The 230,686-nt window shown below is 65.3% G+C and carries 131 protein-coding genes, 21 pseudogenes and 1 other annotated feature (2 of these 153 cut by a window edge); of the genes and pseudogenes, 72 read left to right on the top strand and 80 right to left on the bottom strand.

Annotated elements, in window-relative coordinates; translation table 11 throughout:
• Nucleotides 1–533: the 5' portion of an SMI1/KNR4 family protein gene (locus OH799_RS07560; RefSeq protein WP_406277066.1), read on the bottom strand. 283 nt of this gene lie to the left of the window's left edge; 533 of the gene's 816 nt are visible here — the first part of the coding sequence; it begins with the start codon at nt 531–533; the stop codon falls past the left edge of the window.
• A 388-nt stretch (nt 534–921) separates the two neighbouring features.
• Here OH799_RS07560 and OH799_RS07555 point away from each other — a divergent pair, with 388 nt between their 5' ends.
• Together OH799_RS07555 and OH799_RS07550 are read left to right on the top strand one after the other, a co-directional pair.
• Nucleotides 922–2,061: an SMI1/KNR4 family protein gene (locus OH799_RS07555; protein ID WP_406277064.1), complete on the top strand. Its 1,140-nt coding sequence runs from the start codon at nt 922–924 to the stop codon at nt 2,059–2,061.
• An 18-nt stretch (nt 2,062–2,079) separates the two neighbouring features.
• Nucleotides 2,080–2,445, top strand: a complete 366-nt coding sequence (locus tag OH799_RS07550; protein WP_406277062.1) for a helix-turn-helix domain-containing protein — start codon at nt 2,080–2,082, stop codon at nt 2,443–2,445.
• Nucleotides 2,446–2,682: 237 nt separating this feature from the next.
• Here OH799_RS07550 and OH799_RS07545 read toward each other — a convergent pair whose 3' ends face one another.
• From OH799_RS07545 to OH799_RS07535, 3 genes are all read right to left on the bottom strand, one after another.
• Nucleotides 2,683–3,021, bottom strand: coding sequence for a hypothetical protein (locus tag OH799_RS07545; RefSeq protein ID WP_406277060.1), 339 nt, complete (start codon nt 3,019–3,021; stop codon nt 2,683–2,685).
• Between the two features lie 118 nt (nt 3,022–3,139).
• On the bottom strand, nt 3,140–4,432 hold the full coding sequence (locus OH799_RS07540) for an IS4 family transposase (RefSeq protein ID WP_406273045.1): 1,293 nt from the start codon (nt 4,430–4,432) through the stop codon (nt 3,140–3,142).
• Between the two features lie 343 nt (nt 4,433–4,775).
• A complete protein-coding gene (locus OH799_RS07535; protein WP_406277058.1) occupies nt 4,776–5,153 on the bottom strand; it encodes a hypothetical protein in 378 nt (125 codons plus the stop codon).
• Nucleotides 5,154–5,429: 276 nt separating this feature from the next.
• On the opposite strand from OH799_RS07535, the gene OH799_RS07530 reads away from it, so the two are divergent.
• Nucleotides 5,430–6,341 (top strand): hypothetical protein, encoded by a 912-nt coding sequence (locus tag OH799_RS07530; protein WP_406277056.1) that lies wholly within the window; start codon nt 5,430–5,432, stop codon nt 6,339–6,341.
• Nucleotides 6,342–6,475: 134 nt separating this feature from the next.
• Here OH799_RS07530 and OH799_RS07525 read toward each other — a convergent pair whose 3' ends face one another.
• From OH799_RS07525 to OH799_RS07510, 4 genes are all read right to left on the bottom strand, one after another.
• The gene (locus tag OH799_RS07525; RefSeq protein ID WP_406277052.1) at nt 6,476–6,739 is read right to left on the bottom strand and encodes a hypothetical protein; all 264 of its coding nucleotides are present in this window, start codon (nt 6,737–6,739) and stop codon (nt 6,476–6,478) included.
• 347 nt (nt 6,740–7,086) lie between these two features.
• The gene (locus OH799_RS07520; protein WP_406277050.1) at nt 7,087–7,647 is read right to left on the bottom strand and encodes a recombinase family protein; all 561 of its coding nucleotides are present in this window, start codon (nt 7,645–7,647) and stop codon (nt 7,087–7,089) included.
• Between the two features lie 355 nt (nt 7,648–8,002).
• Nucleotides 8,003–8,488: an SRPBCC domain-containing protein gene (locus OH799_RS07515; RefSeq protein WP_406273025.1), complete on the bottom strand. Its 486-nt coding sequence runs from the start codon at nt 8,486–8,488 to the stop codon at nt 8,003–8,005.
• A 2-nt stretch (nt 8,489–8,490) separates the two neighbouring features.
• On the bottom strand, nt 8,491–8,847 hold the full coding sequence (locus OH799_RS07510; protein ID WP_406277048.1) for an ArsR/SmtB family transcription factor: 357 nt from the start codon (nt 8,845–8,847) through the stop codon (nt 8,491–8,493).
• A 341-nt stretch (nt 8,848–9,188) separates the two neighbouring features.
• Here OH799_RS07510 and OH799_RS07505 point away from each other — a divergent pair.
• Together OH799_RS07505 and OH799_RS07500 are read left to right on the top strand one after the other, a co-directional pair.
• A pseudogene (locus tag OH799_RS07505) lies at nt 9,189–9,620 on the top strand (AAA family ATPase); the annotation flags it as partial.
• 238 nt (nt 9,621–9,858) lie between these two features.
• Nucleotides 9,859–10,044, top strand: a complete 186-nt coding sequence (locus tag OH799_RS07500) for a hypothetical protein (protein WP_406277046.1) — start codon at nt 9,859–9,861, stop codon at nt 10,042–10,044.
• 579 nt (nt 10,045–10,623) lie between these two features.
• Here OH799_RS07500 and OH799_RS07495 read toward each other — a convergent pair.
• A complete protein-coding gene (locus tag OH799_RS07495; RefSeq protein ID WP_406277044.1) occupies nt 10,624–10,812 on the bottom strand; it encodes a hypothetical protein in 189 nt (62 codons plus the stop codon).
• Nucleotides 10,813–11,142: 330 nt separating this feature from the next.
• On the opposite strand from OH799_RS07495, the gene OH799_RS07490 reads away from it, so the two are divergent.
• Nucleotides 11,143–11,949: an alpha/beta fold hydrolase gene (locus OH799_RS07490; RefSeq protein WP_406277042.1), complete on the top strand. Its 807-nt coding sequence runs from the start codon at nt 11,143–11,145 to the stop codon at nt 11,947–11,949.
• 215 nt (nt 11,950–12,164) lie between these two features.
• On the opposite strand, the gene OH799_RS07485 is transcribed toward OH799_RS07490, so the two are convergent.
• Together OH799_RS07485 and OH799_RS07480 are read right to left on the bottom strand one after the other, a co-directional pair.
• Entirely contained in the window at nt 12,165–12,671 is a 507-nt protein-coding gene (locus OH799_RS07485; protein WP_406277040.1) for an alpha/beta fold hydrolase, read from the bottom strand.
• Between the two features lie 163 nt (nt 12,672–12,834).
• Nucleotides 12,835–13,113: a hypothetical protein gene (locus tag OH799_RS07480; protein ID WP_406277038.1), complete on the bottom strand. Its 279-nt coding sequence runs from the start codon at nt 13,111–13,113 to the stop codon at nt 12,835–12,837.
• A 31-nt stretch (nt 13,114–13,144) separates the two neighbouring features.
• Here OH799_RS07480 and OH799_RS07475 point away from each other — a divergent pair, with 31 nt between their 5' ends.
• The 4 genes and pseudogenes from OH799_RS07475 to OH799_RS07460 form a co-directional block, all read left to right on the top strand.
• A complete protein-coding gene (locus OH799_RS07475) occupies nt 13,145–13,282 on the top strand; it encodes a hypothetical protein (RefSeq protein WP_406277036.1) in 138 nt (45 codons plus the stop codon).
• Between the two features lie 24 nt (nt 13,283–13,306).
• Nucleotides 13,307–13,654, top strand: coding sequence for a hypothetical protein (locus OH799_RS07470; RefSeq protein WP_406277034.1), 348 nt, complete (start codon nt 13,307–13,309; stop codon nt 13,652–13,654).
• A gap of 132 nt (nt 13,655–13,786) precedes the next feature.
• Nucleotides 13,787–14,590: pseudogene (locus OH799_RS07465) on the top strand (recombinase family protein); the annotation flags it as partial.
• A 681-nt stretch (nt 14,591–15,271) separates the two neighbouring features.
• Nucleotides 15,272–15,838 (top strand): annotated as a pseudogene (locus tag OH799_RS07460) (IS3 family transposase); the annotation flags it as partial.
• Nucleotides 15,839–15,861: 23 nt separating this feature from the next.
• Here OH799_RS07460 and OH799_RS07455 read toward each other — a convergent pair.
• The 4 genes and pseudogenes from OH799_RS07455 to OH799_RS07440 all read right to left on the bottom strand — a co-directional run bounded on the left by OH799_RS07455 (nt 15,862) and on the right by OH799_RS07440 (nt 18,882).
• Nucleotides 15,862–16,572 carry a hypothetical protein gene (locus OH799_RS07455; RefSeq protein ID WP_406277032.1) on the bottom strand — a complete coding sequence of 237 codons (711 nt, stop codon included), beginning with the start codon at nt 16,570–16,572 and terminating at the stop codon, nt 15,862–15,864.
• A gap of 762 nt (nt 16,573–17,334) precedes the next feature.
• Nucleotides 17,335–17,526: a nitroreductase/quinone reductase family protein gene (locus OH799_RS07450; protein ID WP_406277029.1), complete on the bottom strand. Its 192-nt coding sequence runs from the start codon at nt 17,524–17,526 to the stop codon at nt 17,335–17,337.
• 79 nt (nt 17,527–17,605) lie between these two features.
• A pseudogene (locus OH799_RS07445) lies at nt 17,606–17,710 on the bottom strand (nitroreductase/quinone reductase family protein); the annotation flags it as partial.
• 326 nt (nt 17,711–18,036) lie between these two features.
• Nucleotides 18,037–18,882 carry a universal stress protein gene (locus OH799_RS07440; RefSeq protein WP_406277027.1) on the bottom strand — a complete coding sequence of 282 codons (846 nt, stop codon included), beginning with the start codon at nt 18,880–18,882 and terminating at the stop codon, nt 18,037–18,039.
• 679 nt (nt 18,883–19,561) lie between these two features.
• Here OH799_RS07440 and OH799_RS07435 point away from each other — a divergent pair.
• Nucleotides 19,562–19,714 carry a hypothetical protein gene (locus OH799_RS07435; protein WP_406277025.1) on the top strand — a complete coding sequence of 51 codons (153 nt, stop codon included), beginning with the start codon at nt 19,562–19,564 and terminating at the stop codon, nt 19,712–19,714.
• Between the two features lie 273 nt (nt 19,715–19,987).
• Here the strand turns inward: OH799_RS07435 and OH799_RS07430 are convergent, their stop codons facing one another.
• Complete coding sequence (locus OH799_RS07430; protein WP_406277023.1) at nt 19,988–20,914, bottom strand: universal stress protein; 927 nt, start codon at nt 20,912–20,914, stop codon at nt 19,988–19,990.
• A 262-nt stretch (nt 20,915–21,176) separates the two neighbouring features.
• Nucleotides 21,177–25,166 (bottom strand): trehalose-phosphatase, encoded by a 3,990-nt coding sequence (gene otsB / locus OH799_RS07425; RefSeq protein WP_406277021.1) that lies wholly within the window; start codon nt 25,164–25,166, stop codon nt 21,177–21,179.
• Nucleotides 25,167–25,301: 135 nt separating this feature from the next.
• Here otsB and OH799_RS07420 point away from each other — a divergent pair, with 135 nt between their 5' ends.
• Nucleotides 25,302–26,303: an Acg family FMN-binding oxidoreductase gene (locus OH799_RS07420; protein ID WP_406277019.1), complete on the top strand. Its 1,002-nt coding sequence runs from the start codon at nt 25,302–25,304 to the stop codon at nt 26,301–26,303.
• Between the two features lie 141 nt (nt 26,304–26,444).
• Here OH799_RS07420 and OH799_RS07415 read toward each other — a convergent pair whose 3' ends face one another.
• Entirely contained in the window at nt 26,445–28,064 is a 1,620-nt protein-coding gene (locus OH799_RS07415; RefSeq protein WP_406277017.1) for an ABC transporter permease, read from the bottom strand.
• Nucleotides 28,061–28,972, bottom strand: a complete 912-nt coding sequence (locus tag OH799_RS07410) for an ATP-binding cassette domain-containing protein (protein ID WP_406277015.1) — start codon at nt 28,970–28,972, stop codon at nt 28,061–28,063. The genes OH799_RS07415 and OH799_RS07410 overlap by 4 nt, the downstream gene beginning before the upstream one ends.
• Before the next feature lie 1,029 nt (nt 28,973–30,001).
• Between OH799_RS07410 and OH799_RS07405 the strand changes: the two genes are divergently transcribed.
• Both OH799_RS07405 and OH799_RS07400 read left to right on the top strand, forming a co-directional pair.
• A complete protein-coding gene (locus OH799_RS07405) occupies nt 30,002–30,946 on the top strand; it encodes an alpha/beta fold hydrolase (protein WP_406281885.1) in 945 nt (314 codons plus the stop codon).
• Between the two features lie 247 nt (nt 30,947–31,193).
• Nucleotides 31,194–31,553: an MmcQ/YjbR family DNA-binding protein gene (locus tag OH799_RS07400; RefSeq protein ID WP_406277013.1), complete on the top strand. Its 360-nt coding sequence runs from the start codon at nt 31,194–31,196 to the stop codon at nt 31,551–31,553.
• Nucleotides 31,554–33,087: 1,534 nt separating this feature from the next.
• On the opposite strand, the gene OH799_RS07395 is transcribed toward OH799_RS07400, so the two are convergent.
• Both OH799_RS07395 and OH799_RS07390 read right to left on the bottom strand, forming a co-directional pair.
• Entirely contained in the window at nt 33,088–35,349 is a 2,262-nt protein-coding gene (locus tag OH799_RS07395; RefSeq protein WP_406277010.1) for a heavy metal translocating P-type ATPase, read from the bottom strand.
• 154 nt (nt 35,350–35,503) lie between these two features.
• On the bottom strand, nt 35,504–35,839 hold the full coding sequence (locus OH799_RS07390; protein WP_406277008.1) for a hypothetical protein: 336 nt from the start codon (nt 35,837–35,839) through the stop codon (nt 35,504–35,506).
• A gap of 301 nt (nt 35,840–36,140) precedes the next feature.
• On the opposite strand from OH799_RS07390, the gene OH799_RS07385 reads away from it, so the two are divergent.
• Complete coding sequence (locus OH799_RS07385; protein WP_406277006.1) at nt 36,141–36,668, top strand: flavodoxin family protein; 528 nt, start codon at nt 36,141–36,143, stop codon at nt 36,666–36,668.
• Nucleotides 36,669–36,687: 19 nt separating this feature from the next.
• Nucleotides 36,688–37,557: a DUF302 domain-containing protein gene (locus OH799_RS07380; RefSeq protein WP_406277004.1), complete on the top strand. Its 870-nt coding sequence runs from the start codon at nt 36,688–36,690 to the stop codon at nt 37,555–37,557.
• A 70-nt stretch (nt 37,558–37,627) separates the two neighbouring features.
• Here the strand turns inward: OH799_RS07380 and OH799_RS07375 are convergent, their stop codons facing one another.
• On the bottom strand, nt 37,628–38,617 hold the full coding sequence (locus OH799_RS07375; protein WP_406277002.1) for an Acg family FMN-binding oxidoreductase: 990 nt from the start codon (nt 38,615–38,617) through the stop codon (nt 37,628–37,630).
• A gap of 221 nt (nt 38,618–38,838) precedes the next feature.
• Between OH799_RS07375 and OH799_RS07370 the strand changes: the two genes are divergently transcribed.
• From OH799_RS07370 to OH799_RS07345, 6 genes and pseudogenes are all read left to right on the top strand, one after another.
• Complete coding sequence (locus tag OH799_RS07370; RefSeq protein ID WP_406277000.1) at nt 38,839–39,597, top strand: SDR family oxidoreductase; 759 nt, start codon at nt 38,839–38,841, stop codon at nt 39,595–39,597.
• Nucleotides 39,598–40,119: 522 nt separating this feature from the next.
• Nucleotides 40,120–40,653: pseudogene (locus OH799_RS07365) on the top strand (hypothetical protein); the annotation flags it as partial.
• Between the two features lie 128 nt (nt 40,654–40,781).
• Nucleotides 40,782–41,174 carry an AAA family ATPase gene (locus OH799_RS07360; protein WP_406281882.1) on the top strand — a complete coding sequence of 131 codons (393 nt, stop codon included), beginning with the start codon at nt 40,782–40,784 and terminating at the stop codon, nt 41,172–41,174.
• A 3-nt stretch (nt 41,175–41,177) separates the two neighbouring features.
• Nucleotides 41,178–41,368: pseudogene (locus OH799_RS07355) on the top strand (helix-turn-helix transcriptional regulator); the annotation flags it as partial.
• Between the two features lie 71 nt (nt 41,369–41,439).
• A complete protein-coding gene (locus OH799_RS07350) occupies nt 41,440–43,194 on the top strand; it encodes a GAF domain-containing protein (RefSeq protein WP_406276997.1) in 1,755 nt (584 codons plus the stop codon).
• Between the two features lie 120 nt (nt 43,195–43,314).
• Nucleotides 43,315–44,232: a universal stress protein gene (locus OH799_RS07345; protein WP_406276995.1), complete on the top strand. Its 918-nt coding sequence runs from the start codon at nt 43,315–43,317 to the stop codon at nt 44,230–44,232.
• A gap of 334 nt (nt 44,233–44,566) precedes the next feature.
• On the opposite strand, the gene OH799_RS07340 is transcribed toward OH799_RS07345, so the two are convergent.
• A complete protein-coding gene (locus OH799_RS07340) occupies nt 44,567–45,292 on the bottom strand; it encodes a PEP/pyruvate-binding domain-containing protein (RefSeq protein ID WP_406276993.1) in 726 nt (241 codons plus the stop codon).
• Between the two features lie 229 nt (nt 45,293–45,521).
• On the opposite strand from OH799_RS07340, the gene OH799_RS07335 reads away from it, so the two are divergent.
• Together OH799_RS07335 and OH799_RS07330 are read left to right on the top strand one after the other, a co-directional pair.
• The gene (locus OH799_RS07335; RefSeq protein WP_406276991.1) at nt 45,522–45,656 is read left to right on the top strand and encodes a hypothetical protein; all 135 of its coding nucleotides are present in this window, start codon (nt 45,522–45,524) and stop codon (nt 45,654–45,656) included.
• 7 nt (nt 45,657–45,663) lie between these two features.
• Entirely contained in the window at nt 45,664–48,483 is a 2,820-nt protein-coding gene (locus OH799_RS07330; RefSeq protein WP_406276989.1) for a cation-translocating P-type ATPase, read from the top strand.
• Between the two features lie 303 nt (nt 48,484–48,786).
• Here OH799_RS07330 and OH799_RS07325 read toward each other — a convergent pair whose 3' ends face one another.
• Nucleotides 48,787–49,254, bottom strand: a complete 468-nt coding sequence (locus OH799_RS07325) for a hypothetical protein (RefSeq protein ID WP_406276987.1) — start codon at nt 49,252–49,254, stop codon at nt 48,787–48,789.
• 102 nt (nt 49,255–49,356) lie between these two features.
• Nucleotides 49,357–50,703 (bottom strand): wax ester/triacylglycerol synthase family O-acyltransferase, encoded by a 1,347-nt coding sequence (locus OH799_RS07320; protein WP_406276985.1) that lies wholly within the window; start codon nt 50,701–50,703, stop codon nt 49,357–49,359.
• A gap of 231 nt (nt 50,704–50,934) precedes the next feature.
• On the opposite strand from OH799_RS07320, the gene OH799_RS07315 reads away from it, so the two are divergent.
• The 4 genes from OH799_RS07315 to OH799_RS07300 all read left to right on the top strand — a co-directional run bounded on the left by OH799_RS07315 (nt 50,935) and on the right by OH799_RS07300 (nt 54,178).
• Nucleotides 50,935–51,933: an Acg family FMN-binding oxidoreductase gene (locus OH799_RS07315; RefSeq protein ID WP_406276983.1), complete on the top strand. Its 999-nt coding sequence runs from the start codon at nt 50,935–50,937 to the stop codon at nt 51,931–51,933.
• Between the two features lie 273 nt (nt 51,934–52,206).
• Nucleotides 52,207–52,662: a CBS domain-containing protein gene (locus tag OH799_RS07310; RefSeq protein WP_406276981.1), complete on the top strand. Its 456-nt coding sequence runs from the start codon at nt 52,207–52,209 to the stop codon at nt 52,660–52,662.
• A gap of 487 nt (nt 52,663–53,149) precedes the next feature.
• Complete coding sequence (locus tag OH799_RS07305) at nt 53,150–53,704, top strand: flavodoxin domain-containing protein (RefSeq protein ID WP_406276979.1); 555 nt, start codon at nt 53,150–53,152, stop codon at nt 53,702–53,704.
• A gap of 42 nt (nt 53,705–53,746) precedes the next feature.
• Entirely contained in the window at nt 53,747–54,178 is a 432-nt protein-coding gene (locus tag OH799_RS07300; protein WP_406276977.1) for a DUF2267 domain-containing protein, read from the top strand.
• A gap of 229 nt (nt 54,179–54,407) precedes the next feature.
• On the opposite strand, the gene OH799_RS07295 is transcribed toward OH799_RS07300, so the two are convergent.
• Nucleotides 54,408–55,310 (bottom strand): universal stress protein, encoded by a 903-nt coding sequence (locus tag OH799_RS07295; RefSeq protein ID WP_406276975.1) that lies wholly within the window; start codon nt 55,308–55,310, stop codon nt 54,408–54,410.
• A gap of 463 nt (nt 55,311–55,773) precedes the next feature.
• On the opposite strand from OH799_RS07295, the gene OH799_RS07290 reads away from it, so the two are divergent.
• On the top strand, nt 55,774–56,733 hold the full coding sequence (locus tag OH799_RS07290) for a universal stress protein (protein ID WP_406276973.1): 960 nt from the start codon (nt 55,774–55,776) through the stop codon (nt 56,731–56,733).
• Between the two features lie 556 nt (nt 56,734–57,289).
• Here OH799_RS07290 and OH799_RS07285 read toward each other — a convergent pair.
• From OH799_RS07285 to OH799_RS07265, 5 genes are all read right to left on the bottom strand, one after another.
• Nucleotides 57,290–58,207, bottom strand: a complete 918-nt coding sequence (locus OH799_RS07285; RefSeq protein ID WP_406276971.1) for a pentapeptide repeat-containing protein — start codon at nt 58,205–58,207, stop codon at nt 57,290–57,292.
• 205 nt (nt 58,208–58,412) lie between these two features.
• On the bottom strand, nt 58,413–58,913 hold the full coding sequence (locus tag OH799_RS07280) for a hypothetical protein (RefSeq protein ID WP_406276969.1): 501 nt from the start codon (nt 58,911–58,913) through the stop codon (nt 58,413–58,415).
• 102 nt (nt 58,914–59,015) lie between these two features.
• Complete coding sequence (locus OH799_RS07275) at nt 59,016–59,702, bottom strand: hypothetical protein (protein ID WP_406276967.1); 687 nt, start codon at nt 59,700–59,702, stop codon at nt 59,016–59,018.
• A 306-nt stretch (nt 59,703–60,008) separates the two neighbouring features.
• A complete protein-coding gene (locus OH799_RS07270; RefSeq protein ID WP_406276965.1) occupies nt 60,009–60,197 on the bottom strand; it encodes a hypothetical protein in 189 nt (62 codons plus the stop codon).
• A gap of 55 nt (nt 60,198–60,252) precedes the next feature.
• Entirely contained in the window at nt 60,253–60,474 is a 222-nt protein-coding gene (locus OH799_RS07265) for a hypothetical protein (RefSeq protein ID WP_406276963.1), read from the bottom strand.
• 668 nt (nt 60,475–61,142) lie between these two features.
• On the opposite strand from OH799_RS07265, the gene OH799_RS07260 reads away from it, so the two are divergent.
• The 10 genes from OH799_RS07260 (at nt 61,143) to OH799_RS07215 (ending at nt 69,004) form a co-directional block, all read left to right on the top strand.
• A complete protein-coding gene (locus OH799_RS07260) occupies nt 61,143–61,457 on the top strand; it encodes a hypothetical protein (RefSeq protein ID WP_406276961.1) in 315 nt (104 codons plus the stop codon).
• 685 nt (nt 61,458–62,142) lie between these two features.
• Entirely contained in the window at nt 62,143–63,423 is a 1,281-nt protein-coding gene (locus tag OH799_RS07255) for a family 2 encapsulin nanocompartment cargo protein terpene cyclase (RefSeq protein ID WP_406276959.1), read from the top strand.
• A 178-nt stretch (nt 63,424–63,601) separates the two neighbouring features.
• Nucleotides 63,602–64,396 carry an IS5 family transposase gene (locus tag OH799_RS07250; protein WP_406276957.1) on the top strand — a complete coding sequence of 265 codons (795 nt, stop codon included), beginning with the start codon at nt 63,602–63,604 and terminating at the stop codon, nt 64,394–64,396.
• A 33-nt stretch (nt 64,397–64,429) separates the two neighbouring features.
• Nucleotides 64,430–64,801, top strand: a complete 372-nt coding sequence (locus tag OH799_RS07245; RefSeq protein WP_406276955.1) for a hypothetical protein — start codon at nt 64,430–64,432, stop codon at nt 64,799–64,801.
• Nucleotides 64,802–65,080: 279 nt separating this feature from the next.
• Nucleotides 65,081–65,815 (top strand): dienelactone hydrolase family protein, encoded by a 735-nt coding sequence (locus tag OH799_RS07240; protein ID WP_406276953.1) that lies wholly within the window; start codon nt 65,081–65,083, stop codon nt 65,813–65,815.
• Nucleotides 65,816–66,079: 264 nt separating this feature from the next.
• Complete coding sequence (locus tag OH799_RS07235; protein WP_406276951.1) at nt 66,080–66,379, top strand: transposase; 300 nt, start codon at nt 66,080–66,082, stop codon at nt 66,377–66,379.
• Between the two features lie 2 nt (nt 66,380–66,381).
• Nucleotides 66,382–66,624: a hypothetical protein gene (locus OH799_RS07230; RefSeq protein ID WP_406276949.1), complete on the top strand. Its 243-nt coding sequence runs from the start codon at nt 66,382–66,384 to the stop codon at nt 66,622–66,624.
• A 195-nt stretch (nt 66,625–66,819) separates the two neighbouring features.
• Nucleotides 66,820–67,125, top strand: a complete 306-nt coding sequence (locus OH799_RS07225) for a PhoPQ-activated protein PqaA family protein (RefSeq protein ID WP_406276947.1) — start codon at nt 66,820–66,822, stop codon at nt 67,123–67,125.
• A gap of 19 nt (nt 67,126–67,144) precedes the next feature.
• The gene (locus tag OH799_RS07220; RefSeq protein ID WP_406276945.1) at nt 67,145–67,969 is read left to right on the top strand and encodes an alpha/beta fold hydrolase; all 825 of its coding nucleotides are present in this window, start codon (nt 67,145–67,147) and stop codon (nt 67,967–67,969) included.
• A 45-nt stretch (nt 67,970–68,014) separates the two neighbouring features.
• On the top strand, nt 68,015–69,004 hold the full coding sequence (locus OH799_RS07215; RefSeq protein ID WP_406276943.1) for an LLM class flavin-dependent oxidoreductase: 990 nt from the start codon (nt 68,015–68,017) through the stop codon (nt 69,002–69,004).
• A gap of 186 nt (nt 69,005–69,190) precedes the next feature.
• Here the strand turns inward: OH799_RS07215 and OH799_RS07210 are convergent, their stop codons facing one another.
• Nucleotides 69,191–69,985, bottom strand: coding sequence for an SDR family NAD(P)-dependent oxidoreductase (locus tag OH799_RS07210; RefSeq protein WP_406276941.1), 795 nt, complete (start codon nt 69,983–69,985; stop codon nt 69,191–69,193).
• A gap of 72 nt (nt 69,986–70,057) precedes the next feature.
• On the opposite strand from OH799_RS07210, the gene OH799_RS07205 reads away from it, so the two are divergent.
• The gene (locus tag OH799_RS07205) at nt 70,058–70,645 is read left to right on the top strand and encodes a TetR/AcrR family transcriptional regulator (RefSeq protein ID WP_406276939.1); all 588 of its coding nucleotides are present in this window, start codon (nt 70,058–70,060) and stop codon (nt 70,643–70,645) included.
• Nucleotides 70,646–70,720: 75 nt separating this feature from the next.
• On the opposite strand, the gene OH799_RS07200 is transcribed toward OH799_RS07205, so the two are convergent.
• Together OH799_RS07200 and OH799_RS07195 are read right to left on the bottom strand one after the other, a co-directional pair.
• Entirely contained in the window at nt 70,721–70,900 is a 180-nt protein-coding gene (locus OH799_RS07200) for a hypothetical protein (RefSeq protein WP_406276938.1), read from the bottom strand.
• Nucleotides 70,901–70,910: 10 nt separating this feature from the next.
• Entirely contained in the window at nt 70,911–71,360 is a 450-nt protein-coding gene (locus OH799_RS07195; RefSeq protein ID WP_406276936.1) for a hypothetical protein, read from the bottom strand.
• A gap of 81 nt (nt 71,361–71,441) precedes the next feature.
• Between OH799_RS07195 and OH799_RS07190 the strand changes: the two genes are divergently transcribed.
• Nucleotides 71,442–71,972 (top strand): MBL fold metallo-hydrolase, encoded by a 531-nt coding sequence (locus OH799_RS07190; protein ID WP_406276934.1) that lies wholly within the window; start codon nt 71,442–71,444, stop codon nt 71,970–71,972.
• Between the two features lie 117 nt (nt 71,973–72,089).
• On the opposite strand, the pseudogene OH799_RS07185 reads toward OH799_RS07190, so the two are convergent.
• A pseudogene (locus OH799_RS07185) lies at nt 72,090–73,509 on the bottom strand (GMC oxidoreductase); the annotation flags it as partial.
• A gap of 306 nt (nt 73,510–73,815) precedes the next feature.
• Between OH799_RS07185 and OH799_RS07180 the strand changes: the two are divergent.
• On the top strand, nt 73,816–74,247 hold the full coding sequence (locus OH799_RS07180) for a hypothetical protein (RefSeq protein ID WP_406276932.1): 432 nt from the start codon (nt 73,816–73,818) through the stop codon (nt 74,245–74,247).
• 804 nt (nt 74,248–75,051) lie between these two features.
• Here OH799_RS07180 and OH799_RS07175 read toward each other — a convergent pair.
• The gene (locus OH799_RS07175; RefSeq protein ID WP_406276930.1) at nt 75,052–75,333 is read right to left on the bottom strand and encodes a hypothetical protein; all 282 of its coding nucleotides are present in this window, start codon (nt 75,331–75,333) and stop codon (nt 75,052–75,054) included.
• Between the two features lie 261 nt (nt 75,334–75,594).
• Between OH799_RS07175 and OH799_RS07170 the strand changes: the two genes are divergently transcribed.
• From OH799_RS07170 to OH799_RS07155, 4 genes and pseudogenes are all read left to right on the top strand, one after another.
• Entirely contained in the window at nt 75,595–75,837 is a 243-nt protein-coding gene (locus OH799_RS07170; RefSeq protein ID WP_406276928.1) for a hypothetical protein, read from the top strand.
• A 138-nt stretch (nt 75,838–75,975) separates the two neighbouring features.
• Nucleotides 75,976–77,217 carry a PucR family transcriptional regulator gene (locus OH799_RS07165; RefSeq protein WP_406276926.1) on the top strand — a complete coding sequence of 414 codons (1,242 nt, stop codon included), beginning with the start codon at nt 75,976–75,978 and terminating at the stop codon, nt 77,215–77,217.
• 135 nt (nt 77,218–77,352) lie between these two features.
• On the top strand, nt 77,353–79,362 hold the full coding sequence (locus OH799_RS07160) for a fatty acid desaturase (RefSeq protein WP_406276924.1): 2,010 nt from the start codon (nt 77,353–77,355) through the stop codon (nt 79,360–79,362).
• Nucleotides 79,363–79,654: 292 nt separating this feature from the next.
• Nucleotides 79,655–80,906: pseudogene (locus OH799_RS07155) on the top strand (aldehyde dehydrogenase family protein); the annotation flags it as partial.
• A 357-nt stretch (nt 80,907–81,263) separates the two neighbouring features.
• Here the strand turns inward: OH799_RS07155 and OH799_RS07150 are convergent.
• From OH799_RS07150 to OH799_RS07120, 7 genes are all read right to left on the bottom strand, one after another.
• Nucleotides 81,264–84,062, bottom strand: coding sequence for a hypothetical protein (locus tag OH799_RS07150; protein WP_406276922.1), 2,799 nt, complete (start codon nt 84,060–84,062; stop codon nt 81,264–81,266).
• Between the two features lie 328 nt (nt 84,063–84,390).
• Nucleotides 84,391–84,744, bottom strand: coding sequence for a putative quinol monooxygenase (locus tag OH799_RS07145; protein ID WP_406276920.1), 354 nt, complete (start codon nt 84,742–84,744; stop codon nt 84,391–84,393).
• Complete coding sequence (locus OH799_RS07140; RefSeq protein ID WP_406276918.1) at nt 84,741–85,898, bottom strand: ferritin-like protein; 1,158 nt, start codon at nt 85,896–85,898, stop codon at nt 84,741–84,743. The genes OH799_RS07145 and OH799_RS07140 overlap by 4 nt, the downstream gene beginning before the upstream one ends.
• Nucleotides 85,895–87,949: a GMC family oxidoreductase gene (locus OH799_RS07135; RefSeq protein ID WP_406276916.1), complete on the bottom strand. Its 2,055-nt coding sequence runs from the start codon at nt 87,947–87,949 to the stop codon at nt 85,895–85,897. The genes OH799_RS07140 and OH799_RS07135 overlap by 4 nt, the downstream gene beginning before the upstream one ends.
• Before the next feature lie 15 nt (nt 87,950–87,964).
• Nucleotides 87,965–88,417, bottom strand: coding sequence for a hypothetical protein (locus OH799_RS07130; protein ID WP_406276914.1), 453 nt, complete (start codon nt 88,415–88,417; stop codon nt 87,965–87,967).
• Nucleotides 88,418–88,449: 32 nt separating this feature from the next.
• Nucleotides 88,450–89,940: an FAD-dependent oxidoreductase gene (locus OH799_RS07125; RefSeq protein ID WP_406276912.1), complete on the bottom strand. Its 1,491-nt coding sequence runs from the start codon at nt 89,938–89,940 to the stop codon at nt 88,450–88,452.
• A gap of 2 nt (nt 89,941–89,942) precedes the next feature.
• Nucleotides 89,943–91,589, bottom strand: coding sequence for a Dyp-type peroxidase (locus OH799_RS07120; RefSeq protein WP_406276910.1), 1,647 nt, complete (start codon nt 91,587–91,589; stop codon nt 89,943–89,945).
• A gap of 856 nt (nt 91,590–92,445) precedes the next feature.
• Here OH799_RS07120 and OH799_RS07115 point away from each other — a divergent pair.
• From OH799_RS07115 to OH799_RS07085, 7 genes and pseudogenes are all read left to right on the top strand, one after another.
• Nucleotides 92,446–92,739: a transposase gene (locus OH799_RS07115; RefSeq protein ID WP_406276908.1), complete on the top strand. Its 294-nt coding sequence runs from the start codon at nt 92,446–92,448 to the stop codon at nt 92,737–92,739.
• Nucleotides 92,697–92,828: a sequence feature (AL1L pseudoknot), on the top strand. (Overlaps the previous gene by 43 nt.)
• A pseudogene (locus OH799_RS07110) lies at nt 92,814–93,281 on the top strand (IS3 family transposase); the annotation flags it as partial. Its footprint overlaps the feature before it by 15 nt.
• 25 nt (nt 93,282–93,306) lie before the next feature.
• Nucleotides 93,307–93,936, top strand: coding sequence for an IS3 family transposase (locus OH799_RS07105; protein WP_406276906.1), 630 nt, complete (start codon nt 93,307–93,309; stop codon nt 93,934–93,936).
• 199 nt (nt 93,937–94,135) lie between these two features.
• Nucleotides 94,136–94,432 (top strand): annotated as a pseudogene (locus OH799_RS07100) (transposase domain-containing protein); the annotation flags it as partial.
• Nucleotides 94,433–94,517: 85 nt separating this feature from the next.
• On the top strand, nt 94,518–95,726 hold the full coding sequence (locus tag OH799_RS07095; protein ID WP_406276904.1) for a transposase: 1,209 nt from the start codon (nt 94,518–94,520) through the stop codon (nt 95,724–95,726).
• A 62-nt stretch (nt 95,727–95,788) separates the two neighbouring features.
• On the top strand, nt 95,789–96,070 hold the full coding sequence (locus tag OH799_RS07090; protein WP_406276902.1) for a hypothetical protein: 282 nt from the start codon (nt 95,789–95,791) through the stop codon (nt 96,068–96,070).
• Between the two features lie 492 nt (nt 96,071–96,562).
• Nucleotides 96,563–96,832 (top strand): annotated as a pseudogene (locus tag OH799_RS07085) (terpene synthase family protein); the annotation flags it as partial.
• A gap of 100 nt (nt 96,833–96,932) precedes the next feature.
• Here the strand turns inward: OH799_RS07085 and OH799_RS07080 are convergent.
• The 6 genes and pseudogenes from OH799_RS07080 to OH799_RS07055 form a co-directional block, all read right to left on the bottom strand.
• Entirely contained in the window at nt 96,933–103,532 is a 6,600-nt protein-coding gene (locus OH799_RS07080; RefSeq protein ID WP_406276900.1) for a LuxR C-terminal-related transcriptional regulator, read from the bottom strand.
• Between the two features lie 61 nt (nt 103,533–103,593).
• Nucleotides 103,594–105,924: a hypothetical protein gene (locus tag OH799_RS07075; protein ID WP_406276898.1), complete on the bottom strand. Its 2,331-nt coding sequence runs from the start codon at nt 105,922–105,924 to the stop codon at nt 103,594–103,596.
• Entirely contained in the window at nt 105,921–155,471 is a 49,551-nt protein-coding gene (locus OH799_RS07070) for a LuxR C-terminal-related transcriptional regulator (protein ID WP_406276896.1), read from the bottom strand. The genes OH799_RS07075 and OH799_RS07070 overlap by 4 nt, the downstream gene beginning before the upstream one ends.
• A gap of 27 nt (nt 155,472–155,498) precedes the next feature.
• Nucleotides 155,499–156,008: a YbaB/EbfC family nucleoid-associated protein gene (locus OH799_RS07065; RefSeq protein WP_406276894.1), complete on the bottom strand. Its 510-nt coding sequence runs from the start codon at nt 156,006–156,008 to the stop codon at nt 155,499–155,501.
• Nucleotides 156,009–156,818: 810 nt separating this feature from the next.
• Nucleotides 156,819–157,337, bottom strand: coding sequence for a LysR family substrate-binding domain-containing protein (locus OH799_RS07060; RefSeq protein ID WP_406276892.1), 519 nt, complete (start codon nt 157,335–157,337; stop codon nt 156,819–156,821).
• 47 nt (nt 157,338–157,384) lie between these two features.
• Nucleotides 157,385–157,834 (bottom strand): annotated as a pseudogene (locus OH799_RS07055) (IS30 family transposase); the annotation flags it as partial.
• A gap of 194 nt (nt 157,835–158,028) precedes the next feature.
• Here OH799_RS07055 and OH799_RS07050 point away from each other — a divergent pair.
• The 4 genes and pseudogenes from OH799_RS07050 (at nt 158,029) to OH799_RS07035 (ending at nt 160,825) form a co-directional block, all read left to right on the top strand.
• Nucleotides 158,029–159,182, top strand: a pseudogene (locus OH799_RS07050) (IS3 family transposase).
• A gap of 376 nt (nt 159,183–159,558) precedes the next feature.
• Complete coding sequence (locus OH799_RS07045; protein ID WP_406276890.1) at nt 159,559–159,810, top strand: hypothetical protein; 252 nt, start codon at nt 159,559–159,561, stop codon at nt 159,808–159,810.
• A 56-nt stretch (nt 159,811–159,866) separates the two neighbouring features.
• A complete protein-coding gene (locus tag OH799_RS07040; RefSeq protein WP_406276888.1) occupies nt 159,867–160,079 on the top strand; it encodes a hypothetical protein in 213 nt (70 codons plus the stop codon).
• Nucleotides 160,080–160,549: 470 nt separating this feature from the next.
• Entirely contained in the window at nt 160,550–160,825 is a 276-nt protein-coding gene (locus OH799_RS07035; protein ID WP_406276886.1) for a hypothetical protein, read from the top strand.
• Between the two features lie 1,321 nt (nt 160,826–162,146).
• Here the strand turns inward: OH799_RS07035 and OH799_RS07030 are convergent.
• The 5 genes and pseudogenes from OH799_RS07030 to OH799_RS07010 form a co-directional block, all read right to left on the bottom strand.
• Entirely contained in the window at nt 162,147–162,284 is a 138-nt protein-coding gene (locus OH799_RS07030) for a hypothetical protein (protein WP_406276884.1), read from the bottom strand.
• Nucleotides 162,281–162,814, bottom strand: a complete 534-nt coding sequence (locus OH799_RS07025; RefSeq protein ID WP_406282972.1) for a hypothetical protein — start codon at nt 162,812–162,814, stop codon at nt 162,281–162,283. Before OH799_RS07025 ends, OH799_RS07030 begins: the two co-directional genes overlap by 4 nt.
• A gap of 242 nt (nt 162,815–163,056) precedes the next feature.
• Nucleotides 163,057–163,653, bottom strand: a pseudogene (locus tag OH799_RS07020) (polyprenyl synthetase family protein); the annotation flags it as partial.
• Nucleotides 163,654–163,950: 297 nt separating this feature from the next.
• On the bottom strand, nt 163,951–164,316 hold the full coding sequence (locus tag OH799_RS07015) for a GNAT family N-acetyltransferase (protein WP_406281879.1): 366 nt from the start codon (nt 164,314–164,316) through the stop codon (nt 163,951–163,953).
• Nucleotides 164,317–164,340: 24 nt separating this feature from the next.
• Nucleotides 164,341–164,616, bottom strand: a complete 276-nt coding sequence (locus OH799_RS07010; RefSeq protein WP_406276883.1) for a hypothetical protein — start codon at nt 164,614–164,616, stop codon at nt 164,341–164,343.
• 121 nt (nt 164,617–164,737) lie between these two features.
• Here OH799_RS07010 and OH799_RS07005 point away from each other — a divergent pair, with 121 nt between their 5' ends.
• The 4 genes from OH799_RS07005 to OH799_RS06990 all read left to right on the top strand — a co-directional run bounded on the left by OH799_RS07005 (nt 164,738) and on the right by OH799_RS06990 (nt 166,868).
• Nucleotides 164,738–165,340 carry a cysteine hydrolase family protein gene (locus OH799_RS07005; protein ID WP_406276881.1) on the top strand — a complete coding sequence of 201 codons (603 nt, stop codon included), beginning with the start codon at nt 164,738–164,740 and terminating at the stop codon, nt 165,338–165,340.
• 111 nt (nt 165,341–165,451) lie between these two features.
• Nucleotides 165,452–165,928, top strand: coding sequence for an AAA family ATPase (locus OH799_RS07000; protein ID WP_406276879.1), 477 nt, complete (start codon nt 165,452–165,454; stop codon nt 165,926–165,928).
• Nucleotides 165,929–165,972: 44 nt separating this feature from the next.
• A complete protein-coding gene (locus OH799_RS06995) occupies nt 165,973–166,101 on the top strand; it encodes a hypothetical protein (RefSeq protein WP_406276877.1) in 129 nt (42 codons plus the stop codon).
• Between the two features lie 188 nt (nt 166,102–166,289).
• On the top strand, nt 166,290–166,868 hold the full coding sequence (locus tag OH799_RS06990) for an NUDIX hydrolase (RefSeq protein WP_406276875.1): 579 nt from the start codon (nt 166,290–166,292) through the stop codon (nt 166,866–166,868).
• Between the two features lie 515 nt (nt 166,869–167,383).
• Here the strand turns inward: OH799_RS06990 and OH799_RS06985 are convergent.
• From OH799_RS06985 to OH799_RS06975, 3 genes are read right to left on the bottom strand one after another with little or no spacing between them, the layout of a single operon-like run.
• Nucleotides 167,384–167,818, bottom strand: a complete 435-nt coding sequence (locus OH799_RS06985; RefSeq protein WP_406276873.1) for a hypothetical protein — start codon at nt 167,816–167,818, stop codon at nt 167,384–167,386.
• Nucleotides 167,815–168,051, bottom strand: a complete 237-nt coding sequence (locus OH799_RS06980) for a hypothetical protein (protein ID WP_406276871.1) — start codon at nt 168,049–168,051, stop codon at nt 167,815–167,817. The genes OH799_RS06985 and OH799_RS06980 overlap by 4 nt, the downstream gene beginning before the upstream one ends.
• Before the next feature lie 38 nt (nt 168,052–168,089).
• Nucleotides 168,090–168,419 (bottom strand): hypothetical protein, encoded by a 330-nt coding sequence (locus OH799_RS06975; RefSeq protein WP_406276869.1) that lies wholly within the window; start codon nt 168,417–168,419, stop codon nt 168,090–168,092.
• Between the two features lie 176 nt (nt 168,420–168,595).
• Between OH799_RS06975 and OH799_RS06970 the strand changes: the two genes are divergently transcribed.
• Nucleotides 168,596–168,793 (top strand): hypothetical protein, encoded by a 198-nt coding sequence (locus tag OH799_RS06970; protein WP_406276867.1) that lies wholly within the window; start codon nt 168,596–168,598, stop codon nt 168,791–168,793.
• A 57-nt stretch (nt 168,794–168,850) separates the two neighbouring features.
• On the opposite strand, the gene OH799_RS06965 is transcribed toward OH799_RS06970, so the two are convergent.
• Nucleotides 168,851–169,465: a class I SAM-dependent methyltransferase gene (locus OH799_RS06965; protein ID WP_406276865.1), complete on the bottom strand. Its 615-nt coding sequence runs from the start codon at nt 169,463–169,465 to the stop codon at nt 168,851–168,853.
• Nucleotides 169,466–169,987: 522 nt separating this feature from the next.
• Nucleotides 169,988–170,326, bottom strand: coding sequence for a recombinase family protein (locus OH799_RS06960; protein WP_406276863.1), 339 nt, complete (start codon nt 170,324–170,326; stop codon nt 169,988–169,990).
• 12 nt (nt 170,327–170,338) lie between these two features.
• Here OH799_RS06960 and OH799_RS06955 point away from each other — a divergent pair.
• Nucleotides 170,339–170,605, top strand: a pseudogene (locus OH799_RS06955) (DeoR/GlpR transcriptional regulator); the annotation flags it as partial.
• A 261-nt stretch (nt 170,606–170,866) separates the two neighbouring features.
• Here the strand turns inward: OH799_RS06955 and OH799_RS06950 are convergent.
• Nucleotides 170,867–171,067, bottom strand: a pseudogene (locus tag OH799_RS06950) (molybdopterin-dependent oxidoreductase); the annotation flags it as partial.
• A 157-nt stretch (nt 171,068–171,224) separates the two neighbouring features.
• Between OH799_RS06950 and OH799_RS06945 the strand changes: the two are divergent.
• Nucleotides 171,225–172,160 (top strand): tyrosine-type recombinase/integrase, encoded by a 936-nt coding sequence (locus OH799_RS06945; RefSeq protein WP_406276861.1) that lies wholly within the window; start codon nt 171,225–171,227, stop codon nt 172,158–172,160.
• A gap of 73 nt (nt 172,161–172,233) precedes the next feature.
• Here the strand turns inward: OH799_RS06945 and OH799_RS06940 are convergent.
• The 3 genes and pseudogenes from OH799_RS06940 to OH799_RS06930 form a co-directional block, all read right to left on the bottom strand.
• Nucleotides 172,234–172,371: pseudogene (locus OH799_RS06940) on the bottom strand (cation-transporting ATPase); the annotation flags it as partial.
• A 3-nt stretch (nt 172,372–172,374) separates the two neighbouring features.
• On the bottom strand, nt 172,375–173,361 hold the full coding sequence (locus OH799_RS06935) for an NADP-dependent oxidoreductase (RefSeq protein WP_406276859.1): 987 nt from the start codon (nt 173,359–173,361) through the stop codon (nt 172,375–172,377).
• Between the two features lie 32 nt (nt 173,362–173,393).
• Entirely contained in the window at nt 173,394–173,789 is a 396-nt protein-coding gene (locus OH799_RS06930; RefSeq protein WP_406276857.1) for a PPOX class F420-dependent oxidoreductase, read from the bottom strand.
• Between the two features lie 83 nt (nt 173,790–173,872).
• Between OH799_RS06930 and OH799_RS06925 the strand changes: the two genes are divergently transcribed.
• On the top strand, nt 173,873–174,268 hold the full coding sequence (locus OH799_RS06925; protein ID WP_406276855.1) for a winged helix-turn-helix transcriptional regulator: 396 nt from the start codon (nt 173,873–173,875) through the stop codon (nt 174,266–174,268).
• A 103-nt stretch (nt 174,269–174,371) separates the two neighbouring features.
• Here OH799_RS06925 and OH799_RS06920 read toward each other — a convergent pair whose 3' ends face one another.
• From OH799_RS06920 to OH799_RS06890, 7 genes and pseudogenes are all read right to left on the bottom strand, one after another.
• Complete coding sequence (locus OH799_RS06920) at nt 174,372–174,524, bottom strand: hypothetical protein (protein WP_406276853.1); 153 nt, start codon at nt 174,522–174,524, stop codon at nt 174,372–174,374.
• Nucleotides 174,525–174,608: 84 nt separating this feature from the next.
• A pseudogene (locus tag OH799_RS06915) lies at nt 174,609–177,582 on the bottom strand (Tn3 family transposase).
• A 302-nt stretch (nt 177,583–177,884) separates the two neighbouring features.
• Nucleotides 177,885–178,049 carry a hypothetical protein gene (locus OH799_RS06910; RefSeq protein ID WP_406276851.1) on the bottom strand — a complete coding sequence of 55 codons (165 nt, stop codon included), beginning with the start codon at nt 178,047–178,049 and terminating at the stop codon, nt 177,885–177,887.
• An 80-nt stretch (nt 178,050–178,129) separates the two neighbouring features.
• On the bottom strand, nt 178,130–178,252 hold the full coding sequence (locus OH799_RS06905) for a transposase (RefSeq protein WP_406276849.1): 123 nt from the start codon (nt 178,250–178,252) through the stop codon (nt 178,130–178,132).
• 735 nt (nt 178,253–178,987) lie between these two features.
• Complete coding sequence (locus OH799_RS06900; protein ID WP_406276847.1) at nt 178,988–179,584, bottom strand: cupin domain-containing protein; 597 nt, start codon at nt 179,582–179,584, stop codon at nt 178,988–178,990.
• Nucleotides 179,574–180,689, bottom strand: a complete 1,116-nt coding sequence (locus OH799_RS06895; RefSeq protein WP_406276845.1) for a 4Fe-4S binding protein — start codon at nt 180,687–180,689, stop codon at nt 179,574–179,576. Before OH799_RS06895 ends, OH799_RS06900 begins: the two co-directional genes overlap by 11 nt.
• Nucleotides 180,686–181,660, bottom strand: coding sequence for a 4Fe-4S binding protein (locus tag OH799_RS06890; protein WP_406276843.1), 975 nt, complete (start codon nt 181,658–181,660; stop codon nt 180,686–180,688). Before OH799_RS06890 ends, OH799_RS06895 begins: the two co-directional genes overlap by 4 nt.
• Nucleotides 181,661–181,976: 316 nt before the next feature.
• Here OH799_RS06890 and OH799_RS06885 point away from each other — a divergent pair, with 316 nt between their 5' ends.
• Nucleotides 181,977–182,375 carry a hypothetical protein gene (locus tag OH799_RS06885; protein WP_406276841.1) on the top strand — a complete coding sequence of 133 codons (399 nt, stop codon included), beginning with the start codon at nt 181,977–181,979 and terminating at the stop codon, nt 182,373–182,375.
• Here OH799_RS06885 and OH799_RS06880 read toward each other — a convergent pair.
• Nucleotides 182,334–184,310, bottom strand: coding sequence for a neutral/alkaline ceramidase (locus OH799_RS06880; RefSeq protein WP_406276839.1), 1,977 nt, complete (start codon nt 184,308–184,310; stop codon nt 182,334–182,336). The genes OH799_RS06885 and OH799_RS06880 overlap by 42 nt on opposite strands.
• Before the next feature lie 265 nt (nt 184,311–184,575).
• Here OH799_RS06880 and OH799_RS06875 point away from each other — a divergent pair, with 265 nt between their 5' ends.
• Nucleotides 184,576–184,851, top strand: coding sequence for an aldo/keto reductase (locus tag OH799_RS06875; RefSeq protein ID WP_406276837.1), 276 nt, complete (start codon nt 184,576–184,578; stop codon nt 184,849–184,851).
• Nucleotides 184,852–185,056: 205 nt separating this feature from the next.
• Here OH799_RS06875 and OH799_RS06870 read toward each other — a convergent pair whose 3' ends face one another.
• Nucleotides 185,057–185,686 (bottom strand): hypothetical protein, encoded by a 630-nt coding sequence (locus tag OH799_RS06870; protein WP_406276835.1) that lies wholly within the window; start codon nt 185,684–185,686, stop codon nt 185,057–185,059.
• Nucleotides 185,679–185,955 (bottom strand): annotated as a pseudogene (locus OH799_RS06865) (hypothetical protein); the annotation flags it as partial. The pseudogene OH799_RS06865 and the gene OH799_RS06870, both read right to left, overlap by 8 nt.
• Before the next feature lie 639 nt (nt 185,956–186,594).
• Here OH799_RS06865 and OH799_RS06860 point away from each other — a divergent pair.
• From OH799_RS06860 to OH799_RS06850, 3 genes are all read left to right on the top strand, one after another.
• A complete protein-coding gene (locus OH799_RS06860; protein ID WP_406276833.1) occupies nt 186,595–187,146 on the top strand; it encodes a CAP family protein in 552 nt (183 codons plus the stop codon).
• Between the two features lie 160 nt (nt 187,147–187,306).
• Nucleotides 187,307–188,182, top strand: coding sequence for a helix-turn-helix domain-containing protein (locus OH799_RS06855; protein WP_406276831.1), 876 nt, complete (start codon nt 187,307–187,309; stop codon nt 188,180–188,182).
• Nucleotides 188,183–188,189: 7 nt separating this feature from the next.
• Nucleotides 188,190–189,305, top strand: a complete 1,116-nt coding sequence (locus OH799_RS06850) for a serine hydrolase domain-containing protein (protein ID WP_406276829.1) — start codon at nt 188,190–188,192, stop codon at nt 189,303–189,305.
• Between the two features lie 37 nt (nt 189,306–189,342).
• On the opposite strand, the gene OH799_RS06845 is transcribed toward OH799_RS06850, so the two are convergent.
• Nucleotides 189,343–189,750 carry an LLM class flavin-dependent oxidoreductase gene (locus OH799_RS06845; protein ID WP_406276827.1) on the bottom strand — a complete coding sequence of 136 codons (408 nt, stop codon included), beginning with the start codon at nt 189,748–189,750 and terminating at the stop codon, nt 189,343–189,345.
• Nucleotides 189,751–189,837: 87 nt separating this feature from the next.
• On the opposite strand from OH799_RS06845, the gene OH799_RS06840 reads away from it, so the two are divergent.
• On the top strand, nt 189,838–191,028 hold the full coding sequence (locus tag OH799_RS06840) for a cytochrome P450 (RefSeq protein WP_406276825.1): 1,191 nt from the start codon (nt 189,838–189,840) through the stop codon (nt 191,026–191,028).
• An 80-nt stretch (nt 191,029–191,108) separates the two neighbouring features.
• Here the strand turns inward: OH799_RS06840 and OH799_RS06835 are convergent.
• From OH799_RS06835 to OH799_RS06825, 3 genes and pseudogenes are all read right to left on the bottom strand, one after another.
• Nucleotides 191,109–191,666 (bottom strand): annotated as a pseudogene (locus OH799_RS06835) (IS21 family transposase); the annotation flags it as partial.
• 254 nt (nt 191,667–191,920) lie between these two features.
• A complete protein-coding gene (locus OH799_RS06830; RefSeq protein ID WP_406276823.1) occupies nt 191,921–192,166 on the bottom strand; it encodes a hypothetical protein in 246 nt (81 codons plus the stop codon).
• Between the two features lie 635 nt (nt 192,167–192,801).
• Nucleotides 192,802–193,704, bottom strand: a complete 903-nt coding sequence (locus OH799_RS06825; RefSeq protein ID WP_406276821.1) for an NADP-dependent oxidoreductase — start codon at nt 193,702–193,704, stop codon at nt 192,802–192,804.
• A gap of 11 nt (nt 193,705–193,715) precedes the next feature.
• Here OH799_RS06825 and OH799_RS06820 point away from each other — a divergent pair, with 11 nt between their 5' ends.
• Nucleotides 193,716–195,110, top strand: coding sequence for a LuxR C-terminal-related transcriptional regulator (locus OH799_RS06820; protein ID WP_406276819.1), 1,395 nt, complete (start codon nt 193,716–193,718; stop codon nt 195,108–195,110).
• A gap of 213 nt (nt 195,111–195,323) precedes the next feature.
• On the opposite strand, the gene OH799_RS06815 is transcribed toward OH799_RS06820, so the two are convergent.
• The 3 genes and pseudogenes from OH799_RS06815 to OH799_RS06805 all read right to left on the bottom strand — a co-directional run.
• Nucleotides 195,324–196,100, bottom strand: coding sequence for a class I SAM-dependent methyltransferase (locus OH799_RS06815; RefSeq protein WP_406276817.1), 777 nt, complete (start codon nt 196,098–196,100; stop codon nt 195,324–195,326).
• A 24-nt stretch (nt 196,101–196,124) separates the two neighbouring features.
• Nucleotides 196,125–218,060: a type I polyketide synthase gene (locus tag OH799_RS06810; protein WP_406276815.1), complete on the bottom strand. Its 21,936-nt coding sequence runs from the start codon at nt 218,058–218,060 to the stop codon at nt 196,125–196,127.
• Nucleotides 218,061–218,074: 14 nt separating this feature from the next.
• Nucleotides 218,075–230,686: pseudogene (locus OH799_RS06805) on the bottom strand (SDR family NAD(P)-dependent oxidoreductase) (its annotated part continues 7,962 nt past the right edge of the window); the annotation flags it as partial.

Below are 230,686 nucleotides of genomic sequence, written 5' to 3'. Positions count from 1 at the left end.
TCGTTGCGGGTGTGATACTCGGTGTGCCAGATGAGCTTTTCTGGGTGGAATACCCCGAAGAACCCGTTGAACCTGCCGTCGCAGCCGAACGCCTCGACGAGCCGCTTGTAGTCGCTCGGCAGGGGGGTGCCGAGCCGCGACTCGACCACTGCCCAATCGGGCGCGGGGACGGGCGCCGATGGCCCACCCGTGATCGCGACCAGCCGCTGCACCCACGACATCTCCGCGGGCGGATCGACCGGTTCCGGGATGGTCCGCTCCGCGACGGCGACGACCAGACGGCTGTCCGCGTCCTCCCCGACCGCGACCGCGCGCATGCCCTGCGCCCAGGCGTGGTCCCAGTCGTGCTCTTCCGGGAGGGCCATCGGCGGCTCGCCGTTCCAGTACACACCCGGGTACCGACTGGCGAACATGCCCGATGGATCTATGCCGTCGTCGGAGACCAGCACGCATGTGTGCCCGTCCGGATGCCCGGGCTGTTCGCACGTCAGGGCACTGACCTCCGCCCCCATGAGGCGGGATACGGTCGCCATCAGTTCCTCGCGGTCCACAGGAAGCCATCTAACCACCACCCCCACCGATATCACTGGTCCACGAGATCCTTCACGCCTGGACCACGCGACGTCCGAAACGCTGAATTGGGCCAACTTCAATGGCAGAAAACCAGATTCGCTCTGCCACTCGAAATGGCCCACCAAAGGTCAGCGCCCTTCTGCTGGGCCAACTGCACTGGCGCAGGACATCAGTTTCAGCTCAACAACTTCTCAGACGTGGTGGGCATTAACGGCACCCCGAGATCGAGTTCCCTACGCTGTTGCCAACTGTGCGCCACCTCGCCCGGGCCGCCGCCACGGCTTAGAACTGAACTGACCAGGTATCTGCGTCCTGCCCCGCGTCGGGCCTTGGGAAGGAAGGCGTCTCGTGCACCCTGCAGTAGCGCATCTGAGTGCGGTCATGCCGCCCTCGCCGCTGGGTCCGGTGATCGCCCCGCCCTGGACGCGAATCGAGGAGGCGATGGGGGTCGGGCTGCCGCGCGACTATCGGGACTTCATCGATCTATACGGCGACGGGGCGATCAACGACGAACTCGGCGTCAACTACCCCGCCTGGCAGCAGGATGACACCTCGACTCTGAGCACCTTGGTGGATGTGGCCGAAGAGGACAACGGCTACGGTGTTTACGAATCCTTGGAGGTGCCCTTCCCCGGGTATCCGGCGCCGGGCGGGCTGCTGCAGTGGGGCGGCAATTACAACGGCGACAGGCTCTGTTGGCTAACCGAGGGCAAGGACCCGGACGACTGGCCGGTGGTGGTGGTCTTCCGCCACATTTCGGATCCGTCGTGGCGGCGGTTCGACGGTGGTATGGCCGCATTCCTGCTCGCCGTGGTCACCGGCACGTTCGACCTCGCGACCACGTTGATCGGCGATGCACCGGGTGAGGCGCGCTGGACTCTGGCGCGGGATTGGATCCACGACTACGGGTTCACGCCGTCGGCGCGCTACGTCCATGCCGGCGAAATGTTGCGGCCGGGTGGGCAGGGCCTGACACTTGCCGGGGGTGTGCCGGTGTCGCTGCGGTATGCCGAGGGTCTCGGCGGGGATCAGGAACTGTACGGGCGCACCGGTGAGGTTCGGCCCCTGATCGAACCCCACGACCCCGACTGCCCCGCCGAGACAATCACCCTGGCCGGCGGCGGACTGGCCGGCGGCGGACTGGCGCCGGGGATGATGGCCTACCGGATCCGGGCCGAGGCCACCATCGACCTCGACAATGCGCCGGGCACCCTCGCACTGGAACTACTCCGCGACCGCACACCGATCCCGGCAGCCACCTCCGTACTGGACAACTACGGCCAGACCTTGACAATCATCACCAAAGCCGAAATCACGGTAGCCGCCAGCGCGGACCTGGCAGCGGTGCAACTGCGCGTCGTGAGCGACCGGGACACCGACATCACTGTGTGGGACCTGTCCCTGCATGTCAAGGGCACCCTGGCCACCGCCCCCCAGACGTGCCCCATCGTTCGTGCAGACAACGGCTGCTACTGCATGCTGAGCTGACGACCGGCCACCCGCACATTGGGGGATTCGGGCAGTGTTCGTGGCCAGCGCGTCCAGTCGGGGCGGATCGGTCGTCGTCCCAGACCTGCGCCAGGATCATCAGGTTTTCAAACTCGCCCGGCCGGACTCCACCCATGGGTTCGACGACGTGGGTGCACACACGAGTTCGGACATCAGTGCACGCGACTTCGAACATCGACACGCGGGCAGCGGCTCGGTCGGCCACCGGCCATAAGCGACGAGCAGGTCTGCCAGGCCCGCGCTCTGCTGACCCGGCCGGACGAGTCGGTGTCCTCGATCGCGCGGCTGCTGGGGGTCTCGCGGACCACGCTGTACAAATACGTGCCCGAGCTCACCGACGGAGCCCAGGCACGTATTCGATGAATGACTCGTAGAGCTGCCGTGCCCGCGCTCGGTAGCGTTCGCTGCCGAGCCGTGCGGCGAGAAGGACTGATCCATGAACTCGGGCTCGGCCCGCCGGAGTGTGCACGGGTCAGTGTTCGAAGTTCGGCGCATCACTCCGCCGGCACTGAGTTCGGGCGCGGCTTTCGCTTTCAGGGCTTCCAGTTCCGCGTCCGCGCGGAAGCGCGCCTGCAGCAGCCAGGCCGCCCGATTATCCGCTCACCACCTGTGAGTATCGGTGTCCAGCCTGGACACCTTCAGGCTCGCGTAGGTCGTCGTCCCATCCCCCTTATGCCTGTGTTTCACGGATACCTCTCCGTCATCCGACAGATCGATCCACCGATTGTCGTCCTCTCGAGAGAAGTATTGGTTCTGGTATATGCCGTACTCGGCGAACACGCAGCCGCCTCGCGGGGTGTCGTACAGGCCGTTGCATACCTGTATGCCAGCTTCAGGAAAGGTGATCGATCCGTCGTTCCGGCTTGTCCGCTGGACCCGAGCCCTTGACGCCTCCAGGGGCGCCGGGTCGGTGAGCAAGGTATAGGTCAGCAGGGTCATGGTCACGACTCCTTCGACTGGAAGGTCGGCGCAGGCCGATAACCCACGCGCAACCGAGAACCCACATGCGCACTACCCCTAGCCCCAAGGCCGCGCAGTTTGGGTTTCTGCCTGGTTGTCAACCGGGCAGGATATGGACGCTGATCTGGGTTTTGTAGATGTTGCGGTCGACCTCGCCCTTGGCGCGGTGTTTGGAGATGGCGCGTTTGACGATGCGGGGGCTGGAGCGTTGGCGTCGCGGTGGCAGCGGGCTGGACAGGACCGCGCGGCCGATGGTGCCGATCAGGTTGATCGTGGTGGTGGCGAGGACTCCGGCGGCCTGGATGAGCTGATCGCGAGCGGTGTGCACGGCGATGGTGAAACTGCCGCGGTCGGGGCTGAAACCCGGTGTGGCCAGCGCAGTATCGGCGATGGCGGTGCGCAGCGCCTGGTAGGTGATCAACAACGCGTAGACCTCTTGGGCGACCCCGGTCGGGGTGCGGGCGCGCAGCACCCGCCCACCGAGGATGGTCGATTTCAGTTCGAAATAGCTGGTTTCGATCTCCCATCGTTGATGGTAGAGATCCACCAATTCCTCTGCCGGGTAGCGCTTGTCGTCGGTCAAGGTGGTGATCAGCCGGTACCGCTCGACCCGGCGTGGCCCGCCGGCGCAGCTGACGGCGATCTCGGCGTCGATTACGCGCACAGTCGCCGTACCGGTACGGGTCAGCCACGATCTGTCACCCAACCGCGCGATCGCGGGAACGCGCCGGTTGAGTTTGGCGCGGATCAGCAGATCCGCTCCGGTGTCGGTGATCTGCTCGATCAACGCCGTAACCGCGAAGTTCCGGTCGGCCAGCAACAACATGCCCGGGCGCAGGCACCCCAAAAGTTGTGGCGCATAGGCTGTTTCCGCGATCCGCAACGGACCGAACACGACATCGACGACGGTGCGGGTGCCACACGCCACCACCGCCAGCAACCGCAGCATCGGGTACCCGGCCTGGGCGTGACCGCCACCGTGACGCCCGAACTCGGCCACGTTGCCCGGGCTGTCGGGCACAAACACGCTGGTGCCATCGATCGCGCACACCAGCAGACCCCGCCACCGCACCGCTCCAGCGGCGGAGCCGGCGAGCAGGTCGAACAACGCGGCCAACGGTTTGACCCCGACACGGCGCAACGCCTGTGACAAGGCCGAGGAACCCGGACACACGAACGATCCACCGGGCAACCCGGCACACAACCGCGCCCATACCTGCCGATACCCGATATCGGAGAACAACGCTCCGGCCAGCAGCAGATACACCACCACCCGCGACGGCAGCAGCCGCACTCGCGACCGCACGGCACCGGCTGTTTCCAGCGCCGCGTCGACCAGATCGAACGACACGATCCGGGTCAGTTCCCCAAGGTGCCCCGGCGCGAACACACCCTCCGCGACCCGCGAGGAACGATCAATGACACACTGAACTGACAGCGGAACTCCTCGGACGAGCGGATTGTCTTGGCGGACAACACCTCTCTACCAGCAGTTCCGCTGTCCCCGCTCACCACCCCACCCCGCTTGACACACCAACTCACACGTTAACTGCGCGGCCTTGCCCCTAGCCCTCCAGCCCGGAGGTCCGGAAGAACTTCACTTCCAAGGCTCACGCGTCAGCCACACATGAAATATAAGCCTGACCCTTCACTTCTTGTGATTGAAACCGTTTCGGCCGACCGTCCGGCCAGCAGCGTCAAGTAACGATTCAGTCCAGCGAATGGGCGCCGGCTCAAGGATTCGAGACAGCAGGGTCGGCTACGCCTTGGGCCAGGTCCCGGGCGTCGCGTAAGTCGGTCTTGATATTGAGGTCGGTCATTTCTACCGGGATCCCGGTACAGCCGGTTCGACTGGAGTGTTGCCAGATCACCACGGTTATCAGGCAACAGGGCTTCGGCTCCATCCGTGAAACCTCCCCCGTGATGTTGTCGATGCCGGGACTGTCGGACAGCTTCGTGACAGAATCACTCCAGGTCGTGCACAGGGGGTCGCGCATGCAGAAGAGTTCTCGGCCAATCGGATTCGTCGTTGCAGTCCTCGTGGTGCTTGCACTGGCTGCCTGTTCACCGAGCAGCCCGCAGCAGACGGGTGTCACCGATCCCGCGTCCACCTCACCCGACCCACCTACGTCGACCTCGTCGGACTCGGCGCCAGGAGCCTCGCCTGAGCAGGCGGCGACCGGTACCCAACCGCGGCCGGGTCTGCCCACCACTCAGGTATTACCTCCTACAGCTACGGCTGCGGCGACAACTTCTCTGTCCAAGACGGTTGGGCCTGAGCGGACCTCGCCCTCGCGGACAACTACTACGGTCCCGGAGACGACGCGACCGCCGTCTAGCGTGACAACACCAACCACTCCCCCGACCCGAACACCGACGGTGACCCGGTGAGTGGCTCCTCCTCGTCACCCGAACCGCAGGCGCCCTTCGCTTTGGCTCTGTCATTAGCGGGAGCGGTCACCTCGCAAGCTTTTCTGTTCACCGCTGTCCTGTACTACTTCGGGTGGGCGTACGCCCACGCATGGTTCGCCTATTTCGGTGTCGATGTCGGCATGCTCGGGTTGTCGGTAGCCGACTACACCCTGCGTAGCCTCACTGGCGCCTTCTGGCCGGTGGTGATCGCTCTGCTCGGCCTGCTGGTTCTCGCTTCGGCTCGCCGGCTCCCTCTCGTGATCGCCGTGCGGACGAGGCGCCCCCGACAGAATCTGCGCCGCTGGTATGTGGTCGTACTGATTGTCGGCACAGCGCTGAGCGCGACACCGGGCATCACATGGATGGTCGACCGCACCGTCGGTCCACCGCTGAGCACCTATCTGCCGGGTTTTCTCGTGGTGGGAGCCATGCTGCTCGGCCACGCCATCACCCTGCGATCGAGCTGTCCAGCGTTGATCGGTTCAGGGCGAACCGCCCGCCGAAACACACCGCGCCCCGCACCTACGGGCGTTTTGGTCGTATTGCTTGCGCTCGGATTCGCCGGAACTATCTGGGGCATAGGGGCATACGCCGACCGACAGGCCACCACCGATGCACGCAACCTGGCTCAATCCAGGTTTCCAGGGCGTCCCTCGATCCTCGTCCTGAGCGTCGACAGGCTAGGAATCGAGGGAACTGGTACACAGGTCAATGAGTTCACCGTGCCTGGCGAGAAGTATCGCTACGTCTACAGCGGACTACGAATGCTGGCGCGGACCCCGGACACATATTTCCTTGTCCCACAACAGTGGGAGCTGAATCGAGATCGAGTCTTCGTCGTCCCCAGAACCGACAGCCTCCGAATAGACATCGATCGACATGCTTGACGCCAGGATTCACGACCAAGGAGATGCGCCTGTGCCGAGATCCGCGACCAAGTGATGTCCGGAATCGCGACCAGAACCACCCGAGAAACAGCAGCGAGCCAGGGAGATGCGCGCTGCTGTTGAGTCGGCGACTCTCACTCGATCACCAGCTGGTCGGCGAGGTCGACCGGAGTGTCTGGGGGCAGCGTGACGCTTTCGAGCAGCCACCGCAGCGTAGGCACGTCCTGCGGGTCGACGGGCACCGCGGCGTTGACCAACGCGCTGACGAGGTCGGCGGAGGCGAGCGAGAGCTCACCCACCACGACCTTCTCGCGCAGCGAATCCACCTTCCCCGGAGGGAGCGCGGGCGCGTACTTCCGCACCTGCTCCACCAGCGTGGAACGATAACCGTTTTGCACTCTGTTCCTCGTCCTCTCAGAAGATTTGCATGTCCTCCGCGACCGCACGAACGACTCAGCCACCGATAAGGGTCACTTGCCCCGCACCGGATCGGGCGGATTTACTGCAACCCCCGAGTCCACGGCAGCCGCCGTGACCTATTCGTGACATTGGGGTGGGCAGCCTGGCCGTAGGCGGGTAGCGTCCTGACCTGCGACAGCCCCCGGCGGCAGAGGCGCCGCCGGGGGCTGTTGTCCAGTCCAGCTTGCTACTCCCCTCCTGTGTCTCCGCTCCGCCTCTTCTGCCGCCGCAAGTGACCAGGCATGCGCAAAAGCGACTATCTCGCCGCCTATCCCTGTGCCCCACTTCAGTCTGTAACGGTTGTGGCACGCAGGTAGCTGTACACGGTTTCGCGGCTGACGCCGAACTCTTTCGCCAGGGCCGCTTTGGACTCCCCGCTGACCGCGCGGGCGCGCAGCTGGTCGGCCCGCTCGGCGGTGAGCGCGGGCTTGCGGCCGGTGTAGGCGCCGCGAGCCTTCGCCGCCACGATGCCCTCACGCTGACGCTCGAGGATCAAGGCGCGCTCGAACTCGGCGAAGGCGCCCATCACCGAAAGCAGCAGGTTCGCCATCGGCGAATCCTCACCGGTGAAGGTCAGCGACTCCTTCACGAACTCCACCCGCACGCCCTTGCCGGTCAGGGTGCGTACCAGCCGCCGCAGGTCATCGAGGTTGCGGGCCAGGCGATCCATCGAGTGCACGATCACGGTGTCGCCGTCGCGGACGTAGCCGATCAGCTCGTCCAATTTCGGGCGTGCGGTGTCCTTGCCGGAGGCCTTGTCGGTGAAGGTGCGTTCGACGTCGATCCCATCGAGTTGGCGGACGGTGTTCTGATCGACGGTGCTGACCCTGATGTAGCCGACGCGCATGATTGCCCCCTTCCGAACCCGATATGTCAGGTTGGAGTCTAGGAATCAGGCGGACAAGTGTCAAGAAACGAAGAATGAGACTCTATTCTGACGCTTTTCGGGCCGGTCAGGCATGTGGCTGTGACTCGCGGCGGAAAGTGGCGGTGTTTTCGCGGTGCCGGGTGGCGGTGATCGTGACGCGTAGCGGTCCCGTTGCTGTGCTGAACGGCGCTGCTCGCGAGGCCCTGTGCTGCCACCCGCCCCCCGCCACCTCCACGGGGTTGCGACAAGCTGCCTCCTCGGGCCGCCGTCGAGCAGCGTCAAAGCGCACTTCCCGAGTCATTCTGGACGTCATGCACGCCTGGCTGAATGCGGATCAAGGGGCGATGAGGGCATCAATCTGGTTGAGCGCGGCGCTGGCGCCCTCGACGACACCCATCTCCAGCACCTTCTGCAGTCCTTCCGCGGTTTCGTACGTGCCTACGTACCTGGCGCGGGTGCGGCCATCTTGCTCGGTGAACGTGTAGATGTTCTGCGAGACCGGTAAATCCGGGTTCGGGTTGAAATCCAGGTCGGCGAACCCGTCCTCGAACGAGAAGCTGCGCGGCTCGTCGACGGCCGTGACTTTCCAGTACCCGGCGAACTTCTCGCCCTCCGGGCTGGTCATAAAGTAGGTCACCCGGCCGCCCGGGGTGAGGTTGTGGTCGACGACGGTCGCCGGGTAGGTCGGCGGGCCCCAGACCTTTTCCAACTGGCGCGGATCGGCGTAAATCTGCCAGATCCGCTCCACCGGCGCGGCGAATTCGGCGGTGATGGTCAGGGTGCGGGAGTCCGGGTCGTGCTGGACGTTGATGACGGGCATTGTTACTCCTTCTGACTGCGGTGCGGTGTGGTGTCGGATGCGATCAGCTCGTCGATGCGCGCGATGCGGCCACGCCAGGCCTGCTCCAGCTCGGTGAGCATGGACGCCACTGACCGCACCGCCGTCACGTCGCCGCTGGCCAGCTGCTCGCGGCCGTCGCGCCGCTTGGTGAGCAGGCCGGCCTTCTGTAGGACGGCGACGTGCTTCTGCACTGCCGCGAAGCTCATGTCGTACTTCGCGGCGAGAGCGGAGACCGAGTGCTCCCCGGCCAGCACCCTGCGCATGATGTCGCGCCGGGTCCGGTCGGCGAGCGCGTGGAACAGCGCATCAGCCCTGTCCTCCTCGTCTCGCTCGGTCACGAGAAGAATATACAACCAATTAGTTGTATGTTGTCAAGGGTCGTGTCGCACCTATGGGGCAATGCAGCCGCAATGCTCCGATCGACCTTGTGGTCCGGGGTGGCCGCGAGACCCGCGGGATCGGTATTGGCGCTGCACAACACCACGCACACCCGCTCGGCCCCGGCCGGTACGCCGAGTGCGGCCGAGAATCGCCGCCAGCGCAGCGGCCGCGTCATGTTCAACGGCGGCTCGGCGGTAGCTCCACAACGCCCGCCGAGCCGCCACAATGTCGTTGTCCGACACCAACACAGACCAAGTAGGGGTCCTCACGCAGTCGGGTGGCGCGGAAAGAGTGTGATCATGGTGCTGATGGAGTGCTGATCGAACTGCTCGTCATCGACGAATCCGAACGCCTGACCGCCACCGCTATCGAACACCTGCGCGACCAGTACGACCGCGGAGACCACGGCCTACTGTTCATCGGCATGCCCGGCATCGAGAAAACGTTCTCCCGCTACCCGCAGCTCTACGGCCGCGTCGGCTTCGCCCACAACTACCGGCCCCTGACCGGCGAGGAACTCACCTTCGTCCTGACCCGCCACTGGCACAAACTCGGCCTCGACCTGGACACCGACGACTTCACCGACGCCCGCATCACCGGCGGCAACTTCCGGCTCCTGCAACGACTGTTCGCCCAGATCCACCGCATCATGAAAATCAACGAACTCCACACCATCACCGCCGACGTCGTCGAAACCGCCCGCAGCACCCTCGTCATCGGCGCCACCTAATGGGAGGCGATCGGCGAGCCTACGACTGGGCGTGAACAGTCGGGGCCAGGCTGATCAACCGAGCCGCCGGTCGGTGAGCACTTCTGCCACCTGGAGTGTTGTCCGATTCCTAGGGTTAGATCGTGCCCCGGCCGGTCGGTGAGGCTGCCTGTAGCGCTGATGGGGTGTCGTGCCGGGTTGAGCACTGATCCATTAGGTCGCCGCCGCAGTCGATCTCGCCTAGGACGGATGGCGCTTCATGCCCGAAAACGGCACCGCCCGTGTCCGGCTCGCCTGTATCGAAGCCCGCGCCCGCGCCCGCATACGCGACGCCCAAGGCGCCGATGAACCGCTCGAGCTGGGCTGCCGGGAAGTTGGAAACCCGATCGAGCGGGCCAGACCGTCGTTTTTGATCTTCTCCAGGGTGAGACAGGCTCTTGTCTAGCGCGGCCAGGGTGGTGTCGTAGCCAAGGACGGTGTGTCAAACCTTCGCCGTGATGTGTAGTTGTTCGCGCGGCAGTCTGGACGCGGCGATACCTGCGCCTGCGCCAGTTTCGTTGCGGTAGTAGGCGGCAGTGTCGATCGCCGATAGCCTGCCTCAAGTGCCGTTGTCGCGGCCGGTGTGGCTTCGTCGTCGGGTACTCGGAATACCCCGCAACGAGCTGCGGGATGGTGGTTCCATCGTTGACGACGATCTCTGGAATCGAGGGCGCCGACATTGCGAGTCTCCTTGCCTGAATTATCGGCCGGGGATCGGGAAGCGGTAGCTCATTCGGACGGTATCGGCGGACCGTAGTACGGGCCGGTTGGCGCGATCAGTAGGCGCCGACAGGCTGCATCAATCGCAGTCGCTCAGGCCTGGGTCGCACGCGACTTCCCGGTAGACCCCACCGCTGGCGTGCCGCTACAACCAACCAGCTCGCGGAAGACACGACCAATCGTGTGCTGCTGACCATTCGACAGGAGCCTCCAGAGCACCCCGTTCGTCGCTGTCGTACTCGCCAATGAGGTCGACGACTTCGACCTACGAACTACGAGCCAGCTGGTGGATGTGTCGCACCCGTCCGGCGTCGGCGACCTCGCCGACCAGTATCCAGTCCATCGCCACCTGTCCGAGCTTGCGGTGTTCTGCGCTGAAGCGACAGCGTGCGGCGACGCCGGCCCGGCTCTCCTCCGCCGCGCCGTTGAGGACGTAGTGCACAGCGCTGACCACTGAGGTTATCGCTGCTGGACTGCCGCGACTACGCAGACGTCTCGCGGAGTTCTGGGCGTGCTACGGGATCTGGATCCGATTACTGTCTGGCTGCTGGTTGCTGTCAGCGGTGTGGGCACGGCAGTTCCGGCCGATGCGAGAATCGCGAGCCGTACGTATTATCCACCACGCCCGTGACACAGTCAGGCGTGATCGCTGCGTTCGAAAGGGGGCGGCGGCGGTGTCGCTGTGCTCAGCTTCAATGGGCCCGGGCCAGATTGGCCGGATCGCGATATCGGATGGCTGGTCAGTTCGTTGTGGGCAGCTGTGGTATCGGCATACGCTGCGTCCATGCCGAAGATCAGCTACCGCGGAAGTGACGGCTGCAGCTTGCACGCCACTGTTGTCGGGGACGGCGACGGGCTTCCGCTGATCCTGATGCATGCCGGCGGACCCGATCATGAAAGCCTTCTCCCGCTGGCCGCTCGGCTCGCCGACAGCCGCCCGGTGGTTCTCCCGGACCTGCGCGGCTACGGCCGGTCCGTCTGCGCTGATCCGGCACGCCACACCTGGGCCCAGTACACCGACGATGTCATGTGCCTACTGGATCAACTCGGTCTGCCGGGCGTAGCGCTCGGCGGTGCCGGTCTCGGCTCGACCATCACGCTGCGCGTGGCCGCGGCGCATCCGAGCCGCGTGCGTGCCGCGGTCTTGATCGGGGTCGAGGACATCGAGGACGACACGGCGAAAGAAGCCGAGATCCGCTTCTTGGATGCCTTCGCCGCTCGCGTCGCGGCCGAAGGCATCGAGGCGGGCTGGGCGCCGATCTTGGCCGGGTTCCCGCCTGTCGTCGGTGCGATGGTGCGTGACGCCATACCCCGATCGGATCCGGCCAGCATTGTCGCCGCTGCGGCGATAGGCCGGGACCGATCCTTCCGCAACGTTGCCGAACTGGCCGCGATCACCGCGCCGACGCTGGTGTTTTCTGGATCGGATGCGCGTCACCCCACCGCACTTGCCGGCGAGGTCGCCCGGATACTGCCCCATGGCCGCTTGGCGTCGGAGACAATATCGAGTGACTTGCACACCGCCGAAGACCTCGCGCGCGTGACCGCCCCCGCCCTTCGAGAATTCCTCGACGAGATCACCCAGGCCTAGCCGGGGACACCTCTATGTATGGTCGGGACGAAGAAACGGGTGGAGCAGTGCGTAGGTTTCCCCAGACAGGTCATCGTGCAGTGAATGACCGCCGCCGACCAAGACGTGAGCCTGCACCCGTGGCAGCTGGGAGGTGAACCGCTCGACGAGTTCGACCGGGAAGTACCGGTCCTCGGTCCCATAACAGCAGGACAGGCGTGTCGACCAGCGGCAGATTACGTTCGGTATCGCTCCATCGCACTGATCGCTCGACTCGCAGCATGTCTGCGAGCCGGGCTGCTCGTCCGTCGGGTGTTCGCATCATCTGCACGTAGTCTCCGATCCGATCGGCGGGCACGCTGGCGTGGTCGGCGAAGGACTTTCGGAGCATATGTCGCACCGACGCTGTGGATGTGAGGCGAACGATGATCTCGCCGACGAGAGGCAGTCTCAGGAGCCGGAATTCCCACACGTCCGCCACATCCACACCGGCCGGCGCGATCAGCGTCATTCGACTCCACTCGATCATGGTGGGTCCGGGCGAATCGGAGGGCAAAGCCCCCGCCCCACGAATGGCCGACGACGGCAGCGCGTTCCACGCCGACGGCATCGAGGAAGTGACCTATCGACGCGACAACCGCATCTGTGCCGAACGGGCCTGACCTCTCGACGATTTCGGTCCGGCCTTGACCGGGCGGGTCTGCCACGAAGACGGTGTGCCCGTGCGCGAATTCCTTGATCATCGCGGCGAAGGTCAGTTCCAGCCGCCGCTGCCGGGAATCAGCAGCACCGGCGGTCCGTCGCCTGCCTGCGCGTAATGGATGCGAGCAACTGGTGTGTCCACGAACGCTTCCCGCACTATGGGCTGTGAGGACCCGAAGCCGGCCGATGGTGTGTGGTTCATGGTCAGCTCTTCGGGTGGGTAGCTTCGCGGCCGGTGGCGACGGTAACGAGGGCACCGGCAACGACCACTGCGACACCGGCGATGAGTGCGGTGGACATGCCGTGTTCGAAGCTGTCGAGCACGCTCGTCAGCAGGTGTGGTGGAGCGCCGGGCGCTGACCCGGCGACCACGCCTGCGGCCACCGATTCCTCGATGGTGTGGGTCAGCTGCGGGGGTAGGTTCTGTGCGACCTCGTCGCTGACGCGGCCGCGGTAGCTGTCGCTGAATATGCTGCCGAGCAAGGCGATTCCGAGGACACCGCCGAGCTCGCGGGTGACGTCGTTGAGTGCGGACGCGACGCCGTGCTGCTGTGGTGGCTACGCCTCCAACGCAATGGGCAACTTCTGCTTCGATGTCACGCTGAACTACCGGCGGCTGGAACGTCCTCGGCGCATCGCGGGGGCGATGTGACATGTCTGGTGTTATCTTTGTGTCATGCGTGTTGGTGATAGTCGTTGTGGCGCTGTGGAATTCGCGCTTCGGGTCAACACGGCGGCGGAGTTGCTGGAGGCGGGTGCTGCGGTCGCTGAGGCTGCGCGGGTGTTGGCGGCCGAATTCGACTGCTCGTCACGGCAAGCTCGCCGGTATGTGGAGCGAGCCGCGTCGGGCGGTCGGGTGGTCGTTCCGGAGGAGATGGTGGTGTTCACCGTCAAAGTTCCTGCGGCGCTGGCTGTTCGGGTGCGTGAGCGGGCCAAGGAGTCGGGCGGCACGATCTCCGCCCTGGTCACCGCGGCGTTGATCGGTTTCTTGGCGCGGGGTCACACACAGCCCCGGCGCAGGTGAACGACAGGGTGGTCGAGACGGAATTCGTTTTCGACCGCCACGCGGCCACGGATTTGTCGGTGGCTTACGACATTCTTGTGCCACAACGCCGGGCCCGCGTCACGCGGACCCGGGAGGAAGGACTACCGCCTGATGACGAGCGCGGTGATATACGCCCGGGTGTCTTCGGCCCGGCAGAAGAAGGACGAGACGATTCGCTCGCAGACCGCGGCGCTGTGCGCCCACGCCGAGCACCGGCGCGGCAAGACTTACCGCGCCAAAACCGGGTCGGTCAACGTGCTCTCGGGTGCCCCGTTCGGCTACCGATACCCGCGCAAGAGCGAGGCCACCGGCGCGGCCTACGAAATCCTCGCCCACGAAGCAGTTTTGGTCGCGGAGATGTTTCGGCGCTATGCCGACGACGGCGCCTCCATCGCCGAGCTGACCCGCTGGCTCACCGAACAGAGCGTGCCCACCCGCACCGGCAAGAGCCGCTGGGACCGCTCGGTGATCTGGGGGATGCTGCGCAACCCCGCCTACGCCGGTCGCGCGGTGTTCGGCAAAACCATGGTCGTGTACGAATCGCCGGGGCTCAATCGGGTCGCCCGACTACAGGGACGTTCCACCCCGAAGGCGTCGAAAACCGTCGACCGGCCCCGCGAGGAGTGGACCGAGATCCCCGTGCCCGCGATCGTGACCGAAGAGACCTTCGACCGGGTCACCCAACGCCTGACCGACAACAAACGATTCGCTTCGCGCAACAGCAAGATCCCCTCGCTGCTGCAAGGCATGGCAGCATGCTCAAGCTGCGGATACGGCTACTACCGCACCTCGACCCGCACCACGAACAAGAAGATCTACTACTACCGGTGCCTGGGCTCTGACGACTACCGCTACGAGGGTGGGCGGGTCTGCGCCAACAAACCGGTCCGCGCCGACTACCTCGACACCGTCGTCTGGGACCACATCACCGCGATGCTCGCCGACCCGCACCTGATCCGCACCGAGATCGACAATCGCCTCGTCGCCGAACGCAGCAGCGACCCGGTCCTCAAGCAACGCAAGCAGCTCGACACCGCGCTGGCCAAGGCCCGTGCGGGGATCGCCCGCATGATCGAAGCATTCGGTGAGCAACTGATCACCATCGACGAGTTACGCTCCCGCATGCCGGACCTGCGAGCACGAGAAGTCACCCTACACAACCAGATTCAAGCACTCTACAGTCAACTCGCCGACCGTGAAGGCTACCTCGCGCTCGCCGCCGACCTCGAGGGATTCCTCGGTCAACTCCACAGCAAAGCAGAACTCTCCACCGTCGTCGAACGCCAACGCGTGCTGCGGCTGCTCGTCAAAGACGTCCTCGTCGGACCCGACAAGATCACCATCCGCCACCGCATCCCCAACCGGGAACGCACCGGCAACGACACCCCAAACGCCGAGAACGCCGACTCGGAGGGCGAACATTGCCCACTGCGTTGGAGGCGTAATCAGCCCGTTGCTGTTGAACGTCGCCCTGCACGGGATGGAATACGCGGCCGGGGTCCGCTACCGCCGAAGCGTCGGCAGCGACGCGGAGGCGGCCGCAGGATGCCCGGTGCTGGTGAGGTATGCCGACGATTTCGTGGCGATGTGCTACAGCTGGTGCAACGACGATTCGCGCCCGCGGCACCGAATCGGTTGTGGGTGGCCGACATAACCTATGCCCGGACGTGGTCGGGGTGGGTGTATGTCGCGTTCGTCGTCGATGCCTATGCCCGACGAATCCTGGGCTGGCGCACCGGCACGTCGATGTCCGCCGCATTGGTGCGCGACGCGATCGAGCACGCCATATGGACGCGCGAACGCGACGGCTGGGATGTGAAAGACGTTGTACACCATACGGATAGGGGGTCGCAATACACCTCCATCGCGCTCAGTGAACGACTCGCCGACGCCGGGATCCACCCCTCGGTCGGCGCGGTCGGATCCTCCTATGACAACGCGCTCGCCGAGACGATCAACGGTCTCTACAAGACCGAACTGATCAAACCACGGGGGCCCTGGCGTACGGTCGATCACGTCGAGTTGGCCACCGCCGAATGGGTGGATTGGTTCAATCACCGGCGGCGCTGTCAACACTGCGGTGACATGCCGCCTGCCGAGATGGAGACCGCCTACTACTGTCAACAACCAGCCCAGCAAACCGCTGAGCTGTCACACCCGTAAGTCTCCGGACTCGCCGGGGGGATTCACTCCTGTGGTCTGCCAACGTGGCTCTCCTCGTCGTACGGCTGGTTCATGGTGTTCTGGAACTTGATCGCAGAGGCAATGCCCACCGGGATACCGAGCACCGCGGCGCCGATGATGGCGCCCAGCCCACCGAGCAGACCGGCACCGGCAAGACAGCCTGCGATGATGGTGAGGCCTGCGGCATCGAGGACGGGCGCCCCGACGACCCCACCGGCCACAGCGCCGATACCGCAGCCGACAGCCACGCCGATCGCACCACCAGCCAGAGTTCCGGTCGCGGTGGCCAACTGGAACTCGTTGACAGCGGCCTGTATCGCCGCGTCGAACCGCTCGGTGTGCGGATCGCCGCTGATCTCGTCGAGATGCATATCCGGCGTCGCGGCTTGCGCAGCCGCCTTCACCTCCGCCGGAGCTTCGACGGCCTCGAGGGCTTTCGGCTGGACCGCGAAAGACGCGACGCCGGCCACTGTGGTGCCGGTCGCGTCGTTCACCTGAAACTGCCCGCCCTGGGTGATGAGGGTGGCCATCCCGGTCTCGATGACCACGGACTCGTCCAGGGTGTTGCTGGTGTATTGCACACCCGGGACGATCTCGGTGCTCAATGTGCGCCCGTCCGGCATCGCGGGCAGGGCCAACGCCCTAGTGGCCCCGATACCGACGACGCTCACCGCTGTGGCGGCAACAACGGTAGCGCAAGTGATCTTATTCATGTGAGCCTCATCTTCAGACCGGCTAGATTGACCGTTCGCATCGTGATCGACCACAGCGCCCAGTCGGGACGTCGACCGCTACGCACGGCGGCCAGCGCCACTACTGTCCACGCTGCGCCCATCGACGCATCTTGAGTTTGGCATACCAAACTTTTTTGTTCAATATTGCAAACAAACACTCCCCACTCCAAGCAGGCCCTGCCATCACGGAACAACGCGGCCTATATCATCGCCGCGGTCGACGTCCGTCGAGCTTCCGTGGAGGCGCCAAGGCGTTCACCGCGGTCACGATGAACCGGTCGGGACCCACCTGCACGCCACAGCCACAACCGAATCCGGCAAGGTCAGGCTGTTCGCGATTTGAAGGCTCTCATGGGACAGCTACGGGCATAGAAGTCGTCGACTCAGCCATTTCAATGCCGCGATCGAGTTCGCCCCGCCGGCAGCAGCAGAGAGGTTTGCAGCAGACCTTTGTCAACCTCCTCGTCTCGGCCGAGATTCAGACCCCGAGTCGGCGTTCTCCCAGGATTCCCGACCTCCGCCATACCTGCGCGGTCAATGCCCTGATCGGCGGAGGGACTGCGTACCATCGCAAAGGACGGTGTTCGGGCTGTTCCGCCGCTGGCAGCGTGCGGGAGTGTGGGCGCTGATCCGGAAGATGCAGCAAACCGCTTTGTGGCAGCCAGATTCGACAGACTGCCGTCCGCTACCAGGCCACCGCCCACATCGCAGCAGCAACCAATGGCTACGCTGAGCTGACGTTCAAATATTCATGCTGTCCCACTCCACCACGACCAGGGGGATGTCGCGTTCGGTCTGCTGTTGATGCGCCGCCATATGCGGGTACTGCTCACCCAGCAGGTCGAGCAACCGCTTGCGTTCTATGCCCGACGCGGTGTGTGCGGTGCCGGTGAACCGGTCGATGCCCTCGGACGTGGGCTGCTCGATCAGCACCTGGGAATCGCAACCAGATTCCGGTACCACGCCGGGTGGTTGGGGCGGCCATGTTGGCTGCCCACAGTACGATCCGGTCCTCGCCATCGGTGAGGTAGTCGAGCGGCGCGACGTGTTGCTGCCCGCTGCGAGCACCGGTGGTGGTCAGAAGGACGAGATCGGCACCCTTGAGCATCCCGTCCATAGTGATCTCCCGACGGCTGTCGCGGCAGTGACGGGACCCCAACAGCTGCGCCAGCTTCCGGATCGTCGGCTTGGGATCCGACTCCCGATACAACGCACCGCACGAGCCCTCAGCTCGTTCGGGTACTGCCTCGGTGCCGCCACAGATGACTCCTTCCGAGTCGTATCGGACCACATATCGGAGCCCTCCGGGAGAGCCGGGGGAAGCTCAACCTTGGACATCACGCTTCCCGTGCCAGAACCTCAGAATGTCATTGATCGCGCATCGCGCACCACCGAGGCAGGCGCGTGCACGGCGTGTCTGGGTTGTTGCGGTGAGCGAGGCGATCATTCCCGACATGCAGCGATGAGGACCGGGATGCGGCTGGTTTGCAGCACTGCTTGACTGACGGAGCCGAGCGCGGCGCCAGCAACTCCGCCACGCCCTCGACTGCCGAGCACGACCAGCTGCGCGCGCCGGGACGCCACCAGTAGCCGCTGCGCCGGGCGGCCTTCGATGACGACCCGATCTATGCAAACATCCGGATACTTGTCGGTGAACCCCGCCAGGCTTTCGGCGAGCAACACCTCGGCTCGCTCCGGCCCTGTGCTGGATGCAACATTTCGATCAGACCACGTCGTCACCGCCACAAGCCCTACTTTCCGACTCGCCGCCTCATCGAAAGCAATACCGACCGCGCGAGTGCTACAGCGCGACCCGTCTACTCCCACCAGGACCGGGGCATATGATGTATGCGGCACTGTTTCCGCGACAGCCGGAATGACGGCCACCGGGCAATCGGCGTGCTTCATCAGCCCGACGCCGACTGAGCCGAACAGCACACGCTCCAACGCGTCCAATCCCCGAGCGCCGATGACGAGCAACTGGGCCGTCGCTGACCGAGCGGCCAAAGCCGCAACCGGTGATGGCAAATCGAGGAAGGTCTCAACGTGGAAGTCGTCCAACTCACCCACGATGCTTCGTCCGTGGCCGAGCGCGGACTCGCCAATCTTCCGGTATGTGCTGATATCGAACAACAAAGAGCCGATCAAAGGCACGGCATGGACTGGGACGGCGATGGCGTGCACAAGATGCAGCGGCGCCTCACGGCGGGCCGCTGTCGCAGCGGCCCAGCGAATGGCAGCAAGCGACGCTGGGGAGCCGTCGACACCGACGACAATAGGACGACGCATGGTCATAAATTGTCGCCTCTCGGATCAGGAAGGCTGTAAGCAGAGTAAGGAGCCCATCAGTTGGCCGCCCATTGTATTGATGGCTATTAATGTGGATTATATCGAAATCATAGCTTCTGATCGTTCCGGTGTAGTAATATTTGGCTCCGCTGATCGTCCGTGAACCGCCGTCGCCCGCCTGCAGCGCAAATTCGACAGCACCTCCATATCGCTGGCCGCGCCCATGGTCATGATCTTGTCGCGGCTCCTGGCCGGGTATCCCTACACTCCGGCAGGCAGCAAGCCTCTCTCCCGCGGATCGGCTTGCTCGGCTTCGGCGCGCTACGTGCAAGGCTGAAGCAGGTCTGAACTGACTGTCATATATCCGCCGATGGTTCGATGTCGGGGTGGTAATCGAGCTGCGGTGTCCAGTTAGACACCCCTGGTTCGTAGGTCGTCCAGCGGCGCGGGTGGTTTGTCGGTGTGTCCAGGCGGTGTATTCGGTTGGTTTTTGGGCCGCATCCCGCGAAATACTCAGCGGTTAATGATTATCGCTGGTCGTGTTGGGATGGCAGCGCGGGAACCAGCGGTGCTGGGCGTCGGTGCATCCGACACTTATGCACGGTGACATTCCGCAGGCATATCACGTGCACTCTAATATTTCGTCGCACGACCGTGAATTCGTGAGGAACGATACCTGATGAATACCATGAAGAAATTCGCTGTTACCTCCGTGATTGCGATCGCCGCGCTGACCGCCGCCGGTGGCACCGCCGCCGATACGGATCCGCCTGCGACCATCAACACCGATCTGCGGCCCGACGCGAACTGGCCCGGCGCCCCGGTGAGGTAAGTACTGATGTGCTGCGGTCGTGGCAGAGGGCAGAATACCAGGATATGCGCCGCCGGTTTGTCATGAGCATGTCCGTCCTAATGGGGCTGGTGGATCTATCTCCTGGAGAATCGGCTGCTCGCCGAATCACTGTGGCCTGAACATATCGGGCCCCAGTTGATCGGTCACCGGAGAACTTTGGCCGGTGCGACGCTGACCTCCATCCACCGCAACCTGGTGAGCATGCGGGTTATGAGGTCATCGGCTTGCCCTTGCGTTGTCGAATTGTGCTCGTCATTGTGCGGGGTGGACGACCATGACAGGGCATGAGGCGTGCTGGACCAGCGAGTTGGCGGTGGAGCCGAGTAGCATGCCCACGAAACCGCCGCGGCCTCGGCTGCCGACTACCACCAGTTGCGCTGACTTCGACCAGGCCTGCAGACGAGCCGCCGGGGCCGCGAGATATATCTTCCGGATGACTCGGACATCCGGGTACTTCTCCTGCCACCCCGCCAGCCGTTCGGCGAGGATCGCCTGTTCGGTCTGCTCGAGTTCGGCGTCGAGAAGTCGCCGATCAATTTGGCCGGCGAATTGCCCGAAATCCCAGTCGCTCCATACGTGTACGGCGACGAGATCGGTACAGCGTTCGGCCGCTTCTGCGAACGCCGTCGCGATCGCCATCTCGGATATCGGGCTGCCGTCGATGCCGACTACGACCGGCCCTGAACTGTGAATCGTGTAGTCGGCCTCAGGATCCGTGCGTACCACGACCAACGTCCCACGTGCGTGGGCGGTGAGCGCAAGCAGCGTAGAGCCTAAGTGGGCGAACGTCCCGACGCTTCCGGTCGCGCCGACCACCGTCGCGTATGCCTCGGCACTGTGGTCGATGAGCAGTTGTTTGGCGCTGTCGGTTGTCAGCAGGGTGGAGACGCGCAGGCCGGGTTCGGTCTCGCGAGCCAGTCGTTCGGCCCGGGCTACTACGGCTTTGCCGTGCGCGTGGACGGAATCGACCACCGACGGCACCACGACCTCATAACCGCCTAGCGCTCCGCCCATCCCGACGAGGTCCATCCCGTGCACGATCTGCAGCTCGCGTCCCCGCTTGGCCGCGAGGTCCGCCGCCCACCGCAGGGCCGTCATCGAGCCCTCCGAACCGTCCACACCGGCAACGACCCTCGCCGAGGGCAGTCGGTGCGGATCGTCGTAGCGCTGCTCTGTCATGGTGACCTCCGAAATCTCTTCACGCCTGCGATAGCCCGGCGGGCATCACACCAACGGTATGAACGTCCGGGTGCGGAGGATGCGGCCGATCGTCACCTGATCGGAGGCCGAAAGACTCTCAGATTTCGGAACATCGCCAATCAAGGTGGAAGCTAACGGTTTTTCGTCGCACGCTGGATGATCTCGGTGCGCTTCGTTGTACCGAGAAGGACATCTCACGCAACATAACTGGAATTCTGGTCGGTAGTGGACCGCGCCGGGGTCATTGTTCTGGTCCGGGTGTCGGGTTCGTTGGCAGGCGAACTGTTTCCCCGGCCACGAGTTGTGCGATCTGGCCTCGACAGTCGATCTCGATCGGCGGTGACGTGCCGGGATCCGAGCTGATTTCGACGCCATCGCCGCTGACGCGGACGGTGAGCCGGTGGCCGCGGTAGACCATCGGAAATGACAGGGCGCCGAGCGTTCTCGGCCAGTGCGGGCAGAAGATCAGGCGGTCGCGGCGGATCTCCAACCCGGTGAAGCAGCGTTGTAGCAGGTCGATGCTGCCAGCCATCGCGCCGAGATGGAGCCCCTCCGCTGTAGTGCCGCCCTGGATATCGGCGACGTCGGATTCGAGTACAAGGTCGAAGAATTCCACGGCACGGTCGCGGTTTGCGCGGGCCAGCACCCATGAATGCACCAGTGCGCTGAGTGTCGAGCCGTGGGAGGTGCGCGACAGGTAGTAGTCGATAGTGCGTGGAATCATCTCACCCGGCAGTTCATATCCGAGATGGCCCAGCAGCTCTCGGAGCTCGTCGGCCGAGAGCAGATAGAACAGCATCAGCACATCGGCTTGTTTGGCCGCCCGGTAGCGGTTGACGTTGTCGCCCTCGGCCTCCAATATCCGGTCCAATCGCTGGATGTTGCCGTAGCGCTGCCGGTAGTGGTTCCAATCCAGTTCGGCCAGTTGGTCGTAGCCTTCGAACTGGCTGATGACTCGGTCGTGGAACGGTACATACATGCGACGTGCGACATCTTGCCAGCGGTCTGGCTCCGACGGTGGAACCGACAGCGTCTCCAGCAATTCGGACCGGGTGCGTGGGGTCAGGAGGGCGAGGGCGTCGAGTGCCCGTAGGATCACCCAGGCAGCCATGATGTTGGTGTAGGCGTTGTTGTCGATGCCTCCGTCGGTTGCCTGCGGGTAGCCGGAATGGAATTCGTCCGGGCCGATGACACCACGGATGATGTAGCGGTCACGCTCACTGTCGTAGTCGGCCATGCTCGACCAGAATCGTGCGATATCTACCAGTAGTTCGGCACCGAATTCGGTGAGGAATTCCAGGTCGCCGGTCGCCTGATAGTACTGCCACACGTTGTAGGCGATCGCGATGCCGATGTGATGGGCACGTCCGCTGGGATCCGGATTCCAGTGCCCCGACAGCGGATTGAGGTGCAGGCGCTGGCTTTCCTCACGGCCGTCGCTGCCGGATTGCCACGGGAACATCGCCCCGGCGAGTCCGGCAGCGACGGCTGCTTGGCGGGCCTCGGGTAGGCGGCGGTAGCGGTAGCGCAGCAACGATCGGGTCAACTCGGGAAACCGAGGATTCAGCACCGGGAAAACGAACAGTTCATCCCAGAACACGTGGCCGCGATACGCCTCACCGTGGAGTCCGCGTGCGGGCACACCTACGTCGAGGTCCGCGGTGTTCGGCGACAGGGTCTGTGTCAAGTGCAGCAGATGTAAGCGCACGATGCGCGCCGGGTGCTCCCGACCGTCGAGGTCGATTCGCGACCGTGCCCACAGATGCTTCCAGGCCGCGGCGTGTCCCTCGAAAAGCTCCGTGTAATCACCGGTGGCGACGAGCCAGCGGGTGGCTTCTTCCTCTGGTCCCGCTGTCGCATGGTCACGTCCGGCGAAAACGGTGACGATCTTCTCCAGGGTCGTCGAGTCTCCGGCGGCGATGTCGACGGTGAAGTCGTGCCCGATCACTCCGTCTCGATCGATCAATTCGCTCGGTGCGTTGACAGGTCCCGCTGCGCATCTCACAGTGCTGCGAGTCGCCACGGCCACCGGTATTTCCGAATTGCTTGTCCGCACCGCGAGCAGTACCGAATCGTCGGACACTCGCACGGCCCGCTCCGTCGACAAGTGGGCATCCGAAAGGCCCCGATAACGCTCCACCAGACCGTTGCGCACGCAACCGTCGATCACCGAGCGGATCGTCAGAGTCCCCGACCAGTTCTCGGCGGTGATCGTCGTCGCGAGCGCGCCCAGGTGTGGCCGGTGCATGGCGGCGAAGCGGCGCTGGGTCACCGTGGTGATTCGCCCCGAGGAGTCACGAAAGCGGAACTGCCGTACGAGCTCGGCGCGGCGCAGATCCATTTGCTGCCGGTAACTCAGCAAGTCGGCGGTATCGATATCGAACCAATCGCCGCCATCGATCCGGAAAGTCACGGGGAGCCAGTTCGGCAGATTCACCATACTTTCGTTGTCCACGACGTGCCCGGCGATTTCGTCGTAGAGCCTGTTGTACACCCCGGCGATATAGGTGCCGGGATAGTGCACTGCCCCGGCCACGCAATCCGGCGCCGCTCCGCGAGTGGCGAAGTAGCCGTTGCCGACAGTGCACAGTGCCTCGCGAAGCTTCTCCTGCGGTGGGTCGTAGCCGTCGAAGGTGAGCGTCCACGACTCCGGTCCGGCTGCAGCGGTTTCGGTGTGCAGGAGCTGTGCCAGCCGGTCGAGGAAGTCGCGAACCTGACGCGGTCCGGCGACCGCGAACTGCGCGGCGGTGTGCCTGTCCCCGGTCTCGGCATGGCGCACGACGACGGGGAGCCCGTCGGATTCGACGGCGTCGAAAGCGTCCTCGTCGGTCAGATCGTCGCCGAGGTAGATCGGCAGCGCCGGGACGGTGAGGTGCTCGAGGATCCAGCGCAACGCGGTGCCCTTGTCCCAGTCCACATCCGGACGCAATTCGGTGACCCGCCGACCCTGGGTCACGCGCAACCCTGCGGTGCGCCCGGCCTCGTGCACCGCGGCGACCACTTCGCCGACGTTCTCCGCGGCGACATTGCGGTGATGGACGGCTACCGCGAATCGCTTGTGCTCAACGAGAACTCCAGGGATATCCTGTAGCTGATGCCGGAGTTCGTCGGCGGCTCGGGCGAGCGCCCCTTCGGCGCCCGGCGCTGCATCGTGCACGTGACGAGTGCCGTCCGGAGCCATCAGCTCGAAACCGTGGCTGCCCGCATACCAGATTCCCGGCACGCCCACGCGGTCACGCAGATCGATCAGATCACGGCCGCTGATGACCGCAACCGGACAGTCGGCGGCGAGTTCCGCCAGCACGCTCGCCGCGCCATCGACGGGTCTTGCGGCGGTCGGGTCAGCGACGATCTCGGCCAGGGTACCGTCGAAATCCAGCAGCACCGCCACTTTCTCGGTGCTCAGGCGATCCACGATCCGCGGCCAGCACTCGATGACATCCGGAACCTCCGATATTCGCCGGAAGCCCCCGCACAACTTCACCCGGCCGAGGTCCTCGACTACGACGTCGGCCCCCTGTGCCAGCAGTCGGGCCGCGTTCGCGTGCCGGTCCACCCCGATGACCAGCGCGAAGCCGCCGCTTCGGCCGGCCGTCACGCCCGCCTCGGCGTCCTCGACGACCACTGTGCGGTCGGGTTCGGCGTCCAGCCGACGCGCGGCCTCCAGCAGCATCGCTGGATCAGGTTTTCCCAGCAGGCCCAGCTCCTCGGCAGCGATACCATCCACCCGAGCCGCGAACAGGTCGGCGATCCCGGCGGTCGTGAGCAGCTGCGCGCAGTGGCGGCTGGCGGAGAACACGCCGGTGCGGATTCCTGCGGCGCGCAGTTGCCGGATCAGCGTGACGGTCGATTCGAACACCGGCACACCGCCGAGCGCGATACGGTCCCAGAACAGGCGATCCTTCCGATTGCCCAGTCCGCACACGGTCTCGGCCGTCTCCGGATCGGAGGAATCGCCCCACGGCAGTGCGATACCTCGTGCGGCGAGAAAATCCGCCACACCCCGATAGCGCGGTTTGCCGTCCACAAAACGCAGGTAGTCGGTTTCGGTGAACGGTGACCGGTCTTGTCCGGCGCCGGCCGGACGTCGTGTGAGGAAGTCGTCGAACAATTCCATCCAGGCCGCGGCATGAATCGCCGCGGTGTCGGTCACTACCCCGTCCATATCGAAGATCACCGCGTCGTAGTGGCGCGTATCGATCCGCGGCGCCACCGGTGCACCGTTTCCCACACTTCCAGCGTGAACGGGTCCTTTCGTCCCGTCCAGGGGCAAAGGTCCGCAACAGGCGCCCGAGGGGACCACGAGCGCGAAGATGGGGACCAACGACTCCTCCGGCGCCGGAGTTCGGCACCTACCGTCAGTGATATGAACCAGCTACCGACCGGTGAAACCATCGAGAAGGCCGTCCTGCTCGCGGGCCGGGCGCCGTCGCTGCACAACAGTCAGCCTTGGCACTGGACATTCGACGGCCGAGCGCTACGCCTATTCGCCGTGCCCGAGCGCAGGCTTCCGGCGGCGGATACCTCCGGTAGACAGATGCTGATCAGCTGCGGTATCGCCTTGAATCATCTGCACGCAGCGATGGCCGCAGCAGGCTGGCGGATCCTCGTCGCCCGCTTCCCCGACCCCAACCGCCGCGATCACCTGGCGAACATCACCTTCCAACCGGCCAAGATCGTGACCGATGGCGACCGTGCTCGCGCCGACGCCGTACTGCAGCGGCACACCGACCGGCTGCCATTCGCCGCACCCACCGGCTGGCCTGACTTCGAAACCGTGCTGCGGACCACCTTCGATCCCGCCGACGCCACCCTCGACGTCTTGCGGGACGACAGCCGACCCGCGCTGGCCCGCGCCTCGGAAATGACGGCGTCTCTGCGCCGCTACGACTCCGAATACCACGCCGAATTACAGTGGTGGACCGGCCACACCGTCGCCGATACCGGTGTCCCCAGGCAAGCCCTGATCTCACCGGAGGAACGGCAGCGAGTGACTGTCGGCCGCCAGTTCCCCACGACCACCGGAGCGCCCCGGCGGGGCGAAATCACCGACGACCACTCGGTGATTCTCGTCCTGTCCACCGACGGTGACACCCCGGACCACCTGGTGCGCTGCGGCGAGGTGCTGTCCACGGTGCTGCTCGAATGCACACTCGCGGGCTTCGCGACATGTCCCCTGACCCATCTGACCGAAGTCCCACGCAGCCGCGCCGTCGTCCGCGAACTTACCGGACACTCCCGCCTGCTGCCACAGGTCCTGATCCGAGTCGGCACCGCACCCGAATCCACACAGAACGGTCCAGCGACTCCCCGTCGCCCACTCGCCGAAATACTCGACATGACCGAATCCGCCGAACAGGTGACTTGACTCTGCGGCAGCCCGGCCTTTCGGCCCACGTTTTGTAGCAATGCTCTATCGGGACCGGCCGCTCCCTCGCCGTTGTTCTCTACATCGTTGTCTCGGTTCGGCCCTTGGCATGGGGTGTCGCCCTTCTGCGCGCCGACGCCGTCAGTATCCAGCGTCGCGGCGGCGGAATCCGGCGAATCCCACCCCTAGTCCGGCTGCCGCCAGTGCGGTGAGGACGAGTACCGGTGCGGCGGAGCCGGTCTCGAGCGGCACCCGCGGAATGTGCGTGAACGGAGAGGCGTCGTCGAACCAATCAGGCAGATCGAAGGGTGTCGCGAAAAGGACAACAACCGCGCAATAGGCGAACACCGCCCATGCCATCGGTACAGCGGCCCTGGGTAACCAGCCGAACCCGAGCGCTGCGACGGTGACGGCCAGCCAGACAGCGGGTGAATAGACGAGCGCCACCCCGGTCATGCGCAGTGACTGGCCCGCATCGGCGATCGTCACGCCATAGGCCAGCCCATTACCGAAACCTCCGACAGCCAGCACGAATGTGGATCCGATCACCGCGATGGTGAGGTGGCTGGCCAGCCAGGCATGCCGGCTGACGGGTGCGGCCAGGACCGATTCGGCTCGGCCCGCGGTCTCCTCGCTGCGGGCCTGCAGGGCGCTGGTGATGCCGTGGGCGGAGGCGAGCAGCGCGGCGATCGACACCGTGAGAGCCAGATATGAGTCCACTGCATCGGCCACGCCGCCAGGCAGGTAGGCGGCGATCTCAGGGTTGTCGGCTAAATAGTCCTCGATGCTGTCGGCGAACGAGCCGAACGCCGCGCCGAGCGCGAACACGCCGACAGCCCAGCTCATCAGCGAGCCGCGCTGCAGCCGCCAAGCCAATCCCGCGGGTGAGCTCAGCGCCCACGACGCGCTGGCCCGTCCCTTTCCATAAGGCAGCAAGCCAGCGCCGAAGTCCCGCCGATCAAGCAGCACGAAGGCGACGGCGGTGAGCGCGACGGTCGCAGTGGCGAACAGCAGTACCGGCCACCAGCGGTCGACGACGAACGGGTAGGTTCGCTGTCCCCAGCCGATCGGTGATGCCCAGGAAGCGGTCCCGGTACCGACATCGCCGATGGCGCGCGCAACGTAGGCCGCGGCGAGACCCAAGGTGACCGAACCGTAGACGCTGCGCGGATTCTCGAACACCTGCGCGGCCACCGCCGTGACCGCGGCGAAGGTCACACCGACCCCACCCACGGCGACCCCGAGCAGCAGTGACCCGCCGGTCGGCAGGCGAGTCCCCACGCCAGTCGCGAAAATCACCAGCACTACGGCTATGTCGGCCAACCCGGCCAGAGCCAGCGCCGCGATCGCCGGCGCGCGGCGACCGACCCGCGCCGACCGGATCAGCTCCGCCCGCCCGGTCTCCTCATCTGAGCGGGTGTGCCGACCCACCAGGAACATATTCATCAAGGCGACCACGACGGCGAGGTAGGCGAAGATCTCGAAGACGATCTCGCCGCCGATCGTGTCCAACAGCCTGGTCGGCCCGCCCATGGCAATGGTGGTCGCGCTGGCGCTCATCATCTGGCGGACCTGGGCCAGTTTCTCCGGGGTGTTGTAGAACCGCTGGCTGCCGAAGGACTGGAATGCCAACAATGCGGCGGCGCCCAGCACCCAGCGCGGCAGGGCGAATCGCTCGCGCCGCAGCGTGAACCACAGTAGTGTGGCCGTCCCGGAGACGATCCCACTCAGCGGAGCTCGCAGACTCGACCCAACAGTCACGATATCTCCTCCGCGTGGGCAGGTTCGGCACCGTAGTGGCGCAGGAAGATGTCCTCCAGGGTGGGTGGTGTGCTGGTGAGACTGCGCATGCCGAGGTCGCAAAGTATCCGCAGGACCGTGTCCAGATGGGTGGTATCGACATCGAATCGGGCCCGCGTACCGTCCTGAACGAGGTTATGCACGCCAACTACGGCGTCCAGATCCGTGGGTGGGCGAACGGTTTCCACCGTGATCGCGGCACGGGTCAGATGCCGCAGTTCGGACATGGTGCCGCTTTCCACAGTGTGCCCGCCACGGATGATGCTCACCCGGTCACACAACGCTTCCACCTCGGCGAGGATATGGCTGGACAGCAGCACCGTCCGGCCGTCGTTCTGCGATTCCTGGATACAGCGCTGGAATTCGACTTCCTTCAGCGGGTCGAGGCCGACAGTGGGCTCGTCGAGCAGCAGCAGTTCCGCGTTCGAGGCCAGTGCGGCGACGAGTGCGACCTTCTGCCGGTTGCCCTTCGAATAGGCACGCGCCTTCTGCCGTGGGTCGAGCTCGAACCGTTCCAGCAGTTCGTCGCGGCGACGCCGGTCGACACCGCCGCGCAGCCGCTCCATCAGGTCGATCACCTCACCACCGGTGATCCCGGGCCAGAGAATGACCTCCCCCGGCACGTACGCCAACCGTGCATGCAACGCGACCGCGTCGAACCACGGGTCGCCGCCGAGCATGCGTACCATGCCGGAATCGGCGCGCAGCAGCCCCAGCAGGATCCGGATCGTCGTCGTCTTGCCCGAACCGTTGGGGCCGAGAAAGCCGTGGATCTCACCGGTCCGCACGGTGAGATCCAGTTCATCCAGGGCACGCACCGTACCGAACGTTTTTGTCAAACCGTTGATCGAAATGGCGGGATCGGTCACGAGGGCACCATCCTTGCTGCCGGCCCTGGGCTGGTTCGTGTCAGGGACTGACTGGGCACTGGTGCAGGCACGTCATGAGGATGTGCATCATCCGAATCAGTTCGGGCCCCATGACTCATCTCCTCGAATCTGAAATCCGATGCGCCGAGCACCGTCGTATCACCCCACGATGCGCCCATGCCGTAGTGCGCGCAGGGGCCGAAAGTCACCTCGGTAGGTGTCAGTCGAACCGCGAACCGTCTCGGTTCGGGACGATGCTGGTAGAAGACTGGACGCGGAGTCCAGCGGCAAATCGACGCTACCGCCGCAAAAGCCGTCAACCTCCCCAGGCGCACCCGTCGAGGATGTGCCGACATCTTCCGCCAGGCATGGTCGGCGGCCGTGAAAGGCATCGCCGTGTTTTGCTCCGGCAGCGGACGTGCTGCGGAGCGCCAGGTCTGCCGCGGCACGACGCCGTCGAACCCAGCGGCATCGGCATCGTCGAAACACCGGATTGCGGCGGCTGAGCTGTCTCATCGGTCACCCAAAGCTCGGTTTCACTAGGCGCGGCCGTCGCATCCGCGGCTGCGCTGCTCGGCCGCGGCGCCGGGCACCATCTGGACCTCTTGTGCTCCAGCCCACGGTCCACCTCACCCACGGTCTCTTTTCAGCGGTCAGGAATGCTGAGGGTTGGAGCCGCCGCAAATAAGCGTGGTCGGGCTGTCCGGGTCGTTACCCGCAGCAGAGGTGAACCGCCCGACCGCAGCGGAATCCATGCGTGCGCCTTCCACACTCTCGGCTCGGATGACAGCGGCCAATGAAAATTCCCCGCGGACGGCCAGATGCGAGTCCCCGTAGGCGGCCAGTTCGCATAGTCGGGCACATTGTCGGCAAATATTTTGAACGCGCGGTAATGCCGATTCCGGGTGATTGGGTGAGCGTGAACACGATCTCGGCTACGCCGATGATTTTCGGGTGAATCTGTCGTCGATACCGTTGGGTATACCGACAGACAGGAGTCCAGGCATGACGAGACCGTTTCGATTGGGCATGACCTCAGTACGGGCGAACGGTGTGGATCTGGGCATCGAGAGCTTCGGCCGCGAGGACGATCCGCTTGTCCTGCTGGTCGGCGGCACGACGATGCTGTCCTGGCCCGACGCGCTGTGCGAGCGGCTCGCGTCGGGCGGGCGGCGCGTGGTCCGCTACGACCTGCGTGACTCCGGCGCGTCGACGACCCTCGACCCGGAGAATCCGGCGTACGACTTGCGGGATCTCGTCGCCGACGCGGCCGCGCTGGTCGGGGTGCTCGGTGCTGGGACCGCCCATCTCGGTGGGGTCGGCGTCGGCGGGATGATCGCTCAGGTCGCCGCGCTGGACTACCCGGACGTGTTCTCCGCACTGACCCTCGTCGGCACCCGGCCGGTGGCGCCGGGCCCGGTCGACGAGGACCTACCGGACCACGACCCCGCGGTCATGGTCGCGCTGTTCTCCCACCCGCTGCCGGACTGGACCAACCGGGATGCCGTCGCGGCGTTCGCCGCCGAGGGTGCCGAGCCGATGGGCGACGCTCCGGAGGAGGCGCGGGCGACGGCGGCCCGAATCTGGGACCGGACGCCGTCGAGCGATCCCGCGGTGCACCAGGCGAACCAGCTCGGGATGGTGTTCTCCCGGATCGACTGCGCCCCGAGATGGCGGGAGCGGCTCGGTGAGCTCGACGTGCCCACGCTGGTGGTGCACGGTCGCGCCGACCCGTTCTTCCCGGTCGGCAACGGCGAGGTCCTCGCCGCCGAAATCCCTGGGGCGCGACTGCTCGTCCTCGACGACATGGGTACCGCCCTCCGGCACGCCGCGGCCGACCAGGTCGCCGCCGCCATGCTCGCCTGTAACCGCCCGGCTGGTAGGCATCCTGAGCCGGCGGAACGCACCATAATGCCGCTGATCGCGCTGACCGAACCGGCCAGCGCGGCACCGCGGAAGATCAACGAGCAGTAGTGCGCATCCGATGCTGGCCGATCGCACCATCATGCCGAGTACAGGGCGTCCGCAGGAGCGTGTACATGACCTCGACTGCACCGATGAATTTCGGGTGGCTCCCTCGTAGAAGCTTCTGGATAGACCGAAAAGACAGGAGTCCAGACATGACTGACCTGCCGACGTGGCGAAATCGTGTGCGCCGCAGCGGCGATGGCGGGCACCAGTACCTGAGGGCGCATTCACGCGGAACCGAAGGAGTCCGACCATGGCGGTGATCGAAGACGTCAGCCCACTGGGGGCCGAGTTGGAACGCTCGTACCAGGTCTATGTACGTGGCAGGCTGAAGTTCCGCGTCAAGCAAATCGTCTACGTGGCGTTCTCCCTCGATGAGACCGTGATGGGCTTCGCGTTCCCCAGGGAGGAGCGAGCGGCGCTCATCGCGAGCGAGCCGCACAAGTTTCAGATGCCATCGGCATCGGACATGCGCTTCAACTGGATCGAGTCCGACCTCGCGGCCCTGGACCCGACCGAGGCCGGTGAACTCGTCGTCGATGCATGGCGCATGGTCGTCCCCAAGAAACTTTCCCGCGCTTACGATCTCACTTATCCCCACGGGTCGGTCTGAGGCCCGGACTCCACAAATCCGGTCGTCGACGTCGCCGCACATGAACGCCACGCGGGTGCACCGAACGCGCGCTCATGCCGCATTTCGCCAGCTTCCGTCGCCCGATCGTTAGCTACTTGCTAGCCCCGGCGGCCAGATAGCTCCCCGCTAAGTGGCCGTGAGTGGGGAATTCCAACTGGCCGCTGACACTCGGACTCATAGCAGATGACTCTAGATAGCTTCGGCTGGTCTCAGCGGGCGACGCGCCGGTTTCGGCAGCTGCGTTCCGGCGTAGAAGCCCGAGACGGCACAGATCAGTCGAGCACCAGCGGGTTCGACGAGGTGGTCGCCGACCGGTAGCGAGTTCGGCTGCACCACATACACGTCATTGCCGCACACGCGGTCGACGATCCGCCACACCATCCCCTAGCTGGGTTGGAAAGGCTACGAGCCGGGCGGAGGACGAAGGGCCTCGGCATAAGGGTCTTCGTAATCGGTTGCTGTCGACCGGCACCGAGCACAATTACCGATATGGACGATGGACACCGCCCAGCACGCTGGCTTCCGAGCCAATGAGATCAAGGGAAAGCTACTCGGCATTCGATGCGATGTCCGCTGGTCGTCTCGGGATTCTGCACATGTCGCGTTCGGTGTCGAGGTCCTGGATCCTACGCGCACCGATGTCTGGTCGCCGCCGCCGGCGATCGACGGTTCTGGCGACAAGATCCGCACGACAGTCAAGGCGGAGCCGAACGGGCCATGATCGAAATCTTGCGCAGCCAAGCCTCTTCGAAGGCGAACTCTACGGCGGCACACTGTTCGCGGTGGTAAACAGGAAGCGGCTTCATTCTTCTGTCCGGTCGGCTCGGCGCAGGCGTCACCGCGGTCCGCTTGTACTCCGGACAGTCGTGAGACCGCGTCGATGGGCCGGGGCCAGCCCACACCAATCGAGCGATCCACTGCCTCTTACGACGCTGGATCACTCCCGCTCTGACACAAGCCAACGGCAGGCGGGTCGGGTCGGGTCAAGGCAACGACGCACACCGATCACATCAGTGTCGGAAGTCCCTCGAACACATGACCGCAGGTACTGAACGTCACCGCTGCGTGACTCCGTCCGCGCCGGAGCCTCACCTCGGCGTGTTGTCGGCAGTCGTTCAGGGAGGCTATGCCTGCGGTCCGACATGTCTGCGCAGCGTGGCCAGTCGGCTGGCGAACTCCTTTTCATCGATCTCGCCCCGCGCGAAACGCTCCTGGAGGAGCCATTCGGGGGTCGGCGGCGTGGGGTGAGGCGGGGTGCGGTCGGCGCGCAGCGTGAGCCGGACCAGCAGGACGACGACCGCGATCAGCCGCCCGTCACCTGCGGTGGCGGAATCACGCCGATCACTGAATACACGCCCAGCTCAACGAGATTGGTGACCGTGATGCTGCCTACTGTCTTCGAGGAGCGCCGCCGACCGTACCCGGCGGGGTCCCCGCCGCGCTGGAATCACTCGAACCGACCAGCCGGCACTAAAAAATCCCTGCGCGAGAGATGTGCACAGCTGTGGCCCGATCACCGTGCATCCACAGCGCTGTCGATCGGTGCGTGCGCCAAGGTGAACAACGCCTCGTCTTCCTGCGCGAAGTGCAGGGTGAGAATCGCGTCGAGGCCGTACAGCGTCGCACGCAGATCGTCGATCTGATCCTCGCGGATACCGTCGGGTGAATCGTTGAGGTGGCGGCGGATCCGATCGGCCAGCCGCTCTATTTCGGTGTGTTCGCGGCTCATCGTCACCATCGCTTCCGGGTCCCGCAGGTAGTCGGTCAGCGCGGGATACAGTTGCGACTCCTCGGCATGCTCATGCGGCAGCACGCGCTCGATAAGCAACTCCAGCGCCTGCTGAACCGCAGCATCGGCACTCGGGCCAGGACCGGATGCCAACAAGTCGGCGGCACGCCGGACCGAAGCGCGCGCGGCGTGCAGCCTTTCGTGCTCGCGGGCGAACCGCGCCACCAGCGGATCAATCGCGCCGGTACGGCGACCGGGTCCGGTCCGCAGGGCGCGCATTGCGTTCACGATCACCGCGACGTCGATACCTTCCTGCACCAAGGCACCCACTGCGGGCTCGAGCAGACCGAACGCGGCGGCGATCATCGCCAGCAGTGACAGCGTCATGCCTGCGACCGCACTCTGCACGGCCAGCCGACGTGCGCGCTGGGCGATGTCGACAGCGTCGGCCAGCCGATCGATGCGATCGTCCACGATCACCGCGTCGGCCGCTTGAACCGCGGCGGTCGACCCGCGCGAACCCAGTGCGATGCCGACGTCCGCGGCAGCCAGTGCGGGCGCGTCGTTCACCCCGTCCCCGACCATCGCGGTCACGCCATGGCGGCGTTCGGCGCGAATGGCGGCGATCTTGCCGGCGGGGTCTGCGTCGGCGAGCACCTCGGTCAGACCCAGCATCCGTGCCACCTCGGTGGCATTGTCCACCCGGTCTCCGGTGAGCAGCAGCAGCCGCGACAGCCCCGCTGCTCGCAACCGGCGCATGGTGCGGGCGGCGTCGGCCCGCAGGCGATCACGCACCAGCAGCGCAGCGACGGGCACTGCGTCGATCGAAACCCAGATCACGCCCGCGAGGTCGAGCCTGGCTCGCCGCAGCACCGCCTCCGCCCACGGCGCAGGCTCGGTGTGCGCGGGCAGCCGCCCGACACGCACCCGATGCCCGTCGACCATACCGGTCGCGCCCTGACCGGGCTCCTCCGAAACCTGTTCCGCGGTAGCGGGTGCCAGCCCATGCAGCTCGGCGGCCCGAGTTACCGCGCGAGCGAGCACGTGTGGCGAGAACTGCTCGACCGCGGCCGCCCGGCGCAGCGCCTGATCCTCGTCGATGTCCGGCGCGGTCAGGATGTCGATCACCTCCGGACGCCCGACAGTGACGGTGCCGGTCTTGTCCATCGCCAGACACCGTGCACGACCAAGGATTTCCAGCGCGGCGCCGTTCTTGACCACCACGCCGGCCCTGGCCATGCGCGACATTCCCGCCGTGATGGCTACCGGCACCGCCAGCAGCAGCGGGCACGGAGTAGCGGTGACGACGACAGCGACCGCCCGCACCGGATCCCGAGCCAGCACCCAGGCCGCGCCCGCGACGACCAACGCGAGAGGCAGGAACCACACCGCTACCCGATCGGCCAGCCGCGCCACCGGAGCCGTCGCGGCGGCTGCCTGCTCCGCCAGTGCGACGATGCCGGCATAGGTGCTGTTCTCGACCGTGGCGCCAGCTTTGATGTCCGCCGTCGCACCGGCGTTGACCACTCCGCTGCGAACCAGGGCGCCCGCGCGGCGAGCCATCGGTATGGATTCCCCGGTCAACGCCGATTCGTCGAATACGCCCGCTGTCGCCAGTGTTCCGTCGACTGGTACGGTCTCGCCCGGTAGCACGACCACGGTGTCGCCGCGCCCGATCTCGGTGGCCGCGACGGTCTCGATCCGGTCACCTCGCCGCCGGTGTGCCTGGACCGGGGCCCGTTGCAGCAGCGCGGACAGGTCGCGTCCAGCCCGCCTGCCCGCGTATGCGTCCAAAACTCGGCCGGTGGCCACCATCAGGGCGATCAGCGCACCAGCGAAGTACTCACCGACCGCGGCCGCGCCGACCAGCGCGATCAAAGCCAGGAGATCGGCGCCATAGCGGCCACGCCGAAGATCGCGTACGACCCAGATCGCGGCCGGGACGAGTGCGACGACGGTCGCGGCCAGCCACGGCACTTCGGCGGCGTTCGCGTTGAACGGACGCACCACCAGCCCGGCTACGCCCAGTAAACCGATCACCGACACCAGCGCGATCTCACGAAATCCCTTTGTCCCCCGGGTTTTCGGAGCATCCGCAGTGTTCGTGCCGCTCCGGCCTCTTCGATGTGCCCAGATCATCGGCAGCCCCCTGTTCGAACTTCGACGCCGCGGTCTGGGCAGGTGTGCTGCATCGGTCCGGTCAGGCTACTCGACGTAGGTTCTGACTCTTCTCCAACGTTTCGGCCTCGTCCGCCTGCTTGCGGGCCAGCCCCTCGAAGAATCCGAGGACAGGCTGCCAGAAGTAGCCGGTGCCGGCGATGATGAGGCCGGTGAACACGAGGCCGAGCGCGTGATTGCGGATCGGCAGATCCAAGGCCGCAAATAGATCGAAGTCGGCTATCCACGCCGCCGCGATCCCGAGGACGACCAAGGTGATCGCGAGGAATTCGCGCGCCTTCTCGAGATAGCGAACCGCGAACCGGGTAACGACCAACGCCGCGAGTCCGAGGAGAACGATCATTCCGAATGCGTTCACGACTTGCTCCCTTCTTGTCTGTGCAAGCCCGTCTTTATGGTTCACCGTCGAGAAATTCCCTGGCAGTGCATCGTGTCACCTGTTGTCATGACCTTTGGCCCCATGACATCCCGGCATGGCCGTTTCGCGGCAGGCGGCGTCATGGTGGCTGTACTCGCTAATCCCACTGCACGCCGGATATACGGACCAAGGTCCCTCTGCCCACGTCGGTTCGGCACTGTTGGAGGCGCGCGACTGACCGTAGCGTCGTTGCTCACACAGCTTCCCCAAGACAGCGGCAGGCAGTATCAAGGAGACCGCAATGCGAGCACGGGTCGTCTATGAATCGATGTTCGGCAACACCGCCGCCGTCGCCGAGGCCATCGCGCAAGGAATGCGTAAGCACGCGACAGTCGAGCTGCTGAACGTGTGTGCCGCGGCGGAAATACCCGAGCCGTCGGTGGATCTGCTCGTGGTCGGCGGACCGACCCACGCCTTCGGGCTGAGCAGGAAACGAACCCGGCAGGACGCCGCCGAGCGAACCGACGCGCCGATCGCGGTCGACATCGGTATTCGGGAGTGGCTCGACGCCGCGCTGCCGGTCCCCGAGGGCAGCAGGGCCGTTGCTTTCGGTACCAAAGTCGGGAGCCCGCCCTGGCTGCCCGGGTCGGCGGCGCGCGCCGCCGGCAGACGCCTACGGCATTTGGGTTATCAGCTCGCTGACGATCCGGCTGACTTCCTGGTCGATGGTATTACTGGACCGGTCGCCACGGGTGAACTGGACCGCGCCCGTGCCTGGGCTGAACGCCTCGCGCACACCGAACTCGACCGCGTCGCGCATCGGGTCTGATCGGCGAAGGAGCAGGGTCATGTCGTACCCAGTGACGGTTGTCGAATCGGTGCCGCACACGGTCCTGGAACTGCGCCGCACCGTGCGTGCCGACCATGCCGGCGACGACATCGGCAGCGGGATGCAGGCGCTCTACCGCTTGGCCACCACTTTAGGGATGGCGCAGTTCGGGCCTCCGTCGACGACCTACCGCGGTGGATTCGGCCCGGGCACGTCGACCGACGTCGACTTCAGGCTGCCGGTCGGCACAGGACCGCTCGGCACCGAAGAGGCGACGGTGCGACGCATCGAGCCCGGCCTGTACGCGCAGACCGTCCATCACGGCGACTACCACGGAATCGGAGCCGCCTACCGCGCGATCGACGACTGGCTGCGCTACTCGACGTTCCGTCCGGTGGGACCACCAACCGAGGTGTACCTGGTCACCCTCGACGAGGCGGTGGTGCCCCACGATCTGCTGACCGAAATCCGCGTCCCGGTCGCGCCTGCCGATCTGACCGCGCGAGTCACCGTGCCCGTCGACGACGCCGTGCAAATCCTGCACGATGTACTGGCCGAACAGGGTTTCGGCGTACTGACCGAAATCGATGTGCGCTCCACATTGCGCGCGAAGCTCACAGTGTCGATGGAGGACTACGTGATCCTCGGCGCCTGCAACCCGTCACTGGCCCATCGCGCGCTGGAGATCGACCGGCGGATCGGCCTGCTGCTCCCGTGCAACATCGTGGTGCGCGCCGTCGGCGACACTACCGTCATCGAGGCGGCGGACCCGGAAATACTGGTACGGCAGTCCGGAACGACCGGGCTCCAACCGATCGCGTTGGAAGCCCGCGCAGCTCTCGTCGCCGCTATGGAGACTGTCGCGAAGCACCCGCCCGCAGTTGAATGATGCTTGCCCAATCCAGTACGGCAACCGCACAGATATCGGAAGATACAGAACTCACCAAGGCCGATCTCGGTCAGTGCCGATCGGCCGTCTCGAATGAATCCACCACGTCCTCGACCGCACGGCGGGGGGTGGCCTGTAGCGGCGGAGCGCTGGTCGGCGCCCAACCTATCCGGATGACCACTTGGGGGTAGGCGTTGTCGTCGAGCACGCCCAGGCGGACCTTGCGGCGCACCTCCGGGATTTCCAGGGGCTCGGTCAGCGGGCAGGTCGCCAAGCCGACATTGATGGCGGTCAGCAGGACCGCGCTCATCGCCTCTCCCGCACGCAACCGGGACAAACGGTCATCGGCCGAGGTACCGAGCACGAGCAGTTCCGCGTAGTCGGGCTCCTGCGCGGTATCGATGAGCTGCGGCGCCGCGAACTCCCGTGCGGGCAGTTCGTCCTCCGCGCGCGGACTCGGGGTGTTCCTGGCCGGAACACCCTCCTCGGTGCTGTGTTTTCCACTCCAGGTGGCCAGCTCGAACCGGTAGTCCGGATCCGCCGCATGCCTGCTCGCAGCCTCACGTATGGCCTCGATCAAGTGGTCGCGGGACAGATCGGAAGCCTGCCGCAAGATCGCGCCGAGTGCTGTCGCGCGCTCGGTAACCAGCCCGAGGTACCCGGGCGGGATCGGCCATGAGCTGTAGTGTCTGCGGTCCGTCCGCCGGTGCGAAATAACGGTGCTCAGCGCAACGTCCAGCGGAGTCGGCCGATGCCGCACCAGCTCCATCGCTGCCAGGTGATTCGGTTCTGCCGGATTCGGCAGCCGATGCACTAGCGCCGACCAGCCCAGCGCCGCGAAGGCGACACTCAGGTGGTGCAGTGCGGCACCACAGCTCAGCACCAGATCGCGTGTATCGGGATCCGTGGATGGTAGCGCCCGAGCCGGATCCAGGTAGAGGTGCACGGATCGGTGCGCGATCCGCCACCGCCATGGCTGAACGTTGTGTACCGACGGCGCCCGCACCGCGAGCGCCAGCGCTGTCTTGACGGTGTTGTCATCGGGCAGTCCGTGGTCCATGTCGTCCTCCATTCGTTTCGATCAACGCTGCCACCGGCACGCCACACCGGTAAGGGCAAGACGGCCTCTCCTGGCAGGACTTCGGGCGCCTGTGACCGGCTGCGACTTGTGGGCGAGATCGAAGCCAAGTACCTGCCGATCAAGGACCTTCGGCCATCACGCCAGGCCGGGCCGATGCGGAAGTCTGAGAGCATCAGCCACAGCGAAAGGACCTGGTCACCATGTCCGGTCTCACTGGATTCGATCTCCATGGGCGCAGCGCCGTCGTCACGGGTGCGGCACGCGGCATCGGAGCCGCTATAGCGTGCACACTCGCGAAGTCCGGAGTCGGCGTTGTCGTGGCCGACATTCTCGATCAAGAGGGTGAGACCATTGCGGGCGCGCTGGGCTCGTCGGCGATATTCCGGCGCCTTGACGTCACTGATGAAGTCCAATGGAGGCGGGTGCTCGACGACGCCGAGGCTACGTTCGGGCCGTTGGCCGTGGTGATCAACAACGCGGGCATCGTCGATTTCGGCGGCGTCGAGAACGAGTCGCCCGCGATGTTCCGGCACGTTATCGACGTCAACCTGTTCGGAGCCTGGCTCGGTATGCGTCTGGCCGCGCCGCGACTGCGCGTGGCTGGCGGCGGCGTCATCGTCAACATCTCTTCGACTGCGGGTCTGACGGGATATTCGGGGGTTGCGGGCTACGTAGCCAGCAAGTGGGGTTTGCGGGGCCTGACGAAGGCCGCCGCGATCGAACTCGGCGGGGCGGGCGTGCGTGTCTGTTCGGTGCACCCCGGCCCGATCCATACGCCGATGACCGCCGACCTCGATGCGAGCGTGGCCGCGGGCCAGCCGCTTCCGCGCTTCGGTGAGCCGGAGGAGGTCGCCGCGATGGTCGGATTCATCGTCACCGAGGCAACGTTCTCGACCGGGTCGGAGTTCGTCCTCGACGGCGGCGCCACAGCGGGTATGACGTTGAATGTGCCATCCTGACGGCCTGCTCGACGTGATGACGACCGCCATCGACGCGCGCGCTCAGTTGCGCGAAACACACACCGGGATCGTCGTGCTGTGCGGCGAGCGCGCCTACAAGGCGAAGAAGCCGATCACCACCGACTTCCTCGACTTCGGCACACCAGCGCTGCGCGAGCAAGCCTGTGCGCGCGAACTCGAACTCAATCGCCGCATGGCGCCGGACGTCTATCTCGGCGTCGGCCACCTGAGCGACCCGCTGGGCGGGCCCGCCGAGCCGGTGCTCGTCATGCGGCGGATGCCCAAGGACCGCAAATTGTCCAATGTGCTTGCCGACACCGTGGGGCGGCGTAGCTCGGAGCTGTCTGCGCTGGTACGGGTGCTTGCCCAGTTCCACCGCTCGGCTCGTCGCGGCCCCGAGATCGATCGGTCCGGCACCCGGCCGCGCTGCGAAGCCGATGGCAGACACTCCTGCACCCGCTCCGAGAGCAGCCCGCGGAGGTGGTCGACCCCGCCCTGCTTGCACGGATCGAGGCGCGGGCCATGCGCTACCTCGACGGCCGGGAGCCGTTGCTGGCGCGACGGATCGCCGAGGGCCGCATCGTCGATGGGCATGGCGATCTGCTCGCCGAGGATATCTTCGACCTCCCCGACGGCTTCCGCATCCTGGACTGTCTGGACTTCGACGATCGGCTTCGCTATGTCGACTGTGTCGACGACATCGCGTTCCTCGCCATGGACCTGGAGTTCCTCGGACATCGCCACCTGAGTGAGAGTCTGCTGGCCGACTATCTCCGGGCTACCGGGGACTCAGCACCGACGTCGCTGGTCGACCACTACACGGCCTACCGCGCCCTGGTGCGCGCGAAGGTTAGCGTCATCCGTTTCGGGCAGGGCGAGGATGCCGCCCGCGGGCACAGCCGTCGCCACCTCGAGATCGCCGACCGTCGTTCGCAGCGCGCGGCGGTCCGTCTCACTCTGATCGGCGGCCTCCCAGGGACCGGTAAATCGACTGTTGCCGAACATCTTTCGGCTACGACGGGGTCGACGCTGCTGGCCAGCGACCAGGTGCGCAAGGAACTGGCCGCAGCCGAGGAGGTGAGGGGGCAGGTCGGTACCTACGGTGTCGGCCTGTACTCCCCCGCCGAGAAGACCCACGTCTATTCCGAGTTGCTCACCCGGGCCAGGCCACTGCTGGTGACCGGGTGTCGGTGGTCCTCGACGCGAGCTGGATCGACGCAGCGGAACGTCACCGTGCCACAGCATTGGCCGACGAGGTGTCCGCCGATCTTGTGCAAGTGCAGTGCTACTGCCCGCGCGAGCTGGCAAACCGCCGGATTCGACAACGACGAGACTGCTCCTCGGATGCAACAGCCGAGATCGCGGAGGCAATGTCTGCCTCGGCTGCGCCCTGGCCCGACGCGATTCCGCTGGACACCGACCGACCACTCGAAGACACGGTGGCCGATGCCTTCCGTGCCTGGCAGATCGGCGAAGAAGTGGCACAACAGCCGCTGACAAGCGACCCGACCTCGCCAGGAACCTCGGTTACCGGTTCAAAGTTGAACTCCGGCGTGCCCAACCGAATTGCTCCGTAGTGGCCGCTGGCCGGCCGCACCGACCAGGAGAGACCGCTGCTCGCCTTGCTCGGCGAAGGGCTGACCAACTGGCAAATCGCCGCCCGAATTACCTGACCGAGAAGACGGTCAGGAACTACGTGTAGCGACTGCTGACCAAGCTCGGGGTCGAACGACGTGCTCGAGCGGCGGTGCTGGCCTCGAAGCTCAACCAATCGGTAAAGACCGAGATACCACGGGTCGATTCCATCGGCTCGGCGACTTCCACGGCATCGATCGTGGAAGAATGTCAGGTATGGAACGACAGCCGTCCGGGACACACCCGAATGGCCGGACACCGGTCACCGAAACGCTGTCTCAACTGCGACTCCACGAGCTGCTGATCGAAGTTCAAGAGCGGATCGCGCTGATCGTCGACGTCCGCGACCGAATGGACCGGCTCATCGAGGCCATGCTGGTGATCACCGCCGGCCTCGACCTCGACAACACACTGCGCGCCATCGTGCACGCCGCCATCGAACTCGTCGATGCCGAGTACGGCGCACTCGGGGTCAGAGCGACCGACAAGACAAGCAATCAACTCGCCGAGTTCGTCTACGAGGGCATCGATGACCGCACTCGTGTGTTGATCGGAGACCTGCCGCGCGGCCACGGAGTGCTCGGCCTGCTCATCCAGCAACCCGAACCCATCCGACTGGCTAACCTTTCAGACCACCCATCCTCGGTCGGCTTCCCTCCACATCATCCACCTATGCACACCTTCCTCGGGGTGCCCGTACAAGTCCGCGGCGAAGTCTTCGGCAACCTCTACCTCACTGAGAAATCGGGAGGCCAAGAGTTCACCGAAGACGACGAGATCGTCGTACAAGCCCTCGCCGCAGCTGCTGGGATCGCCATCGAGAATGCCCGGCTCTACGAGCAGTCCTGCCTACGGCAGAAATGGCTCGAAGCGACCCGTGACGTCGCCACCGAACTACTGGCCGGTGGCGATCCGAGCGAAGTCCTCGATCTTGTCGCCGAGCGAGCACTCACACTCACCGAATCCGCATGCACATGCCTTGCCCTGCCCGAAGACCCCGACATCCCGCACGACGATGTGACCGAACTGATCGTGGTCGCCGCCGCAGGCAAGGGCTGCGGAGAGCTCACCGGACAGCGGATACCACTCGAACAATCCCAAACCGGTGAAGCCTTCCGAAATGGACGCATGATCGCAGTCGACAAGTTGTCCTCCTTCCGACTCTCCGGCTCGACTACCCAGCTCGGTCCAGCGCTGATTCTTCCGCTGCGGGCCGGGCAATCCGTCCTCGGTGTGCTCACCACCGTCCGACCCGCCAACACTCCAGCCCTCGACACCTCCGCGCAGTCCATGATGGCCGCATTCGCCGACCAAGCCGCACTAGCACTGCAACTGGCCCACACCCAACGCCGGATGCGGGAACTCGACGTCCTATCCGACCGCGACCGCATCGCGCGAGCCATGCACGACCACGTCATCCAGCGACTGTTCGCGGTCGGACTGTCCCTCCAGGGAACGGTGCAGCGGGCACGAGCGCCGGAAATCAAGTCCCGGCTGATGGAAACCGTTGACGACGTCCAATCGATCGTGCAGGACATTCGCCATTCCATCTTCGACCTGCAGAGTAACACGGCTTTGGATTCCTCGAATTACCGCAAACACCTACACGAGATCATCATCGACATGACCGCCGAGAGCGGACTGCGTACCATCGTGCGATTGGCCGGACCCGTCGCCGTCCTGGCACCCCCACTCTCCGACGATGTGGAGGCCGTCCTCCGAGAAGCGGTCAGCAACGTCGTCCGGCATGCCTCGGCAACCACCGTGTCGGTCGAATTGCAGGTAGGCGACGATGTCACCATAGAAGTGACCGACAACGGAATCGGTTTACCTGACGACATCACCCGACGCAGCGGCCTCGCAAACCTCGCCAAACGCGCCGAACAAGCAGGCGGCAGTCTCAGCATCAACAGACTTCCAACTGGCGGCACCGCCCTCCGCTGGACAGCGCCGCTGCCCTGACCTGCCACACCGACACCGACAGCGGCCGTTGTGCTCTGTGGTTGGTGACCAAGGACCGGTGTGCGGTACCAGGCTGAATTCCTAATCTACGGGTACGCGTTTCACCGATAGGCGAGAAGAATGACCACACAGCGCAGCAGCGATCCACACCAGCTGGCATCGGCAGCCGTGGTGGTCGGCGTCGACGGTTCCGAGGCGTCCGACCTGGCCGTCCGCTGGGCTGCCGAGACAGCTGCACAGCGCAGGCGGCGACTGCACATCGTGCACGGCCTCGACCTTGCCGTGGCGCGTGCCGTCCTGGGCGTCTACGACCTGATGGTGCCCGCCGTCATCGACACGATCCGCCGCCAGGGCGCCGATCATGTGGCGACGGCCCACAGGCTGGCATATGACATCGACCAGGGCCTCACCGTGGAAACCGAGGTCTGCGAGGACCACCCGGCGAAACTGCTGATCGAGCGATCCGCGGTGGCGAATCTGGTCGTGATCGGCGCCAGCGGTGAAGGCGGCACGATCAGCCATCTCGGCGGCACGCTGCTTGCCGTGGTAAGCCACGGCCACGGCCCGGTCGTTGTGGTGCGCGACACCGGGACGGAGTACCAGACGTGCTGTGTCGGCCGGGTGGTAGTCGGTGTCGACGGCAGTGAGATCAGCGAAGCGGCCGTCGGCGCCGCCTTCACCGAAGCCAGCGACCGCCGTGCCCAACTCGTCGCCGTCTACGCGTGGAGCGACCTCCCCTACGGCCGATTCGCCGGGCTCCCCAACACCATCCCGGATCGCGGTGTCGCCGCAGAGGCGCAGTCGACCCTCGCCGAGCAGCTCGCCGGCTGGCAGGAGAAGTACCCGGACGTCGACGTCGTGCGAAAGATCTATCTGTCCGGCCCACGCCACCACCTCATCGAGTGGTCCAGATCGGCCCAGCTCCTTGTCATCGGCAGCCGTGGCCGAGGCGGATTCCGCGGCCAGCTGCTCGGCTCAACCAGCAATGCGCTCATCCAGCGCGCCCACTGCCCGGTCATGGTGGTCCATTCACCCTGACACCTCCGGCTCGACGACCTGCCAGGACGCGTGGCGGATGGAGCGATGCCTTCAGTCGGTAATGACGCCGGTTCCGCGCCGAAGCACGAACGACACGCCGATACAGGTACAGCGGTGGGTGGTGGTGTCGGGCAGGCAGATTCGCCGTGGTGCCCATCGGCCGTCGGAGAGCGAACTCAAAGGGGCAGGCCGCGTTCAACAAGTAGAAAACCTTCCTGACACCCGGTTGTACAAGGCCAGGTACGACACAAACGCCACTTGCGATGCCACCTCCGAATATGGACTACAGGCTGTGAGTCAGGGCTATGATGTGAATTCACCCGCGCGGTCGAGTTCAGGTACCGATAGGCCCCATTTCGTGCACCGCGGCAGGTTCGGCCGTTGGGAATAGCACTGCGAGTAGCCCTACCATCTGGCGAACTGCTGGAAACGCTCCGCTTCGGAGTCCATCTCGTTTCCTTATCGCCGGCTCACCGGTGAAACTCCGCTCGGCCCGGTAAGTTTCGGCCCTCGGGCTGAACAGTGAGGTCCAACAGCGCTGCACCGCATCAAGCAACGCGGCGGGACCGGAGATATTCGTGAACGTCGCATTCATACCCGCGAACGACGCCGATGCGCTGTCCTCGCCGGTCGCCGACGACCGGACCGCGACCACTGCCTCGGCGGTGTCGGTACCGAGTCGCTGATAGGCCAGCGTGATCCGGTCCGCGAGATCGGGCGGCATGCCTGCCTTGGCCACCAGCGCACGCAGCTGCTCGCAGTGCCGCGCGAGTGCTTCGTCGTCACCGATCGCAGCCAGTGCCCGGCGATGCTCGGCGGCGAGCTCGGGAGCGACTCCACCGCGGCGCATCGCATCCAGATAGCCGTCGCGGAGAATGACGAAACCGGAAGGCACGGGCAGCCCGGCCGCTGTGAGTTCACCGAGATTGGCGCCCTTGCCACCCGCCTCGACTTCGTCCGACAGCCGGATCGCGGAAAGGTCGCGGACAACCTCTCCGGCCCGCTCCACATCCTGCGCTGCAGTGTTGATGGGTTGCTCGGCCGGCTCCGCTGTGTCCATGGGTCGACTATGGTTCGCCCGGCCACCGCGGATCCAGAGGCCAACGCCTATGGATGACGGGTACACCGTCTGTCACCGCAGGGACCAATGGCCCTGCACAGCGGCCTGGCTTTCGAACTGACGAAAGTCACCGATCGTTTCTCATTCGGCTCTGTCCGCTGCAGTTGTCCGGGCTCTAACGTCGATTCTAGAAGTCATCGCGAACGAGAACCCGCGGCGAGAGGACGACATGCACGCACTGGTTGCCCATGAATCCATATTCGGCCGCACCGGCGCGGTCGGCGGGCATACTGCGGAGAAGCATCACACCGTCGGCTGGATCCGCATGGACGCTGCCGAGCTATCCGATCCCTACCAGGTGTGATGTAGCCGTGACAGAAACCCGATCCGCGGATGACACGACGTTCGAGGCGGCAGTTGTCGATCCGACCGAGCATCTGGATCTGCTGCTGCGCGATCTCCGCAGCGCCAGATCCGGGCTGTCCACCCGAGAAGCGCAGCGTCGCCTGCTCCACCTGGGCCCGAACGCGCTGCGTCGCCGTGGCGGAGTTCGCTGGCCGAAGGAACTGGCGCAGCAGTTCACGCATCCTCTCGCGTTGTTGCTCTGGGCGGCCGCCGGGTTGGCCTGGTCGGTGGGCATCGCGCCCATCGCGATCGCGATTCTGGTCGTGATCGTGATCAACGCAATTTTCGCCTTCGTACAAGAGCGCCACGCCGAACATGCTGTCGAAGTGCTGGCGGGCTTCATTCCCCGGCGCGCGAATGTCATTCGGGACGGACAGCCGCACCCGCTCGATGCCAGCGACCTGGTGCCCGGAGACGTCCTGGTCATCGCGGAAGGCGATCGGATCTCCGCGGATGCCCGGCTGCTGGACGGTGGCATCGAGGTCGACATGTCGACCCTCAACGGGGAGTCGATGCCCGCCTTCCGGTCCGCCGACCTCATCGATACGCAAGTGCCGTTGCTTCGGGCCCGCGATGTCGTGTTCAGCGGCACCACCTGCACGGAGGGCACCGCCCGGGCAGTGGTGTTCGCCACCGGAATGCGGACCGAACTCGGCCGGATCGCCTCACTGTCGGAGCGCGTGGAGCGCGACGAGAGCCCACTGGAGGCACAGGTCCGTCGTGTCGCCTGGCTGATCGCACTGATCTCGGTCGTACTCGGCGCCGCATTCATCCCGTTGGCTACGCTCGGCGCCGGGCTGTCATTTCTCAACGCGGTGATCTTCGCGGTCGGCCTACTCGTCGGCAACGTGCCGGAAGGACTGCTACCGGTCATCACCTTGGCCCTGGCCATCGGGGTGCGCAAGATGGCCGATCAGGGCGCGGTAATCAAGCGCCTGAGCGCCGTGGAGACGCTCGGTTCCACCGATGTGATCTGCACCGACAAGACGGGCACACTGACCGAGAATCACATGCGCGTCACCGCCATCGACACTACAGCCGGTCGAATGGACCTCACCGGTGCCGGTCGGGTCCATAGCCTGAGCGAGCCGGCCTCGGCTCGACTGACTGTCGCCATGACAGCGTGCAATAACGCCCAGATCTATCGCGACGGCGCGGCCACCGGCGACCCGACCGAAGTCGCTGTCCTGGCGGCGGCGATCGCCCTCGGCGCAACCCTGGACACCGCGGATCGACAGCGGTCGCGGCGCAAGCAATTTTCCTTCGATCCGGTACGTAAACGCATGTCGACCGTCGATGAGAGCGGCGGGCTGCTGTGGGTGCATACCAAGGGTGCGCCGGAATCCGTGTTGCCGCTGTGCGTGGCCGAAATGGGCGCCGACGGTACCGACCGCCCGCTGACACCGACACGACGAAGCGAAGTATCCGAACTGGTGGATGCGCAGGCGGCCAATGGTTTACGTGTGCTGGCCACAGCGGACCGTCGCCTCGCGCCGAACCAGGCAATGCCGGAATCCGGCGCGGCCGCCGAACAGGGCCTGACCCTGCTCGGTTTGGTGGCGATGGTAGATCCACCGCGGACCGAGGTGCCCGACGCCGTCGCGCAATGTCATGCCGCGGGCATCCAGATCATCGTCATCACCGGCGACCACGGCCTGACCGCCGCAGCCATCGCACGCCAGGTCGGAATCGTCCGCGGCGAGCCCATTATCGTCACCGGAGACGAACTCGACCGGATGAGCGAGCCAGAACTGGATGAATTGCTGTGCAGGACAGGCGAATTGATTTTCGCGCGCTCGTCACCCGAGGCGAAGCTGCGGATCGCCGACGCACTGCGCGGGGCGGGGCATGTGGTCGCGATGACCGGGGACGGCGCAAACGACGCCCCTGCGCTGCGCCGTGCGGATATCGGGATCGCGATGGGCCGATCGGGCACCGATGTCGCACAGGAAGCCGCCACGATGGTGCTCACCGATGACAACTTCGCGAGCATCGCCGCCGCCGTCAATGCTGGACGGCGTGTCTACGACAACATTCGTAAGTTCATTTTCTATATCTTCGCGCACGCCACTCCCGAGGTCGCGCCGCTGCTGGTGTTCGCACTCTCCGGCGGCGTCGTGCCGCTTCCGCTGACCGTCATGCAGTTGCTCGCGATCGATGTCGGTACCGAGACACTGCCCGCACTCGCGCTCGGCCGCGAACCGGCCGAGCCAGGTCTGATGCGACGGCCGCCCCGCAAACGGAACGAATCGGTGATCCAACCTGCGATGCTGTTGCGGGCCTGGCTGTTTCTCGGAGTCATTTGCGCGGCACTCGCCATGACCGGCTTCTTCGCCGTGCTCTTGGCCGCCGGGTGGCACCCCGGCGATCCCATCGGGCCGGGCACGCCGTTGCATCACGCCTACTTGCAGGCGACCACCATGACATTCGTCGGTATCGTCGCCGGCCAGGTCGGCACCGCATTCGCCGCCCGCACCGAACGCGTCGCACTGCGCACGGTAGGTGTGTTCTCGAATCCGTTGCTGCTGTGGGGCATCGCGTTCGAGATCGTCTTGACAGCGGTGATCGTCTATTTTCCGCCGATCCAGGATCTGCTCGGCACCGCGGCCCTCGAACCATGGATGCTGGCCGTCGTGGCACCATTCCCCCTCATCGTCTGGGGCGCAGACGAACTGCGGCGACTGCTCGTGCGGCGGCTTCCAGCCACCGAGGCAGCAGTGCCTCAGCCTGTGCCCATTCGACATCCGGCAGCCGTCGCCGACGGCACTGTCGACCACACAGATTGAGGATTCAAACGGCCAGTATCACCTGACCATCACCGAAACAGATCCCTGACCGTCCTCGAACGGCAGCACCATGTAATACGCGCGGACGACCTGGGCACCAGCATCTCAGAAGGAAACGCGCGAGGAATGAACAACAGTAGGACCCGATATCGCGGGAAAGCGAGCTGGTCACACAACCGACGCCGCAAGTGAAGGCGAACACCTCGGCGAAGCCGACAGGATCGTCGCGGGGGTGCCCGATACACAACACTGCATCGTTGTCGATTGACAGCGGTCCAACCGCACCTCTCAGGGCCGACGCGGCTACGACAAGCGTTCGGCCACCTCGACATGATGCGTCGGCACACCAGCATCACGGACCAGTTGGTCGAGCACCACACCTGTCGGGCTGCCCGGCGGAAACAGGGCCGGCGAAGCACCGCCGAGCAGGATGATGGTGCGGGCGATGTTGATCCCACAGCCGGGCTCGAATCGCGGCGACTCGCAGCGCATCTTGTCGATCGGCACCACGTGGTCGGTGCGCGCCGCCATGTCGATTGCCGGGTTCATCGTGAGTGTGATCGAAGTCGACAGCCACCTCCTCGGGTAGGTACCCGGTCTCGTGTCGCCGAGGTCGTCGATCTCGTGGGCGACGACCACAAACCAATAGCCCTGCATTGATGCGGCGAGCCCGGCGCCGAGCGGGCCATCCTCGATTGCCAGGTGAAACAGTGAGTATGGGTTGCCACACAGAGCACGTACGCCTCGACCGCCAGCAGTGATGTAAGCCAAGTGCGACGACGTGGCCGACCCGGTTGCCGCGACATCAGCGGCATCCTGAACAGTCCAGCGTCGAGAAACCCACTGCCAGTCACTTGACAGGCGGCCGGTGGTTCATGACCGCCACCCCACCGCACGGGCGCGGTCCAGAAGCCGGTCGATGGCCTGCTCGATCTCCTCGGCAAGCATGGCGATATCGGGTGTGGTGTCGAAATCTCCGGTGATTCCGAATGTCAGCTGGTCGCTGTAGCTCAGTATGGCGATGCCGGTGCGCAGCCGCATCGCGATCGGAACGTAGGCCAGGATTTCCAGCACTTCCCGGCCGTACAGATACAACTGGCGGCGAGGCCCGGGGACGTTGGTCGCCAAGGCGGAGATGCCGTGCTGCGGAAATCGGGAAACAAGCCGGAAAGTCCAGGCGATCGGGGCGAAGGGCAGCCGATCGGCCAGCGCGAGTATCGTGCTTGCCGCCGACGCCTCGCCGCCGGTCTTGTGTTTCGACATCCGCTCATGAACCACGTTCAGCTGCCCGACGGGGTCGTCGATATCGATCGGGAGCAGCGGCAACATGAGCGAAATCCGGTTGTCCAAGAGGTATTTCGCGTGCGAGGCGCGGACCGATACGGGTGCCAGGATCCGCACCTTGTCCGCAGTGGGTTCTTCGCCGCGCCGCAACAGGATCGACCGGAAGGCTGATGTCACGGCGGCCAAGGCCACATCGTTGACGGTCGCGCCGAATACCGCGCCGATCTCCCGGACCGTGGACAGCGATGTTCGTGCCACGGCGTACCGACGTTGCCGTCCGATGGGGCCGTTCAAGGACGACACGGGGGCGGGCCGCACAGTGGACAGTGCCAGCGGAACAACGGCGCGCACAGTGTGGGCCACCATCCGTGGCATGTCCACCGGAAGCCGCAGCGTATTCACCACCAGGGCACGCCAGTCGAACCTACTGTCAGCCGAGGCCGCATATTGCGCCTCGGTCTTCTCAGAGACTGGATCGCACAGGCGTTCGAACAAGGAAATTCCCGAGACCCCATCAACCATGCTGTGGTGGGCCTTCACGATCATCGCCCAGCAATCGCCCGCAACGTGCTCGACGACCACGCATTGCCACAGTGGGTGGTCGCGGTCGAGTCGTTCCTCCATCACCTCCGCGATCAGCTCACACAATGCCGTCTGGTCGCCGGGTTCGGGCAATGCCATCCACCGGAGATGATGCGCCAGATCGAAGTTCGGGTCATCCACCCAGACGGGTGCGCTGAGGTCCCACGGGGTGGTGCGTACTTTCTGCCGGAGCCTGGCATCCACCGCCAGCCGTTTCGCCAACCCCGTCGCGAACTCCGCGCGCGGGGGCGGTGGCCCGGCCACGATCGCCACCGCTCCGATCCCGACACTCACATGCCGATCGGTGTCCTCCAACTCCATGAAGCCTGAGTCCAATGGGTTCAGTTCGGTCATCGCGGATCTTCCATATCGACGTCGTGGACGCCGGTGCCTGGTCGGCCACGGCCGCTGCCTCCCCATTCTCGATCGGCCATGGGCGCGGCGACAGGTGCGAAGGCACCCGGTCCGCAGGACGTTGGGCCTGTCGTTTCCCGTACGCGGTCGTGGGAACAGGGCCGGAGGTCCCGTCAGAATGTGCGCAATGACTGTTTCGGAGCTGCCACCACGCCTACGACAATGACTGATATGACCGCCAGAGACACCTCCGTCGTCACCGAGGTGCCGGACCATCCGACGATGCTGGCAGCGATGCGACTCGCCTGCCGCGCGCCGTCGGTGCACAACACCCAGCCGTGGCGCTGGGTGTTCGACGGCGCCCGACTGCACCTCTACAGCGATACCGACCGGCAATTGTCGATGGATCCACACGGGCGCCAGCTCATGATCAGCTGTGGTGCCGTGTTGCATCATGTGCGAACCGCCTTCGCCGCCTATAACTGGCATACCGACACCGTGCGCGTGCCTGATCTCGGGCAACCGCGGCACTTGGCGGCCATCGAGTTCCGCCCGTGGCCCGACCCGCCTGCGGGGGTGCGCGCTCGCGCGGGCGCGATCGATCATCGCTATACCGACCGGCTTCCGATGCTCGAACCCGACGGCTGGGACGATCTTGCGCCTGCATTGCGAACACTGGTTTCGCCGCACGACATCGAACTCGACGTCCTCGACGACAGCGTCAGGTCCCGGCTGGTGACCGCCTCGGAGCAGTCCACGGCCCTGCGCCGCTACGACATGCTGTATCAGTCCGAATTGCATTGGTGGGCAGGACATACCGAAATGCCGGAGGGAATTCCTCCGTCGGCGCTGGTCTCCGACGCCGAATTCGCCCGCGTCGGCGTCGGACGTACGTTCCCGTCGGTGCCGCACTCGATGCGGCGCGACCATATCCAGGACCGCGCCCGTATCGTGCTGTTGAGTTCGAACGGTGATTCCCCTCAGCAGTGGCTGCATACGGGAGAGGCGTTGTCGGCTGTCCTGCTCGAATGCACCGTCGCGGGCTTGTCCGCCTGTGCGCTCACCCACATCACCGAGGTGCCCTCGGGCCGCAAGCTGCTGGCGAACTTGGTCCCGCGTGTCGGACTCCCGCAGGTGCTTGTGCGCATCGGTACGACGCCGGACGCCCACGAACCTACCCCGACCCCACGCAGGCCGCTGGTCGATGTGTTCACCGAACACCGGGAGTAGGCCGCTGCCCTGCCGACAATGCGGTGCGCGCGATCATTCGCGCGGCGCGGCGTTTGCGGGTGCCAAGGTGAACGAGCCACCCCTTTCAGGGCGAAGTGCAGCTGATATTGGAAACAGGGTCGAATGTGATCGTCGGGACGACGTCCGCCGCCGGACCCCGCCCTACACGGGGAATCTCGCGAGTACTGTGACTTTGTCCCTTGTCGTCGCCGCGAACGATCATCCAATGATGGTCGAGTGGCAACCTGCCTTCTCGACAGAGGGAGACTCACCATGACCACTGCGGAGATCATCATGCGCCCAGATGTCGAACGCATCGGCGTGCGTGACACCATGGACTTCGCCGCCCAGCGCATGCGCCAGCTCGGTGTCGGCGCACTTCCCATCTGCGACGGCGAGGGACATCCAGTCGGCATCGTGACCGACCGCGATATCGCCGTCAAGGTTGTCGGCGTCGGGCTGAATCCCAAAACGACTACTGCGGGTGAACTCACCCAGGGTGCCGAGCAACTGCATACCGTCGATGTCAAAGCCGACATCGGCGACATTCTGGCACTCATGACAGCGTTCCAGGTCCGGCGACTCCCCGTAACCGCTCAGGGGCTGCTCGTCGGCATCATCACCGAGGCCGACCTTGCGCGTCACCTGCCCGAGCAGCAAGTCGGTGCGTTCGTGGAAGCCGTTTGCGCCTCCCATCTTCCGACGGCCACCGGCGGCTCCGCGTCCTGATCGACCAAGTCCAACTCGTCGGAGTCCGGCACAAAACCGAACTACGGCACAGCCACACCAGTGGATGGCGCGCAGGCACCGGGCGACCAGTAGCTCGGCCCTAGATCGGGCACAGCCTGCCATGCGGCGGCGATGAGAAAGTCGACGCAGGAACGATCGTGGCCAGTCTCGGGTAGTCGACCTCGCCGATGCGCACTGGTTGCCTGGGTGACCGGTTCGCCGCAGGTCAAAAAGTACGTTCTGCGCCGCCAACGCCACTGCCTGTAACTGCTACCGCCGATACCCCTGTACTCGGCGGTATCGCCCCGTGGCGATTGGTTGGCTGACCGCGGCCGGCGCCATTCCGATATTGCTGGGCGCCGACACCGGGCACAAGGTGTGGTGTGCACGTCAAGGTCGGCGCGCCGACCCGATCAGGCCATTGGTCCCTACTCCACGGGCACGACGGCTCTGACCAGCACAGGCGGTTCTGCGCGAGGCTGAGGGCATGGAATCGAAAACGCCTCGCATCGTTGTCCTCTACGCGACCGCACAGGGATCCACGCGCGACGTCGCGGAGTTCATCGCCGCCTGCCTCGCCGAACGGAGCGCGGACGTTGAACTGAGCGACGTCGAGCATGCGCCCGATCTGTCTCGCTTCGGCGCGGTCGTGCTGGGCAGCGCGGTGCACGATATGGCCTTCCTGCCCGCTGCCGCGGCCTACATCCGGGCGCACCGTGACGAGCTGGCCCGGCGAGACGTCTGGATTTTCAGTGTCGGGCTCGGCCCGTCCCTACACGGGCCGATCGGGCGACGTATCGGACGGATCGTGCCGAAAAAGATCGCCACTCTATGCGAGTTGGTCCACCCATGGGAGTACCGGGCGTTCGCCGGACATTACGAGAGAGCCGGCATCTCGCTTAAAGCGCGGGGGCTGTATCGACTGATCGGCGGCGGGCGTTACGGCGACATGCGCGACTGGGCCGCGATCCGCACCTGGTCGGCGAGTATCGCGCAAGGGCTCGGCCTGCGGCAGGCACAGTCGACCACGGTCAATTCCTAGCGGGGCGAAATCGTGTCCCATCATGACGATCCACTCGCGCCCATGGTGCACACCGCACGCGTATGGCTGCGCACCATCGGCGACCAGCTGGGCACCGACGACCAGGCCTTCGTATATAGGGCGGTCCGTGCTTGGTTGCACACGGTCCGCGACCAGGTCGAGGTCGCCACCGCGGCCCACTTGGCCGCACAGCTTCCCGAATTGCTGCGCGGGGCATTCTACGAAGGCTGGGTGCCCGCGCGCGTGCCCGCCCAGCACAACCTCCCCTCGTTCGTCAGCCGGTTCGCCGACGAGACGGGCGTATCGCTGGACGAGGCGGTCGCGCTGATCGGCGCCGTGACCAAAGCGCTCTCCCGCCTGTTCTCTCCAGGGCAGCTGGACGGTGTTTTCGCGGTATTGCCTGCGCGGCTGTGTGAATTGCTGTCCGGCGTCGAACTGGACGGCACACTCGGAGGCGCTGCAGCGGATCGCTGAACCAGACCGAGCATGGACCCGACATCGCGATGCAGGGCCCGTCGACCGGCGACGGCCCATCAACTCGACCGCCGACGCCTACAACACGTCATCGATCGGGCCGATTGGATCTCCTACCGCAAAAGACCAACCCTCGGCGCTCGATTCGGATAATCCAGCACGGTGGAGAAGGTCCGCACGAAATGACGGCTGTCGACATCCATCATCACCCGGTGTGCTTGCGCACTGCTCACTGTGAGCGGACGACGATCATCGGGACCTCCACCGAATGCAGCAAGGCATTGCTGGTGGAGCCGAGCAGCATGCTCGCGAAGCCGCCACGTCCGTGGCTGCCGACGATGACGAGCTGAGAGTTCGCCGATTCATCGAGGAGTGAGCGAACCGGTCGGTCGGCCGCCACGATTCGGCGGATCGGAACATCCGGGTAGCGTTCACTCCAGCCCGCGAGGTTCTCGGAGAGGACTGCTTCGGCGGACTGCTGCGCGGCATCCCAGCCCACGACCGGCAGATCAAGACCACTGGTGTCGCTCCAGACGTGCAGAGCGACCAACCCGACCTTGCGACGGGAGGCTTCCTCGAACGCGACCTCGACAGCGGGGACGCTGTTGGGAGTTCCATCAACACCCACAAGGACCGGTTGTGTGGCCGACACCGCATCGATCGCCGAGATGCCATGGATTACCGCGACCTGACAGTGCGCATGATGGGTGGTCGCCGTGCTGACCGAGCCGAGCAGCCCACGCTGGAACGCACCCATGCCACGGCTGCCGGCCACCAGCATCTGCACCTGTCTCGATCGTTCGATCAGTGTCGGAATGACCAGCTCGAACGTCACTTCGGTGGTTACCTCCAGGTCTTCGCCCTGCGCCGCCGTGCGCGCCACACGAGTGGCTTCGGTGAGAATCCGTTCCCCGTCCCTGCACATCCACTCGACGTCCGCCTCCCCCAGCAGCATCCCTGGCCCGAAACCGGTCTGCACCGCCATCGAGGTGAGAATGTGCAGTGAGCGACCGTGCAGCGCCGCCTCTACCGCGGCCCAAGCGGCCGCCTGGTAGGAGCTGGCCGAGCCATCAACGGCAACGAGTATCAGGGAATCGAGTTGCGCTGAATGCGAAGCACTTTCACCTACCACCGCCTCCTCCTTCGACACGAGGCGTACGACTCCGGAATCGGGCCTGTCTCGGTTTCGGACATCGCCGGACAACCTGCTCCCGATCAGCGTGGGATGCCCATCGAGCATCTCGCCTCGGGCATTGTTCGGGCAGAGCAAAAGGTCATCCGCTGATGGGGCCGAGCGGCCTCACGACGCGATCCTGCCGACAGCACACGCCCACGGTCGGCAGCGTCGCACACAGATGCACCTCGCCGATCTACTCGGTCAGCCCAGACGAATCGAGCTCGTCGCACAGACCCCGCACTCGACTAGCACCATCGCCGATACGGTGTCGCTTCGCCGCCACCTCGAGATCGCCGACCATCGTTCGAAGCGCGCCGCGGCCTGCCACCGGCAAGCCGTGATGACATACGGACTTTCGGCCCACAGGGTCGGGACCAACGCCAGCAGTCACCTCGATATGCGGATTCCTACTGTATAGGTGGCAGTCGATTCCTCGATTCCGAAGGGACAACAACACGTGGATGTGCAGCGCGAGAACCCGCATCTACAGACGTCGGCCCAGGTGGTCGTCGGGGTCGACGGCTCCGAGGGCGGCGATCTCGCCGTCCGCTGGGCCGCCGAGGTAGCCGCGCAGCGCAGCCGTGCACTGCGTATCGTGCACGGACTCGACATCGCCGCATTCCAATCAGTACTCGGCAGCAGCTATGACGTCATGGACGCCTCAGCCATCCAAGTCGCCCACTCCCGTGGCACGGAAATCACCGACGACGCACGCAGGCTGGCCCAAAAGGTCAGCCCGGACCTCGACATAGCCACCGAAGTCTCCGACGCCTCACCCGCCCGCGTGCTGATCCATCACTCGAAGACCGCCCATTTCGTCGTGCTCGGCGCCACCGGCACTGTGGGGACCTTCGCCCACCTCGGTTCCACGCTGCTGGCGGTCACCAGTCACGGGCACGGCTCGATCGTGGTGGTCCGCGATACCGGCACCGCGCAGCACATCCGCCACGACGGACCGGTTGTGGTCGGCATCGACGGCAGCCCGGTCAGCGAGGTCGCCATAGCCGCAGCATTCGCCGAGGCAGCCGATCGCGGGACCGAACTGGTCGCGCTGCATTCGTGGAGCGATAGAGACTTCGGCGAATTCGCCGGCAAACCCGCCCCAGGGGTCGACGCAACGGAGTTGGAGACTGCCGAGTACGCCATCCTCGCGGAACGCCTGGCCGGTTGGCAGGAGAAGTATCCCGACGTCCACCTCGCCCGCAAGGTGTATCTAGCCGGGCCGACCGGGCTGCTGATGCAGTGGTCGCACTCCGCCCAGCTGATCGTCGTCGGCAGCCGCGGCCGCGGCGGTTTCACCGGCCTGCTACTCGGCTCCACCAGCAGTTTCCTGGTCCAGCACGCCCACAGCCCGGTTCTGGTCGCACACCCGGCATAGGCGTCCGGAACGCGCCACGGTCCGCTCGCTTCGCGAACCGTTGAATGCGGCAAGCATGAGCAACTCCACCAGCGATGCCAGCGCGGTCGCCCGAATCCATCGGATCGCGCCGCTCAGCCAACGCCGCAAAAAGAACCACTGGGCGACACCCAGCGACAGCAGGACAGAGGCGATTCCCCGCCGTGACCGGCATGAGCAGCAGCGGCGACCAGTCACCTATCTTCCATCCGGCCAGCACCGGGAGCACGCCGACAGGCCAGACCGACAGCGCACCGACCGCAGTAGCCACAATCAAACCGCAGGGTTTCCCGCCACTCCTCGATCGGAACACCGTAGCGCCGCCGCGCGGGCGCCTCGTGCGGCGTTGCGCAGCTGCGCCCGGGCCACCACGGGAGCCACGAAACCCGGGTGATCGCCACACGAACGTGGATCCGATTCTCGACTCTATCGGCGACCGACAACGTTGTTTCACTTAAAATTAGAGGGATCCGCGCCAAGCTCCACCGGCGAGCGTTCATCGCTCGGTGAGCCGATTTAACTCGGGATTCCGTGGGATTTACTTCCTGTCGATGCTGGGGCGACTTTTGGGCGGGGTGTATCCGCCCGGCCAGCGTGTCAAGTGGTCGTAATAGATGTCGGTGAGGTTCGCGTTGAGAGACCCTGTTCCGGTGATCGTGTCGGTCAGATGTGCGTCGGTGAGGTCCGCGCCGACAAGGTTTGCCCCGGTGAGGTCCGCCCCGAGGAAGTGGGCACCGGTGAGGTTCGCGCGGGCAAGGGTTGCGTCGGTGAAGTCCGCCTGACCGAAGTAGGCGAAGGCGAGGCTCGCATCGTTGAGGTTGGCGCCGGTGAGTTTCGCCCCGTAGAAATCCGCGCCACCCATGAGGCCGCCGTATTCGTGTACTACCCCATTCAGCTCCGCCCCGGTGAGGTTCGCGCCGGTGAGGTTCGCGTTCTCGAACTGGGCGCCGGTGAGTTTCGCGTCGGAGAGCCACGCGCCGGTGAGGTTCGCCTCAGTGAAGTCCGCGCCGGTGAGGTCCACACCGTCGAGTTGCACGCCGGATAAACAGGTCTGACGAAGATCGAACGTCCGGCGACGATCGGATTCGTCCTCTGTTCTGTCGTCGCGGCTGACATCACGGCGGTCGACCACGGTCAGCACGGCTTGCACATCGATCGGCACCGGCGTGGAGCGAGTCGGTTTCTCGCAGACGGATGCGATGGTGTGGGTGCGCAGGAACGCCGCCAGCACAGCGAACACCGTCGAATGATCGGTGGGTGAGTCTTTCGCGAGCCGTTCCAGCAGGTAGATACCCGCGAGGCGAATGTCGATCTTGTCGGAGGTCAGCTGGTCGACCGCCTTCTGGAAACGGTCGGTGACCGCCACCTGCTGAGACAGGTTGTACTGGTTGTCGGTGGCCCGCAACGATTGACTGGTGAACCACAGCGCGGCGATGGCGGCGACTGTGGTGGTCATCGCGGCAAGCTTCGTCCAGCCCGACCACTCGACAAACCGGTGCAGCATCCGCCCGACCCGCGGCGGCGAAGGCGATGTAGGTGGCCTCAGTGACCGGCCACTGCCCGCGACCGGACCGCGTCGTCGTGGCGCCCGCGTGCCCCCCGTGCTCATTGTATCTCCCTCGAAAGCGGCAGTCCTGCAACGATAGCCGGATCCTTTCCGGTCACGGGCGTAGATCAACACGGTCCTGCTGACCCGAAAAGCCCGAAATATGGCCACCTGCCGGGCCTACGACCGCGCCTGAGTTCGACAATCTCTTGCTCGCCCCGGGATCAAAGCACTCGATGCCGCGCGCCTCAGCGGCGACGGGCATGCCATCCAGGCGAAACAGGACGAACTCCGCGACCTTGTCGACGGACAGATCGCGCCGACCTGGAGCTTGATGTGGAGGGCTATCGCCTTGTTGCGGGCGGTACCCGAGGCGCCGCGCGCGACTGCACGGTTCAACAGCGACTGCGCCGCATTCACCCATTCCGACTATCAGGACAAGCCTGACGCTGTACCGCAACCCATGCGAGACAAGGCAGTCGGCGCGGCGCGACGACTCAGCCGCCTCGAGCGCGCTGTTGCCGACTTGGAAACCGACATGGCATTCGATGACCCGTTCGTCCTCGCCGACCGCCGCAGCAGCGGCGAAGCGTTCGCCGGCACCGTCGTAGCTCAAGATTTTCGCGGTCGATCCCGCGCCGCCCGATTCACGGCCGCCTGGGAAGGCCGGCTTCGATCTCGCGAACGGCGTTGTCATGGTGCACCATTGCGGGATCCATCACCCAGATCTCGCCCTTGTACTGGCGAAATCCGAGTGATTCCCACGTTCTTCGCACGCGGCGGAGTTCCTCGTCGAAGCGGGGATGTTGGTCAATGTCGCTGGGACGTTCGCATTCTCGTACAGGTCGATCGTGAAGGGGATCGTCGCCACGACAGCGGTATCGACCGTGGTGAACATCCGCAGTATCCGGCTGATCAGCAGCCGGCCTACGCCGCCGAGGCGCCGCCACGCGGGCGCCATTCCCACACGGTCGATCAGGATGGCTCGGCTGCCTGCACCTTCGATCATGTCAAGGAGGTCCGGATGCAGCTCGTTGCCGCTGAGTATGCGTGCGAGCGAGCCGTAGTCGGCCGATATGCCGTCCAGCTCCCTCGGAATCGAGCTGGACGCCAGGTACGGGTCGACCACCACGCCGTGCATGGCCAGGACTTTCCAGTGCGCGAAGTCTTCGTCCTGATCTCGCAGTGACAGTGCGTATCCCTTGGTGACCGCGGCCTCCCACCGAGGAGGTTGGTCGAGTTCCGGGTAGTCCTCGTCGTCATAGTCCTCGGCGCTCACGTGGTACCAGGCCGAGCCCGACCACGAGAGGATCCCTGGATCCGGTTCGGCGTCAGCGACAATCGATCCGCTCAGATGGATGTCGACGGTGAAAAACTGCCATTCGATGGTGGTGCTCAGATCCATAGCTGCATCCTGCTCGCGGGCGTGGCCCGGCGGACTCATTTCGAGGAGATCGAGGCGTCAGATCGCGAGGTTTGATCTGGCGATGTCGCTCGCCCAGATTCGACCACGTGGTGGAGGACAGTCGGAACCCGTACTGGTATTGCAGATTTCGGCTGCGCCGCCGCGAGTCTCAGCGCGTCTTCAAGACCGCCGACCGGGACGGACCGCTGAACCTGGCCGCTAGCGCAGCCCCAAGAATCCACGCCTGCAGATCCAACGGGCCCCGACAATGTGTGAGGGCGGCACTGTGTGTGGCTCCACTATTGCCTAGTCCATCCAGTCGTCAACCAGTGTTGCTATTTCGAGGGTGTCGAGCAGTGTGAACCCCATCTGCTGGGAGGGGATGTGCATCTCTTCTGCGAATCCGAACTCGACGTTCGCGTGCACCTTGTGCAAACGAGAAATGGGCCCACGCAGAGGACGTTTGGCGGTGGCCAGGACCGCACCGTCGGTCATCTCGCAGATCATCGGGGTAACCGCGACTAGCTCGGCGACGGTGTCCACGGTGAAGTCAGCGCCGCAGGACCAGCAGAACGAAGTCAGCGTGGTCGGCTGTCTCGGCGTCGATCGCTCCGCGCCCGGGTATCTCGTCGATGCGCGTGAGGCCCGCATCGTAGGCATCGAGCGCCACTCGGTGCGCCACCGAGAGTTCGCTATCGGGGATTTGTCTGTTGGCGTGTTCGGCTCGAGCCAGGTGTTCGGCGATCGCCGTGTCGATGGTGTCTCCGTTCACAGACAGTAGCCCGCTGCCGTAACTAGGTCGTGGTCACCAGGACATAGCCGTCTATGTCGCCGCGGTCGGTTCCGATCGTCCGTAAGAAGGCGAAACCTCGTCCGTAGCGGGCATCTCGAGCCCCTGGTGGGTGTAGTGGATGAGAGTGCCGAGATCCTGTGCCAGATCGCGCGCTTTTCGCAGCGCTTCGTCGTAGGTCTGCGGAGGGCTCGGGTCTGGACGATTTATGACCGCCAGCCTATCGAGCCAGATATTTCCGGCTGAATTAAAATTCGGCACTACAGGATGTCCTGACCTGCAGGGCATCTCGGCGCCATCGTGCGGACTCTGTTCTGGTGTCCAAGAAACGACTAATCGCGATTCCGAGTATTCCCGCTGCCGCCGCCAAGATCGCTGGCGTCACCGTGCCCCCGATGTCCGTATCTTGGACCGGGTGTGGGCCTACCTATGAACAGCCTTGTCGCACACGAGAAGTGCGCACCATTCGGCATGGGTGGTGCTCACTCGTCCCAAGGTATAGCCAGTGCGCGAGGACGGCCACGTACGAATCCATTGGTCCGCACGATCAACGGCCAGACCGTCGAAATTCGCGGTGCCATGATCAACGGTGTCTTCAAGATCGGCGCCGCGTACATTCCGTGACGTAGCGCGAGAACCGAGGAGAGGCGATGAGTAGTACACCGATTGAGCCGCCGGCCCTGACCGAGTTCGAAACCGGAGTCGTCACTAAACTGCTGTCCTCCGGCAAGGCCGGTGCTGGCGACTACCTGGCGCAGATTCCGTTTACGCAGGTCAACGCCACTTGGGGTGTCGGTTCGCCCAGCGTCGATGTGGTGGTGCCTTCTGGCGTGGAGACCGCATCCGGTTCGACGGACGGAATCTTCGCCAATGGAGCCGTCACCGACCGCAACGGAGCACCGATCGGCGAGGTCATTCTATGGGTCGAGCACGGCAGGCTCAGTGGAATCGAGTACGCCTGGTAAACGGACGTGCGTCCACAGACGCTGCGCGAGCCCGCACAGATCGAGGTCTTGTAGTCCATCTAGATGTGACGCACCTCGAGGCAGGATTCGCTGACGGAGTGTTGGTGCCCCGTCGTCGGGCCACCACGTTGCCACTCGTGGGACCACCGACAGCTGGCCCGAGTGAAACGGGTTATCGCATTGCCGGTTGGGGGACGCCGCCTCACCAAACGGCCGAAAGGCGGCCACTTAACACTGGTGCCAGGGCTGGATCCCGGCCAGGATCTGGTCCAGGTGCCCGGGGGGACGCTCTCCCAGTTCACGTCTGCCCTCCACTCGACGATCCGAACCCGTCCGGCACACTGATCTCACAGCACCGTTCCCGAGATATCAGCTCATTCCATCATTCTCTTGCACTGTCGAACACCGCTATATGCCAAGTGACGCTGCGCTTCTCGCATCCCGGTCAGTCGTTCAGGGTCGCCGTGACGGAAGCTCGACCGCACAATGCTGCCTGCTTCATGGGCAGGTCCCGTGAGGGCGGTCGAATGCTTTCACCTCGGTACGAAGGCCCGATGTCGGAGATCAGCGTGTCGAATCCACCGGAATCACGCAATCGCCTGCGGCACTGGGCGAGACGGACGATAGTCGTTTTGACTGCATCGTGCTGTCTCCATCTATGGACCCCTGCGACGGGAGAAGTGCTGTGACAAGTCTCGATAACGACCAGACCAGCCACCGCGACACGGTTACCGACAAGCCGGAACCGCCCGGCGAACGACTTACGCACCTTCTGTCTGGGCCTCACGGCCTGGGCACCGAACTTGCCGCACGCTTCTCGACGAGGACCCGGGCCGAGCCCGAACCGGCGGCACCGCCCGCGCCCGGCGCGATGCCAGCGACCACACTGCCCGGCGCCGGCTTACGGCACCTTCGCGGCACTGGAACTCCGCTGGGCGAGAGCGCGTTTCGAATACCGTTCCGGCACGCGACGGCCGAGATCGAGCCCTACCGAGTGCTTGCCTGGGGTGACGGTTCCGCGCCGCCACTGTACTGCCCGCCCGCCACGCGGATCGACGACAATCTCGCCACCCGGATCGACGATCGCCTCACCACGTGGGCGGAGTCGATCGGGTTCACCGACGAGGAGCTCGAGAAGCTGCGCCGGACCGGCTACGGACGGCTGGTCATGCTGACCCACACCGATTCCGACGATCCCGACCGACTGCTGGTCCCAGCCCAGATGAACACCGCCTGGTGGATGGCCGACGACTACTACGCCGACGATTCGGCGCTCGGCGCGGACCCGACCCGGCTGCCGCAACGACTCACCTTGGCGATGGCGGCCTTGGATCCGTTGCCCGACGCGGGCGAGTTCACCACTCCGCTGGAGGAGGTGCTGCGGGAAGACAAGGTGCTGCGTGCTTTCGGCTCCGCGATCGCGAATCTGCGCGCCCACGCAACCCCGGGGCAGGTGCAGCGTGGCTGCTACGCGACGTTCACGATGTTCGTGTCCTGGACCGCCTACGCCGCGTGGCGACACACCGGCGAATCACCTTCCGCGTGGGAATATCTCGCCGCCCGCCAGCACGACACCTTCTACACCTCGATGACCCTGATCGACCCCGTCGCCGGGTACGAGCTGCCCGCGAACCTCTTCTACGACGATAGGGTCCGGCAGGCCGTGTTCCGCGCGGGTACCGCCGCCGTCCTGGTCAACGACCTGTTCTCGATCAAGAAGGATGCTGCCGACGAAGTACCCGTCAGCAATATGGTGCTGCAGATCGCCGCCGATCGTGGGTGCTCGCTGGCCAAAGCGACCGAGGTCACCGTCGACCTGCACAACCGGATGGTGCACCAGTTCGAAGCCGACCATCGCGCCCTGCGCGCCATCCCCTCCCCCGAGCTCCAGCTGTTCATGCGCGGCGTTCGCGATTGGATGGGCGGCTCGTTCGAATGGCACAACACGAACCCGCGCTACCGCTAGGTGGGTCGTGCCCTGGCGGTAGCCTCCTGATATCGCCTAGGCGGCACATATCGACCAACCCACCGACTCCGCCATCGCCTGTCGAGACCGTGTTCTGCCAGGAGTTCGTGTGCCAGTATTGCCGAGTTGCCTGTGTTCGTCATGCCCAGCCCACAGCGATTCGCGGGTCCCGTGTCGGGTGTATCCGTCTTCGTGCACCGATGAGCAGTGGGCGCTGCTCGAACCGCTGTTGCCTGCGCGGGGCAACACCGGCGGCAAGGGCGGTCGTGGTGAGAAGCATCCCCGCCGCCTGCTGCTGGACGCGATTTTCTACCTGGTGCGTGGCGGCATCGCCTGGCGGGCATTGCCACGCGAGTTCCCATCCCCGACCACGGTGTACGACATCTTCTGCCGGTGGACCAAAGCCGATGTATGGCAACGCATCACCGATGTGCTGCGCCACCGGATCCGGGTCGGCGCTGGCCGCAACCCCACCCCGACCGCAGCGATCATCGACTCCCAATCGGTGCGTGGCGCGGACACTGTGCCCACTCGCTCCCGCGGGTGGGACAACGGCAAAAAGGTCGGTGGGCGCAAACGCCACATCGCCACCGACACCCTCGGTCTGCTGCTCGCCGTGGTCGTGACCGCCGCAAGTACCCAGGACCGCGACGGCGCGCAACCATTGCTGGCGGCCGTGCGCGCCAAGTTCTCCACGATCACCCTGACCTGGGCGGATGCCGGCCACTCCGGCCGGTTGGTGCGCTGGGCTCGGCAGGTGTTGAACTTGACCGTAGCGATCGTGAAACGCTGCGATCCCGGCTTCGTCGTGCTGCCACGCCGCTGGGTCGCCGAACACACATTCGCCTGGATCAGCAAGCACCGCCGCTGCGTCCGCGACTACGAAACCCGACCCGAGCACCACGAAGCCATGGTCTACATCGCCACGATCATGACCATGTCACGGCGATTGGCCCGCTCGACAAACCGATAGCCGGGATCCAGGGATCCGTATTAGCATCGCGCGGTGACGAAAGAACGCCGCCGAGTGCTTACGGTGGGTGAGCTGCAGTACCTGTGGAAGACCTACCACCAACATGTAGACGGCTGCGAGGAAGTCCTGCGATTGCGGCAAATCGGGTCGGTGGCAGGACTGACAATGGTCTTCCGTCCCGACGGGGACCGCCATGTCTCAGACGGCGGGTTCTCCGCTGCCGGTGATATCTGGATCGGTGACCGTTTTCTGAATCTGAACATGCCCGGCGTGGTCAGGGCGTTTGTCGACGCGGCTGTCGAGGCGGGCTGGATGGCCCAGACACGCACGGTCGGCCGCCGCAACGGCTGGGACCTATTCGATGATGCCTACACCAGGAATGCCAACTGCTTATCGACGCTTTGAGCACCGAGACCAGACCTGCCCAAGTTCTCGGACGCTCACTGAGACGCAGGCTGCGGACCGGGACGATGTGCGCCGGCGGTGTCCGGTGAGCTATGCTGTGCGGCGATGACTACCGGGACGGCATTGCGCCACACACAGATTGGTTACCCGGCGCTGTTCTGAGCGCTGTGTGGGCCGATACGGGCCCGCTGTTCTATCCGGAATCTTGCGTTGCCGCGCGGGCTCCGCCTCTGTCGTGTTGATCACAGGCTCCACACATCAACCACGACAGGAGAATCCATGCCCATCAAGATGCTGCAGATCCCCACCACCGACGGCCCGGCCGACGCCTTCGCGGCCTATCCTGACCATGGCGAGCAGCACCCCGGGGTGCTGATGTACGCCGACGCCCTCGGCGTCCGGCCCGTGCTGCGGGAGATGGCCCGCGAACTGGCCGGGAACGGGTACTACGTGCTCGTTCCCAACTTCTTCTACCGGCACGGCCCGGCACCAGTGGTCGAGTTTCCCGAGTTCATCGCAGCAGAGATCCGCCCCGCGGTCGTCGCCCAGCTCATGCCCATGATCGAGGCGCACACCGCCGAACGTATCCTGCGCGATGCCGACGCCTACCTCGAGTTCCTCACCACCCAGCCCGAGGTCGCCGCCGGACCGGTCGCGGTGACCGGCTACTGCATCGGCGGCCTGCTGGCGACGCGCACCGCGGCGGCGCACCCCGACCGAGTTGCCGCCCTCGCCGGATTCCACGCCCCCGTGGGTCTCGACGGGCCCGACAGCTTCGCCAAGCTCACCGCCCAGGTCCACTTCGGCCACGCCGAAACCGATTTGACGCCTGAGGCCCTCGGCGAGCTCAATCAGGCCCTGGATGCCGCGGGTATCGACTACACCTCCGAGATCTACCCCGGCACCGTCCACGGCTTCACCATGTCCGACACCGACGCCTTCAACCCCTCCGGGATGCAGCGCCACTGGGACCGCCTACTCCCGCTTCTCGAGGGCACCTTGGCCAACAGCTGAGGCTTCGGCGCCGAGGCGCGGCGATGGTGATAGCGACTCGTAGTGAATGGTGTAGTCGGGCCAGGGCATGACCATGGGCTTTTGCCACCGTCAATGCGGCCAGCCGTGTAGGGGTGTTCAACGACGGTCGGTTATGCGCGCGGCGCATAACCATAATGCGTCTTGTAATTGCGCAACCAGTCCAATCACAATCAGCTCCCTGAGCTTCCCCCGTTTTCCGGAGGGCTCCGATTTGTGGTCCGATAGGACCGGAAGGAGTCATCTGTGGCGGCACCGAGGAAGTACCCCGACGAGTTGAGGGCTCGTGCGGTCAGGCTGTACCGGGAGTCGGATCCCAAGCCGACGATCCGGAAGCTGGTGCAGCAGTTGGGGGTGCATCACGAGGAGTTGCGGATTCGTCAGGCCGAGGCGGATGCCGGTGAGCGGGCTGATCGGCCGCCGACTGACATGGCCGCCGAGAATCGGCAGCTGCGGAAGAAGGTGGCCGAGCTCGAGCGTGTCAACGCGGTGTTGCGTTCTGCGAGAGCGTATTTCGCCTCGGAGCTCGACCAGACCCGGAGGTGATCGTGCGGTTCGTCAAGGAGCATCCGCAGCAGCCGGTCGAGCTCGTACTACGGGTGCTGGGCATCGCGTCCTCGACCTATTACGGGTGGGTCGAGCGGGCGAGGAATCCGTCGTCGTGGCGATTGCAGGATGAACAGTTGCTGGCTGAGATCGTCGATATCCAAATCACGGCGTCGACGGCCCAGTCCATCACCGAGGCGACATTGCGACGCCGCGGCGGCTGCCCCCGCTTGGCCTTGCCATAGCGCACCTGCAACGTCCCGTAGCCGCCGAAGTGCGGGGCGGCCGGATTACGACCCCAGTCCAAGACATCGAGCGGTGCCGATTCGGTCCTCCGAAGGCCCCACCCGTAAATCACTTTGAAAAGCGTCGCATCCCGATAGGCCGCCAACGCTCCCTTCCGCATACGCCGTCGTCGACCAAACGCTGCAGGTACCTACATGACGTCGATCAACTCGGCCCCGTGGCCCAGCATGGCCGGCACGCCGTACCTCGCGAAGTTGGCGCACTACGATCCGATGGCCCTCGTACCGAGACTGTCGATCCCGACGCTCATCATCGACGCCGCCAACGAGGAGTTCTTCGTTCCCGGCGACAACGGCGGCAAGGCCGCCGACATCCTCGCCGAATGCGGTATCGAGGTGGAGCGCCACGTCATACCCGGAATCGACCACTACGGCATCTATTTCGACGGCTACGCACCCGGCAGCACCCTGGCACTCAACTGGTGGGAGCGGTTCCTGTGACACGACCTGTAGGAATTCATTGATCGAGACAACGATCGGCCCTCTCCACGTGGCCGATACCGGCCCGTCCGACGGACCCGTCGCGCTGGCGTGGCCCAGCCTCTGGATGTCCGGTGACACAACGTGGGGCGCAGTGCTGCCCAGCATCAACGACTCAGGGTGGCGGACACTGCTGATCGATCCGCCAGGCACCGGAAACAGTCCGTCGTCACCGACGACCTTCTCGATGGAACAGTGTGCAGACGCGGCTTTCGAGGTACTCGATGCGGCCGGTGTCTGCGAGGCTGCCGTGCTCGGATTGTCATGGGGCGGTTTCGTGGGACTGCGCATGTCCCTTCGCGCACCTGAACGCGTGTCGGGTCTGGTTCTGAGCAACACCAGTGCCCGACGAGGCACGTTCGTGAATCGCAGCCGGGACCGGCTGGTGTCGTTCATCCTCAGAAACAAGCTGCCCCTCAAGCCCGGATCGCTGGTCGAGGCAGGCATGCTCGCACCGCAGTATCGCGAGAAGAATCCGGTGTTCTCCGGCCATCTCCGCGAGAGCGTCGACCGGCTCGATCCTGTGGGCATCGCGATGGCCAACAAGTCGGTCATGGTCGACCGAACCGACATCAGCGGTGATCTCGGCCGAATCAAAACTCCGACTCTGGTCATCTCGGGGTCCGTCGACAAGGGCCTGCCACCGGAGCACTCGCGGGACCTCTCCGCGGGCATGCCGAACGCGCGGCTCGAGATGCTCGAGGGCGTAGGGCACCTATCCGCACGCGAACAGCCTGAGGTCGTCATCGGCCTCATCAAGAATTTCCTTTCCGAATTACCGAACACCGAGTCACGGAGCAGTTAGCACGATGAGCATGCAAACAGCACCTGCGCAGGCGAAGTCGACAACATGGCCGTTTCGGTTTCCTTCGCGACCACCCTCGACACACCCGAACACGTCCGCATCGCCGAGGATCTGGGATTCCACCGCGCATGGTTGTACGACACCCCGCAGCAGAGCCCAGATGTCTGGATGATGCTCGCGGCGGCCGCCGGTCGGACGACACGCATCGGTCTCGGGCCCGGCGTACTTGTACCGACACTGAGGCACCCGATGGTCAACGCGACCGCGACCGCAGCACTAGAGTCGATGGCACCCGGACGAGTGGCCGTCGCCTTCGGAACGGGCTACACCGGTTGTAAGGCGATGGGCCAGCCCCCCGTGTCCTGGTCCTACCTCAGCGCCTACGTCACAACCTACCGCGCCCTGCTCAGAGGAGAATCGGTCGAGTGGGAGGGCGGCTGGCTGAAGATGCTGCATCCACCCGAGAACCTCCCGAGGACAGCACTGGCGTCGATTCCCGTATACATCGCGGCCATCGGCCCGAAGGGAACGAGGATCGCCCAGACGCTAGGCGACGGACTGTTCGCGGTGCAGGACGCGCCGCCGGCCGCGACGAACTTCCCGCACGTCATCTTCGGAACGACGGGCACCGTCGTCGACGACGGGGAATCGATGACGAGCGACAGGGTTCGCGCCGCCGCCGGTCCGGGAGTGGTGCAGGCATATCACGCCACGTACGAGTTGATCGGCGAGGCCGCAGTGCACGGGGTCCCCGGCGGACCCGAATGGTTGGCCGAGATCAACCAAGCGCCCGAACACCTCCGACATCTAACCATTCACAACGGCCATCTCATGACGATGAATGCAGCTGACGACATCGGGTGGAACGCCGGAGGCAGCGCTCTGCTGACCCACACCACGATGACCGGTACCGCGACCGAGGTTCGGCGACGGGCCGACGAGTTGGCCGATCGCGGAGTGAACGAACTCTCCTTTCAACCGATGGGCGACATCCGCCGCGAACTGGAAGCATTCGCGGAAGCCTTGAAGCTGTAGCCGACACAGCCGCCGAGAGCTGCGCTCATCAAGGCAGCAGATCTTGATCACACGTCCGCTTACAAACTGATGATCGGATCGATCATTCCGAGACGATCGCGTAGGTCAGCACCCTGTCTGCGGCATGTGTGTTTCAGTCGCCGTTGCAGCGTCCGACGGCGGAACGAACGTCGAGAACCGGCACTACTACTTCGCGATTGCGCGACGCCCCAAGGCGCCCATCAGTCGCACGACCTGCCGTCTCGGCAAGAATTTGGTTGCGACCGCAAGGGGTCGGCCGTTCGTGATCACCGACGGCGGAGCAGAGCGGCGGTCGAGGGTGTTCAAAGCGATCTTCACCACGTCCTGCGGAGTGGCTCGCTTGGTGCCGTAATCGGCTGCAGCACCGGCAGTCTCGAAGAACTCGGTTTCCATCGCACCGGGGCAGATGGCCAGAACCCCCAGTTCGGAGTCTCGCGTCTCCTCCCAAAGAGATTCAGTGAAGCTGAGTACGAATGCCTTTGTTGCCCCGTACACGCTCAGGTACGGCGTCGGTTGATACCCGAGAAGGCTCGCGACGTTGATCAAGACGCCATTGCCCTTCGACAGTGGCTCGATGTAAGCACGGCTCAGGTCGACAAGAGCGTTGATGTTCAAGGTGATCATCGACTGGAGTTGGTCCGGGTCCTCGTCCCAGAAATTGTTGTGCGTGCCGAAGCCCGCGTTGTTCACCAGGCTCGTAGCGTGGATGCCGCGCCCTTCCAAGTCGGCGCGCAGGGCGCGACCCGCGTCCGGAGTCCCGAGGTCACGTGCGATGACGGTGACGGCTACGCCGTGCTGTCGCGCGAGCTGCTCCGCGAGCGCCTCGAGCCGGTCGGCGCGACGTGCGACGAGAACGAGGTTCGACCCTCGGGCCGCGAGTTGCGTGGCGAATTCGGCGCCCAGCCCGGAGCTCGCCCCGGTGACAATGGTGGTCTGCTTCGTGTAATCGACTTTGCTCATCTAACCACTCTATGCATTTCTATGCACTGTGTGCAAGTTGTAGCCAGTAGTGAATTCAAGTACTGTAGGTGCATGAACCGACCCGTGATCCCGATCCGCGAGCAGACCCGCACAGTCGTGCGGTCTCTGATCGCCCAGACTGCCATCGCACTCTTCGCGGAGAACGGGTACGACGGCACCACGATCGACGAGGTCGCCGCCGCAGCGGGAGTCTCACGGAGAACGCTGTTCAACTACTTCAAGAGCAAGGAAGATCTCGCTCTGAGCGGCCTGGCCGAACAGGGCGACGTGATCGCGGCCCGGTTCGCCCAACTTCCCGCGGACGAGGATGTCTGGACCTCGCTGCGCACGTCGTTCCACGTGCTCGAAGAGATCGAGGCGGCGCCCGAGCGCCGATTTCAGTTCGCGCAGTTCATCTTCGGCAACGACTCGCTGCGCGCCGGACACATGGACAAACAAGCACGATGGCAGGACCTGCTGACGCCGCTCATCGAGGAACGGCTACCGCAGGATGCGCGCCGCGAACTCCAGGCTCATGCGATCGCAGCAGCGGCGATCGCGTGCCTGCACGTCGCGATGGTTCAGTGGATCGGGCGCGACGGCCGCGACAACGTCTTCGATCTCTACGATGCTGCTGTCGCCGCGGTCCGGTCCGCCTAGCCGCCGGCAACTTCCGGCCGCGGCCAGGCGTCGGGGTCACAGGCCTGCAAGCCTGCGACCCCGACGGTGGCCCGATCAGATGACGTTGACCCGGTCGAGAAACCGCGCCGCGAGACCGGCATGACCGGTGATGGTCAGATCGTGATCGCGCCACCGCGACCGCTGCGTACCCCAATCCGGGAACGTCAGCGACGATGCGGTCACCGTCGCCGCGACCGGACCGGTCCAGTACGCCGATAGTCCCGCCTCGTCCACCCACCAGTCGCTACCGCCGGGGGCCGGTCAGCGTCAAAGCCACTCGACCATCGAGACCCGGCACCGAATTCCGAGCGACCTGATTGCTCAGGACTGCGGTCATCCACGTGAGCACGGCCCGCATGCGGTCGTCATCGGTCTCCGGCGCCGGACGCCCCAATGCGGGTGCCATGTCGAACCGCAGATGCGTGTGATGATCGAACACCAGAGCGCCGCCGACTACCAGCCCTAGCGGGAACCGCCCCAACTCCGCTAGCGGTGCTCGTACGTAACGCATCGGCGAATGCGAGATCACCGACAACTCAGTCACCGCGTGCGAGGTAGACCCCGAGTACTCCTTCATCACCTTTTTTCGGCTCCAGCCACGACGGGCATCCACCGGCCCCTCATTGACCTGCTCGAGGCTCTTCGCAAGCATCGTCGGCAACCCCGAGGCGCTGTACATGTGCTTCGAAGTCACTCCGATATGACCGACCACGTCCGCGATCCGCCAGCCCGCAGCCGTACTCGGCGCCTCGCCACAGCGGGGAGGATCTCCCCCATGCACATGCAGGCGGAGGCGCGGGCCGTGTGGGACAACGACTTCCCCGGTCTGATCCCCGAGACGCAGCTGGTCTACCAACCCATCCCCGGTGGCGTGTTCCAGCTCGAGGGCCACGCCCTGATCGCCATCGAGGTCGGCCACACCGACACCGACGACACGAGTGTCCTGCACGTCCCGGACATCGGACTGCTCGTCGGAGGCGACGTTGTCTACAACGGTGTTCATCAGATGCTTCTCGAGACACCCGGTGGCGGTTTCGGCTCGTGGCTTGCCGCGCTCGACGTCGTCGAGGCGCTGAATCCACGCGTCGTCGTGGCGGGGCACAAGAACCGTGACCTTCCGGACAACCCCGAGAGCATCGGCGAGACAAGGCAATACCTGATCGACGCTCGGGATCTGATCACCGCGACACCCCCTCCCACGCCGCAACAATTCTTCGACACCATGACCTCGAAGTATCCGACTCGACTCAACATCGGTCCGGTCTGGTACGACGCTCACGGTCTGCTCGCGGTTGCGAAGTCGTGACGCAGACCGCACGTCCGTGCGCGTGATCCCCCTGGCCCACGCGTTCGGGTATGCGGACGACGGCTCCCATCATCGAGATCTTGCCCGAGACTTACCTCTGACGAGATCATCGAAACATCAACTCACCGTGTCGATATCGAGCCGAGGCCGTTTCAGCACGGTGAGCGGCAATGCTGCGGGCGCGTATGCGGGAACCGCGGGCGACTGCGGGCCCACCACGGTGAGGCGCTGATACGGTTCGGACTGGCTAGGACGCGGATCCGCGTCCCCTTTGTTCGGCCAGAGCGCGAATGCTCGCTCCGCTTGAGCGGTGATAGTGAGCGACGGGTTCACACCGAGATTCGCACTGACGGCCGACCCGTCGACAACAGACATCCCCGGATAGTTGAAGACTCGGTGGTACGGGTCGACGACACCGTTCTCCGCCGATGTGCCGATCGGGACGCCGCCGAGGAAGTGTGCGGTCATCGGCATTCCGAACACCTCACCCCACGATCCGCCCGCGACGCCGCCGATACGTTGTGCGGTGCGCAGGTTCGCCTCGTACCCACCGGCGATGAAACTCGGAGTGGGCTCCCCGTGACCTTGTTTCGACGTGAGACGGCGGCCGCCGAACGGACCCTTCTTCGTGAATGTCGTGATCGAGTTGTCGAGACTCTGCATCGCGAGAAGAAGCAACGTCCGCTCGCTCCATCTGCGCGGGTTCACTAGTTTCAACCAGGTGAGCGGGTGCCGGCCGATGGTGCGTGCCGCTTGCAGCCACCGCGGGGTGGACAACGAACCGTTGGTGGCAACGGTCTGGAGCAGACTCATAGCGTTGCTCCCCTTCCCATAGCGCACCGACTGGATGTGGGTGTTCGCGTCCGCATAGAACGAGGACGAGACCGCGACACCCTTGGTGAAGTCGACTTCGGAATCGACGGTCGTACGACCGGTCCCGACGATGTTCTCTGAGTTCGTCCGCGTCAATTCGCCTAGCCGACCGGACAGTTCGGGCATCACACCGTCGTCACGCAGTCGATGCAGAAGCTTCTGCGTGCCCCAGGTGCCGGCGGCGAGGACGACCTTGCCCGCGGTAAGAGTGCTGCGCTGCCGCCGCGACCGCGTGCCGGTGCGGTGCATATCGACCTCGAACGTGCCGTCCGATCGCGGCGTCACGATGTCGACGGTGGCCATGGGGAGGACGACGGCACCCTGTCGCTCCGCCAGGAAAAGGTAGTTCTTGGTGAGGGTGTTCTTCGCTCCGACACGGCATCCCGACAAGCAGGATCCGCATTCCGTGCACCCGGTGCGCCGCGGGCCGGCACCGCCGAAGTACGGATCGTCGTCCGTTCGGCCGGGGGCGCCGAAGTAGACGCCCACCGACGCCGGGTGGAACGTGTCGGCCACCCCCCATGTCGGCTGCCACCTGGCGCATCGCGGCGTCGGTTGGTGCGGGGTGGGGCACAGTAGCGACGCCCAGCATCCGGCTGGCCTGGTCGTAGTGCGGTTCCAACTCCGCCTGCCAATCGGTGATGTGCGCCCACTGATTGTCGCGGACCGCAGAGCGATCAGCGTGTGACGACGCCGGTTGCCGCGCAAGGCATTTGCGACGTTGAGGATGTCATCGCGGGTCACTTCTCGGAGATTGTCGTAGCGGCCGGACCAGTCGAGCAGGGCGGGCCGGATGTCGTTGAGGTAGGCCCGCCCGGTGTGCGGATCGCGACGCCGGGTGCGGCGCCCGCCGTGATACAGTGCCCGGGTGCTGCCGCACCCTTCCCTCTGCGGGAAGGGCTTGCCTTCTATTCCCTTGTGTCGCTTTGGGATTCGTCGTCATTGGCGCGGTACAGGTGTCCGAGGAACCGTGCGCCATGTCGAGGCGTTGGCCTGCGGCGTCATGGTTGTTCGCGGCTTCACGAAGGAAGCGGGCGGTGTGGTGGCAGTTGGACTGAATCTGATCGGTGGTGCCGTCTGGGTCGTCGTGGCCGAAGTGGTCGGTGTACGTGGATTCATCGCCGATGTTGCGAGCCCAGCCGCCGAGACGTTCGAGCACACTGACGGCACTGCGGTCGGCGGCCGCGAGTGCTCCAACAACGGTGTAGGCGTCAGCCGGATCGGTCAGCTTCGTGCGATGGGCCGTGACCCACCGCCACGCCAGATGGGATTGACCGGAGCCGAAGCCATACTCACCCTCCGCACGCTCATCAACAACGGAGACTTCGAAACCTACTGGCAATACCACCTCACCCGAGAACACCAACGCATCCACCCGAACGACTACCAGATCGCCGCCTGATCAATAGTCACTGCAGACTAGCTGCACCCATTCGAGATCGGGTCGAGGAGCTTGCATCTCTGCTTGCCGACCACGCCTCCGCGGGGCGGGTGTTCGCCGTCGATCAGCTGCGGCGAGAATTCGAGCAGCGGCCAGCCATTTCATCGAGAGATAGCTCGTGCGCACTTCCAGCGTGACGAGTTCACCGCGGCCCTTGCGCTGCTCGACAAGTCGAAACGAACCGCACCCGTGACGATCCGGTACAACGGCTACGCGCGAGATGCTGCACGAACTACGAAATACCGCCTTCGGACATACGCGACGATGTTCGCGCCCTGCGCGAACGCGTCGGTCGCGCGGCCCACTGGAGTGCCGCGTGGCCGCTTCCGGATCCTCCGTTCGCGGCTCGCCGACCCTCCCGATTCAGTTCCCGCTGACGGGCCGACGTCGTTGGTGGCCCTTCCAGCGCCGTTGCTGGAGGCGGGACTGTTCATAGGTTGTAGCGGTCTCGCTACCTCATCTGTTCAATTGAAGGTCGCGGAACCGTCTTGGGGTGGCCCGCTGAGGCCCTGATACGAACAGTACGTCGAGCGTCGATGGAGAATAAGCGTCGGAACCGACATCTTTCGCGCATTTTCCGACATCATTCACCTTCTCGCCGACCACCTCATCTGTCGAAAGCAATCGTTTCGGTCATGATCCCGATCACCTTTTCTCACTGCAGTGATATACGACACTAATTGTGGAAAATGCCGTAGGAAACGGCCCGAGAGGCCACACTTTTCCAGCCCCGTTGTCCCGCATGCACAAACGTGCCGAACCCTGCTACAGATAGGCGACCCGCTCCAACCGATTACGGCCTGCGGGACGCTCACCGCGGCGCAACCGCGCGGTCAGGTCGGCCTCCTCGGTCGCTGCCCGCAGATCCAGGTGGTCCTGCAACAACTGCCGCAGCACTTGTCGGCCTCTGCCTTTGATGAGGTCTTCGAGCTGGTTATGCGGAAACTGGGCGGTCTCCACGTTTTCCAGGTCGGCGACCAAGGATTCGAACGATGTTTTCGACGCCGCAAACGGGTCAGCACTCGCCGGCGTGCCATACCGTGTCACCGCGGGCTCTTCTTTCACGCGTTTCGATATGGGTGGCACCTTCGAATCTGACAGAAGAGCTCGCCGACAGCTCTTTACACCTGTGGCACAAGAGAACAGGCCCGGAGTCTGCTCGTCCAGCCAGCCGCGCGCGGTCAGCCGCTTCAACTTCGACCGCAGTCCCTCCGCCTTCGACGGATTGACCGAAAGCCCCAAGGCGGCGGCGATATGCCCGGCTCGCAACCCCCGCCCCGCATCGGCGAGCACCTCCAGGATGTCGCGATGAATACATCGGCCGGCTCCAGCGAACACTCCTCACCGGTGACAGCTATAGCCGCAGGCCCTGCTAGCGGGCTTCCGGTCGCCGCGGCAGCGATGATCACCGGCGCCGCCGCCGCGGTCGGCGTACCGCTCGTCGCTGTCAGGGCGATGCTTGCTCAATGGAGGGACCACGAGGCGACCAGGAATATGCAGTTCTACTTCCTGTACGCCACCAACTCCAGGCTTGCCCGCCTCGCGGAATAGTGCGGGTGACCTCCGGTCAGCGCGTCAGGCCGGAAACACCCTTAGATCCACAGTCCCGACAAATGGGAGAAGCGTTCCGTTGCTGCGTCGATCGTGAACGGTCGGCCGTAGCAGTTCGGTCGAGGTTAGTGTGCAGATATGGAGGCGCTGGAGCCGGCTCGTGGTGGGGAGGCTGGAAGGGATGTTGCTGCGTCTTTGCTGGCGGATGTGTCCGGTCTGGCTGACGACATGCTGGGGTACTTGGTCGAGCGGATACCGGAGATCGGTGGGGATGCTGAGCTTCGCGGCCTGACTTTGGGGTCGTGCTCGTCGAATCTAGAAGCGGTGCTTTCGATGGTTCGTCATGGGATCGATATTGCGGCTGTGGAGGCGCCGGTGACGGCGCTCGAGCACGCTCGAGCAATGGCGTCACGGGGGCACAGCGTGGATGTGATGCTGCGGTTCTATCGGTTGGGTCATGAGTTCTTTACCGAAAAGCTTTCCGAGTCGCTGACTGATTTGATCGACGACCCCGCTGTCGCGTTGCGGGCGTTTGTCGATCTCGAGCAGTTCGGGTTTCGATACATCGACCGCATCTCCAGTCTGGTGGCCGCCGAGTACGTCGCGGAACTCGACCGTCGCCAGAACCAGGCAAGAGCCGAGCGGGCCGAGGTCGTGCGCGCACTGCTGGCTGGGGAACGTGTCGATGTCGCTCGGGCCGAACGTGTGCTCGGCCATCGGCTCACCGGTCGGCAGATCGGCTTCGTGTGCTGGGCCGACGACCGCAGCGTCGACCTCGAGGGATTCGCCAGGCAGGTTGGACGGCTCCTCGGTGCGGGCCACTCGCTCGTCGTGGCGGACGGGCCACTCGCGGTGTGGGGATGGGCATCGGTCGCGGGGGAGGTGAGGACGTCGCTCACGGGCATGGCGACGGAGTTTCGCGGTGACAGTAGAAACTTTCACGTCGCGGTGGGCTCGCCCCATCCGGGGGCTGCCGGCTTCCGTACCTCCCACCTCGAGGCTGTCCGTACTCGCCGGGTCATCGAACTGTCCGGTCGCGTTGCGCCGACGATCACCGAGTTCAGCGATGTCGCGTTGGTGGATGCCATCTCACGCGACCTGGATGCGGCGCGGGCCTTCGTCACCGCTCAGCTCGGCGCTCTGGCACGGGATGACGTGAAAGAGCGCGGCGAGCGCGCCGCACTGCTGGCCGTGCTCGACGCGCAAGGGAGTCTGGCGACCGCAGCGCGCGCCTTGGGAATCCACCGGAATACGGTCCTGCACAGGGTGCGTCGTGCCGAAGAGCGCAGGGGCCGGCCTGCGACTATCAAGACCGCCGAGCTGCACGCCGCCCTCCTGGTCTGCGACGTGCTGGGAACCCCGGTTTTGCGCGAGTCATAGCCGCGTTGACCGGAGTCGGAGCGTGCCGGGATGTGCTCGCAGCACATCAAGGAGGGCTGAAAGGGCCTTGTTGATAGATACCGGCCGTTCGTAGTTTGTGAGGCATCTCATCCCGAAGCACGAAAGAGGAGTCCGATGTCGACGACGACTCAACACTCCCCACCCCTAGCAGCGGCCTCGCGGCATGCTTTGCCTGATTCGGGCGAGCGGGTTCCTCCGCTGTCGTGGCCGATAGTCGGCATCTTCACAGGTGCGCTTACGGTTTTCGGCGCCTCGACCTGGGCTGCGCTCACCGGCACTGTGCATGCGATAGTTACCATCGCCGCGAGCTCGGCGGCAATCTTCGTCCTGTTCACCGTGTTGCACGACGCTTCGCATTACTCGATCAGCTCCCATCGCTGGGTCAACGTCGCCTTCGGTCGCGTCGCGATGTTCTTCGTCTCGCCGCTGATCTCGTTCAAGTCGTTCGCGTTCATCCATATCGAACACCACCGCAACACCAATGACGGGGAGTCCGATCCCGATCACTTCGTCAGCGCCGCACCGTGGTGGCAGCTGCCCGTCCGCTTCCCGGCCATGGACCTGCCGTATATCAGTTTCTTGGTGCGTAACGTGCGCCGGCGACCACGCGCCGAGGTCCTGGAAACGGCGACGTTGATGACCTTCTCGCTGACGGTCATCGTGGCGGCCGCGCTCACCGGACAGCTGTGGACGCTCGCGGTGATCTGCCTGATTCCCGGGCGGGTGGCGATGTTCGTGCTCGCGTGGTGGTTCGACTGGCTGCCCCACCACGACCTGGAAGATACGCAGCGCGAGAACCGCTATCGCGCGACCCGCAACCGCGTCGGCTCGGAGTGGATCCTGACTCCCCTGCTGTTGTCGCAGAACTACCACCTGGTCCACCACCTGCACCCCTCCATCCCCTTCTACCGCTATGTCGCGGCCTGGCGACGCAACGAGGCCGCCTACCTCGAGCGGGACTCGGCGATAAGCACCGTTTTCGGGCAGCAGCTCGACGCCGCGCAGTACCGCGAATGGAAACGCCTCAACGGCAAACTCGCCGCACTACTCCCGGCCCGAATGCCGCGTTCCTCCGCGGCACGCCATGCCAGTACCCACCCGATCCCCGTCAACAGCGTCGAGCCTCTTACTCCGGGCAGCGTCAAAGTTACCTTCGACGTTCCCGATCATCTGAGCGACCAATTCCGATTCCGGGCGGGCCAGAACCTGACGATTCGACACCGCATCGGTGGGCGGGAGGTGCGGCGAAACTACTCGATCTGCACCTCGGCCACCTCGGGAGAACTGGCGATCGGAGTACGGCACATCGCGGGCGGGATGTTCTCGCGCTTCGCGGTCGAAACGCTGCGAGCCGGTGACGTCCTGGAGCTGATGACGCCCACGGGCAGCTTCGGCGCACCCCTCGATCCCCTCGCCCGGCGCGACTATGTCGCGGTAGCGGCAGGAAGCGGCATCACGCCCATCCTGTCGATCATGCGCACCACGATGGAGATCGAGACCGAGAGCCGCTTCACCCTCTTCTACGGCAACAGAACCGCAGAGTCGACCATGTTCGCCACCGAACTCGACGAGCTCGAATCTCGATATGCCGACCGGTTAGGCATATTCCACATCCGCTCCGGCGAGGCCCACCACCCGGCCGCTTTTCGTGGCCGAATAGACCTGGCGATGGTTCAACGGCTGCTCGACAACGACCTCACCTCGATCGACCGGTGGTACCTGTGCGGCCCAGCCGATCTCGTCACGACAATGCGCGATGACCTCACATCCGAAGCAGTGCCGACCGAGCGGATACACCTCGAACTGTTCCGCGGCCCAAACCGATCCACACACGTCGACGGCTTCCCCAACTCGGAAGTGACCATCACCCTGTCCGGCGCGGATCACACCGTGGAACTCGCCGCGGGTGACACCGTCCTCGAATCCGCGCTGAAAAACAACATCGACGCGCCGTATGCCTGTCTCGGCGGCGCATGTGGCACGTGCAAAGCCAGAATCACCACCGGAGCGGTATCGATGGAGCAAAACCTCGCACTTACCGCAGCCGAGGTCGACGCCGGTTTCATCCTGACCTGTCAATCGCATCCCACCACCCCAACGGTCGCAGTCGACTACGACAGCTGACTTGGTGGTCCACCTCCCGCGACGCCCCAACGCGTGATCGCCGGGCTCGGAATCTTCGTCGGTCCCCTTCGTATGGGTAGCCGAACCATCTACCGGAGACCCGACCCGTTCCCGGTCAACGACACATCCTGCGCGGCAAACACTTTCGTGGCAGGGCCGCGGGCACGGAACGACTTCTCGAACACGGTCTGATTCCGTCGCCGGAGGCGTGACGGAACTTCTCAGAGGTAATGAAATGTCTACACCGACGACCGCACGAGCGGTCTCTGATTTGCCCGACATTCCCGCAGCGATGGCACGGGTTCGCCGCGCGTTTGCGTCCGGCCGGACCCGAGACCGCGCCTGGCGTGAGGAGCAGCTGCGGAACGCGATCCGGCTGCTGGATGAGCAGGAGGATCGGATCGCAGCCGCGCTGGCCAGTGATCTCGGACGCAGCCGGGCCGAAACCTGGTTCGGCGATATCTCGTCCACCAGGGGTGAGGCCGTGTTCGCCCTGAAACACCTGCGCCGGTGGATGCGTCGGCGACGGCAGCCGCTGCCGCTGGTGCAGTATCCGGGTTCGGCCTGGGTGCAGTACGAGCCGCTTGGCGTCGTCCTGGTCGTCGGCCCGTGGAATTACCCGGTTTACCTGACGCTTTCACCGCTGGTGGCCGCTGTGGCCGCGGGCAACTGCGCGGTGCTCAAGCCGTCCGAGCTGGCGCCGGCCACGTCGGCGGTGCTGGCTCGGCTGGTTCCGGAATATCTGGACTCCGAGCCGGTCATCGTGGTCGAGGGCGACGCCCCGGTCACTCGGGAGCTGCTGGCGCAGGGTGTCGACCACGTACTGTTCACCGGCGGCGACCAAATCGGACGAAAGATCATGGCCGCGGCCGCGCCGACGCTGACCCCGGTGACCCTGGAGCTCGGCGGTAAAAGCCCGGTGATCGTGACCGCCGACGCCGATCTGGATATCGCGGCCCGCCGCATCGCCTGGGTCAAGTGCGCGAACTCGGGGCAGACCTGCATCGCGCCGGACTACGTGCTGGCCGATCACCGCATCCGGGATCGGCTGGTGAACAAGATTATCGCGGCGATCGAGCAGTTCGAGCGGGAGGGCAGCGCGGACGGCCGCCGGATCGTCAACAAGCGCCAATTCGCGCGGCTGGCCACCTATCTCGCGCAGACGCGCGGCACGATCGTACTGGGCCGGACGGGCCACCGAGGCGTCGCTGTCGATCCGGCCGACCGTGATCGTCGACCCGCATCCCGATGATGCGGTCATGCAGCAGGAGATATTCGGACCTATCCTGCCGGTGCTGTCGTACGAAAGTCTCGACGACGCAATCTCGTTCGTGAACCCCCGGCCGAACCCGCTTGCCGCGTACTACTTCACGAAAACGACCGCGGTGGGCGAGCGCCTGGTGGACGAGATCCCGTCCGGCGGTGCGGTGATCAACCATGTCGCCATGCACTGTCTGGTGCCGCAGCTGCCGTTCGGCGGTGTCGGCGCCAGCGGCATGGGCGCCTACCACGGCCGCTGGGGATTCGAAGCACTCAGCCACCGGACATCGTCGGTCGGGACGTGGTGATCGGGGGTTTGAGCAGACCCTAGGCCCGGTCCCTGCCCAAGGTTCATCTCAAGCCGGACCCGGCAGGATCAGCGGTCGAAGCCCTGGTTGTTCTGCTGCTCCGACACCGACTCTGCCCGAGCCATCGAACGCTGGTTGGCTATCCTCGAAAGGTACAAATTGGAGATGAGACCGCTTCTCATGGCGGCAGTAAACGTTGACGACAGGGGTTGATGAGAATGCGGGCACGGCAATAACTTTCGTAACGATCTTGATTCAGCACTTCGATCATCACCGAATAGCCGCTGTGCCCGCATCAACGACACACAGGAAACCACAGGTCACACTGCTAGATCACGACTTTGCCGACCCCGGGGTCTGCTCCAAAGCCGGGGCGGTCGCAACTGTGTTCTGCGCAGGAGCCGTGGCGCCGGACGCCGTTGCCGCCACCGTCACCGCCAGCGCACTCTTGACCTCCTCGGCGACCGTGCCATCGACCCGCACCGGGATCTTCGCGTTCTCACCACTCGGGGGCACCTGCCGGTCCACGGTCGTCTCTGCCAGGGGCGGCTGTTGAGGTCCGGTCGGGATCCCCAGAGCGATTTCTTTGCCGTCCACCGTGACCTTGACGTTGTTCAGCGCTGTCGGTACAGCCACCTTCACGTTTGTCTGTCGGGCGGTGGACGGTCCTGTGTTCGTCAAGGTCCACTCGTAGGCCAGGGGCCTACCCGGCTCGGCCGGATGCGGCGTAACTGTGCCCTGCGGTAGCTGGAGGGTGACCTTCGCGGTGGCAGTGGCCGTGACCGAGTGGTGCACTGGTTCGGCCCGGAAGGCAAATGCCCTGGCCTCCGCCTCCAAGGTTCCGTCTGCGTCGGGATCGACCCGAGTCATCACTTCGAAGTCCTTCGATTCCCCCTTCTCGAGCTTGCCCAGGTGGCACGCTACGGCGCCGTCCACCACCCAGTGCTGGTCGGGGGAAACACTGGTCACCGACACGCCCGCCGGCAACGTGACGGTCGTTGTGACCGCGACGGCATCACCGCTGTTGGCGCTGCCGCCGACATTCGTCACCCGCCACGAGTACACCAGATCACCCTTTTCCCCGGCGATCACACTCTGCGGCGTGGAACGGCCGGTCAGCAGCAGCCACACCCGATTCTTGTTTTTCTCCTCTTCCTCTTCCTGCTCCTCCGGCTGATGACCCTCCGACGAGGGCCCGCCGTCCCCAGGGACCGGTGGGTATTTCGGCAGCGCCGAGATCAACCCACCGACCAAGCCTGCGATGGCGCCGATCAGGTCACTCCCGTGCCAGTTTTGGCCCTTGTGGTCTCGTGCGGCCACTGTCGCGGTCGCCGTTCGCGGCGCACTCCGATGTTCGGTTCCCCGGACGATCTGTGCCGTGGCCGACACATCCGTTCCGTCGGCGACCTCTGACTCGACTTTGACCGGCACCGGCAACCAGACACTGTCACCCACACTCAACGTCGTGGTGCCCGGCGCACCGGTCTTCTGCGTCGTCCCCAACGGCCACTCGACATGCCCATCCCTCATTGCGACCTTGTCCCCAGCCTTGGTCGTGAATGTGGGATGCAGCTCCACCGCCGCGGGAAGCTTCACCCGCGCCGACAGGTTCATACTGTCGCGGACCGTCGACGGGCCCTCATTCGTGATCTGCCACTGATATAGCAGGTCGCTGCCCGGCGCCACCGTCTTCGGAAACGCACTGGCCGCAGAAAGCACGAGATTCGCCTGGGCCACCACCCTGACAGTGACCTTCCCGCCGGCACTCGCCTTCTCAGCCGGTTCGTCCTTGTCAGCCGTAGTCGAGGTCGCCGTGGCCGCAACGGCGAGCGAGGTTTCCGCGGCATCCGCTGCAACAGCTACCCGCAACGTGGCTTGCACCTTCCGCTCGCCATTGGGCGCCAGAGCACCCGGCCGCCACTCCACCCTCTTCCTGGCTTGATCGCTGATCGCGCCGTCCTCGGCGTTGGTGAACGCGCACCCCTGTGGTGCGATGGCCGTCACCACCACATCCTCGGCCTGCGAAGGACCCTGGTTGCTCACCGTCCAGGACAACGTCACGTCCCTCGAGGTCCCCGCGACCACCTCGACCGGATCAGCCGTAGTCGCCGAAAACACCAGTTTCGCCCGGGCCACGACCGGGGTTACTTTTCGCACCCGATAGTTCTCGGTGTCGGCGATATAGAGGGCGCCGTCGCGGCCCACCGCTACCCCGGATGGTGTGTTGAGTTGGGCCTGATCGGCAGGTCGGCCGTCACCATCGAAGCCGGGGGTCCCGTTGCCGGCGACGGTCTTGATCGTGCCCGTGCCGTCGACCTTGCACACCCGATGATTGGCAGTGTCGGCGATGTAAAGGGCGCCGTCGGGACCTATCGCCACCCCGGATGGTGTGTTGAGTTGGGCCTGATCGGCAGGTCGGCCGTCACCATCGAAGCCGGGGGTCCCGTTGCCGGCGACGGTCTTGATCGTGCCCGTGCCGTCGACCTTGCACACCCGATGATTGGCAGTGTCGGCGATGTAAAGGGCGCCGTCGGGACCTATCGCCACCCCGGATGGTGTGTTGAGTTGGGCCTGATCGGCAGGTCGGCCGTCACCATCGAAGCCGGGGGTCCCGTTGCCGGCGACGGTCTTGATCGTGCCCGCGTCGTCGACCTTGCACACCCGATGATTGGCAGTGTCGGCGATGTAAAGGGCGCCGTCGGGACCTACCGCCACCCCGGACGGCAAGTTCAGTTGGGCACGATCCGCTGGCCCGCGATCACCTCCGGAGCCTATCCCCCCGTTGCCGGCGAAGGTGGTGATCGTGGCCACGTCGTCCACCTTCCGCACCCGATAGTTCTCGGTGTCGGCGATGTAGAAGATGCCGTTGGGGCCTACCGCCACTCCACGCGGTGAGTTGAGTTGGGCATTGACGGCCGGTCGGCCGTCACCATCGAAGCCTGCCCCATTGCCGCCGGCGACAGTGAGGGTCGCGTCCCTATCCACCTTAGTTCGCACCCAATGGTTGACATCGTCGGCGATGTAGAGGGTGCCGTTGGAGCTCATCGCCACCCCAGACGCGTGATCGCCGATCCCGTAAGTATCGATCGTGCCGGGCTCCGGTTGCCCATCTATTGCGGTCGTGTGATCCATGACCTTCACCGTCCTTACCCCTGTAGCCACCGCGCCGTTATTTTGCGGTGGGGTTTTGCTAATTTTTGTGAATTGCGTGGCCCACCCTCTGCCACCGGACAGGGACCGGACCTACATCAGCCCCTCGTCGGCGACGCGGGGTCGCCGACGAGGCATGGCCTGATACTTTCCGAAATGGGCGTATTCGAATGTCACCAGCGCCTTCTTGTCTTCGACCTAGCGGCCGGTGGTTTCCCGGTCTTGCCGTACCTGCTTGATCGGGAGGCGCGGAATTCTCAGCTGCTCCTGGCCATTTCGTTGCCGTGATGGGTATCGGCAGGCTGATCGCTCAGCCTACTGCCGTGCCCCGGACGAACCCGGCGAAGCGGTTCGCGAACTCGGCGCTGACGTAAAGCTTGCCGTCGTTGCACACGAACAGGTGCAGATGCTTCTCGAGCCACTTCGTGAAGATTTCGCCCGTGCGGTGGTCCTCGAAGGCCTGGCGGTTGGTCCAGGCGCCGAGGAAGATCAACTCGTTCGGGTTCGGCGGGGGCAGCGATCCGGTCTTCTCGGCGGTGTGCAGACAGTACATGAGGGTGGTGTGCTCCTGCTTCTCTACCTGCGCCACCAGGTCTTTCAGCGCGGCCATGGCCTCGTTGCGTTTGCCGTCGACGCACCACCACTTCGTCACGATGCAGATCACTTGGTCCGTCCTCTCAGGCTTTCGGCGTGTTCGCGGAGGCTGTCCCGCTCTTCTTTGGCCGCGTAGTAGAACCGGGGGCAGAGTGTGTGCTTGTGGTGCACCGGATTCGTTGTGCGCATCAGGCCGACGGCCATGTTCTTCAGCACGTACATGCCGTGGACGGCCCTGGCAAGCGGCGACTCGGCCGTCGTCCCGGAGGTGTCGTCGTCCTGGCCCGAGAGGGCACGGTAGAGGTCGTCGACCAGCTGCGAGTACGCCAGGTCGAATTCGATCAGCGCGGCACCTTCGACGCTGTCGGCGGGCTGGTCGCCGCGCGGGACGTGCAGCGCCGGGTGGACTGCGTGGTAGTCGACCAGCAGCATGGCGCCTGCGGGCGCCTCGTCGGCGGTCTGGTCGTGACGGAAGCGGCGCTGGGCCTGCAGTTCGCGGAAGCGGGCGAAATGGGAGTACATCTCCCACCCGGATCCCAGCTTGTCGCTGTCGGCGACCGTTTGCTTGGCCACGTGGTCCAGGCGCTCCAGTGGAAGCCCTTCGCCTTCGGCCACGATCTTGTTGATCGCATCCAGCGCGCTGCGACGGTCTGACACCTGGATCACCTCGCCCGCGCCGCCGTAGTACTGCGTATCCGGCACCTGGTAGCCGATGACGAAGTTCGAATCCTTGACGATGCCATCGTTCCTCAGCGCGGTAGTGATCGCGTCGTAGAACTGGCCGATGGTCTGATAGCCGGGCGCTGTCGCGTCCAGATAGTCCGCGCCGTGCAGTGGGTGCTCGATGCGGATGAAGGTCTTCACGGCATCGGGCGTAAAGGGACGCAGGTCGAGTTTGCCGAGGCCGGAGATCAGGGAACTGTCCAGCGGGTAGGCAGGGATCGGGCTGAGTTTCGTGTAGTGCTGGAAATCGACGGGTTCGGGGCTCGGCGGTTTTCCCAGTGCGTTGAGGACATTGGCCGCGAGCGTCATGTGCAGCATCTCCTCCATGACGACGCTGCGGATCGTCTGCGCCGCGTCGGCGTTGTGGCCCTCTTTGATGGAGTAGAGGGCGGTGAGGTAGACCGGGATGGTGCTCAGCTCGACGCCGACGGCGAGTTGCAGGGCGGCTGTCAGCTCCGTGAAAGTGTGGATGGGAGTCGGAGCGATCTGTTGTTCGTTCACTCGTGGGATCCCTTCTGCTGACCCAGGTCCTCGGCGATCTGGTCGCCGGTACGGATGGCCAGGGCGGTCATGGTGAGGGTCGGGTTGGAGGTGCCCAGTGTCGGCATGCTGCCGCAGCCCACGATGTAGAGGTTGGGTAGGTCGTGACTGCGCTGGAAGCTGTCGACGACCGAGTCCGTCGGATTGTCGCCCATGCGGTGCGTGCCGACGACGTGGCCCGCGCCACGCACCCAGTAGGTCTCGGTGCCGACAGTCACGGCCGACGCGTCGGAGTCGTCGTAGTGGGTGTAGTCGCCCGGCTTGTATGTGGGGCGCTCTTGATGCTCGGCGATGCCGAGATACTCGAACAATTGTCTGCTCGCCTCTGCTGCCCATGGCAGCGATTTGCGTACGTAGTCCGAGAGGTCGTACTCGATGACCGGGCGGTGTTTGCCCAGCGCGTCCTTGTATCGGTCCTCGATGGTGACCCGGTTCCTCTGCTCGGGATCCTGTTCGAGTTCCCAGGCGATCCGGAACTGACGGGGCAGGACATCCCCGAGTCTGGTGCGCAGATCCTTGCCGTACAGCGGGCCCTTGTCTTTCTCGCCGATGTCGACCAGGTCGTGGACGGTGTCGTAGGGGGCGTTCTCCGGGAAGTTCCAGCCCCAGTTGCCGATCTCGACGCGGAACGCGGTGCGGTCGCTGCGGAAGTCACCGTCGCGGAAGGAGGGGATGCCGGACGTGGAGCCGGGGCCCCGGAAGGCGCCGACGTTGTCCTCGAGCAGGCCCCAGGTGAGCAGCAGCGGATGGTCCATCAGGTTGCGGCCCACCTGGTCGCTGCGGTTAGCGGCGTTATCGGAGGCCAGCAGCAGGGTGGCGTTCTCAATGGCGTTCGCGGCCAGGACGTAGATGTCGGCGGTCACCGTGTGCTCCAGCGGTGGGCGGCCGTCGTCGAAGTAGGTCATGTACGTCACGCCGGTGACCACCCCCGTCGGTCCCCTGTCACCATGGTCCACCCCACGACCTCGCGGGCCGGCCAAGAACTCCGGTGTGTGCAACACACGGGTGACGACGCACTGGCTGCGCACGGTGACGCGGGCCTTGGACGCCTGGTTCGCCGATGTGGAGTCTGGATAGTTGATGATCAGCTCGTACAGAGTTTTGAGCGCACTGTATTTCGCCTGGGCGGGGCAGATCGGTATGCAGCTGGAGTTGCCTTCGCAGCGCTGCCCCTGGTCGGCGTTGCCGACTGCGCCGACGACCTGGTACGAATCGGTGGTCGGGGTGGAGTTGCGGGCCACGGGCGTGTTGCTGACCGTGAGCGTGAATTCGCAGCTGTCCAGGGGCGTGGGCGGGGGATCGGGGATAGGACTGGGGATATCCGGGGAGTCACCGGACAGCGTGACCGTCTTGTTGTCGATCTTGCCCTTGATGTAGTTGTCGAGATAGCTGGATGGAATCGGTTGCATGGGGAAGTAGTAGTCCCGGTGCCCGAACCTGTTTCTGTCCTCGGTCTGGAAGTAGTTCGTCGGCTCGATGCCGGGGTAGTTCTGATCGTCCACGTCTCCCGCGACGCCGATAATGTCCCACTCGGCCCGCTCGTAGTACGGCTTCAAATCCTCGTAGGTCAGCGGCCAGTCGACGCCCCTGTCATATGTCGTATGCATCTTGAAGTCGGTGGGGAGCATCCGCAGGCAGGTGCCGAGCCAGTGCAGGGTGGTGCCGCCGAGCGTGCGGGCGTAGTCACTGCCGAAGGGCATCGGGCCCTTCTGGACGAAATATCCCCTGCTGCTGGGGGGTCGGTCGATGTCGAGCACATCGGGCTGGGGTGCGGAACTTGTCGCGGGATAGGGCGAGTTGGGCACCTTGTACAGGGCCTGCTGGTACGCCTGGACATAGGTGTCGTACTTGTCGGCGCTCATGGCCGTTGCCCGGCCGGCCTCCAGGATCAGGATGTGGGGGTGTCGGGGTGGATTCTGTGCGGCCGCCTGCTCGATGACTGTCTTGGCGATGGTGGCCGCGGCGATGCCTCCACCGACGATCACCAGATCGAAATGCTCGGGGTTGCTCATGGTGCTCCTTCACGCTCAGAAGGTCGGGGGCTGTGCCCAAGAACCGAAGCCGGGCGGCTTGGCGCCCATCGGATGTGCCCCGGCCGTGGCCCAGACCAGACCCTCCCGATATGCCTGGGCGGAGACGACGTGTTCCACGTCGTTCGCGGTCGACCCGTATTTGTCGCGGTAGGCCGGCGGTAGCGGATACCAGCGGCCGAGGTACCAAAGCTTGATCAGGCTGAGGACGACCGGACGGTAGCGCTCAGCGTGGATCACCTTCAGCTCGAGAGCCTTCCGGTCCTGGGCGAGGGCATCGCCGGCGTCGCGGAACAGGTGTCCGGCTTCGCGTTCGCCGATGATGCCCACAAGGGTGTCGTAGTAGGTGTCGAGCAGACCGGTGGCGCCCAGTTCCGCCCGGTCGAAGCCGGTGAGGGCCACCGAGAGGTCGGTGAAGATCTGTCGAGGTGTGGGTGTGTCGTTGGCCATGGAGGTACTCCCGAGCGGAGTCGGTGCGGGGATCAGTAAAGGGTCCGGTTGAGGGGGCTGAGGTCGAACGGGCGGGAATCGAGGTTCGGCTTGTAGTCGGAGTCGACCGACTGCTGGAAGCGGAAGAAGGAGTGGGGGCCGGGATCGGCCTTGTGCTTGATGTCCTTCAACCGCTTCAGGTTTCCGCCGTAGTAGGCTGTGGCCCAGTCCTTCTGGAGTGGGTCGATGTAGTTGACGTAGGCGCCGTGGAAGTCGTTCTTGAGTGCTTCGCCGTAGTCGAAGGCCCATTCCACGTTGTCCCGGGTTTCGGTCGGGTTGTTCCAGATAGCTTTGAGTTCGAAGACGTAGCGCTTGTCGCGATGCGGGTACGGGCCTTGGTCGCGGCGATCCTCGGCGCAGACCTGACCGCGGCCGTGCGTCCAGACGACGAAGCTGTCCTTCGACGGCGCGGTCTCCGAATGTTTCAGGAGGGCCTCGATCATTTTCTGAGTCCAGCCCTGGTTTCCGATCACTCCGGATCTGATGTAGGCCAGCCGGTTCCTGACGAGGGTGGCCTTACCGAAGGCGGCCTCCCACGTCGGCAGCGGCATCGCGTACAGCTGGGTGGCGAGAGGTTTCAGCCTGAGCATCGGCCGGAGGAGGTCGACGCCATCGGCGAACTCACCGTTGTAGACCGGGGTGATCCGGAAAGTGGGGATCTTGCGGGTCGGCTCCGTCGGGTCCGTGTCGTAGCCGATGTAGCCGTAGGCGGCCATCGCGTCGGGGGCGCCTTCGGCCCATGCGTCGTAGGCCGCGATCACATGCTCGGCTCGCTCCAGGGGGAAGGAGAGTTCGCCGCCGAGCATGGTCGCGGTGGGCGGACGGTGCAGTTTCAGGGTCATCTCGACGGCGACTCCGAAATTGCCGCCGCCACCGCCCCGGCAGGCCCAGAACAGTTCCCGGTCGTCGGCGTCGGCGGTGGCGGTGAGGGTGCGCAGCTTGCCGGCCGCGTCGACGAGTTTGATCTCGGTGACGTTGTCGCTGCCGAGCCCGTAGGAGCGGGACACGAAGCTGTATCCGCCGCCCAGGAGAAAGCCGGGCAGGCCCACGGTGAGGCAGCCTCCGCCGACAGGTATCAGCCCGGGGTGGTTGGCGACATAGTTGTACACATCGCTCCAGGTGGCGCCCATCTGCACGGTTAGCCGGTCGCTGTCCCTGTCCAGTGTCATGGCTTTCATCAGCCCCAGGTCCAGCACCACGCCGCCCCAGTTCAGGCAGTACCCGGCGGCGCTGTGCCCGCCGCCGCGCACCGTCAGAGGCAGGCCGGTTTTCCGAGCGAACGTGATGGCGTGTTTCACATCGTCGTACGAGTTGGCACGGATGACGTATGCCGGTTCGGTCCGGGTGCGGCCATTGTCGATGGCGACGACATGTGCGTAGTCGCGGCTGCCTGGTTCGCACACGTAGCCACTCAAGTGTCGGACCAGGTCGTTGAAGGCACTCCTGTGATCGGCGCCGTCGACGGCGCTCGTGTGATCGGCCATGCTCAGTTCCCTTCCCCTCGTGGCTCCACAACCGTGCCGAACTTCTTCAGGGCGCTCAGGCTCGGGACGAAGAAGTACTCGCCGCCACGCATGGTCACCCACTGGCCGACTCGCTGTCGGAAGAACCAGTCCGTGTACTGCGGCGGATTCTTACCGAAGTCCAGTTCGTTGCGTGAGCCGTACAGCTTGGGCCACGGTTGTTCGGCCGCCTTGGCGCGTTCTGCCTCGTCCTTCGGTGGCCCGCCGTCCCGGGCGCCGATCACTGGGTCGAGGCCGCAGCTGCTGCGCAAGAAGTCCTCGTTGTTCGCCCACGCCACCTGGATGAACTCGAACTGGTCGGCAATGCTGCTCTGCGCGCACAGGAACAGCAGCCCGACTTCCTCGCCGTCCTTCGGCTCGAGTGTCACCGGGCCGTAGCTGATGGCCCGCCGCGCGATTCGCCGGGACCGTTCCTGGGTGACCGGCACACCGAACTGGCGCAGCTTGTCACCCCGCGGGTTGGACTTGCGAACATGAGCCTGGAAAGGACAGCGGATCCCGTCCACGTCGGCGTCGAAAGTGAAGTTGTTCGACAGTTCACCCTGACCTGCGAGTGCTCGGTTCACCACCGGCGTACCGTCCTGGAACCGACCGACCATGTACGCACCGGCCAGCGCGATGTGGGCTTCCGTAGGTTTGGGTGACTCGTGCTCGGACTCGGGATGGGCGTACTCGGCGATCTTCGCGGCGAGGCGCTCCTTGTCCGCGCGGAAGCCGTACACGTCTTGCTTCAGCTTGCGGTATACGAAATACGAGCCGTATCCATCGGGGCCCCCAGCCGGATCCTTGACCAGGACCTGCCCGAGCGGAGCGCTGGGATCGTACTGGTCGATTCCGCCGTGGCGGGTCCGCGCCTGCTCGATATCGGAGGCGAAGAACAGCGGCTGGCTGATCCCGTCGACGAACCCGAAATGCTCCCGGACAGGGGCGGTGGGACTCTCATGCCCCTTCGCGTCCAGCCGCATCGCGGTGCCGATCTCCTGCTCAACCGCGGCGCTGATGCCCTCCAGCTCGTCCTTCAGTGTTGTCGCGAGCAGTCCGACACTCTCCGCGTCGTCGTCGGCGAGGACTACCAGGGCATGCAGGTCGTGCTGGAACTTCTTGTCCCACTGCGACATCGGCGGGTCATGAAGGTCGTTTACGCGGTTTTTCGCTCCCACAATGAAGGCCGGGTCGTCGGGCGTGAGGCCGGCACCGAGCGCAAGATCCCGGTATCCGTGGATCGAAAGCATCACGCCCACGAAGACATCGCTGGCGTCCCGAACCCGCTGCCATTGCTCGGCGGTCGCGAATTTGCCGTTGTCTCGGACAATCTGGAGTGCTGCCCGGTAGGCTTTCGCTTCCTCCCACTGCCGCATGGCCGAGGTGACATGGGGGACGGCCTCCTTATCGGCCAGCTTGGCCAGCCAATCCCGAGCGTTCTGCCGGTCGGCGGCGGTGCCATTCTTGAACGTAATGAACAGGTGAACGCTATGGTTGCGCCCGTGGCTCTTGAGGATGTTGCCCTGCATGTCGTTCAAGGCATTCTCCAGGGCCTGCTTTGTGTTGCGGGTCGGAGGAATCCCACCGTTATCCGGATCAATGGCCGTTTGCGTCAAGTCGATTGCCATAGAGCTCTGGTGCTCCTCGTGAGAGTTGAAGCAGCCCGGTGAATCCACAGACTCACCGGTGTGACAGCCCCGCAGGTTGCCGAGCTGAATGTTGAAAGCAGTGGGCAGCCGCTTTGTGCGGTGATAGCACGTCACTGCAGTACTGGCTGAACACGCCGGTGATGAAACCGGTCGATCCATTCCGCGGTAGCGAACTCGACCTGGTCGATGCTGCGCCAGGGTGGCGCGGCGTGATCACCTCGGTTGTGTACAGCCCGGTAATCGTTTCGACGCGGGCATTGCCGACGCCCGAACCGACTGCGGGCGGAATCCCGACGTCGGACAGTCTCCCACCGAACGCAATCGATGCACGGTGAGACCCCCTATCTGCGCGGTGTACAACGTCTTTCACGAAACAGCTTGGCTGCTACCGACTCCAGATCATCGCGTGCTCGACAGCATCGAGCACGCGCGTCGCGGTCATCGATATCCAGGCGCGCTAGCCGAGGGAGCTGGCCACAACCTCGCGCAAGCTCAAGATGTCTCGGCCACGAATTCTATTCTAGTGCAACGGGATACGACCATGGATGGTTTTGCAAACTTGATCGCGCGACAAGCGGTATAGCTCTGCTCAGGTGAGGAGTGTTGGGGATTGATCTGGCGAGAGGTCCCTCTCGCAGGTTGCTTGTTGCGACGCAACACAACCAGGTGTCAGAGCGCATCTGGGAACTCGGAGTCCGGCCGGCGTGTGATGGTTGGTATGTAGAGGGACTCCTGGTATGACTGGGGTTAGTACTGAACCGTCGAGGTTTGGGGCCGCTTCCTTCTTTGGGGAAGATGGTCTCCATCATGTCGAAGCGTTACCCGCCCGAGGTTCGTGAGGGCCGTTCGTCTGGCTCTCGAGCGTCTGGATGAGTACGGATCTGCCTATGCCGCCGCGCAGGCCATCGCACCGCTGGTCGATGTGCACTACGAGACGTTGAGGCTGTGGATCAAGAAGGCCCTCGCCGAGGGTGCCCGCCCGGGTGGGAAGGCCGCCGGCTTGTCCTCGGCCGAGCGTGAAGAACTGCAGCGGCTGCGGAAGGAGGTTCGAGACCTCGAGGAGACCAACGAGATTCTGAAGCTGGCCTCCAGTTTCTTCGCGCGGGAGCTCGACCCGCGACGTCGCTGATCGTCGGTTTCATCGACGAATATCGCCAGGTCTACGGCGTCGAGTCGATCTGCCGTGCGTTGTCCGCGCACGGGGTGCAGATCGCGCCCAGGACCTACCGCAAAGCCCGGCACCGGCTACCGTCGGCCCGCGACATCGCCGACGCCCACCTGGAGAACGCCCTGCGTGATCTGCGGGACAAGCCCGAAGCGATGTACGGGTGCCGAAAGATGACCCGTTACCTGCGCCGCCACGGCCACGATGTCGCGTTCTGCACCGTCGACCGCCTCATGCGCGAGCTGGGCATGAACGGCGCCGTGCGAGGCCGCAAGCAGCGCACCACGATTCCCGCCAAGGACGGCGTGCGCGCCGCAGACAAGCTCAACCGGGACTTCACCGCGACCGCACCGAACCTGCTGTGGGTGGCCGACTTCACCTACGTGTCGACGTGGACCGGGTGGGCGTACGTGGCTTTCGTGTTCGACGCCTACTCCCGCGCGATCGTCGGCTGGACCGCGGCCTCGTCGAAGACAACCGCGGATCACCACCGACCTGCTCGCCGAAGGCGAACGGGTATTGAAGAACACCGTGGCCGCGATCATGGCGGAACTCGGGATCGAGGGCATCAGCCCACGCTCATTCAAGACCACCACCATCGCCGATCCAGCAGCATCATTCCCGCCGGATCTGGTCAGACGTCGTTTCGACCGTGGCCGGCCCGACCTGGTCTGGTCCTCGGATATCACCTACCTGAGCTGCGGTGAGGGCGAGATGTCCCTATGCGCGATCCGCGACGAACATTCCCGGCGCGTACTGGGTTGGGCAGTCGCCGACCATATGCGCGCCGAGTTGGTCGTGCACGCCGTGGACCGGGCCGTGTTCGTCCGTGGTGGCCGCTGCCGCGGCACAATTCTGCACTCGGACAGGGGCAGCCAATACACCGCTGCCGTGACCGCCGAAGCCTGCGCCCGGCACGGCTTGCTCCGCTCGGCAGGAGCCACCGGGATCTGCTGGGACAACGCCGGCGCGGAATCGCTGTGGTCGACATTCAAGCACGAATTCTACTACCGACACACCTACGCCACCAAGACGGAATTGATTGCCGCAGTTGACAATTGGGTGCACTTCTACAATCGCCGGCGGCGGCACTCGGCGATCGGGATGCGCTCACCGATCGACTACGAGCAGTCTCCCAAAACTACCCCCGAAGCAAGCTAACCCTGTCCACCTTTTCGGGGGAACCTCCAAGGCCGGGTAGTTAGTGTTTTCGCTGGTGGCGCAAGCGGTTTGAGGATTTCGGGCATAGGGCAACGGAGCTCGTTGGTTCAGGTAGTCGACCAAGACAGCCTGTTGCCGAGGAGCTCCGTTGCCGTTTCATTCTCCCCTGCCTCCCGCGTTGGCGGCGATCACCCGGTCGGTGACCGTGGCCGCGGGCCGGTTCGCTGCCGGTCATCTGGGCGAGTTGACCGTGGTGGTGCCCTTCGAGCTTGTCGACGCGGTCCTCGAGGAGACCCGGTCGGTGCAGCGCCGGTTGCGTGATCTCCCGTCTCGGGTCGGGGTCTATTTCCTGCTGGCGATGTGCTTGTTCCCCGAGGTGGGTTATCGGACGGTCTGGGGCAAACTCACGGCCTCGCTGACCGGGATACCCGTGCCCGCCCCGACCGCGAAAGCGTTGCGGGACTTGCGCCGTCGGGTGGGGGTCGCGCCGATGCGGATGTTGTTCGATGTGCTGGCCGGGCCGTTGGCGCAGCCGTCGACTCCGGGGGTTCGGTTCGGGCGGTATCGGATGGTGTCCTTCGATGGCTGCACCTCCCAGAAAGTGCCCGCCACCGCTGGAGAACCGGGCCTGGCTGCGTGCCACCGCCCATTACGCCTACCCGATGCTGGAATTGATGACGCTGGTGGAGACCGGAACCCGCGCGGTGATCGGGGCGGTGTTCGGACCCACCGAGCTGGGCGAGACCGGCTACGCCTGCAAGCTGCTGCATCTACTGCGCCCGGACATGCTGGTGTTGTGGGACAGGGGCTTCGACAGCAACGACTTCCTCGTCAAAGTCTGCGCGACCGGTGCCCAAGTATTGGGTCGGTCGCGCAGCAACCGGCGCATCCCGGTCCTGACCCGCCTGGGCGATGGCTCGTATCTGGCCGTTATCGCCGGGATCCCGGTGCGGATCATCGACGCCCAGATCACCGTGACCTGCATCGACGGCATCGTGTTCACCGCCGGCTACCGCCTCGTCACGACCCTGACCGACGCCCGCCGCTACCCGGGAGCGACGCTAGTGGTCCTCTACCACCAGCGGTGGGAACATGAATCCGCCTACTACGCGCTGCGCCACACGATCATGGCCGGACGAGTTCTGCGCTCGGGCGACCCCGTCGGTGTCGAACAGGAAATGTGGGCCCTGCTGGGCCTGTACCAAGCGCTGCGCATCGTGATGGTCGACGCCGCCGAATCCCGTCCAGGTACCGACCCGGACCGTTGCAGCTTCGCCATCGCTTTCCACACCGCCCGTGACCAGGTCGTCACCGCGGACGGGGTCGTCCCCACCGGGACCGGAAGCGGCCTTCTCGGGCGGATCGGCGTCCGGATCTTGGGGCACCTGCTACCACCACGCCGGCAACGGGTCAGCACCCGCAAGGTCAAATCACCGATGTCGCGCTACAACGAGCGCCTCGACGACGGACGCCCCGACACCAGCCGCACCGTCACCAATCTCGACCTCGCCATCGTAGTGCCCGACACCGAACAACTCCCGCTCCCAACCACTTCCCGCCACGACAGCCGCACCGCCCCCGACCAGCGCCGACGCCACCGGATCCTGACCCTGCTCGACACCCACCCCACCCGCTTGTGGCGAGCCCGTGACATCGCCGCCCACTTCGGCGACATCACCCTCAACACCATGTACAGACAGTTGACCCGGTGGGCCGACGACGGCCTCATCCACAAACTCGGCCCAGGCCTCTACAGCGCCACCGCCTGGTCACCCGAAACCCTTGCATGACAAGCGAAAACACTAACTACCCGGCCTTGGGGGAACCCCACCGGCCGGTTGCCGTATCTGATGTGGCCGAGCTGTTGGACGCCGGTTCGTTGCTCACCAAGGAGTTGGCGTACGACCGGGGACGGCTCGGATCGCTACCGAACTGTCGCCTGCGTGTGGTCGTGCCGGACCGCTCTGGCGCTGCGGTCGCCGATTCGGCGGATCTGCACCACGGAGCCGATCGACGCCGCGAGTGCCGCCGTTGCTTCCTGCGACGAGAAGGAATTCCTCGACACTCGGAGCCGTACTCCGATGACAAGCCCGGCAAACCCGCCTATGCCCTGCTGTACAAGAACTCTCGCTGACGTAGGCAACTATCGTGTAGTTCGACGGGTATGTCTCGGCCCGCGGCCGCCGGCCTGTGGCGACTGATGACTTCGGGATAGCCCGGCCGCTCGACGCCATCCGGCGAACACCGGCGGGCGGCGGGCCGTTTGTCGATCGGCGTTCTATCGGAGAAACGGTGACCCTAGTTGCCGATCGAGCCAACCGTTGCAGCGTTGCATTGGCACGCGAGAAGTCCAAGGCCGCTTCGGATCTCGCGCGTTACGGTGAATCCGTTGTTGAAGTGGTCGGTTGGTATGACCGGCTGCTGTGGGAGATCAACGAGGCAACCTGGAGATGTTCGCCCGCGACCACGACCCCAACAACCGCGCGGCCAACGCGACATCTGGGAGGTCATCGTCCTCACCGGCCGATGCTGCCGGGAACCCGACCGCTTTCGCTCGCCGCGACTGCGGATCCGTCGCCGAGTGCGGTGACCGGCGAATGCCGCTCGTGCGTCCACGGCTGGCTACCTGTCGCTGCGGATGTCTACCAGTGGGTTCAACACCGCTCTCGCCTGCATGGAGGTGCACCGGGACCGGGAACTGCCCCCGGAGCTGCGCAACCACCCCGTGATCCGCCGTCTCGAGGAACTCGTCTGCTTTGTGGGCCTCGTGGAGAACGGCCTGGTGGGGTTGGATCAGGACGAGGCCGACCATGTCCCCAACAACCTGGTCAGGGCGATCTGTCACGAGACCGGGTGCACCCGCCGTGAAGCCGTCGAGCAGGTGCAGCGCCAGGTGGCGGATCAGCGCGCCCAACTCGAGGCGGTGATCCGTTACGTCCCCGCGCTGCTGCGCGTGCTTCCCGGCCTGTCGGGCCAGTGGAAGGAGTACCACGCCGTCATTGGTGGAGGTCCGCAACAGGATCGATGGATACTCCTGGCCGGGTGTCCCCGTCCGGCGCCGCCTCGTCCGGACGCGATTCGGTTGTGGCTTCTCGGATCTCGCTGTCCGAGCGCGCCTGCCCTTCATCGAGCAGCGGCCCCTCCGGCCGCGGTGCGGCAGTGGCGCCGGGATGCTCCGCTACCTCCGGCCGCACATAGTCGGTGACGGCACCGACGATGTCGTTGGGCACCGGGTTCGGTGTGTCATGATCGATGATCCGCTCGCGTAGCGCCATCACCACGATTGCATTCCGATCACGGGTGCCGAATGCGGCCGCGAGGCGATTCATCTCCAGCTGCATCGTCCACGGGGGCACGTCCAGGCGGGCCGCTATCTCCGGGTCGGACAGCCCCTCCGCCAGCAGCACCAGCACCTCGACCGCGCGGTCGGGCATGGCACGGTTCGGATCGAGGATTCCCTCGCGCAGCGCGGTCACCACCATCACCAGCCGATCGCTGGTACCGAGCTTGTCACCGATGCGCGCGATACTGCGAGTCACGCTGCGTTCCGACATCCCGGTGCGAATCCCGATCGTCTCGCGCGACAGGCCCCGTGCGAGCAGGCGGAGCATCTCGACTTCGGAATCGAGAAGACCACGGTCTCGCCCGCGGCCGGTCGCCCCGAGGCGGTGGCCGTCGAGGATCCCCTCCCGGATAGCCGCCGCCACCGTCGCGGTGCGATTTCTTGTGCCCAGCATGTCCCCAATGCGCGCCAAGCGAACTTCGAGCACCTTCTTTGTCAGGTCCACGGCCGAGCCGATCTCGGCGTTCGTCTTGCCTTCGGCCGCCATGCCCAGTATCCGAACGTCGAGTTCGGACAATCCGAACTCGGTGAGCAGGTCGAGCTGCTGTCGTAACAATTCCGCGGGTAGCTTCCGCACCAATTCCTGTGCGATTCCATATATTCGGTCACGCAATGCGTCATCGGTCAGCCGATGCGGCACCCTGAGCTCGGCCACTGGTGTGTTCTGCACGAAAAACAGCTCGAAATACTCCTGCTCGGCTTCCGTGAGACCGAGCACATATGGCGTCAACACCGTCGAGGGCTGCGTCTGCAACCGCTGGATCAACGCCCTCGCCGTCCCGTCGGACAGCACGGGCCTGCCCGACAGCAACGTCACCAGATCGCGGGCGATCAGCCGCTGCAATTTCTTGATCGAATTCTTGCGGCGACCAAGGATCGCCGCCGTCTCGCCGGGCGACAGCCCGCGCTGGAACAACAACTGGGCGATCTCCTGGTACGCCGGACGCAGATCCGGAATACGCCGCGTCACCTCGTCCGGGTCGGCGGCACGCACCGCCTCCAGGTCGGAGCCGACCTCGCCACGCCCGTGATCCTCGCCGGAGTGCCCGCCCCGCACCGTCGGAACCGGCAACGATACGTTCTCATCGACGATCGTCTCGTCGCCGGTGACGATCCCGCCATGCCTGTGCACCCACCCGAGTCGGGCGGCTGCCGCCGCCATCCGCTCCACCGTGTCCGACGAGTACCCGTCGCCGCCGCTGCCGAGCACCGATTTCACGGTTTTCACGCCGGTTTCGGCTTCTCTGGCCACATCCGCCCGCGTCGCCCTCCGCAACACCCCGGGCCGCCCGAACTGCTCCCACAGCCGCGTCGGCAATTCCCCCACCAGCACATGCGCGATGCGCACCAACCTCCGGCGGACCGCACGATGCTCGCCGGCCTCCGACTCCGGCTCCGCGATCTCCGCCATGGTCATGTCCTGACCGAAATACTGGTCGGCGTCGGCACGTTGCGCCTCGGTCAGCATCGGCAGGCACTCCGACAACCACTCCGGGCGCGCAGCCCACACCGCCTGAACCAGAAGCAGCGCCGCAGTGCCTTCCTCGGCCGCGCGCGTACGCAACGACTCCGCAAACCTCCGCTGTAGCTCCGCGATGTCAGCTTCCGTCCACCCCGCCGCCGCCGCGACCTCCGCCACCGACAGCCGTCGCAGGAACAACTGCAGCACCATTTCCCGATCCCGCGAGGCCAATTCCCGAGCCAGCCGCCGTACCCGCAATGCCCGCAGCACCGCATCCCACTCCGCGCCCGCCCTGCGCCCAGGCAATCCCCGGACCACCTCGTGCACAACAAGACACAACCGATCTTCCACGTCGCCGAGGTCCTCGGACCTCGCTTCCGCGATGTCTGACGAGGTCTGCCCCGTGAACCACCGAACGAAATACTCCCGCCACCCCGGATCCAACCCCTCCACACATCGCAGCACATCAGAGTGCCGGGCACGTTTCACCGCGCGCACATGCGCGGCCATTCCCGGCAACTCCGCCACCGCACCACCGCGCGCCAACGCGGCGATAAGGTCCGCTCCCTGTGCCCCCAACGCCGAAGCGAATGCCAGTTCACCAGGATCCCGGGTCCCCAGCTTGCTATACAAGCGGAATCGGCAGTGGCGCATCCTTTGCGGCGACACACCTAATTCCGCCGCCATGGCCGCATCGGTCAGGCCCGCCACGACCATGCGCAACACCTCGACTTCCTGATCGGACAAGTCGTCGTATCTCGATTCGAGCGTGCGAGCCGGCGGTTCGAGGTCATCGTCGGTGAGGATCCCCAGCCGCCACGCACGGACCACGATCGCGGCGCGGGCGGTCCGCGCCACGATCGCGGTCTGGGCGCCATTGCCGAGTTTGCGGCCGATGCGGGCCAAGCGGTGGTGCACCATTTCCGGAGATATCCCCAGCGTCGCGGCGATAACTTGGTTCGACGGCCACTTCGCCGCCAAGCGCAGCACCGCGAGCTCCCCTTCGGACAACTCGTCACCCGACCACTCCTCCGGGTTCCAGCGGGCCACACCGAGATCGACGGCCACCGTAAAGCCGCGGCGTTCCGCCATCACCGCCGTCTGGAACCAACCGCGCGTACCGAGCTTTCCCGCGCTGAGAGACATGTGGAGCTTCACGAATCTTGGGGAGATCCCCAGGTGTGTCGCGATCTCCTTGCTCGACAGTCCCTCCGCCGCCAGACCCAGCACCCGGCGTTCTGCCTCGGACAACTCATCGCGCGACCGTGCAGGTCGACGCCGCTTGTCGAGACCGACGGTGACGTCCACGCCCAGCTCGACGCTCATGTGCTCGACGAACGACAGACGGACCTGCCCCGGCAGGTCGACCGGATCCGCCGACCGCCACCGCCGCAATTCCGACGCGACCACCCGCCACTGATCGGCCGGCATTCGTTCCAGCACTCGGTCGAACATCCGTCTGCTCATCGGCGACAGCACCGAATCTCCCTCCGGCGCCCGCGCATCGCCGGCCCAGAACTCCTCCCACACCCGACCGCAGAACTCCACCACCCGCCGGTGGTCGGCCAGCACCTCCTCGAAAACCCGCCGCAACAGCACACCGGAGCCGCCCGGGGCGTCCGATTCCCGCGCTCGACGCGCGGCCCGCGCGAACACCTCGTCCACTATCTCCGGCACGATCCAAGGGTCCGACACCGCCCACATCGCGTGCACGCCCACCTGCGCGCGCATCCAGACGACCATCCCATCCGCACTGCCGGCATCGATGATTCGCTCGCGCAACGCCGCCAACACCAACGCATCTCGGTCACGCGTGCCGAATCGCGCTTCGAGCCGATCCCACAGCCCCACCACCGTCAACATCGACACGTCCAGTCGCGTCGCGATCTCCGCCTCCGACGCACCTTTCGCCAACAGGTTCAACATCCCGGCCTCGTGTTCAGGCAGCGCCCGGTTCGGATCCAGAATTCCCTCCCGCAGCGCCGCCACCACCATGAGCATCCGATCGCAAGTGCCGAACCTCTCCCCCACCGCCGCAAGTCGCCGGTCCACCACGTGGGCAGGCATCCCGATGGCGTTGCCGATCTCCGCCTCTGACAATCCCCGCGCGACCAAACGCAGTAACTCCACCTCGTCATCCGACAGGCCGCGATCCCGGACCGCCGGAACCACCTCCGACAGCCGTCGAACATCCAGGATTCCCTCCCGCACCGCCGCCGCCACCGCACCGACCCGATTCCGGACACCAAGCACACTCGCGACGCACATCGTGCGGATCAGCACCTCGCCGGCCGTCAAACCAACGGTCGCACCGATTTCCACGCTGGACCTGCCCTCGGCGGCCAGGCCCAACATCCGAACATCACGTTCGGACTCGGCGGGACGAAATACGGTCTCATCGACCAACAACCCGGCGAACCGGTCGATCGCACGGAACAACAGCTCACGGGGATTCGATATGCCCATCTCGCGGGCGATATCGGCATACGACAGGTCCTGCTTCAGGCGCAGCACAAGGATCTGTTGCTGTCTTGGCGACAGTACGGCGAAATGCCGTTGCACCTCGTCGGAAGCATCCAGCCGACGCATCGCCGCCGTAACCAGGCTCCGCGCATCGTGGCCGCCGGCGTGACGCAACATCGAAACCAGCATGCGCAGCGTCTCGCGATACAGCATTTGTGCCCCATCGACGCTGCGGCCCAGTTCCGCGGCAGACTCCTCGATCGAGAGCCCCTGCAAGACACGCACATCCAGGCACTGCAGCCGACGCCAGGACAGCCGGGCGACGCAGGCCGCCAACGTCGCATGGTCGGCACGCAGTGCTTCCTGGATCAGGATGGGCAGCGTGTCGATACGGCCGCCACTCGCCCAGGCGGACACGATCTCGGCTGCCAGGGTCCAGTCGGAAATGGCTTCGGCTTCGACCGATCGGTCCATAGCGGTGGGCCGTGGAGCCGAACCGTCCGTATCGGGGCTGTCGTCCAATACCTCTGGTCCGAGCTCGGCAACGACCCGCTCGGCCACGCGGTGCAACGCCGAACGCTCCAACTTCCTGGTGGACCGCCCGACCGCACCCCCCAGGCGCAGCCTCCGGGTCGCATCCGTCACTGACATTCCGTGTGCGAATCGCAACAACAGCCAACCACGTTCGACAGGAGGCAGTGCCGCCACGGCCGCATCGATCCCGTCCCGATCGGCCTGTGTCAGCGCACGATGCTCCGGAGTGGACTCCTCCCATCCCAGCTCCGACAGCGCCTCGACAAGTCGGCGCCGGTACCGTTCGAAATCGGCGTCGAGCTCCCGCCCGCCCGCTGCGGCCTGCTCTGGAAGCCCGGCGATCGCGCCCTCATCGGAAAATGGTGCTCCCGCATCTTCAGGGCCTGGTTCGATAACGTCGTCGCCGGAGGCCGATGCCTCGTCGCGGTCGGAATCAGGGGACTGCGGCTCCTCAGGAGCAATCGGCCTTGTTTCATCGTCGGCCAGGGTTGCGGGACCTTCGCGGAGGCCGACCAGCCCCTCTCGCACGGGCCGTCCCTTGCCGAGCTGGGTGGAGGTATCAGCAATAAGGGAACCGTCCGACATTGACTCAGGCTCCACCTCGGCCTTCGATCCGGCCGGAGTAGTGGTTTCGTCGCCGGAGATGTTCCGGGGTCGTTTGCTCGGGGCGAGCCGGTGAACTCCCGTCGTCGAATGCACAGCGTGGTGCTGGTTTCGGGGTTGGTAGGGCTCGGTGCTGATCCAGTGGAGGCTGGCGTTCATCTCGTGCAGGATCTCCAGCGTCATGCCGGTGGAGTGCTGCAATTCGCGCGGGTCGAGAAGGACAAGGCCTCCGTCGCTGTCGAGCTGGTCCGGAACGTAGACGTGCAGCTTGATGAGTCCGTGTTCAGCGAGGTTGGGGGAAATGTCGTCCCGACGCTCCGGTGGGACTATGTTGACCGCGGTGGGGAAGCCTGAATCGATGATGTCGCGGATGTCGTCGACAGTCATGGTCCGGACATCGACGATGTTGGTCGTCGGGTAACGATCACCCATGGCCCAGAACATGAAATCCGCGGAGTTACCGTGCTCGACGGCTTGGTACGAGCCGAAGTGGGCCGCAGTGGCCTTCTCGATGTAGGCGACCAGGGTAGAGCCGTCGGACGCTCCCGCGTAGGCAGGTTCGCCATCCGCGGTGTACGGGAGAGTGGCGTTCATCGTGTAGGTGCCGAGATGGGTTCGAACGACAATTTTCTCGCCGGCTTGCGAGACCATGGCGATAACTGCTTCACGTTCCACCTTGCCCAGCGCGTTCGTCCCGCTGATGACGTGACAGTTCGACCATTTGCGCTGGATGCCTGCCACCGGCTCGGTCGTGCCCGGCATCACGAGAGGCACGGGCCGGTACTGCCGACCGTCGCGGAGAGCAGGCTCACCGTCGGGTCGGTAAGCGTGGACGTGACCGCGGGCCGGATCATCGAGGCGAGGCCGATGCCACAACTGGTTTTTGGCCATGTACTCCTCAGCTGGCGGGACAGGTTCGCTGTCGCGTGGCAGTTCGCCGTGCTGATCATCGAACGCACCGGCATTCGGGTCGCCCGGATTCGCGCCATGCGCCACCATGCCCTCGGCGACTATCCGCTCCCGGCCACGCAACCCGAGGAACGGATCCCCCACCGCATGATTGACATCCAAGCCCCCGACCACATGCGACGGACCATCCACCACCTCCGCGAAGTCCATCCGACCGCCCAGCGGCACACCCACACCCGAGCGCGGAGCCTCACCGTCACCGGCCGCCGCCCGCCCGGGCACGGTCTCCCCACTACCGGTTATGCCGAGGGGCCGTGCGTTGTTCGTGGTGCGGGTGGAGGGTTCATCGGGGTTGTTCAGCCGTTGGCTCGACGTCCTCCAGGTCGTCCGCTGTCGTGGGCGCTGGCGGGTCGGCGTCGGCTGATGGCGGCTTCTCGGCTGCTCCCGGGCCGGAAATACCGGCAAGCTGGGTGGGGGTGTCAGCAATAGGTGAACCGTCCGACAGTGATTCAGGCTGCACCTCGGCCTTCGATCCGGCCGGAGTAGTGGTTTCGTCGTCGGATACAGCGCTCGGTGGGACGTTGGTGTTGCGTGGTCGGACCGTTCCGAGCGGGGTGTCCCACCTCGGGACGAGGCTGTCGAACAGGGCCGAGAGCTGTTGATCATGAGCACGCCCCTCGATGATCCAGGACCGTACTTCCTCGGTCAGCGGCCCTACATCGCCGCTGCCCTCTCTGCTTCCGTGTGCATGATGGAATGCCGCATGCAGCATCGCGACGTTAACAGCTTCTCGCAGCATCGGGTCTCGGTATTCGTCGTGCATGCGTGCAGGCTCGATCCCGGACGCCGACGGCGGAGGTGAAAACCGAACCGGCCCTTGCCGGTTGACGCTGTGCACGGAGGCTTTAGGCCCGGCCATCAGTGATTCGAGACAAAAGACCGCCTGGTTGCAGATGAATGTGTATTTCGGGTCGTCTGGAAGGAATTCCGTGTTTCTGGGACCCTGCCATAAATCCGCAGGAAGGTGAAGGAGGTGACCCTTCTTATGATCTGGATGGGCATCGTCGGGGTTGATGGTCACACAGGCATAATGGCCGAGAATGTCGGTATTCGGAAACGCGTAGGTCACCATCTCTTGGCTCGAGCATCGCCTACCGTTGTCCAGCACTGTCACCGCGCTGTCCACTTCTCCGAATTCCAATCCCTGCTCGTGCCAGTAGTTGGTGAAATACTCCACAGCGTCGTCGACCTCGTCCGCCTCGGGCACCCAAGTTCGCGCGGTGCGGAAGGATTCCGGCATCGGGAAAGCACGTCCGTGCTTCTTCTCCCAACTTCTCATAAATAGTTCGTTCCCCCGCCGAGACATCATTATTTCGACGCCTCGTCCGGCGAAGAGCTCGGAGTCCCGACCGCGAACGCCGGCCGCCATGATATGCGCATCCCCACCCAAGAACGCGAACTTCCGTAGCGGATTTTCGGATGCTTCACGGCTGATGTCCCGATAAATGCTATCGCAGACCCAGGTGTTGAACGGGCCGAAAAATGTCAATCCCAGGTCGTAGACCACATGGAGTTGCCGCGTGCTGCCCGCATCCAGCGAATACGCACGAGCGATATCGTCGGGCCCGCGAAAGACCTCTTCAACCGGGACCGACGGGAAGTTGTCCAGAAAGACCTCCCGCGATACCGGAGTCGCGATGTGGGGGGAAAAGAATCGCGTGGGGCCACCGGATTCAGCAGAGTACCGGGCAGCCGAGGACGCGTCAGGACTGTCAGCGGGGCCGGGCTGATCGTCCCGGCCGTCGCCGAGTGTCATGTGGTACGGATCCACAGCCGCCGACGAACCGGGCGGGCCAACAGCTCCATGCCCGCCTCCAGACCGTCTGGGTGGCGTGGGCGGGTCCGTGTCGGAGGTGACGCTGCCGTCGGGTGCTGCTTCGTCGGGGCGCGATTCGGTTGTGGCTTCTTCGATCTCGCGGTCGACGCGCGCCTGCCGCTCTTCGTCGGCATCGCCGTCGCCGCCGGGCCGATCGGCCTGGACGTTGTTGTCGTGCTGGGCCATGAGGTTTCGGGCGTTGACGACAACCCACTCTTCGACGTCGCTTTCACCGATCTCGGCAAGCTCACCGATCTCGGCGAAGCGATCGACCGCACCCTCGAACGCCTCGTCGGTGATTTCCCGCGCGAGCCGAGGTTGACGGACACCATTGCGCACCCACCGAAATATTTTGTCCCCGAACCGTTCTTGCAGCAGGGCGACTGCCTGGTCCTGATGCCCCTGCGCGACAAGTCGTTCGACGAACTGTCGGAGGAACGTTCCAGTCAAGTTGTGATACGCCGCGAGCACGTGGCGCGGGATCTCTTGTTCGACGATGTGCCCCCTGCGGGGAGTCTCCCGCAGACCCTTTACTTCACGCAGGATCTCCACCACGACGTGGTCTGGAATCAGATCCTCATGGGACTCGGATCGCAGTCCGTAGAAAATGTAGTTTTCCACCGAGACCGGAGCCGTGACGATGGAAACATGCTGGACGGATGGACACTGCTTCTCGAACGTCGCCACGACGCGTCGCGCGTGTTGCGGCGCACAGACGGCGATGATGGAGATGGATTCGACATCATGATCGCGCTCCGGCAGCAGACCGCGCTTCCTCAGCAGCTCTATGGATTTCACCGCGTTTTGCCTGGTGTTCTCGGCGTCCGGTTCCTCGATGATTTCGTTGGAGTACAGGCCATTTTCTCCGCAGCTAATCTGAACTCGGCGGCCTCACCGTGCCAACCGGAGAACACCACTGGGATTTCACTGAGGCCACGCTCGCGAACGAGGTTCGCGAGAACAGCCGACCCACCGTCGTCCGGGCTGCCGAACAGGATGACGGCATCGTAGTTGTGTTCGGGATCGAATTCCCATTTCGGGTCATGTCGCAGGAAATCCCAGATCGTCGCCAGGTCGGACATGGTCTGTTCTGTATCCACCCCCCGATCGCTCAGTTCTTGCAGCCAGACCGCATAGGCATCGGTCTCACCGCTACCGTCGTTTGCCGTGACGTCGAGTTGCCGACCCGCATCCGGGTCGCCGTGCTGATCACCGAACGCGCCGGCATTCGGGTCGCCCGGATTCGCGCCATGAGCCACCACGCCCTCGGCGACCGCCCGCTCCCGGCCACGCAACCCGAGGAACGGATCGCCCACCGCATGATTGACATCCAAGCCCTCGACCACATGCGACGGACGATCCACCACCTCCGCGAAGTCCATCCGAACATCCAGCGGCACACCCACACCAGAGCGCGGAGCCTCACCGCTATTCGGCCGGTCATAGGACACGACACCATCACTGGATGACGACACCCCGACGCCATCCGGGTCAAGAGATCCGTCCCGATCCGCGACTGCGGCACCACCGGGCGGCGCTTCGGGCGGTTGCTGCTGGGCGCTGCGTTGGTCCGCGCCTTCCCGCGTAGGTGTTGGCGGCTCGTCGCCGGGTGGCGTGGAGGGTTCGGCCGGGCCCCGTGGGTTCCGGCCCGCGTCCCACGACATCCCGTCCGGTCGATGGTGGAAGACCACGCCGCCGGCGGGGATGCCCGCCCAACCAGCTTCCGCCCCGAACCGCGCGCGGCTTCTACGGCCCGGGAGGCCGAGCGCCGCACGGTGATCGAAGGGCGGGACGAAGTTCACCACACCGCCAGGCGGACCACCGACTCCGGGGCCACCCGCGGAACCGGGAGCACCGCCAGCGGTGTCCGATCGTTCGGTCGGGGTGGGAGCGTCCGACGAACCGGGCGGGCCAGCGGCTCGACGCCCACCTCCAGACCGTCTGGGTGGCGTGGGCGTGTCCGTGTCCGTGTCCGTGGTGACGCTGCTGTCCCCGTCGGGTGCTGCTTCCTCCGGGTGCGATTCGGTTGCGGCTTCTGCGATCTTCCGATCGCGGCTCGCCTGCCGCTCTTCGTTGGCAACGCCGTGGGCGCCGGGCCGATCTGGGCCGGTCGGTGTGCCGCCTTCTCGGTCGAAGACCGTGCGCAGTTGTGTGACCGTGCGCAGTTGTGTGAGCACTTCGGTGATGAGTTGCTGGGCGCGTTCCGGTGTGATCCCCAGCTGGGCAGCGATACTTTCCGGCGAGCCGCCGATGCCGATGAGTTCTGCTACGCGAAGGGCAAGGTCAGGTTCCGGCAGATCCGATAGGGCTCGCTGCAGCGGTTCGACGATGTCTGGATCGGTGAACGGTGACCCGGTGAGCTCCGCTTGCTCTTCTGCTTGCTCTTCTGCCGATCGAGTGTTCGGCAGGATCTTGTCCTCGATTGTGAGTGATCCGGAATCGCTGCTGATCGGTGCATCTTTCGAAACATTTCCTCTCAGCATTCCGCGCAGTTCGACGACTTCTGCCCCGTCGAGACCGAGAGCCGCGGCGATCTCGTCGTGGTCGGGTTCGGTCATGGTCGCTGCCTTACGCTTGGCGATGTAGGCGGCCACCTTCGAGAGTTGCCGGCGTTGCTTCCGATCTGCGTGCGGGAATCGGTGCTCCAGGTTTGCCTCGAAGAGTGCCCAGTGGGCGTGCGACCAGGCAGACGGTGCGAACGCACCCGGTGGGACGAAATTCGGGACGGCCTTTTCTGTGATCGCCAGAGCAGCTATTTGCTCGAGATCGTCCCGCTGATCACTCGGGAAGTACTTCGCCCAGCGGCGCGCCACCGCCCGAGCGACCCACACATACTTCTCGACGATCTGGTTGCGGAGTTCTTCCGCACGCTTCCATCCAGGGCTGGTGGCGATCAACTCCCAGAACAACCGCTCGACGTCCTCGTCGTCGCTCACGGCATCCGGGCGAGAGTAGAAGCAACGCAGCGCCGATACCAGAATGTCGTTCGGAAAGCCCAACCTGTCGGGGAGCTCTCGGAGGTAAAGAACTCGAGGCTTTTCGCGCGTCTCTCTGAGATAAACAATCTGACGGGACGTTCCAATCTGTACAGCGAACTCCGTTTGGCTCATTCTGTAATACAGACGTATCGCTTTCAGCCAATCGTGCACCGATCCGTAATCGACGGGATCGGGAATGGTCTCCCCGTCCGGATTCATCCGGTAGAAGTATCCCCACGCCTCGGCCAGATCGTTCCACGTGCCCGCACGATACAGCACACGGTCGTAGGCCTTCAGCATGAGGTGCTCGAACATCGACTTTATCTGTCCGGATTCGTAGTTTCCCAATGTCGAATCGGGTATCCCAAGGATACGTTCGGTATCCTTTGTCGTCAGCTTGTTGAGCAAACGGAAGTGTCGCAGGTACTCACCGAACGATTCCGCGATACGGAGATTCGGGAAGATAAGCGTTTCACTCGGCAGGTACGGGCGCATCGATCGGGGGCTGGCGGCGATCGACTCTCCGGGCAACCGCTCGACGTCCTCCTCCCCGATCACGGAATCCGCGCGAGAGTAGAAGCGACGCAGCACCGATACCAGGATGTCGTTCGGAAAACCCAACCTATCTCGCAACTCTTGGAGGAAAACGACTCGAGGCTTTTCGCGCGTCTCTCTCAGATAAACCATATCCTTCGACGTTCCGATCCGCACGGCGAACTCCGATTGAGTCATTCTATGATATAGACGTATCGCTTTCAGCCAATCGTGCACCGATCCGTAATCGACGGGATCGGGAATGGTCTCCCCGTCCGGATTCATCCGGTAGAAGTATCCCCACGCCTCGGCCAGATCGTTCCACGTGCCCGCGCGATGCAGAACGCGATCGTAGATATCCAGCATGAGGACCTCATCCGATGCCTTCGTCTCTCCGCCTTCGTGGCGTCGTAATGTACCATTTCCGATCCCGAAGATGCTTGCCGCTTCCCCCTGCGTCAGCTTGTTGAGAAAACGGAAGTGCCGAAGATACTCACCGAACGATTCGGCGATACGAGGATTTGGAAATATAAGAATTTCCCTCGGTAGGTAAGTAAAGTATTCGGCGAGCTCGTCAAACGTCACACCAAGACGAGGAGATATGCTCCGCAGATAACGACGAAGCGTTTCCGGAGCCGGTCGGTATTGTCCCCATTCGATCTTTCTGAGGTGAACGACCGAAAGGCGGGCGAGGACTGCTGCCTGCTTCTGCGTCAGACCTGATCTCATGCGCTCGAATCGAAGATATTCACCGATTCGAGCGTAACCCTCCGGAAACGCCGCGACGCCGTCTTCGGTGAGTAATGCCGGATAATGCCGCGCCGCATCGAAATACACCTCGCGGGCACCCGGAATGCGACGCAACAACGCCCGCACCTGCCCGATCGCCAACTCCGCTTCTCCCCGCTCGGCTGCCTGCCAGGTGCCCGGCGGCGCGTCCACCAACTCGTCCATCCGCTCCGGCGGCACAGCCAGGTATCGGCGTACCCCCGCCAGCCAGGTCCTCGTCTCGGCGTCGCGGGGTCGTGGGAACTCTCCGGTCGGCACCCGGTCGTGGCTGCTCGGGTCGAGCCCCGCATTCCTCAGCCAACGTGCCACCATGCTCATTTCCAGGCGATGCATGGCGATGTAGTCATCGAGGCTCTGCCGAGGCCGTCGGGATTCGTCGGCCAGTCGTGCTCGGTACCACGCCACGAAGTGCTGCTCTTCCGCCGACTGCGTGGGCGTGGGCTGCAGCGTGTGCTCCCCCTGGCTTTCCGTGGCGTTGTCCGGCCGTTGCGCCGGCGTGGGTTCTGCGGTGGCGCCGGCGGTTTCCGATCGTTCGGTCGGGGCCTGCCGGCTCGCCGAACCCCCGTGCCCGACAGCCGGATCCACTGGCGCGTTCAACCGTGTGGACAGCTCGTCGACCACCCAGGGGATACCTCTGCGCAGCCGGTCGGTGAAAGCCGCCGCGGAGATACCGAATTCGGCTGCCATATCGTCGGTTTCCGTCGACCCCTCGCCCAGAAACCGGCGTTCGACACTGCAGCCGAGCAGGCTGTTGTGGGCGATGAGGTCGTCGACCACCGCGCGAAGCACGCCGCGGTTTCGGTCCCGCGCATCCTCGATCAACGCGACGGATCTGCCGCGCGGCACCGCGTCCGGGTCTAGGAACCGCGCCAGCAGGCGGACCGCCCGTCCGGCCTGTGTCGCGACCTCACACTCCGGCATCCCCAACACCGTTGCCATCTCGCCCACGGTCACCGGTGGGGTCTGCAACATCCCGTCGAGGCATGCTCCCTGAATCGGGTCGCTGTCCCGAATCCGCCGCGCCCCGACCGATGCCTCCCACCGACGTGCGGTAGCCGCCACCCGAAGCGCGGTCACCCGGCCCGAACCAGCTTCCGCGCCGAGCAACGCCGCAGCCGGAATATCCACGTGGTTGAGGCGATCCGCCATGAGATCACACAGCGCGTCGGCAACCTGTTCGACGGCCCTTTGCTGCCGGTCTTCGACCCAGCTCTCGGGTCGACCGATGTCGGCTGCGATACGTGCCCGCGAAAACCCGTGCAGAAACTCCAATTCGATCACTCTATGCATCTCGGGCGTCAGATCCCGACACGCGGCGAGGACGGCATCAGGATCAGTGCTCGCGCTCTGCCGCACCCACAGCAGCGGCGTGCTTCGATCACTGCTGCGACCCGGAGAGCTGTCCGGGCGTGCGTTGTTCGTGGTCTCCTCAGCTGGCGGGACAGGTTCGCGGTCGCGTGGCAGTTCGCCGTGCCGATTACCGAACGCACCGGCACTCGGGTCGCCCGGATTCGCACCATGCCCAACCACGCCCTCGGCGACCACCCGCTTCCGGCCGCGCAACCCGAGGAACGGATCGCCCACCGCATGATTGACATCCAAGCCCTCAACCACATGCGACGGACGATCCACCACCTCCGCGAAGTCCATCCGAACACCCAGCGCCGCACCCACACCAGAAGGCGGAACCCCACCGCTATCCGGCCGGTCATAGGACACGACACCATCACCGGATGACGACACCCCGACGCCATCCGGGTCAACAGATCCATCCCGATCCGCGACTGCGGCACCACCGGACAGCCCAGGCGTCACTGCGGGCAGTTGCTGCTGGGCGCTGCGTCGATCCGAGCCTTCCTGCATAGGTGGTGGCGGCTCGTCGCCGGCTCGCGTGTGCGGCTCGGCTGGACCGCGTGGGTTGCGGCCCGCGTCCCACGGCATCCCGTCGTGAGAGTCGTTCTCGCCACCACCGGGACGCTCTTCGGACGCACCAGTGTCGACGTGTGGGCGGCCGAAGAGTTCGACGACGGCAAATTCAGCGGGGATGTTGTGAGGTGGCTCGCCCGGTTCGAGCCCGTGCACGGCGCGGCCGTTGCGGAACTCGAACCAGACGACCTGCTGAGAGGTCGAGTATTGCCGCGCCCATTCACGGAGTGCTTCTTCTCCTTCCAGGGTGCGCTGCTGCCTGTCGTGTATTTCGTGCATCACGAGGCGACCGCCGGAGCGGGCCAGCGTGAAGGGGTATCCGGTCCTGTCGCCGTGTAGTACCGCCGCCTGCAGGATGACTTCCTCGGTACCGGCGATCAGCCACTCGATCAGCTCCGGCACCGTCTCGACACCATCGCGGTGGAGTTGCAGATCCGCGCGCAGTGTCATGGCGAGGTCTGCCAGGGTGTCACCGCGCCGCCGATCCCCTGGTTCGGGCCGGACCGGACGATCACCTACGTGGCCGTTGGCGATCCACAATTCCAACTGGGTCATGTACGCCGAAAACGTCGCGCTCTCCCCGTGCAGCAACGCCTCCTGCGCTACCGCCGGGCGTGGTGCCAGTGCTGGTTTCACCGTGGCGCCGTCGTTGGCACGCAGACCCGGATAGTGTTGCGCTGCCTCAGAACTCACTGCAAGGGCACCAGGGACACTGTGTAGAAGTGTTCGTACCTGCGCGGTTGTCAATTCCCTCGTGCCACGCTCGGCTGCCCGCCAGGTGCCGTGCGGGGCGGCGATCAGTTCGTCCATTCGCTCCGGTGGCAGCGTCAGGTACCGGCGTATCGCTCGCAGCCAGGCCTGGGTTCCGGCGTCGGGGCGGGGGAACGGTCCGGTCGGCACCCGGTCGTGGCTGCTCGGGTCGAGGCTCGCATCGATCAGCCAGCCGACCACCTCGTCCATACCCAGTGAATTCATGGCCAGGTAGTCATCGAAACTCTGCCTGGGCCACCGGGATTCGTCCGCCAGTCGGATCCGGTACCACACCAGGAACCGCTGCTTGGGCGTCGTCTGGCCACCAACAATGCCCTGCTCCCACAGCAGCGTCGCTATCTCGTCGGGGTCGCTGGTGCCGAGCTTGCTGTACGCGCGGGACCGGTGGTCCCGGACACTGTCGGTCGACACTCCCATCAGCGCCGCGATGGCCTGGTTCGACAGGTCGTAGTCCACCATGAGCAGCACTTGGGCTTCGCGTTGCGACAGTTCGATATCCGGCGGCGAGGGGGACGTGTCGAATTCGGCGTTGTCGAGCACGCCATGGCGGTCCGCCGCCACGACCGTCGCCACCCGACCGCTGGTGCCGAACCTGGCGGCCATGGCGGCCAGCAGACGCTTGACCTCATCCCGCGGCAGGTGCAGCTCGTCCCCGATTGCCTGGTCCGACAGGCCGTTGGCCGCCAAGCAGAGAATGCGGATGTCGCGGTCGTCCAGTTCGACGGGCTCGGTGGGCTCGGCAGCGGCCAGCAGTCCCCGACGCTGAGCGGCCAGGACCGTCCGCAGCAGGCCATGGGTGCCGAGTTCGGCGGCCGCCCGGGCGAGGTAGCCGCGCACGGCGGCTTTGGACAGGCTCAGCCTCGATCCGACCTCGCCGACCGCCAACCCCTCGGCGAGCAGGCCGAGCACCTCGAGTTCACGATCGGTGAGCCCGAACCGCTGCGTGATCAGCGCCGTCACGTCGACCAGCTGGGTTACCGCCTGCTCCTGCACAATCCGGTAGCGGCTCAGCTCGAGTCCGAACTCGGCGGCGACGTCCTCGGCTGTCCCGCGCTCCCGGAGCCGCCAGCTGGTGATGTGTCGTTGCTGCTCGTCGAACTTCCGCAGGGCTGCCGCCCGCCGCCGCTTCCCGGCCTGGTCGGATTCGGGGTCGTCGAAGTGCCATTCGAGACGGCTGACTTCGACGCCTTTCCACCGAGGCACGAAATCGTCGGCCAATCGCGCGAAGCGCAGATCCGTGGCGCCGTCCTCGAGCAACCACGAGCGGGTCTGTCGAATGAAGGGATACAGGTCGCCGGGACCGCCGCGCTGGGCATAGTGCGCGGTGGCGAGCAGCACCGCGGTCTTGCGTGCCTGGGTTACCCGCAGTTCCCGAGTCAGCTCGTCGCCGCCTTCCGGGAAGAGGCTGCGCGTGAACCACTCCCGCGGCGGTTGCGATTGATCCGGGCCCTGTTCGGTGATGGTTTGCGCCGAATACGTCGGTCCTTGGCAGAGCTCCTCGAAAAGCCACAACCCGTGGTTGGAGAGGAAGGTGAGCCGCTCGTCGTCCGGCAGGAACTTGGTCGGCCCCCCGAAATCGTCGTTCTCCCAATAGTGGGTCGGTATCTGGAAGATGTGGCCCCGCTTGCTGTTCGGATGCGGGTCCTCCGGGTGAACGACGAGCAGACTGTATTCGCCGGTGAACTCGATCGCGGTGAAAATATGCGCCAGAACTTCTTCCAGCCTGCCGCGAAATCCGTCATCCACGATGGTGAGCGCGCCGCCCGGCTGCTCCAGATCGATACCCGCCTGCGACATGTGCTTGACGAACCGGCGATACGAGCCGGGCACCTGCGCTTCCTGCTCGGGAGTCAAAGACGAGCGGAACGACTCGGGCAGTGACAGTGTCCTTCCGGCAAGGTTCTCGAAGTCGCGTACCACCATCGCGATGGTCGCGGACGAGTACACGACCTCTCGGCAGCGCCGGGCGAAGAAGTCCGGGTCCCGGCCGCGCAGTGCCGCAGCGATGATGTGCGCGTCCCGCGCCGGCAGAACAGCCATCCACCGCAGATTCTCGGCCGCACGGCGGTACAGGTGCGGACGCATGCTGTCGGCGACCCACGCATGCGTCGGGGCGATGTAGTCATAGGCGACGTCATAGGTTTCCGCGACGAGAGCGGCGCCTTCGGCATCAAGGGAGAAGGCCCGAGCAATCTCCTCGGCATCGGAAAAAGCTTGCTCCACCGGAATATTCGGGAAATTCCGGAGGAATGTCTCGCGCGGCGGGACCAGTGTGGAAACAATCGGAACCCGCTGGTCGGGCAGTTGCGCCGACAGCCGGTTGAACTCGTCCGCGTAGCCGACCAGATCGGCTACCTCGAATATGTCGGCGGCGTCGGCGAGGCGGTCGATGTCGGGCGTCTGCGTCAGGTGCGCCAACCGTCTCAGCTCGCCCATCGGGTTGTTCGCGAACGGCTCCCAAGTTCCGCCACGTTCGGGAACGCGATGCAGGACAGCACCGTCCGGGCCGTACAGGACCTGTTCGGTGTTCGCGGGATCCACCAGCTCGCGTACCTGGTCGACATTTTCGACGACCGCGTCCTTTCTGGCCGCAAAGACAGAAAGTCTGTCCGGTCGCCATACAGTCCCCAATAGCTCGCGCACGCTTGCGCGCAATTCGTCACGGGTGTCCTGGATATCACCGGGCTCCAGCGTCTGGACTTCATGCAGGTGCCGAATCCACCGGCCCAGCAGGGCACCGAGCTCACCCAACCGAGCCTCGCGGCGCAGCCGCCGCATGCCGTCATCGTCGACGAAAGCGAGCTCGGCTCGCAGTTCGTCCAGCACATCACGCAACCTGCGCGGTGTCAGCAGCAGCCCATCCACTTCGAGCAGCATGGCCAGTTCCGCCCGCGCAGCCTCGGCGCGCCTGCGCAGCCACTCCAGCGCCGTCGATCCGGGTTTCAGCAGGTCCGGCCGCAGGTTTCGCGCCGTGGCGGCATCGTCCCGCAGGGCGCGTATCCACCGCAGCCGGTGCTCCAATTCCTCCTCGGTCGACAGCGCACGGTGCGCGCCCCCGATCCGGACGCCGACATGCGGTCGATCCACCACTTCCGCGAAGTCCATCCGACCGCCCGGCGGCGCATCCACACCGGAGCGCGGAGCCTCACCGCCATTCGTCCGGTCATAGGACACGACACCATCACCGGATGACGACACCCCGACGCCATCCGGGTCAACCGATCCGTCCCGATCCGCGACTGCGGCACCGCCGAGCGCAGGCGGCACTGCGGGCGGTTGCTGCTGGGCGCTGCGTTGATCCGCGCCTTCCTGCATAGATGGTGGCGGCTCGTCGCCGGGGGGCGTGGGGGGTCCAGCTGGTCCGCGTGGGTTCCGGCCTGCGTCCCACGGCATCCCGTCGTGTTGATGGTGGAAGGCCACACCGCCGTCGGGGATACCCGCCCAACCGGCTTCCGCCCCGAATCGCGCGCGGTTTCCGCCGCCCGGGAGGTCAAGCACTACGCGGTAATCGAAGGGAGGTTGGAAGTTCACCGCACCATCAGGCGATCCGCCGACCTCGGGGCCACCCGCGGCACCGGGAGCACCGCCAGCGGTGTCCGATCGTTCGGTCGAGGTGGGAGCGCCCGACGAACCGGGCGGGCCAGCGACTCCACGCCAACCTCCAGACCGTCTGGGTGGCGTGGCCTGGCCGTGGTCGCCGGGCCGATTCGGGCGGGTCGGTGTGCCGCCTTCTCGGTCGAAGACCGTGCGCAGTTGTGTGACCGTGCGCAGTTGTGTGAGCACTTCGGTGATGAGTTGCTGGGCGCGTTCCGGTGTGATCCGCAGCTGGGCAGCGATACTTTCCGGCGAGCCGCCGATGCCGATGAGTTCTGCTACGCGAAGGGCAAGGTCAGGTTCCGGCAGATCCGATAGGGCTCGCTGCAACGGTTCGACGATGTCCGGGTCAGTGAACGGTGACCCGGTGAGCTCCGCTTCCTCTTCTGCCGATCGAGTGTTCGGCAGGATCTTGTCCTCCATTGTGCGTGATCCGGAATCACTGCTGATCGGTACATCTTTCGAAACATCTCCTCTCAGCATTCCGCGCAGTTCGACGACTTCTGCCCCGTCGAGACCGAGAGCCGCGGCGATCTCGTCGTGGTCGGGTTCGGTCATGGTCGCTGCCTTACGCTTGGCGATGTAGGCGGCCACCTTCGAGAGTTGCCGGCGTTGCTTCCGATCTGCGTGCGGGAATCGGTGCTCCAGGTTTGCCTCGAAGAGTGCCCAGTGGGCGTGCGACCAGGCAGACGGTGCGAACGCACCCGGTGGGACGAAATTCGGGACGGCCTTTTCTGTGATCGCCAGAGCAGCTATTTGCTCGAGATCGTCCCGCTGATCACTCGGGAAGTACTTCGCCCAGCGGCGCGCCACCGCCCGAGCGACCCACACATACTTCTCGACGATCTGGTTGCGGAGTTCTTCCGCACGCTTCCATCCAGGGCTGGTGGCGATCAACTCCCAGAACAACCGCTCGACGTCCTCGTCGTCGCTCACGGCATCCGGGCGAGAGTAGAAACGACGCAGCGCCGATACCAGAATGTCGTTCGGAAAGCCCAACCTGTCGGGGAGCTCTCGGAGGTAAAGAACTAGAGGCTTATCCTGCTGCACCTCTCTCGAATTAACCGCATCAGCGGACGTTCCAGTCTGTACAGCGAACTCCATTTGGCTCATTCTGTAATACAGACGTATCGCTTTCAACCAATCATTCACCGAGTCGTAATCGACGGGATCAGGAATGGTCTCCCCGTCCGGATCCATCCGGTAGAAGTATCCCCACGCCTCGGCCAGATCGTTCCACGTGCCCGCACGATACAGCACACGGTCGTAGACCTTCAGCATGAGGTGCTCGAACATCGACTTTATCTGTCCGGATTGGTAAGCGACCAATGTCGGCTTGGGTATCCCAAATATCCGCTGCGCTTCCCCGGTCGTCAGATTGTTGAGCAAACGGAAGTTTCGCAGATACTCACCGAACGATTCGGCGATACGAGGATTTCGGAACATAAGCGTTTCCCTGGGTAGGTAAGGAAAGCATTCGGCGAGCTCGTCAAACGTCACACCGAGACGAAGAGATATGCTCCGCAGATAACGACGAAGCGTTTCCCCAGCTGGCCGGGATTGTCCCCATTCGATCTTTCTGAGGTGACCGACCGAAAGGCGGGCGAGGACTGCTGCCTGCTCCTGCGTCAGACCTGAACTCATGCGCTCGAATCGAAGATATTCACCGATTCGGGAGTAACCCTCCGGAAACGCCGCGACGCCGTCTTCGGTGAGCAATGCCGGATAGTGCCGCGCCGCATCGAAATACACCTCGCGGGCACCCGGAACGCGGCGCAACAACGCCCGCACCTGCCCGATCGCCAACTCCCCTTCTCCCCGCTCGGCCGCCTCCCACGTACCCGGCGGCGCATCCACCAACTCGTCCATCCGCTCAGCCGGCACAGCCAGGTATCGGCGTACCGCCGCCAACCAAGTCCTCGTCTCGGCCTCGCTGGGTTGCGGGAGCTCTCGGGTCGGCACCCGGTCGTGGCTGCTCGGGTCGAGCCCCGCATTCATAGGCTCCAAGAACAACCGCTCGACGCCCTCGTCGTCGCTCACGGAATCCGTGCGAGAATAGAAACGACGTAGCGCCGATACCAGAATGTCGTTCGGAAAGCCCAACCTGTCCCGGAGCTCCCGGAGGTAACGAACGCGAGGCCTTACATGCGACTCTCTCAAAGAAACCGCATCAGCGGACGTTCCAGCATGTACAGCAAACTCCGTTTTACTCATTCTATAATACAGACGTACCGCTTTCAGCCAATCGTGCACCGATCCGTAATCGACGGGATCAGGAATGGTCTCCCCATCCGGATCCATCCGGTAGAAATATCCCCACGCCTCGGCCAGATCGTTCCACGTGCCCGCGCGGTGCAGAACACGGTCGTAGACCTTCAGCATGAGGTGCTCGAACATCGAATCAAGCCGTCCGGATTGGTAAGCTTCCAATGTCGGCTTGGGTATTCTAAAGATCCATTCCGCTTCCATTGGCGTCAGATTGTTCAGCAAAAGGAAGTGTCGCAGATACTCACCGAACGATTCGGCGGTACGATGATTTGGGAAGATAAGCATTTCCCTCGGCAGGAATACGTTTCGCGGACGATGGGGAAGCGTCTCCCGAGTCGGCCGGTCCGGTCCCGTTTCGATCATTTCGAGGTTACCGACCAGGCGGGCGAGGGATGCCACCTTCTCCGCTTCTCCCCGCTCGGCTGCCTGCCACGTGCCCGGCGGCGCGTCCACCAACTCGTCCATCACCTCCGGCGGCACAGCCAGGTATCGGCGTACCCCCGCCAGCCAGGTCCTCGTCTCGGCGTCACTGGGTCGTGGGAACTCTCCGGTCGGCACCCGGTTGTGACTGCTCGGGTCGAGCCCCGCATTCCTCAGCCAACGTGCCACCATGCTCATTTCCAGGCGATGCATGGCGATGTAGTCATCGAGGCTCTGCCGAGGCCGCCCGGATTCGTCGGCCAGTCGTGCTCCGTACCACGCCACGAAGTGCTGCTCTTCCACCGACTGCGTGGGCGCGGGCTGCAGCGTGTGCTCGTCCTGGCTTTCCGTGGCGTTGTCCGGCCGTTGCGCCGGCGTGGGTTCAGCGGTGGCGCCGACGGTTGCTTCGGACAACGCAGTCTCATCCGGACCGGGTTCGACGCCGGCCGCGGGAAGCGGTGTGTCGGTTTCCAGGATGCGCTCCCGCAGGGCCGCCACTACCACCGCATCCCGGTCACGGGTACCGAATTCGGTCGCCAAGCGATCCCACTGCTCGCGCACCACTTCCGGGGGTATGTTCTGCCGGACCGCAATCTCCAGGTCGGAAGCGCCCTCCGCCGCCAAGGTCAGCACTGCGACAGCGAGATCGGGCACGGCCCGGTTCTGATCGAGCAGTCCCTCACGCAGCGCCAATGCCACCATCGCAGGCCGCGATTTCGGGCCGAGCTTGTCCCCGAGACGGCTGATCGCGTTTCGCACGGTATTTGCCGACTTCCCGGTGCACCGCCCGATCTCGCTGCTGTCCAGGCCTCGTGCCACCAATCGGAGTATCTGGATCTCGACTGCGCGAAGGCGGTGAGCCCGACCCTCGGCAGTCGGCGCAAACCGGTAGCCGTCGAGAATCCCTTCCCGGATGGCCACCGCCACAGCTGCGGCGCTGTTCCGCACGCCCAGCATTCTCATGATCCGGCTCAGCCGGGCTCGCACTGTGGAGACAGAAAGATCGACTACCACAGCGGTTTCAGCGGATGTCTTACCCATCGCCGTCATCGCCAGTATCTGTACGTCGGTCTCCGTCAATCCGAAGCTCTCAGCGACCGGACGGTATGCCCTTTCCCGCACCGTCGGCACCGGCAATGACCCGAGACCACCGATGACTTCCTGGTCATCGGCGACGATCCCGCCGTGCCTGCGCACCCATCCGTGCCGGGCAGCAGCCGCGAACACCTGAGCCAACGTCGCCGCCGGGAATCGTTCCTCTAAGCCTTCGAAAATCCGCTCGGCCGACTTCACTCCGGATTCCCGGCCGATATCCGCCTGCGTCGATCTCCGCAGTGCCCCGCGGCGGCCGTACTGCTCCCACAACCAGGTCGGCAATTCCCCGACCAGCGCATGAGCGATCGTGATCATCCGCCTGCGAACCGCGCTCTCGCCGCCGGATTCCGGGTCGGCCGCTGCCATTTCGGCAAAGGACATCCCCTGCCCGAAATGGCTTTCGGCGGCAGCCCGCTGCTCCGGCGACACGACCGGCAGGCATTCCGACAGCCATTCCGGGCGAACCGCCCACACGGCCTCGACCAGGTACAGCGCCGCGGTATCCGCTTCGGAATCACGTGTCTGCACGGCCCGGAGCAGCTTCCGCCACGCCCGAGCCACTTTCGTCCACTCCAGCTCCCGCGCAATCTGAACCAGCGCAGTTTTCACCCATGCCGGATCACCGGCGGCAGCGGTTTCGGACAGCTGCAGGTGCACCAGCAGAGAGATCACTTCACTTTCCGGCACAGGCCACTCCCGTGCCAGCTGCCGCAGCCGCAGTGCGCGCCGCACGCTGCCCCAGTCGGCTTGGGCGCCGGAGTCCGGAAGGCCCCGAACCACTTCGTGCACAACCAAATACAACCGGTCTTCCGCCTCGACCTGGTCTGCGGAAGCGATGTCCGCCGGGCTCTGCCCCAGCAGCCAGCGCACGAACAACTCGCGCGCGGCCGGGGACAGCCCCGCCACACATCGAGCCAGATCGGCGGGATCGGCGTTCTGCACCGCTGCCACATGCCCGGCTATTCCCGGCAGCGGAGCCAGTTCACCGCGGCCGGCCAACACTGCGGTCAGTTCATCAGAGCGGGAGTCGGGAATAGTGCCCGACTGGGCACCGCTGGAACCGGCACCGTCCACCCCGAGCTCGCGGCCCAGCTGTGCGGCGAACGAGCGTCCGGCCGGGTCCGGCAGATCTATCGGGTCTCCCGGCCGCCACCGCCGCAATTCCGCTGCCACCACCCGCCAGTGATCGCCGGGCATAGCGGCCAGCACCCGACCGAACACCCGTCTGCTCGAGCGCGACCGCACCGCATTCGGCTGCGCTGCTGCTCCGTGCCGCTCCCACACGCGGACGCAGAACTCCACCACCCGCCGATGCTCGGCCGAAACCTCGTCCAGGACTTGCATCAACAGCACCGCGGCGCCCGCGGGGACTTCCGACTCCGCTGCCCGGCGTGCAGCCAGGGCGAACACTTCCTCGGCCAGCTCCGGGCCTCGCTCGCTGTCCGGCACCATCCGGGCGACGTCCTCGGGCACCCGAGCACGCATCGAGACGGCCGACCCTGCTGCTTCGGCCGGGCCGATGATCCGCTCCCGCAACCCCGCCAATACCAACGCGTCCCGGTCACGCGTGCCGAAGCATGCCTCGAAACGATCCCACAGGGACGCCACAGTGGACACCGAGACATCCAGTCCGGCCGCGATTTCGGTATCCGATGCACCGCGTGCCAACAGCGTCAGCATCTCGGCCTCGTGTTCCGGACGCCCTCGGCCGGTGTCCAAGAGCCCTTCCCGCAGCGCTGTGGCCACCATCCGCATCCGGTCGCGGGTGCCGAACTCCTCTCCCACCAGCTCGAGCTGCTGATACACCTGGTAAACCGGCATGCCCAGGATCTCGCCGATCCGAGACTCCGGCAATCCCCGGGCGACCAGGCGCAGCAACTCCACGTCCTCGTCCGACAGCGAACGATCCCACGGACTCGAAACATCCGCTGCCCAGGAACCGGATCCCAGGACCCCCTCGCGCAGGGCCGCCGCCATCGCCGCGATCGGACGCCCGACCCCCAGCGCCCGCGCTGCCCGCATCGTGTCGACCAGAACCTCCCCGGCCGACAAGCCCACGACGGCACCGATATCTGCGGCGGACACGCCCTCGGCGAGCAGGCTCAGAATTTGAACGTCGCGTTCGGAGAACCCCAGCCGAGACACGACCGCTTCATCAGGTTGTTCAGCTATCGGTTCGAGCTCACGACCGGTCAAGGCGCGCTCCGCCGGTGACTCCTCTGTCGGGTCTGGTGTCGGCGCGTCCGGCTCGCGGGTCGATGGCGAGTCAGGTTCGGGGGCTTGGTCTTTCGATGACGGGTGCGGTCCGGGTGGCTTCGATCGACGTCCACCGAAAGCGCCACTCTCCCGGCCGTCCGAGCCAGCGGCGTGTGTTATCGCGCCCTCGACAAACGCTTTCGGTCCGCGGCGTCCGAACGGGTTGGCGACATCGATACCGAGATCATCCAGCCACCCCACCCGGCCCGGACCGAAGTCATACGCTTCACGGGGCACGGCCTTTGCGGAACGGCGTTTCCCGCTGCCGCGGTCGCTGGGGACGTCGCCCGACTCGACTGTCGCCCCACCGGCCGCGCCCGCGTCACGCGCATAGCGTGCGAACAACTCCACATGCCGCATGACCTGGTCACACCAGCCACCCCGCCCGAGCCGCACCAATTCCGGTCGCAACCCGAACAGTTCCTGGACACACGAATACACATCCGGCCACTCCAGTCCAGCAGCCAACTCCGCAACACGCGATTGCACCGCGCTCTCGGTAACGCCCAGAGCCGCCGCGACCGTGGCCAGCGACATCGGCGGATCCGCCAGGAACCAACGCCGCACAAACGCCTGCTGATCGACCGGAAGTCCGGTGAACAGACCCTCAACCGCTGCCCGCGCACGAACCGGTGCCGGCCTGCTGTCGACCGGCCGTCCCTGAGCATCCGCCCACTGCACCAACGATTGCCGCACATGACCTTTCGGGCGCACATACCCCGCAGAACCCGACACCCGCGCAACCGGAGCCGCGCGGTTGTCCACCTCCTGCACCAGCAAGGTCTCGCCGTCCCCAGGTGTCACTGTGGGTTCATCGACGAAACCCGATAGCGCCGGACGCGGCGCCGACCCTCCACCCCCCGAATCCGGCCGGGTCCGCGATATACCCCCACCACCAGAGGGGCGCTTGGGCTGCGGAGGAGCCGGCGCAGACGTGCCACCGCCACCGTCCTCATCATCGTCGGGACGGTCGTCCTCGCCACGGGGCCCGGCTTCCTCGGGTGCCGGTTCATCGGTGTCGAGAAGGCCGCGTTCAGCGAGCATCGGGCCGACGTCGCGTTCGGGACCGAACACGTCATCGACGACTTCGTCGAGGTTGACCTCCATGAGTTCGGCCGACCGTGGGTCGTCGGGATCCGCAATATGGACAGTGCTGGCGTACACGTTGTCGCCCGACTCCACCCACCTGTGTGGTCGGACGGGTCGCTCCCGCCCACCGACCAGTCTGGGCGCTATGCCACGGCCGGCCGATCCGCTGGGCATCGCCGCCTCAGACGGTGAGCCAGCCACTCCACGCGCACCTCCGGACCGCTTGAGTGGTGTGGGCCGATCCGTTGTGTCGGTGGCGGCGCTGCTGTCCCCGGCCTGCGGGGAACCGGGCCGATCATCCGACAGCGTTGGCGCAGCGGAATCGGGATCGGCGATGGTGGGATGCGTTGGCTCCGGCTGATTCAGGTGCTCGGCGCCACGGGACCCGACCTCGACGCTGGTTGCGCTCTCAGGACCGGACACCGCCGGCCCGCCGCCGTCCCCCGAGTCGCCCTCTGGTGCCGGACCGGGCTGCGGGGCCGGCTCCTCGGGCCGTGGTCCTCCGGTCGCGACACCGCCCGGTGGGTGGACGAGGAACCAGGTCACCCGGCCGCCATCGTCGGGCAGCAGCCCGCAATCGCCGACCCCGGTCAATCCGGACAGGTCGCGGTCCCGGCTGCCGTTGTCGAACACCTCCACCAGTAGGGCACCGGCCCGGTCGGTCAACGTCACCTTGACCCGGACCTCGCCGGTGGTGTCCGCCAAAGAACCCGCAACCACAGCACTGAGCGCAGACTCGGCGATGTCGACCTGTTCGTCGGTTCCCCACCCGACTTCCCGCAGACGGTCCACCAACCAGCTGCTCGCCAACACCATGCTGCCCAGGCGCCGGTCCTCGTCGATCCCCCGCAGGCCGAGGGTCAACTCGGTGTGCCAGGTGCCACGGACAGCGAACCAATCCTCGCTGTGGATGACAAGCCGGTACGGGTCCGGCGGACGACCACCCTGCTGCACTAGACCGTCCACATTGCGCACGACGAGCGAACCGTTTACCTGAGGCGGAATGCGCAGCTTCCCGCCTGGACCGTCGCCGGCGGCTCGAAGCTCGATCCCACGGTGGGCCGCCCGATCCGGAATGTCGTGCTCCGGCAATGCCGGCGCGTCGGCTTGCACAGCAGCCCCACCCAGCAGAGCCCTCACCTCAGCTGATGACTCCAAGCGGAACCGGACCACCTCGCCGACGGTCTCGAAGCCCCCCGACTCATACAGCGACCGCCCCTGCTCGGTGGCCGTCAGGGTTATCGGCCGATCGGGGTACGCCGCGAGCACCGTGGCCCCCAGGGCGGTTGCAATGCCTTGTGACCGCAGCTCGGGTATGGTCGCCAGCCAGTAGCCGCCGACAGCTGCGCCGTCATCGTAGGTGCAGATCGCCGCAACCGGACGACCGTCGAGGCGTGCCAGCCATACCCGCCAGGACGGCAAACCCACAAGGAACGACGGCAGCATCACTCCGCGCCGGTATGGCTGAAATGCCGGTCGCGGCATCCCGTCCACGATCACCTGTTCGGCTTCGGCCAGAGTGTCCTCGTCCGTCGCCTGTTCGATGCTGACACCCGCCGGGAGGTTCACCGGAGGAATCGGGGCGGCGGCGCGGATCATGATCGGCATCCGCAGCACCTGGATGTGGTCACTCGCGGGGAAATCCAGTTCCCCGAAGCAGTCCTCCACCACGACGACGTGACCCTCGTCGTGGTCGGCAAGCAGCGCGGCAATCACTTTGGGGTCGGCTACGCCCGGTGCGCCCACGACCACCCGCGTTGTGCGATAGGCCGGTACCTCGATAGCCGACAGCGCAGGCGGCGTGCCGGGAACGACTCGCGACCAAGGGGCCAAGCTCGCCCACATCGCCGCGGTGTTGCGTGCATACACGGCGGGACCACGCATCTCGTCCGAGCTGCCGGTATCGGTCGGCGGCCGGTCCCCGCCACCGCCGTCCGCACCGCCGGGTTCATGCTCGGGCCCTGGCACCCGCGCCGACGCCGCAGGCCCATCGACGACCAGGCGCGGCGGACCGGGAGGCGGGGAGACCGGTTCGGCGGGGGTCTCGACCGAACGTTGTTCTGTTGTCGCGCTCCAGGTTTCGCGGTCGAAATGTGCCTGCCACTCCTCTTCGGACTCGATGTAAGACGCCGGGTATTCCGCTGCCTCCAGGTCGGCGAGCCAGTGCGACAGGCTGTCCAGGTACTTCTCGGTCAATCCCGGCCAGGTGCCGTCGAGCTCTTCGGCGCTTACTTGATCCATTTGTGCGCGCAGGTGGAGTGCGTTCAGCCGCTCGATGGTATCGATGTAGTAACGCGTTTCAGAAGTGGAATCGTCGGGAAACTGCTGTTTCAATCCTTCGATGGCCTGGGACCAATTCTGATGTGTCCATGTATCACGAGGATCGTCGAGGCCGAGGATGCCCGCGAGCTCGTCACGGAACTTTTCCAGTGTCCGCACAGCATCGTCCAGGGTCGGTGGCGCAGTGTTCTCCACCGCTTGTTTTTCGACTCTGTCGAGGATGGCCAGCTGGTCCAGGTACGCGGATTGTCCACCCAAACGAACCAATTCTGATTCCGAGACAATCGTTCGTTGCCTAATCGCCTGGATTTCTGCCCGCGAGAAATTGTGTCGAACCCATTCCAGCCTACCATCTCGGACTACTGCAAAATGTTCGGAATAGCCACCGGACGGCAATGAATTCGTGAAGGCCCTCCGGTTTCCGAGGGGTACCAAATGGATGCTTCTATGGATCCGGATGTTGCCGTCTGCGTGCCGGTCCGGTGTTCGAGTTAGGTGGTCCCCCAAGCCCATTCTCTGTGCTGCCGGAGTGGGGAAGTGGAGTGAATATTCAGGCCAGTCGGAGAACATTGCCATACCATGCGCGTACTCCATCAGGATGACGCGTTCAGTGACTCGCAGCAAGTCCGGAGTTCGCGTTCCGACGTTTCTGTAGGTTAGCAGTGAGAACTCGACGGAATTGGCCTCGATCTCATTCCGACACGTCTTCTCGATGGTCTTGAAACCGTTGTTGTACGTGTTTACATACACGCTCTCGAACGTCGTGTCGTACTGTGATACGCCGGGGATCAGCTCACGTTCACGGATGCCCGTATCGATCGCTTCGGTCAGCTTTTCCCGGAATGGCCGGTCGTCGGCGAGCCTGTTGACCCATTCGATTTCGTTGCTGTTCGCACAGAACCCGTACTCGGGCTCCTCCCCTTGCTCTTCGCGAATACCAGATATCGACTCGACTGTCACCTGCCCGTCCTCGCCGATCAGTACTTGCTGATATTCGACCGGGATACCCGCACTCGCTGCGCGCTCCCGGAGCCCGGGCAATCTTCTGTCCAGCAGGTCTTGTTGGCCGCGCAGCGGCGATACGACCATGATGCCCTCGCCCAGCACCACCCCGACACCCTCGATCACGTGCCCACGGTGGTCGCGAATCGGGTGCGCGCCCTTCGCCGCGAGCATTCGGCGGGCCATCAGCATCGCCAATGCCGTGCGCACGTCGTGCACATATCGGCGGGCACTGCCGATGTGCGGTTTCAGCCGCTGGAAATGTTCGAGGACCTTGGGAATCGCCTCCACGTCGGCCAGCGTGCGGACCGCCTCGTCGTCGACCACCAGCCGGCGCAGCACGACAGCCAACCGACTTCGTTGCCAATCATGGAGACCCCGGATCGCCTCTTCGATCTCCGCGGCGTCCTTGCGGTGCAGACGCTCGGTGTCCAAGCCGAGATCCCGAATCGGTCGCAGCGCTTCGGCTGCCACCTCCGCCGCTTCATTCTCGGCGAGCTCGAGTATCCGGCGCAGGTTCGGGGGCAACTCACCGGGTACGCCGGTCGCTGTCTCCGGCTGGCTCGGCGCCGGTGGGTGCGCGGCATCCCCCGCAGCGAAGACGGCGACCACGTCGGATATCGGATCGCTCGACGTGCCGGTGCCGGGTACGTCGTCGGATCCGTCGTCCGGACCCGAGCCGTCCGAGGGTTCCGCTGCTCCGGTCTGCTCGGGCGCGGGTGCTTCGCGCTCATGCGCGCTGGGACGATTCGCGTGCGCGTCGTCGCCGAGCCCGGGGGTGTCCGCGAAACCCAGCCACGGGTCAGCGACACCACCCTGCGCTGCGATCGGCGCACCCGCCGCGTCCCTCGCCCGCTTCGGGTGACCGTCGAATACCTCCTCGGGATGGGGCGGGACGCCCGCCGGTACAGGCCCCTGACGGACGGCAGGCTGCTGGGCTGCGGTCTGCCCCGAATCCGGTGCATCCGATGGCAGCTCCCGGCCCTCGCCAACCCAGTCCTGGCCGTCGTCAACCCGGTCGTCGTCGGGCGCTGGCGCCACCGGAGCGGACCCTGCGCCGGGTATCTGGAATTCCAGTCGTGAATTCGCTTGTCCTACAGCATCATACGAAGAAGGCACTTCGGCGGAGCTGGCCTTGACGTGTCGACGATAGAGCTCAGCGTCCCACCCACCGGGGAAATTCATGCCGTGACCGCGACGCCAAGGGTCGTTGACGGCCCCCGGCAGGTCCGACTTCTGTCCACTGAGCTCCAACCACCGGTCGAACTCGGCGATATCGTCCTCGGTGTATCCCCTGCGGCGGCTGAACTCCTGCCAATCCCGCGCGTGCAGCGCCCGCTCCGCGTCGGTCATCGGACGGTAGGTGGTCGGATGATCCGGGTCGAGACCGCCCTTCTTCTCCTTGTCGGCCACCGCCGCCATCACGCGGTGGTACTCATCGCGGAACTGCTCGAAGGTCATGTCGGCCGGTGCGGGCCGGTCCTGCTCCAGATGCGCCACCACATCCGACTCCGGCGCCGTGCCCTCACTACCCGCCCGGGCGGTTGCTCCCGCATCGGGTCCATGCCTCTCGGCAACGCCAGGGGGCAAGCCGGGGTTTACAACCTGGACGGCAGCCTCGGCGCCATGGCCACCATCCCGAAGTTTACCGGCGCCGCCGATGCCATCCCCGGGCTGAGGGACCCCTGCGTACCCGATCGGGCTGCTCGACGATCCCCGCGAAGACGACTGCTGGGTTTCATCGTCACTGCCTCTGGAGGAAGGCGGATCTTCGTCCGAGTCCGCAACGACGTTCATTGCAACCGGTTTCGCGGTCCCGGCCGGTCCGGCCGGGTCCTGGCCGCGATCGGGATCATTTGATTCAGCAGAATCCATCGTGGTCGGCTGGGCAGAGTCAGGTTCGCCATCCAGCCACTCGAAAACCACGCTTCCGGGAGGGGCTAGAGCAACCAGATCGGCGATGTCGCTGAATGGCACCGGTATCCGGACGGTAGGAGCGATCGGCGTCGTACTGACGTGGAAATCCCAAAGCAGGTCCGGCGGCTGGATGTCTGCATGCGGCATAAGTATCGCGTGCACCCACCCAACGGGCTCCTCATCGGTCGCCACCCCCCACATCTGTGGCGTCACAACCATGCCGACCGGGCTGTCGGTACGCTCCAAAGCATTCATCGTGTCGGGCGGTACATCTACTCGCAGGACGCCTCGGTCTACCCAGGACTTCATGAAGTTCGCACGCCGATGCTCATGCGGCTCGATGACGCCACGCTCCACCTGGTCGGCCAGCCGTCCGCGATTGAAGATCGAACAGAACGCCGCGACGTCAGCCGACACAGTAAAGAAGACGGCGGGTCGGTCAGGGTCGGGCTTGTCGTATCGCGGGCTGGAATAAGGGAGCAGCACATCCCGCGGTTCCGCCGAACCGTGGAAAACGATGCCCGATTCTTCGGGGAAGTTCCGCGCACCGAATTCCTCGGCAAGCCTGCGCACCAACCGAAGTCCGCTCCACCCCTGTGCCGTCAATTCGTCGACCCGTGCGCGCAGTTCGGCGTCGGTTCTCGGCAAGGGGCGGTACTCGTCGCGGACCTGTTCGAAGGTCAGGTCGGCCCGGGCAGAGCGGTCATCGTCTTGTCCTCCGTCGTCGATTTCAGTCGGCGGCCCACCGTCGTCGTCTCCCGTGGGATCCGCGAGTCCCTCGGACATACAGAACTGCACATCGACCTTGACGAATTCGCCGTAAAAACGGAGGCCTTCGTCTTCTACGGCATCCTCACCATCGTGGCCCTTAAGCGTGACGGATTGAACCCGATTGTAACCGTATTCGGCCGCCATTTCGCCGGTGGGGGTGTTCCGTGCCGCATCCTCAGGGGATAGGAAAATGTCCTGCATGAAAGAATTGAAGGCCTCGAGGTCGTCCCCCAGCCAGTAGCGCTCGTTCTCGGCAGCCACCTCATCCGGGCGAACCAATTTGTTCCCAGGAATGTAGAAATCCCAATGCGCATGGATCTCATGCACTGCACGGGGAATGGAATCCATGAGCTCGCGGAACATGGTACGAACCGACGGTGTTCCGGGGCCGGCCTTCATACGGAAACGGAGGACACCCGCACCGTTCTCCGCCGGCTCGATCTCCGCTGCGACTCCGTAATGCTTTGTCCCATACCGGTTCGTATAGTAGGCAGCTTTCTGGCCAGGATAATCCACCCACGCACCATGCCGGCCGAAACCGAGTTGCGTTGTGTCTTCTCCGGATCGCGCCGCAATCAACGATCCGAGCGATTCCGGATCGGTAACCAAAAGGTCGGCATACACCGGATAATGGTCGGTGGCGGTGATTTCGAGACCGCTGTCCACCGTGTGGAATTCCGCGGAGGTCAGCACTTGGTCCGGCGCGCCGTCCCAACCGGGCACGGTACTGGTCGCCGGATCGAGCGGGAGGCCGAGACCCAAATCCTCGATGAACTCCCGGTACACCGAGTGCACATCATCGGTGTTGAAGTCGCCGGCGAACACCATCGGACCATCCACGACGGAACGCAGCATCTGCTCGATCTGCCAGGCAAGCGCCGCGCCCTCGACATCTTGGTCCACTTCGTAACTGCGGCCTAAGAAACCCAGCGGCGTCGGGAACAAATTCACGAACGAGATACCGGCGATCTTGACGACCTGAGCGTACCGTTTGTAGTGCTCCTGCGGCTCCAGCACTCGGCCCCAGAGCTTCAGCTCGAGCCGAGTCGAAGAGGGAAGCTCTATGCTGCAGGCTTCCTCGATCGGCAGCCTGCTGAGCACGGCAATGCTCAGCATTTTCTTCTTCTCCGGGTCCATGTGCGACTCGCACATCACGGTCTCGTGTACGTACCGGTAGCCGACCATTGCGGCCAGTTGCCGCGCGGTCGAACCGTCCGGGCCGACCTCCGACTCCTGCAGATAGATGACGTCGGCATCCATCCGCCTCAACTGCTCGGCAAAGTACGGCAGATTGACCTTCTCGTAGTCCCACGCTCCGTGCGACCGCGAACGATGAGCGCCCGCCATATTCCAGGTGACCACTCGTAGCGGCCTACCCGGATCGGCCGCACCGTCACCACCCCGCCGGAGGGGATGGATCTCCGACCGGAGGGCTTCTTCCACACCGGAATTCGACACATCACCGGCTCCCGACGGCTCGACAAACTCGGTCCCGGGCTGTGGGAGTGGGTGCCGCGGTCCGTCCGGAGGGTCGGGGTTCACATTGTGGACCCGCGGCTCACCCTCACTCGACTCGTCGGTGACTTCGTCCGTGCGGCCTTCCTGGTTGAGATGCGCTTCTTCGAATTCTCGCGACTCGTTGTCGGTGAGCAGCGGGTCCAGCTCGTCGTGCAGTGCCTGGCCGCCCGGTTCGATCTCGTCGATCGGGTCATAGCCGAAGCCGACCGCTTCGCCCAGTACCCAGTGGCCGTCCGGCGCCTGGAATTCGACCACGCGGCGCACCGGCTCGGCACCACCACGGGTCGCCACGCCATGCAACTGCTCCGAATTCGGTAGCGGGACCAGTGGATCGACGACCATCGTGACCAGGGCCCGGCGTGCGTCGAGAGCGCCGCCGACTTCGGCCACCAGCGCCGCGTCGCCGCCGACGCGATAGGGCATCAAGGTGGCCAATGTGGCGGCGGCCCCCATCGCGTCCTCGACCTGATCGCGGTCACCCCAGTTCCGCAGCAACGCGCCCACCAAGCCGTGCGCGAGATCGACCCTCTCCGGTTGCCCTGCGGGGACGGCCATGGTGACCCGGATGCGGCGGGCATACGGCGCGCCGGAGACATCCACCCGCACCGCTACCCGACCCTGATGGACGACCCGCAGGCACAGGGTGTGCCTACTGTCGGTAACCGGCTCGATCGTGGCGCCGTCCAGGGTCATCGCATGGTCGGCCAGTGCGGAAATCGTGTTGCGGACGTCCTCGAACGGGTCACCTTCCATCCGGGCGGATCGCAGCGTGTCCTCGGATGGGCCGTCGCGCTGCTCGGTGAACACCATGGTTTCCCGGACATCATCGATGGTTTCCAGTACGACGATCAGCTTCCGTTCGCCCGCAACGCCGCTCAGCTGGGCCCGGATCCGGCCGTTGACGCCGGTGAGCTGTTCGGCGAGGCGGCCGAACATTTCGGCCAGCACTGCGTCCGCCTGGCCTGCGACCGTCCAGTCGCGCATCAGCTCGGGCACCACCTGCAGCGCGAGCCCGACCCACTCAGGCCGGCCTTGCCGCACCGGCACTTCGACGGTTACCCGGGTATCCAGGTCCCCGTCCACGGTCACGATCAGCAGGTCGGTGCCGGAGCGGTGCGCCACCCGCAGGCGCTGCACGAAGAAACCGTGCTCGTCGACGAATTCCGGTGCGGCGAGCCAGGTTCCGTCGGCGCGGAGCACGGTGCCCGCCATCGCGACGACCGTGTCCCTTGTGGGCTGGTCGACGTCCTGGAACAGCATCGCCATCTCGTTCAGTACGGCGATGATCTCATGCAGCGGCACACCGACTTTGACCCAAACCATGCCACCGGGGGCGAACGGCTCGCCGTCCTCCAGTGGGTACCAGCCGTGCTGGGCGATGGTCCGCTCCGGCCTGCTGTGCACCATCGGCAGGCCGGACGGTGGCGGCTCGCTGCCGGAGTCGTGCGCCTCGAACAGCAAGGTCTGCTCGTCTTCGACGACATTGCCGGGCGTCGCCCGCAGCGTCGCGGTCCCGCTATTGCGCCTCAGCGCTTCGAAAATTATCGGCGCGCAAGAACTGACTGCATTGTCGATCCAATCCTCCGGCCAGCCGGCAGCGCGCAACCGGGCCCGCAGCCAGGTATTCGCCCGCTCCACCGCAAACCGCCGGCCGACAACACCACGCCCGCTGACGGTCAGCGTCTCCCGGACCGCGAGCTCGCTCTCCTCTTCGGGCACGGCGCGCCGCCATCGCGGCCTCCGCCGGGCGGGGCCGTCCTCGGGTGGCAGGCCCTGGGTCGGTGCGCCGCGCAGAAGCTGGCGGGGCATCGGTCCGGTCGGCTGTTCGCCTTCGGCAAGCGGGCGTGTCATCTCGCCGTTCTCGGATTCGATGCCGAAGGCGCCTTCGGCGTCCATCGCTTGCCGCACCGCCCAGGCCTGAACCTTCGCCCCGCCCCGGTGCACAAGTTTCTGGCCGTCGCCCCGCTCGTACACCACGATCTCGTCGCGTTCCAGGTCCCAAGTGATAGTGGCCAGATGCGCGCCGCGACCGAGGGTGTAGTCGATGCCGACCGTCACAGTCGCGTGCACCTCGAGCTCGTGCATGGTGGTGACCCAGCCGACGGGCTGGTCGATGCTCGAATACTCAACCCAGTGGCTGCGCAATTCGATTGCTACGTCGACGGGTTTGTCGCCGGACATCGAAAACTCGCGGGGCCGCATCTCCAGTTCTTCCGGGTCCTCACCTTGAGCGCGGCGGTTCGCTTCTTGATGGGTCTGGACTGCGTACGGGGCGCAACTGCCGCGCAGCCGGATCGGCTTCATGGTGTCCGGGGACCGGTGTGCGGCCACCGCCGGGCCACCGCCGGGGTTGAGGAACTCCGCGGGCGACTGCGCCAGACCGTCGTTCACGACCCGGTCGATCCGGTCGAGTTCGATGGTGCAGGTCTGGATGGTGACGGCGGCCCTGTACAGGCTGTCGTCGAGCAGGAACTGATCGGCCCACCTGCGTTCCCTGGGTGACAGCCGTGACATCAGGCCGTGCACCCGGTTGACGGTGAGCTCGGTGGGCGCGGTTATCCCGAGTTCCAGCATCCGCTCCGGACGGAGCTGGAGTGCCAGCGTGTCCTGGTTCTGCGCCGGATCGAAATTGTCGAATACCCGCTGGAGCAGCTCAGCGTTGTTTCGGACATCCCCCAGCAGCGCACTTCTTTTCGTACCCAGCCTGATCAGGTCGTTCTCGGCTTGCTCACAACGCTCCCGGACGCGCTCCGCCTCATCGAGCAGGTACTGGAACCGCTGGACCCGCTCTTCGAGCCGGTTGGTGTCCGACGCCAAGCGCTGGTATTGCTCACCGGGCTCGAGCAGCTTGCCGAGTAGGGTCTGCTGCTCCCCTTCGGTCTGCTCGTGGAGTTGACGCAATCCGCTCAGATCTTGTGGCGCAGTCAGCAAGTCGAACCTGTCACCAGCGAACTTCGCCAGATACGCGTCCCGCCGGTCGGTGAACTGTTTCTCCGCAACGGCTTGCCGCGCATGTGCTTGCCGCAACGCGGCCAGCAGCTCATCGACCCCGCGCAGTCGCCGTTCCACGGCGATGAGTTCGGTGACCTGCCCGATGACCTTGTGCACGCGCTTCCATGCTTCGCCCAGTTCGGCCCGGTTGCGGACATCGACACGGACGGACCCCGCCATCCAGCTGTCGACCGACTCCGGAGTCAACTCCCGGAACTTCTTCGGCTTGATCCAGAAGCCCCGGTATGCCGCAGTGCGGGCAAGACCTTTCAGGACATTGCTATTCAGGTTCGCTGGATCGACATCGAATTCCTTGCCGGTCTTCTTCAGCTGTGCGCGCAGCTTTTCTCGCCGGGCGACGGCGTCCTCGGCTCGTTGGGCAAGCGTGCCGCCCAGCGTGACCTGGGAACCGAAGCCCCGCACACCAGTAGCGTCGAGCGCATCGTTGAGTTCCCGCTCCAGGACGCGAAGCCTGTTGTCGCGCTGCTCAACCTGCTCGTTCCACTCCAGCAATACCCGACACTCCGCCGCCCGCTTATCCAGCGTGCGCTTTTCCGACCTGCTGAGATCGCTCTTCGCCAGCTCCAGTCTGGTCTGTTCATCCAGCTCCTTCAGGGTGGCGACCGCCCGTCGCCCCATCCTCGGCTGGTCCTTGCTCTCCAGGTCGTAACCGAATCTCCGCTTCGCGTCGGCGATCACACCGCCACGAGCACCGCGGACTCTGCCCGGCAACACCCGCTGAGCACGAAGATCATGAAGTTGCCGAGTGGCGTCCGCGATTCCAGCAGCCTGCTCGATCAGCCGACGGACGTCGTCGGCGGACCCAGCACCCTGCTCGTCTCGCGAATGCGCGTCATACAGCCTGTCTTCCAGCGCATCGACGGTCGCACACCAGTCCAATAGCCCGCGAAGTTCACCGATCATCTGGGTCAGCCGGTGCCGCGGCCGGAAGAAGCCGCGCGCCAGAATCAACTCGTCGGACGATGTCGGAATGCGGGTCTGCAGGTCGGCGAACTCCTGCTCCACCCGGATATCGTCGATCAGCTCGTCCGGTGAAACGCCGCCCAACAATTCCGCGAACCACCTGCGGTAGCGCGCCACCTCACTCGCCACTTCCTCGGCTGCCTCCCCCATGTCCAGAACGTCGTCGACAGAAAGGCCGGTGAGCCGGTTCTGCACTTCCACACGCAATTCCCGTACTTCACGAACCGCGTCGCGGCGCAGGACAACCAGCTGCTCCGGCAGCCCGACCACCGACTCCGGCTGCGCCGGTTCGAATTCGGGCTTCCCGGTCAGCTTCCGCAAAAACTTCCCGGCACGCCCCGGCTCTCCGTGCGCATGGGCGGACATATCGCCGGGACCGAACGCATTGAGCACCACATGCTGCTGTACGTTGCGGCGCTGTCCCTTGCGCGGCGGCCGGATACCGTCCTCGACGAAACCGATCGGATCGTGCGGCGCCACGATCGCCGCACCGCCCCCGCCGCCGTGCGGCTTCGGCGGCTTCGGCGCCGCCCCGTCGCCTGCCGACGGTGGTGGCGGTGGTGGTGGCGCGGGGGCTTCCTTGTCGAAGTACAGCGCCAGGTGCCGCTTCACCCGATTCCGCGTGCCGCGGGTGCCTTGGACACTGACGTCCAGCTGGTCGTCGGACAGTTCCATGGTCATCGTGCCGTCGGCGGCGACCCGCACCCCGGCGGTCCGGTTCGACACCGTGGTGAAAATTCGGTTGACCTGCTTCGGGTTCCAGTCGGGCAGGAATCTGAGCAGCATCGTCATGGCGAGCGCCGCCTGGGTCGGTCGATCCTGCGCCAGATGCGTGCGCACCGTCACGGCGCCGGCACCGAGGACATCGATGTCCACCATCGGTCGGCCGTCGGCGTCGAACACCCGGATGCGGCGGCCGTTGTCGAGGTACTCCAGCGGCGCGAGCCGCGCGCCGTCTCGGCGCAACGCCGCTTCCAGCACCGCGACGACGCGCGTCCAGGTGGTGTCGTCGAGGTTCAGCGCCGCGCCGAGGCCGTTGCGCAGCCGAGCGAGGTCACGGTCCCGCGCTGTCGCGGCGTTCGGCTGTGCAGCCGCAGACGGGTGCTGCGGCGCGGAACCACCCGCTGATGACGCCTGCGGTGGCAGCGGCGGCGTGCGAGACGCGACGGCGGGTTCCGTCTCGACCTCGTCGAAGTACATCGCATCGCGTCCACGGCTGGTCCTGGCCATGACAGCCAACTGGCGGGAACGCGGCGCACCGTCCAGCATCGCGGTGAATCTGCCGTCCGCGGCGGATAGCAGCCGGGTCATGTGGCTCCCGACAGCGGCGCATACCAGATCGCCGTTGCGCCAGCCGGATGTCAACTGGGGTAGCAACTGCAATGCGAAGACAACCCGCTCCTGGCGGTGCCTGCTCAGGTTCATTTGCACGGTCACCGAGGGGTCTTCTCGACCAGCTACCTCGATAATCGCCAGCGTGTCATCGCTATCGAGAATCGGGATACAGTAGGTTCCGCCGATCACTTCGGGACGCCCCAGCCGCGCACCGTCGAGGCGCAGCAAGTCGGCGATTATCGCCACGACTGCGGCCTTGGTGCTGTCGTCGAGGTAGAGAGCACCGGCGACGACCAACCGGGCGAACTCGAGTTCCGCGGCCCGGCCATCCGCTGCCATTTCTCCTTCCGTGGCACCGGTTTCGGTTGTTCCGTCGAGTTGCCGGGCTGTTATCTCTTGCTGACGGAAGGCGCGGATCGTCGTATCCGCGTCGACAAATTCCGTGCACAGTGCCGCCACCCTCTCCGCATCGGCTGGTCGCTGCGGGTCGTCCACCGGTCGTCGGGTGGTACCCAGCAACGTGGTCACCAGGCTGATGGATACATACTCCAGCGGCATGCCCAGGTATGCCGCCAGCTCGACATTCGCCCGGCTCCGGTTTGCGTAAGCATCAATAACACTGTGCAACAAGTGGATACGGGTATTCCACCGGTTGTAGTCGTCGATTCTCTCCGCCTCCGCGACTTCCTGCGGATCCGGCGAACGGCGCTGCAGTTCCAGATCGTTCGATGCCGGCCCCAACCGGGCCAGCGCGGCATCCGACAGCCGATCGAGTCCAGCACGCGCCTGCGCCCGCTGGACCTGCGCTGTCCGGAGCTCGCGTCGCACCATATCCAGCCACTCCGGGTTCGCTGCCGCACCCAGCAATCCGGACGGCGGTACCCCATGCGCGTCATCCCATGCCTTGCGATAGAACTCGACGGCACTCGGACCGGACTGCCGCGAACTGTCCCGAACATCGCGGTCGCCGGTCAGCTGCCGAATAGATTCATCCGACCATGCCTGCGCCACCCATTCCTGGACCTGCATCATCGCAACGTAGTTCGGCTGCGACCTCGTCATCAGATCCCGGACGGCACTGCTGCCTGCCGGACGATTGCGTTCCTGCTGGACTTGGACCGCGCCATGCACCATGGCCGCCATCAGCTCGGCATCGGTGGCCCCGACGTCGAGAACCAGGACGCCCTCGGCCGGATACAGCCGGTCATGCGCCACTTCCAGCAGGATGTCGATCCCGTTTTCGGTCAAGATCCGATCGGCCCACCGCCCGATCTCGGTCTTGGTCAGCAACCCGCGAACTCGACGCACCCGTCGTGCCGAAGCCTGCTCGGCCAGATCCAGCCAACTGACCTCCGGCGGCCACACCGACGGTTTCGGCTGCGGCTGTTCACGGTATGTGGTCCGGACTCTACCCTCGTAATCGGTTGTAACATGCAGATATTCGATAACCAGACCGGGGCGGGACAGTACTTCTTTCACGGCCGGCTCGTCGATAATCCTGAATTCGTCGCTATTCGCCCATGCGACAACAAGTCGTGAACCGCCATTGTCGTCGGCGACCAGCACGGCCCGTCGGCTCAACCGCTTCCCCGATTCCCGCTGCAGCACCGCATCCACCACATCTCGCGATGCCCGGTCCTCGTAGGCGCGAGTCAAGGCGCGAGCGTTCGTCGCTACCTGGCAACGCCAGGCAACCAGGTCTCGCATAATCAGAGCAGCGTGTTTCCTGCGGCGTTGGTCTCGGCGCGAACCCGAATCGTCTGGTAGCGCACCGAGTCTGCCGATCTCCTTGTCGACGGCGCGCTGCAGGATCTGCCGGTCCCTATTCGCGGCGGTCTGCTCCAACGCCATCCGGCGCAGCTCCGTGGCCACGGGCTGCGAGGTCGGAGTATGCAGGGTCCCGAGCTCGGGACTGCGGAATCCTTCCCAGAACATGTAATTCTGTGCGGTGTAGTAACTAGGCGAGCCGTCCTTCTCCGGCTCCGCGAGGTATCGGCGTAACGCCTCGCGACCTTCCTCGCGACCGATAGCCTTCAGGTGTTTTTCGGCGAGACCGGGGTGTTCCCGCCGGGCAACTTCGACCGCATGGTCACGTGCCGCAATATAGATCCGTTCGTTCTCGTCATCGGCCACCAGGTAGCCACGTTCGCGCAGCCCCTCCGCGAATTCGCTGTTCTCGGCGTAGGCTTCAGCCTCTTCATCGATAACAGCGGCCACGAAAACATCCGCCACCGGCACGCTCGGGTCCGCCGATCTACCTTCCCGAAATACCTTGGCGTGCACTTCCTGCTCATGTACCTGAGTGACCGACTGCGATACCAGATCGAATCCCTTCGTCGATATCACAGTCGTCAATTCGTGCGCCTGGAGCTCCCCACGCCGCTCCAGTAGGCCGGACAGATAGCGAACCTTGATCAAACTGTCACGCCGGGCCGCTTCGGTGCCGTCATAGGCTTCGTCGATCAATGACTTGATCAGGTCGTGCCGAGTGTCCAGCCGCTTGCCGAGCCCCTCTCCTTTGCCGCGCTTGCGTGGCGGCTTGCCGTGCAGGCGTTCTACCCATTCGCCGTTGCGGCGGCGGATGATTCCGCGTACCTCGCCGGCGCGGGCGCCGACCTTCCGGGCCCAGGCGTACCTCTCGTTCCCGCGCATGAGCCGGCCCTCGAAGCGGTCGATGACCACCACGGTCCCCAGCTCGTTCTCGGCGTTGTCGAAGACCACCACCTCTCCCACCCACAGATCCGGCAACTCCGGATGCGCCTGGATGAACCGCTCGTCGACTTCGAACCTGAGCGCAGCATGCCCGAGCCCCTCCCAGGCGTCGACGGCCATCGCGATCATCCCGCTGTGCTCGATCACCGCCTCGACGCCCTCGACCCCCACTCCGAATGGCTCCTCCCGCAGATTCGTGTCGAAGCCCTCCGCGAACTGAGTCTCGGATATTCCGTCGTCTTTCACCTTTCTGGTGATCCGCTTCGGCTTGATGTGCGCGCCCGCTTCCGGACCCAGGATCTCCTTCGCGACCCGCTGCACCACCACCCCGCAGATATTCGCGAGGCCATCCGAAGGATGTGCCGGCACAACCGGTTTCCCCGAGACGTCGTCCACCGCCGTGGCCGACCGGCCGGCGACGGCGTCGCGTGCACTGCTGCCTGCGCGCTGCGCCGGGGTTTCCGGCTGCACAGGTGTGGTAGACGATGCGCGACGGATGTACACGCTTGCCTCGTAACCGAGTTCGAAAACGGCATCCATCACCGCCGCCGTCACCCCCGGCGGCGCCTGCTCGCCTCGGACCACCCGACCTGCGGCAGCGCGGCTGACGTCGGCGCGGCGTGCCACATCATCTAACGTGACCCGCTTGCGACCGGCCGCACCCTTCGGCCAGTGGTAGTCGATCCCCCGTGCCGCTTCCTCCAACTTGCGAATGGTGCTCGGCTTCGCGGTGCCGCGAAGCGCGCGATTGATGGTGTCTGCGCTCATCCCGGTGACCTCGGCCAGATCAACCTGGGTCCGACGCTCCGGCACGCCCTCGGCACGCGGCACCTTCGCACCGTCGAGCGGGTAGCCGCGCTCCTGCGCGATCTGCCGGACCCGTCGCCTGGTTGTCTCGGAAATACCCTGAACCTGCCGGTTATTGACCGCCAGCCACGCCGTGGTAATGCTCACTCCGGCCGCGTCGGCGACATCCAGCAACGTGACTCGCACCGCCGGATCCGACTCGGGCTCGGCCACCACCGGCGCGGGTGGGAGCGCTTCGGCCACCTGCCGCACGCCTTTGCTCAGCATCTCCTCGGCGACAGCGGGATCGCAGCCCATCACCTCGACAACCGCCAGGAAACCCATCCCCGAGTACCGCATCAGGACTGCCTGCCGCCAATTGTCACGGAGCCCGGCGATTTCGTCCCACATCTGTCGCACATCAGCTCGAGCCAATGCTGCTTGGGCCGCCGGGTTTGTCGCGGCGTCCGCGATCCGACGCCGGAAATCAAGGAACCCCCGTTTGAACTGCTCGAACTCGAGCACCTCCAGGGCAATCTCCACCGCCCGCGTCGCGAGATCGAGGCCTGCGGGCTGCTCACCGAGCTCTCCGGCCAACCGCAGGAACGTTCCCCGCAGCACGTCGTGCACCAGTTTACGGTCCCGTCGGGCACGCGGAAGCACATGCGCCAGAACAACTTTCCCATGTTCACCATGCAGCCGACGGGCCGCTTCGACATCTGCCGTCTCGGCCTGGGCCGGTCGCAACCGAGCGCCCAGCCTCGGCTCGTCGTCGTGCTGCTTCGGCAGCTTCGTGGGCCCGATGCGATCCTCGTCAGCCTCGACCACGGCCGGTGTCTCGTCCCGGAACGCGGCTTCTCCGGTCACGCCAGCGCTGTCGGCAGGCTCCACCAGCTCGTCGAGCCGCTCGGCGAGTAGTTGGGCCTCCGGTTCGGCGGCCGCACCGCGGCGCCGTGCCGGACCGCCTCCCTCAGCGCCCGATCGCGCTGGCAACGTGGGGTTTTCCAGGTCGAACCAGACGGCCTTGCGCCAGTCGCCGTCGACCCGGACCACACCTCCGCGCCGCCATAGCGCCCGAGCCGACCCGGGCGACGGCGCAGGCAGCAGCCGACGGCTGGTGTCGAACACCGTCACGCGCAACCGGTCACCGCCCACCTGCACCGCGGCGCGGACGGGATCGTCGTTTTCGCGGTGTGCCGCCACTATCGAGTGCAGTTCGTCGATGACGTCCGCGGGAGACCACGCCGTCATCCGTTGCGACAGCCAGTTCTCCAGTTCGGCGAGAGTTTCCTCCGCCTGGAGTGCCCGCGCCCGGAACTCCATCGTGGTCTCGTGCACCGGCTCCCATTCGGGTGCAACGGCTGCCGGCTCGCCGGCTTGCTGCTGGTGCGGGGAAGAACTGTCCGCGGCCCACCGGCCGCTCGACCGAGCCAGCAACTGCGTGGTCCGCTTGTTCAGCACGGTGAATATCGGCCTGGTCCGCTCCGATTCCGGACCCAATGCCACTGTGCCCCACCGCGCGACGAGCTCGCCGTCGACCCGGAACAGCTCGAGTTCGGCCCGACCAGGTATCCCGCGAACCGGCGTGAACTCCACCGTCAGCACCAGCCCGCCGGCCACCTCTTCCACGCGAACGACATCCACCGAGAAGTCATCGCCCGCCGCGAAGTCGTCGCCCACCACGCTGCCGAATCCGGCGAACACCGCATCCGCGCCCACACCGCGCCGATCGAGCACCTCACCCAGCGACAACTCCTGGCCGTCACCACCCCACAGCGTGCCCTGGTGCGCCAGGTGGCGGAACTGCACCTTCGCGGGGTCGAAGCCGTTGCGGCGCAGCTCGGCCAAGAAATTGGCGACATACTTCGGGTCGCTGTTGTCGAGTCGAGACGGCCCGCCGTACGGCGTGAGCACGATGTTCTTGCCCTCGGACACCCACCACCGACCAAGCAACCCCGGTGCACTTCCCTGCTGGGCGTGCGTCGCGAGCAGATCGCCGTGGGTGCCGCCCGAGGTCGGACTGGTGAGGAATCCGGCGCCGGGGACCGAGTCCAGGGAGACGAGGTAGCCCCGCTCATTATCCCCCGTGACGAAGGTCTCGCGGTTGGGTTCGACGAGCACCCGCTCGCCGTCGACCTCCTCGATCCGGACCTGGATTACAAAGTCCGGCGCCACCGCCTCCCATACCTGGGTGATCGGCACGACATCGTAGGTGGCCCGGCTGGGCTCGAACCGGCCCCCGACCTCGATGTTCGTCTCACGCGGAGGGCGCGGGTCCAGTCCTTCCGGTGCGGCGACCGCGAAACCGTGCCGGTTTAACAGCCCGAGCACCGGTTTCTCGGGCTCGGGTTCTCCGTTCTCGCCCATCGTCGGCTCAGGCGGCACAAAATTGCGAATGACCGTGCCGTCGGCGGCATCGTGCCGGTCGACCTGGACCACGCCGGCCTCGACAACCAACACCAGCTCGACCAGGTGTGCCATCTGCCTGTCCAGTCCTTCGACGACAAACATCGACAACCCGTCGCCGACGTTCTCATCGTCCGGGTTCCGGCGTTTGAGCTCCGCGTACCAGGCATGCAGCCGGTTGTAGGCGTCGCTGATTCCGTGCAGCTGCTGGAACAGCACCGGCTCCCGGTCGGGACCGACCGCCCGCGCCTCGACTGTGCTGATGCGCGTCCCCACCACCGGGTCGGCGGCTTCGATCCCCGCCGGATCGCGGCGGTTGCGGACCGCGTTGGACCACATCGTCGCGGGCGCACACTGATTCGCCAACGGCCGGAGCGAATCCGGCAGACTGTGCCCGACGTCGCCTTCACCGCGGCCCGGCGCGAGAGTTTTCACCCGCTGCCACATCCGACGCAGGAACCCGCCTGCCGGTTCCGCGATCGGCTCGTCGCGGGCCGGCGTCGGCCACGGTAGCTCCTCGGCGCGCGGCGTGCCTTGGGTCACCTCGCGCAGGGCGGAGTCGACCTTGCCGTCGACACCGGCCAGCTGCAGCGTGATTTCCTGGATCAGGTAGATGGTCCCCCGCATCTCGTCGAGCCACTGCAGCCGCTCGGCCGCCACCCGCAGCGGTGCGTCCGGCGCGAGGTGCTGCACCGCTCCGACGACCTGCCGAACCTGAGCCGCGTGCAGACCCTCCAATATCGGTGTCCCGAACAGCTTCCACCGCAGCTCGAGATCCAGTTCGTTCAGCAGCTGCTGACGCCAATGCCGCTGTTCCGGACGCAACACCGCGACCCGCTGCGGCCAGGTGGCTCCCCACTCCAATGCGGCGAACTCGGGCCGAGCGGCCAGCGAATCGAACCAATCCTCCAACCGGGCTCGCTCGGCTTCATGCTCGCGCCGCTTGTCGACCAGGGCCGTGAGCCGGGCGGTCAAGCCATGCAACCGGGTCCCCTCGTCAGCGGCCGCCCAGTGCCGGATGGCGAGGATGTTCAGCTCGTTGAGGCTGCGATGGCGATCACGAAGTTGTCGTGCCCGGTCCGCGTCCACGGTGGGATGCGATGCAGCGGCACCAGGCCTGCGCGGGTCGAGGGCCGGGCGGAGTTTGTTTGCCGCCACGCGCGCCTGCGCCCGCAGCACGTCCACGTTCCCCAACGTCACCACGTCGAGGGGGAAGGCTGCCCGATGAGTTTCCCGGAGTTCGTCGAACCGCCGCTGCGCTTCTGCGGCGCGAGTTTCGGCGTCGTGGCGGGCCGCTTCCAGCGCGGCGAGGCCGTCACGGCGCGCGTCGGCGCGGGCGGCGTCGAACTCCCGCAACCGCTCCTGGGTATCAGCACGGAGCTCGTCCTCGACCGGCGGTCGGTACTGGGCCGTCGGCTCCTGCTTCAGCGGCGCGTAGGAGTATTCGAAGCGGACCTGAGGCACAGCCCCGGCGCGATTACGCGGCGGAATCCATCCGTCGATATCGAGTTTCGCGACCGGTGTGATATCGAAAGCACTCGCATGCGTGACGATTTCGATCTTCGGTTGCCATTTCGATTGATTCCACCCGTGCACATAATCCCAGCCGCCGATCAGGCCGTCGATGATGTCGTCGGCCAGCTGGTGCCCCGCTGCCGCGGCCCTGGTGTCAGGTGCGAACCAGAAGGCCACCGCGCCGCGGTGGCCTTGTTCGTCCAGCCAAGCCATGGCGTCGCCCATGATGTCCGGCACGGTTTCCTCGGCATGATGGCCCAGCACCTCCAGTCGGATCGTCGTCGCGGTGGGCGGACCGACGACACACAGCAACCGCCCGCGCACGCCGCGGGGCACATCGGACACCACATTGGGCAGCGGCACGTCGGATACCAGAACCGCTACCGGCCGATTGGCCGCCTCGCCCCGGCTGCGCGCGTCGAAGAACGCCCGGGCTCGCCCGTCCAAAACCTGCAGCCATTGCGGCCCGTCCCCGGCGAGGTTCGGTCCTTGTGCTTCCAGCCTGGCGCGTTCGACGGCGGACACCGCGTGGTTGCCCCGGCCTCGATCCCACCACCAGGTGCCGTCGGTCGCCGCCACCCAGCCGGGCAACTGTTCGGTCAGCAGGGCACGCTGGCCCGGCAGCAGCTGGCTCCACGGCGGCAGCGCCCAGCTGCCCCGGATTCCGGGTTGGTTCCTGCCGAACTTCGCCGCCCAGAGCAACACCGCGGCGTCTCGTCCTTCGGAGTTCTGCGCCAGCCACTCGTATGCCCCGGACTCGCGATCGGTGATCCAGGTACCGCCGCGCTGCTCGCGGAAGTGCGGGGCGACCTGCATAAGCCAGCCGACCCGGATGTTCAGCCAACGGAATCGCTCTTGCCAATGAGCCGGATCCGGCTCCACCGGATCGTTGCGGCGGGCATCCGCCTCGGCTCGATCCTGCTCCAGCTTTTCGATGCCACGGGCCAGGGCGTCGGCGCAGATGAATTTCTTGGCGTGGTCGAGCACCGTGTCGAGCGCGTGCAGCCGGGTCCCGACCGGGTTGTTGCGCTCCTCGGCAGCAACCAGTTCCCGCACCACCTCCGGGGACATGAGCCTCGGGACTGCACCTCGGCTGTCGGCGAATTCGGCGGCCAGCCGCCACCGCTGATGGTCCAGCAGCGCAACGTCTTCCGGCCCGACTTTCCTCGGGTAGTCCAGGAACTCCCGTCCCTCGGTGTCGAGAACCTCGCCGGACACCATCCGCTGTAGCACTGTGTCGCTGTATAGCTGGGCGATTTCGGGTCCGAGTCCGTCGCCGGATGATGCGCCGACGTAGATTTCGTCCTGTGGGATGGTGGTCGGCGGGTTTGGGTTGTTGCAGTGGACTGGGGTGCCGCGGCGGTCCATGTGCAGCACCATTACTGGTGGGCCGCCCTCGGGTGGTTTCCAGTCTCGGATGAATCGGCCGTTGATCGGGTCGCGGTATTCGATGCGTTCCACGCCGTTGACGATGTGTCGGATCAGCCAGACTGCGTGGTAGCCGGGTGCTTGTGATTGGTGGGTGGCGGCGTGTGTCGGGAAGGCCAGCAGCATTTTGATCCCGTTGCCGCCGGGGTTCCAGGGGTTGGGGTGTGCCAGGTCCATGGCTTTGCCGCGGGCGCGTAGACCTGCGTCCGCCGCGGCGCGGTTCGCCCACCATTGGCCCTGAATGGGGTTGTCGCGTTGTTCGGGGGTGGCCAGGCCCGCCGCGCCGTGGCTGAAGGGGGTGCCGCGCACCGGATCGGCGGGTTGTATCCACATATCGGTGCGGCCGCCGACCGCGGCGATATCGGCTTGTACTACGGTCAGGCACTGGTTGGGTTCGTCTATCCACATCTCGCGCGGCTGTGTCCACAGCATCGCGGCGTCGGTGGTGCCGAGGTTCAGTTTGGCGTCGATCTTGTCGAGCTGATCGTGATTTTCGTGGTATTTGTCCACGACGTTGGCCATCGCCAGCATAAGTTGCGTCGGCTCGGATTCGGTGTTGGCAGCGCGGGCTCGCAACACCGCGGCCCAACCCTGGATCGGTCCGAGCTGGTCGAGGTTGATGTGTCCGTTGAACGCCATGCGTGCGAGTTGTCTGCGGGCGGCGGGGACCCGCGCGGCGAGCCGGTTGCGTTCGCGAAGCAGGTCTTGGGTTTCCTGCTGCAGTCGAGGGTCGACCGGCGGCCCGACCGGCGGATACTGCGGTGCGGTAACCGTGTTGGCTTGTACTGGCAGCAGCCGTTGCTCGTTCGTGGTGGCCGGGCGCGGCGGATGCACCATGGCCGCGACCGTGATGTTGTCGCCGGGGTCCTTGGCGCGGGCCAGGCCGACCAACCTGATGACGATCTGTTGCGGCTGCTGCGGATTGTGCTGGTAGATTTCCTCGACCTGGTCGGGGTCGCGGCTGTCGGTGAAGCCGTCTGTGCCGATCGACACGATGACCTTGCGGTGGGGGTCCAGCTCGACTTCTTTGCTGTAGACCGCTTTTCCCTGCGGCCCCTTGCCTTTGCCGATGACGTGCGCGGGCTGGAATACGTCCTTGCCGAAGCTCGCCAAAGCCTCGGCCGGGGACAACCCTTTGGTCTTGGCATACATTTTGAGTTTCGAGTGATCCTCGGTCACTCGTTTCGTCCCGACGAAGCCTCGGCTGTCCCCGGCCCAGGCGAAGCTGGCTTTGCCGCGCTGCACGATGCCGATCACGATCGTGGTGGCAGGCGGGTTGGGGCTGTCGGGCATCGCGTCCGCATCGGCCTGCACCGCATCGACCGCCCGCTCGGCGATCAGGCGTGCGTCGAGCACCCGCCCGTCGGCAGCGCGGATACCCGCTTTCACGTGGGCGAGTGCCCTTTTCGCCGACCGTTCGGCGATCGTGTGTCCCTGCGGCGATCCGGATACCCCGTCGCACACGATCGCGATCTCGATCGGTTCGCCGTTGTGCTCGACGACAGCGATCTGGACATCGTCCTGATTGCCGTGCCCATGTAACCCTGGATCACCGATGTGGCTGAGCGCTGCGACCGACCCCAGGTTCAGCAGCTTATGCGGCGGTTTGCCCGGCAGCGCCTTATCGAACAGCGCGGTGGACACATAGCGTTCGTCTCCCGGGCCCGGTGAGAGTCGTTGCCGTTCGAGGGATTCCAACGCAAGGGGATGCTTCGACAGCACCCATTCGCCAGGTTGCGCGGGTGGCGGCGGAAATGCCGCGACCGCGCCGGTGGCGTTGTCGGGTCCGCCGTCGACCAAGGCCTGGTCGGCCATGGTGACTGCGATCGCTTGTAGATCATCGGGATGGGCGTTGACCGCGTCGGCGAACGCGTACAACGGCATTCCGTCGGTCAACACCCCGATGACCCGGTTGCCTTCGACTTCGAACGTCTTGATGTAGCTCGTCGGATCCGCCGGGAGTTTTTTCTCCGCGGCGAAATAGTGGTGCTCGATATCGGTGGGATCCACCGGATCCAGTATTTCGGCGCCTGCCATCGGATCATCCGGGTCCACCGAAAGCACTTCGACGTCACCGAATTTCCCGACAATGATCTTTCCGGGCAGGATGATCGCCGCCGCCGCGGAAGCCCCGGGCGTCCGCTGCCCCGGGTTCAGGTTCGCGTACTCGGCGGCGGTCAGGTTTTCGATCGCATCCATGCCCTCCTCGAACGCCAGCCGCATCGCCGCTTCGGGTGCGACACCCGCCTGCAGCTGTACTGCCAGGGTGTCGCGGATCGTCTGCACGACGAGTTCGGATGCCTTCTCTCCATGCTTCCGCGAGGTGACGCCGTCGCCGACCGCCAGCACGGTCGCTGGTTGGCCGTCGATTTCTCCGACCGCGAACGCCATCGCGTCCTCGTTGCCGTGGCCGTGCTTGGCGGTATCGCCGTTATTGGTGATCAGGACGGCTGCGTCCGGCCCCCACCGCGATCGCGACCCCGAACGCGCGACCTCGACGACATGTCGTTCCCATGGCGCACCGAACAGCAGGGTGTCCTCGCGGGGCATGTGCACGCCGTGCAGTGCGCTGGGTTCCTCGCCTGGTTCGAGGGGGTGTTCGAGGACACCGTTGTGGGATTTGATAAAGGTGGCCTGGTGCGGTTCTCCCGCGAAAAGCCGGAGGAACAGCTCGATCGCGGCCGTGCCCTGGTGGGTGTACTCGCCGTCGCCGTCGTAACACTGCTGGAGGAGGTATGCGTCGACTTCGTTCATACCCTCGTGGGGGTACCTGCCGCCGCTGTAGCTGTGCTTGATCACGACCCCGTGAACCGGGTCGTGGGCGATGAAACCGGTGTGTCCGATACCGTCGCGGTATTCGACGACGAACGCCGCTCGCATACCGGGGGTATTGCGCACCAAGTTGACCAGCTGCGCCATCGTCAGCTGACCATGATGGCTGCGATCGAAGTTCGCGCCCACCTTTTTCGCGAGATTGATCGCGGTATCGCCGGCCAGCCGGTTGCCGCGCGGTGGTTTCACCGGTTGTGGACCGACCCGGCCGGTGGCATCCCAGTTCGCCCATGCGAAGGCCCAGTCCGCAAAGGTCGCGCACTCGCCGACCAACAGCGGCGTGTCCGCGTCGCCGTCGGCGATGCCGGTGTTCGGGGTCGTGCCGTCCTGCGCTGCCTGCTCGGTGAGGAACTCGACGGTCTCGGCCAGCTCGGCCGTGAGGTTCTCGATTATCCGGATCTCGGCCTGCAGAGCTGTGATGACCGCGGGATCGGCGCCGGGCTCCTCGGGCTGCTTGTCCCGGTCTTTGTCCCGCTCATCGCCGAGTTCGATCCGCTTGTGGTCCAGCGCGGTACGGGAGGCGAGGGTACGGACCGTCGCGGGCAAGCCCGCGGCCGCCAGTACCGTGTCGGGATAGGCGGTAATGAACGCGGCCCGTTCGTCCTCGGTCAGTCGCGGCCACAGCACCCCGAGTTCCCGAGCCCGGGCCCGCCGGTCGGCCTCGAGATCACGTACCCGGCCCGCACCGGGCACCAGGTCCGCCAGCCGCGCCCCTTCGCGCTCCAACGCTTTCGCTACCACCGCGCGCGCACGCCGCACCGCCCGCGCGCGCTCGGCCCGCATCCGGGCGCGGCGAGCCGCGCGACCGGGCAACCCGCGACCGGGTGCACCGAGGGCTGCGGGCCGATCGGCGCCGGTCGCATCGGGTTCGGCAGCGCCGGTCCCGGCCGCGGTGGGCTGGGGCAGGCCGGCCAACGCCGCGGGGTCCGGTGTCGACAGCGCCGTCGACCCACGCCCCAGCGTCGCCACCGGCGCAACCGCGGGTGCTGTCGGAGGCTGCGGACCCGTATCGGGGGCCGCGGGTGTGCTCGGCAGCGGGTTGTCGACCGTGTCGACCTTCTCGGCGGTCGCAGCGTCATCGGCCACGGTGGTGTCTGATCGCAGGCCGTCCCCACCGTTCAACGCGGCTACCGCGTTCTGCAGGATGTCGATCTCGGCCTGCAGGGTTGTGGCCAGCAGACCATCCGGGTCTGTCTCCTGCACTTCGCCGAGTTCGATCCGCTTGAGATCCAGTGCCGTACGAGCCGCGCGCAGCCGAAGAGGGTCGGGCATATCGACCGCGCCCAGGAGCGTTTCCGGGTACGCCGTGGCGAAGGCGTCCCGTTCCTGCGGGGTGAAGCCGGTGTCCCACACCTGCATGAGCAACCGGGTCCGTGCCCGGAAGTCCGACCACACATCACGCACTCGCCCCGCACCCGGGATCAGGTCCGCGAGCCGCACCCTTTCGCGCGTCAACGCCGCTGCCACGATCTCACGTGCGTCCTGCACTGCCTGCTCACGTTCGGCCCGCAGCCGCGCCCGCCGAGCCGCGCGACCGGGCAACGCATCATTGGGCGCGCCCACCGCCGCAGGCTGATCGGTATCAGCCACATCGGGTTCCGCGGCAGCGGGCCGCGCCGGAGTCTGGTGCTGCAGGCATGCCAACGCCACCGGATCCGGCGTCGTCAGTGCCGTCGACTCACGCCCCGCAACCAGCACCGGCGCAGCAGGGTCCGCAGCAGGAGCAGTTGGTCGCCGCCCCCGCGTGTCGACCGGAGCCGCATCAGAATTCGTCGGCAGGGCGGCCGCAGCATCATCGACCGTTGCATTGTCCGATTGTGGTTCGTCCGCCGCGGCCAGGGCGGCGGTCAACTGTTCAACCCGCTCGATGTGCGTCTGCAGTGCGGTGATCAGCGCGGTGTCCGGGTTGTGTTTCGTTTGCTCGTCGCCGAGTTCGATCCGAATCAGGTCCACCACCGTATGGGCTGCCCGGATCCGGGCGGTATTCGGCAGGCCGGCGGTCCCCAACACCGTTTCCGGATACGCCGCGATAAATGCCGCCTGCTCCTGCGGGGTCAACCGCGGCCATAGTGCGACAAGTTGCCGGGCCCGGGCCCAGGCGTCGGCCCGAACATTACGCACCCGACCCGCACCTGGCACCAGATCGGCGAGCCGTACTCCTTCGCGCGCCGCCGCCGCGGCCACCACGTCACGCGCCTGCTGTACCGCCTGCTCACGCTCGGCACGCAGCCGGGCCCGGCGTGCGGCACGACCGCGCACCGCAGCCACCGGTTGTCCGGTGGAGCCGTCGACCGCTGTCGAATTCCCGTCCGCGGTGGGCTGAGTCGAATTCCCGTCCGCGGCGGGCTGTTCGGTACGGGCCGTATCGAGGTCGAGGATTTTTACGCTGTGTCCGAGGCTGTCTGCGTTCGGATCGGGAGTGGTCCCGGACCGGTGCGGCAGTTGTTCGAATGCGGTGTCGAGCATCGCCGGGTCCGGTGTGGTCACGGCGGTGGTTTCCCGACGCGGGATCGCCACCGGCGCTGTGGCATGTGCCGTCGGGCGTGTGCTGCGCACGACCCACCCCCATGAGCCGGTCGGGCCGGTGGCGGAATCCGTCTCAGTGGTGTCGGTGTCGGTGTGGGTTGCTGCCGTCGACACTTCGGGCTGCGGCTTCGATACCGGATGTGGGCGGGGTTGCGGGTCTGGGTCGAATCCTGGATTGGCGACGAATACCTGTACAGCCGGCATGTCCGCTATGGCTGGGGCGGCGAGGTCGTTCTCGAACCGACCCAGGAAGAACTGCGGAGCGATCCCACCCGCGAACACGTGCATATGCCCCCACACGAACCTCCCCCGTGTTCCCTGCACCAGATACATCCGAGCCGTCGCACCCGCAGGCCCCAACGCCGCCCGGGCCGCCTCCGGTGAATCGTGCGCTACCACCACACCGTCGATCCCCAGCAGATTCGGCATCGCATCCGGATGCACACCATCCACAAACGGCGCCACCGTATTTCCCTCCGGCACCGCTACATACGCCACTCCCTGCGCCACGTACTGCACCGGCGTCGACGACTTCCCCAAGCGCCCCAACAGACCCGCGATATCCACCCCCTTCTTCTCCACCGCCCCAGCCAACGGATCCTGATCAACCGTCAGGCCCGTCGCCTCCATCCCCTGCTGCACCTCCTGCGCCGTCGGTGCCGATGGCCTATCCGCCCAGCGCGCGGCCGCCGCGCGGGCAGCCTCCGCTCGCTGGGTCCCCCGCTCCTGGCGGAACTCCCGCATATCCGCCACCAATGCCGCAACCTGCTCGGACAGTGACGGTTCCGGCTCGGCCAGCTCGCGGGGCTCCCGCTCCGGATCGAAAGCGGAATTCTCCACGTAAATCGACATGTCCCCGGAAATTTCATGCCACCCCAGCACGAAATTCTCCGCGAAACCGCCCACGAGCAATGCCATCGTCGGATTCGGTGAAGATCCCGCCCGTATGAAGCCCGGCGCCTTCACCACCACCACGCAGCCAGCGCCGAACGCCTCCGCTTGCTCCAGTGAGGTGAACCCGGATACATAGCCCCGATCCCCCGGGGTAATCCCCTCCGCCAAAACCTTCGCCAAATCCGACACCGGGATAAATGCCTCGACCCCGTCTTGCACCCATGTCACCGGGGCCTGCTCCCGGCCCCACGTGGCCAGCACCCGGTCCACGCCCACCGTCGCCCGCCCCTCCGGCGTTGCCGCAGGCATCGGATCCGCCCCATCGGGCAACCCGGAAATCGCCCTCCCCAACGCCGCTTCCGCCGTGAATTGCTCCAGCGCCGCTGTCTTCGACTCCGCAAGAACCTGATCTGCTGTCAGACCCGAGCCGGTCGCCGCTGTGCCGGACTGTGCCCGTTTCGCCAGGCGCGCGGCCGCCGCACGCCGGCGCCGCTGCGGATCTGCGGTATGCGGCGTCGCACGCTCCCCGTCCTGCGCCGATGCCGGCTCGGCGGACGCCGGGCGCACCGGTTGCGGCCGTGGCCTGGGGTTGGGGTCGAACCCTGGATTCTGCACGAACACCGCAACAGCCGGCATGTCCTCGAAATCGGGGACATCCAAATCCGCGTCGTCGTTTTGGTAGCGGCCCATGAAGAACTGCGAAGCGATCCCACCCACAAACAAGTGCGCATTCCCCTGCACGAACCTTCCCCGGCGCCCCTGCACCAGATACACCCGAGCCGTCGCACCCGCAGCCCCCAACGCCGCGCGCGCCGCCTCCGGCGAGTCGTACGCCACCACCACACCGCCGACTCCCAGCACATCCGGGTGCGCACCATCCACAAACGGCGCCACCGGATTCCCCTCCGGCACCGCTACATACGCCAGACCCTCCTCCACATACCGCGCCGGCGTCGACGACTTCCCGAAGCCGGTCAACAATGCCGCCATATCCACCCCGTCGGCCACCACCGCCCCGGCCAACGGATCCTGATCAACCGTCAGGCCCGTCGCCTCCATCCCCCGCGCCACCTCCTGCGCTGTCGGCGCCATCGGCGGGGCCGCCTCGGCCTCTTTTCGCGCAGCAGCCTCCCGCGCAGCCGCCTCCCGCTTCCGCTCCTCCTCCCGGAACTCCCGCATATTCGCCGCCAAATCCGAAATTTGTTCGGACAGCGACGGCTCCGGCTGCGCCGGCTTCGTTTCTTTCCGCGGCACCCGTCCCGCAACAAAGCCAAGGTTCTGCACAAAAATCGAGACTGCTTCCACCCCCTTCCCGGACACCACGTGTTTGCCCACCACATATCGGCCGGCCACACTGTCCAGGAGCATCACCACCCCCGACGCCTCGTCGATGAACCCACCCGGCGCGTCCACCACGGCCACGCACTCCGCGCCGAACTCCATCGCTTTTTCCAGCGAGGTCAACCCCAACACCGCCCCCGCGGTATCGTCGCCCACCATCCCGGTCTCGAACAACACCTCCTCGCCCTTTACCAACGGGACATACACAACCGGCCCCGTCTGCTCCCCCAACCAGCGCACCCGACCCGGCGCATCCGGATTCCCCCAGGACGCGGGAAGCGTTTTCGGATCAACCGCGCGAGCATCCATTGCCGCGGGCGCCGGATCCGCCCCCGCGGGCAACCCCCTGGCCTCCATCCCCCGATACAATTCCTGCTCCGAGGGCCGCAACGCATCCGCGAGCCACGCGGCAGTTTCCTTGTCCTGCTGCCGCTGCCACTTCCGATCCGCCGAGTTCGGTATCTGCGCAACCCGGTCGGTCTCCTCCAGCGCATCCGGCACCGCGGGCTTGGGCTGCGATTGCCGGTCGGGGTCGAACCCCGGATTCGGCACGAACGCCGCAACATCCGGCAAGTCCTCGAACTCCGGCACATCCAGCCCGATGTCATTATTCGATTGGAGACGGCCGAAGAAATTGTGCGCAGGTATTCCCCCCACATACAGATACGCCTTGTCCCCATTGGGAAGTTCCTGCTCGAACCTGCCTCGCCGGCCTTGCACCACATACACCCGGCACTGTCCGCCCTCAGCCGCCCGCGCGGCCTCGGGGGATTCGTACGCCACCACCACGCCCGAGGTCTTCGACGTCATACCGTTCACGAAGGGCGCTTGCGGGCTCCCCTCTTTCACGGCCACATACGCCACCCCGTCGTCGGTGAACGTCGGCGGATTCGCCGACTTGCCGAAACCCGCCAGCAGATGGTCCAGCTTCACCCCGGTCAGATCCGCCGCCCCCGCCAGCGGATCCTTATCGGCCGTCAGCCCGGTGACGTCCTTGCCTCGCTGTATCTCCTGCGGCGTCGGTGGCTTCGGCTTCTCGGTCGGCACAACTTGCGCCTGCTGCGGGCGGGTCGGCGCATCGGCCGGGCGTGGTTTCTGCGCCGGCGCCTCCGGCCGCCCAGCATTCACCGGCTCCGGAGATGCCGATTTCCGCGCCGGATCGAAACCGGAATGCTCCACATAAATAGACATATCCCCGGAAATTTCATGCCACCCCGCCACAAAATTCTCCGCGGCCCCACCCACGAACAGCGCCATCGGCTCCCCCGAAATCCCCTCCCGAATGAAGCCCGGCGCCTTCACCACAACCACGTTGCTCACACCGAACCTCGTCGCCTGCTCCAACGACGTGAACCCGGAGACATAGCCGGAGTTACCCGGAGAGAATCCTTCCGCCAGAACCTTCCCCACATCCGACACCGGGAAAAACGCCTCGGTCTCTCCCACCCAGGTCACCGGCTTGTCACCATGCCCGAAGTTGGCGAACACCCGGTCCAGACCCACGGACCGCTGCCCCCGAGCCGTGGCCGCGGGCATCGGATTCTCCCCCTCCGGCAACCCCGTCGCCGCCCGCCCCAACTCCGCATCCACCCGCAACCGCTCCAGCGACGTCCGCTGCAGCTCCGCCAGAAACTGGTCCGCCGTCTGCCCCGAACCGGCATTCGGGTCACTGCCCGCACGCCCCGGCGCCTCCCCAGCCCCCGGAGCCGAAGCGTCAACCGGCACAACCGGACCGCCATCAGTCTGGTCCCCGGATACAGCCGGCCCAGCCGCCTGGTTCACCGGCGTAGCAGGCGTCGCAGGCGTCGCAGGCGCGGCGGGCGGCGCCGCGGCTTGCGGACCCGCCACCACACCGGCCCCTGCCGACGGCGGCCGTGGCACGACCGGCCGCGCACCACCCTGCGATGGCCGGTCCAGCGCCGTACCCGGGCCTGAATCACCCCGTACCGCAGGCGATCTCCCGCCGGTGCCGGTATCCGTCGATCCGGGGGGCCGGGGAAGGTTGTGCGTGCCGGTCCGTGTAGCGGTGTCCGGGCGCGGCGCAGTTCCGTCGTGCGATCCCGACCCGGATGTCTCCCGAGCCGTGGTCCACTCACCCTGAATCTTTCTCAGCTGCGCGACGTCACCTGTGTGGTACATGTTGGCGCGCCCGTTGGCGTTCGCCTCCTGGTGCACCTCCCCGGCTCGCTGGAAAAACCCGGTGGCCTGCGCACGAGCCGGCCCTTCCGGGAACCCGTCCGGGTGCATCTCCCTGGCCAGCTGCCGATACAGCAGCCGCCCCTCCTGCCTCGACTCAGCAGTCAGCTCACCCCGATCCCACGCCAACTTCCTCCCACCCTCGAAACCCGCCTCCCCGGCACCCCGAACCTCCGGCACCGGACGCATCCCGCCCAACGCACCCAAACCCGCACCCGCCAGCAACATGTGCGGATCGGCCGCCGCCGCGAACGCCTGCCACGCCACCGTCCCATGCAGCGCCGACTGCATCACCGCACCGCCGATGCCCATCCCCACCATCGCCGCGGTCCCCGCCACCGCGCCCGTTGTCACCCGCTGCGCCAACGCCGGTATCGCGAACCGCCCCATAAAGTTCTGCATAAACCGCGCCGCAGGCCCACCCGCCAACGGCCCCGCCGCGAAAGACGCCCCCATCGTCAACGCCGAATCCCAGTGGAAACCGTCCCCCGACGCCAAACCGGCAGCCGTGTCGATCCCGAAACCCACCAGCCCCTGTTTGCCCGCCGCCCTCACCAGGTTGTTGCTCAGCAACATCGCCAGCGTGCCACCGGAGGTCTCCCGCAGCGCGGGCAGCAACCCGAACCGCTTCAGCAACGGCTGCATCATCCCCACGGCCCGGGTGGCTTCCCCCATCGCCGCCGCCGCCTCACCCAGCCCCAACGCCCCCCGCTGCGCGACAACCTGTTTGCCCTTTTGGATGATCATTTCCTCGACCAGCGGCAACGCCGCCCGCCCCCACGGCGTCAACCCCAATGTCGCTCGCGCCGCCCATATCAGGTACAGCGTCACCGCCGCGAAACCCCACATTATCAATTGCGTTTTCGTGACACCATTCGCGGTCTTCACCACCGCGTTGCCGAATTCTGTCATCGCATCAGCGAATTCGTCGAACGAAAACTCCCCCGACTCCAGCAATCCCAACGCCTTCAACAGCGGCTGGGTCGCCTCACCCACATAAATATCCGCAACATTCCCCTGCGTATTCCGAACCGCCTCGGTCAACGCCCGCACCCGCGGAGCCATGCCCAATAAACCACGCCTGGCCAACAGCTCCAGATCCCCCGCTTTGGTATCGGGCATCTCCATACCAAAATTCAGCAGCGTCCCGATACCCTGCAACAATGGCGGGCCCTCGACGTTAAACGCCACCACACACCCCCAACCGACAGACCATCATCACCAAGACGAGTCAGTCACCCCGGATTGCGACGCATCTCGGTCGAGCTGTTCCGTATCGGTGAATTCCATGGCCTCGGATTCGGCGGCCAGCCGTTCCGGCGAACCGAGCGGCGCGAGAGAAACCTGCGGCGCCGCGGGCACAAGGTCGAGAATATCGACGGCACCGGGCGCGAGCTCGGAAAGCTTCGGAACCCGAGAACTGTGCTCCTGCAGCGAATCCGACAATTCCGCAGTTTTCCGCTGCATTTCGGTAGCGGCATTCTGTGCGGCTTCGGTGACAGCTTTCGCGATCTCCTCGTAGCTCAGATCGCCGATATCGTCGGTAAAATGGGTTTCGATAACCGTGCCCTCGGCATTGATCGACACCGTGACACGCCTATTCCCACCCGATCCCGTCGCAGTAAGCAGCATCCACCGCCGCTGCATATTCTCGATCGACTTCATTCCGGCCTGCACAGAATCAACCAGATCCGTCAACCGAGCCGCCGACATCTCGTTGTCCGTCATATCGGTTCTCCTAACGCCCCGACTTCAGATCCACGAGCCCGGCAAACCAGGCCGTAACAACGTGACCCTGCCCGCACGCTTGATATTGTTTTCTGTTGCCGCTTCCCATCTAGCGTAATTCTTCCGCGGATTTCCGGAACGCGGGCGCATACCTTTCGTACTCACTCGATAATTCAGGATAAGAATCGAGTATCTCGTCCTTGTTCTTCGACCCCGGGATATGCCGTTGTCATCATCCCCATAGCGGAGGTTATGCGCGGTTTCGCCGGTACCCCGACATCCCCACGGGGCCGACTTCGCTGCCGACGTCGACAACACCGCCTCGATCCGGGCCGCCATGTCATCTCCCCTCGCCGCAACACGCTCAGCCTGCTCGCTCTTGCGGTCCGGTTCGTCGGCCATGCCCCCACCTCAACTTTCCCACTGACATATCCGGTCCTACGCAGCGATGAGCCCAGTCGACCCGCAATCTATCTTCACATCGACCAACCCATAGGATTTCCCAACTCAGGGAACCAACAAACCCCGACCCGGTCCGATCGAGCCAGGCCCACACCGGCCGTCAGGCCCGCGAACCTCGGCGCTCCTGATAACGCTGCTCGCAACCTTGCTGAGATCCCTTCGGCCCCTTGGTCATGGACGTAGAGAAGTACGGGATGGATCAAGGCTGGAGGGTGGCGGCGGCTGCATCGGCAGTGCTCGACGAACTGGGCGGCCACTGGCTGATCGGCTGGTTCCGGGCAGTGGTAGAAGACAATCACTCCACCCGAACGAACGCCCGCTCGTCAGCAGCATGGCGTGTTCGGCCGGCTACTCGACCACCGTGGCGAGATGTGCTGTCCTGCTTGCCGTTCGATCATCTCGGCCGTTCGGCTGAGCCTCACCGTTCGGCAGCAGCGCCAGGAAGTTGTGCACCAGAGCTCGATCGTCATCGACCCGGTGCGCCACGTAAACCTTTGTAGTGGCGTCGGTTTCGGCGAGCGGCGCGATGCGCACCGACTGCGGCGCGGTGAACGTCGCGCTGCGTGGCGCGATGGTGACGCCCAGCCCCTCACTCACGAGGTAGAGGATGGTGGTCCAGTTATTGCCCTCCTGCACGATGCGGGGCCGGCAGCCGGCCTCCACCAAGGGCCGCAGGTTCTTGTCGTGGGCATGGGCGCCGGCGGCCCGAGGAAAGAACACCAACGGGTCGTCGGCGAGTTCGGGGCCGGTGAGGACGGCGGGGTCCGCCTGCGGGTGGTCGACCGGCAGCACGGCCATGAACGGCTCAGTGACCAGCGGGAACACGACGATGCCTGGCTCATTGTCGGGATCGCGCACGATTGCCATGTCGAGCGCATCCTTGGATTCTGGGGGTTGTCGCAACACTGCTGGTGTTAGACGGTAAGTAGATCACGCAGGCGCTCGGCTGGGGTGTCCCAGTCGAGTGTTTTGCGTGGCCGGTCGTTGAGTTCCTGCGCGACGTATTCGAGGTCTTCGGGACTGTCGACGCCGAGGTCGCTTCCCTTCGGAAAGTATTGGCGCAGTAGACCATTGGTATTCTCGTTGGTGCCGCGCTGCCAGGGACTGGCCGGGGCGCAGAAGTAGACGGCCATGTCGGTGGCCATGGAGAACTGTTTGTGCCGGGCCATCTCGCTGCCCTGGTCCCAGGTCAGCGGACCACGCAGATGCGCGGGCAGGGTCGAGATCGTGCGGACCAGCCCGTCACGGACGGTGTCGGCATCGTGGTTGCCGGGCAGATGCACCAGCATCATGTAGCGGGTCGTGCGTTCGACCAGGGTCGCGATCGCGGTCTTGTTGCCTTCTCCGGTGATCAGGTCACCCTCCGTAAGACTGTTGGTGGCCTGGGAGGGCCGGGTGTGGCTGAGGTCGCCTTGCGCTGTGGTCGCTTATTTGGAAATGTCCGCTCGGCCCTCTGGGTGAATCCCCCCGGCTTGTCTGGAGACTCTGATGTTCCCCCGGTTTTTGGGAGTTGGTTTGCTTGACTCTTGGTCACGATGTCGTCGAAGGAGACTTGTTCGTGCCAAGGCGTTATCCCGAGGAGTTCCGCCGCAAGGTTCTGGATTTGGTTGCTGCCGGTCGCCCGGTCGCGCAGGTAGCCGCGGATCTGGGCATCAGCGATCAGACGATCTACGTGTGGCGCAAGCAGGAGCTGATCGACACCGGCCAGGTATCGGGTGCGACGCGCGCGGAGCAGGCTGAGCTATCTGCCGCCAAGCGGCGCATCCGAGAGCTTGAGCAGGAGGTCGCGATCCTGCGACGTGCTCGTGAGCTGCTGAAAGAGCAGGACGGCGACCCAAAAGGCGATATGCGGCCATAGCGACGATGGCGACCGAGGGCTTGCCGGTGCAGGCCGCGTGCCGGCTTCTCGGTGTCTCCGAATCCGGGTACTACCATTGGCATTCCCGGCCGCTGTCGCAGCGGGCGATCCGGCATGTTTGGCTGACCGATCAGATTCGTGCCGTGCACTCGGCATCGCGTGGCACCTACGGCGCTCATCGGGTGCATGCCGAGCTGACCCTCGGGCTCGGCATCGAGGTCGGCCACAACCAGGTCGAGATGCTGATGGCCCGCGCTGGGATCAAGGGCCTGCCCGGCAACCGGCGCCCGAGACCGAAACATCAGACCCCGACCGCAGGTGATCTGATCAACCGGTCCTTCACATGCTCGCAGCCAAATCAGTTGTGGGTCACCGATATAACCGAGCACCCCACTCGCGAGGGCAAGGTGTATTGCGCGGTCGTTCTCGACACCTATTCGCGGCGCGTGGTCGGCTGGTCGATCGATTCGACCCAGACCGCAGCACTGGTCACCAACGCGCTCGGGATGGCGATCGCGAACCGCTCACCCAAGCCCGGCACGATCATCCATTCCGATCACGGGGTGCAATTCACCTCCTGGGCCTTCACCGACCGCGCTCGCAAGTCCGGACTTGTTCCGTCGATGGGCTCGATCGGTGACTGCTATGACAACGCCGTCATCGAATCCTTTTGGGGCAGAATGCAAACCGAACTTCTCAACCGGCAACGCTGGAAAACTCGGATCGAACTGGCCAACGCGATCTTCGAGTACCTCGAAATCTTCCACAACCGGCGTCGCCGCCACTCCGCCCTGGGCATGCGGACCCCGATCGAGTACGAGATGATGCAACCGTCCATCCAACCCGTGGCCTGAAGTCAAGTATCCCGACTCCACGAAACCGGGGGAACATCACTCCGGACTCACCGGGGGGATTCAGGGGCGCCCTGGCTGCTAATTGAGATCTGCGCTCGGTCGCTGGTTTACGGATGCGTCGGCGGTGTGTTCCACGGGGCCGCTGACAAGACATCGCCGCCGAGCCCTCAGCCCGACCCAGCTTGCGCACGAACAACAACGTCGGCAGCACACCGAACCCGCCGACGACATCGACCAAGAGAGCACCGACCACCATGCCGTGCCCTTCCATCGGCAGCCAGACGATGATCTCGGACTATGAGACGCGGGAACCATGGATCGCGCCACACCGAATACAGCATTTCGGTGGTCGACCGCGCGGCTAGTGTTGCCGGGCATGGACAGGATCGCCATCGTCGGCTGCGGCGGCTCCGGTAAGACCTACCTCGCCTGCCAACTCGCCGCGCTGCTCGACCTCCCCCTCACCCACCTCGACGTCATCTTCTACGACCACAGCTGGAATTCCCTGCCGCAGAAGGACTTCGCCGACCGCCAACGCCAGCTGGTCGCCGCGCCGCGACACTGCCGATCCGGATACAAGCCGCCGACACCATCATCTTTCTCGACCTGCCCGCGATCACCTGCCTGATCGGCGTTCTACAACGCCGCTGGCGTTACCGCGGCGGCCAACACACCGAAATCGGGATGTACGACCGCATCACCTGGAACTTCATCCGATACATCTGGCGCTACCGCAAAACCATGCGCCCCACGATCCAACAACTGTTCGCCGAGCGACGCCCCGACACCACAATCATCACGCTGACCAGCCGTCGGCAGACCGCCCGGATCCTCCACAGGCTCCAAGGGGAATACGGCGTATCAAGCGCACCCGCCGCCTCCGCGAATCAGCAGTGAAGCAGCTATACGACTCGCAGAAGGGCTGCGATCTCGCCGTCGAGCAGAACTTTGGGCTGAGGCGCCGGTAGCGCGTCGGCGATCCTGCTCGGCGGCGAACCAACTTCTATCAGTGACCCACTCAGCGTTCGGTGTGGTCGATGGCGATCTTCCGCTGGCCGCCGCCGGTGCGGACTCACCGATACCTGCCCGAGGCTGGCCGGCGCCGCGATAAGACGCGCGCCGGCCTCTGGGTCGGCCCGGTCCAGGAGTCCGCGGCGACCTCGCCGGCAATGTGCACCGCCCCAGCGACAGAGCCGATCAGCCGATCCGATACCGCCTCATCGCAGTGCCGTCCGTCCGCAGTTCGATCTCAACAACGACGCGGAGCTGATCGGCCGATCGTGTCGGGTTCTCGCGTCATACTGACGGTCATGGGGTATGAAGCCGTGCGGCGGCATTCTCGCAGGGGACGGGTAGGCGGAAGTTTCGTGAGGGGGTCCGTCCGCTTCACCGAACGACGCGCACCCCAGCAGCCGGGGCGCTACCGGTCCCCGTACTTCCACGGCTACCGCAGTGCATCGCCCACGCCGATCCTGTGGGGCCTTGGGGCGCTCGGAGGCGGCGTGATCCTTCTGCTGGTCGTGCTGACCCTCACCCACATGGGATCTACCGACAGGCCGACCGACACCACCGTGGTGCCTTCGACCCTCGCGCCCGCGCAGCCGACTGCCCCGCCTAAGTCGTGCTTCCCGTTCAACTGCTGACCGCTAGACCAGGCCCCGGAATCCTGAAGCTGGCCCGAGTCGCGGTAGCGGTCTGCACCCCTGGCGAGTGTGTTCGGATTCGATGCCGTCCAGGTCGCGTTGCAGCCGCCGCAGGTGCGTTGGTGTCCTCGCCGAGGTCGCGCTGGTCCTTGTCCCGAGCTCCACGCAGCCGCCATTGCTGCTGCTATTCGTGGTCGCCGCAGCCGCCGGCCGCGCCGCGCCGCGCAGCGCGGCATCGACCGCGAAACCACACCCGAACCCGATACCGCCACGCCCAGTGAACGGCATCGCAGTGGCGGGAAAAGGATCAAGAAGAGAATCGAGAGTGGGCGGAGGAGGCCCTGGCCGCCGCGAGCGGACCGCTCACACCGCCAACCGCTGACCAGTCGCGGCGCAAGTACTACAGCGAACTGTCCGACACCGAGGCATCGCGCCTACGGATGCTCGCCGCGGTCAACCCCCAATCCGCCGCCCTCTACCGGAAGTTCTCCCGAGATTCCTTGCCGAGCAACCGATCTCGAACGCAGTACCGACCACGAGCACGGCCTGTAGGATGTTCGAACGCCGACTACAGGGTGAGGACCGAGGTGGTGTACAGGGTGAGGACAGCATCCTCCCCCAATACCCCGGGCTGTTCCTGACCCTGGCTGGATCTCATTATGGAGGGTTCCTCATGCGTGTCATTTCCGTCCTCGCAACAGCTTTGGGGGCAGCCGCGATATGGCTGACACTGGCGTCGGCACCTGCCATGGCCGAGTTCGCCGCACCCCTCGACACAGAGACGCTGGTGTCCTTCGAATTCGGCACAGGCGGAGCCCGCAGTGAATGCCACAGCGGCAAACTCCTGTGCGAGCCGAACGAATTCAGATGCGACAACGACAGATGCGTTCAGAAACAATGGCTGTGCGACGGCGACGACGACTGCGGCGACGGATCCGACGAACGGAACTGTGAGTAGAACCCCCGTGACTCGCTGTCCGCAGTGTTGTGCTGAGCCCGGATCCACCGAGCCGGGTTCTGAGTGGTTCGCGCGCTTGCGACTACCGGCCACCCGGTTGCGGATAGCCTGTAATCGCTGGTCTGCCTAGCTTTTCCACTGTGAGTTCGGCATCAGCCGCGAAACCGTCTACAGCTACCTGCGAGCTGCGGTCGTCACCGACTGAACGGGGCTACGCCGATCGAACGACGGAATCCGGGAACCGCACGAACTCCGCTTCGGCTGCGCACAAGCGGGATGCCCCAGCCCTCGAGTCGGCTCACCGTCTCCTCGGCGAGGTCCGGGGAGACGGCGAAGCACGCAGGGTGTGTCGGCCGCGGGACTTTACGGCACGGTAGGAGTCGGGTCGGCGGCCGGCCAGTGGTAGACCTCACGGCGCAGGCGTTCCAAGTCCGGCGCCGTGGAAGCCCAGGTCTGCGTGTACCGATCGGCGTCACGCGCCGTGAACGTGACGTCCCTCATGTTCTCGTAGAGCGACAGGCACTCCTTCCTCCGCCCAGCCCACCCGGAAGATGAGGTCCTCGAGACGACGGATCACCGTGTGGTCCCGCAGCTTCGGCGGCAGTTCCCAGGAACCGCTGCTGCCAACCGATGGTTCGGCCCTCGCGCAGGCGCGGCCACACACTCGACCACGCCGTCGCGATCGCGCCGGGCTGCCGCGATGCCTGCGGATCCTGGCGCAGCACAGTCACCAGCCCATGCCGCAGCGCGGTGACAGCTTCCAGGTCCATCAGCTGCGGATCCTCGAACAGGTCATCCCACACAGCCATCAGCACGCCCATGCCGACGACGGCCTGTTCACGGGCCGCGTCCACCGGCATCGAGAACTGTGTCGGCAACCGGACTCCTCCTGCCCACCGGTGGTTGTGGTCGAACTCGGCCGGGGAGGCGACAAGGCCGGTGTCCACCACCCAGATCCGCAGCCATGCCATTGCCTGTGGCGAGAACAACTCTCTGCCGGTCTGGGGTGGCTGCGGTGAAGGACTGGACATGGTCGGGCGTGAAGTTCGCCGATCGAGTACCGACCAGGCAAACCGCTCATCGCGTGACGAACGCGAGGGTCGACGGGCAGACCCGCAAGCTGATCTCGAGCCTGGTCGAGGAATTTCTCGGCGACCGCCTGTGCCTCGTCCACGGCGCCGGAGGCAAGCACGAGCTTACGTGCACGCGCGGCTTGCTCTCGTGTCGTTCGTCGGCCCAGCAGGCAGGCAAGGCTTTGGTCGCGGGCGGCCGCGCGGATCACCGGCAAGGTGTAGATGCCCTCGAACATATCCGTGTTGACCGGTTTGCCCATTTCTTCGGCGGTCGAGGTCGCATCGAGGATGTCGTCCCACAACTGGTAGGCCAGCCCGAAATATCGACCGAACTCGGCTAACGCCTCTACTTGCTCGTCGGAGCAGTCGGCCTGCATTGCGCCGACCCGGCACGCCAACGACAGCAACGCCGCCGTCTTGCCGCCGATCGAGTCCAGGTAGGACTGCTCACTGCGAGAGGCCACATACTCATCGGCGGCCTCGAGTACCATGCCCGCGCACATCTGCTCACTCGCGATCACTGCCGCGGCAACTTCGCGATGGCCGAGTTCGACCAGCATGCGCGTGCCCGAGGACGTCACGCAGTCCTCAACCAGTACGGCCATGTGCGAACCTCACACCGCGTTGGCGCTGGGGCGGCCGCGGCGCTGGTCCGCGTGGTCGATGACGTCGTCGTGATATAGCGACCCCAGATGCAGCAACTCCACCCCGGCAGCGGCGTGTACCGCCCGGTCATCGGCTGGCGCCGCGGGATCGGTGAGCAAATAGTACGACAGCAACGTCAACGTCGGACGCACCAGCCGACGAGAAGTGTCGGACCCCTCCTCGGTGAGTGCGGTCAGCTCAGGCCTGCCCCGAAACCGCACGGGCCCCAGAACCTCACGGACACGGTCCAGGTCCGCATCCAGATGAGGGAAGACAGCGGAATCGATCTCACGTCCCACGCACGCGCTCCTGACTAGTGGCATCGGCCATCTACACCGTTGACTCGGTGAAATTCGACACCACAGCGCACGGAAAATGTTGGCATCAGCCGATTTTGACGCCACCGTCACAGCCTCTGCGTCGGCTGCACCCTCAGCAGCCCGCCGCGCCTACCCAAGAGCAGGCACCGCAAGTAGAGGGTTCCGGACTGGCAGGGACCGGTATTCAAGTAGCCGGTATTCGGGGCGGACGGACGGGCAGTCCTCGACACGTCTGTTGAACACAGCGAACGTGTTGAGGGCCCGCCCCTTCCGTTCGAGCACCGAGTGTCCAATAACCGAACTTTCCAGAACGCCGCCGCAGGACTCGATGATGCGCCGCGAACCGGTATTTGTGTCGTCGCAAGTGATCAGTATCCGTTCGACGCCGATTGCGCTGGCGATCGTCATGCTGTGATGGAGAATGGCGGTGCCATAGCCCCGGCACTGATACTGCGGCAGCACGCCGTACTCGATGTGACCGCCACTGCGGCACAGTGCGTCGTTGAGGGTGTGCCTGATCTACATGCGTCCGACTACTTGGTCGTCGACGGTGGCGGCGAGGTAGGTGGCGGGAACGATGCCGCGGGCAAGTTTATCCCACGTCGATGGTCCTCCAGCGTGGACAGATACTCCATCCAAGTCATGGATGGCGGGCATCAGGCCGAGTGCGAAGGTGATTCCTTCATTGTCGGCCATAGCCTGGTGCGCCGCGAGAACCACCTGTTCATCCGATACCCGCAGCGGCCGCAGACGGACTACCTCGACCGCGTTCGAGAGTCCGGACACCGGTGCCATGACCCACAACGGTAAACATCCGGCAGCCGGGTGTCGACGCGTTTTTCGGCCACCCGCACGGTAGCGGTGGCTACCCTTGATCTCGTTGCGTGCTCGCTGACGACCGGTGCGGAGGAAAACTATGGGTCCGACGCGGGATGATCCTTCGGCCACCGAGTTCGGTTGTGTGCCGATGTTGATGGTGGTCGATGTCCAGAACGGATTCCTGGCTCCGTCGTGCGCGCATATCGTTCCCGTTGTAGCCGATCTGGTCGATCGGTGGCTGAAGACTGCTGCGCCAGTGGTGTTCACCCGATACTTCAACTACCGCGGGTCGCCGTTCGAACGGCTCCTCGGCTGGAGCCGCATGCTCGACGCTCCCGACACCGATATCGTCGCCGACCTCGAACACCACACCCGTGACCCGCGAATTCACGTGCTGGACAAGACCAGCTATACCGCGCTCACCCCACAAGCAACCACCTTGATTACCGACCTCAATGTTACCGATATATATCTGGCTGGGATCGCCACCGACGCCTGCATATTCAAAACGGCGTGGGATGTCTTCGAGGCCGGATTGACGCCGTGGGTGATCACCGACGCCTGCACCTCCAACGCCAGCAAGCATCCGCCGCAGCAGGTACACGAATCCGCACTACTGCACATGTCCCGGCTCCTCGGCGCCGGACAACTCATCTCCAGCTGTCGAGCACTCGAGACAATCAGCGGCCGCGCCGCGTGAAGAACAACCCTGGGCCGTTGCCCCGAGACATCGCCCGCCGCCTGAACGACGATCCTGACATCGCACAGATTCACCGCCGACCAGTCAGCGGGCTGTGATGAACTGGCGTCCGTGCCAGCCGAATCCGATAACCGACTGAGCGCATCACCCGTCTTGCACCCGCAGACCGCAGCGCTACCGCAGCATGTGCGGTCCGCCCTGCAGGAGTGCGCCGCCCAGCTCAACGGATTCGGCGCCATAGCACTGTGCGGATTCCCTGCCTCTGGAAAATCCACGGCCGCCGCCTACCTAGCCTCATCCGTGGGGGCGACGGTGCTGGACAAAGACACCCTGGCTCCAGGCTTGGAGCAAGCGGTGATGCTGGAACTGACCGGTGATCCGCACGACCGTGACAGCCAAACCTACCGAAGGCTGATCGCTCCGCACATCTACGATGGCCTGCTTCGCACCGGGTTGACCGTCGCCGCCCGACACCCGGTCGTGCTCGACGCGCCGTTCCTCGAAGTCATCCGCCAAGCAGCCGGCGCCGGTATCTCCCTCGCCGAGCGGATGCGGGTTCGCTCCGGCATCAGCTCCCAGCACCGCTGACTATGGTGTGGCTCGACAGCCCGGCAGCACAGATCCGAACCCGGATGACCCACCGGCGCGCCGAACGCGACAACCCCAAACTAGCCGACTGGCCTGCCTATCAAGCCGATGTACTCGACAGCGGCGTACGCGAGCTCGCTCATACCGTCGTCGACATCGTCATCAGCAATTGATCACCCGGCCCGTGGCCAGCGACGCAGATCGGTGAGTCTCGATCAGAGTCCGCACCAGTCTGTCTCGCTCTGGTCGGCGAGACACGGTCCGCGCCGCGACCGCACCGCCGCTTCGACATATCGACACCTCGTCCCGACATGCCGAAGCCAGGCGGAGCTGTCGGTGGTTGTCGCTACAGTCGGCTGCCGTGCAGGCTGCTACCGCGATCGTCGCTGAGACCATAAGAAAAATCGAGCCGTTGGATGACCTCGAGCGCGAACACATCGACACAACTCTGGCATGGCTCGCGGCGACCGACGACATCTTCCGCCGCGTCAGACCCGCCACCCCGCCACGCCACTTGGTCGCGTATGTGGTCCTGGTGGATCCGGACCGCCGAGCAGTCTTTCTGGGCCACCACCTCAACGCCGGACTCTGGCTGCCGACCGGCGGCCACGTCGAACCCGGTGAACACCCCCTCACGGCCGCCCGGCGGGAAGCATTCGAAGAACTCGGCGTCCACGCCGAGTTCAGCGTCATCGGTGACCGACCCTTGATGCTGACCGTGACAACAACGGTCGGTATCGACAGCGGACACCAGGATGTCAGCGCGTGGTACGTGATACGAGGTGACCGCTCCCGCGAATACGCACTCGACCCCACAGAATTCGCCGAGGGCCGATGGTGGGACATCGACCAGCACGGCCTGCCCGAGACCGATCCGCACTTCAAGCGATTCCTGACCAAACTCGACACGCAACTGCACGGCCCGGACAACGAACTCTGACGATACCGACCCCGCGATCCAGCATTCAGTGTGTCAACCCCAGACCGGTGAACGGGCGCCGGGACACAAATGACCCGGCACTTCGATAAACCAACTGAAACGCCGACCGCGGCACTCGCACTATGGGAGGCGTTCCGCGACTGGACCAACAGACCGGATTGTGGCCGCCACTGATGGCCGCTCGCGAAACGTGGCCGTGCTCGTCCTAGATGGTCGACGACATGTACCCCGCTGGAGGCGGCCGACACCAGACGCGACGGCAGATTATGGCTCGAGCAGGAGCATCGCGCCGACGACCTGATCCAAGCGAGAGCTGAGATCCGTTTCTCCGCAGCAACGAAGACGGGTCACCAGTAATTCGCCTGTCGCAGTGCAACTTCCAGAGGTTCGATTGGGTGGAAATCTGAGCGGTAGTGGGCCTCGATATCAACCAACTGATCATGGTACCGACCCCGCGGGCGGGGGATGATGGGCTCGACGGTGGATGAGCATCCGACTGCGGATGCACGTGCTGGCTACCGATCAGTCCAGCCGCCGTGGAGGTTTCGGCGTTCGAAGTAGGCATCGTCGGCGGCTCGGAGTTCGGCTTCGCTCATCGGCCTGTCTCGGCGGTCTCTGGATGCCGGCGGGTTCTTGAGGAGGTTGGCTTGGTTGCGGATGCGGGGATCGGATTTCTGCAGGAGGCGTTCGACCTTGGCTTTTGCATCGGTGCGGGCCTTGCGGTGGCAGTCGAGCAGGGCGCTGGTGAGCTGGGTGTTGGTCCATTTCATGGCGCCGGGCGCGATCTGCAGGTTAGTAACCGCGCCTGCGGTGTCGACCTCGACCAGGACGCCACGGACTTCGCCACGGCCCCGTAGTCCGGCCGCCTGCTTGGCCAGTTGCTGACTGTTTCCGTGGATCTCGGCGAGGTCTTGCTGGAGCTGCTGCTCCCACTCCTGCAGGTCGGTCATGGCCGTGAGTCGGGTCCTTCGTTTGCCGGCAGTAAATAGATCAGATCACCTGGTTCGATGGGACGACACATGGTGAAGACGAGCGAGGCTTTGACCGGCGCGGGCGGATGGAAGTCGAGTGCTTCCAGAACTCCTCGACAGGTCGTTCCTTCCTTCTTGTGCAGCTCAACTTGCCTGCCGACGGTGAGATCTTCGATCGCCCACTGACAACGAACGCCCAGCCGGAAGCTCACCGAGAAAGATGTTCTTGACGCAGAGTTCGCTCACCAGTTCATTCCCGACGGCTGATCACTGTGCCCGTGGTGATCAGCGACCGGAGGCCGGCATCCAGCGCGATCGTCGTTTTGCCTGGTGGGCTGTGGATCTCGATGGATTTGATCGTGGTGACGGTTTTCTGGGCACCGTCGTCGACGGACACTGTGTCACCGATATGGACGGGGTCGCCCGACAGCACGCCGGTAACGAATACCCATTCCGCGCGGCTGGGGAGAAAATCGACTCGCTCAACAACCATGCGCGACACCGGGTCGGTCACTGTGTATTCCTCCGCCACATTCAGGCCCGCAGTATCGTCGGCGACGGCCGCCAGTTCAGCGCGCAATTGCTCGTAGCGGTCCAGTAGCCCAACAGGGTCGCCATGCCATCGCTGACCGGCCGCGGCGACGGCTGTATCCCTTCAACCCTGTCTTGGCGCTTGGCGCTCGGCGTTCTTGCGGCTGAGCCGCAGGGCTGTCTGCGCTCGGCGAACGCGCGCCGATCGACGCGGTCACCCAGGATATGGACGCCGCGTGGATCGTCTACCTCGAACAGGACAAGGGCAACTCCTATGCCGCAGCGGTTATGGTGCTTCATTGCCGCGGCCCGCGCGGTCGAATCGGCCAGGTGCCGCAAACGGCCAGCCGCGGCCTGGCCGGTCCGATCATCGCCGTAAGCGGCAGTACATCAAATCGTGGTCGTCTGCTCGAGTCGAAGTGATCGTGCGGCAATGTAATCAGGTCTTGGATCGGGACACTCACTTGCCTGCGCAGGCTTTCACCCTGCGCGCGAGAACACCGTCACCAGAAAGTCGGAATCGTCGGTGAACGGGCGTAGATCCCACGTCGAAAGCCGCAAATCCATCGTGAGTCCGGCGTCCTGGGCGTCGGCCAGGAACTGCGGGAACTCGTAACCACGATCGGCGCCGAACCCAATAATCACGCGACCGGCCGGGGCGAGGTTGCGGGTGAACCCGGCCAGCACCGCCTCCCGGGTGGACGGCGCCAGAAACGTCATCACGTTTCCCGCGCACACGATGACATCGAAGTCGGCGGCGATCCCACGGCCCGGCAAGTCCAGTTCGGCGAGATCACCGACTATCCAGGTTGGACCGGGATAGTCCTGCTCCGCCGCAGCGATCAACGCCGGATCGACATCGACGCCGACCACGACGTGACCAGCTCGGTGCAGGTAGCCACCCACACGTCCCGGACCGCACCCCGCATCCAGGACCCGGGCACCGCGCTCGAGCATTGCGTCGACCAGCCGCGCCTCCCCGACGATGTCCGTGCCTTGCGCCGCCAATGCCCGGAACCGCTCCACATACCACGTCGAATGCGCAGGGTCGGCAGCAGTGAGCTCCTCCCACCGGCTAGGGATACGTTCGCTCAACGTCTGTTACTCCTCATTCGGGCCCACCTCCGGTCCACTGTGCCACCGCCGTACCGATCGTTAGCGCAGCAGCCGCCTTTACTCCTGCACCAAGGCAGCAGAATCCCGATTACGTGCGAGCCCGAGGTCGGTGACGCCCGCCTACCTCAATCATCGACACTGCTCGCACACCGGCATTACCGCGCGTTCGACAAACCCACGCCGATCGCAGATGCCGGAGTGTTACCAGCGCTGGCACGGGGATTAGCGCACGGTCCAAAGATATGACCTTCACCAGTGCTCTACAACGCTCCGTAATCCACACGCGGAATGCTTCCCATGGGCACCTGCCGCGCATCCTCGACATGCTTCCAAGAACACAACACTGCTCCGGTGCCCCGCCATGACCTCCTTGCGGCCCAGGCCAACAACTGATCCAGGCCGCGTGCTCAGTCGGTGACTGAGCACCACGGTCAGCATCTGCCAGCCAACGATTGCGCCGACGCGAACGCCCGCACCGCGGCCCTGGTTCGGAATGTGCACCTACCGCAGATCCAGTCGGTCGGCGTTGGCCCATACCACAGTTTTGGGCGATGAATCGTCAGCCAGCGACTTCACCCCGATCCCGAGCTGGCGCAGATCGTGGATGAGGTTCAGCACCTCTCGCAGGTTGCGGCCTAACCTGTCCAGGGTATGCACCACGATCCGGTCGCCGGGGCGCGCGTAGGCGAGTAGCTTGGTCAGGCCGGGCCGGTCGACGGTCGCGCCGGTCTTCTTGTCGACATAGATCCGCGGGCCCGGAATCCCGGCGTCGGCGAGCGCGGACAGCTGGCGGTCGAGGCTTTGCTTGGTCGAGCTGACCCCTGCATAGCCGAGATCCACAATGAATTGACGGTGATCACCAACGACCTGCGCATCGCTAAATGCATTGCCGGCCTACGCGGCTTCCGGCTACTCGTCACCGGCGGCGAACTTCTCGGATCGGTCTACACACTGGCCGGCCAACGGACGGTCGAGTTCCTGCGTGACTACGCCGCCGACTGGACCTTCCTCGGCGCCGACGCCGTCGACGCTACCGCTGGCATCACCAACACCAACACTCTGGAAATACCCGTCAAACGCGCCATGATCGCCCTCGCCCGAACCACCACCATCGTTGTCGCCGACAACTCCAAATTCGGCCACCGCGCGCTGGCCAAGGTTGCGGGCCTCGACGAAGTCCCTCCTGGTGCCGGAGATCTCCCGCCGGCTCGGCGGAGACCCGGAGTCCACGAACGACCTCCGCGCCCAGGCCCTTGTGGCGTCGGCGATTTCCTGCCTCGACGCCGCAACCGACGCCTGGAGGGCAGCCGACGGGACCACTCCGTTGTCCGAACTCCTCGACCAAGCCATGGGCGTACTGGTCGAGCCGGAGCTGCCGTAGGACTGGACCAGACGGGCCTCTTGGGCCACGTCGGGCGCAGCGAATGCGACGTGCAGTCGGTCATCGTGGTCCACCCCGGCCGCCTGCAGTACATCGGCCAGATTGGGCCCGGCCCACTCGGCGGTCGAGATCGCGCCATGCTCCCATGGCTCCTTGCCGGGGATCGGGCGCACCGCCAGCAGTTCAGCGCGCCGATGCACGGCAGTGCAGGAACATCTCCGCGAAAAGTAGCGCTAAGGAGTTACCGCACATAGCAGCGCACTATGTGCGGTAGGGTCCGAGTCGAGCTGGCGCGACAAACCTTTCGAGGCCGGCCGACTCGGGAAACTATGTGCGGTAGCGCGGGCGGAGGTCCGGATGGGTCGGGTTCGGATGCTGCCGACGCCGGCGAGCGGGGTCCGTCTCGCCGACGCGGTGACGGTGTACCTCGCGACGATCCCGGCCGAGAACACCCGCGAGACCTACGCGGCCGCGCTGGATCGGCTGGTGCGCGATTTCGGCGCCGACACGAACGTGGCGCTGCTGGATCGGGAGCCGGATCGGGTGAGCGGGTGGTTCACCTTCGTGTGGGGCGCGAAGGCGGCCAAGACGTTCAACATCAGGTTGACCGCGCTCTCGTCGGCGTGCGTGTACTGGCGCGAACAGGGCTGGTTGGTCGGGGATCGGTTGGTGCGCCTTCGCGCCAAACCGGCACCGCCGGACACCAGCCGGGCGCTGCGCAAGCAGCGAGTCGCCGACATTCTGGGATCGGATGCGCCGCTGCGGGAACGGGTGTTGTGGCACATGCTGTACGAGTCCAGTGCCCGCGCCGAAGAGGTACTGATGCTCGACGTACCCGAGCTGGATACCGCGAATCGGTGCGCGGTGGTGACCCGCAAGGGCGGGGCGCGTGATCTGATCGCCTGGCAGACCGGCACCGCCCGCTTGTTGCCCCGGTTGTTGGCTGGCCGCAGGTCCGGGCCGGTGTTCCTCACCGACCGCAAGGCCCGCCCATCAGTGGCCACCAACGACGTCGACCCGGCGACGCTGCGTGGGCGACTGTCCTACCGGCGCGCGGCCGAGCTGTTCGAGATCCACACCGCCGACTACGACAACGGCCCGTACACGTTGCATCAGCTTCGGCATTCGCGCCTGACGCACGCGGCCGAGGACGGCGCGTCGACGCCGGTGTTGATGAAGTTGTCCGGGCACACGTCGGTGCGGAGCCTGGCGAAGTACGCGAGGGTGTCCGACGACGGGCTCGTGCGGTTCCAAGCCGACAGCGATCCGGCCGCGCGACGGCGACCGAGATAGACAGAGGCCCTCTCCTGGTCGGCGGACGTTGATGCGCTCGTCCGACCACGAGCCACACCTCACCCGGGTTTGTTCATCGTGGTTGTGTGCCTCTCGCTGCTGATGTCCAGGCGCGGCGGGAGAGCAGGCGCAGCCCGTTGAGTCCGACGATCACGGTGGAGCCTTCGTGTCCAGCAACACCGAGGGGCAGCGGCAGCTGCCCGAACAGGTCCCCCTAATCCGATTGTCGGGATGCCCGGGCACGATTGGTGGAGTCGAGGGTGATGATGAGCTTTCCGGTGACGTGGCCGCTTTCGATGAGTTGGTGTGCGTGGGGTAGTTCGTCGAGTGGGAAGGTTCGCTGAACATGGGCTTGCAGCTTTCCGTCCCGGACGAGTTCGGAGATCGTTTCCAGGTCGGTGCTGGATGGACGGACCTGGACTGAGGCGTACCGGCGGCCGTGCGCGGCGGCTTGGGCAGGGGTGATTCCGGGATCCATGGCGGTGCTCAGGAGCAGGCCGCCGGGGCGTAGTGAGGTCAGCGAGCGAGGCCCGTACTGCCCGCCGATCAGGTCCAGGACCACGTCGGCGTCTTGGATGGTTTTTGTAAAGTCGGCACGGGTGTAGTCGATGATCTCATCAGCGCCCAGGGCATACAGGAAGTCGTGGTTCGCCGCGCGTGCGGTGGCGATGACGTACGCGCCGCGCAGTTTCGCGATCTGCACGGCGAGATGACCGACGCCACCGGCTGCCGCGTGAATCAAGATGCGGTGTCCTGTGTGGACGTTGGCCATGTCCACGAGTGCTTGCCAGGCGGTGAGTGCGGCGATGGGTAGCGCCGCGGCGTGGACGTGGTCGAGGCCAGCCGGAATGGGTGCCAAGTTCGTGGCCGGAACGGTGACGTAGTCGGCGTAGGTGCCGATGAAATAGATCCCATACACCTCGTCGCCAGGGCGGAAGCGTGTCACGTCGGGTGCTGTCGCGGCGACGATCCCGGCCAGGTCGGAGCCCAGCGTGAACGGCGGCGGGCCGATCTGCGGTATCAGGCCGGCGCGTATCTTGATCTCGCCATGGTTGACCGAGGCCGCCGTCACCTGTACCAGGACCTCGCCGGGCTGCGGGCCGGGCCGATCGGTCTCGACGACTGTCAAGACGTCCGGGCCTCCGTAGGTGAACTGGGTCGCCATGCGCATCCGGCGGTTCACCCCATTCCCCATGTGCATGTGTGGATGCCTTCTTTCCCTCGTGTGGGGTCTCAGTTCGAGAAGCCGCCGACCTTGTGCGGGATGACGCGGACGATCACGCGTACCGTGCCTTCGGGGTCGGACGGCGGGTCCTCTCCCAGGTATTTGTGCGAGACCTCGCGCTGGACGGCGCGGTCGCGGTCCTCGACGAGCTCGGCGGTGCCGCGGATCTCCACCGTGCGGTACGGGTTCGTGGTGTCGAGGACGGTCAGGCTGATCCGCGGATCGCGGGTGAGGTTGCGGACCTTCTGCCGGTTGGTGGTGCTGGAGAACATCACCGTGTCGCCCTCGCGCAGGATCCACACCACCGACGTCTGCGGTTCGCCGTCGGGGTTCAACGTCGCCACCGTGGCGAAGTTCGTGCCGTCGAGCAGCTCCCGCGTCGCATCGTCGAACGTAATTGGCATAAGGGTCTGACCTCCATGGGTGCACGAGTTGTTACCGTGATCATGTTTCGCGATTTCGAGCTCCGGCGGAAGAAGGCACATTCATGTCACTGCGCAACAGCTGTGTTCCCGACCAGGTCAACGGCGGGGAGGTGTGCACAGTTCTCGACGTCCTCGGCCGGGTGAGTGGCAAGTGGAGCATCGGCGTCCTGATGGAGGCGACCCGCGGACCGGTGCGCTTCACCGAACTGGAGCGCGCGATCAATGGCATCAGTCGACGGATGCTGACGCTGACCCTGCGCAATCTGGAGCGAGACGGCTTGCTGGTGCGCACCGTGTACCCCACCGTGCCACCCAAGGTCGAATACATCGCCACCGACATGGCCCGCGAGCTGTACGACCACCTGCTCGGCCTCACCGAGTGGGCCGAACGTCACCGTGCCACTATCGCCCGCGCCCGCGACGCACACGACAACCCCGTCCCACAACACCGCTCATGAGCAACGGGCGGCGAGCAAACAAACATCGCGAAGGTGAGCGGTTCGGAGATGTCGAGATCGCGTGTCGCGGTTGCCGGGGTCGTCGACTGGTGAGATCGCCTATTCAACCTTCGGGGGTTCCGACGATGTCCAACCTTCGGGTGATCAACCGGGGTGCGGTGACGTAGCGGCTCCAGGTGGCTGCGGCCTCGGCGGCACGCTTCGTCGTGGTGACGGGGTGATAGCCGAGGGCATCGGCGACGACCGGGGCGGGCATCTGCTGAGCGGCCTCGCTCGTGCACCTGGCGACTCGGTTCCGAACCGTTCTAGACAGTGCGGGCGAAGAGTCCTTGCTCAGCCATCAGTTGTCGTCGGAGCTGCCGGGATCGCGCAGCGGTCGGTGGGCGCCGGCGAGGTCGGGCAGGTGGAAGGCGTAGTGGCCGTCGATGCCGATGTGGTCGCGGATGAACGCCGACAATCGTTGCGCGTCGGTGTCCAGGACCGGATAGTCCTGCTCGCGTAGCTGATCCAAGGCGCGGTTGCAGTAGACGGTGTTCCACAGCACGACGCAGTTGAGCACCAGCCCGAGCGCGGACAGCTGGTCCTCCATACCCTCGTAGTAGGTGCGCACCATCTCGCCCTTCATGCCGTGGTAGATCCGCCGGGCCAGGTCGTGGCGTCCTTCCACGAGGTTGGCTTGAGTTTTCCCTTCGCGTCGGTAGGGTTCGTCGTCGGCCAGGCGCAGGATGTGCAAGGTCTTGAAGATCCGTCCGTAGTGGGCGATGGCCTGGCCCAACGGGGTCGGGTTGCCGTCGCGGGAGATCATGCGGGTGACGTCGTGGGCGGAGACCTCGCCAGAGTGGATCGACACCGCGACCCGGCACATGTCCTCCCAATGCGTGGTGATCTTCTCGGTGTCGATGTGGCCGCGGGCGGCGTGGTTGAGCGGCCCGTAGTCGGCGTTCGGGTCGAAGCGCCACAGCCGTTGGTCGGGCAGGTTCGCCAGCTGGGGCCGGTATTGGCGGTCGGCGAGGTGGATCAGCCCGAACACGATGTCGGAGTAGGAGCCGGTCGGTGATGATCGCTTCGGGCACCTTGCCGCCCTGCTGGAGTTGCACGACGTCGACGAAGTGCAGAGAGTCGCGCGGTGTCCCGCGCACCACCTTCGCCGCCAACCCGGCCGCTTGGTCGTTGAGCATGTTCAGCCAGGTGATGCCGCGTTTGCGACCGAAGTATTTCGGGTTCGGCCGCGCGTGGATGGTGCGGACCGGGACCACGAAGCGGATACCGTCTACCGAGGCGAGCAACCCACCGCCCCAGGTCTGCGCCAGCGACACCTCGGCTTGGGCCTCGATCAACGCAACGTTGGCCCTGGTCAGCGTCTCCAGCCGCACATAGTGCTGGTCGACGTGGTGGAGCCGGTCGCGGGTCAACGCCTCCACACCGGGGCTGGTCACCGGTTTGAAACCCACGTTCATCGCGTGCGCGCACAGCACCGCCGCGACCGACAGCCCGAGATCGGCGACGCGGGCGTCGTTTCCGGAGGCATGGGTGAACGCCTCGGTGAAACCGGGCACCCACGACGTGACTTCGAGGACCAGCTCGGGCAAGTCGATCTCGGGGACCATCCGCTCGACCCGACGGCGCAGATCGACCAGCGACGGCGGGTCGGGAACCGCTTTGAGCGCGACCAGGTGCAGCTTGCCGTCCTCGTCGACGGTCGCCGGGCCGTCCCCGTCCAGGCGTGATGCGACCTCGCGGTAGGCGGTGTCGAGCGCGGCCGCGTGGTCGGTCAGCAGTGCTTTCGGGTCCGCCGGCAGGCTCAGCGCGTTCATGCCCACCTCGCGGGTCCGCTCCCACACCTCCCCGGAGAGCAGGTGCGCTCGAGGGTCACGCCACCGCGAGGAGGACGGGGCGAAGATGTTGCGGTGCTTGAGATGCCGGTGGAACTGCTCGCGCAGGCACAGCGTGTATGCGGCCCGGTCGACAGTCTCCGGCGGTCGGCCTTCCCGGTAGACGAGGCGTTTCCAGGCGCCGCCGATCAGGTCGTGGTCGACCTTGCGGGCGTCGAGCCAGGTCGCGGGCAGCTTCGTCTTCGTGGTCATCAACTCCGCGAGGGTCTTCATCGCTGCCAACACCGGAGCACCGTCGGTGCTGGCCCCGAACTCGACGGTGCCCATCATCGACGGCAGGAAGATCCGGACCGTGGCCAATCGACCCGACAACTCCTCGAGGCGTTGCCCGTTCAGTTCGGCGTCATCGACCGGAACCAACTCGTCGATGACCGCGACCGCGGCACGCAACTCGCTCTTGGTGGCCGTGTGCTCGATGTGGTCCCACATCACCTCCAAGCTCAGATCCGGCTTCACCTCGGTCATCTCCAGCAGCACCTTCACCGCCGCGGCGAGCCTGCCCGCGTAGCGCGACACTCGTGGGTACCGGCGCAGCTTCTCCTCGCGGGACTCCCGCTCGGCCTTCGACATCAAATCGGTGACCATCAACAGATCGAACAACTCGAGCACATCGTCGGTCGCTCGCGCCGAGAGCACCCTCACCGTCGCGACCAGCACCGCCACACGGTGTTCACGCGGCTCGAGACGACGCAGCTGCGCCGCCTTGCTAGACAACCCATAAGTCGCCAAACCGACCAACCGTCGCGGCGGAACCGCTGACATATCCACCGCACCGACCACCGCCACCAACTCGGCCAACCGGTTCACCGCCGCTACCAGGCCCCTCGAGCTGGCACGGAACACGCCCTTGCGCAGGCGTTCCAGCTCACTGACCCGTCGTTTGCCGTCCACCGGTGCGTCCAGAAGCGCCGACAGCGCTGTCCACGTCGCCGCCGGAACCTGGCTGGCAAGCTGAGACCACAACCGTTGGTCGGCAGCCTTTCGGCCCTCCACGACCAGCCTCTCCAGCGTCGTGATGCCCGGCAACAGGGCTTGGCGGGCACGCAGCCAGGCCACCGCGTCGGCAAAGATGGCCTTCGGCCCGTCGCCGGTCATCCACGCCTGGTCAGCGATCCACGCCGCCAGCTCCGCCTCCACCTCTGCGAACGCGGTCAGGCCGTACTCCTGCTGGATCTCGTTCGCGTGCTCGAAACGGGTCATCCGCCGATCGGCGTAACTCTTCACACACGAGGGATCATCGATGCCCAACTGCTCGGCCAGATACTCGACCATCTCCGACGGAACCTCCAACGGGTCGGGCAGGAACATCCCCAGATGGCGGACCGTGATCATCTGCACAGCGAAGCCAAGCCGGTTGTAGTCGCGGCGCCGCAACGAGACCAGCCGCCGGTCCTCGTCGTCCAGATGGAAGAACCGTTCCATCTCCACGCGCGAGTACGAACCGAACCGGCCGTAGCCCTCATCCATCACCGCGACATGAAATCACCTACAGCGCAACGCCGCTCACCAACGAGCCACTCTGTTGGACCAAAGGGTCTCCGGCCGAACCTACGCCCTTAGCGCTACTTTTCGCGGAGATGTTCCTGCACTGCCTGCACGGGCTGCCGTAGGTGCGGCCGTAGTCCTCGAACTCCTTGCCGATCGCCGCGGTCAACTGTTCACGGCGCTGCCGGCGCGGTGTGGGCTCACGGTCGTTCCACTTGTAGAACCACGACTCGCTGACATCACGAGCGGGGCAGGAAACGGCGTGCGGGCGGGACACCGTATTCGGCCCTCTGGGAGGCGATCAGCCGGGCCGCGCTCACTTGGTCGCCTCCTTCACCCACTCCGACCACTGATCGCTCGAGCACATCACGCTCCGTCGCCAGCTCGGCGTTCTCACGCCGCAACCGCAACAGCTCCTCGCGTTCGGACTCGCTGAGCAGGTCACCGGCTGCTCCGTCGCGCTGCTGCCGGGCAACCCAGGTCGTCAGCGTGCCCTCGTTGCCCCCAGCTCACGGGCAACCTGCGCGACCGGCCGCCCGGTCTCGCGCACGATCCGCACCGCACCCTCACGGAACTCCCGATCGAACTTGCGTCTCTTCTCCGCCATCCGGCCTTTCCTCTATGGTCAGGCCTCCACGGTACGAGGGGAAACGCACATGTGCTCACCACTCGGATCGTGGTCGCCGATGTGCAGTACCCGCGTGGCGACTCGTCGTGACGCCGCGAGTCGGGAATCCGCGGCGGCTGGGGGCGCAGCTGTCGGGCGCATCGTCCCCTCGACGAGGACGTCCCCTGGCGCGCGGTCGCCGAACTCGCCGCCGGTGACCTCGGCGACGCCGGGATCGAGCTGGCCGCACTCGTCCCGGTCGCCACCGACCTCACCGCCGTCGCTGCTCCGCTCTCGTCGGCGACGGTGCCAGGAAGCCGACCGGGCTAGCTGCCGATGTCACCGCGGGCACCGACCCACCACCAGTTCCACACTGTCGGATCTGGCCGACCTCGTCCGTCGAGGCGGTGCCGCCGCGCAGTTCTACACGTCCGGAGTGCACGTCACCGGCTACGACGCCGGTGTCGGCGAGCTCCTCGACTGGTTCAGCAGCAAATCGACCACAATTGACACTGAACCAGCCCATGGCGACGGTGGCAGAAGTCCGGCGACTCGTTCGCTGGGCATCTGGGCCTCGGGTCGATGCCTTGTTGATCACCATCCGACCACACCGTGCACGGAATACGCCAGGAAGAGCTTCCACACCCGCAATGATGATCCGTGCGGTTTGTGTACGCACACGTATGGTTGTGAACCGACCGGCTTGCGGCCGAACCGTGCCACGACACCCGCCGGTCAACGGAAGATGTGGGCGCGTAAGCCCGCTGCCAGGGCATGACCTTGGTGCTTTGCGAAACGGGTGGCAGCGGGCAGCAGGATCCGCCGCTGCACACCGAGCGGAATTCCCGCCGCGAATGTCACCGAACCCGGTGTCCCCAGCATCATCAGTAGATGTGGCAGGTGAAGTTCCTGCTGCGAGTTCACCTTTCCGTCCCGCAGCGCCTGCCCGAGGGTTCTGGCGAACGACAGTAACCAAACCGGTCCCGGCGTGTAGAGGCTGCGGACGACGATGGGCGCGTCGGTGTTGTTGTACGGATCGGTGTGGGGCACACCGGGTTCGATGATCATCTCGTCGCCGGGCGACAGCGTGCGGGTACGCCCGCCATTCCGATAGCGGGCCTGCGCGCCGGCGAGCAGGAACGAACGCTGGACGACGCCGGTGTGGACGTGCACCGGCGCGCGTCCGGTTCCCGGCGGCAGTACCCGGGTCATGCCCAGATACTGCTGTCCGGCGACGAAAAACCAGGGATGAATCTCGAGCCGCGCGCCGCCTTCGCCGGCATAGGTCTCGAAGATCGGCAGATCCCGCCGCAGGTCGCCGTCACTGGTCATGACGCTCCGGCACCGGATCGATCTCGGGTTCCGGCACCGTCATCCGGCGGGGATGACGAACCGTCTTGTGCGGAAACCTGGACTGGACATGTGACTCGGCGGCCGAGCCGGTGTCGACGTAGACGTACTCCGGTTTCCGCATCAGGGGCGCCACCACGTCGCGAGCGTGACCGTCCGGGTCGGTGAGGAAGTTGCCGAGCACGTCGGTACCGGCCGGGCACACCGCGACGCAGTATCCGGCGCGGAACTGTGGTTGGAACGACAGACTCTGCCACACGGACAAGGTCTCGCTGGGTGTGACCCGCCGCCGATAGTCGTCCGCGTCCGCGCTGTCCACCACCTCCTCGACCCAACCCGCGAAGTTGGACAGCTCGTGATGATTGTTGTGCGTGTAGCAGGCGTCGAACTCGAATCCCCCGTCGGCATGGATCGCGCCGACCGGGCAGGTGATCACGCACAACCCGCAGTCGATGCACGGATTCGACAGGACCGGTTGCGAGTACCGGGAGACCGGCCGGTCGATCAGAATCGTGCCCAGCACGATGAAGGTCCCAAATTTCGGGTGAATGACGTTGCGGTGCAACCCCATCTGTCCCAGCCCGGCGGCCACCGCCACCAGCTTGTGCGAGACCACCCAGCTCCGGTTGGGGAATCGGTGGATCTCGGCCGGGAATCCGGATGCCGGATACAGCGCGCGCACGCCGCGGCGCTGCAGTTCTAGGCAGATGTGCCGGGCGGCTTCGTGCGCCAACTCCTGGGTGGTGGCGACATCGCGGTTGGCGGCGCTTGTCGATCTGCTCTGCAGGTTGTCGCGACTGGTTCGCAGGCAGAATCCGATCAGGGTGCAGGTGCCCGGCAGTGCCTCGAGGACGTAGTCACGTTCGCCCTCGAGGCCGGGCGTTGCCAGCGCCGTGAATCCGACGTCGTCGACGCCCGCGCCCAGGCATATCTCGCGCAGCCAGTCGGCGTCGAGGTCCGCGGGCTCACCGGCGGGCGCCTGCTCGGCTCGGGCCCGCGCGGCCGCGACCGTCGGATGCGGCCGCTCACGCGAGCCTCGCTCGACCGGGACGTGCAGCGGATTCCACAACCGCTCGGCGTCGTTCATTTCGGCTCCGGCGCTGCGTCGACACCATCGGGCGGCATGATCCCGGTATCCACGTAGCGCACCGTCTTCTGCTTGTACATCTTGCGCGCGTGGGCTTCCGCGTTCGATCCGGCGCTGACGTAGATGTTCTCGGGTTTGCGCTGTACCGGGCGCAGCACCAACTGCAGGTGGCCCTTGCGGTCGGCCAGATACGGCCCGATCACGTCCTCACCGGCTGGGCACACCGCGACGCAGTAGCCGGAACGATACTGGCGGCGTGACTGCATGGTGGTTTCGCCCGGGCTCATGCGCTGGTCGTAATCGTCGGCGTCGGTGCTGTCGGCCATGGTTTCGACCCAGTCGGCGAAGTTGTTCACGAACTGGTTGTAGGTGTGGGTGTAGCAACTGTTGAAGTCGAAACTGCCGTCGGTGTGTATCGCGCCCACCGGGCACGCGGCCACGCACAGATTGCAGCCCAGGCACGGATTCCAGTCCAGCGGCCGGGAATACGGTGCGATCCGCGCGTCGGTCAGCACGGTGCCGAGCCCGATGAAGCTGCCGAACTTCGGATGGATCACGCAGCGATGAATTCCCATGTGGCCCAACCCCGCAGCCACCGCCACCGGCTTGTGCGACACCGTCCAACCACGGCTCGGCAGTCGGTGCGCTTCGACGGGAAACGTCACCGACGGGTACATGGCACGAAATCCACGGTCCTGCAACGTGATACTGATCTTGTGGCCGATCCGGTCGAGCACCGGTATCGCGGTGTCGATCTCGGTATTGACCATGCTGGCCGCCCGGCTGCGAAAGTTGTCCCGCGCCAGCCGCACACACACCGCGATCAGCGAGCGGGTGCTCGGAAGCGCTTCGCGCACATAGTCGACCTCCCCCTCCAGGCCAGGCGTGTCCAGTGCCACGAAGCCGACGTCGTCAGCTCCGGCGTCCAGGCACACCTGCCGCAGTTCGGCCGCATCCAATATACCGGTCATGTCATACCTCCCAGAGATACAGACACCGCCTGGGACGAAAAATCATCGGTGGGACCCGAGATCATCGGTGGAGCTCTCGACCGATGGCGCGCACCGGCTCATCCGGTTTGCCGATGGCTGGCGCTGCGTCGGATCGTCGAGCAGCACCGCCATGTGGTGGGGCCAGCGAATTCCAGCGCCGTTTGTAGGTGAATTCCTACGCCGCCCAGTGGTCTCCTAGACGAGTAAGTCCGAAGTCTGGGCCTGCGGAAATGGTGAGGGTCTCGATGATCCGTGTGTGACGACAGACCTCGAGACCCTCATCACGGCACTGTAGGTGAAGATCGATGACGAGTTGGCAGGCCCGCGATGGACCGGCCGTCCACCGGTTTTGACCGGCTCCGAACTGGTCTGTGTCGCCGTCGCCCAGGCCTTGCTCGGATTCACCTCCGAAACACACTGGCTGCGATATGCCCGCAAGCACTCGAGGGGTATGTTCCCGGATCTGCCTCAGCAGTCCGGCTACAACAAGCGCCTGCGGGCCGGACTCGGCCTGGTCAAGCGGGTCATCCGGATGCTGGCACGATCCAGCGACTTCTGGCTGCATGACTGCTGGATCGTGGACTGTACCCCGGTGCCCTGCGGCAACAGGCCCAGCGAGCGAGTCCGGTGCGGATCGCGGATGTGGGTGTGGTCATTTGCCGTGATCCTCATCGTGGATCCGGAACTCGGGTGAGGTGCCGCTGAAGGGAACGCGGTCGTCGCCGAGCTTCACGGCGTCGCCGAAGTACCGGATCCGGTAGCTGCCGGGTGTTGCGTCGGCCGGGCTGTGCCAGACGATGGTGACTCGCGAGCTCTGGGCGGGGCCACGCGACCAGCTGAAGGTGGTCGTCCAGTCGCCGTCGTCGGCGATCGTTCGCCAGCGATCCCCGTTCCGGCGCTGCACCATGAGGTAAGTCTTGCCGCGATGCAGGTCGTGGTTGGGGTGCGCACCGGCGAATTCGACGCTCACTCGCTCCCCGGCGCGATACGCCGGCTCCGGCTCGGTGAGCACGTCGCCGAAGTTCCGTCCCACTGGCGGAAAGTCTGGCGGAGGTGTGGTTTTCGACGGCCGCTGCAGCTCCGACAGATCGGGTGCCGCGGCACCGGACGGTACCGCGTTGCCGTCGTGCATCGCGGTCGCGAGCTGCGCCGCGATCTGCTGCAGGGCCGGCAGCTCCCATCGACCGAACAAGGTGCTCGCGCCCTCGTAGTGCTGTACGACGTACTCCTCGGGAGTCGTGACGTAATGGATATAGGCATTGGTGTATCCGGCGACCAGGACGTTGGCCAGCTCGGCGCCGAGGATGGCCGCCACGGTGCGCCGCAACCGGAGGCCGGCGGTGATCGTCACCTCGCCCGGAATACCGAGCAGATACAGCTCGCCGATTTGGACGAGTTGCACCGGAACGATCTCTTGCACGTACGGCCCGAACCGATTGAGCAGCCTGCCCGGAGCAACGATCGCCTTGGGCGCCTGCACATCCCGCAATGCGGGCGCGAACCGATACGCCAACCGCGACAGCAGATCCCAGCCCGGATTACGGCCTTCGTGAAAGGTCTTCCAGTGGGTAGGTCCGTCGAACCCCGCGCCGGCGAAGGCGGCCGCACCCCAGGCAGGTCTGCCGGTGCGGTGCTCGCGCCCGTCTCCGGTGAACTCCGCGGACACGGTCACCGCGGACAGATCGATATGCACGAAGCGGTAATCGATGCTGCCGGCCATTCGAGGCATGTACCCCGCGGCGAGTTTCGCTGCGGCCTCGTATTGGCGCAGGCCGAGGATCCGGGTGTTCTCGAACTCGTCGCCGGTAGGGCCGTGACCGGGCCTGCCGTCCAGGTTGGGCGACATATCACCGGCGTTGGTCTGCGCGAATGCCGCGACGAAGTCGGGGTCCGGATCCGCCAGGTAGTCCACGCCCTCGACCACGCGCTCCCAGTGATAGGCCGCGTATCCCTTGTTGTCGCCGCTGATCAGCGTGTTTCGGTTGGTCATCGACGTGCCGTGCGAGGCGAACCAGTTGATGGCGCCGACCGGTTCGCCCTCGCGATCGATGCGCAGCAAGGTCGTCTGCGGGTCGATGGCGTCGGGGAAGGAATCCTTGTCCTCCTGCGGATTTCGGTCGAATGCCGCACGAGAGCGATTGACGCTGGCCTCGCGCAGCTCGCCGTGTATCAGGCGCAGGGTGGCCGGTGCGAGATCCTCGTGTGCCCGCTCCACCGCCTCGACGATGCCGTCGACGATTGCCGCGAAGGTCTTGGGGCGGAACCCGATCGAGCTGTTGTAAAACCGGTGGTGCGAATAGCCGCCGGGCCCGCAGTGGGTGTGGGTTGCGGTGAGCATCACGTTGGACTCGGTGTAGGTGTCGCCGAAGCGCTGAACCAGGCGGTGCAGCACCTCCTGGGTGATGCTGGAGAAGATCAGGGGGAGGTCGGTCACGACCAGCAGCACCCGCCGATCGGAGATCGGGTCCACGAAGACGAAAGCGCGGGCTCGCAACCGGATGTGTATTCCGGTGGTCTTCTGATCGGCCTTGCCATAGCCGAGCATGCCGACCTCGGCCGGTTCTCCGGTGATGTCGGCAATGGCGCGCCCGACCAGGTGGCGGTCGGTCGAATACTTCTTTTCCGGCATCAACCTCTGTCTTCCGTCCTGTTGGCACCGGCCCGCGGCAGCCGTCCGGATTCATTACACCGACAACTAGCGAGAGCGAAGTCGGAATTGTGTTGTGTGAACTGTGGTTTCGTTATTTCCATACGACGATGGAGGGTGGTTTCGTGGCAAGCGCGGCGGGACTGTCGACCATGAAGGTTCCTACACGATCTTCGGAGCCTCACCGTGGCTGCTGTGTCATCGTCTCCTATCGCCATGCTTTCGCGCCACCTGCACTCGGGATCAGATGCTGGGAATCGGCGGGCCCACCACCAATCTCGGGTTACCGATCGGCTGGGGGCCTATCGACCACGACGATGCGCTGCAGGGCCTGCACCGCGCCTACGAACACGGCGTCACCCTGTTCGACGTCGCCGACGTCTACGGTCACGGCCGCGCCGAACGGACCCTCGGACGGTTCGTTGCGCACATACCCCACGACAGGCAGCGTTGGCCGAGCGTTGCAGGCATGACCACAACGCGACGCGGATCAGTCCACTGGGGTCTGGACCGGCAAGGGTGATCTTTCCATTGACGCAGTCGCAGCCGAAGTTGCCTCCGCTGAGCCGAACGTATTCGTCCACATCGGGAATCTGGTTCGCCTCGGACGCGGTGCGTACGAGGCGGCCGTCGTATCGGTATTCCAATGCCCTGGCCGACCAGCCGAGGCCGAAGACGTGGAAGGCTGGATTACCGTGCAGTGCCGGTGCGGCCACCTCAGCTCGGGGTCACCCCCAGATGATCGGCTTGCGGCCGTAGTCTTGGCCCTGTTCCTTGGCGCCGGGGTCGGCGTAGGACGCTTTGGTCACCGTAGCCGAGCCGGGCGCCAGTACTACGGAGCAGGTCTGGTACGTCGCTCCATTCGTAGTGAAATCCTTACCCGCACTTTCGTTGTCGCACTTCTCGAATGTGCCTATCACGGCGATCTTCTTCGCTTCCTTACCATCGGCCAGTAGGCCGCCGAGTGAGCGCAACGATGAGTTGGCGAATTCCGAGCCGCTCTCATTACTGACCTGGATCCGCACGTAGTAGGGGGTCATACCCGCGGCCTTGTCTCCCAATTTCAGCGAAGCGAGATCGGCGGGGTCGCCTTTGTCGATCTTGGTTACGGTGATTCCGACCGCGCCGTTCTTCTTCTGAAATTCGAACGGAACGATCGCCTTGCCGCCGATCGACAATGTGGTCCCGGCCGGTGTGAACGCCGCGGTCGACTGCTGCTCCGCGGCTGTCGTGGGTACCGCGGAGAGTTTGGCCGTCGTCTGCGTAGTGGGTGTGGCCGACGGCTCGTTGTCCGAACATGCAGCCAGCGCCAGTCCGGTGGCGATGGCGAGCAAGGCGGGCAACTTGTGGCTACGCACAGCAGAAACTCCTTGAATTCCCCCGGGTTTGGTGCACACCGGGTTGTCTGTCTCCAGCTTGTTGCTGGGTCAGGTTGGCATAGTAGTCGGCTTCGTACTCGACCGGTGGTGTGCGGCCGAGCCGATGCATGAGCCGGGATTCGTTGTACCAGGAGATCCAGGTGAGCTGCTCGACATCGAGAGGCGATGCAGCGGGCCGAACCAGAACGGGAGTCCTCGCGGATCGCTTCGGTCTTGTAGAGCCCAATTGTGTTCCCTGCCAAGGCGTTAGTGTGTCCTGAAGGTGGCAGGGAGGTCGTGATGTAGAAGCGTGAATCTTGTTGTCGCTGTGCTGTTGTGGAGATGGAGGTAGGTCCATCGGCATCGGCATGCAAGTGCAGGTGTCAAACCGCCCCGAGCTGCTGCGGTGAATGAGTCGTGGTGGTGAGCGTCCGAGGAAAAGCCGCACAGGATGTGGCAGGTGTGGGCCGAGAAAGGCACCGAAATAGGGCGTACTACCGCGTGTCCGTCGGGGACGAGGTGCGGATGACCAGCGATCAACCGCCGGTCGCTAAGCAGTTACTTCGGATAGCGGCGCACTATCTGAAGGTTGTTCGAGGACCGAACTGGCGCTGAGCCGCCCCGCTGCGCGATCGAGTCGCGAACACTGGCGGTAGCGCCGGCGCGACTCAGGCGATCCAGACTCTCTTGTACGGATGGGCTGCTACCCGTATTTCTTTGCGCCGATGTTCCTCAGATCCCCGATATGTGCCACCTCCCTGAAGGGGCCGGGCGCATGTCGGGAATTTGAGGAACAGTGCGGCGAGACCCGGTAGGCTCACCGGGTCCCGAAATGTTCACGGCCTGTGGGCTTCCGGGGGTATGTGTGGTTCGTTTCTGTTGGGTCTGCTCTGCCTCGGGAGGTCGTCGTGCGTGTCGGTCGGTTGGTGTCGGTTGTTGTCGCGGTGATGCTCGCCGCGCTCGTCGCCGGCGGAGGCCCCGCCGCCGGACAGAGCGATTACGCGCAGACCGGGCTCACCCTGCACAACAAGTACCGGGCCGAGCACGGTTCCCCCGCCATGACCTTGACCCAGAACCTGAACAACCTGGCCCAGCAGTGCGCGAAGTACTACGCCGCCAAGGGCTCGATCGATCACAGCTGCCCCTACAAGAACGGGGCCGGGGAAAACCTCGTCATAGCCGAGGGCAACTTCGGCGGTGTATCCCTTGTCGATATGGGCACGAGGATGTGGTACGACGAGATCAAGGACTACGACTTCAACGACCCCGGATTCCGCTTTGCAACCGGGCATTTCACGCAGGTGGTGTGGAAGGCCAGCACGCGACTCGGTATCGGGTGGCGGCAAGAGTGTCGCCGTCGCCCTCTACAACCCACCCGGCAACGTGGAGGGACAGTACCCCCAGAACGTGGCCCGCCCTCGCTGATCCTGGCCTGTCCACGGCGATCCTCCCGGCCGTAGCGTGACATTCTCGTGGATGTTCCCGGACCCCCGTTCAGCGCGCCTGCCCTAGAACACGCGATAGGCGGCTACTTTTCGTGCGTTCGGTGTAGGCGTCGATATCGTCCGAACGGGCCTGCGTGGGCGATGGTGGGTCCTCACCTTTCCGTAGCCTGGACGGGTGGGAGCTGCAGACTTCGGCCGCGAGCCTGATGGGGGGTGGGATTTCGCAGGTCCGGCCGATGCCGTGCCGCCGCTGGGCGCCGCGATCATTGGTTACCGCGATGCGGGTGGCGCGGGGTTGGATCTTCGGGTTGCCGGGACAGCGGCGATCACCGTGGTGATCGAATTCGGGGATCGCGAGCTGATCGTCGACGACGCTGTCGGGCGGCGGACCCTCGGAGGCTTCGTTGTCGGGCTTCCCGCCGAGGCCATGCGCGTCCGTGGCGAGCGGGCAGAGTGCATCGAGGTTCGCTTGTCGCCGATACAGGCGTATTCGCTGTTGGGTGTTTCCCCAACTGATTTGGGCCGGGGTGTGGTCGCTCTGGAGGACCTGTGGGGATGGCGAGCTCAGCGACTGCGTGAGCAACTCGCGTCCACCCGGACCTGGGACGAGCGTTTCGCAGTGGCGAAATCGTTTCTGGCACAATGCGAAAGGCCGATGCGGACGCCTGACCCGGAGGTGCTTGCCAGCTGGAATCGCATACTCACCTCCCGTGGCCAGGTGAAGATCGGTGAGCTCGCCGAATCCCTCGGATGGAGCCATAAGCGGCTGTGGGCGCGGTTCGAGTCCCAGATCGGCCTAACACCCAAGCGGGCGGCGATGCTGGTCCGGTTCCGGTACGCGGTCGACGGTCTGCTGGCGGAACGACCCGCTGCCGACGTCGCGGCGGACTGCGGGTACACCGATCAGGCTCATCTATGCCGAGACGTGTCGATATTCGCGGACCACACGCCAGGGGCACTGAGGGCGCACTATCTGCCCACCATCGCCCGGCACCGGTACCGGGCCTGGGGAAGATTTTTCCAATACCGGGCGGGAGCGGTCGGTCGATAGTGGTGGCGTGATCAACACATTCGATCCCGAGAAGCTACAGACCGCCCTGGAGACCGTCCATCGCGCGGGCATGCCCGGAGTTTTCGCCGAGGTGCGCGACGACCAAATCTGGGGTGGCGCCACCGGAGTCGCCGATGTCGCCACCGGCCGCCCCGTCACGGCCGATATGCGACACCGCGTCGGCAGCATCACCAAGACGTTCACCGCTGCCGCTGTGCTGCGGCAGGTCGACGATGGCGAAATTGAGCTCGACACACCAATCGGCCACTACCTGCCACGGCTGGTTCCCTGCGAACGAGGTGCGGCAATCACGGTCCGGATGTTGATCAACCACACCAGCGGCCTCGCCGAATACCTCCCGCATGCCTACCCGTCACTCGCGGCCTTCCCCGCCTTGGCGAAAACGACACCGGAGAGCCTGGATGACAACCGGTTCACCCGGTTTCACCCGACCGAGCTGATCGAGATGGGGGTCTCAGCGCCTGCTGCCGGGCCCCCGGGTGGCACCCCGGGGGTGTACTCGAACACCAATTACCTGCTCATGTGTCAACTCCTGGAGTCGGTGACCGGTACCTCGGCGGAGAAATGCATCACTCGCGACATCATCGAGCGGGCCGGGCTGCGGGACACTGAGCTCCCGGCCGGACCGTATGTCCACGGACCGCACTCACTGCACTACGAGGCGTGGTTCGGCATGATCGACCCGCCGCGCGACTACAGCGTCTATGACATGTCGTGGGTGGGGCCGTCGGCTTCGCTGATATCGACTGTCGCGGACCTGAACCGATTCTTCGGCCTGCTGCTGGCCGGCGAGATCATCAGCAGATCGTCGCTGGCGCAGATGCAACGTACCGTTGCGGTCATCTCCTTCGAGGGAAAGACACTCGACTACGGCCTCGGCCTGCAGAAGATGACGGTGCCCGGTCACGGCACATACTGGGGCCATGAGGGCTCCGTCTGGGGCGGCGGCGCGATGTCCATGACCAGCGCTGACGGCAGACGGCAAATGTCCATCGCGGTGAACCTGCAGCGATGGAACCAACTCGACTCCTCGGGGAAGCCACAGCCCCACCCCATCGACGACGCACTTCGGGCTCTCACCCAACTGGCGCTGTGTGGTTGATACACCAGCTGGAGGGACCAACAGTTCGCGGCGCGGGTCACGGTCGAGCCGGAGTGAGTAGGGCCAGGATGTGCGCCGCAAACGAATCCTGTTGAGCGACTGAAGAACATCGCCAGAATCGGAGCTGGACAGCGGGTGTCACCGCGTCAGATGTTCGCGCTGGTCTGCTGTGTGCGGGCGGTATCGAGGAGATCTTCGCGGCGCATCGTGGCGTTTTGGTTCCATTCGCGGGCAGCAAGTTGGGAAACTGCACGAGGTTGTCGAAACAGAAGAATTCGCCCCGGAAACTGATGCCCTCCTCGCAGCCGGACCACAGCAGACGCAGCACGTCGATCGCTTCGTCAGCACGTCGTCCGCGGGCACGGAAGTCGACACCGGTCGCCGCGGCTTCCCCAGGAAGGGTGCCCAATCCTATTGTCAGCAATCGCATCCGGCCCTTGGACAAGGTAGTGGGGTGTCAGCGCCGGGCGGGCCGCGGCCGGCCGTCGCGTCAGGATCTACCGGGCGGTGAGAATCAGCTTATCGTTGATCAATGAAACCCTCTGACTTCCTGCGCGATTCGCGCTTCCGCGATCCCGGCCCCGCCTTCATCGAGGACGGCACCGCGCATCTGCGCAGCCACAAGGACATCTGGCGGGCCATGATGGACACCACCGGTGCCGAGTTCACCCAGGACGCCTCCTATTGGCTGCCTCCCGAGCAGCCATGGCATATCACCTGGTCGTTCGTCTGGGCTGCGGGCGTGCGGCGAGCCGACGGCTCCCCGGGGCGGCACCGTGTGCTGCGCGACCTCGTCGAGCCGTGGTTCCGCCACCGTGCGGTGCAGACTCTCACCGGAGAGGTCGGGAACCTGACCGGCCAACTGCTGCGGGCGATCGTGGACAAGGGAACCGGAACGGTTGACCTGGCCACGGAACTGGCTTACCCGCTGGCGATGCGGACCACGTGCGCGCTGGTCGGGCTGCCCGCGACGCTGGAGCCGTGGCTGGCCGACTACATCGATCAGTACCAGCGCACCCCGGGGCTGGACCAGGTCGCGCCGGAGCCGCCGGAGGTGCGGGCCTACTTCTGGGATGTGGTCAAGCAGCGCGAGGCGGCGCCGAAGGACGATCTGATCGACGTGATCATCGCCGCCTGGCGCCGCGATGAGATCACCGACGACGAGGTGCTCGGCTATCTGTGGGGATTCTTCGCGGCGGGCAAGGACACCACCGGCACCCATATCGCGAACCTGTTCGCGTTGCTCAGCGAGTTCGATTTGCTCGGCGAGGCGCGGTCGAGGCTGGACGACGATGAGTGGATACGCACGGCCGGCGAAGAGGTGCTGCGGTTCTGCCCGCCGTTCCCCGTCGGCCCGGCACTGACGGTCTCCGACGTCGAACTCGGCGACGGGGTGACGCTCCCGGCGCGGACGCCGGTGTCGTTGTGGTTCAGCGCGGCCAACCGCGATCCGGCGGTCAGCGGCGAGAACGCGGACACGTTTGATGTCACCCGGTCCACGAACCGGCACCTGGCGTTCGGCTCCGGCCTGCACCGCTGCTTCGGCGCACCGTTGGCCCGGATGGAGGCCAATGTGGCGTTCCGGGCGACGCTGCGGGCCCTGCCCGGACTTGAACCCGACCCGGACGGAGAATTCCAGCGGTATGCCGGCATCGTGGACGGGGTGAACGCCGCGCCGTTCCAGTTCGACCAGCGGGCGGCGGAGTCGCTGGTCGCCGACTGATCCGGCATGCGTTGGCGCGTGCCGGTTCGGGGAGCCGGTGGCCGATCAGTCCTGCTCGATCAGCCGGTGCTCGCCGGGGCCAGCAGGATCTCGAGTTCGGCGGCGAGGCGGGTGTTGCCGATCGCGGCCGCGCCGACAAGGAACGCTTCGGCGTCTTCACCGAGGGCGCAGAACTGTCGCTCGGCAGTGGTTTTCGGGTGCGGTTCGAGCACCAGCAGTGCGCCACAGTCGAGGACGATCTGCACTTTCTCGCTGATCAGGCGGGTGAGCACCGAGTAGCGTGCCGATCCGTAACGAACGCACGACAGCCGGTCGACGGTGCGGGTGACCGATGGTGCGCCGATCTCGAGCCGCAGCGACGGCGACGGCCGCAACAACTCCCGCTCGCCGGGGACCGCGCAGATCTCCGAATGCACCAGCAAGTTCACCTCCGCGCACCAGGTTTTCGCTGCCGCGTTGGCCTCGCGCAGGCTCACCGCCGCCCCGCGCATAGCGGCCTCGGTCAATAGCGGCACCGCCAGATCACGCTGGGCATACCCACACAGGTTCTCCACGATGCCCTTCGATTGGGGATCGCTGGCATGGCACCAGTCCGGTGAGAATCCGTAATGCGTTGCGAGCTGGATATATGGCGACGTGGCCGACATTGTGCCGCAACGGCAAGTTGTTCACGATCGATGACCACGTGGCGCTGTTTTCGAGCACCAGCAGCAGGTTCCCGTCGCCTACTCGCTGGAGCCTGCCCGGTTCGACCTCGTCCAAGGGTTGTCTACTCAGCAGCGACGGAGGGGCCGGCACTGCGGACAGCACTTCGCACAGACGTGCGTCGTCTTTGAACAGCGGGCCGAAACGCATTGTGCCGAGCACCTTCTCCGGCATCTCGAAATCGGCCTCAGACCCGAACCCGGCGGAGCGAGGTCCTTAGCGAGATCGACCAGCAGTTGGCCCAGTGCGTCCGGAACTTCAGGATCGCGGAGCGGTGGGCGCGACAGGATCGCGCGAGGTCTTTGTAGAGGGTGAGCACACCCTCGGCGGACTTCTTCAGCTCCGGGATGTCTTCATCGACATGGGCGGCGTCGGCGGTCTCGTTCGCGAATGTCTTCGCCAGCTGGTCCAGCAGGATCGGCAGGTTGCCCACACCCGATTCGGAGGTGAGCGTTTGTCTTTCAGCAGGAATTTCGCTGCGCCGGAACGCAGAGTGGTGACGATGTATTCATCGGTGTCGAAGGTCGTCAGCATCGCCACCACCGGCGGCTCGCTCATCGCCCGCACCTGGCTCAGCACGGTCAGCCCGTGGACTGCGACCGGGATCGCCAACTGGCCGTTGCGAGTGACCATGTGTTCCGCCTTCGAGACGGTGGTGACGGTGGCGACCCCGGGAAGTGCGGGTTGGATGCGATCGGCATGCCGGGCTGCCACCCGAGCGCCTTCAGGATCGGGCTCTCGGCGACGCGTCCCGCGCCGGTGAGCAACGCTGACCCGTAGACCACATGGACCCGTTCACGGGAGGGGCCGCTGACCACCCCGCACGAATACGCCGTCGTCATCCCGCCGCGCCACGCAGGCGGGTGTTCACGTCGAGTTCCCGCCCGTAGGGGAGAGCAGCCTGGAGGTCCGGGCAGTCGAACAGATCTCGGCTCCGTGCCGAGGTTATAGTGCTCGTGCCAGGTCCAGGTGGGGGGTGAGCGGCAGGTCGCCTGGTGCCATGTGGACGGAATCGCCGTTTACCAGTGTCCGCACCCACTCTCCTGTGGCCGGGGCCGTCCTACGTCGCTACGGGATCAGGACCACCTTCCCGCCCGGGTGGCCGGTCTCACTCAGTTCGTGTGCTCGGCCGGCGTCGGCCAGCGCGAAGCTCGCGGCGACGCGCACGCCGAGCGCGTCATCCGCGACGAGCTGGGCGTAGTCGGCGAGCTGCACCCCGAACCGCCGGTTACTGCCGGAGAACACGATGCCCAGGTCGAAGGCCCGCAGGTCGGTGATCGTCACGATCCGGTCGGTACCGCCGCGCAGTTCGATCGACACCTCCAGGGCGGCCTGTCCGGCGACGTCGAAGACCGCGTCGACGCCCTGCGGCGCGAGAGCCCGGACCCGGTCGGCGAGTCCGTCGCCGTAGGTGACCGGGATCGCGCCGAGCGAGCGCAGGTAGTCGTGGTTGCGCGGTGACGCGGTGCCGACGACGGTGACGCCGCGAGCCACCGCGAGCTGGACGCCGAACGCGCCCACTGCTCCTGCTGCGCCGTGCACCAGCAGCGTCTCCCTGGTCGTCACCCCGAGGGTGTCGAGCACGCGGTCCGCGGTCTCCAGGGCCACCGGCAGCGCGGCGGCGGTCTCCCAGCCGAGGCCGGCCGGCTTGGGTGCGAAGTCGTCGGCCAGGGCGTACTCGGCGTAGGAGCCGGTGACGGTCCAGGCCACCACCTCGTCGCCCACCGCGACACCGGTGACGCCCGCCCCGACCTCGTCGACTACGCCGGCCGCTTCCAGGCCGGGGATCGCCGGCAGGGACGCGGGCGCCATGTCCTGCATCCAGCCCCTGCGGATCTTGTAGTCCACCGGGTTGACGCCGGCGGCCGCGACTTTCAGCCGTACCTGTCCGGGTCCGGCGTGCGGCTCCTCGACGTTCTCCAGCCGCAGGACCTCCGGACCGCCGTACTCGCCGTAAACGATCGCTTTCATCTCTTACTCCCATGATCGGTGACTGCTCCATCCTGGAGGAGGACCGGCTCCAGGATGGCCAGTCGTTCGGCCAGTTCGCCCTGGCCGAAAGAGCAGCCGGGACGTGCGCCGCGCCCGTTATGCTCGGAGCCATGGACCTGATGTCGGCCGTCGAGGTGATCCGGGCACCGTTGAGCGAGACCCAGTCGCGGCTGTCCGCGGCCTTCGCCGAGGCGATCCCCCACCGGGCGCTCGCCCAGTTGTCCGCCAACTGCCCGTTCGCGCCGTTCAAGACCTACGGTAAGTCGCCCGGCGCGCCCAGGTCGTCCGTCACGATCGCTGACCTCGCCGCGATCCGACCGCTGGTGCCGGCGCGGGGCGCCTGGCAGGGACGGGCCACGATGGCGGGCGTCGAGGTGCCCGTGCTGGCCCTGGCCAGCAACGCCACCGAGCAGGGCGCGCTGCTGGTCCTGGTGCGGACCGAGGACACCCCGGTGCCGGAGAAGGACCTGGCGCCCGCCCTGGCGGTGTGGGACATGGTGACCGCCCACTGGGAGGGCCTGCGGAATGAGGCCGCGCCCGAATGGCTGGCCGTGTCCCGGGCGGCCGCGGCGGCACGCGCCATGGCCATCTCCGACCTCGGCGACGCGCACGGGGCCGCGCTGACAGCCCTGCTCGGCGTCCTGCGCGACCGTTCTCTGGGCGACGGGGATGCCCGGACCCGCGCCGTCGACCTCGCCGTCACCGCGCTGGTCGAGCTACGTTCACGGGCCGAACTGGACCTCGCGATGGCAGAGGAGCGGGTCGGCGACGCGTTCGACCGGCTTGCCGAGTCGCTGAGCCGCGTCCTGCGCCCCCGCGGCGTGCTGCTGGAGCTGGGCACGCCCGGCGCGGAGGAAGGCGCGGACCGGGTGCTGCCCGCCGACGTCGCTGCCACGGCCCGTGCGGTGGTCCGGGCCGTCGTACACGCAATGCTGGACGACCAGCGGCAGGTACGGCGGATCCATGTCGGCTGGAAGATCGGCGCGGCCGAACTGCGCGCGACTGTGCGGGACGACGGCCCCGGCGCGCTGTCCCGCGGCGCCCTCGACGCGCGCCGGGTCGGGGAACGGCTGGGCCCGCTGGGCGGGCGGCTGGAGGTGGACGCGGTGCCGGGCTGGGGCACGACGGTGACCGTCGAGGTCCCGCTCGGACCGCCGGACACCCCACGCGAGGACCCGCTGACCGTGCTGGGCGCGCGGGAGCTGGAGGTGCTGGGTCAGCTGGCCCGCGGTCGGCGCAACCGGGATATCGCCCGGGAACTGCACATCAGCGAGTCCACGGTGAAGTTCCACGTGGCGAAGATCCTGGACAAGCTGGGCGTCGGCTCACGCGGCGAGGCGGCCGCACTGGCCCACGAGTGGGGTGCGGCCACCGCGCGCGCCTAGCCGCTGCTTTCGATTCATTCCTTCTCGGGGTCACCCTGTCCCTTGTGCGCCGACATCGCTGCCGCGTCGGAGCTGAGCATCTTCGCTATCGCCGTGGCTGCCTGCCGCCACTGGCATTGCTGCTGTCGGTCGAACTGCTCAATACCGCACTCAAACGACACCGAGACGAAACCACCGGCCAACCCGCACGCTCGGCTCCAGGAGACATGCCGCCTATTTCAGACAGCACCGGATTATTCGATATTCCAAGATTCTCTGGCGCATCATCTCATAAAGTTCTGAACCCGGAACCGCAAGGAAGCTATTCATGGCTTCACTCTCCGATCCGAAAGCTTTCACACTCTGGGGTGCCGCCTCATCGCGAGAGGCGAGAACATTGGCCGTAATGTCACGATCCGCTTTTACTACGAAACCGAGCCGCAAAAGCTCCGAACGAATATAGTCCCACTTCTCAAAGGGCTGTAGATCAGTGTAAAGAAACCAACCACCCGGCTTCAACACTCTCTTGACTTCACTCAGAAATTTACCCAGATCAGGGTATCCGTGAGACGATTCAATATTGACGACAACATCGTGCACCTTGTCTTCGAATGGCAAATGTTCAGCATCGCCGACGTCAAAGCGCGCCGACGGTGCGCCACAGTTGTTGCGGCAAAACATGACCGCCTCAGGAGATAAATCTATCCCAACTATCTCCACATCGAACATTTTCGCAATAAGCCCAACTGTCCCCCCGCGTCCGCAACCTACGTCCAGGATCGTTCGCCCATCCAGTTCCGTAGTTCCGATCAACTCCAAAACCAGCCGTATAGAGTTTCCGTTCAGCGAATGGGCGGGAACATCGACTTTTGATTCGTCACCATCACCAACGGACACGTAACCATAATTCAAGAAAGTTGCCGCATCTCCTACTCCTGATGCGGCCAAACGTCTCGAAATATCGTCGTACATTCTACGCAAGCTCATCTTATCGGCAGGAAACATCACCATATGAATAACCTTTGTACTCGTCGATTAGACATCATCAAGCCAATCTTCTATTATTTCGACCACCGATGGCGCATCATCCGAGATAGCCGAATAGTGATCCGCTTCTACGCTTCTCACTATTTGGGAGTCAGACCATGGATCAGCAATCATGTACTCCCTTTCTCCAGCCGCCGACGTTGTATAGAAAAATGGGTTTGCGCATTTAATAAAGAGAACACTATTTCGTAGAGGGGACCACGCATAGTCGCGAAGAAGGTCGAGCCATCTAATCGATGCCGTAACGTTTGCGCTATTGAAGGTTCCGAGCTCGGACTCACGCTCCAACATCGATCCAACCAGCTGATCGATAGGTATGTTTGCCGCTTGCTCCCTCTCGAAGCTATCGATAAGAATTACGCCGGTGAAGCGCGATTCTCCTATCTCTTCCATTCTATTCGCGACTGCGTGCGCAAGGACGCCTCCAGAGGAATAGCCCGCCAATACAAACGGTTCGTCACCGGCAGCCTCCCTGACAGCTACGACTAGATCCTCTACAGCTGCGGGGAGGGACTCCGGGAGCGGCTCGCCAGATCTGAAACCAGGCAGTGCCATACTCAGTATGCTTCTCCGGTTTCCGAATGCATTTGCTATCCGTGCGTGCTGATGCACGCCGCCCGTAAAGATGGGCGAAGCGAGGAATACAATTCCTGGCGTCTTGGTTCCCCTGCCGAGTTCAGCCCGAATGCTAACCTGCGAAATGTCAGAAGAGCCGTATGTTGGACGCAACCCGCCTGCGACACGAAGCAGAGCTGTGCCTTCGTTCCATTTTCCGTCTTGGATCGCTTTTCTATATAGCGACACGAGAGATTCTTCGCCCTCGTGCTCTATATTAGTTTCGAGCACGAGATCGTTCTCCCGGGAAGTAATTTCTCGAGGACGTTCTCGAAGTTTATGTAGTATGTGATTCGCCAGCTCAGATATGGTTTCATATTCGAAGACCAGCGTCGCCGGTAGCCGTAGACCTGTCGCGGTGTTGAGGCGGTTACGAACCTCGACCGCGGTTAACGAATCGAACCCCAGGTCTCGGAAGTTGCGGTCGGCCTCGATGGCGGCGGCGCCGTCGTGACCGAGGACGGCCGCGACCTGACCACGGACCACCTCCAGCACCACCGACAACTGCTCGGACCCCGACAAACCCACCACCCGCTGCCGGAGGTCCGGGGCCGTCGTTGTCGCCATTCGGCGGGCGCTCGGCACCAAGCCCAACAACAGCGGGGAGACGGCGCCGATGCGGGTTCGCGCCGCCGGCGTAGCCATATCCAGTCGCGCGGCAACCACTCCAGCCCGATCCTGTCGCAGCGCCGCGTCGAACAAAGCCAACCCCTGCTCGGCCGACAGACCCAACACACCACCGTGGCTCATACGGGCGGCGTCGACCTCGCCGAGCTGCCCAGTCATCCCGGTCTCAGCGGTCCACAGTCCCCACGCGATCGCGGTGGCAGTGTGCCCAGCAACGCGGCGCTGCTCGGCGAGCATGTCGAGAAAGCTGTTGGCGGCGGCGTAGTTTCCCTGTCCGGGTGAGCCGAGCACTCCGGCCGCCGAGGAGTACAGCACAAACATCGCCAAATCCATCTCGCGAGTCAATTCATGCAGATACCAAGCGGCATCGGCCTTAGCCGACAACACGGTGTCGATTCGCTCGGGTGTCAGCGACGTCACCACACCGTCGTCGAGCACCCCTGCGGTGTGCACCACACCGGTCAACGGCCACTGGGTGGGCACGGTAGTCAGCAATTCGGTCACCGCCGCACGGTCGGACACATCACAAGCGACGATCTGCACGTGCGCGCCCAGTTCGGTCAGTTCAGCGGCCAACAGGTCCGCGCCGGGCGCGGCCGGTCCTCGACGGCTGGTCAGCAGCAGCGACGGCACCCGGTAGGCGGTAACCAGATGCCGGGCCAGCATCGCGCCCAACCCGCCGGTACCGCCGGTGATCAGTACCGTGCCCTCGGCGACGGCCGCCGCGACCGCGGAACCACCAACATCCACCCCAGCGGGCACGGACAAGACGACCTTGCCGGTATGCCGTGCTTGGCTGATGTATCGGAAGGCATCCGGAGCGTGGCGGATATCCCACACCTTGATCGGTAGCGGGGTGAGGGCTCCGCTGTCGAACATGGTTCGGAGATCGACCAGCATCTCCTGGATCCGGTCTCCCCCGGCGTCGCGCAGGTCGAAGGATTGATAGGCGACCGCGGGATAGGTGGTCGAGATCTGTGCGCTGTCGCGTATGTCGGTCTTTCCCATTTCGAGAAATCGCCCGCCGTGCGGCATCAACCGCAGCGAGGCGTCCACGAATTCTTCGGCCAGCGAATTCAAGACCACATCGACGCCACGACCAGCAGTGGCAGCAAGGAACTTCTCCTCGAATTGCAGTGTCCGGGAGTCTCCGATGTGTTCTTCGTCGAACCCCAGGGTGCGCAAGGTGTCCCATTTACGGTTGCTCGCGGTGCCGTACACTTCGATGCCCCATAGCCGGGCCAGTTGTGTTGCCGCCATTCCCACACCACCTGCCGCGCTGTGGATCAGCAGCTTCTCACCCGGTTGCATCCGCGCTAGGTCCCGCAGTCCGTAGTAGGCCGTCAGGAATACGGTGGGCACCGCTGCGGCCTGGGTGAACGACCAGCCTTCGGGAATGTGGGTAACAGTCCGGTTGTCTGCCACCGAATGGGGACCGATACCGCTTTCGACCAACCCCATCACTCTGTCGCCGGGTAGAAACCCTTCAACCCCGGGTCCGACCTCGGTGATCACACCAGCCGCTTCGCCGCCGATGAGGGTGTGTTCGGAGGACACCATGCCCAGGCAGAGCAGAACGTCGCGGAAGTTGACTCCGCCTGCTCGTACCGAAATTCGTACCTGCCCCGCGGCGAGTGGTTCGTCCCCAGCGTGCGATCGTCGCAGGGCCAAGTCGTCGAGGGTCCGGCCGGTACCCGCTTCCAATCGCCACGACTTCGTCTCCGGAACGGCCAGGCTCTGTGGTTCGGGTAGTCGGGTCAGTCGGGCGCTGTGCACGACGCCGGCGCGGAGCAGAATCTGTGGTTCCCCGCTGGCCAGGGCCGTTCCCAACCCGGGCACCAGCACACTATCGGTGTCGGGTGAAGTCTCAGGTCGGGTGTCGGTGTCGATGAGCACGACGCGGCCGGGGTGTTCCGACTGCGCCGAACGCACCAGACCCCATACCGTCGCAGCGGTCAGGTCGGCGGCGGTCGCGCCGGTGGACGTGACCGCTCCGCGGGTCAGGACCACCAGAGTGCTGGCGTCGAAGCGGGACTGACCCAACCAACGTTGCAGGACCGCCAACACCTGATGGGTCGCGGTGTGAACCCGACCCAACACATCGGACTCATCGGTGTGTTCGAGTTGTCGGAGGTCGTAGACCACGACCGGGGGTGTCGGTGCGCCATCCTCGCTCGCCCAGCTCACGAGAGCCTCCGCAGTAGAGAACACCCGTGATTCGGGTTCGGTGGCCGAAATCGGGGACTGCCAGGCCATCCACTGCACCCCACACAACCGGTCACGGGTTCCCGCCCCGGTCAGCGACTCGGTCGACAGTGCCCGAGTGGTGAGAGACCCGGCTGTCAGCACCGGGAGCCCGGCGGTGTCGGTGACGTGAACCGAGACCCCACCGTCACCGGTCGGGGAGATTCGTGCCCGCACCGCCGACGCACCACTGGCGTGCAGTGTCACGTTCTGCCACGCGAACGGCAGCACCACACCGGTATCGGCGTCGGCGCCGACAACCATGGCGTGCAGGACCGCGTCGAGCAAGGCCGGGTGTAGCCCGAACTGTTCGGCGTCGGTGACGGTGCCGGGTAGTTCGGCCTGCACGAACAGGTCCTCGCCGCGACGCCACACCGAACGCAACCCCTGGAACACCGGCCCATACCTGTAGCCGGTGTCGTTCAACACCTCGTAAAAGTCCTCGACCGCGACCGACGAGGTGTCCTGCGGCGGCCACACCGCCAACGACTCCCCCACCGGCTCGGCAGGATCGGAATGCTCGACCAACACACCCTGGGCGTGCAACATCCATTTGTTGTCGGCGTTCTCGACGCAGGAATACACCGATACCGCGCGGTGCCCGTGTTCGTCGGCCTCATCGACTACGACCTGAAGCTGCACCCCCGCCTCGTTCGACAACGCCAACGCTGCCACCAATGTCAGCTCTTGCAGCGAAGTGCAGCCCACCTCTTCGGCCGCACGCATAACCATCTCCACGAACCCGGTTCCGGGCAGCAGCACCACACCGTTCACGGCGTGGTCGGCCAGCCACGGCTGGGTGGCCAACGACAACCGGCCCGTCATCACCACACCACCGGTGCGTGGCGACACCACCACCGCGGCCAGCAACGGATGCGTGGCCGTGGACTGGCCCAACGAGGCCGCGTCGGTGTTTTTGCCGGCCTGCAGCCAGTAGTGACCGCGTTGGAAGGCATAGGTCGGCAATTCGACGAACCGGCCACCGACACCGAACAACCTGTCCCACACCACACCCACACCCGCCACATCCAACTGCGCGGCGGTGCGGAACGTGGTGTCGGTCTCGCCTCGGTCCTTGCCGAGTACCGGCACCGTGACCAGCGGACCCGGTTCGGATCGCTGGTCCTCGAGGATCTGGGTGATCAGCGCGGTCAATCCACCGTCGGGGCCGGCCACGACGAACCGGGTCGCCCCGGCCCGACGCAGAGTGCGCACACCCTCGGCGAACCGGACCGTGGCCCGCACATGATCGACCCAGTAGCGGGCAGAGGCCAGATCGGCGGCGACGAACTTACCGTCGATGTTGGACACGACCGGGATCGTGGGCTCGGCGAACGACAACCCGGCGAGCACCGCAGCGAACTCGTCGAGCATCGGCTCCATCAACGGGGAGTGGAATGCGTGCGACACCTGCAGCCAACTCACCCGCCGACCCCCGGCCTGCAAACGCTCCACCACCACAGTGACGTCGTCGCGGACTCCGGAGATCACCACCGCCTGCGCGCCGTTGACCGCAGCGATCGTGGTCTGCGCGGTGAGCAGGGGAACGACCTCGGCCTCGGATGCCTGCACCGCGGCCATGGCCCCGCCCTCGGGCAAGGCCTGCATCAACCGTCCCCGCGCGGCCACCAACACCACCGCGTCCGCCAGGGACAAGACACCTGCGGCGTGTGCGGCGTTCACCTCTCCGATGGAATGCCCAGCCACGAAATCGGGGCGAACACCCCAGTCCTGCAACAGTCGGGTCACCCCGACTCCCACTACGAACAACGCCGCCTGCGCGAACTGCGTCTGGTTGAGAACGTGTTGGTCCACACCCCACATCAGCTCTCGCAACGAGACACCCAACTGGGTGTCCATCGCCTCGAATGCTTCGTCGACAGCCTGCGCGAACACCGGGAACTGGGCATACAGTTGCTGGCCCATGCCCACCCACTGCGCTCCCTGTCCGGGGAACACCAACGCCGTCTTGCCGTGAGTGTGGACTGTTCCCGACAGCACACCACTGCCCGATGCTCCCTCGGCCAGCGCGGTCAACCCGGTCATCAGTTCCCGCCGGTCGGCACCCACGATCACCGCGCGGTGATCGAACCGCGACCGCCCCACCAACGTCCGTGCCACATCCCGCGCCGACAGGTCCTGCTGTCGCTGTAGGTGGTCGAGCAGTCGTCGAGCCTGTCCGGTCAGTCCGGACTCGGTCCGCGCCGACACCACCCACGCCACCACGGTGGGGGTGTTGGCCTGCTCCTCGATCACCGTGTCGTCGAGTTCTATCGTCGGGTCGTCGAGTTCGGTGGACGGCACCGGTTCGACAACCATGTCGGGTGCTTGTTCGAGGATGAGGTGGGCGTTGGTGCCGCTGATCCCGAATGCCGATACCGCCGCGCGGCGGGGGTGGTCGCTGGCGGGCCAGTCGCGGGCCTCGGTGAGCAGTTCCACCCGCCCCGCGGTCCAGTCCACATGGGTCGACGGTGCATCCACGTGCAGGGTCTTGGGCAGGATTCCTCGGCGCAGGGCCTGCACCATCTTGATGACACCGGCCACACCGGCCGCGGCTTGGGTGTGTCCGATGTTGGATTTTATCGAGCCCAGCCACATAGGCCGGTCCCAGGGTCGGTCCTGGCCGTAGGTGGCCAGCAGGGCTTGGGCCTCGATCGGGTCGCCGAGGCGTGTGCCGGTGCCGTGGGCTTCGACCACGTCGACCTCGGCGGGCGCGACTCCGGCGGCGGCGAGCGCGCGTCGGATCACTCGTTGTTGGGAGGGACCGTTGGGGGCGGTCAACCCGTTGGAGGCACCATCCTGGTTGATCGCGCTACCGCGTATCACCGCCAGCACCTGATGTCCGTTGCGTTGGGCGGCGGACAACCGTTCCAGCACCAGCACACCCGAACCTTCGCCCCACCCGGTGCCGTCGGCAGTGTCGGCGAACGGTTTGCAGCGGCCATCGGCAGCCAATCCCCGCTGCCGGGAGAACTCCACGAATCCCGCCGGCGTGGCCATCACCGTCACGCCACCGGCCAACGCCAGCGAGCATTCCCCCGACCGCAACGCCGCCACCGCCTGGTGCAACGCCACCAGACTCGACGAACACGCCGTATCCACCGACACCGCCGGCCCCTCCAACCCCAGCACATACGACACCCGACCCGACACCACACTCGCCGCCGACCCGGTCACCCGGTACCCCTCCACACCCGAATCGTCGCCGCCCACCCCGCCCGGCCTATACGACTGATCGCTGACGCCGATGAAGACTCCGGTGTCGCTGCCGCGCAACGATCCCGGATCGATGCCGGCGTGTTCGAGCGATTCCCACGCGGTTTCCAGCATTACGCGTTGTTGGGGGTCCATCGCTGTCGCTTCCCGCGGGCTGATCCCGAAGAACCCGGCATCGAACTCGCTCGCGTCCTGGACGAACCCACCCTCCCGGGTGTAGGACTTGCCTGCCACTCCGGGTTCGGGGTGGTAGAGGGCTTCCACATCCCAACCTCGGTCGGTCGGGAACCCCGACACCCCGTCGAGGCCGTCGAGGACCAGACGCCACAGCTCCTCCGGGGAGGACACTTTGCCGGGGAATCGACACCCCATACCCACGATCGCCACCGGCTCCGACACCGCTACCAGCGCCGGCGTTGCTGCTACCGAGCTTAATTCTGCGACATCTGACAGTTCTTGCAGGATGTGGGTGGTGACGGTTTCGGGTGTCGGGTAGTCGAAGATCAGCGTGGCCGGGAGTCGTAGGCCGGTCGCGGTGTTGAGACGGTTGCGTGCTTCGACCGCGGTCAACGAGTCGAATCCCAGATCCCGGAAGTTGCGGTCGGCCTCGATGGCGGTGGCGCGGTCGTGACCGAGGACGGCCGCGACCTGACTCCGGACCACGTCGAGCACCATCGTCAACTGTTCGGGCTCGGGCAGGCCCGCCATCCGCTGCCGGAGGTCGGCCGAGGTGGTCGCTTCGGTTTGTTCTTGTTCTGCCTGGAGCGCTGTCTGTGCTTCGGGTATCTCCTGGATCAGCGGCCGGTGTTTGGACATCGTGTAGAGGGGGGCGAATTGTCTCCAGTCCAGATCCGCGATCGTCAGGGTTGTTTCGTCGCGGCTCACGGCATGACTCAAAGCCTGCAAGGCCAGACCCGGCTCCATCAACCGCACACCGTTCCGGTCCAGATACTCCGTACTGCCGACCGTCGCGACCATCCCTGCGGCTGCCCATCCGCCCCACGCCAGCGAGGTAGCGGTCAAGCCGCGTGAGCGACGGTCCTCGGCCAGGTTGTCCAGGTAGGCGTTTCCGGCTGCGTATGCCGCACCACCTGCGTTGCCCCAGGTGGCGGCACCGGAGGAGAATAAGACGAACGCATCCAGGCGACGATCACCGAGCAGTTCGTCCAGGTGCCGTGCGCCTGCGACCTTGGGTTCGACGACCGCCGCCAACGATGACGCAACGACCTCGGTGATCGGGCTCTGCGATCCGATACCTGCGGCGTGGACCACAGCGGTCAAACCACCAGCGTCGTCGTCGATGGCGGCCAGTACCGCGGCCACGTCGTCACGCCGAGTCACATCACAAGTGGCGAAAGTGGCCCGGGACCCGAGTGAACGTAGTTGCGTCTCCAACTGGACAGCACCCTGCGCCTTGTGTCCGCGGCGGCTGGCCAGCACCACATGATCTGCACCGTTTTCGGCAGCCCACCGTGCCAGGTGTCCGCCGATTCCTCCGGTACCGCCGGTGATCAGTACTGTTCCGCGAGGCTTCCATCCTCCATCCATCGAGGATCCGGTCAGCGAGGTCCGCACCATCCGGCGGCCGTAGACACCGGAGGAACGGACCGCGAGCTGGTCCTCCCCGTCGTCCCGGGACAACGACATGAGCAGACGCCGCAGGGCTGCTTGGTCTCGTACTTCGGGTAGGTCGATCGATCCACCCCACCATGTGGGGAACTCCAGACCGGCAACCTGACCCACACCCCACATCTGGGCCTGCATCGTGCTGGTGATCCGATCCGAGGCAACTGCCTTGACCGCCCCGCTCGTCACACACCACAAACGCGCTTCAGCACCGATATCACTGTGCGCCTGAAGTAGCAACAGGTTCGCCAGCAATCCTCTTGTCACCGAGGAGGCCTGACTGCTCGGCCGGTCATCGAGAGCAGCAACAGACAGTATCCCGGATACGTCGTTCATCTGCGCTGATGCTCGAAGCAGGGCAACAACATCCGATCGCGACATACCTTCGGCGTCGATGGCGGCGTAGCGAACTCCCACGCCCGCACCACGGAAAACGTCGATCACATCGTCGACGACAACACCATCGCTCGACCCGACAACAAGCCAATCCCCTGCCAACCGCACTGGTTCAGCGGCGCCGCTCGGCCCGCCACCAAACCAATCCCCGACAAACCGCACTGGTTCATCGGATAACAGCTGCCACTCGATTCGATAGCACCACGAATCGATCAACGCCTGATCCTGGTGACGCTGCCGCCACGACGACAGCACCGGCAATGCTTCACCGAAGGGTTGCTGCGGATCGATCCCCAGCGTTCTCAGGTCGCCACGATCGACCGCCTGCCAGAACTCGATATCGGTCGCGTCCGGGGTCGTGTCCCCTGCCCCGGTGGGTTCGAGCCAGTAGTGGCGTCGTTGGAATGCGTAGGTCGGCAACTCGACTCGCTGTCCGCGGCCCTGAAGTATCGCCTCCCAGTCCACACTCACACCCGCCACATCCAACTGTGCGGCGGTGTTCAACGCGGTTTCCGCTTCGTCACGGTCTTTGCCCAGTACGGCCGCCACTACCGGGTCGACTGTTGTGGGCCGCTCGTCGAGGCATTGGGTGATCAGTCCTGTCAGTCCCCCGTCCGGGCCTGCGATGATGAACTGGGTCGCTCCAGCGTGGTGCAGAGCCTGCACACCCTCGGCGAAACGCACCGTCGCTCGCACATGATCAACCCAGTAACGGACAGAGGCCAGATCAGCAGCGACGAACTCACCGTCGATGTTGGACACGACCGGGATCGTGGGCTCGGCGAACGACAACTCGGCGAGCACCGCAGCGAACTCGTCGAGCATCGGCGCCATCAACGGGGAATGGAACGCATGCGACACCGGCAACCAGTTCACCTTCCGGCCGTCGTTGTGCAGCCGCTCCACGACCACAGCGACTTCCTCCCGCACACCGGAAACCACCACCGATTTCGGTCCATTGACCGCCGCGAGAGCCACCCCCGCGGTCAACAAAGGAACAACCTCGGCCTCCGACGCCTGCACCGCGGCCATCGCCCCACCCTCGGGCAACGCCTGCATCAACCGTCCCCGGGCAGCCACCAACACCACAGCGTCTTCGAGCGTCAAAACACCTGCGGCATGAGCGGCATTCACTTCACCGATGGAATGTCCGGCCACAAAGTCCGGGCGCACACCCCACTCCCGCAACAGTCGCGTCACCCCGACTCCTACCGCGAACAACGCCGCCTGCGCGAACTGTGTCTGGTCGAGAACATGCCGATCCTCGCCCCACATCAACTCACGCAACGAAACACCCAACTGGGCATTCATCCCCTCGAGAGCTTCGTCGACAGCCTGCGCGAACACCGGGAACGCGGCATACAGTTGCCGGCCCATGCCCACCCACTGGGCGCCCTGGCCGGGAAACACCAATGCCGTCTTACCGTGTTTGTGCACCACACCCGACACCACGCCGGCGGCTGGTGCCTGCTCGGCCAGTGCCGACAGCCCGGCCAGCAATTCGTCGCGGTCACCGCCCACAATCACCGCACAATGGTCGAATGCTGACCGGCCCGACAAGGTTGTGGCCACATCCACCGGGTCGATCTGCGGATGCTGCTCCAGATAGGTCAGCAGGCGACGTGCCTGCCCGGTCAACGCTTCCCCGGTCCGCGCCGACACCGGCCACCCCACCGCGACCAACCCGTTGTGCTCGGGCTCATCCCGACCGGGCTCGCTCCGGTCGGCGGTCTCGACAGCCGGTCCTTGTTCCAGGATGACGTGTGCGTTGGTGCCACTGAGTCCGAACGACGACACCGCGGCCCGCCGCGGACGGCCCTCGACCTGCCAGTCACCCTGCTCGACGAGCAACTCCACCCGGCCCGCGGTCCAGTCCACGCGCGAGGACGGGGCACCCACATGCAATGTTTTGGGCAGCGCCCCGTGACGCAACGCCTGAACCATCTTGATCACACCGGCCACACCGGCAGCGGCCTGTGTGTGACCGATATTCGATTTGATCGACCCCAACCACAACGGCTGCGCCTGCTGGTCCCGCTGTCCGTAAGTGGCCAGCAGTGCCTGAGCCTCGATCGGATCTCCCAACGTCGTTCCAGTGCCGTGCGCCTCCACCACATCGACCTCGGCAGCAGAGACCCCGGCATTCGCCAACGCCCGCCGGATCACCTTTTGCTGAGACAGACTGTTGGGTGCTGTCAACCCGTTGCTGGCGCCGTCCTGGTTGACCGCCGAACCACGCACAACCGCCAGCACCTGATGTCCGTTGCGCACCGCGTCCGACAATCGCTCCAGCACCAGCACACCCGAACCTTCGCCCCACCCGGTGCCGTCGGCAGTGTCGGCGAACGGTTTGCAGCGGCCATCGGCAGCCAATCCCCGCTGCCGGGAGAACTCCACGAATCCCGCCGGCGTGGCCATCACCGTCACGCCACCGGCCAACGCCAGCGAGCATTCCCCCGACCGCAACGCCGCCACCGCCTGGTGCAACGCCACCAGACTCGACGAACACGCCGTATCCACCGACACCGCCGGCCCCTCCAACCCCAGCACATACGACACCCGACCCGACACCACACTCGCCGCCGACCCGGTCACCCGGTACCCCTCGACCCCGGAATCGTCGCTGCCGTACCCACTGCTCCCCGAACCAACCCCGTAGGACTGATCGATGACGCCGATGAAGACTCCGGTGTCGCTGCCGCGCAACGATCCCGGTCTGATTCCGGCGTGTTCCAACGTTTCCCACACCGTTTCCAACAGCACCCGCTGCTGAGGGTCCATCGCTGTCGCTTCCCGCGGGCTGATCCCGAAGAACCCGGCATCGAACTCGCTCGCGTCCTGGACGAACCCACCCTCCCGGGTATAGGACTTGCCTGCCACACCAGGCTCAGGATCGAACAACTCCGACACATCCCAACCTCGGTCGGTCGGAAATCCCCCGATCACATCCCGGCCGTCGAGGACCAGCTGCCACAGCTCCTCCGGGGAGGACACCCCGCCCGGGAATCGACACCCCATACCCACGATCGCCACCGGCTCCGACACCCCCACCAGCGTCGCCACCGGCACCGGCACATGCGCATCAGAGGTTCCGAGCAGTTCTTGCAGGATGTGGGTGGTGACGGTTTCGGGTGTCGGGTAGTCGAAGATCAGCGTGGCCGGGAGTCGTAGGCCGGTCGCGGTGTTGAGACGGTTGCGTGCTTCGACCGCGGTCAACGAGTCGAATCCCAGATCCCGGAAGTTGCGGTCGGCCTCGATGGCGGTGGCGCGGTCGTGACCGAGGACGGCCGCGACCTGACTCCGGACCACGTCGAGCACCATCGTCAACTGTTCGGGCTCGGGCAGGCCCGCCATCCGCTGCCGGAGGTCGGCCGAGGTGGTCGCTTCGGTTTGTTCTTGTTCTGCCTGGAGCGCTGTCTGTGCTTCGGGTATCTCCTGGATCAGCGGCCGGTGTTTGGACATCGTGTAGAGGGGGGCGAATTGTCTCCAGTCCAGATCCGCGATCGTCAGGGTTGTTTCGTCGCGGCTCACGGCATGACTCAAAGCCTGCAAGGCCAGACCCGGCTCCATCAACCGCACACCGTTCCGGTCCAGATACTCCGTACTGCCGACCGTCGCGACCATCCCTGCGGCTGCCCATCCGCCCCACGCCAGTGAGGTAGCGGTCAAGCCGCGTGAGCGACGGTCCTCGGCCAGGTTGTCCAGGTAGGCGTTTCCGGCTGCGTATGCCGCACCACCTGCGTTGCCCCAGGTGGCGGCACCGGAGGAGAATAAGACGAACGCATCCAGGCGACGATCACCGAGCAGTTCGTCCAGGTGCCGTGCGCCTGCGACCTTGGGTTCGACGACCGCCGCCAACGATGACGCAACGACCTCGGTGATCGGGCTCTGCGATCCGATACCTGCGGCGTGGACCACAGCGGTCAAACCACCAGCGTCGTCGTCGATGGCGGCCAGTACCGCGGCCACGTCGTCACGCCGAGTCACATCACAAGTGGCGAAAGTGGCCCGGGACCCGAGTGAACGTAGTTGCGTCTCCAACTGGACAGCACCCTGCGCCTTGTGTCCGCGGCGGCTGGCCAGCACCACATGATCTGCACCGTTTTCGGCAGCCCACCGTGCCAGGTGTCCGCCGATTCCTCCGGTACCGCCGGTGATCAGTACTGTTCCGCGAGGCTTCCATCCTCCATCCATCGAGGATCCGGTCAGCGAGGTCCGCACCATCCGGCGGCCGTAGACACCGGAGGAACGGACCGCGAGCTGGTCCTCCCCGTCGTCCCGGGACAACGACATGAGCAGACGCCGCAGGGCTGCTTGGTCTCGTACTTCGGGTAGGTCGATCGATCCACCCCACCATGTGGGGAACTCCAGACCGGCAACCTGACCCACACCCCACATCTGGGCCTGCATCGTGCTGGTGATCCGATCCGAGGCAACTGCCTTGACCGCCCCGCTCGTCACACACCACAAACGCGCTTCAACACCGATACCTTCAACACCGATATCACTGAGCGCCTGAAGTAGCAACAGGTTTGCCAGCAATCCTCTTGTCACCGAAGAAGACTCACTGCTCGGCCGGTCATCGAGAGCAGCAACAGACAGTATCCCGGATACGTCGTTCATCTGCGCTGATGCTCGAAGCAGGGCAACAACATCCGATCGCGACATACCTTCGGCGTCGATGGCGGCGTAGCGAACTCCCACGCCCGCACCACGGAAAACGTCGATCACATCGTCGACGACAACACCATCGCTCGACCCGACAACAAGCCAATCCCCTGCCAACCGCACTGGTTCAGCGGCGCCGCTCGGCCCGCCACCAAACCAATCCCCGACAAACCGCACTGGTTCATCGGATAACAGCTGCCACTCGATTCGATAGCACCACGAATCGATCAACGCCTGATCCTGGTGACGCTGCCGCCACGACGACAGCACCGGCAATGCTTCACCGAAGGGTTGCTGCGGATCGATCCCCAGCGTTCTCAGGTCGCCACGATCGACCGCCTGCCAGAACTCGATATCGGTCGCGTCCGGGGTCGTGTCCCCTGCCCCGGTGGGTTCGAGCCAGTAGTGGCGTCGTTGGAATGCGTAGGTCGGCAACTCGACTCGCTGTCCGCGGCCCTGAAGTATCGCCTCCCAGTCCACACTCACACCCGCCACATCCAACTGTGCGGCGGTGTTCAACGCGGTTTCCGCTTCGTCACGGTCTTTGCCCAGTACGGCCGCCACTACCGGGTCGACTGTTGTGGGCCGCTCGTCGAGGCATTGGGTGATCAGTCCTGTCAGTCCCCCGTCCGGGCCTGCGATGATGAACTGGGTCGCTCCAGCGTGGTGCAGAGCCTGCACACCCTCGGCGAAACGCACCGTCGCTCGCACATGATCAACCCAGTAACGGACAGAGGCCAGATCAGCAGCGACGAACTCACCGTCGATGTTGGACACGACCGGGATCGTGGGCTCGGCGAACGACAACTCGGCGAGCACCGCAGCGAACTCGTCGAGCATCGGCGCCATCAACGGGGAATGGAACGCATGCGACACCGGCAACCAGTTCACCTTCCGGCCGTCGTTGTGCAGCCGCTCCACGACCACAGCGACTTCCTCCCGCACACCGGAAACCACCACCGATTTCGGTCCATTGACCGCCGCGAGAGCCACCCCCGCGGTCAACAAAGGAACAACCTCGGCCTCCGACGCCTGCACCGCGGCCATCGCCCCACCCTCGGGCAACGCCTGCATCAACCGTCCCCGGGCAGCCACCAACACCACAGCGTCTTCGAGCGTCAAAACACCTGCGGCATGAGCGGCATTCACTTCACCGATGGAATGTCCGGCCACAAAGTCCGGGCGCACACCCCACTCCCGCAACAGTCGCGTCACCCCGACTCCTACCGCGAACAACGCCGCCTGCGCGAACTGTGTCTGGTCGAGAACATGCGGATCCTCGCCCCACATCAACTCACGCAACGAAACACCCAACTGGGCATTCATCCCCTCGAGAGCTTCGTCGACAGCCTGCGCGAACACCGGGAACGCGGCATACAGTTGCCGGCCCATACCCACCCACTGGGCGCCCTGGCCGGGAAACACCAATGCCGTCTTACCCTGGGCACCCACCACACCCGACACCACACCGACCGCCGGTGTCCGGTCGACCAATGCCGACAATCCGGCCAACAGCTCATCGCGATCAGCGCCCACAACCACCGCACGGTGATCGAACCGTGACCGCCCCACCAACGTCCGCGCTACATCCCGCGCCGACAGGTCCTGCTGTCGCTGTAAGTAGTCGAGCAATTGTCGAGCCTGCCCGATCAACGCCTCCCCGGTCCGCGCCGACACCACCCACGCCACCACGACAGGGGTGTCGGCCTGCTCCTCGATCACCGTGTCGTCGGGTTCGGTGGACAACATCGGTCCGACAACCATGTCGGGTGCCTGTTCCAGAATGACGTGTGCATTGGTGCCACTGAGCCCGAACGACGACACCCCGGCCCGCCGCGGACGACCCTCGACCCGCCAATCACCCTGCTCGACGAGCAACTCCACCCGACCCGCGGACCAGTCCACACTCGAAGACGGAGCACCCACATGCAACGTTTTCGGCAGCACCCCGTGACGCAACGCCTGAACCATCTTGATCACACCGGCCACACCCGCCGCCGCCTGCGTGTGACCGATATTCGATTTGATCGACCCCAACCACAACGGCTGCGCCTGCTGGTCCCGCTGTCCGTAAGTGGCCAGCAGGGCCTGAGCCTCGATCGGATCTCCCAATGTCGTTCCGGTGCCGTGCGCCTCCACCACATCGACATCCGCAGGCTCCAACCCGGCGTTCGCCAACGCCGACGCGATCACCCGCTCCTGCGACAGACCGTTCGGCGCCGTCAAGCCGTTACTCGCACCGTCCTGATTCACCGCCGAACCCCGTACCACCGCAAGAACGTCATGCCCCAGACGCTGTGCGTCCGACAGCCGCTCCACCACCAACACCGCCGCACCCTCCGACCACGCCACCCCATCGGCCGCCGCCGAAAACGACTTACACCGACCATCCGCAGCCAAACCCCGCTGCCGCGAGAACTCCACGAACACCTGCGGTGTCGCCATCACCGTCGCCCCGCCTACCAACGCCAGCGAACTCTCCCCCTGACGCAATGCCTGACACGCCGTATGCAACGCCACCAACGACGACGAACACGCCGTATCCACCGTCAGCGCCGGCCCCTCCAACCCCAACACATACGACACCCGACCCGACACCACACTCGCCGCCGACCCGGTCACCCGGTACCCCTCGACCTCCGACCCCGCCCTACGTACCAAATCCTCGTAGTCTTGATACATCACCCCCGTATAGACACCGGTGTCACTACCCCGCAACGACGTCGGATCGATCCCCGCATGCTCCAACGCCTCCCAGGACACCTCCAACAACAACCGCTGCTGCGGATCCATCCCCACTGCCTCCCGCGGTCCGATCCCGAAGAACCCCGCATCGAAACCCGCTGCATCCCTGAGGAATCCGCCCTCCCGGACATAGGAGGTACCCGAATGGTCGGGATCCGGATGAAACAGACGATCCAGATCCCAACCGCGATCGAGGGGAAACCCACCGATGGCGTCCACACCCGATAACACCAGATCCCACAAGTCATTCGCGGACCCGACACCACCGGGATACCGGCAAGCCATTCCGACAATGGCGATCGGCTCATCGACACGCATCCGGCGCACGGTTCTCGCCGTCCGCCGTGCGGTGTCGGGGTTGTCCCCGACCCGGGACCCGATGAACGCCGCCACCGACCGCGCCGTGGGATAGTCGAAGACAAGGGTGGTTGGCAATCGCAAACCCGTGGCCTTGCCGAGCCGGTCGCGGAACTCCACCGCAACCAGCGAGTCGAAACCCATTTCACTGAACGGCCTCTCGACATCGATCAGGTCGCCCGAGGCATAACCCAGTACCGAGGCGACCTGATTCCGCACAAAGTCGAGCACGATCGCGTCGCGTTTGTCCGACCCCGACGCCAACAGCCTCGCCAAAGCCTGCCGCGGTACCAGCTTTGATCCGGGGTCCCCACCACCACTGCTGTCGGCGCGGCGCGGCACCGTCACCAGCGACCGCAGCAGATCGGGCAACAGACCCGCGCGGGCCTGACTCGACAATGACGCCATATCGAGGTCGACCGCGGCGACGAATGGTGCGCCCGCACCACCGGCCAGGTCGAACAGCGCAAGCCCATCGGATTCCGACAAGGAGCGCAAACCCATCCGCGACAACCGCTCCACCGCAGCCGCACCGAGATCGGCGGTCATCCCACTGTCTTGACTCCACGGACCCCACGCCACCGACACCGCAGGCAAACCCGCGTGGACACGGCGACGCGCCAACGCATCCAACACCGAATTCGCCGCCGCATAGTTGCCCTGCCCCGCCGACCCCAATACCGCGGCAATCGAAGAGAACAAGACAAACGCCGACAGATCGCGATCCAAGGTCAGCTCATGCAGATTCAGCGCCGCATCCACCTTCGGCGCGAGTACCCGATCGACCTGCTCGGACGTGAGCGTCTCGACAGTACCGTCGGCCAACACCCCCGCCGCGTGAATGACGGCGGTCAACGCCGGGCCATCGGAAATATCGTCGAGCATCACCGCCACCGCAGCACGATCACTCACATCACACGCCACCACCCGCGTCCGAGCCCCCAACTCGGTCAACTCGGCGACGAGTGCGGCAACACCGTCGGCCCGCTCACCCCGCCGCGACACCAACACCAGATCACGCACCCCATACGTCCCGACCACATGCCGCGCCATCAACGCACCCAAGCCACTGGTACCACCGGTGATCAACACCGCACCCGAACCGAACGCGATACTCTCGGTTTTGGTCTCACGACGGACCAACCTCGGGGCCAACAGCACACCGGAACGCACAGCCAACTGGGACTCGTCACCGGCCAGGGCCGAGGCGACCAGGTCGGAGGTCACCTCGGTGTCGGTGTCCAACAAGATGATCCGGCCGGGGTATTCGGACTGGGCACTGCGCAACAGTCCCCAGATCGCCGCCGCGGCCAAGTCGGATGTCTCCCCAGGTACGCCGGCGGCATTGCGGGTCACTACCACCAACCGTGCCTCGGACGGCAGGCGCAGCCAGGTCTGCAACTGCGCCAGAGTGGTCTTCACGCTGTCACGAACAACGGCGGGTGAGAACAGCCCCACCCTCCTCACCTCGGAATCGACGAACCACACCACTACATCCGAAGCATCACCGGCTTTGGCCAAGGCGGCCATATCCGGATAGTTTTCGGCGAACCCGCCTGTGCCGCCGACCGCGATAATGCGCCCCGGATCACCCGTAGCCGGGGTCGCCGCGGCGCTCCACTGCAGGTCGTAAAGGGCATGACTGCTCCGGCCGGCCTGCAACACCCGGCTGTCCACCGAACGGGCCCGCACCGCATCGATGCTCAACACCAGCCCACCGGTGTCATCGCCGAGTTCCACCCGCACGGTATCGGCGCTACCGCGTCGGATCCGGGCGGTCACCGCCGCCGTCCCCCGGCGGTGCAGGCGCACGCCGGTGAACGAGAACGGCAGCGGCGCCCGGTCCGGGGACGAATCGGCGGCCAACTCCTGTGCCGCGGCGTGCAGGCAGGTGTCCAACAACGCCGGATGAATCCCGAATCGGGAAGCCTCTTCAACAATCTCGCCGGACAGTCGGACCTCGGCCAGGACCTCGCCATCGGTATGCCATAGCTGCCGGACTCCCTGGAACGCGGGGCCGTAGCCGAGCCCACGCGCAGCCAACCGGTCGTACAACGATTCACCCGAGGTCGCATCCTCTGCCGGGCCGGCACCGTCGTACGCCAACGCCTCGATCGTGGCACCCGGGGCGAGAATGCCACGGGCGTGAGTGATTCCGCCTGCACCCGAAGGTGGTTCGTCGACTATTCGAGAAGCCACGACAAACCGTCTGCGCACATCCTTGTCGGGAGTTTCGACCCAGATCTGGACATCGACCTCGGTCCCGCCGTCCAAACGCAACGGCGCCTCCAGCACCAGTTCCTCGACGACCTCGAGGCCCAATCGAGCGCCGACCGCCAACGCCAACTCCACGAAACCCGTCCCCGGAAACAACACCACCCCGAACACCGTGTGATCGGCGATCCATGGATACGCCGCCACCGAAAGCCGACCGGTGAACAACCACTCGTCGCTACCCGCCAGGGAGACCGCCGCACCGAGCAGCGGATGATCGACCGCGATCAAACCGGCACGACCCACATCACCGACACCACCGTGTGCCGACAGCCAGTACCGTGCCCGTTGGAATGCATAAGTCGGCAAGGCAATTCGTTTCGGCGACCGTCCTGCGTACATGCGGCGCCAATCCACCTCGAGTCCCGCAACGTGCGCGGCGGCCAGGAACGTGGTCAACTGCACGACCTCATCTGCGCCGCGACGGCCGGCGGCAGCAACTAAGAGCGAGGCCCGCGTCTCGACCTCGGGTTCCTCGGCCAGACACTGCCCGGTCATCGCAGTGAGCACGGAATCCGGGCCCAGCTCCAGAAACCGCCGTGCCCCGGCGTCGACCAACGCCCGCACTCCCGGTGCAAACCGCACGGCCGACCGCACCTGACGCACCCAGTATTCCGGATCGGTCAGCTCGCGACCCACCTCGCCGGTCACGTTCGACACGACCGGAACCGTGGGCACTCGATAGGTCAAACCCACTGCCACCGCACGGAACTCGGCAAGCATCGGCTCCATCAACACCGAATGGAAGGCATGACTGACCCGCAACCGATTCGTCTTCACTCCCATGACAGCGAGTTGCCGCTCGACCTCGCCGACCGCGGCGGCGTCTCCGGACAACACCACCGAGGACGGACCGTTCACCGCAGCCACCGACAGCCGGCCGGCGTATCCGGCCACCAGTGCGGCCGCTTTGTCTTCGGAGACCGCCACCGCCGACATCGCCCCGCCCTCCGCCAGCGCACCCATCAACCGACCGCGCGCTGCCACCAATGCGCACGCGTCCGACAGCGACCAGACCCCGGCGACATACGCCGCCGCCAGCTCGCCGATGGAGTGACCGAGCAGCACCGTCGGTGTCACACCGAAGGATTCGACCAACCGGAACATCGCCACCTCGAAGGCGAACAACGCCGGCTGCGTCCACTCGGTCCGATCCAACGCTCGTCCCGGTGTGTTGGAGCCTGCCACGGCGTGCTTTGGGCCGGGGGCCGGGAGCCCCGCATCGTCCTCGGCAAACATCAGGTCTTTCAACGCACGCCCGAGCAGAGGGTCGAACGCGGCGCACAGCTCGTCCAACGCCGCCGCAAACACCGGAAACGCCTCGTACAGTTCTCGACCCATTCCGGGCCGCTGCGCGCCTTGGCCGGTGAACAAAAACGCTGTGCGGCCGGTGCCCGCGACACCGCTGACCACACCGGCGCCGTGTGAGAGCACGTCCGAGCGCTCTGAGGAACCGTCCTCGGCGAGAGTCGCCAGACCGGCCAGCAGTTCGTCCCGGTCGCGCCCCACGACCACACCGCGCCAGTCCAACACTGCGCGCGAGGTCGCCAACGAATGCGCCACATCCCACATATCCGCGTCGGGTTTGCCGATCAACCACTGCCTCAGTCGCGCCGCCTGTGCTCGTAGACCCGGCTCGGATTTCGCAGACACGACCCACGCAACAACCGAGGGTTGGGCATCCTGCCCGACTTCACCTCTGGAATCTGCGCCGTCCGGCCAACGAAGTCGGGCAGGATGCCCAACCCCCTCGGGACTGACGTCCCTTCTCGGCGCCTCTTCGATAATCACGTGCGCGTTGGTGCCGCTGACCCCGAACGCCGACACACCTGCCCGACGCAGCCGCTCCCCCGCGGGCCACGGCTGCGCCTCGGTCAACAACCGCACCGTGCTCGCCGACCAATCCACGTGGGGCGTCGGCGCATCCACGTGCAGGGTCTTCGGCAATATTCCGTACCGCATCGCCTGCACCAGCTTGATCACACTCCCAACCCCGGCTGCGGCCGACGTGTGGCCGATATTCGACTTGAGCGATCCCAAACGCAGCGGCCCGCTCTTCCGCCGCTGCCCATAGACACCGATCAGCGCCCGAGCCTCGATCGGATCCCCCAACATCGTGCCCGTGCCATGCGCCTCCACCGCGTCGACATCCCAGGGGTCCAAACCGGCATTGGCCAACGCCTGCCGTACAACCTGTTCCTGTGACGGACCGTTCGGTGTAGTCAACCCCTTGCTTGCGCCATCCTGATTGACTGCGCTGCCGCGCACCACTGCCAACACGGTATGCCCGAGCCGCTGGGCATCCGACAACCGCTCCAACACTAATATCCCCAGCCCGTCGGAGAAGCCCGTCCCGTCAGCGGCCGCTGCGAACGCCTTGCACCGCGCATCGCGCGACAGCGCGCGCTGTCGCGCGAACGCGATCAGCATGGTCGGCTCCGACATCACGGTCACGCCGCCTGCCAGGGCAAGCGAGGTGCCGCCCTGGCGCAACGCCTGACATGCAAGGTCCAGCGCGACCAACGACGAGGAGCACGCGGTGTCGATCGACATCGCGGGACCCTTGAAACCGAACGTATAGGAGACCCGGCCGGACAGGATGGAGTTCGCCACACCGAGGCCGGCATGGCCTTCCGACTCGGCCGCCAACGTCGGCGAGCCGACGAGGGGACCATAGTGCTGGTGGATGACTCCGGTGAAGATGCCGGTATCGCTGCCGCGCAACGACACCGGGTCGATACCGGCGTCTTCCAACGCTTCCCAGGACGCCTCCAGCATCAGACGCTGCTGCGGATCCATCACGACGGCTTCCCGGGGGCTGATTCCGAAGAACTCCGCATCGAAATCTGCTACGTCGTAGAGGAATCCACCGTTACGGGTGTAGATCGTGCCCGGCACATCCGGATCCGGGTTGTACAGCCGCTCCAGATCCCACCCGCGGTCGACTGGAAAGTCCCCTATCGCGTCCACACCATCCGCGGTCACCCGCCACAGATCCTCGGGTGACCGCACACCGCCCGGGTACCGGCAGGCCATGCCGACAATGGCGATGGGCTCCCGTGCCCGGTCGGTGAGCTTGCTGAGTTGCTGTCTGGTCTCGAACAGCTCCTTCGCGCTCTTCCTGAGGTATCGGCGCAGCTCGTCGGTGTCGGCCATCGGGGGTTCCTAACTCAACTGACGTTGTCGATGAAGTCGAAAAGCTCGCGGTCGTCCGCAGTTTCGAAGCGGTCGGTGTTGCCGTCGGGGTCGATTTCCGCAGGCCGACGGCCTCTTTCTTCCCGATCCTCGAGCTTGCGCGACAACGCGGTCAGCCTGCTCGCCAGCTCCGAACGATCCGCGGGTGACAGCTCAGCCGCAGCGCAACTGCGCGCCAGCGACTCGATCTCGGCCGCGATCCGCTCGGTGGGGTCGTCGACCGGGGCGATCTGCTGGAGTATGAAGCCGGTCAGTGCTTCCACGGTCGGGTAGTCGAATACCAGGGTCGACGGCAACTGCAGACCGGTGACCTCGGCCAGCCGGTTGCGGAACTGGAGGACACTCAGCGAATCGAACTCGCCGCTGCTGAACGGCTTGTCCAAGACGGTCGACTCGGCGCTGTCATACCCCAGAACCGCTGCGGCCTGGACATGGATCATCTCGACGATGATCTGGTGTTGCTCGGCTGTCGAACGGCCCTGCAGTTGCGCTGCCAGACCCGACGATTCGTGCTCCGAGCCGACCACCCGGCGACGCGGCGGCCGCGCCGCAGATAAATCCCTCGTGATCGACCGCAGCTCACCGGCACCGGCCTCGGCGAGCGCAGTCCGGTCGACCCGAGCGGCCACGAATACCGCATGTCCGCTTGCCAATGCCGCGTCGAACAGCGCCATCCCCTCCTCGTCGCCCAGCAGCGCGAAACCCTGCCGCCGCAACCGGGCGAAGTCGGCCTCGCCGAGGGTGCCGGTCATACCGGTGCGCTCCAGCCATGGCCCCCATACGATCGATGTCGCCGGCAGGCCGGACATGTGGCGGTATTGCGCCAACCCGTCCAGAAACACATTGGCAGCGGCATAGTTTGCCTGCCCCGGGTTGCCGATCACGCCCGCGACCGAGGAGTAGAGCACGAACGCCGACAGATCCAGATCCTTTGTCGCCTCATGCAGATTCCACGCCGCATCCACCTTCGGCCGCAACACCTCCGCGATCCGCTCCGGTGTCATTGCAACGAACAGGCCATCGGCCAGCACACCCGCGGCGTGTATGACACCGGTCAACGGATGCCCCGCCGGCATCGCCGCCAACATCGCCTCCACCGCGGCCCGGTCGGCGACGTCGCAGGCAACCACATCTACTCGAGCACCGAGCGTGACGAGTTCGGCCCGGAGTTCGGCCGCACCGGGTGCGTCCGGGCCCCGCCTGCTCGTCAAAACCAGCCTGCGCACGCCATACTCGGCGACCAGGTGTCGCGCCGCCAACGCACCCAATCCTCCGGTACCACCGGTAATCAGAACTGTGCCGTCGGGGTTGAACGGGCGATGCCGCAGCTTGGAGGTCGGGTTGGCAGCCCGACCCCGGAGCCGGGGCGCATATGCCGTCCCGCGCCGTATCACCAACTGGGGTTCACCGGCAAAGGCCGAAGCCAGCACCACTGCGTTCCGATGGTCCGCCCCGTCGTCGACGTCCAGGATGAGAATCCGGCCCGGGTTCTCGCTCTGCGCGGTGCGCAACAGACCCCATGCCGCCGATGCAACCAGGTTCACCGACTCTCCGGGTGCCACCGCCACTGCCTGCCGCGTCACCACGACAACAGTCCCGTCCCGCGTCAGCAGCCGCTGCACTCGCGCCGTCAGCGCGGTAACCGAATCCCGCACCGTCGCCGGAAGATCACAGCCAGCCGGCACCGTGTCAGTCCGGGGGGACGATCCCCCGACACCCCCCGCCATATAGTCCAGGCGCAATACCGTCATGGGGCGTTCCGCAACCGTGACGGTCTCACCGTCATCGGCCGGCCGCCAGGCTTCGGCCTCGACATGCCCGTCCGGAGGTGCGGGGAGCGCGACCCAATCGACACCGTAGCCGGTGCTATCGGTCCGACCCCGGCCAAAAGCATGCCGGCGCGGGCGCTGCGACGAGCCGAGCGCATCGGTCGACAACGGCCGCAGGGTCAACTCCCCCACCTCGGCCACGAGCATGCCTGACGCATCGGCCAGTGTCACCGCGAACCGCCCGCCCCCCGGCGCGGAACCAGTCACGACCGCCCGGACCCGCAACGATGTCGCTCCCGTCGCGTGCAGTGCAATGTCCTTCCAGGAAAACGGGACGGCAATTTCACCAGACCGCGTCGCCGGGACCAGCCCACTGAGCAAGATCGCGTGCAACGCCGCATCCAGTAATGCCGGATGCACGCCGAATTCCGCCACCATGGATCGAGCCGACTCCGGCAGTACGACTTCCGCGAACACCTCTGTGCCAGTCCAGGGGGACGACCCCCCAGCTATCTGGTCACGTCGCCACAACGCAGTCAGACCCTGGAATGCCGGACCATACTCATACCCCAGTTCCGCCAGATCCGCGTAGCCGTCATCGATCTCTATCGCCACCGCGTCGATCGGCGGCCAGTTCGCCATACCGGTGTCGCCCGACGAGATGTCCGGCTGGGCGGTGACAGTCGCGACCGCATGGCGCACCCACCCGTTGTTCCCATCGTCGGAGTCGCCGCCGACCGAACGCGAGTGCACCGACACCGTCCGCGCACCCCTCTCATCCTCCTGGCATGCTTCTCGGCCGGGACCGCCTGCCATGACCCGCAACTCGACCGCTCCGGTTGCCGGCACCGGCAGGGGCGCCTCGATCACCAACTCCGCCAATTGCGGGCACCCCACCACCATTCCCGCATGCAGCGCCAACTCCACCAAAGCGGCCCCGGGCAACAACGCCACCCCGGCCACCGCATGGTCGGGCAGCCATGGATGATCAACTCGCAACAACCGGCCCGTGAACACCACATCTCCGGAATCCGGCAACCGCACCATCGCACCCAATAGCGGATGCCCCGGATCCTCCATGCCCGACCGCCACATATCCGACACACTCACCGGCTGCAGCCAATACCTCTTGTGCTGGAACGCATACGTCGGCAGATCCACCCGCGCAGCCTTCGGCGTCAACGCCTCCGCCGCCACCTCGATACCCACACAATGCGCTTGCGCCAACGCGATAGCGATCTGTTCCGGCCCACCGTGACCTCGTTCCAACGTGCCCAACACCGCCACCCGCTCGGCCTGGCCGATCGCCTCAGCCGTCAATTCGACACCTGTCGTCAGCACGGGATGCGGGCTCACCTCGATAAAGGCATTCACCCCCGCACGCTGCAACGCTTCCACCGACTCCGCGAAGCGCACCCGCTCACGCAATCCCCGATACCAATACCCCGCATCCAATGTCGCCGTGTCTACGTAATCCCCCGACACCGTCGAAAAGAACGGCACCGAACCCGACACCGGCACAACCGGTTCCAAATCCGCCAGCACCCGGTCCCGAATCGACTCCACCGCCGGCGAATGCGACGCATAATCCACCGGAATCCGCTTCGCCCACACCCCGTCGGACGCACACCTGGCAAGAAACTCGTCCAACACAGCCGCCTCACCCGACACCACCGTCTGTCTCGGACCATTCACCGCCGCCACCGACAACCGGGCACCGAACCCCCCCAATCGCTCCGCAACCGCCTCGGCGGCCGCACCCACCGATGCCATACCGCCGGCACCAGCAAGCTCCTCGGCCACGACCCGGGAACGAAGAGTCACCACCCGGGCACCATCCGACAAGGACAATCCACCCGCGATCACCGCCGCCGCGATCTCACCCTGCGAATGCCCGACCACCGCAGCAGGCTCAACCCCAGCAGTCCGCCACACCCGCGCCAACGACACCATCACCGCGAACAACACCGGCTGCACCACATCCACCCGATCCAGCGACACCGCACCCTCCACCCCCCGCAACACATCCACCAAAGACCAATCCACAAACGGCACCAACGCCGCCTCACACTCCGCAATCGACTCCGCGAACACCCCACCCCCAGCCAACAACCCCGCACCCATCCCCACCCACTGACTGCCCTGCCCCGGAAACACAAACACCACCCGACGCGACACAGCACGACCCGACACCACAAAAGACTCGCCCTGGACCGGTTCCGCCAACGCGATCAACGCGGCCTTCAACTCCGCCACATCCCGCCCCACCGCCGCACCACGCCACTCCAACTGCGAACGATGACGCAACAACGAATACGCCACATCCGCAGCATCCACATCCCCACGCGACGCCAACCACGCCCCAAGCCGAACAGCCTGCTCCCGCAACCCCTCTGGGCTCCCTGCCGATACCACCCACGAAACGACATCGGGGGCCGGGTTGAGCATCGTGTCGGGTGGGCCCCCGGCGCGCTTCCCGGCCGGGGCCAACCCCCGCGGCGCCTCTTCCAGTATCACGTGCGCATTGGTACCGCTGATCCCGAACGACGACACCCCCGCCCGCCGAACACGCCCATCGCCCGGCCACGGCTGGGCCTCGGTCAACAACTCGACAGCACCCGCTGACCAGTCCACATGTGGCGACGGTTCGTCCAGATGCACTATCTTCGGCAGGATTTGGTGCCGCAATGCCTGCACCATCTTGATAACCCCGCCCACACCCGCCGCCGCCTGCGTGTGACCGATATTGGACTTGAGCGCACCGATACGCAACGGTTCCGACCGATCCTGCCCGTAGGCAGCCAGCAACGCCTGCGCCTCGATCGGATCACCCAACGCCGTCCCGGTCCCGTGCGCCTCCACCGCATCCACGTCCGACGGGCGCAAACCCGCATCGGCCAACGCCGCCGCGATCACCCGCTCCTGCGACGGACCGTTCGGCGCCGTCAAACCATTGCTGGCGCCATCCTGGTTCACCGCCGAACCCCGCACCACCGCAAGAACGTCATGCCCCAAACGTTGCGCGTCCGACAGCCGCTCCACCACCAGCATCGCGGCTCCCTCCGACCACGTAATCCCGTCGGCCGCTGCGGAAAACGACTTGCACCGACCATCCCGAGCCAAACCACGCTGCCGGGAGAACTCCACAAACGCCATCGGCGTCGCCATCACCGTCGCACCACCCACCAACGCCAGCGAACTCTCCCCCTGACGCAGCGCCCGACACGCCGTATGCAACGCCACCAACGAGGACGAGCACGCCGTATCCACACTGATCGCAGGCCCCTCCAATCCCAACACATACGACACCCGACCCGACACCACACTCCCCATAACACCCGTGCTCGAATACCCCTCGATCTCGGACCCGGCCCTGCGGGTCAAAGCGTCATAGTCGTGGTACATCACGCCGGTATAGACACCGGTGTCACTGCCTCGTAGCGAGACCGGATCTATCCCCGCATGCTCCAACGCCTCCCACGACACCTCCAACAACAACCGCTGCTGCGGATCCATCGCCACCGCCTCCCGCGGAGCGATCCCGAAGAACCCCGCATCGAAATCGGCAGCGTTCCTCAGGAACCCGCCCTCCCCGATATACGAAGTCCCCGAATGCTCCGGATCCGGATCGATCAGCCGCTCCAGGTCCCAGCCCCGATCGAGGGGAAACTCACTGATCGCATCCGTCCCCGACAACACCAGATCCCAAAGCTCGTCCGGCGATTCGACCGCACCTGGATACCGACAGGCCATACCCACGATGGCGATCGGCTCGTCCGCCCGAACCCGGCGCATGGTCTTCGCAACGGATTCGCCCACGGCCTGCCCGTGCGTGCCTTTATCGGGGATCTTCAGCTCGATCCGTGACAATACGAACTTCGCCACCGCCGCCGGGGTCGGGTGATCGAACACCAAGGTCGACGGCAACGTCAACCCCGTCGCCTTCGCCAACTTGTTACGGAACTCCACACCACCCAACGAGTCGAAACCCATTTCGTTGAACGGCTTCTCGACATCGACCAACCCCGACGAGACATGCCCCAGTACTGTGGCCACTTGATCCCGCACGACTGCCAGCACCAGCTCACCGCGCTGCGCCTGCGGCACACCGGCCAACCGGGCGCCCAACGAGCCCGCCGTATCCCGAGCCGAGCGCGGTGTACGCGGCGCAAATCCACGCAGCACCGCGGGGACCGCGGCGGCATCGGACTCACGACGCAGCACACTCGCGTCGAACCGGATCGGAGCCAGGCGCGCGTCGGAGCAAGCGACCGCCTGGTCGAAGAGCCGCACACCGTCGACATCGCCGAGTTCGCCGAGCCCCATCCGCTCCCAGCGAGCCAGTGCGCTGCTGTCCAGTCCACCGGTCATCCCGCTGCCTTGATTCCACGGCCCCCACGCCAGCGACGTCGCAGCCAGGCCCGCTTCCCGCCGCCGCTGCGCTAACCCGTCCAGGAAACCGTTCGCCGCGGCATAGTTACTCTGCCCAGCCGAGCCGACTACCCCGGCGATCGACGAAAACATCACGAACGCCGACACATCTCGGTCACGAGTCAATTCGTCCAGATACCACGCCCCGTCCACCTTCGGCGCCAACACCCGATCCACCTGCTCGGCGGTCAACGACTCCACCGTGCCGTCATCCAGAACACCCGCGGCATGCACAACAGCCAACCCACCAGCAACATCAATGGTGTTCAACAGGTTCCGCATCGCGTCACGGTCGGAGGCATCGCACGCGACGACGCGGGCATCAGCACTTGCCTGCGCCAATTCCGCAACCAGTGCGGCGGCGCCAGGCGCCTCGAGTCCCCGCCGCGAGGTCAACACCAACCGACGCACGCCATGCTCGGAGACGAGGTGGCGGGCGAACAACGCACCCAGCCCGCCCGTGCCGCCGGTGATCAACACCGTCCCGTCCCCGAATGGCACCGACACGCCGGTGCCATTCAATGCCGACGCAGGTGTCAGCCGAGGAACCAGAACCTCCCCACCACGCACCGCGGCCTGTGGCTCACCCGATCGCACCACCGCCGCGATCCGGTCGGAATCCAACGGCCCGGCCGGGTCCTCATCGACCAGCACGAACCGCCCCGGATTCTCCGACTGCGCACTGCTCACCAATCCCCACACCGACGCAGCAGCCAATTGCGGAGCCTCACTGGGCAACCCAGCGCCGCCCGTGGTGACCACCACCAACCGAACATCGGACACACGTTCTTCCGCGATCCAAGATCTCAGCGTCGCCAACGTTCCGTGCACCCCAGCCCGCACCGTTCGCGGATCGAATACTGCGAAATCATCGGCCGAGAGATCGGTCGCCCGCCACACAACCACATCCGGAACAACGTCTACCGCAACAACGTCGGAAACCGACGCATAAGACTCATCGATCCCCGCCACGCTCGTGCCCGCAAGCACAGCCATAACCGGCACAGACGGATCCACCGGACCCGCCGCAGCAGTCGACTCCCAACGAACCCGATACAAGCCGGCCTCGGCCGGGGCGCCGGTCGCACCGAGGGCTCCAATAGCGATCGGTCGCAGAGTCACGGCGGCAACCTCGATAACCGGCGCACCGTGAGAATCCATAAGCGACAGCGTGATCCGCCGATCACCCACCGCAGGCTCGGCCGTTGTCAGCCGGGCTCGCACCGATGCGGCATCGACCGCGTGTACATCGACGTTTTCCCACGAATAGGGCACTAAAACCTCACCCGGCGCGGGAGGCTCGACCAACCCACCGAGAAGAATCGCGTGCAGGACCGCATCCAACAACGCCGGATTCACCCCGAACCGGCCCACCGAAGGCTGCGCCTGCTGCGGTAGATTCAACTCGGCGAAGACCTCTGTGCCAGCATGAGGGGACGGACACCCAGTACCCCCGGCTATATCCTCATCCTCGCGCCGCCACAGCGCAGTCAACCCCTGGAAAACCGGTCCGTAGCTGTAACCACGCCGGGCCAACTCCGCGTAGACATCACCGATCTCCACCGGCAACGCCCCGACCGGCGGCCAACTTGCCTCCTCATCCGACAGGGCTGGAGGCGATGACGACTGCGCGACAACAGATCCCGTCGCATGACGGACCCACTCTGTCCGATCCGGTTCGCCATCACGTTGCGGTCGCGAATACACCGACACCACTCGTGCACCCGTCTCATCAGGGCCGGCCGCCATCACCCGCAACTCCACCCCACCTACCGACGGCACAACCAACGGCGCTGTGACGACCAAATCGGCCAGTCGCGGACTACCGACCTTTACCCCCGCATGCAACACCAACTCCACGAACGCCGTACCCGGCAGCAACACTGACCCACCGACCACATGGTCTGCCAGCCACGGATGACCGGCTTGTGACAGCCTGCCGGTGAACACCAGATCCTCGGAATCCGGCAACCGCACCATCGCGCCCAACAGCGGATGTCCCGCATCATCCATGCCCGACTGCCGCATATCCGCCGCGCCGACCGGCTGCAGCCAGTACCGTTGATGCTGGAACGCATACGTCGGCAGCGACACTCGATCCCCGACACGACCCGCGAACAGCGGCGTCCAGTCCACGCCGACACCCGCCACATGAGCCTGCGCCAGCCCGGACACAAACTGGGTCGACTCGTCGACCGTATCAATTGCGCTGTCCGCGAGGCTCTGCGGAGTTTCGCTGGCTGCCTCCTCGAGCCGCCGTCTCACAGCGCGGCGCCGGGCGGCCGCGATTACCGTCGATTCGGCCTCCACCTCTGGCGTCTCGGCCAGACATTGCCGAGTCATCGCCGACAACACCGCATCCGGCCCGATCTCCACAAACCGCCGCACCCCGGCCTCGACCAACGTATCGATCCCCGGCGCGAACCGCACACAGCCACGCACCTGCTCGACCCAATACCTTGGATCGTTCACCTCCGCGCCGACCACGACCCCGGAAACGTTCGACACGATCGGTAGAGTCGGCTGGTTATAAGTCAATCCTTGGGCCACACCACGGAACTGGTCGAGCATCGGCTCCATCAACACCGAATGGAACGCATGACTGACCCGCAACCGGGAGGTCTTCACTCCCTCCACGGCAAGGTTGTCTTCGATCTTGTCGATCGCGAACGCCTCCCCGGACAACACCACCGACGACGGACCGTTCACCGCCGCCATCGACACCTGGTCGGCGAACTCGGCAAGCACCGTGGCCGCTCGATCCTCGGACACCGCCACCGCCAGCATCGCCCCCCCTTCGGGCAGCGCCCCCATCAACCGCCCGCGCGCCACCACCAGGGCACACGCATCCTCGAGCGACCACACCCCCGCCACATATGCGGCGGCCAGCTCCCCGATCGAATGTCCGATCAGCACGTCCGGCACCACACCGAACGACTCCATCAGCCGGAACAACGCCACCTCGAACGCGAACAACGCCGGTTGCGTGAACTCCGTGAGGTCTAACAGTGCCGCGTTACTCGGATCGAACACCAGGTCTTTCAGCGACGAGTCGAGCAGCGGATCGATATGGGCGCACACCTCGTCGAACGCCGCCGCGAACACATCGAACGCCGCGTACAACCCCGCACCCATCCCAGCCCGTTGCGCACCCTGGCCGGTGAACAGAAACGCCGTCTTACCCGAACCCCCGCATGCCTCGTTCGTGCCCGGCGAACCGGCCGCCAACTCGGCCAGACCGGCCAGCAGTTCGTCACGATCACGACCGACGACGGCTCCGCTCCATTCGAGCCGAGCCCGCGACGTCGCCAAGGAATGCGCGATATCCCTGACGTCCGCATCGGGATCGCGAATCAGCCACTGCCGCAGTCGATCCGCCTGCGCCCGCAGGCCCGACTCGGAACTCGCCGACACCAGCCACGGAACGGGTGTCGTGGTGCAGGGCCGGTCGTCGGGCGCGGGCTGCGGAGTCGGCGACGTCTGCACTCGAACCGCCGGTGCTTCTTCCAGGATGGCGTGTGCGTTGGTACCGCTGACGCCGAAGGACGACACCCCGGCGCGGCGAACGCGTCTGCCGGCGGGCCATGGCTGTGCCTCGGTCAGAAGCTGGACATCGCCCGCCGACCAGTCCACGTGCGGGCTCGGCGCGTCGACATGCAAGGTCTTCGGCAAGATTTCGTGCCGAAACGCCTGCACCATCTTGATCACCCCACCCACACCCGCTGCGGCCACGGCATGCCCGATATTCGACTTCAGCGACCCGATCCGCAGTCGCCGCCCCGCACGGTCGTGACCGTAGACGCCCATCAACGCCTGCGCCTCGATCGGATCACCCAACGTCGTTCCGGTACCGTGCGCCTCCACCGCATCCACATCCGAAGGCTCGAGACCGGCATTCGCCAGCGCCGCCGTAATCACCCGCTCCTGCGACGGACCATTCGGCGCCGTCAGGCCATTCGACGCACCATCCTGATTCACCGCCGTCCCCCGCACCAGGGCAAGTACCTTATGCCCGAGCCGCTGCGCGTCGGACAGACGCTCGAGCACGAGCATGCCGACCCCCTCGGAGAAGGCGACACCATCGGCCTTGGCAGAGAACGACTTGCACCGCCCATCGGGTGACAGACCGCGCTGCCGCGCGAAATCGACGTAAAGATAAGGACTTGCGGCGACCGTAACGCCGCCTGCCAGTGCCAGCGAACTCTCCCCCTGGTGCAGCGCCTGGCAAGCCTGATGCAAGGCGACCAGCGACGACGAACACGCGGTGTCCACGGTGACGGCGGGCCCCTCGAGGCCGAGGACATACGCCACCCTGCCGGAGATCACACTGCCAGTGGTACCAGTGAGCCGGTAGCCCTCCAGGTCACCCGACACCAGATCGGCGTAGCCCGAGGAGGTTGCCCCGGCGAATACCCCGGTGTCGCTGCCGCGCAATGACACCGGATCGATCCCCGCATCCTCCAATGCCTCCCAGGACGCCTCCAGCAACTGACGCTGCTGGGGGTCCATCGCGGACGCCTCCCGCGGACCGATCCCGAAGAAACCGGCGTCGAAATCTCCTGCATCGTCGAGGAATCCGCCGTGACGGGTGTAGATTGTGCCAGGCTTGTCCGGGTCCTCATCGAACAGCCGCTCCAGATCCCAACCCCGATCAGACGGGAACTCGCCGATCGCATCGGTCCCGGAAGCAAGCAGATCCCACAGCTCGTCCGGCGACGTGACACCCCCGGGGAACCGACAGCCCATCCCCACGATCGCGATCGGCTCGTCCGCGCGAACCCGCTGAATCGTCTTCTTGCCCCGACCAGGGCTTGTCCCGGAATGCTTTTGTCCGGGAAGCGCACCGGGGGGGTGCCCCACGGTCTGCGGCTCGACCGCGGACTGCACCAGCTTCGCCACGGCCGCCGCGGTCGGATAGTCGAAGACCAGAGTCGACGGCAACTGCACACCGGTCGCCTTGCCCAACCGGTTTCGGAACTCGACACCGCCCAGTGAATCGAACCCCAAATCCGTGAACCGCACCACCGGATCGACCATGTCCCCGGACTCGTGTCCCAGCACTGCCGCGGCATGTTCGCGGACGACAGCAAGCACAACATTCGCCCGGTCGGGTTCGGGTGTGACGGCGAGCTGTCCGGCCAGCGATCCCGTGCCGGCGGCGCGACGTGCCGCGGCACCGGCAGTCAATGAGCTGAGGGCTCTGGGCAGCGACCCCGAGGCGGCCTGCTCGGTCAGTGCCGCTATGTCGAGCCGCACACCGGCGCTCGTCGGGAGACCGGCGGCCAACGCAGCCTCCAGCAATGACATCCCGTAGTTTTCGTCGAGCGGAACCAGACCCATACCTCGCATTCGCGCGAAATCGGCTGCGGTGATGGTGCCGGTCATGCCGCTGGTTACAGACCACGGACCCCACGCCACCGACGTCGCGGGCAGCCCGGTACGGTGCCGATGATGGGCCAATGCATCCAGGAGCGCATTGGCCGCTGCATAATTGGCCTGCCCCGGGAAACCGAGTGTGCCCGAGATCGACGAGTAGAGCACGAACATCGACAGATCCAGGTCCTTGGTGGCCTCGTGCAGATTCCACGCGGCATCCACCTTCGGACGCAGCACCGTCGCGAACTGCTCCGGCGTCAGGTTCGCGAGCAGACCATCGGCCAACACACCCGCGGTATGCACGACACCGGTCAACGGATGCTGGGCCGGAATCGCCGACAACAACCCATTCAACGCCGCCCGATCGGCCACATCACACGCCACCACATCCACCCGCGCACCCAGCGCCGTCAACTCGGTCGCGAGATCCACTGCACCGTCCGCGTCGAGACCACGCCGATTGGCCAACACCAGCCTCCGCACACCACGCTCGACGACGAGATGCCGCGCAGCCACCGCACCCAACCCACCAGTACCACCCGTAATCAACACCGTGCCGTCGGGTTGCGGCGGCACCGGAATCGTGAGCACGTTCTTACCGATGTGCCGGGCCTGACTCAGATACCGGAACGCCGCCGGCGCGTGGCCCACATCCCACCCCGTCACCGGCGGCAACACCAGCACACCGGCGTCGAACAAACCGACAAGGACACCCAGAATCTCGTGCAGCCGGTCCGGACCGATCTCGTCGAGATGGAAACCCCGATAATCCACCCCCGGGCAATGCGCGGCAACGTCCCCTGGATCGCGACGATCGATCAACCCCATCTCCAGGAAACGCCCGCCCCGCGGCAACAACCGCAACGAGGCATCCACGAATTCGCCTGCCAGTGAATCCAATACGATGTCGACACCGCGACCGCCGGTGACCTCGAGAAACTTCGCCTCGAAGTCCAGGGTGCGCGAGTCACCGATCACCGAATCGTCGAACCCCATGCCGCGCAGCACATC

Source organism: Nocardia sp. NBC_00881 (assembly GCF_045207455.1).
GTDB lineage: Bacteria > Actinomycetota > Actinomycetes > Mycobacteriales > Mycobacteriaceae > Nocardia.
The sequence above is the reverse complement of the archived record's forward strand: the minus strand, read 5'-3'. Positions and strand labels throughout refer to the sequence as shown.

Bases quoted from the DNA above. Each gene is read 5' to 3' on its own strand.
- OH799_RS07545 (WP_406277060.1), bottom strand. From the start codon at position 3,021: ATGACCCTGCTGACCTATACCTTGCTCACCGACCCGGCGCCCCTGGAG.
- OH799_RS07520 (WP_406277050.1), bottom strand. From the start codon at position 7,647: ATGCGCGTCGGCTACATCAGGGTCAGCACCGTCGATCAGAACACCGTC.
- OH799_RS07515 (WP_406273025.1), bottom strand. From the start codon at position 8,488: ATGCCCGTCATCAACGTCCAGCACGACCCGGACTCCCGCACCCTGACC.
- OH799_RS07500 (WP_406277046.1), top strand. From the start codon at position 9,859: ATGCCCGAAAACGGCACCGCCCGTGTCCGGCTCGCCTGTATCGAAGCC.
- OH799_RS07490 (WP_406277042.1), top strand. From the start codon at position 11,143: ATGCCGAAGATCAGCTACCGCGGAAGTGACGGCTGCAGCTTGCACGCC.
- OH799_RS07485 (WP_406277040.1), bottom strand. From the start codon at position 12,671: ATGATCAAGGAATTCGCGCACGGGCACACCGTCTTCGTGGCAGACCCG.
- OH799_RS07470 (WP_406277034.1), top strand. From the start codon at position 13,307: ATGCGTGTTGGTGATAGTCGTTGTGGCGCTGTGGAATTCGCGCTTCGG.
- OH799_RS07455 (WP_406277032.1), bottom strand. From the start codon at position 16,572: ATGAATAAGATCACTTGCGCTACCGTTGTTGCCGCCACAGCGGTGAGC.
- OH799_RS07440 (WP_406277027.1), bottom strand. From the start codon at position 18,882: ATGCGTCGTCCTATTGTCGTCGGTGTCGACGGCTCCCCAGCGTCGCTT.
- OH799_RS07435 (WP_406277025.1), top strand. From the start codon at position 19,562: ATGAATACCATGAAGAAATTCGCTGTTACCTCCGTGATTGCGATCGCC.
- OH799_RS07430 (WP_406277023.1), bottom strand. From the start codon at position 20,914: ATGACAGAGCAGCGCTACGACGATCCGCACCGACTGCCCTCGGCGAGG.
- OH799_RS07420 (WP_406277019.1), top strand. From the start codon at position 25,302: ATGAACCAGCTACCGACCGGTGAAACCATCGAGAAGGCCGTCCTGCTC.
- OH799_RS07405 (WP_406281885.1), top strand. From the start codon at position 30,002: ATGACCTCAGTACGGGCGAACGGTGTGGATCTGGGCATCGAGAGCTTC.
- OH799_RS07400 (WP_406277013.1), top strand. From the start codon at position 31,194: ATGGCGGTGATCGAAGACGTCAGCCCACTGGGGGCCGAGTTGGAACGC.
- OH799_RS07385 (WP_406277006.1), top strand. From the start codon at position 36,141: ATGCGAGCACGGGTCGTCTATGAATCGATGTTCGGCAACACCGCCGCC.
- OH799_RS07380 (WP_406277004.1), top strand. From the start codon at position 36,688: ATGTCGTACCCAGTGACGGTTGTCGAATCGGTGCCGCACACGGTCCTG.
- OH799_RS07375 (WP_406277002.1), bottom strand. From the start codon at position 38,617: ATGGACCACGGACTGCCCGATGACAACACCGTCAAGACAGCGCTGGCG.
- OH799_RS07370 (WP_406277000.1), top strand. From the start codon at position 38,839: ATGTCCGGTCTCACTGGATTCGATCTCCATGGGCGCAGCGCCGTCGTC.
- OH799_RS07350 (WP_406276997.1), top strand. From the start codon at position 41,440: ATGTCAGGTATGGAACGACAGCCGTCCGGGACACACCCGAATGGCCGG.
- OH799_RS07345 (WP_406276995.1), top strand. From the start codon at position 43,315: ATGACCACACAGCGCAGCAGCGATCCACACCAGCTGGCATCGGCAGCC.
- OH799_RS07340 (WP_406276993.1), bottom strand. From the start codon at position 45,292: ATGGACACAGCGGAGCCGGCCGAGCAACCCATCAACACTGCAGCGCAG.
- OH799_RS07335 (WP_406276991.1), top strand. From the start codon at position 45,522: ATGCACGCACTGGTTGCCCATGAATCCATATTCGGCCGCACCGGCGCG.
- OH799_RS07320 (WP_406276985.1), bottom strand. From the start codon at position 50,703: ATGACCGAACTGAACCCATTGGACTCAGGCTTCATGGAGTTGGAGGAC.
- OH799_RS07315 (WP_406276983.1), top strand. From the start codon at position 50,935: ATGACCGCCAGAGACACCTCCGTCGTCACCGAGGTGCCGGACCATCCG.
- OH799_RS07310 (WP_406276981.1), top strand. From the start codon at position 52,207: ATGACCACTGCGGAGATCATCATGCGCCCAGATGTCGAACGCATCGGC.
- OH799_RS07305 (WP_406276979.1), top strand. From the start codon at position 53,150: ATGGAATCGAAAACGCCTCGCATCGTTGTCCTCTACGCGACCGCACAG.
- OH799_RS07300 (WP_406276977.1), top strand. From the start codon at position 53,747: ATGGTGCACACCGCACGCGTATGGCTGCGCACCATCGGCGACCAGCTG.
- OH799_RS07285 (WP_406276971.1), bottom strand. From the start codon at position 58,207: ATGACCACCACAGTCGCCGCCATCGCCGCGCTGTGGTTCACCAGTCAA.
- OH799_RS07275 (WP_406276967.1), bottom strand. From the start codon at position 59,702: ATGGATCTGAGCACCACCATCGAATGGCAGTTTTTCACCGTCGACATC.
- OH799_RS07270 (WP_406276965.1), bottom strand. From the start codon at position 60,197: ATGACCGACGGTGCGGTCCTGGCCACCGCCAAACGTCCTCTGCGTGGG.
- OH799_RS07260 (WP_406276961.1), top strand. From the start codon at position 61,143: ATGAGTAGTACACCGATTGAGCCGCCGGCCCTGACCGAGTTCGAAACC.
- OH799_RS07240 (WP_406276953.1), top strand. From the start codon at position 65,081: ATGCCCATCAAGATGCTGCAGATCCCCACCACCGACGGCCCGGCCGAC.
- OH799_RS07225 (WP_406276947.1), top strand. From the start codon at position 66,820: ATGACGTCGATCAACTCGGCCCCGTGGCCCAGCATGGCCGGCACGCCG.
- OH799_RS07215 (WP_406276943.1), top strand. From the start codon at position 68,015: ATGGCCGTTTCGGTTTCCTTCGCGACCACCCTCGACACACCCGAACAC.
- OH799_RS07210 (WP_406276941.1), bottom strand. From the start codon at position 69,985: ATGAGCAAAGTCGATTACACGAAGCAGACCACCATTGTCACCGGGGCG.
- OH799_RS07205 (WP_406276939.1), top strand. From the start codon at position 70,058: ATGAACCGACCCGTGATCCCGATCCGCGAGCAGACCCGCACAGTCGTG.
- OH799_RS07190 (WP_406276934.1), top strand. From the start codon at position 71,442: ATGCACATGCAGGCGGAGGCGCGGGCCGTGTGGGACAACGACTTCCCC.
- OH799_RS07170 (WP_406276928.1), top strand. From the start codon at position 75,595: ATGAATACATCGGCCGGCTCCAGCGAACACTCCTCACCGGTGACAGCT.
- OH799_RS07165 (WP_406276926.1), top strand. From the start codon at position 75,976: ATGGAGGCGCTGGAGCCGGCTCGTGGTGGGGAGGCTGGAAGGGATGTT.
- OH799_RS07160 (WP_406276924.1), top strand. From the start codon at position 77,353: ATGTCGACGACGACTCAACACTCCCCACCCCTAGCAGCGGCCTCGCGG.
- OH799_RS07150 (WP_406276922.1), bottom strand. From the start codon at position 84,062: ATGGATCACACGACCGCAATAGATGGGCAACCGGAGCCCGGCACGATC.
- OH799_RS07135 (WP_406276916.1), bottom strand. From the start codon at position 87,949: ATGAGCAACCCCGAGCATTTCGATCTGGTGATCGTCGGTGGAGGCATC.
- OH799_RS07130 (WP_406276914.1), bottom strand. From the start codon at position 88,417: ATGGCCAACGACACACCCACACCTCGACAGATCTTCACCGACCTCTCG.
- OH799_RS07125 (WP_406276912.1), bottom strand. From the start codon at position 89,940: ATGGCCGATCACACGAGCGCCGTCGACGGCGCCGATCACAGGAGTGCC.
- OH799_RS07120 (WP_406276910.1), bottom strand. From the start codon at position 91,589: ATGGCAATCGACTTGACGCAAACGGCCATTGATCCGGATAACGGTGGG.
- OH799_RS07095 (WP_406276904.1), top strand. From the start codon at position 94,518: ATGGCTGCACCTCCCAGAAAGTGCCCGCCACCGCTGGAGAACCGGGCC.
- OH799_RS07065 (WP_406276894.1), bottom strand. From the start codon at position 156,008: ATGACGGACAACGAGATGTCGGCGGCTCGGTTGACGGATCTGGTTGAT.
- OH799_RS07060 (WP_406276892.1), bottom strand. From the start codon at position 157,337: ATGGCAATCGTGCGCGATCCCGACAATGAGCCAGGCATCGTCGTGTTC.
- OH799_RS07045 (WP_406276890.1), top strand. From the start codon at position 159,559: ATGGACAGGATCGCCATCGTCGGCTGCGGCGGCTCCGGTAAGACCTAC.
- OH799_RS07040 (WP_406276888.1), top strand. From the start codon at position 159,867: ATGTACGACCGCATCACCTGGAACTTCATCCGATACATCTGGCGCTAC.
- OH799_RS07030 (WP_406276884.1), bottom strand. From the start codon at position 162,284: ATGAGGGACGTCACGTTCACGGCGCGTGACGCCGATCGGTACACGCAG.
- OH799_RS07025 (WP_406282972.1), bottom strand. From the start codon at position 162,814: ATGTCCAGTCCTTCACCGCAGCCACCCCAGACCGGCAGAGAGTTGTTC.
- OH799_RS07010 (WP_406276883.1), bottom strand. From the start codon at position 164,616: ATGGCACCGGTGTCCGGACTCTCGAACGCGGTCGAGGTAGTCCGTCTG.
- OH799_RS07005 (WP_406276881.1), top strand. From the start codon at position 164,738: ATGGGTCCGACGCGGGATGATCCTTCGGCCACCGAGTTCGGTTGTGTG.
- OH799_RS06995 (WP_406276877.1), top strand. From the start codon at position 165,973: ATGACCCACCGGCGCGCCGAACGCGACAACCCCAAACTAGCCGACTGG.
- OH799_RS06985 (WP_406276873.1), bottom strand. From the start codon at position 167,818: ATGACCGACCTGCAGGAGTGGGAGCAGCAGCTCCAGCAAGACCTCGCC.
- OH799_RS06970 (WP_406276867.1), top strand. From the start codon at position 168,596: ATGGACGCCGCGTGGATCGTCTACCTCGAACAGGACAAGGGCAACTCC.
- OH799_RS06945 (WP_406276861.1), top strand. From the start codon at position 171,225: ATGGGTCGGGTTCGGATGCTGCCGACGCCGGCGAGCGGGGTCCGTCTC.
- OH799_RS06935 (WP_406276859.1), bottom strand. From the start codon at position 173,361: ATGCACATGGGGAATGGGGTGAACCGCCGGATGCGCATGGCGACCCAG.
- OH799_RS06930 (WP_406276857.1), bottom strand. From the start codon at position 173,789: ATGCCAATTACGTTCGACGATGCGACGCGGGAGCTGCTCGACGGCACG.
- OH799_RS06925 (WP_406276855.1), top strand. From the start codon at position 173,873: ATGTCACTGCGCAACAGCTGTGTTCCCGACCAGGTCAACGGCGGGGAG.
- OH799_RS06920 (WP_406276853.1), bottom strand. From the start codon at position 174,524: ATGCCCGCCCCGGTCGTCGCCGATGCCCTCGGCTATCACCCCGTCACC.
- OH799_RS06905 (WP_406276849.1), bottom strand. From the start codon at position 178,252: ATGGCGGAGAAGAGACGCAAGTTCGATCGGGAGTTCCGTGAGGGTGCG.
- OH799_RS06900 (WP_406276847.1), bottom strand. From the start codon at position 179,584: ATGACCAGTGACGGCGACCTGCGGCGGGATCTGCCGATCTTCGAGACC.
- OH799_RS06895 (WP_406276845.1), bottom strand. From the start codon at position 180,689: ATGAACGACGCCGAGCGGTTGTGGAATCCGCTGCACGTCCCGGTCGAG.
- OH799_RS06890 (WP_406276843.1), bottom strand. From the start codon at position 181,660: ATGACCGGTATATTGGATGCGGCCGAACTGCGGCAGGTGTGCCTGGAC.
- OH799_RS06880 (WP_406276839.1), bottom strand. From the start codon at position 184,310: ATGCCGGAAAAGAAGTATTCGACCGACCGCCACCTGGTCGGGCGCGCC.
- OH799_RS06875 (WP_406276837.1), top strand. From the start codon at position 184,576: ATGCTGGGAATCGGCGGGCCCACCACCAATCTCGGGTTACCGATCGGC.
- OH799_RS06840 (WP_406276825.1), top strand. From the start codon at position 189,838: ATGAAACCCTCTGACTTCCTGCGCGATTCGCGCTTCCGCGATCCCGGC.
- OH799_RS06825 (WP_406276821.1), bottom strand. From the start codon at position 193,704: ATGAAAGCGATCGTTTACGGCGAGTACGGCGGTCCGGAGGTCCTGCGG.
- OH799_RS06820 (WP_406276819.1), top strand. From the start codon at position 193,716: ATGATCGGTGACTGCTCCATCCTGGAGGAGGACCGGCTCCAGGATGGC.
- OH799_RS06815 (WP_406276817.1), bottom strand. From the start codon at position 196,100: ATGGTGATGTTTCCTGCCGATAAGATGAGCTTGCGTAGAATGTACGAC.
- OH799_RS06810 (WP_406276815.1), bottom strand. From the start codon at position 218,060: ATGGCCGACACCGACGAGCTGCGCCGATACCTCAGGAAGAGCGCGAAG.